The following is a 226,320-nucleotide window of genomic DNA, read 5'->3' as shown; positions in this document are numbered from 1 at the left end:
GTTCGGTCTCGAAGTGGAGGTCTGCCGGAATTTTCACGACCTGGAGGAGGCCTACGAGCGGTCGACCGAACCGGTGACGCTCGCCATCTCCAACATCGACCTTCCGGGCGCCGAACAGGGCGAGGCACTGAACTACCTGATCGACCTCAGCATTCCGACCATCGTCTTCACCGGCAGCTTCCATGAGCAGACGCGCGACCAGTTGCTCTCCAAGGAGATCGTCGACTACATCATCAAGGACAATGTCTTCGCGGTCGACATGCTGGCCGAGTCGGTATGCAGGTTCCTGACCAATCATCGCCATCACGTCCTGATCGTCGACGACAGTGCGACGGCGCGCGCCCTGCTGTCGACCCGCCTGAAGCGCTACAATTTCCGCGTCAGCGCCGCCGACAACGGGGCTGCTGCCCTGAAAATCCTGAAAGATAACCCGGACATCGGCCTGATGGTCACCGACTATCACATGCCCGACATCGACGGGTTCGAACTGACGCGCCGAATCCGCGGCTCGATCGGCTCGCACCAGTTGCGGATCATCGGCGTATCCTCCTCCACCGACCGGTTGCTGTCGGCGCGTTTCCTCAAGGCCGGCGGCAACGATTTCATCCTGCGGCCCTTCATCGACGAGGAGTTCTATTGCCGGGTGAACCAGAACCTCGACACCCTGACGCAGATCCGCATGGCCCGGGTCCGGCAGGCGGCCTGACCTCCCGGCTGCAGCCACCGACACCGCTCTGACAATAAGCTTACGTAGGGTAAGTTTACCGGCCGCGATTAACCGCTTGGTAAACCCCTGGGAGTGTAATGCCCGCGCTGCAGTACAACCGTGGAAGAGGGCATGGGAGTGGACTGGTATCCGCAACGGGAGGCCGCGTTGTTGCGCCACTTCGGCCGCTCCGTCCTGCTCGTCGAGGATTCGCGGATGTTTTCCACCATTGTCCGCTTCAGGCTTGAAACCGAGCTCGGCGTTCGGGTGACCCACTGCGCGGCGATGCAGCCCCTGCGCGACGTTCTCAATGATAGTGGCGACGAATACGCCCTTGCGATCGTCGATCTCAACCTGCCGGGCGCCTCGCCGTGCGAGGCGCTGGACGCGGTCCTGTCGCAAAGCATTCCCGCCCTCGTCTTCACCGGCTCGTCCGGCGAGGCGACGCGTGACCTGATGCTGGCGAAGGGGGCGACCGACTACGTGGTCAAGGACAATCCGTCGGCGGTCCAGCAGGTCGTGACGGGCGTCGATCGGATGCTCGCGGGTGGTCATGCCAGGGTGCTCGTGCCGGACTGCGGCTCGCCGGATACGCAGGCGGTCGCGGCGCTGCTGCAACGACAACGCTTCCAGGTCCAGACGGTGGCTGACGGGGCAGCCGCCCTGGCGGTGCTCGACGCGGAGCGCGACGTCGATATCGTCGTGATCGACCTCGACGGCAGGCGCGACGACGGGCTGGTGCTGCTCTGTGAGATCCGGCGCCGCTACGCCGACATGGGCGTGCGCGTCGTCGGGATCTGCGGGCAGGATGACGACATGCTCGCCTCGCGATTCCTGCGCTCCGGCGGCGACGATTTCGTCCGCAAGCCGATCCGCGCCGAGGAATTCACCTGTCGCCTTTTCCATCTGGCCGCCATGCACAAGCGGTTCCAGGCGCTGAACCTGATCGCGTCGCGCGATTACCTGACGGACGTCTACAACAGGCGCTATTTCTACGAGGCTGGCCGGCGCCTCGTCGACCGGGTGGAGCGGTTCGACGGCAAGGCCTCGATCGCCATAATGGACATCGATCACTTCAAGCGCCTGAACGATACCTACGGCCACGAGGTCGGCGACATGGTGCTGAAGGCTGTCGCCCGCCGCCTGAAGGCGCGGCTCGGCGGCCGGCATCTTCTGGCGCGGTTGGGTGGCGAGGAGTTCGGCGTCCTGTTCGAAGGCCTGGGCCTGGCCGAGGCGGTCGCCAGCTGCGACATGCTGCGGCGCGAACTCGCCGCAGCCCCGATCGAGGCCGATGGCGAGCCGATCACCATCACGGTTTCCACCGGCGTGGCGGCCATCGAAGGGCACGAGGTGTTCGACAATCACCTCAACGCGGCCGACCAGTTCCTCTACATGGCCAAGCATGCGGGCCGGGACCGCGTGTTCTCGGAACTGTCGCTGCCGGCGGCGCTCGCCGGCTAGCCGGATGCGCTCGCGGGGCCGTGCTTGCGCTGAAGCGCCGATATAGTATCACACACGACTTTATCAACGGCCACGCCTGCGCCATGCAGGACGCCCGGCCGGTCGAAGACCACGGCTCACGCCGGCCTCGTCGCTGGGGTGGGTTCAGCGTGCTGCGATCGCCGCCGGCAGCGTCAGCTTGCGGTCGGCGCGTTCCTGCTGCGGCGAGCGGTTGTAGAGTTCCCGGTAGCATTTGGAGAAATGCGAGGCCGAGACGAAGCCGCAGGCGACGGCGACTTCCACCACCGGCATCGACGACTGCACCAGCAGGTGGCGGGCGCGATCGAGGCGGATCTCGAGATAGTAGCGGGCCGGCGAACGTCCCATTTCCTGGCGGAACAGCCGTTCGATCTGGCGGCGCGACAGGTCGGCGCTGTCGGCGATCTCCAGCAGCGACAGCGGCTCGGAGAGATTGTTCTCCATCAGCTCGATGATCGACAGCACCTTGGCGTTCTGGACGCCGAGGCGGGCGCGCAACGGCAGCCGCTGCCGGTCGTGCGGCCCGCGGACGCGGTCGGTGAGGGCCTGTTCGCAGACCCGGTTGACGAGATTTTCGCCGAAATCCTGATCGATCAGGTTCAGCATCATGTCGAGCGACGCGGTGCCGCCGGCACAGGTGTAGATGTTGCTGTCGATCTCGTAGAGGTCGGCATAGACTTCGGCCTGCGGGAAGGCCTCGGCGAAGCCCGGCAGGTTTTCCCAGTGGATGGCGCAGCGCTTGCCGGTGAGCAGTCCCGCCTGGGCCAGCACGTGCGCGCCGGTGCAGAGCGAGCCGACCGAAACGCCGCGGTTGTAGACCTCGCGCAGCCAGGCGTTCACCGACTTGTTCTGGAACTGCTCGACGTCGACGCCCGAACAGACGAGCACCATCGAGGGACGGTTCTCGCCGCTCAGATACTTGCGTTCGTCGGCGAGCGACGAATTGACCTCCAGCGCGATGCCGCTCGAGGACACCACCCGCTCGCCGTCGGACGACGCCAGCCGCCAGCTATAGGCCTCATAGCCCAGCATCCGATTGGCGATGCGCAACGTCTCGATGGCCGCGGAAAACGGCAGCATGGAGAAGTTGGGCACGAGAAAGAATACAAGCGAACGCTTCTTGGCGGAGGTCTTGTTCATCGGCGATTCCACTCTGGGCTTATTGGGTCAGCGTCACCCAAGTCCGGGTAGTGCGCTTGCCTGTTTGCGACATTTGCATGGAACCGTGCGACTGTGAAGAGGGCGTTTTGCTTTGTTGCTCAAGTCGTTCCCGGCTGAAGCCATACATCCTGCATTTGCGACGCGCCCGCTGCGCAGCCCAGAGCTGTCGCGGCTGTTTTTGCGTCAGGGGATGCTTGCTTTCGTGGAAAAATGGAAGGTTTCGCCGACGCAGGATCACCGGGTTCACCAAACCGGCTTCACCGACACCGGCTGCCGCTAAAGGTTGGGCCGCCTTCATGCCCGCTATTGACCAAAAAAATCGCCAGGCCGATCCGTAAGGGGTGTCGGCCTGGCGATTGCAGCGTCTCGGGAGGGGCGCTGGAGTGTTTCGTCAGTGCGGCAGCCGGCTGTTGCCGGTCAGTTCCATATCCTCGTCGGCGGACGGATAGCCGATGTCCTTGCGCAGGTCGAAGGGCAGGCCTTCCAGTTCGAGCTCCGCGCGGTGATGCCGCCACGCAATGGCAAGCCGGCTGGCGAGACGGCGCAACGGGCTCGAATAGCCGTCTGAGACGAGGCGGCTGCATGATCCGCCTGCCGCGTGAGATGTGATGCTGTGCATGCTTTGGTTCCTTTCAAGCTCTAAGACGCTTCGAAAGGCCGCGACCGATGTACATATACTGGCGCGGCCCCATTCATCGATCAAACGAATATGATTGATCCCTTCCATCAGCATTTGTCATGCGAGAGGCGGCCGTGCCAGCCGACGTCGCGCTGCAGTTCGAGGGGCAGGTTGTCCAGTTCGTCCTCCGTTCGCCGGCTGCGCCGGCGGGCCGCCTGCGTCTCAAGGAACTGACGGATGGTCAGCACGAAATTCCTTCCGGCGGCGCGAATGGCGAACGGCGTCGGCTGCCTGTGCGTTTTTCCTGCGGTCATGGCGTTGATCCTTTCCCGATCAGGCCTTCGATGGATTGACTATTGCGCGGTTCGAGTGTTCAATCAAACGAAATGGAGTGACGCATTGGTTCAATGAATTTGAATGAGGTAGGAACCATGAACCTGATCTTCCGCCAGACCCTTCCCTTGCTGGAACTGGACATCCTCAGGACCTTCGTGGCGATCGCGGAGACCGGAAACTTCACCACCGCCGCCGACACCGTGCATCGCACGCCCTCCGCCGTGTCGATGCAGATCAAGAAGCTGGAGGAACTGCTCGGCTGCACGCTGTTCCGGCGTGACGCCCGCTCCGTCGTGCTGACCCATCACGGCGAGGTGCTGCTCTCCTACGCCCGCCGGCTGATCGCGCTCAGCAACGAGGCGGTGTCGCGCTTCATGATGCCGGAGATGAACGGGGTCGTGCGCCTCGGCGCGCCCGATGACGTCGGCGAACTGATCCTGCCGGAGGTGCTGCGTCGCTTTGCCGAGACCTTTCCGTCGATCGCGGTCAACGTCTCGATCGAGACGAGCGGCAACCTGCGCCGCGCCGTGGCGGAGGGTCGGCTCGATCTGGCGATCTTCAATTCGCCCGACAGCGCCGCCCCGGTTGCCGGCGAACTGCTGATGCGGGAGCAGCTCGTCTGGGCCGGCAAGAACTGCGGCACGGCGCACCTGAAGAACCCGTTGCCGGTATCGGTCTGGGAGGAGGGCTGCATCTGGCGGGCGCGGGCGCTTGAGGAACTCACCAAGTCCGGCCGCGAGTTCCGGGTCGCCTACTTCTGCGCCCACCATATGGGGCAGCGCGCCGCCATCAAGGCCGATCTCGCCGTCGCGCCATTGGCCCGCTTCCTGGTGCAGGACGATATGGTGGCGCTCAGCGTCAAGGACGGGCTTCCGGACCTCGGCTATTACAACATCGGCATGGTCATCCATGACGACGCGGAGGCGCCGGCGCTCGCCGTGGCCGACTACATTCGCGCAGCCTTCGCCCGCTTCGAGCGCAGCCCGAAAGAAGTCCTGCCGATGGTCTGCTGACCGGGCCGGGAGGGGTGAATTCGGGAGGAAAAGAAAGAGCCCCACGGCAGAGGCGCGGGGCTCACCTTGCTCACCACAAGCAAAGGACCAAAGCGCACAGCGCCACGGCCGGGCCACCTTGGCCCACGCCGGCCGGGCGAGTCAACCACCGGCTGCGGCCATGGCCAAATGCGCGGCCATGTGATGGCGGGCGGGGCGAGAGACTGTGCGCGGCTGCCGAGGGGCAGGTCCTGGTCCTGGGCCATCCAGGAGCCGGGCGGCAGCCTCAATCGCGGCTGCGGCGCCGGCGACGGCCGCCGCCACCTTCGCCACCTTCCTCGGACAGCACCTTGCGTTCGGGCAGGGTCACCACCGAGGCGAGATGCGGGAAGGCGTCGACCTTGTTCGGCATCGCCATGGCGTTGACGAACAGCTGCTGGAAATTGCCTTCGAGCGCGGTCTCGATCTTCTCGATGCGGTTGACCGTCTCCTCGATCTCGCGGCGATGGTCGCGATTGAGCAGCGCCATCAGCGCGCCGGTGCCGGCGGCGTTGCCGACCGCCTTGACCTCGGCGAGGTCGCAATCGGGGATCAGCCCCAGCACCATCGCGTATTTCGGATCGATGAACGAGCCGAAGGCGCCGGCGAAGCGGATCAGGTCGACATGCTCGATGCCCTGCTTCTCCATCAGCAGCTTGATGCCGGCATAGAGCGCCGCCTTGGCCAGTTGGATGGCTCGGATGTCGGTCTGGGTCACCGTGATGCGCGGCTCGCCGTCGTGGAGCAGGTAGGAGAAGGTGCGACCGTTCTGGATGATGCGGTGGGTGCGCTCCGCCATCGATCCGTCGACGACGCCGTCCTCGGAGATGATCCCCGACAGGTACATTTCCGCCACCACCTCGATGATGGCCGAGCCGCAGATGCCGGTGACGCCGACCGAAGCGGCGGCTTCCGCAAAACCTTCCTCGTCCGACCACTTGTCGACGCCGATGACGCGGAACCGCGGCTCGAGCGTCACCGGATCGATGCGGACCCGCTCGATCGCCCCGGGTGCGGCGCGCTGGCCGCAGGAGATCTCGGCGCCCTCGAACGCCGGGCCGGTCGGCGAGGAGGCGGCGACGACGCGATCCTTGTTGCCGAGCACGATCTCGGCGTTGGTGCCGACATCGACCAGCAGCATCATCCGGTCCTGCCGGTGCGGGCCCTCTGAGAGCGTGGCAGCCGCGGCGTCTGCGCCGACATGGCCGGCGATGCAGGGCAGCAGGTAGACGCGGGCGCCGCGGTTGGCCTCGATGCCGATGTCGTGTGCCCAGCCCTGAACCGCGCCGGATACCGCAAGCGCGAACGGCGCCTGGCCGAGTTCCGTCGGGTCGATGCCGAGAAACAGGTGATGCATGATCGGGTTGGCGACGAAGACCATGTCGAAGATGTCGTCGCGCTCGACGCCGCCATCCTCGCAGACCTTGCCGATCAGCTGGTTGACCGCCTCGCCGACCGCCTTCGTCATCGCTTCGCGGCCGTCCGGGTTCATCATCACGTAGGAGACGCGGCTCATCAGGTCTTCGCCGAAGCGGATCTGCGGGTTTGAGGTGCCGGAGGAGGCGACCAGCCGGCCGGAGAGCAGCGAGACCAAGTGCATGGCGATCGTCGTCGAGCCGATGTCGCAGGCAATGCCGTAGGCCTCGTTCTTCAGTCCGGGATAGAGGGCGATCACCGTCGGGCGGGAGAATTCCATGTCCTTGTGGATCACCGCGGTCACGCACCAGTTGCCCTTGCGCAGGATGCCCTGGATCTGCGGGATCAGGTGTTGGGCGACGCGCAGGTCCTTCCAGCCCCAGTCCTTGTCGAGCACGGCCTTGAGCCGCTCCAGGTCACCCGACGGCTTGTGCATGTCGGGCTCTTCCACCTCGACGTAACACAGCTGCACCGGCGAATTGCGCTCGATGACCCGGTCGGTCGCGGCCTTGCGGACGACCTGGGCGTTGATGACGGTGTCCTGCGGCACGTCGATGACGAGGTCGCCGAGGATCTGGGCGGAACAGGAGAGCCGGCGTCCTTCCGGAATGCCGCGGATCCGTTCGTAGCGCTCCTCCTTCGGCCCCTTCTCCGAGATGTGGTCGAGCGAGGAGACGATCTTGTGCTTGGCAAAGTTGCCTTCCTGCACCGAGATCTGGCAGCGCCCGCAGGTGGCGCGACCGCCACAGATGCTTTCGACATAGACGCCGAGCTTGCGCGCCGCGTCCAGGACCGGCGTTCCGACCGGGAAGCGACCGCGCTTGCCGGACGGCATGAAGAGAACAAGAGGATCCTTCTCGGCCGCTTCGGTCATGTTGGCCTCGTTCTCGGATGTGCCTTCAATGCGCATGTTTTTCGGTCTTTCCTCGGTGCTGGGCGGTCGCCGCGGCCGGCGCACAGGTAAACGTCATCAGACTGCACCGGAACGCCCGCTGATAGTTGTCCAATCCCGACATGAAAAGACCTGCCTGCATCATTTCCGCAGGCACGTCGGCAGCGGGTGGTAAGGCGACGTCAGCCTTGCTTGCGCGCCAGGCGCTGTGCGTTGCTGCGAACCCGTTTTCCATAGGGCCTGAGAGCGGCCGATGTGAGCGCCGCGGCGCCCGGCAATGCCCTGCTGCCGGTCATCAGCCGCATAGCGTTGTGCATGGCATTGCGCCATATCGCCATGTTCACCGCCAGCACGCTCTCGGCGGCGGCTGCCATCTTCTCGGAGACCATGCGGTTGAGTTCGGCCGCATCGTGCGTCTTGCCGGCCAGCGCCGCCAATTGCATCTGCTGCATCCGAAGCGCCATCACGAATGGCGCTTCGAACCAGAGGGTTGCTGTGTCCCGACGAAGGCTGCGCGAGGTCATAAAGCATCTCCTTGGATGTGGCGCCGGCTAGGCTAGCACACTTGGCTGCCCGCTCTGGCGCACTGGAGAAACGCGGCAGATCCCAATCAGGTCCGAACCGGTTGTGCGAAGATGGAGGGAGCCGTCCGCGCGGGTTCGGAAAGTTCGGATTGGAACCTGCCTTTCGCTAGGAGCTACTCGGCGCGCGCGCCGCCGCCGGCCCGGGCTGCACGGCCGCCGCGGCGTCCGGCGGCGGGAGCCGCAGACGCAGCGGAAGCGGCGGCACCCTCGGCCGCGGGCTTGTGGTCGCGGTAGGTCATGATCCAGTTGGTGCAGTTGGCGTCGGTACCGGCCAGCACGTTTGCGGCACGCACCGCCTCCATTTCCTGCGGGCGGCAGGGGTTCATGATCGCGCTCGTCATGCCGGCGCCGATGACCATCGGGATGAAGCCGGCATTGATGCCGTGCCGGTGCGGCAGGCCGAAGGAGATGTTGGAGAGGCCGCAGGTGGTGTTGACCTTCAGCTCCTCGCGCAGGCGGCGCAGCAGCGCGAACACCTGGCGGCCGGCGTCGCCGAGCGCCCCGATCGGCATGACGAGCGGATCGACGACGACGTCTTCCGGCTTGATGCCGTGGTCCATGGCGCGCTCGACGATCTTCTTGGCGACGGCGAAGCGGACGTCCGGGTCCATCGAGATGCCGGTCTCGTCGTTGGAGATGGCGACGACCGGCACGTCGTACTTCTTGACCAGCGGCAGGATCGCCTCGAGCTTCTCCTCTTCACCCGTGACCGAGTTCACCAGCGGGCGGCCCTTGGCGACCTTCAGGCCGGCCTCGATGGCGGCGGTGACCGAGCTGTCGATCGCCAGCGGAATGTCGACGAGGCCCTGGACGATCTCCAGCGTCTGCACGAGCAGGCCCGGTTCGGTCTCGTTCGGGTTGACCGAGGTGACGCCCGCATTGATGTCGAGCATCGTGGCGCCGGCGGCGACCTGCTCGAGCGCGTCCTTGATGACGGTTTCGAAGTTGCCTTCGATCATCTCGGCGGCAAGCTTCTTGCGGCCGGTCGGGTTGATGCGTTCGCCGATGACGCAGAAGGGCTGGTCGAAACCGATGACGATTTCGCGGGTGGCCGAGGCGACGATGGTGCGTGTCATGTAAGGTCCTCTGGGGCAGGGCGCTCGACCGTGTCTAGCGCTCGATTTTCAATGTTGGGAGCGACATGCCGGCGGGAGCGCCGGCACGGATCAATGGGGGGGTCTGGGCGGCGATCTCCGCCATTTGCTGCTGGTTCTGCTCGACGCCTTCGCGGGTCCGCTCGATGCGCTCGGCAACGAGCTGGTCGACCGGGTTCGGCTCGCGCCGCCAGGGCTTGCGGCCCTTCAGCACGCCGGATTCATGGACGATCTCGGCGACATATTCCTCCTGGCGGTAGGCCATGACGTGGATGCCGGAAACGCCCTCGATCTCCTTCACCTCGTTGATGATGTCGATGCAGAGCTGCTTGCCTTCCTTCTTCTGGTCCTGCGCGCCCTCGAGGCGGGCAATCACCGAATCGGGAATGTGGATGCCCGGCACGTTGGAGCGGATCCAGCGCGCGGTCTTTGCCGAGGCCATCGGTCCGACGCCGACCAGGATGAAGCATTTTTCATGCAGTCCGAGATCGCGCACCTTCTTCATGTATTCGCGGAACATCGGCACGTCGAAGCAATATTGGCTCTGCACGAACTGCGCGCCGGCCTCGATCTTCTTGGCGAGGCGGTAGGGGCGGAAGTCGTAGGGCGGCGCGAACGGGTTGATCGCGGCGCCGAGGAACACCTTCGGGGGCGTCGTCAGCTTGCGGCCCGACAGGAATTTCGAATTGTCGCGCATGATGCGGACGGTCTCGAGCAGCGACATGCAGTCGAGGTCGAACACCGGCTTGGCGCCGGGCTGGTCGCCGGCCTGCACGCCGTCGCCGGTCAGGCACATGATGTTGGCGACCCCCATGGCGGCGGCCCCGAGCACGTCGCCCTGGATGGCGATGCGGTTCTTGTCGCGGCAGGCGATCTGCATGATCGGCGCGTAGCCCATGCGCGTCAGCAGTGCGCAGATGCCGACCGACGACATGTGGCAGTTGGCGCCGGAGGCATCGACCGCGTTGATGCCGTCGACCCAGCCGTCGAAGATCGCGGCGCGCTCGTAGACGTCCTCGGGGTTGGCGCTGTCGGGCGGGTTGAGTTCCGCGGTGACGGCGAACTCGCCGCGCCGCAGGACCCGCTCCAGCCGTCCGAGCGAGGAGTGGCCGGGCAGGGGATCGAGCGGCAGGTGTGCGCCGAGCGGGTTTTCGTCGAAATGCGCCATGCTTACGCGTCCTTTCCGGTTGCCGCGTCGCGGGCCGCGGCGGCCTCTGCCGTCACGCGCAGCCACGAAGAGGTCTCACGCAGCGACTGGTTGACCGGCTTCTGCACCGCCATGATGGCGTCTCCCTTGACCATGTTGCGCGAGCCCTTCCAGGCCTGCACCCAGACGCAGGGCATGTCGGGCTCGACCTCGCAGTTGCCGTTCGCCCGCACGCCGCCGCAGGGGCCGTTGCGCAGCTGCTTCGGACAGTTCATCGGGCAGGACATGCCGGTGGACGACAGCGCGCACTGGCCGCACATGCGACAGTCGAACGGAAAACCCTTCACGTGCCGCTCCACGAAAGTCACCGGCCGCTCGACCCGGTCGTAGCCGAACAGCTTCCAGACCGGGTGCAACATCAGGAACATGTCGGCGAAGCGGGCATAGAACCATTCGAGGAAACGCGAATGGCGTACCGCCCACAGGCGCACCGTGTACTTGTGGCGCGACCGTCGGCTGGGCGACACGCCGGCCGGCGTGAAGGCGCCGGTCTTGGCCTTGGCCGCGGCCGCGGCATTGCCGGGTTTCTGGCGTTCGTCAGCCATTCTCGCGGCCTCCGGCCTTTACCAGCGCGACGAGGCGTTCCCGGTCATAGGCGGCTTCGAGCTCGGCCGCCGCCGCGTCCGCCTCCGCCTCCAGGTCGTCCGAGACCGGGACGGGATCGGCCTTCCGCCACTCGGCGAGATAGTCGTCGGTTTCGGCGGCGCCGGTGCGCATGGCGCACATGTCGATCGCCTCGGTGAAGCGCAGCGACAGTTCGCGCTTGGCGCTCTTGCGACCCTGCTTGATGATGACCTGGGCGGGAATGTCCCGCCAATAGACGATGATGCGATCTGCCATTTGGACGTTCTCCTCGGAAGCCGACAATGCTTCCAGAGCCGGCCTCGGGCTGCGCTCGCCACGACCGGCCGTCGCTCAAAAACGACGTCGGCGACAGGCGTGAATACGCTCGCCGCTCCGGTCTCGGCCGCCAAGGGAGAAACTACCAAATGCCGCGCGAGATCCCGATCCAGAACCATCGCCAGATGGTCGGATGCGTCCACTGCCGGGAGCGCTGCTTCGTCGTCTTCTGCCGGCGCAACTTGCCGGAGAGGGCCGCGCCGACACCGCGCACCGCGATACCCGTTCCGGCCGCGGTCAGCAGCAGTGGATAGGTGTGCATGCTGTCCTTGCGCGAGGGAGTGACACGCACCTGGTAGAGGACGTCGCCCGTATCGACGCCGGCATCAACCAGGTGAACGGTGGCGCCGAAATTCTCCTCGTCGTCCATCACGCGTGCCCAGTAGCCGCCATGCTGGCCGCGATAGGCGGGGTTGATGCCGGCGTGGAAGTTCAGCACCGGGCAGCGGATCGCCCGCAGCGTCGCCGGCTTGAGGATGCGGCAGCTGACCAGGAACAGCACGGCGGGCGCCAGTTCGCTCAGCAGCTGCCGGAATTTCGGGCCGTTGGCGCTGTCGATCCTGATCCGGAGAATCGATGGATCGGGGCGGGGATCGACGTGATACTGGCGGATGATCTCGTCGGCGCGCCGTCGCGCCAGAGGCTTGCCGAACTTGGACACCGCCATGGTGGCGAGCTGCCCCAGCGCCTTCGGCCAGCCCGTCCGCCGCGCCTTGCGCCGCAGGATCAGCCGCTTCGATTCCGGCCTCTCCTCGATCACGACCAGATCGGGAAAGTGCCGCTTGAGGGCATTGATGAGGATCTCGGGGTTCGGCCCGCCCTGCGTCAGGACGACCACGCGTTGTCCGGTCGCGGCCGGCGCGGGAGGGGCTCCCGCAGTCTGCTGTCGTTCGAGAGTGCCTTCGTTCACGTGTCGGTCCTGCGCTCGGGTTCCGCGTTCGCCGCGGGAAACCGTCCCGCCGTCGGACAGCCGTCCCCGGAAGGAAGGCGCAGAAAGATTACGAATTCTGAAGCCTAATGCAATTGCGCCAAACGGATCATGCGTTCGCCGTCAGGTTTCATGCCGACGCATGTGTTTCCCGCACCACCCTTTGCGGACAGGTGGATCAGAGGCCGGTGAGCGCCGACGTCAGGTCTCCGTAGCCGGTCAGGCGGTACTCGTATTCGAGGCCGAGATAGTCGGCCGCCTCTTTGGCCTTGCGCTGGAGCTGCTCGTCTTCAAGCTGGGAGAGATAGACGAGCTTTCGGTAGTTGCCGAAGTACATCGGCTTCAGCTGTGGGTGCCGGTCAAGCCCGAGCGGCTCGATCACGAAGGCCTCGAACTGGCGGGCCAGGAAGTCGGTGAGGAAGAACGACGTCACGTCGTCGTCGTTTTTCGCGAAGGTCTCGTTGCCTGAAAAGAACGAATAGCAGTGCGGTCCTTCGATCCGCTGCACGCCTTCGCGCGCGCAAAGCGCATCGAGCTGCCCACCGGTGCCGCAATCGGCATAACCAATGAAGATCCGTTCGATCCCCTCTGCGCGCGCCTCGGCGATGGCGTTTTCGACGCCGGGCGTGATCTTCTCCGGATAGGCATGCCAGATGGCCGGAAGGCACTGCAGGTCGATGTGGTCGAGTTGGTTGGCCTTGCAGATTGCAAGTATCTCGCGTGCGATGGCACCGCACGCGATTATGCGAACTTTTTTCTCGCTCGCGAGTTGAAGCGTGCGATTGCCGCTGCATACTTCAGAGGTGATCGTATCCATTCAAAGGAGCTCCGACCATGACAGCGAACACCGTCACAAGGATCAGCTTCGCTCTTGCCGCGCTTGTCTTGCTGAGCGCCTGTGCCAACACCATTCGGGGCATAGGCCAGGACACCGCCAACACCGTCAACGCGACCGAAAATGCCGGCAAACGGGTCGCCCATGCGGCTCAGTAAGGGCTAGGATAGGGACCCGGCGGCGCGCCGGCAAGGGCGATGCGCCGGGCCCGGTATCCCGGTATTGTTTGCATCGTCCCGGCGACACCGGGAAAAACGCACTGCCGTCGATACACCGAGGCGCGCCGCTTCCGTTCTGTGGGCGGCGCGCCGTCGCGTCTTATGCGCCGGCCAGCATGTTGTGCTTGCGCTTCATGAACTCCTTGGCGGTCTCGACTGCGACCGCCGCGTCGCGGCAGTAGGCGTCGGCGCCGACGGCCTTGCCGAATTCCTCGTTCAGCGGCGCGCCGCCGACCAGAATGACGTAGTCGTCGCGCAGGCCCTTTTCCTTCATCGTGTCGATGACCACCTTCATGTACGGCATCGTCGTGGTGAGGGGGGCGGACATGCCGAGAATGTCCGGCTTCTCCCGCTCGATCGCTTCCAGGTAGTTCTCGACCGGGTTGTTGATCCCGAGGTCGACGACGTCGAAGCCGGCGCCTTCCATCATCATGCCGACGAGGTTCTTGCCGATGTCGTGGATGTCGCCCTTGACGGTGCCGATCACCATCTTGCCCTGCTTCGGGGCGCCGGTGGCGGCGAGCAGCGGCCGCAGGATCGCCATGCCGGCCTTCATGGCGTTGGCCGACAGCAGCACTTCCGGCACGAACAGGATGCCGTCGCGGAAGTCGATGCCGACGATGCGCATGCCCTCGACCAGCGCCTGGGTTAGGACGTCGTAAGGCGCCCAGCCGCGCTCGAGGAGGATGTTGGTGCCTTCCTCGATCTCCTCCTTGAGGCCGTCATAGAGGTCGTCGTGCATCTGCTGCACGAGTTCTTCGTCGGAGAGTTCCGAGAGAATGATTTCGTCGTCTGCCATGTCGTATTTCCTCTCCATTCGCGCGGCGGACTTGGGCCGGTCGTCCTCCAGTGTTAACTGCGTTGCCGGCGCGATCCGATTTTGAAAGCGACGTCGCACCGAGCAAAAAGCGACCAAGACAAAGCCTCTTGCCCGAATGCGGCTGATCTATGGATCAAGGGCGGCGGGCGGGGCGCTGTCGCCCGGCGTCTCGCGGTGTCTTGCCCGCGCCACTCGTTGGCGCATTGAGACCCGTCCCGAGTCGTTCGGTTGGTAGCATAAAGGTTGGATGGCGCTGAGAGCGCGGAATAACTGAGGATAGACGGACATGAGTTTGACGACAGAGCAGCCGGAAGGCGAAGGTGGCGGTCGCCGTGCACGCGGCGAGGGACGGGGAGCGGCCGCGCGCCGTGCTTCGCGTTCCGGCGGCGGTCCCGGCCCGTCCTTGCCCTACATCACGCGCAAGATCCGCGAATACGAGGTGCTCGACGAGGAAGGCCTGCAACTGATCGAGCGCAACGCCGACACGGTGCTCGAGGAAGTCGGCATCGAATTCCGCGACGACGCCGAGGCGCTGGCGCTGTGGAAGGAGGCCGGCTGCGAGATCAAGGGCGAGCGCGTGCATTTCCCGAAGGGTCTGTGCCGCGAGTTGCTCAAGACCGCGCCGAAGACCTTTACCTGGCACGCCCGCAATCCGGCCCGCAACTGCGAGGTCGGCGGCAAGGCGACGATCTTTGCGCCGGTCTACGGCCCGCCCTTCGTGCGCGACCTCGAGGGCAACCGCCGCTACGCGACGATCGAGGACTTCCGCAACTTCGTGAAGCTCGCCTACATGGCGCCGTCGATGCATTCGTCGGGCGGCACGGTCTGCGAGCCGGTCGACGTCCCGGTGAACAAGCGTCACCTCGACATGATCTACAGCCACATCAAGTATTCCGACAAGCCGTTCATGGGCTCGGTCACGGCGCCAGAGCGCGCCGAAGACACGATCGCCATGGCCAAGCTCGTGTTCGGTGAAGACTTCGTCGAGAAGAACACTGTCACGCTGAACCTGATCAACGCCAACTCGCCGATGGTGTTCGACGAGACCATGGTCGGGGCGCTGAAGGTCTATGCTCGCCACAACCAGGCCTCGGTCGTCTCGCCGTTCATCCTGTCGGGCGCGATGAGCCCGGTGACGGTCGCCGGCACGCTGACGCAGATCCTTGCCGAGGTTCTGGCCGGTGCCGCCTTCACGCAGCTGATCCGTGCCGGCTCGCCGGTGCTGTTCGGCACGTTCGCCGCCTCGATCTCGATGCAGTCGGGCGCGCCGACCTTCGGTACGCCGGAGCCGTCGCTGGTCTCCTACGGCGCCGCCCAGCTCGCCCGCCGTCTCGGTCTGCCGTTCCGTACCGGCGGCTCGCTCTGCGGCTCCAAGGTCCCGGACGCTCAGGCCGCGCATGAATCGGCCAACACGCTGAACATGACGCTGCTCGCCGGCACGAACTTCGTGCTGCACGCCGCCGGCTGGCTCGAAGGCGGTCTCGTGTCGTCCTACGAGAAGTTCATGATCGACCAGGACCAGCTCGGCATGATGCAGAAGATGGCCGAGGGCGTTGATCTTTCCGAAAACGCCCAGGCGCTCGATGCAATCCGCGAAGTCGGTCCGGGCAGCCACTTCCTCGGCTGCGCCCACACCCAGGCGAACTTCCAGTCCGCCTTCTATCGCTCGCCGCTCGCCGACAACAACTCGTTCGAGCAGTGGGAGATCGAGGGCCAGAAGCGGATCGAGCAGCGTGCCAACGCGCTTTGCCGTTCCTGGCTGGAACACTACGAGGCGCCCTATCTCGACCCGGCGATCGACGAGGCGCTGCTGGAGTTCATCGCCAAGCGCAAGGATTCGATGCCCGACGCCTTCACTTGAAAGGCTCCCGAACGCGCCAGGGAGCAAGGCGGGGCAGCAACGGTGGCCGACATGATCCAGAAGGAGGTGTGGCGGCCACATTACGAACTGCAGGGGCCGAAGCCGAAATGACGGTTGCGCCCCACACCGGCGAGATGATCCGTGCGGCGTTCGCGCCGCACGGTCTTTTTTTGCGTGGAACCGTGAACTTCTCCAGTGATGAGACAGCACCTGTGCTTTCGAGCGGGGAAAGGGCGGCAAGCGTTGCCCTGATCGGCAATGTCGGCAGCTCGATCTGGCCAGCCTTCCGCTCCTGGCAGGAGGGCCGCAACGACCGCGGCGGCGCCGATCCGCTCGACGCCTGGTCGAAGGCCGTGATCGGCCCGCTGGCCGTCGAGCTTGGCGCGACCGCCTGGTTTCCCTCAGACCTGCCGTGGCAGCCCTTCCAGCAATGGGCGATGCGGTCCGAGGGCTTGCGGGCCTCGCCGCTCGGCATCCTGATCCATCCCCGCTACGGGCTCTGGCACGGCTACCGCGGCGCCCTCGGCTTCGCGCGCCCGTTGGAAGGAGCGGAGCTGCTTGCGCCAGACCATCCCCCGTCTTGCCACCCCTGCGACCGCTGCCCGGACAAGCCATGCCTGACGCGCTGTCCCGTCGTGGCGGTGGCGGCATCCGGCTTCGACGTTCCGGCCTGCCGCGGCCACCTTCGCACGCAGGCGGGGCAGGCGTCCTGCATGCTTTCGGGCTGCCTCGCCCGGAACGCCTGCCCGGTCGGAGTGGAACATCGCTATGTCGAGGACCAGCTGCGGTTCCACATGGCGGCATTGGGTCTGTGATTGTAAGGGTCGGCGCTGCGTGGTGGATATAACCAGGAGTGCAACATGCGCGATAGCGCATCGGACAATCGCAGGAAAGCGAACTACCGTCGGAAATTGCTGCGGAACCCGACATGACATTACGCCATCGTCTTTCTGCCTTGGCGCTCGCCTTGTCCGCGTTCGCTCCCGTTGCGGCCGGCGCCGGCGATCACTGCCGCGAGGTCGACCATCTTTCCGAGACCTACACCGTCTGCACCTTCGACCCGGCTCTGGAGGCGATCCGGATCTATGGGGTGCCTGAGGGAACGACCCAGCCCGCTACCTACGCAGCGTTGCGCGACCGTCTCCGCGACGATCGGGAAGCTCTGATCTTCGGCATGAACGCCGGGATGTATCACCCCGATTATTCCCCGGTCGGGCTGCTGGTCGAGGACGGCAAGGAGCGCAGCCCGCTCAACCTGTCAGACGGCGAGGGCAACTTCTTCCTGAAACCCAACGGGGTGTTCTACATCGGCCACGGCACCGCTGGAGTGATGGAGACCGGCGCCTATGCCGCCGCACGGCCGCAGACGATCCATGCGACCCAGTCCGGGCCGATGCTCGTCATTGACGGCGCGATCCATCCGCGCTTCCTGCCGCAAAGCGACAGCCTCAACATCCGCAACGGCGTCGGCATGCTGCCGGACGGCCGCGTCGCCTTTGCGATCTCCCGCCGCCCGGTGCGCTTCCACGATTTCGCGACGCTGTTCCGCGATCGCCTGGGGTGCCGCAACGCGCTCTATCTCGACGGCAGCATCTCCAGCCTCTATGCGCCGGAGGTACGCCGCAACGACCGGCTCGCGCAGATGGGAACAGTGGTGATGGTCGTCGGTACCTTGCCCTATTGAGGGCCGGGCGCGACCTCCCGTTCAGGGGACCTCAGGCCTCCGGATAGGCCTTGGCGAGGCCGCCGGAGCGGGTCAAGCCGGCGCGAAACGCCTGGTAGGCGGCGTGCTGGCTCGAGCGCGCGGCCTCCATCAGGCGCATCTGCAGGCGCGCCGGCGCGGCGTTGCCGAGCCACTCGCCGAGCTTCTCCAGCTTCAGCGCATTGAGGAACCGGGCCTCCGCGGCCCGGTGCAGGTGGAGTTCGAGCCCGGCCACGAGATCCTCGTCCTGCAGGGGATTTTCCATCAGCATGGCCAGGAACGAACGGTCGTCCTCGCGCAACGCCGAAAGCCGTTCCGCGATCGTCTCGCGGCCTTGCGGCACGCTGGCATTTCCTGCGTTCATGTCCCGATCTCCCCTGCGAATCTCCTGTGCCATCGGGATAGGATGGGGGAGGCGAGCGTGCAAGCGCCCGAAGGTGGTGATTGCAGCGGGAGCGGCATTGGCTTGGCCGCGTAGCTACTCATAAGACGTAAAGTCTAAAATTGACAATACGTATAGATTCGGTAAGTGTGCCGCCATGCTCCAGACAGATTCGCCCGCCTGCTTGACGATCCTCCACGGCCCTTCGGCCGCGGCGATCTGTGCGCTGCTCCATCCCCACGCCGAAGTGGTGCTGCACGACCTGTCGACCGGCCGGATCGCCGGCATCTGGAATGCCTTCTCCGGCCGCCGGGCCGGGATGGAATCCCTCGTCGAGGGCGATTTCACAGATCCCGCCGGCGCAACGCTGCTCGGGCCGTACGAGAAGACCGGAACCGACGGTCGCCGGCTGAAATCGGTGACGGCGGTGCTGCCTGGTCTGGATGGCCTGCCGGCCGGACTGCTGTGCATCAACATGGACATCTCGCGCCTCGACGAGGCGGTGCGGCTGCTTGCCGCCTTCGCCGGCACGCCAGCGCCGCAGCCGACCTCGCTCTTTTCCGGCGACTGGCGCGAGGCGATGAACGCCGCGCTGCACGACTGGCTCAGGGAGCGAGCGCTGTCGCTTCCGGCGTTGAAGCGGGCCGACAGGGTGGCGCTTGTGGCCGAACTCGACCGCCGCGGCCTGTTCAAGACCCGCAATGCCGCCGAACACCTCGCCGGCCTGACCGGCACCTCCCGCGCCTCGATCTACAACTACCTCGCCGACGCACGCCGCGCGAGCGCCAACAAGGAACCATGACGTGACCACGCTTCCCGATTTTCGCCTGGAAACCCACTTCTCGCGCTGGGAGTTCACCGCCCGTTTCAACATGGCCGCCAGCGACGCGGAGACCCTGACGCTGCGCGAACTGCTGGCACTGGCCGATGAGGAAGACCGAGCCGCTTGGGAGCAGATGGCGCTCGGGTACACGCCGACCTGGGGCACGCCGGATCTGCGTGAGACCATCGCCTCGACCTATGCGGGGCTGTCCGGCGCCGACATCCTCACCTTCGCCGGGGCGGAGGAGGGGCTCTACTGCGCCATGCTGGCGCTGCTCGGGCCCGGCGATCACGCGATCGTCACGGTGCCGAACTACCAGTCGATGGAGACGCTGCCGGTCACCGTGGCAGGGGCTGTGACCGGCGTGCCGCTGCGGCCCGAGAACGGCTGGCAGCTCGACCTCGACGACGTTCGCGCCGCCCTTCGCCCGGAAACGAAGCTGATCGCCGTCAATTTTCCGAACAATCCGACCGGCGTCGTCCTCGACCGACCGATCTTTGCCGACCTCGTCGAACTCTGCCGCGCGCGCGGCATTCATCTTTTCAGCGACGAGGTTTATCACGGCCTCGAGCGCGACGAGGCGCGCCGCCTGCCGCAGGCGGCCGAGGTCTATGAAAAGGGCGTGTCGCTCAACGTCATGTCGAAGGCCTATGGCCTGGCGGGCTTGCGCATCGGCTGGATCGCCAGCCGCGACCACGCGCTGTTGCAGCGCATGGAGCGGATGAAGCATTACCTGTCGATCTGCAACGCGCGGCCCTCGGAAGTGCTGGCGCGCATCGCCCTGAAGGCCCGCCGTACCATCCTCGACCGCACGCGCGGCCTCTGCGCCGCCAATGCCCGCACGCTCACCGCCTTCTTCGCCGATTACGCCGATCTCTACGATTGGAGCGCACCGGACGGCTGCGTCGGCTTCGTCCGCTATCGCGGGCAGGACGGCGTGGAAGAGCATTGCCGGCGGCTGGTCGAGGAGGCGGGCGTGCTGCTGCTGCCTTCCAGCCTCTTCGTATCCGACCTCCTGCCGGTGCCGCAGGACCGCTTCCGGATCGGCACCGGGCGGAAGGATATGCAGCCGGGGCTCGATGCCTGGCGGCTGTTCCTGAAGACGGCCTACGGACGGTGAGATTCGCCGCGGCTGGCGCCTCATCCGCCTGCGGGCACTCTCAGCAAGCTGGATGAGCGATGAGGCCGGAGCGGTTTCGGTTCATCGCCCGCCGCCCTGACGGCCGCGGGAAATTTTCGATGACACCAGCAAAAAGCCGCCCGCCGTTAGGCTGGACGGCTGATTTATGGGGTGGATGTCGGCGTCAGACCCGGGCGCGTCGGCCGCGCTCGCGGGTCGGCGCGGATGCGGCCTCGTCTGCCGACTTGTTGCGAAGCGGACCGATTGCTTCGATGATCGTCTCGAGCGTCGGGCGGGGGCGGGGCTCGTGGGCGTCGAGCGCCTGGCGCATCGCCGCGAGATGGTCGCACGAGGTGCCGCAACAGCCGCCGATAATGCGGGCGCCGGCGTCGCGGGCGAGACGTGCATATTCAGCCATCAGCGGCGGGGTGCCGGAATAATATATCACGGCGCCGCGGTATTCGGGGATGCCGCAATTGCCCTTGACGACGATCGTCGCCGAGGGATCGGCGCCGGTCATGTCGAGCAGCGATGACAGGATGTCGGAGGCGCCGACGCCGCAATTGGCGCCGACCGCAACGGGACCTTGGCCGATGTCGCCGGCCACGCCGTGGATGTCCTTCGGATGCAGGCCCATCATCGTCTTGCCGGCCGTGTCGAACGAACCGGTATAGACGAACGGCAAGCCGATCTTCACGGCCGCCTCGGCCGCGGCGCGGATCTCGTCCGGCGACGACATGGTCTCGATCCAGGCGACGTCGGCGCCGCCGGCCTTGAGGCCCTCGATCTGCTCGGCGAAGGCGGCTACTGCATCGTCGTAGGTCATCGCCCCGAGCGGGACGAGCAGTTCGCCGGTCGGACCGACGGAGCCTGCGACGATGACCTTGCGCGGCGCCGCATCCGCAACCGCGCGGGCGATCTCCGCGGCGCGCCTGTTCAGGTCGAAGACTCGGTCCTGTGCCTTGTGCAGCTTCAGCCGGTGGCGGGTGCCGCCGAAGGTGTTGGTCAGGATGATGTCGGCGCCGGCTTCGACGAAGTCCTGGTGCAGCTTCGTAATGCTTTCCGGCCGGGCCTCGTTCCAAAGCTCCGGTGCCTCGCCGGCCTCCAGCCCCATGGCGAAAAGGGACGTCCCGGTCGCGCCATCGGCCAGCAGGAACGGCTTTTCGGCAAGCAGGGCAGCAAGGGCATTGGTCTCGGTCGTCATCGAACGGTCCTTCGTTGCGGGCCGGCCCTGACGTGCGGCGGTCTGTGTCCAGGGACGGTGGGAAATGATTTAACGATATAAAGATTTGTTTATATCGACGCAAGCGCGACGGGCGGATGCGCACCGAAATACAAAAGGGGCGCCGCACGGACGCCCCCGCCTTTCGCACGCCGTTACGCGTCAGGCTGCGGCCTGGGCGTGCTGGTCGTGCTCGGCCGGCGTGACCATGGAGGCGATGATCGCCGCGAGCGGTATCGAGCCGATCGGCCGGTTGGATGCGTCAACGACATGGGCTATCGTCTGGTTGGCCGCCGTCATGGCGCGGGCTGCCGCCTCGAGCACCGTCCCTGCGGCGATCGGCATGCCTTCCGGATTGCCGGCCAGCGGCGTCATGATCGTTTCGACGTTGATGACGCGGCCGCGGTTGACCTCCTTGACGAAGGCGGTGATGTAGTCGTCGGCGGGGTTCAGCACGATCTCCTGGCCGGTACCCTGCTGGACGACCTTACCGTCGCGCAGGATGGCGATCTTGTCGCCGAGGCGCAGCGCCTCGTCGAGGTCGTGGGTGATGAACACCACGGTCTTCTTCAATTCCTTCTGCAGTTCGAGCAGGACCGTCTGCATGTCGACGCGGATCAGCGGGTCGAGGGCGGAATAGGCCTCGTCCATCAGCAGGATGTCGGCGTCGTTGGTCAATGCCCGCGCCAGCCCGACGCGCTGCTGCATGCCGCCGGAAAGCTGGTTGGGATAGTGGTTCTCGAAGCCCGAAAGCCCGACGCGTTCGATCCAGTGGCGGGCCCGCTTCTGGCGCTCGGCGGCCGGCACGCCCTGGATCTCCAGCCCGTAGACCGTGTTCTCGATGACGGTCCGGTGCGGCAGCAGGGCGAATTTCTGGAACACCATCGCCGTCTTGTGGCGGCGGAAATCGCGCAGGTCGGCCTCGTTCATCCGACAGACGTCAACGCCGTCGTAGAGGACCTCGCCGGCGGTCGGCTCGATCAGCCGGTTGATGTGGCGGATGAGGGTCGACTTTCCCGAGCCGGACAGGCCCATCACCACCATGACGCCCCCGGCCGGCATGGAGATGTTGATGTCCTGCAGACCGAGCACATGGCCGTATTTCTCGTTCAGTTCGGACTTCGACATGCCGGCCTTCACCCGGTCGATAAAGTCGACGCCGTTCGGGCCGAAGATCTTGTAAAGGTTCCTGATTTCGATTGCGTGACTAGCCATGTACTACCTCCGTATGCTTTTGCAGCCGCTTGCCGTAGGCCTGGCTGGTCCGATCGAAAATGATGGCGATCGCGACGAGTGCGAAGCCGTTGAGAAAACCGACGGTGAAGAACTGATTGTTGATGGCGCCGAGCACGTTCTTGCCGAGGCCGCCGACGCCCACCATCGACGCGACGACGACCATCGCCAGTGACATCATGATCGTCTGGTTGATGCCCGCCATGATCGTCGGCAGGGCGAGCGGGAACTGGACATTCTTCAGCTTCTGCCAGCTCGAGGAGCCAAAGGCGTCCGCCGCCTCCAGCACCTCGCGGTCTACGAGGCGGATGCCGAGGTTGGTCAGCCGGATCATAGGCGGGATGGCGTAGATGACGACGGCGATCATGCCGGGCACCTTGCCGATGCCGAAAACCATCACGACGGGGATGAGGTAGACGAAGCTCGGCATCGTCTGCATCACGTCGAGAACCGGATTGACGAAGGACTGGACCCGGTCGAAGCGCGCCATGAGGATGCCGATCGGGATGCCCAGCACCACGGCGAACAGGGTGCAGACCGTCGTCATCGCCAGCGTCACCATGGCGTCGTTCCACAGGCCGAACAGGCCGATGAACAGCATGGCGGCGGCGGTGCCGATGGTGACGTTCTGGCTGCGGCTGCAAGAATAGACGACCACGAGCATCACCGTCAGCACGATCGGCCAGGGCGAGGTGACGAACAGCCGCTCAAGGAAGTTCAGGAACGTCTGCAGCGGCTGCACGGCCGCGTCGATGATCGACGAATATGAACGTACGAGCCCCTTGAATCCTTCGTCGATCACCTTGCGACCGCCACGAATCGTGGAATCGCTCAAGGCGGGAAACCTGCAAACCACTGCTGGCATGTTGTCGCACAATGCCATCTCGATCCCCTTGTTCTGCCGGATGCCGCCGTCGCGCCATCTCCGTCGCAGTGTGCCGGGCGCCGCTCCTGGCGGCTCTTGTTCTGTTCTCCGACACGCAGCCTTCTTACACGCTAGGCGGGCTGCTTTCTTGTGCTGATTGCGACCTTGCTTTTTAAATTACCGTATCGGCGCGGATTCGCCTTAACGCGGCGATGCGGCCGGCAGCACACCGGTCCGCGATGCCGTTGCGCCGATCCGGTCAGAGCGCACCCTTGACCTTGGCGGCAACCTCCGGGCTGACCCAGGTCGTCCACAGGTCCGGATAGGTCTGCAGGAAGTACTTGGCAGCGTCCTCGTTGGTGCCCTGGTTGTCGGCCATCCAGGCAAGAACCTTGCTGACCGTCTGGTTGTCCCACTGCCGGGTCTTGACGTAGTCCATGGCCACGCCCGCCTTTTCGGCAAACTGCTTCGTCACGATCGTGGTGACCTCGGCCACCGGATAGCCGTTGACCTTGGGCTGCGGACAGTCGGCAACGGCGGTGCAGGCATCCCATTCCTTCTTGTCGAACTCGACACCGAAGGACAGCTTGGTCATCTCGTACTTTCCGAGGATGGCCGTGGGCGCCCAGTAGTAGCCGAGCCAGCCGATCTTCTTCTCGAAGGCATTTGCGATCGACCCGTCAAGCCCTGCCGCCGAGCCGGTGTCGACCAGGTCGAAGCCGGCCTTGTCCGCCTCGAGTGCCTTGAACAGGTTGGCGGTCGAAATCTGGCAGCTCCAGCCGGCCGGGCAGTTGTAGATGGCCGCCCGCGAGGGATCTTCAGGTGCCGGGAACAGCTCCGGATGCTTGAGCGCGTCGTTGACCGTCTTGATGTCCGGATGTGCGTCGGCGATGAACTTGGGAATCCACCAGCCCTGCACGCCGCCTTCGGAAAGCAGCGGCGCGGCCTTGATCAGGCGACCTTCGGCGACCGCCGCTTCCAGCGCCGTGCGTACCGAATCCACCCAGAACTCCGGCGCCATGTCCGGTTCTGCCTTCTCGTTCATCGAGGCGAAGGTGGGCGTGGTGTCGCCGGCAACCAGCGTGACGGTACAACCGTAGCCGTTTTCGAGAATGAGCTTGTCGACCTGTGCGGCAACGCCGGCCGATGCCCAGTTCATCTCCGCAATCGAAACGCTGCCGCAATCGGCAGCCTGCGCAAGGCCTGTGCTGGCGTACAGGGCGGCGGCGACGATGGTTGAAGCGAGCAGCGTCTTCATGGTCCTGTGACCTCCCAGTCTCAGATGCAGTATTAATGTATGGCGGGGCAGGGACTGCACTCCTGTCTGCCGGGCGTAACGAAGTCGTGCGGTTTCCCGGCGGGCAGGTCAGGCATGTCGATGCCTGTTGGCAGCGAGGTCCGTTCCTGTCGATCGACGGCGGAACCCTTTCATGGGGCGAACGCATAGTATCGCCCTGTTCAGCCTACGGTTTCCGACGGAGAAATCAACCTTGCGGTCGTGAACTTGGGTATTTGCAACGGCACCTTTATCATTGGCGCGTCTTAGGTCCGGCACCGTCGTCGCAAGCCGGAGCGGCCGACAGGCAATGCGCGCGAGAGGGCCGGCGGCGGGACGCCGGTCTGCGGCAGCGGCAGGGCCGCCGCGTTGCGCGCCTAATTCGCACGGATTTACCAAGGCTTAATCTCTCAATAACGATCCGGTAACGATGTGCGGTTATCTATCTCGTCACGGCAGCCAAGCCGGGCCCCGGATCAGGTAGTGCGTCCCGGGGCAAAGCATTTTCGGCATCGTCCGTGCTCAGGATGGCCGCGGCCGCGCATCGCGCCGCTGCGGCCGGCCCCGCCTCAGATCAGTGCAGCAAAAAAAGCGCCTCCGCCGTGGGGCGAGCGTGTTGGTTGATCGTGCCGGCAGCCGCCTCAGCCGACGCTGCGGGTGCGTATGACGCCGAGCGGCCCGGCCGGGGCCTCGGCGATGAGGTTGCGCACGCGCGATTGGACCTGCGGCGCCCGGCCATGCCATGCGATCTGCACGAAATTCGGTTTGCTGAAGATGTACAGCATGGTCTCGATCCCTCTTGCGCGGCGCCCATCGCGCCGTCGCTTTCAGGCAGAGATGTAGGCCAACGGATTGCTGAAATCCCAGCCGTTCCCGGCATTGAATGTCGCAATCAGGATGCCCGGCGGCAAGGCACTGTCCAGGCGTCTTCAAAGACGGCGGCGCGTGTTGAAACGCGGCAGAATGGCGGCGCTTTCGGGACTTTGCGGCTGCCGGGTGCGATGCTAGTTAATACGCATGACACGCAAGATCATGCTGCAGGGAACCGGCTCCGATGTCGGCAAGACGGTGCTGGTGGCCGGGCTGTGCCGGATCGCCGCCAATCGCGGGCTGAGGGTGCGGCCGTTCAAGCCGCAGAACATGTCCAACAACGCCGCCGTTTCGGCTGACGGTGGTGAGATCGGCCGGGCACAGTGGCTGCAGGCGCTGGCGGCCCGCACCGCGTCGTCGGTGCACATGAACCCCGTTCTCCTCAAGCCGCAGTCCGAAACCGGCAGCCAGATCGTCGTGCAGGGCAAGGTGTTCGGCCAGGCGAAGGGGAGGGGCTACCAGGCCCTGAAACCGCGGCTGCTCGGGGCGGTGATGGAGAGCTTCGAAACGGTCTGCGGCGGTGCGGACCTGGTGGTGGTCGAAGGCGCCGGCTCGCCGGCGGAGATCAACCTCAGGGCCGGCGACATCGCCAACATGGGTTTTGCCACGCGGGCAGGGGTCCCGGTGGTGCTCGTCGGCGACATCGACCGCGGCGGGGTGATCGCCTCGCTGGTCGGCACGCAGGCGATCCTGGCGCCGGAAGACCGCGCCATGGTGACGGGCTATCTCATCAACAAGTTCCGCGGGGACGTCACCCTCTTCGACGACGGCATCCGGGCGATTGCGGCGCACACCGGCTGGCCCTGCTTCGGCGTCGTCCCGTGGCTCAAGCACGCCGCGCAACTGCCGGCCGAGGATTCGGTGGTGCTGGAGCGGCTGGCGGCGGGCCGGCCGGGCGCGCTGAAGGTGGCGGTGCCGGTGCTGTCACGGATCGCCAATTTCGACGACCTCGATCCGTTGCGGCAGGAGCCGGACGTCGAACTGGTGTTTATCCGGCCCGGAGAGCGGATCCCGTCCGACGCCGGGCTCGTCGTCCTGCCGGGGTCCAAGGCGACCATCGCCGACCTGAAGGATCTTCGCGCGCAAGGGTGGGACCGCGACCTGGAGCGGCATCATCGCCGCGGCGGGCGGATCATCGGCATCTGCGGCGGCTACCAGATGCTCGGCCGGCGCGTCAGCGACCCGCATGGCATCGAGGGCAACGAGCGCGAGGTCGAGGGGCTCGGCTTCCTCGACGTCGAGACCGAGATGGCGCCGGAAAAGACCGTGCGCAACAGCGCCGCCCGCTCGCTGCGCTACGACGTGCCGCTGGAGGGTTACGAAATCCACCTCGGCCGGACGACCGGGGCCGATTGCGCGCGGCCGGCCGTTGCGATCGACGGTCGCCCGGACGGGGCGACCTCGCCGGACGGACGCGTCTTCGGCACCTACCTGCACGGCTTGCTGTCGAGCGACCCGTTCCGGGCCGGGCTCTTGGCCGAGTTCGGGATCACCGGCGGCGGCTTCGACTATCGCGGCGCGGTGGATGCGGCGCTGGACGGGGTGGCAGCCGAACTCGAGGCGGTGCTTGATCCGGCCTGGCTCTCGACGCTCCTGGGAACCTAAACCCGGCTCGATTATTCATCCGCTGAGAGACGTCTTTTACAGCGAGCGCCGGCATATTGGGTTATGATCGATAACCAAAGTTGTGCCGGAATTTCATGCCAGTGGCTCTGCGGTGCTGTCCGCCGCTGCCCTGCCGCGGATGTCGTTGGATGAGATCGAAAGGAAGTAGGGGATGACCCACGCGCGTTTCGCAAAAATCGGATTGGCCGGCCTGCTCGGCCTTGCGCTGGTCGGCGGAGCGGCGGTCCAGGCGGCGGACACGAAACCGCCGGTCAGTGCCGGCAAGCGCTGGGAGTCCGAATTCTCAATGTGGCAGAAGGTTTCCGCCAGCAGCGATCCGGCCGGCTATCAGGACTATCTCGATCAATACCCGAACGGGACCTTCGCCTCGATGGCCCGGCTGCGGCTTGCCGAACTCAATGCGGCCGGCGTCGAAAAGCCTTCGCCGGAGACGACCGGAACGACCGACGATGCGGCGGGCAGGGCTTCCGCTGCCGCAAAGGCTGCCGAAGATGCTGCTGCCGAGAAGGAAAGAGCCAAGGCCGCCGAGGCGCAGCGACTGAAGGCCGAGCAGGAGGCCAAGGTCGCCGCGGAAAAGGCGCAGGCCGAGGCGCAGCGGCAGGCTGCGGAAGCCCAACGCAAGCGCGAAGCGGAGGCAGTCGAGGCGGAGCGGCGCAGGGCCGAGCAGCAGGAAAAGGCGGAAGAGGCGCACCGCAAGGCGGAAGAGCAGGCCAAGGCTGCGGCCGAGGCGAAGGCCAAGGCTGACCAGGCGGCGGCAGCCAGGGCCAAGGCGGAAGCCGAACAGGCAGCCGCGGAGGCGGAACGCAAGCGGGCCGAAGCGGCAGCGGAGGCCGGGCGCCTGAAGGCCGAACAGGAGGCCCGGGCTGCGGCCGAGGCGAAGGCGAAGGCCGATGCCGCTGCCGCCGACAGGGCGCGTGCCGAGGCGGCGCTTGCCGAGGCCGAAGCCGAGCGCGCCAGGGCCGAAGAGGCGGCCGCGGCGGCGCGCCTGAAAGCCGAAGAGGTCGCCCGTGACAACGCCGAGGCGAAAGACCAGGTCGCCACGTCGGGCCAGCCGGCATCGCCGGACAGCCCCGATGCACTCGACACCGAGGCGCTTCCCACCGGGCCGGAGGCATCGCCCAAGACCGACACCGCGAAGTCGGCCGACGTGCCGGACAATTCCGCTGCGCAGTCCGCTCCGGCCGGCGAAGCCGCAAAGTCCGGGCCTGAAGCGCCCGCAGCTCCAGATGCCATGGCCTCCAAGGAAGCCGACGCAACGGCCGCCAACGAAGCAGACGCGGAGGCCGCCAAGCGCCTCGCGCGTCGCGAGGACAACAGCTGGAGCCGTGCCATCCTGAACGGCAGCCGCGACGCCTACAGGGCATATCTCGACGAATTTCCAAACGGCCGCTTTGCCGCCGATGCGCGGCAGCGCCTCGCAGCCGTCACAAAGGAGAGCGAGGCTGCCTCCGGCGCCGAGGCGAACAGCAGCGACGTTGCGACCGGCAAACTGGATACGGGCAACTCGGTTGCCGAAGCCGACAGAAGCAGCGGCGTTGCCCCGGAGCCCGCGGCTCCGCAACCATCGCAACCCCGGTCGACGGCGCAGGCCCCGAAGGTCTACCAGACCCCGCCGGATGTGCGCGAGGCGTGGCTTGAGACCGGCATCCGTGCCCAGACGCAGCGTTACCTGAACGCGCTCGGCTATGACACGGGCGGAGCCGACGGCGTGTTCGGTCCCCGCACGCGCGCCGCCATCGCGGCCTGGCAGCGCTCGCTCGGCCTTCGCGCCGATGGTTACCTGAGCCGCAAACAGTTCCTGCAGCTGCGCGATTCCGCCCAATTCGCCGAAAACCGCAAGCGCCAGCGCGCCGTCCAGGACTACGGTCGCGATCCCTACTACGGCAACGAATACTATCTCGAAGGGCCGGCGGACGGTTACTATGAGGGGCCCGTCGACGGATACTACGACCGTCCGGCCGATCGCGGCGGGCTTTATCCCAGCGGCCCGGGCTACTAGCGGCCGCCACCCGGCCTGATGACCTGTCGCGGGCACGGTCGCCGACGCCGGATTCCGGATGATGGATGGCGCGGCCCGTCGGTTGACTTCCGCATCCGACGGACATAATCATCGCAGCATTGGATGGTGCGCCGGTCCGGGAACGGATTGGCGCGTAAATGGGAACGTGACGGGTGGACCCAATCAGGGCGCCCTAATCACGGCCGACCCCGCGACTGTAGAGTGGCGAGGCCTGTCCGACCGGGTCGAACGATCCGGCAAAGCCACTGGGTGGCGGCATGATGAACCGGGGCTGGACGCCTCTATGTCTACGAATCGTCCGCTCTTCATGCCGCTTTCACCCGGGAAGGCGAGGACATGCCGCCGGCGCACATGCGCCTGACGCCGCGAGCCAGGAGACCTGCCGGCCAATGAAGGGCATCGTGCCCGACCCTGGGGATGTTCCCCGCTGCCAGCACGGAGGTTGTCATGGCTGTTTCTCACGTTTCCTCGAATTCCCTCTCGCTCAACGATCGTCTCTTCGCAGGCATCACCGCGCTGCTGCTCGGCGCCTTCCTGGTGTTCGGCGCAGGTCTGGCCAACTCGTCGGTCCTGCACGATACGGCCCACGACACCCGTCACGCCTACGGCTTCCCCTGCCACTAAGGGGGGGGTGACATGATCGTCAAATATCTCCTGGCCGCTCTGGTGGCCGGGCTGTTCTCCGGCGCGCTGATGACGGCCGCCCAGGAGGCGCGCGTGATTCCGCTCATTCTCCACGCCGAGGAGTATGAGGGCGGGGAAGCCGCGCCTGCTCCGGCGGGTACCGAAGCCCAGCCCCCCGAAGCCCAGCCCGGTTCGACGCACGAGCACTCCGCGCTCGACATCGGTGCGGTCCTGTCCGAAGTCGCCGGCTATCTGTCGCCGGTTTCGGTGGCCTATGCCCATGGCGGCGAGGCGCACGATGACGAGGGTGGCATCATGTTCGGCATGAGCCGGTTCTCCGGCACGCTCTTTGCCAATCTGGTGGCCGGCGCCGGCTTCGCCCTGCTTCTTGCAGGCGTCAGCCTCGTATCCGGCAACCCGATCACGGTCGCAAATGGCGCGCTGTGGGGGGCTGCGGGGTGGCTTGCGGTGCATCTGCTGCCGGCCATCGGCCTGCCGCCGGAACTGCCGGGCTTTCCGGCTGCCGAACTGGCCGACCGCCAGGTCTGGTGGATGGCGACCGTCGCGCTTTCGGCGGGCGGGCTCTACCTGCTGATCCTGATGGACGGGCTGGCCGCCAAGGTCGCCGGCATCGTCCTGATCGCTGCACCGCACGTCTATGGCGCACCGCAGCCGGCGGACATCACCAGCAATGTGCCGGCCGTGCTCGGAGCCGAGTTCGCCGTCGCCGCGCTCGCCACGACGCTGTTCTTCTGGATCGTGCTCGGCCTGTCGCTCGGCTTCGCCAACGAGAAGATCGCAAAGGCTGATCGATGAAAACGACATCGCCCGGAGCCGTCCTGGTTCTGGGCGGTGCCCGTTCCGGAAAATCTGCATTCGCCGAGAAGCTGGTCGCCGGGACCGGCCTTGCGAAGCACTATATCGCCACCGGGCGGGCCTGGGACGAGGAGATGCGGGAGCGCATCGAGCAGCACAAGGTCCAGCGCGGCAGCCACGGCTGGATCACCCACGAGGAACCGCTGGCGCTGCCCGAACGCATCAACGACACCGCTCGCGACGATCGCGTCCTCCTCGTCGACTGCCTGACCCTATGGGTCACCAACTTGATGCTCGAAGGCCACGATATACCGGCGGCCTTCGACGATCTCTCCGCAGCCGTCGTGACGGCGCCCGGGCGGCTGGTCTTCGTCTCCAACGAGGTCGGCCTCGGCATCGTTCCGGACAACAAGATGGCGCGCGAATTTCGCGACCACGCCGGCCGGTTGCACCAGCAGATGGCGCAGCTTGCCACCGAAGTCTATTTTGTCGCGGCAGGCCTGCCGCTGAAAATGAAGGGTTGAGCCATGCTCCAGCAGAAGATTCCCGCCACCGTCATCACCGGCTTCCTTGGCGCCGGCAAGACGACGATGATCCGCAACCTGCTGCAGAACGCCAACGGCAAGCGCATCGCGCTGATCATCAACGAGTTCGGCGATCTCGGCGTCGACGGCGACGTGCTGAAGGGCTGCGGTGCCGAAGCCTGCACCGAGGATGACATCATCGAGCTGACCAACGGCTGCATCTGCTGCACCGTCGCCGACGATTTCATCCCGACCATGTCGAAGCTGCTGGAGCGCGAGAACCGCCCCGACCACATCGTCATCGAGACCTCCGGGCTGGCGCTGCCGCAGCCGCTCGTCGCCGCCTTCAACTGGCCGGAGATCAAGACGCAGGTGACGGTCGACGGCGTCGTGACCGTCGTCGACAGCGCCGCCGTCGCCGCCGGCCGCTTCGCCGACGACCATGACCGGGTCGACGCGCTGCGCGTCGAGGACGACAACCTCGACCACGAGAGCCCGCTGGAGGAGCTGTTCGAGGACCAGCTGACCGCAGCCGACCTGATCGTTCTCAACAAGACCGACCTGATCGACGCCGCCGGGCTGAAGATGGTGCGCGACGAGGTCGCCTCGCGCATCACCCGCAAGCCGACGATGATCGAGGCGAAGAACGGCGAGGTCGCCGCCGCCGTCCTGCTCGGCCTTGGCGTCGGCTCCGAGGACGACATCGCCAACCGCAAGTCGCATCACGACCTGGAGCACGAGAACGACGTGGAGCACGACCACGACCATGACGAGTTCGAAAGCTTCGTCGTCGAAGTCGGCGCCGTCGCAGATCCGGCCGCCTTCGTCGAGCGGCTGAAGGCCGTCATCGCCGAGCACGACATCCTGCGGCTCAAGGGCTTTGCCGACGTGCCCGGCAAGCCGATGCGCCTCTTGATCCAGGCCGTCGGCAGCCGCATCGACCAGTATTTCGAGCGCGCCTGGAAGTCCGGCGAGACCCGCGGCACCCGCCTCGTCGTCATCGGCCTGCACGACATCGACGAGCCCGCCATTCGCGCCGCCGTCGCCGCTGCGGCGGACTGAGGTCGAGGCCGTGTTTCAGGGGCAGGGCGATCGCATACCGGCTCCTTCTTCTCCCCAGCGGGGAGAAGGTGGCCCGCAGGGCCGGATGAGGGGGCGGCGCGAGGCGCCAGCGCGTGCCCCAGCTCCCGCTCACCGCCCCGCACCCGCTCCGGCCCTCTTTCTGGCGGGAAGATGGCGTCGGCTGCGATCGCGACAACTCGGACGCAATAACCCCGCCTGCGAGGGCGCTCGCCGGCTGATCGACAGGGTCTGTCCCGAGCTTCAATCCCGTGGAGGGCACCCATGCACCTTCTCCTAGCCCAGAAAGGCACGATCGCCGACGGCAAGGAGGCGATCGACCTCGGCCAGTCGCCGGGCGACGTGCTGTTTTTGTCCGCCGCCGATACCGAGCTTGCCGCGATCGCCGCCGCCCACCGCGGCCGGCAGACGGCAACGCGGCTGCGGCTCGCCAGCCTCGCCTCGCTCTCCCACCCGATGTCGGTCGACACCTATGTCGAGCGCACGGCGCGGCATGCGAAGCTGATCGTCATCCGCGCCCTCGGCGGCGCCAGCTATTTCCGCTACGTGCTCGAAGCGCTGCATGCGACCGCGGTGGCCAACGACATTGCCCTGGTGTCGCTGCCGGGCGACGACCGGCCGGACGAGGGACTGGCGGCGTTCAACCGCATCGCCGAGGAAGACCGGCTCGCTCTGTGGGCCTACCTGACCGAGGGCGGGGCGGACAACGCCACCCGCTTCCTCGCCTATGCGGACGCGCTCGTCTTTGGCGGCGAAAAACCGGCAGCGGCGACGCCGCTGGAAAAGGCGGGCATCTGGTGGCCGGGCAGGGGCGTCGTCGACGTCGAGACCTGGGCCGGGCTTTGCCACGTGCCTTCCGCGGCCCCCACGGTCGCCATCTGCTTCTACCGCGCCTATGTCCAGAGCGGCGCAACCGCCCCGGTCGAGCTGTTGATCGAGGCTCTGGCCGCCGAGGGCGTGAGGGCGCTGCCGGTCTTCGTCTCCAGCCTCAAGGATCCCGCCTCGATCGAAACCCTGCGGGCGGCCTTTGCCGCGGCCCCGCCGGACGTGGTGCTGAATGCCACCAGCTTCGCCGTCTCGGCGCCTGGCGCAAACCGCAAGGCCACGGTGCTCGACGAGGGCGGCGCGCAGGTGCTGCAGGTGATCTTTTCCGGCTCCTCGCGCGCCGCGTGGGAAGGCTCGGGTCAAGGGCTGACGGCGCGCGACCTCGGAATGAACGTCTCGCTGCCGGAGGTCGATGGCCGGGTGCTGGCCCGCGCCGTCTCCTTCAAGTCGGCGGCCCGCTGGGACGCCGAGGTCGAGACCAACATCCTCGGCCTCGAGCCGGTCGAGGACCGCATCCGCTTCTCCGCCCGCCTTGCCGCCAACTGGGCGCGGCTGCGCCGGACGGCGGCCGCAGAGCGCCGCGTCGCGCTGGTCATGGCCAACTATCCGAACCGCGACGGCCGCCTCGGCAACGGCGTCGGCCTCGATACGCCGGCCGGCACGCTGGAAATTTTGCGGTCGATGCGCACCGGCGGTTATGTCACCGGCGATCTGCCCGCCGACGGCGACGCCCTGATGGCGCACTTGATGGCCGGGCCGACCAATGCAGCGGGCGATGGGCGCGAGATCCGCGAAACCATTTCCCTGAATCGCTACAAAGCGTTCTTCGCCTCTCTTCCCAAACCGGTTCAGGAGGCCGTCACGGCCCGCTGGGGCGTCCCGGAGAGCGACCCGTTCGTCCTTGGTGACGTTTTCGCCCTGCCGCTCGCCCGCTTCGGCGAGACGCTGGTCGGCATCCAGCCGGCGCGCGGCTACAACATCGACCCGAAGGATACCTACCACTCGCCGGACCTCGTGCCGCCGCACGGCTACTTCGCCTTCTACGCCCATCTGCGCGAGGTCTTTGGCGCGCATGCGATCGTCCATGTCGGCAAGCACGGCAACCTCGAATGGCTGCCGGGCAAGGCGCTGGCGCTGTCGGAAGCCTGCTATCCGGAAGCGGTGCTCGGGCCGGTCCCGCATCTCTATCCCTTCATCGTCAACGATCCGGGCGAGGGCACCCAGGCCAAGCGCCGCTCCGCCGCCGTCATCATCGACCACCTGACGCCGCCGCTGACGCGCGCCGAGACCTACGGGCCGCTGAAGGACCTGGAGGCGCTTGTCGACGAGTACTACGACGCCTCCGGCGGCGATCCGCGCCGCATCCGGCTTCTCAGCAAGCAGATCATCGATCTGGTCCGCGACATCGGCCTCGACCAGGACGCCGGCATCACCAGGTCGGATGGCGAGGAGACGGCGCTGCAGAAACTCGACGCCTATCTCTGCGACCTGAAGGAGATGCAGATCCGCGACGGCCTGCACATCTTCGGCGTCTCGCCGTCCGGGCGGCTCCTGACCGACCTGACGCTGGCGCTGGCGCGGGTGCCGCGCGGCCTCGGCGAAGGCGGCGACGCCAGTCTGCAGCGGGCGATCGCGGCGGATGCGTTTTCTGGCCGTGGCAAGGTGCGGGAAGCAACCGCGACAGATTTCGCCTTCGACCCGCTCGACTGCACCCCCTCCGACTCGTGGACCGGCCCCAGACCCGCAATCCTCGCGCAGCAAACCGAGGCCCCCTGGCGCACCGCCGGCGACACGGTCGAGCGCATCGAGCTGCTGGCAGCGAAGCTGGTCGGCAACGAACTGCCATGCCCGGCGGGCTGGACCGCCACCCGCGCCGTGCTCGACCAGGTCGAAGCTGCGATCCGGCCGTCCATCGAGGCCTGCGGTGCAGCCGAGATGGCGGCGCTGCTGCGCGGCCTCGACGGGCGCTTCGTCGAGCCGGGCCCCTCCGGCGCGCCGACGCGCGGCCGGCCGGACGTGCTGCCGACCGGGCGCAATTTCTATTCCGTCGACAGCCGCGCCGTGCCGACGCCTGCCGCCTGGGAGCTCGGCAAGAAATCGGCGGAACTGCTGGTGACGCGCTACGCCCAGGACCACGGCGAGTGGCCGATCTCCTTCGGCATCACCGCCTGGGGCACCTCCAACATGCGCACCGGCGGCGACGATATCGCCCAGGCCTTAGCGCTGATCGGCGCCAAGCCCGTCTGGGACACGGTGTCCCGCCGCGTCACCGGCTACGAGATCATCCCGCCGGCGATGCTGCGCCGGCCGCGCGTCGACGTCACGCTGCGGATTTCCGGCTTCTTCCGCGACGCCTTCCCCGAGCAGATCGCCCTGTTCGACCGGGCGGTGCGCGCCATCGGCGCGCTCGACGAGGACGACGAGGACAACCCGATCGCCGCCCGCATGCGCGCCGAGGCGGCAAGTCTCGCCGCGGCTGGCGCCAGCGAGGGCGAGGCGCGGGCGCAGGCCGGCTATCGCGTGTTCGGGGCAAAACCCGGCAGCTATGGCGCCGGGCTGCAGACGATGATGGACGAGGGCCTGTGGAAGGATCGCGGCGACCTCGCCGAGGCCTGGCTTGCCTGGGGCGCGCATGCCTATGGCGGCGAGGGCGAGGACGTTTCCAGCCGCGACCGGCTGGAGGCGCGGATGAAAAGCCTGCAGGCGATCGTCCAGAACCAGGACAATCGCGAGCACGACCTGCTCGACAGCGACGAGTATTACCAGTTCGAGGGCGGCATGGCGGCGGCGGTGGCGCACCTGACCGGCGCCCAGCCGACCGTCTACCACAACGACCACTCGCGGCCGGAAAAGCCGGTCGTGCGCACCCTCGAAGACGAGATCGGCCGGGTGGTGCGCGCCCGCGTCGTCAATCCGAAATGGATCGACGGCGTCATGCGCCACGGCTACAAGGGTGCCTTCGAGCTCGCCGCCACCGTCGATTTCATGTTCGCCTTCGCCGCGACCACCGGTGCCGTCAAGGATCACCATTTCGAAGAGGTCTATCGGGCCTATATTCTCGACGAGCGGGTCCGGGATTTCATGCTCGAGAAGAACCCCGCGGCCCTGAAGGAGATGGCCGATCGGCTGGTCGAGGCGATCGACCGGCGGCTGTGGTCGCCGCGCTCGAACTCGGCAAGGTTCGAGCTGGAGATGATCGCCGAGAAAAGAAGGGCGTCATGACCGAGCTTTCCGGACATTGCCTGTGCAAATCGGTGCGCTTTCGCGTCTCCGGTCCGGGGATCCGCGCCGGCCATTGCCATTGCGAGAGCTGCCGGCGGGCGACCTCGTCGCCGGTGACGACCTTTTTCAGCGTCGCCAGGAAGGACGTGGTGTTCGACGGCGACACGCTGCGCCACTACGCCTCCTCGCCCGGCGTCTCGCGCGGCTTCTGCATCGCCTGCGGCTCGCCGATGAGCTACGAGACGGCGGAGCGGCCGGAGGAGATCGATCTCTTTGTCGGCGCCCTCGAGGACGCGTCCGGCGTGGAGGTCAACAGGCACTGGTTCTGGAGCGAACGGGTCGCGTGGCTTGCCTGCGACGACGACCTGCCCAAGCACGATTGAGGAGCATGCGATGAGCGACACCGACCACGAAACCGTCACCGAGACCGGGCCCGACACTGGGATGACCGAAGCCGAGCTTGCCCGCCACTCGGAGAAGATGGCGAAGAAGAAGCAGGCGCGCGAAAAGATTATGGCGACGAAGACCGACGAAAAGGGTCTGGTCATCGTCCACACCGGCAAGGGCAAGGGCAAGTCGACGGCCGGCTTCGGCATGATCTTCCGCCACATCGCCCATGGAAAGCCCTGCGCCGTCGTGCAGTTCATCAAAGGCGCGATGCTGACGGGCGAGCGCGAGCTGATCGAGAAGCATTTCTCCGATCTCTGCCAGTTCCATACGCTTGGCGAGGGTTTTACCTGGGAGACCCAGGACCGCGCCCGCGACATCGCGATGGCCCAGAAAGCCTGGGAGAAGGCCAAGGAACTGATCCGCGACGAGCGCAACTCGATGGTGCTGCTCGACGAGATCAACATCGCGCTGCGCTATGATTACATCGACGTCGCCGAGGTCGTCGCATTCCTGTCAACCGAAAAGCCCTACATGACGCATGTCGTTCTGACCGGCCGCAACGCCAAGGAAGAACTGATCGAGATCGCCGACCTCGTCACCGAGATGGAACTGATCAAGCACCCGTTCCGCTCCGGCATCAAGGCGCAGATCGGCGTCGAGTTCTGACGTCGGCTCCGCGCGCAATGCCTCTCATCCCCCTGCAGTAGGGGAAGGGGCAAGCGTCCATCGTTGAGCAGGGGCAAAGGCGTCGCGCCCACTCGCCCCGCCTGCGGGAGAGGATGCCGGCAGGCAGGTGCGGGGCGGAAGCTCTGCCGCCGGTCGACCAGCCGAGCCAGAGCCGTTCCGCCCGGGTATCATCGGTGCAGAACTCTGACGGCAGTCTCGGGCGCAAGCGCCCTCATTCCCCTGGAATGTTCTCCCCGCGAGCGGGGAGAATGCGACAAGGCGCGAGCCTGTTGCAGAAAAAGAAAGCGCCGCGCCCATCGCTCCTCGCCCGCCTGCGGGGAGAGGATGCCGGCAGGCAGGTGAAGGGCGGCAGTCTTGGCCGCCGGCCTACCAGCCGAGCCAGACCCGCAGCGGGTTTGCGGGATCCGCCATCAGGCGGACCGCCAGCGCCATGCTGGTGACGACCAGCAGCGGCTTGATGATCTTCGCGCCCCGTTTCATGGCAAAGCGCGAGCCCGCCTGCGCGCCGAGGAACTGGCCGGCGCCCATGATCAGGCCGATCTTCCACAGGATGACGCCATAGGCGAGGAAGACCGCGAAGGCGCCGATGTTGGAGCCGAAGTTCAACAGCTTCGTGTGCGCGGTCGCCTTCAGCACGCCGAAGCCGGCGAGCGTCACGAAGGCGAGCATGAAGAACGACCCGGTGCCCGGCCCGAACACGCCGTCATAGAAGCCGATCAGCGGCACGACGGTGAAGGTGAACGCGGCTTCCGCCAGCCGCCGATGCTTGTCGACGTCGCCGATGTTCGGCTTGAGCGCGAAGTAGAGGGCGATGCCGAGCAGCAGGAAGGGCAGCACGGCCTTCAGCACGTCGCCCGGCAGCACCGTCGCAAGGACGGCGCCGAGAGCCGCGCCGATGGTCGACAAGGTCGCCATCGGCAGTTGCTGCCGTAGGTTGACGTGACCCGCACGCGCATAGGCGAGCGTCGCCGAGCCCGAACCGAACAGCCCCTGCAGCTTGTTGGTGCCGAGCGTCTGCAGCGGCGGGATGCCGGCGAGCAGCATCGCCGGAATGGTGATCATGCCGCCGCCGCCGGCAATCGAATCGATGAAACCGGCGATGAAGGCGGCAAGAAACAGCAGCAGAAGGACGTGGAAGGCGAGATCGATCACGGAGATGTCCGGGGAGGCAGGAGTGATGGGCTTCCTTTGTCAGAAGCGCGCAACAAATGCAAAGCCTGGTTCCGCATCGGTCCCACGGTCGCGCCGCCCCGCAACCGTGGCTCATGTCGAGCATGCCCGACCCTCGAATGGCGCTCCCGGTCTAGCGGACGCCGCAATCGCGTTTGACCGTCACAGGGCGCTTCGATAAACAGGCCGGACATGCGACGGTGCCCCAGCGGGCCGGAGAGGTGCCCGATGCGGCCGACCCGAAACGGGGCCAGAATCGGGGCTGTCGAGACGGGGGTGCCCGCGCCTCGCATGTCTGGAAAGCGGGGACAGCAGATGAGGCAACCGGCACACGCCAGCGAAGGCCAACGACCCTCGATCGTGCTCGGTCTCGGTTGCGAGCGCGGCGCTGCCGCCGCCGAGGTCATCGCGCTCGCCGGCGCCGCACTGCGGGCAGCCGGTTGCAGCGCCGATGCGCTCGCGCTTGTCGCGTCCCTCGACACCCGTGCCGAAGAACCCGCGATCCTTGCCGCCGCCTGCCATTTTTCCGTGCCGTTGCGCACCTATGACGCCGCCACGCTGGAGGCCGAAACGCCGCGGCTGGCCAACCCGTCCGAGGTGGTCTTCCGCCACACCGGCTGTCACGGCGTCGCCGAAGCCTCGGCGCTTGCCGCCGTTGGACCGCAGGGCCGCCTCGTCGTGGCGAAGCTGAAATCGGACCATGCGACGGCGGCGATCGCAGAATCATTCCAAGCTGTTGCAGCCGGTTGCTCACCCATCGAGTCCGGTGCCTCGGTCGGCTCACAAGTACGGAGGGAGGCCTGATGGAGGCGCTGTTCTCGTCGCTGCCGGATCTGGAGCCGGGGAGCGTGTGGCTCGTCGGCGCCGGTCCCGGCGATCCGGGGCTGCTGACGCTGCTTGCCGTACAGGCGCTCCGGCAGGCCGATGTCATCGTCCATGATGCGCTCGTCAACGCCGAGTGCCTGAAGCTGGCAAGACCCGGCGCTCTGCTCGAATTCGCCGGCAAGCGCGGCGGCAAGCCGTCGCCGAAGCAGTGCGACATCTCGCTGCGGCTCGTCGAACTGGCGCGGGCCGGCAAGCGCGTGCTCCGGCTGAAGGGCGGCGACCCCTTCGTCTTCGGCCGCGGCGGCGAGGAGGCGCTGACGCTGCTCGAGCACGACGTGCCGTTCCGCATCGTGCCGGGTATCACCGCGGGGATCGGCGGGCTTGCCTATGCCGGCATCCCCGTGACCCATCGCGAGGTCAACCACGCCGTCACCTTCCTGACCGGGCACGATTCGTCCGGCCTCGTCCCCGACCGCATCAACTGGCGGGGGATCGCTGCCGGATCGCCGGTGATCGTCATGTACATGGCGATGAAGCATATCGGCCAGATCAGCCGCAACCTGATTGAGGCCGGCCGCTCGCCCGACGAGCCGCTCGCCTTCGTCTGCAACGCCGCGACCCCGCAGCAGTCCGTCCTCGAAACGACGCTGTCGCGGGCCGAGGTGGACGCGGCGCGCGCCGGCCTCGAGCCGCCGGCGATCGTCGTCGTCGGCGAGGTGGTGCGGCTGCGCGGCTCGCTCGACTGGCTGGGACGCCTGCATGACCGCAGCGCGGCGGCCCCAGGTCCGGCCGCAGCTTGCCTCTTCGGGGATACCGCATGAGCGGCCTGATGATCGCCGCGCCGTCCTCCGGCTCCGGCAAGACGACCGTGACCCTCGGGCTGCTGCGGGCGCTGGCCGATGACGGGGTGGCGCTCGCGCCCGGCAAGGCCGGCCCCGACTATATCGATCCGGCCTTCCACGCCGCCGCCAGCCGCGCCGACTGCCTGAACTACGATCCCTGGGCGATGCGGCCCGAGCTGCTCGCCGCCAACGCCGCGGCGCAGGGGCAGGGCGGCCGGATGTTCCTCGTCGAGGCGATGATGGGGCTGTTCGACGGTGCCGCCGACGGCAGCGGTTCGCCCGCCGATCTTGCCGCGATGCTGGGCCTGCCGGTGGTGCTGGTCGTCGACTGCAGCCGCATGTCCCACTCGATCGCCGCCCTGGTGCGGGGATACACCGATTTCCGCGCCGACGTGCAGGTCTGCGGCGTGATCCTCAACAAGGTCGGCAGCGCCCGGCACGAGGCGATGCTGCGAGAGGCGCTCGCAAGCGCCGGCGTTGCGGTCCTCGGCGCGATCGCCAGCGATCCGGGTCTGGCTTTGCCCGAGCGCCATCTCGGCCTCGTGCAGGCCGGCGAGCACGGTGCGCTCGAGGCCTTCGTCCGCCACGCTGCGGAGACCATGCGCCGCTGCGTCGACCTCGATCGCCTGTCGCGTCTGGCGGGCGAGGCTGCGGCGCCATCCGCCCCGGCCGAGGTCTCGCGCCTGGCGCCGCTCGGGCAGCGCATCGCCATTGCCCGCGACAACGCCTTTGCCTTCATCTACCCGCACCTGCTGGATGGCTGGCGGCAGCAGGGAGCGGCGCTCTCCTTCTTCTCGCCGCTGCGCGACGAGGCGCCGCCGGCCGAATGCGACGCCGTGTTCCTACCCGGCGGCTATCCGGAATTGCACGCAGGCACGCTTGCCGACGCCGCGACGTTCCGGGCCGGCATGATGGCCGCCGCAGAACGAGGGGCGCGGATCTATGGCGAGTGCGGCGGCTACATGACGCTCGGCGAAGGGCTGGTCGCGGCGGACGGCACGCGTCACGCCATGCTCGGCCTGCTGCCGCTGGTCACCAGCTTTGCCGAGCGTCGCCGGCAGCTTGGCTATCGGCGGCTGGTGCCGCTGGCGGGCTCGGGCTTCGCGCAGCCGATGACGGCGCACGAGTTCCACTATTCGACTGTGCAGCAAGAGGGCGAGGCCGAGCGCCTGTTTGCCGTGACGGACGCTGTCGGCGCCGATCTCGGCGCCGCCGGGCTGCGGTGCGGCAACGTCGCCGGCTCCTACATGCACCTCATCGACATCGCCGCAGGTACGCCATGACCGAGGCGCCGATCCTGCACGGGGGCGGCATCGCCGCTGCGGCCGAACGCTACGGCGGAAGGCCCGAGGACTGGCTCGACCTTTCCACCGGCATCAACCCGTGCCCGGTGGACCTGCCGCCGGTCGACCCGGCTGCCTGGCACCGGCTGCCCGACCAGCACCGGCTCGCCGAGACCCGCCGCGCCGCGGCCCGATACTACCGCAGCCCGCATTGCCTGCCGCTGCCGGTGCCGGGAACGCAGGCGGCGATCCAGCTGCTGCCGCGGCTGGTGCCGCCGGGGCGCCGCGCCGCCATCGTCTCGCCGACTTATGGCGAGTACGGCCGGGTGCTGCGCAACGCCGGCATCCCGGTCGATCCGATCGGCGGGCTCTCCGGGGTCGGCGATGAACGCGGCCTGGTGGTGGTGGTCAATCCGAACAATCCCGACGGCCGTTGTCATCCGCCGGAGCAACTGCTGCAACTGTGGCAACGGCTGTCGGCGCAGGGCGGAACGCTCGTCGTCGACGAGGCCTTCGGCGACATGGAGCCCGACCAGGCGCTGGCGCCCGAGGCCGGTATCGCGCCGGGGCTCGTCGTCTTCCGCTCCTTCGGCAAGTTCTTCGGGCTCGCCGGCCTGCGGCTCGGCTTCGTGCTCGGAGAGGCGCCGCTTCTTTCCCGTTTCGCCGACTGGCTCGGCCCCTGGTCGGTCTCCGGTCCGGCGCTGACGATCGCAACGGGGCTGATGGGCGGCGATGGCGAGGCGATCCGCGCGTCGATCCGAGCCCGGAAGGCCGCGCTCGACGCCGTGCTGCAGGGCGCCGGCCTCACCGTCGTCGGCGGGACGGCGCTGTTTTCGCTCGTCGAGCACGCCCGCGCCGCCGACTTGCACGAACGGCTCTGCCGAGGGCATATTCTCGTCCGTTCGTTCGATTATGATCGTCGCTGGCTGCGCTTCGGCCTCGCCGCGGATTCCGCCGCGGATGCGCGGCTGTCCGGCGCGCTTGCCGGTTTTGGTAGCTGACATGACCACCACGCCGCTCGTCCTTGCCCTGGCTCTCGTCATCGATCGCATCGTCGGCGATCCGCCGCGGCTCTGGAGCCGCGTGCCGCACCCGGTCGTGCTGTTCGGCTGGGCCATTTCCGCGTTCGAGCATCTGTTCAACGGCAAGCGGATGCATCCCGCAACCCGCCGCTTCAACGGCGCGGTGGCGATCGGCGCGCTGCTGTTGGCCAGCCTTGTCGTCGGCCACCTCATCCATGCGGCGCTGCTGGGTTTCGGCTGGTTCGGCCTGATCGTCGAGGCCGTGGTGGCGTCGGTGTTCTTTGCCCAGAAGAGCCTTGCCGATCATGTCGGCGCGGTCGCCACCGGCTTGCGCCGCGGCGGACTTGCCGGCGGCCGCGAGGCGGTCGCGATGATCGTCGGGCGCGATCCGGCGACGCTGGACGAGCCGGCCGTCTGCCGGGCGGCGATCGAGAGCCTCGCGGAGAACTTTTCCGACGGTGTCGTCGCCCCCGCCTTCTGGTATGCGCTGCTCGGGCTTCCCGGCCTGTTCGCCTACAAGATGCTCAACACCGCCGATTCGATGATCGGCCACAAGAACGAACGCTATCTGGAGTTCGGCTGGGCGTCGGCGCGGCTGGACGATGTCGCCAACTGGCCGGCGGCGCGGCTTTCGATCCTGCTGATCGCAGCCGGTGCCTGGGCGGTGCAGGGTGCCTCTGCGGCCCGTGCGGCGCTCGACGTCGGCCTGCGTGACAGCGGCCTGCATCGCTCCCCTAATTCCGGCTGGCCGGAAGCGGCGATGGCCGGCGCACTCGGCATCAGCCTCGCCGGGCCGCGGATCTATGGCGGCGTGCGGGTGGAGGAGCCGATGATCAATGCGGTCGGCCGCGCGGTCGCAACGGCGGAGGACATCGGGCGCGGCCTTTCGGTCTTCGGCCGGGCCTGCGACACGCTGGTCGTTGCCGCCGTCCTGGGTGCTCTCTTGTTCGGATTTTTGGCCTGAGCGGCGGGCGACCGGCTCCGAAAGGACGCTGGCGTTTGCGCAACATCCTGTTGCCAAAATGCAGCAGACGGTTAACTGCCCATTGGCAATTCCGCCGCATTTACTTATAGGATCGCGCAACAATGGATATCAAGAGGTACTAGCGTGACAGCTACATTCGACAAGGTTGCCGACATTATCGCGGAGACGAGCGAAATCGACCGCGAGACGATCAAGCCGGAAAGCCACACGATCGACGATCTCGGCATCGACAGCCTGGACTTCCTCGATATCGTGTTCGCCATCGACAAGGAATTCGGCATCAAGATCCCGCTCGAGCAGTGGACGCAGGACGTCAACGAGGGCAAGGTCGCGACCGAGGAGTACTTCGTGCTGGCGAACCTCTGCTCCAAGATCGATCAGCTGCGCGCCGCAAAGGCCTGAACGGCCTTGTGAGGCGGGGCGGGCGCCTGAGCGGCGCCCCCGGCGTCGCTCCGTACCGCCATCGGGCTTTCGGCCTGCCTGACCCGGCAGGCCTTTCGATATTCGGGGACATCCCCGAGGCAGGGATCTCGATGCTGCTTGAATACTTTCAGATGATCGACCGGGTGGAAAGCGTCGATGCCGAGCGCAAGACGCTGCGCGCGCGCTCTGTGGTGCCGTCCAAGAGCCCGGTCTTCGAAGGGCATTTCCCCGGAATGCCGCTCGTACCCGGCGTGCTCTTGATCGAGACGATGGCGCAGGCCTCCGGCTTTCTCGTGCTGGCGGCAACCGATTTCGCCGCCATGCCCTTCCTGATGTCGGTCGACGGGGCGAAGATGCGCACCTTCGTCGAGCCCGACGCCGTGCTCGACATCGAGGCCGCGCTCGAACACGATGGCTCCGGCTTCGCGGTCACCAAGGCGAAGATCTCGAGCGGCGGCAAGAAGGTCTGCGATGCGCAGTTGAAGCTGCGCACCATGCCCTTCGATCAGGTGCCGCTGGGCGAGATCGTGCGCCGGCGTGCCGAGGAACTCGGACTTTTCGAAGCGATTGCCGCTGCGGGCGGCGAAAGGAACTGAGCATGACGAAGGCGCCCAACGACGTCGTCATCACCGGTGTCGGGATCGTCACCTGCCACGGGGTGGGGACCGAACCGCATGTCGCGCTGCTGAACGCGGCCGCTGCTCCGGAGCTGAAGATCGAGGTCGAGCGCTTCGCGCCCTATCCGGTGCATCCGATGCCGGAGATCGACTGGTCGCAGCAGATCCCCAAGCGCGGCGACCAGCGGCAGATGGAGAACTGGCAGCGTCTCGGCGTGTTTGCCGCCGGGCTTGCGCTCGAAGACGCGGGATTCAAGGATGATGTCGACGCCTGCGGCTCGATGGACATGATCGTGTCCTGCGGCGGAGGTGAACGCGATATCAACGTCGATTCGCTGATCGTCGATGAGGGGCTGAAGCGCAATGATCGCGAACAGCTCCTGAACGAGAAGCTGACCACCGAGCTTCGCCCGGCGCTCTTTCTCGCCCAGCTTTCGAACCTGATGGCCGGCAACATCTCGATCGTCCACAAGGTCACCGGCTCGTCGCGCACCTTCATGGGCGAGGAGGGAGCCGGCATCAGTGCCATCGAGACGGCGTTTGCACGCATTCGGGCCGGCCAGTCGACCCACACGCTGGTCGGCGGCGCGTTCGTCGCCGAGCGGCCGGACGTTACCCTGTTCTATGAAGCCATCCGGGCTCATGCGACCGGCAGCTGGTCGCCTTTCTGGTCTCGCCCGGCCGATGCCGGCGGCGGAATCATCACCGGCTCCGTTGGCGCGTTTCTCGTGCTGGAGTCGCGCGAGCACGCCGAGGCGCGCGGTGCCCATATCTACGCCACGATCGAGGCGATCGGCGGTGATCGCGGCCGGCGCGAGGACGGACGCCTTGAGCGCCGGCTCAACCTGCTGGCGGACGGCATCGAACCGACGGCCGATAAGGCGATCGTGTTCTCCGGAGCCTCCGGGATGCACGAGGTGACCGGCCGCGAGAAGGCCTGGCTCGACAGCCGCTTCCCCGGCGTGCCGGTGCGCGCCTATAGCGGCGTGGCGGGGCACGCGCTGGAAACGCAGTTCCCGCTTGGACTGGCGCTGGCCGCGCTGACGCTGTCGAGCGAAGCCAGGGTTCCGGCCTTCGACCCGGCCGCGGAGAAGGCGATGACCGCCCCGGCGGAGACCGCGATCGTCACCACCGTCGGCCATATGCGCGGTGAAGGCGTCGCCGTGCTGAGCAAAGAGAAGTGAGGACCGGTGCATGAGCAAGGCAGCCTACAGGGATCATCTCGGACGCCCGATCGTCGCCGTCACCGGCATGGGCGTCATCACCTCGCTCGGCCAGGGCCTTAAGGACAACTGGGCGGCGCTGACCGGCGGCGTGTCCGGCATCCACGGCATCACCCGCTTCCCGGTCGAAGGTCTCAACACCCGGATCGCCGGCACCGTCGATTTCGTCGAACTGCCGGTCGAGAACCCGGTCGAGCGGTCCTATTTCTATGCGCGCTCGACAACCGAGGAAGCGCTCGCCCAGGCCGGTCTGTCCGGCGACTTCGGCGGACCGCTGTTTCTGGCCGCGCCGCCGATCGAGCCGGACTGGAGCGACCGCTTCGCGCTCGCGGACCGCGCTCCTGCCTCGCAGCGGCCCGGCGATGCCTATGACCGGTTCATGGCCGTGCTGCGCGAAAAGCCCGATCCGGTGCTCTATGAGGCCTGGCTGTTCGGCGCCATCTCCGAGCGGCTCGCCGACCGCTTCGGCACGCGTGGCCTGCCGGTCACGTTGTCGACCGCCTGCGCCTCGGGCGCGACCGCAATCCAGCTCGGCGTCGAGGCGATCCGGCAGGGACGCACCGACCGCGCGCTGACGGTCGGAACCGACGGCTCCGTGACCGCCGAGGCGCTGATTCGCTTCGCGCTGCTTTCGGCGCTTTCGACCCAGAACGACCCGCCGCAGAAGGCGTCGAAGCCGTTCACCAAGGATCGCGACGGCTTCGTCATCGCCGAAGGCGCGGCGACGCTGGTGCTCGAATCGCTGGAAGCGGCGGTGGCGCGCGGTGCCCGCGTGCTCGGCATCATGAAGGGCTGCGGCGAGAAGGCCGACCATTTCCACCGCACCCGCTCCTCGCCGGACGGCGGCCCGGCGATCGCGACGATCCGCGCGGCGCTTGCCGATGCCGGCATCGCCGAGGACGGGATCGGCTACATCAACGCGCACGGCACCTCGACGCCCGAGAACGACAAGATGGAGTATCTCTCGATGTCGACGGTGTTCGGCGAGGGACTGGCGAAAATTCCGGTCTCCTCGAACAAGTCGATGATCGGCCATACGCTGACGGCGGCAGGCGCGGTCGAGGCGGTGTTCTCGATCCAGACGATGCTGACCGGAACGCTGCCCCCGACGATCAACTACCAGAACCCCGATCCCGGCATCGTGCTCGACGTGGTGCCGAACGTGAAGCGCGACCAGCAGGTCACGGCGGTGCTGTCGAACTCCTTCGGCTTCGGCGGCCAGAACGCCAGCCTGGTGATGACCGCCGAGGCGGGCTGACGGCCTCGTCTCAGGGCAGCCGATGCGGTCCTGCCAGATGGTAGCGCCGCCGGCGGTTTGAAGCCTGCGGCACCGCGCGTCCTGATCCGACGCTTGCGGCTCGCCGTAGAACCATGAATTGCTGCATGTTTTTGTCCTCGGATCACCAACGTTCCAGGGCACTGCAGTAGAACGAACGAAATGCCGCGTTGGCGGCAAGGGACGACAAACATGCGCGCACTGCAGCTACTCGACGACCGCAAGCTCGAACTGACCGACATTGCCGAGCCGCCGCCGCCGGCGCCGGGCGAGGTGACGCTCCGGGTCAAGGCGGTGGCGCTGAACCACATCGACGTCTGGGGCTGGCGCGGCATGGCGTTCGCCAAGCGCAAGATGCCGCTGGTCATAGGCGCCGAGGCCGCCGGCGTCGTCGACCAGATCGGTCCCGGCGTCGCCAACGTCCTGCCGGGGCAGCTCGTCTCCGTCTATGGCGCCCGCACCTGCGGGCTCTGCAAGCCCTGCCGCGAGGGTCGCGACAACCTTTGCGAACACGTCGGCGGCGTGCACGGCTTCCATCTCGACGGCTTCGCCCAGGAGAAGATCAACATCCCCGCCCGCCAGCTCGTACCCGCACCGCCGGGCGTCGATGCGGTGGCTGCGGCGCTCGCACCGGTGACCTTCGGCACCGTCGAGCATATGCTGTTCGACAACGCCAAACTGGAGCCGGGCGAGACGATCCTCGTCCATGCCGGCGGATCGGGCATCGGCACGGCGGCGATCCAGCTCGCCAAGAAGATCGGCTGCACGGTGATCACCACCGTCGGCTCGAACGACAAGGTCGAAAAGGCCAAGGCGCTCGGCGCCGACCACGTCATCAACTACCGCGAGGACCGCTTCGAGGGCGTCGTGCGCAAGCTGACGAAGAAGAAGGGCGTCGACGTCGTGTTCGAGCACGTCGGCAAGGACACCTGGGCGGGCTCGATGCTCTGCCTGAAGCGCGGCGGCCGGCTCGTCACCTGCGGTTCGACTTCCGGCGTCTCCACCGACATGAACCTGATGATGCTGTTCCAGCAGCAGCTGAAGCTGCTCGGCTCGTTTGGCTGCCGCATGGAGAACATGGCCAACGCCATGCAGAAGATGGCGCGCGGCATCGTCCACCCGGTGATCGACACCGAAGTGACGTTCGACGGCATCGAGACGGCGCTGGAGCGCATGGAGTCGCGCCAGATCTTCGGCAAGATCGTGCTGCGTCTGGACTGATAACGTGCGCCAGTTCATCACCCGCGTCGTCCTGGCGCTCCGCACCTTCGAGCAGTGGCTGGTCGCGCAGTTCGTCTTCGGGCTGCTGAACCTTCTGAAGCTGCTGCCGGCCGACGGGGCGATGAACCTTGCCGACCGGCTGGTGCGCTGGATCGGGCCGAAGACCCGCCGCCACGCGCTGATGATGACGAACCTGCGCAACGCCTTTCCGGAGAAATCCGAGGCCGAGCTGTCCGACATCGCCATGGACAGCTGGGGCAACATGGGGCGGATGATGGCCGAGTACGTGTTTCTCGACCGGCTGTTCGATTTCGACCCGTTCTCCGACAAGGTCGGCCGGGTCGAGGTCGAGGGCATCCCGATCTTCATCGATCTCTACGAGAACCGCCGCCCCTTCATCGTCTTCACCGGCCATACCGGCAATTTCGAGATGCTGCCGGTCGCCGGTGCCGCCTTCGGCATCGAGGTGACGGTGCTGTTCCGCCCCCCGAACAATCCCTACATCGCCGAAAAGGTGTTCGAGTTCCGCCGAAAGCGCATGGGCAACCTCGTGCCCTCGCATGCCGGCTCCTCCTTCACGCTGGCGCGCAAGCTCGACGCCGGCGAGCCGGTCGGCGTGCTCGTCGACCAGAAGTACCGGAAGGGGCTGCCGACCAGCTTCTTCAACCGACCCGTCCGCACCAATCCGTTGCTTGCCAAGCTGGTGCGGCAGTTCGACTGCGAGGTCTATCCGGCCCGCTGCATCCGCCTGCCGAACAATCGCTTCCGCCTCGAGCTGGAGCCGGCCATGGAGATCCCGCGCCGCCCCGACGGCGCCGTCGACGTCGAGGCGACGGCGCAGAAGCTCAACGACAAGGTCGAGCAGTGGGTTCGCGAATATCCCGGCCAGTGGCTGTGGTATCACGACCGCTGGGACATCAAGAAGAAGCTGAAGCCTGCGAAGCCGTGAGGCCGGCACCGCGGCGGTAAAATCCGCCTGTCCGTGGATCACCGTTCCGATTCGACCAGGATCACCAGCGACTCCGGCACCACGCCATCGAAGGCCATCGCTTCCGCGGCTTCCTTGCTCTGCATGGTCTTCTTCATGGCGTCCATGTCCGGAACGTCCATGAGAATTGCCACCCTGGTCGGATCCTGCTGGTCCACGAATGTTCGTATGTTGGTGACGCCGAGCGGGCCGAAGAGCTCCTTGCGCCTCGGCGAGTCGAGCCAGTGCTTCGTGCCCTTGGTGATCTTGTGGTGGCCAATGATCGTCGGCATTGCATCCTCCCTACCGTGATGGCGGAGGCCATCAACAAAGAGTGCAGCACCCATCCCGACCAGCTACGCAGCGCCGTTTTGCTCGGACTGTCAATCGTTTCGTAGGCGGAAGGCCCGGACACAGCGCCGGTACCAAGTGTCAGGTGTTCCCCGCTACCGGTCCGACCACACCGCCAGCTCATACCCGTCCGGATCGGCGAAGTGGAACCGCCGGCCGCCGGGAAAGGGGGAGATCGGCTTGACGATCCGGCCGCCGGCCTGCTCGACGCGGGCAGCGGCGCCTTCGAGGTCGTCGGCAAACAGGATCACCAGCGGACCGCCGGCCGCATTCACCGGCGCCAGCGTCGTGAAGCCGCCGGTCAGCCGGCCGTCCTGGAACTCGCAGTATTCCGGGCCATAATCGGTGAAGGTCCAGCCGAAGACGCTGCCATAGAAGGCCTTCGCCCGGGCGATGTCGGCGACGTTGAATTCGATGTAGTCGATCTTTTGATCCTTGTCGGTAGCGCTCATCGGCTGTCTCCCTCCCGCTCCATCAGCTCCTTCAATGCCTCGAGGTCGCGCGACACGTGTGCGGCGTCGGCTTCGAACGCCGCATCGTCCATGCCGGGCAGGCGCAGCAGGGTGAACATGACCTCCGCGCCGTCGCCGTTGGGCACGACCCGCAGCGCATTGTGCACCACCAGCCCGTCGGGCATCGCCACGGTGTGGTCGATCACGCCGAACGCGTTCTGCGGCGCGAAGCGGACGCGGACATTGCCGACCGGCCCGCCGTCGGCGATCCAGTCATCGCCGTCCTGCGTCAGGCCCAAGGCCAGGCCGGACGCCCATTTCGGCATGTTCTCGGGCTTCGAGGCAAAGGCGTAGACCTCGCGCCAGTCGCGGGCGATGGTGCAATGGATGATCCGGGCGGGCATGGTGTTCATCGTTTCCTCCTGTGGCTGTGCAACATAGGCCAGGCGCGGCGCCGAGGGAAGAAAACGGACGGCGAAAGACCGGCAACACTGCCAATTGCGCTTCCGGGTGATATCCTGCGCCACGCAGACGGGCCGGCAAAGCATCAACGGATGGAGGTTGCGACGTGGAACAGGCGGAAATCGGTTTGATCGGCCTCGGCGTGATGGGGTCGAACCTGGCGCTCAACATCGCCGAGAAGGGCAACAGGATCGCGGTCTTCAACCGCACGCCGGCCCGCACCGGCGAATTCTACGAGGAAGCCGGTTCGCTCAAGGACAACATCGTCCCCTGCGAGACGATCGAGGACTTCGTCGCCGCCATCCGGCCGCCGCGGCCGATCATCATCATGATCAAGGCGGGTGCCCCGGTCGACGAGCAGATGGCGCTGCTTGAGCCGCACCTGCAGCAGAACGACATCATGATCGATGCCGGAAACGCCAATTTCCGCGACACGATGCGGCGCTTCGATGCGCTGAAGGACAGCGGCCTGACCTTCATCGGCATGGGCGTCTCGGGCGGCGAGGAGGGCGCCCGGCACGGCCCGTCGATCATGGTCGGCGGCACCGAGGCCTCCTGGAAGCGAGTCGAGAAGGTGCTGACGTCGATTGCCGCCCAGTATCACGGCGAGCCCTGCGTCGCCTGGCTCGGCGAGAACGGCGCCGGCCACTTCGTCAAGACGATCCACAACGGCATCGAATATGCCGACATGCAGATGATCGCCGAGATCTACGGCATCCTGCGCGACGGGCTGAAGATGGACGCCGCCGAAATCGCCGCGGTGTTTGCCGGCTGGAACAGGGGGCGGCTGAATTCCTATCTCATCGAGATCACCGCCAAGGTACTTGAGGCCGCCGATCCGATCGGTGGCAGGCCGATCGTCGACATGATCCTCGACAAGGCCGGCCAGAAAGGCACCGGCAAGTGGTCGGTGATCGAGGCGCAGAACATGGGCGTGCCGGCGACGGCGATCGAGGCGGCGGTGGCGGCCCGCAGCATCTCCGCGCTTAAGGACGAGCGTGAGGCGGCGGAGAAGGTGCTGGGCCTGCCGGCTGTGCCGCCGCTTGCGGTCTCCGACAAGGCCGCCTTCATCAAGGACCTTGAAAACGCGCTGCTCGCCGCCAAGATCGGCGCCTATGCGCAGGGTTTTGCCGTGATGGCGGCGGCCTCAAGGGAGTTCGGCTGGAGCCTGCCGATGCCGACGATCGCCAAGATCTGGCGGGCCGGCTGCATCATCCGCTCGCAGTTCCTCGACGAAATCACCACCGCCTTCACCAGGGACCCGCACGTCGCCAACCTGATCGTCACACCGGCCTTTGCCGCGATGGTGAGGGAAACCGACGGCGCGCTTCGTCGCGTCGTGTCGACCGCCGTGCTCGGCGGCCTGCCGGTGCCGGCGCTGGCTGCCGCGCTCGGCTACTTCGACAGCTACCGCCGCGGCCGCGGCACGGCCAACATCATCCAGGCCCAGCGCGATTTCTTCGGCGCGCACGGTTTCGACCGCATCGACGGCGCCGACAGCCACCACGGCCCCTGGGGCAGCGGCCTCGGCACCGGCGCCGCCTGAGCCTGTCGCCCGCCGGCTCGGTGCTCGTACCGCCCGCCGGCGCTTCCCAGCTTCTCCGCCCGAAGGGCCGGAGAGGGGGCGCACAGCGCCGGATGGAGCGAATGCCACCAGCGACCGCCTCTGGCCCAAGGTGGCCTACGGCTGTTCGGCGACGTGCGAGCCTCAATGAGGCTCGACGCTGCATCAGTTATAATCCGTTCCGCGCGCGCGGCATCGGAACCTTCGACTCCTCTATCTGTTCGGCCGGTTTGAACAAGGAGCGAGTCATGAAAGCGCTGGTATGGCATGGTAAAGAGGACATCCGATGTGACGACGTATCGGACCCAGAAATCGAACATCCGCGCGACGCGATCATCAGGGTGACGAGCTGCGCAATCTGCGGCTCCGACCTTCATCTGTTCCATAACTTCATCCCCGCCATGGAGCCGGGCGACATTATGGGACATGAAATGATGGGCGAAGTGCTGGAAGTCGGGTCCGAAGCGAGCGGAGCGCTGAAGAAAGGCGACCGCATTGTCGTCCCCTTCACAATCAACTGCGGCCAATGCGAGCAGTGCAGGCGCGGAAACTTCTCCGTCTGCGAGAGAACAAACCGGAACAAGGAAATGGCCGACAAGGTGTTCGGCCATGCCACGGCCGGACTTTTCGGCTACACCCACCTCACCGGCGGCTATCCGGGCGGTCAGGCCGAGTATCTCAGGGTCCCGTTCGCGGACAAGACCCATATCAAGGTTCCTGACAGCCTGACGGATGAGCAGGTTCTCTTTCTCGGCGACATTTTCCCGACCGGCTGGCAGGCCGCTGCCCAGTGCGACATCGAGCCGACCGACACGGTCGTCGTGTGGGGCTGCGGTCCCGTGGGCCAGATGACGATCCGCAGTGCTGTGCTTCTCGGCGCCAGGCAGGTAGTCGCGATCGACTGCATCCCTGAGCGCCTTTCCATGGCGGAAGCCGGTGGGGCGATCACCATCAACTTCGATGAGGAGAGCGTTGTCGAACGGCTGAACGAACTGACCAATGGCAAGGGACCGGAAAAATGTATCGATGCCGTCGGCATGGAAAGCCATGTTTCGATGGGCCAGCCTGACACGCTGTTGGACCGTGCCAAGCAGGTGGTGATGCTGGAGAGCGACCGTCCCCATGTCCTGCGCGAAATGATCTATGTCTGCCGCCCGGCCGGCATCATCTCCGTCCCTGGCGTCTACAGCGGCCTCGTCGACAAGATTCCGATGGGCATGGCAATGAACAAGGGGCTGAGCTTCCGCATGGGGCAGACTCACGTCAGGCGCTGGACCGACGATCTGTTGCGCCGCATCGAGGAAGGCCAGATCGACCCGTCATTCGTGATCACCCACACCGTCGGCCTCGAAGAGGGGCCTGAGATGTACAAGGTGTTCCGCGACAAGCAGGACAGCTGCATCAAGGTTGTCCTGAAACCATAAGGAGGTTCCGAAATGGCGTTTTTCACCAACATGAGCCGTTCGGAAGGCGACCCGAAAGTCCTCAGGTCGGGGCCGAGCTCGCTCGGTTCCTCCGATCGGCTGGCGCACAATCTCGGGTGGTTCAGCATCGGGCTCGGGCTATTCGAGATACTTGCCGCCGAGAAGATCACAGGTGCGTTCGGCGTGCGCGGCAACGAAGTTCTTGTTCGCGTTTTCGGGGTGCGTGAGATCGCATCCGGGGTCATGACGCTGTCGGTCGACAAACAAGCGGGGCTTGCCAGCCGGGTAGCCGGTGACGCACTTGATATTGCCACCTTGGCCACGGTCATGCGATCCGACAACCACAAGCGAGAGAATGCGGCCCTGGCATTGGCCATGGTCGCCGGCATCGCGTTTCTCGACATTATCGCGATGGGGGCGAGCGCGGCGCGCCATACGAGCTACAGAGGTCAGCGACGTAACTACGGTGACCGCAGTGGTTTTCCGAAGGGCGTGGAGGCATCGCGCGGTACCGCCCGCAAACAGCTCGAGCATTTCCGGCCGCCGTCGGGCAGTGCAGGACGCACGGCCAAAAACCCGACCAGCGCCGGCGATGGATGAGAAAGCTCTCTGCTTATGAGCCCCGAACTCGGCAGGCGATCCGACTGAGCAGCGGCGGCACACGGCCGGTTTTCTTACGGCTTTGCTGGTGGCCGGCGCTGGCTGCCGCGCTCGGCCATTTCGACAGCTATCGCCGCGGTCGCGGCACGGCTAACATCATCCAAGCCCACCCCGGGGCAGCGGCCTAGGCACCCACGCCGCCTAGTCCTGTCGTCCGCCAGCCCGGTGCCGTACCGAGGACTGGATTTGAGGGGACGCACAGAGCCGGGCTGAAATCCAAAGATTGAAAGGTGATCAATCATGGTACTGGAAGAGACGTTCACACTCGCAAACGGCATCGAGATCCCCAAGCTCGGGCTTGGCACGTGGCGGATCCCCGATGCCGAGACGGCACGCGTCATTCGCGACGCGGTCGAGATCGGCTATCGCCACTTCGATACCGCTCAAGCCTATGGAAACGAGCACGGCCTTGGTGAAGGCCTGCGCGCCGGCGGCCTTTCCCGTCAGCAGGTTTTCGTGACCACCAAGCTCGCGGCCGAATGCAAGAGCTATGCGGAGGCCAAAAAGCGCGTCGACGGCTCGCTGCAGACGCTCGGTCTCGATCATGTCGACCTGATGCTGATCCATAGCCCCCAGCCCTGGGCAAAGTTCCGGGAGGGAGAGCACTTCTTCGAAGGCAATCTCGAAGCGTGGCGTGCGCTCGAAGAGGCTTATCGTGAGGGCAAGCTCCGCGCCATTGGAGTCTCCAACTTCGAGCGGGTGGATCTGGACAACCTGCTCGATAACGGTGCCGTCGCACCGATGGTCAACCAGGTGCTGGCCCATGTCGGCAACACGCCGTTCGATCTGATCGACTATTCTCGGTCAAAGGGCATGCTGGTCGAAGCCTACTCGCCAGTGGCTCACGGCGCGGTGCTCGATAATGCCGACCTGGGCACGATGGCCGAAAAATATGGCGTTAGCATCGCGCAGCTTTGCATCCGCTACTGTCTCCAGCTTGACCTGCTGCCCCTCCCGAAGACGGTCACTGCTGCACACATGCGCGACAATGCTGCGGTCGATTTCGTGATTTCCGAACAGGACATGCAGACGCTCAAGCGAGCCGACGGCAATATCGATTACGGCGAGGCCATTGCGTTTCCGGTATTCGGCAAGAAGCGGCAGGTCGCCGGCGAAAGTGGGGAGGGCTGAACCCGCGAACCCGACATGGCCTTCGATAACGCCGGCATCCAGGTGCCCCCAGGGCCGATGCCGATCACACGGCGCGTCGGTGTTCATGAAGCACGGAATTGCGTAACGGCGCGGCCAAGGGTCGGGGCGCGACCGCCGAGAGGCCGCCGTTGCGTGCACAACGCCAGATGGATCGCAGACCCGGTAGCCCGGCCGGGCAGCCGGCCCACCGCAACGGGCCGGATTATGGATAGAGACCCAGATTGGGCAAATGCCACCAACGAAAGAGTGTGCTGGCACAACTGCGCCACAGCGTTTTGCTTGCCTTGGGCCTGGCCCTCTCCGTGGCCGACCGCAAGCAGATCAAGCGAAACGAACTGCGCTTCTCGCGCGCGCCTTTTCGGCTTCTTCCTCACGGTTGCGTGGCCGTTGCGATGTCTCCATCGAATCGAGCAGTTCGCGGGCGCACTCCGCGATTGAGCGCACCGCGCGATCGAATGCCGCTTCATTCCGCTTCGATGGTCTGGTCGTTCCGCTCAGTTTTCGCACGAATTGCAATGCCGCATCGTGGATTTCCTCGTCCGTTGCCGGAGGATCGAAATTGAACAGCGTTCTTATGTTTCTGCACATGACACGCTCCCGCTTGAACCTGCGCCAAAACGTCGACAGCGATCTTACGATGCGCTCACTGCTGCCGATAGCCCCGCGCACCGCAAGGAAAGCTAAGCGAACGTCCGAAATTGACCCCGAAGGTGCCGCATGTCGAACTTGAGCGCGATCGACAACTGCATGGCGTTAGTCCTTGATTTCAATCTGGGCCTCATGGGCCGCGGCAATGAATGCAAATCTTGCCTGTTCGGGCGTCTTCTTGCCCTTCATCGCCGCCTCGATGACAAGCAGGGCCCGGTTCAGCGCTTCGCCATCGTCAATCGGCCAATCTTCAATGAGAGCCCATGAGGCCTGTTGAAGGTTGCTTATGGTCGTGAATTTGCCCGGTGCTTCCAGCGCCAGGGTCACACCTTTGTTCCAGTTATTGCTCACGGATCGGTCTCCAGGATGCGATTTGGAATTTTTTTGGCATCGGTGAAAACGCCTGCACTGGGCGCAAAGCGGCCAACGCGCCGCATTGTTTCTTTCCGCGCCGACGGCACGGGGAGAAGGTGGCCCCAAGGTCCGGATAAGGAGGCGCACCTACGCCGGATCGGGAGGAGCCTTGTTCAGCACACTGCGCCGCATGGCGCGGATTTCAGCGCCGTAGCCCGCCGCGAGGGCGCCGCGCCGCCGTCAGAGCGACACGGCCTCGATCCGCTTGTTGACGAAGCGCAGGGCCACCTTTCCGGCGATCAGGTCCAGGGCGACGTTGCCGAACAGCTCGCGGCGCCAGCCGTGCATGGCCGCCACGTCGGCGGTTTCGCCCTCCGCGGCGATCCGTTCCAGGTCGTCGCTGTTGGCGATAATCTTGGCGGCCACGCCCTGCTTTTCTGCAACGAGCTTCAGGAGCACCTTCAGCATCTCGCTGGCCGCGGCCACGCCTTCCGGCACTTGGCTCTGGCGCGGCAGGCGGGGGAGGTCGGCCTTCGGGATCGTCAGCGCCTCCTGGATCACGGCGACCAGCTGCGCGCCCGTCTGCGAGCGCTCCCAGCCCTTCGGGATCGTTCTCAGGCGCCCCAGCGCCTCGGCGTCGGCCGGCTGCTGCTGGGCGATCTCATAGATCGTGTCGTCCTTGAGGATGCGCGAGCGCGGCACGTTGCGGTTTCGCGCCTCGCGCTCGCGCCAGGCGGCAACCTTTTGCAGCACAGCCAGTTCCAGAGGTTTCTTCACCCGCAGCTTGAGCCGCTTCCAGGCGTCGTCCGGATGGATGTCGTAGGTGCCGGGCGCTTCCAGCACCGCCATTTCCTCGGTCACCCAGAGCGTGCGGCCTTCCCGCTCCAGCTCGCCCTTGAGGAACTGGTAGACGTCGCGCAGGTGGGTGACGTCGGCGAGCGCGTATTCGAGCTGCTTGTCGGTCAGCGGCCGCCGGCTCCAGTCGGTGAACCGCGACGTCTTGTCGATCTGCACGCCCTTGGTCTTCTGCACGAGCTGGTCGTAGGAGACGCTGTCGCCGAAGCCGCAGACCATCGCGGCGACCTGGGTATCGAAGATCGGATGCGGGATCAGCTGGCCGAGATGGTAGATGATCTCGAGGTCCTGGCGGGCGGCATGGAACACCTTGACGACGCCGCTGTCGGCCATCAGCGCGAAGAACGGCGCCAGGTCGATGCCCTCGGCCATCGGATCGACGATCACAGCGGTCTCCGGGCCGGCCATCTGGATCAGGCACAGTTCCGGCCAGAAGGTGGTCTCGCGCAGGAATTCCGTGTCGATCGTCAGGTAGTCCGACTTGGCAAGCAGCGCGCAGGCTTCGGCTAGCGCGGCGGTGGTTTCGATGATCTGCATAATTCGCTCGGGTGGAGGCTTCGTTTGAGCGGATGGTTTACCCGCTCCACCATTCCGCCACAATCGAAAACTGCGCCCGCCGTTCAACTTGCGCGCTCGCCGCCGTCCGGGCAGGGCCCCGGGGGCCGGGCTTGGCCCGGGGCGGCTTGGCTCAGCGCTGGTCGCCGTTCTTGCCGTCGCCGGCGAGCTTGTTGAAGAAGGCGGAGGTGCGCAGCAGGCTGCGGAACCGGCCGTGCCGCGCCGCGGTGGGCACGCCCGGCCGGGCGCTCATGCGCAGGCCGGTGTAGCCCATGAAGGCGACCATGACGACCGCGGTATAGGTAAACAGCGCCCCGGGCCCGAACAGGTCGAGCATCACCGAGGCGAAGAGCGGGCCGATGATCGCCCCGATCGACCAGAAGAACAGCATGCCGGCCGAGACCAGCGCATGCTCGCCGTCGCCGGCATGGTCGTTGGCGTGGGCCGAGCAGAGAGAATAGAGCGGCATGGCGAAGGCGCCGAAGACGAAGATGCCGGCCAGGTTCCGCCACTCGTCGCCGCCGGCGAAGATCGCCAGGTACAGCGCCGCCAGCGTCGCCCCCAGGGTCGCCACCAGGATGATGACGCGGCGGTCGAGCTTGTCGGAATAGAGCCCGAGCGGATACTGCAGCACGACGCCGCCGATGATGCCGGCGCTCATGAAGCTGGCGATCTCCGTCACCGACAGGCCGATCTCCTGGCCGTAGATCGGCCCGAGCGAGCGGAAGGAGGCATTGGTCAGGCCGACGACGATGCAGCCGACGGTGGCAAGCGGCGAGATGTTCCAGAGCTTCCTGACATTGAAGCGGATCGCCTCGGGGGCGGCCGGGCTGGAGCGGTCGGCCAGCGAGATCGGCACCAGCGACAGCGTCAGCGCCATCGAGATGATGGCGAACAGTTGGAAGCCGCCGATGCCGACGCCGGGGATCAGGTACTGCGCCGCCGTCACCGAGCCGAGGTCGACGAGGCGGTAGAGCGAGAGCGTGCGCGCCCGGTTGGCGTTGGTGACGCTGGCGTTCAGCCAGCTTTCGACGGTGGCGAACAGGCAGGCGAAACAGAGCCCGGCGAGCAGCCGCATGAAGAACCAGAAGGTCGGCTCGATGACCAGCAGCATCGCCAGCGACGAGGCCGCGGCGATCGCCGCCATCGCCGAAAAGGTGCGGATGTGGCCGATCGCCCGCAGCATGCGCGAGACATAGATGCAACCGATCGCAAAGCCGACATTGTAGCCGGCGCCGACCAGGCCGATCAGCGAGGTCGAGAACCCTTCCTGCGAGGCGCGCAGCGAGATGAAGGTCCCCTGCAGGCCGTTGCCGCCGATCAGGATGCCGGCGGTGATGAGAAGGGGGACGAGGAGACGGATGTGACTCATGCTGCCGCCGCAAGAAGGGAATCGGTAATCACAGGTATGTGAAGGCTATAGACGGCAAGCGGCCGGCGACAGGGCCAGAAACGACACATACGGGGATTTTTGCGGGCGGTTGCGGCAGGCTGACGTGGCGGACGCGGCCCCGGCATCGGCGGCGCGGATCCTTCCGGAAATCTCGGTCGATTGGCGGCGCCGACATGCGGCGCACCCGGCAGCGCCAAGTTGCGGTCGCACGGGCGTCCAGGAAAATGCTTGGCGATGCGGCTGCTGGTTCGGTGAGACGACGGTCCGCAGGCTACTGTACTGTCCGCCGCTCCTGCATCTCTTCCCCCACGAAGCAATTGTAGTCTCCGCGGTCGGCGACCCGTTCCAGCGGCAGCGCGCCGCGCTCCAGGCCGCTGACCTCCGGCCCGACGATCTCGATGACAAGCTTCTTGAGGATCGCTCCGGCAAAATCGCCGAGCTCCTTGACCGTCAGCAAAAAGGCGCCGGGACCGCCGATGACGCATTCGGCATAATAGGCGTCGAGGTCGGGGATCGATGCGGAGCCCGGGCGGATCATGATCGGCAGCCCGTCGATGACGATGCCTTGGGCGACCGTCGAGTTCCGGGCGACGGGGGCGGGAACGCCGGCGTTGTTCGTGCCATCGCCCGATATGTCGATGACCCGCCGCACTCCCGCAAAACGGCTGGCCTGAAACAGCTTCCGCGAGAAAGCCAGCGTGTTCGAGATCGAGGTGAAGGGCAGTCGTCGCAGCGGCCGCAGGCGCAGTTCTTCGGCAAATCGGGCCGCGCTGTCGGGACCATCGATCAGCGTCCAGGGAACGACCTGCGCCGCCGAACCGCCCCACTCGACATAGGTCACCGCGATCCGGCCCAACGACCCACCCTGTATGGCGTTCACGAGCGCGGGCTGGAGAAAGGCGTTCACGTAGCCGCGGCGCTGAACCTGCTGCTCGTCGATCTCCATCGAGTAGGAGATGTCGACGGCGAGCACGAGTTCAAGGTCGACGTCGAGCGGCCGAAGCTCGGCGGGGGCGCCCCCTCCGACGAGACTGCAACAGACAGCAAGAGCACAAAGCCGTTTCATCGCGACGGACAAGCTCTGATTGCGATCATACTACGTCCGTTCCGCGCCACTCCGCAATGACTGGCGGGAAGCCCGCCATCCCAGTCACGGTCCGATACGCCGACCCGAAGCCGTTGCGGATGTTCGCGCATCGCCTCGTGCGGCCGGGGCTGGCTGTAAGGCAATGCGGGACCCCGATACTCGGCCGGCGCGTCAAGTTCAGCTGGCCGAATGCGCTATTTCAAGCGGGGTCGTGTCCGCCCTCGGCCGAGGCGGTTTTCGCCACGCTACCTGCCGCCGCGGCTCACGCGCCAGATGGCATTGCCGACGTCGTCGGCGACCAGCAACGCCCCGGTCTTGTCGATGGCAACGCCGACGGGCCGCCCCATGGCCTTGCCGTCACGGTCGAGGAAGCCGGTGAGCACATCTTTCGGCAGTCCGTCCGGCTCTCCGTTGCGGAACGGAACGAAGATCACCTTGTAGCCGCTGTGGACGCTTCTGTTCCAGGAGCCATGCTGGCCGACGAAAGCCCCGTTGGCATATGCGGGTCCGAGCGACGCGCCCTTTAAAAACGTCATTCCCAGTGAGGCGGTGTGCGAGCCGAGCGCATAGTCAGGCTTGATCGCCTTCGCCACAAGGTCGAGCCGCTGTGGCTTGACGCGCGGGTCGACGTGCTGGCCGAAGTAGCTGTAGGGCCAGCCATAGAAACCGCCGTCGCGAAGCGAGGTCATGTAATCCGGCACGAGGTCGTCGCCGAGCTCGTCGCGCTCGTTGACCGAGACCCACAGCTTGCCGCTCTCGGGGTTCCAGGAAAGCCCGTTGGGATTGCGAAGGCCTGTGGCGAACAGCCGGGCGCGGCCGCTCGCCTTGTCCACCTCCAAAACTGCGGCGCGGTTCTGTTCAGCTGCGATCCCGTTTTCCCCGACATTGCTGTTGGACCCGACCGTCACATAGAGCTTGCGCCCGTCGGGGCTTGCGATCACGTCCTTGGTCCAGTGATGATTGATGCTGCCGGCCGGAAGGTCGACGATCTTTTGCGGAGGCCCGTTCGCGCGCATCTGCCCGTCGGAATAGGGGAAGGCCAGGAGGGCGTCGGTATCGGCGACGTAGAGCTTGCCCTCCGACAGCGTCATTCCGAAAGGAGAGTTCAGGCCCTCGGCAAAGACCTTTCGCACGTCGGCCACGCCGTCGCCGTTCGTGTCGCGGAGCAGGGTAATGCGATTGGCGCTTGCGGTGGCGGCGCCCGCCTGCCTCATCGCCTGGCCCTCGAAGACCTTCTTGAGGCTGAAGCCTGCGTCATGCTTGGCGGGCGCATTGGTCTCCGCAACCAGTACGTCGCCGTTCGGCAGCACGTGAATCCAGCGAGGATGGTCGAGGTTCCTTGCAAAGGCGTTCACCCTCAATCCCTTTGCCGGCTGCGGCTGCCTGCCTTTCGGCCATCCCTTGGCATTGGCGATGTTGACCGTGGGGACCAGCCCGGTTCTTGGCTTCGGCAAGGTCGGATTCGGGCCATAGCCGATGATGTTCTGGTCCGTGGACGAATTCTGCGCCGCCGCACCGGCGCAGCTTGCAAGAAGCGCTGCGGTCACGGCAATCGCAACTGAGTGACGCAAGGTGCCTGTGCTCATCCGAACTCCTCCGAGGGGGGCGGCTCTGAAATTGGGCTTCGAGCCTTGGCTTTGATCCTTTTCGTTGAGTCAAACAGAAGCATTCGCGTCCTGTTCCCTGCAGGACGGGACGGGCGCAATCCCGATCGTGGCGCCAGGGCGCGCGCCGGACAGCCGCAGCTCTTGGGGACGACCGCTCGCCATTGCCCAACCAAAACAACGCTGCCGGGCTCAAATCATACACGCGCCGGGCTGCCGTGCGATACTCTCTGTCGTTCCGTCACGGATACACCGCGAGGCGTCGCGGCGAGGCGGGACCGGCGCCTTGCGCGAAGGAACGACGCATGCCTTCGCACATGGGGTCCGCGAGACAGGTCCCCTCTGGTGACGGCGGGAGAAGTCCCGAGTTGCGCACCGGACGTGCCCATGGGGTGGCACACATCGCCCCGCCTTGACCGGCGGGTGTGGCAGAGGACCAAGTTTGCGGGCAAAAACCGTCGAACGGGGCGCTGAGAGGTGCCACGCAAAAATAATCCGATGAGGCAGCTTTCAGCGCCCCGTCCGGATTGCGATGCCGCACGGCACGGGCGTATTTTGCGTCGCGTGATCGTTCCTGCGCGGCTGCGGTCCGGCTCCTGCCGCCGGTCCAAGCCTTGACAAATCGGGCCGGTCATGCGCTTGTCCGCCCGATTTTCCAGAAGCGTGGTCCCCTTCGCCGGAGCCGACCTTCAAGAGCATTCCAGGATAGAACAATGCACCGTTATCGCAGCCATACCTGCGCCGCCCTCCGCAAGTCCGACGTCGGCCAGACCGTCCGCCTTTCCGGCTGGGTCCACCGCGTCCGCGACCACGGCGGCGTGCTCTTCATCGACCTGCGCGACCACTATGGAATCACCCAGGTCGTCGCCGATCCGGACAGCCCGGCCTTCAAGACGGCCGAAGCCGTCCGCGGCGAGTGGGTGATCCGCATCGACGGCTTGGTCAAGGCGCGTACCGAGGACACGGTCAACAAGCACATGGCGACCGGCGAGATCGAGCTTTACGCCCACGAGATCGAGGTGCTGTCGGCGGCCAAGGAACTGCCGCTGCCGGTGTTCGGCGAGCCGGACTATCCGGAAGACGTGCGCCTGAAGTACCGCTTCCTCGACCTGCGCCGCGAGACGCTGCACAAGAACATCGTCAAGCGCACCCGGATCATCGCCGCCATGCGCCGCGAGATGAACAATATCGGTTTCACCGAGTACTCGACGCCGATCCTGACGGCGTCCTCGCCCGAGGGCGCCCGCGACTTCCTCGTGCCGAGCCGCATCCACGAGGGCATGTTCTATGCGCTGCCGCAGGCTCCGCAGCAGTACAAGCAGCTCCTGATGGTCGCCGGCTTCGACCGCTACTTCCAGATCGCCCCCTGCTTCCGCGACGAGGACCCGCGCGCCGACCGCCTGCCGGGCGAGTTCTACCAGCTCGACCTCGAAATGAGCTTCGTCGAGCAGGAAGACGTCTGGAACACGATGGAGCCGGTCATCCGCGGCATCTTCGAGGAATTCGCCGACGGCAAGCCGGTCACCCAGAAGTTCCGCCGCATCGCCTATGACGATGCGATCCGCACCTACGGCACCGACAAGCCGGACCTGCGCAACCCGATCGAGATGCAGGCCGTCACCGACCACTTCCGCGGATCCGGCTTCAAGGTGTTCGCCAACATGATCGCCTCGAACCCGAAGGTCGAGGTCTGGGCGATCCCGGCCAGGACCGGCGGCAGCCGCGCCTTCTGCGACCGCATGAACGCCTGGGCGCAGTCGACGGGCCAGCCCGGCCTCGGCTACATCTTCTGGCGCAAGGAGGGCGACAAGCTCGAGGGCGCCGGCCCGCTCGCCAAGAACATCGGCGAGGAGCGCACCGACGCGATCCGCACGCAGCTCGGTCTCGATGACGGCGACGCCTGCTTCTTCGTCGCCGGCGACCCGGCCAAGTTCTACAAGTTTGCCGGCGAGGCCCGCACCAAGGCCGGCGAGGAGCTGAACCTCGTCGACCGCGACCGCTTCGAGCTCTGCTGGATCGTCGACTTCCCGTTCTACGAGTGGAACGAGGACGAGAAGCGGGTCGACTTCGCCCACAACCCGTTCTCCATGCCGCAGGGCGGCCTTGAGGCGCTGGAAAAGCAGGATCCGCTGACGATCAAGGCCTACCAGTACGACATGGTCTGCAACGGCTTCGAGATCGCCTCGGGCTCGATCCGTAACCAGTCGCCGGAACTCATGGTCAAGGCCTTCGAAAAGGTGGGCCTGAGCCAGGCCGACGTCGAGGAGCGCTTCGGCGGCCTCTACCGCGCCTTCCAGTACGGCGCGCCCCCGCATGGCGGCATGGCCGCCGGCATCGACCGCGTCGTCATGCTGCTCGTCGGCGCCAAGAACCTGCGCGAGATCTCGCTGTTCCCGATGAACCAGCAGGCGCAGGACCTGCTGATGGGCGCCCCGAGCCCGGCGACGCCGGCGCAACTGCGCGAGCTGGCGCTGCGCGTCGTGCCTACGGCGAAGAAGGACTGACAAGCCTTGCAGCGGACCCGCTCCGATGTCCGGGGCGGGTCCGCTGCGGCGCATGTCGGAACCGTTTCCTTGCCCGGCCGTTCTACGCCGGTGAAACAAGGAGATCGAACATGCGGAATCTTTTCATCGCATTGACCGTCGGGACCCTCAGCCTGTCGGCGTCGGCATACGCCCAGAGCACCACCGTCGTCGTTCCCGGCGAGGTCCGCACCTATGTGCTGGAACAACAGGCGCCGTCCGTCGTCTACGAGGGCGACGTGATCGTCGGCGAACCGATCCCCGACACCGTAGAACTCCACACCGTCCAGGGCCATGGCGATTATGCCTACGTGGTCGTCAACGACCGGCGAGTGATCGTCAATCCGCAGACCCGCACTGTGATCCAGGTGCTCGAATAAAAGAACGGCCCGGCGTAAGCCGGGCTTCGTCCTTCCCCCGATCCCGATCATCGCAATCGATTTTGGTTCGCCTCGGATTTCATGAAACCTTCATGCGGGCTTGAGCTTCTTTTAATGCCTCGCCGCTAAGTCCCGGCCCATTGGAGTCCGGGGCTTTTTGCATGTCTTTTCCGCCAACCCTGAATATCGTCCACCGCGTATCGTTGCTGGGCGTTCTCGCCGTGATCGGCATAACGCTCATTGCCGGCATTCTTCTCGCGCAGCGGCACGTCGAGGCCGGCAACCGCGAGATCGGCTACCGGCTCGCTGCCCGCGAGGCCGAGTTTCGTGGCCTGGCGGCGGACTTCGTCACCGCCCGCCTCACCGAGAAGGATTTCCTGCTCGGACGCGATCCGTCGGCCCAGTCTGCCTTCGAGGCGAACGCCGCGGCGGCGCTGTCGCGTCTCGAGCGGCTGACGGCGGATGCCGGCGCGGATCTGGCGGCGGAGCTCAACGAGGTTGGCGCGCGTTTCGCGGCTTACCGCGATGCATTTGCCGAACTCGTCAAGGTCAACGAAGAACTGGGACTGGACGAGACGCAGGGGCTGGAAGGAGCGATGCGCTCGGCCGTCCACAGCATCGAGGAGCAGTTGCAGGGCGTCGATGATGCGGCTGTCGTGGCCAGCATGCTGATGCTGCGGCGGCACGAAAAGGATTTCATTCTGCGCCGTGATCCGAAATACATCGACAGCCATGCACAGGAGGCGGAGACCTTCGGCCGCCTTGTACGGCAGCTATACCGCCCCGGTGCGCAGCGCCAGCGGGTGATGGAGGCATTCGACGTCTACCGCAACGGCTTCCGGCTCTATGCGGAGACCAGCCTGCGGGAGGCCGCCGCACGTGAGGCGGTTGCCGCCGCCTATGCCGGGATCGAGCCGGCGAAGGACCGGGCGTCTGAATTTTTTACCCGCGAACGTTCGCAGCACGTGACCGCGAACGAGATTTCGGCCCGTGACACCGTCAGGGTTGTGGCGGGCCTGGCCGCGCTCTGCGTCGTCGTTCTGCTGCTCGGCGTCTGGCTCGTCGGCCGCTCGATCGTACGGCCGATCGGATCGATCACGACGGCAATGCGGACTTTGGCCGGCGGCCGGACGGAGATTGCCGTGCCGGGGCTCGACCGCCGCGACGAGATTGGCGCCATGGCCGCAGCACTCGAAGTGTTCCGTCAGGGGGCGATCGCCAACCGGCGGCTGGAGGAGCAGGCGGAGGCCGAGCGGCGCAGGGCGGAGGCCGAACGCGCCGCAATCCAGGCGGCGGCTGAGGCCGATGCCCATGAACGGCTGATGCAGGCGACCCACGGCCTGGCCACGGGGCTGCGCGGCCTTGCCGGTGGTGAGCTCGATTTCCAGCTCAGCGAGCCGTTCTCGCCAGAATTCGAGGGATTGCGGACCGACCTGAACCAGGCGTTGCTCCAGCTCGGAGCTGCCCTTCTGGAGATCGCCACCGTCAGTCGAACGATCGACGGCGGCAGCCGCGAAATCAGCGCCAGCGCCGACACGCTTTCGGCGCGGACCGAGCGGCAGGCGGCCTCGCTGGAGGAAACCGCCGCCGCCCTCGACGAGATCACCGCCAACGTGACGAACGCGGCCGGGCGGGCGCAGGAAGCGCGCGACGTTGCAGCCCGCGCCAACGCCAATGCCAACCGGACCGCCGAACTTGTCGGGGGCACGATCGGCGCGATGGAGCGCATCGAACAGTCGTCGCGGCGCATCTCGACCGTCATCGGGGTCATCGACGACATCGCCTTCCAGACGAACCTGCTGGCGCTCAACGCCGGCGTCGAGGCCGCGCGGGCCGTGAGGCCGGCCGCGGCTTCGCCGTCGTTGCACAGGAGGTCCGCGAGCTCGCGCAACGCTCTGCCGTTGCGGCGAAGGAAATCAAGGAGCTGGTTCGGTCATCCACCGTGGAAGTCGAAGAAGGTGTCGGGATCGTCCGCAGCACCGGCAGCGCGCTGGAGGCAATCGGCCAGGAGGTGAAGACGATCCACAGGCTGATGGAATCGATCGCCGCTGCGGCGCGGGAGCAGTCGCTCGGGATCTCGGCGGTGAATGCGGCCGTCAACCAGATGGATCAGGATACGCAGCAGAATGCCGCGATGGTCCAGGAGAACACCGCCGCGAGTTCCTTGCTTGCCGCACAGGCCGCAAGGCTTCGCGGTCTCCTCGCGCAGTTCAGACTGCCCGCCCACGTCCCGATCGCGTCCGATGCTCCCGAGACCGAGGATCCCGCCGCAGGTTTGTCCAGCCTCGCCGTCGCAGGCGGCCTTCGGTGACAGGTGTCGGGGAGACTGCTCTCGACGATGGTGCTTGAACGAAAAAGGCCCGGCATTGTTGCCGGGCCCTTTGTGATGCTCAAGTCGGAGGACTATTCGTTGGCCGTGACCTTGACGCCCAGCACCTCCGGGATCGTGTTCGGCGCGCCCATGGCGGCGCCCATGATCATCGGGAAGGGAACCGGTTCTTTCGGCTCGGCGCTGATCGTGAGGTTCTTCGGATCGTCGAGATAGGTGTTGACGGCTTTGGAGATCTGGTTCTGCAGCTCAGGCATCTTCAACTGGGCAATCATGATCGGCACCAGAGCCTTCAGTGACTGCGCCATCTGCTCGCCGGAAACTCCCTGCTCGGCGCCGACCACATCCAGCACCTTCCTGGTCAGCGAGGCGTCGGCGAAGCTGATGGCGGCCCGGTCGAAGGTGAGTTGCTGCATCAGCCCCATCATCGACATGCCGAGTGCCGCATTGGCCTCATCCTTGTTCGGATTGGCCTGGCTGGCCTCTGCGGCCTGGCGCAGTGCATTGATGAAATCCAGCGTATAGCCGGAGATGGCGAGGGAGAGGCCGAGGCGACCGACGTCGGCGAAGTCGAGCGCGTACTCGTCGAGCGAAAGCCTGCCGGTGTCGAGCGCCCAACTGCCCTTCATGGTCATCTCGCCGGCGAGCGTCTGCAGGCCGAGCTTCTCGATCGTCTCGCGCGCCTTCGGGTCCTCGACCTGGGTCAGGTTAGCCTTGATGTCGGAGAAGGTGGCGTCATAGGTAACACCGGCCCCGTCAGCCATGCGTTCTACGCCGGCTTGCATGCCGGACATGGAGAAGACTTCCGTGCCTTTTCTGGTGACGGTCAACGGCCCCGAAACGGCCTTGTCGTACATGAGCATGGAATCGAGCGTGCCGGATTCCACCTTCGCAGGAATGGCGAGGCCCTCGATCTGCAGCCCGGTGGCCGTCACGGTCACGCCGTCGTCGGTCTTGTTGAAATCGGGAAAGCGGACGGTTTCGACCCTGTAGCCACCGCTGCCGTCCTCTTCCACGCCTTCGAGGCGAACGTCACCCACCTCAGCTGCAGCCTCGCCGCCGACCGGCTTTACCTGCGTGCCCGCGAGGACGACGGTATTGCCATCGGTTGCGATGCTGCCGTAGGAGATGGTCCAGCCGCTCGTACCGCTTGCCGCGTTCAGCTTGTTGACGAGGTCGGTGCCGTCGAGGGCGAAGGCCGGGCCCGCAAGCGTGGCCATGGCGATCCCGGCCAGCATCGTCCGGATGGTGCGTTTATGGAGCATGTTATCCCTCTTTCTGGAAGTGCGACGAGTTCCGCAGTTAGACGTGTCGGGCGCAGACTATATTCTCGCTGTGTTAAGCGTATGTTCCGCTGGTGACGCAGCCGCAAAATTACGAAAGTGCGCGTGTCTGGCATAGCTGCTATCCACAACGCAATGGTCCGGATTCCTTGCCGCGAATCGGCAGTTTAGGTAGTCAAGCCCCATGGGAAAAGAGATTTTGCCGCCGAACGGCGGCGACGACCACATCCAGCCGGTTGACCTCAAGGCGGCGCTGGAAGAACGCTACCTCGCCTATGCGCTGTCGACGATCATGCACAGGGCTCTGCCGGACGTGCGCGACGGGCTGAAGCCGGTGCACCGCCGCATCGTGCATGCGATGCGCGTGCTGCGGCTCGACCCCGGCCAGGCCTACAAGAAGTGCGCCCGCATCGTCGGCGACGTGATGGGTAAATTCCACCCCCACGGCGACGCCTCGATCTACGACGCGCTGGTGCGCCTATCGCAGGACTTCGCGATCCGCTATCCGCTGGTGGACGGGCAGGGCAACTTCGGCAACATCGACGGCGATAACGCCGCAGCAATGCGCTACACAGAAGCGCGGATGACCGACGTCGCCACCCTCATCCTCGAGGGCATAGACGAGGACGCGGTCGATTTCCGCCTGACCTACAACGAGGAGGACGAGGAGCCGGTGGTGCTGCCGGGCTCGTTCCCGAACCTGCTCGCCAACGGCGCATCGGGGATCGCGGTCGGCATGGCGACGTCCATTCCCCCGCACAACGTGCACGAACTGTGCGACGCCGCCCTCCACCTGATCAAGCACCCGGACGCGACGGTCGAAGATCTGATGTTCGACCCGGCGAACCCGCAGAAGGGCGGGATCGAGGGGCCCGACCTGCCGACCGGCGGCATCGTGGTGGAGAGCCGCGAAAGCATGCTGGAGTCCTATCGCACCGGGCGCGGCGGCTTCCGCGTGCGGGCGAAATGGCAGACCGAGGACCTCGGCCGCGGCGGCTACCAGATCGTCGTCACCGAAATCCCCTACCAGGTGCAGAAATCGCGTTTGATCGAGAAGATCGCCGAACTGCTGCTGGCGCGGAAGCTGCCGCTGCTGGAGGACGTGCGCGACGAATCGGCCGAGGACGTCCGCATCGTGCTGGTGCCGAAGAACCGCAGCGTCGATCCGACGATCCTGATGGAATCGCTGTTCCGCCTGTCGGAGCTCGAAAGCCGCATTCCGCTGAACATGAACGTGCTGTCGATGGGGCGCGTGCCGCGCGTCATGGCGTTGAACGAGGTGCTGACGGAATGGCTGGCGCATCGCCGCGAGGTGCTGCTGCGCCGTTCCCGCCACCGCCTTGCGGCAATCGAGCGGCGGCTGGAAATCCTTGGCGGCTATCTCGTCGCCTACCTGAACATCGACGAGGTGATCCGCATCATCCGCGAGGAGGACGAGCCGAAGCAGGCGCTGATGGACCGTTTCTCGCTGACGGACCTGCAGGCCGAGTCGATCCTCAACATGCGCCTGCGCTCGCTGCGCAAGCTCGAGGAATTCGAGATCCGCACCGAGTTCGACGCGCTGACGAAAGAAAAGGCGGAGATCGAGTCGCTGCTCGGCTCGGAGCCGAAGCAGTGGCAGACCGTCGCGTGGCAGATCGGCGAGGTGAAGAAGAAGTTCGCCAAGGCAACCGAGATTGGCCGGCGCCGGACCCAGTTCGCCGACGCGCCCCAGACTGACGTCGAGGCGATCCAGCAGGCGATGATCGAGAAGGAGCCGGTGACGGTCGTCATCTCGGAGAAGGGCTGGATCCGTGCGCTCAAGGGACATATCGCCGACACTTCCGGCCTGCAGTTCAAGGAAGGCGATGCGCTCAAGGTGGCGCTCCCGGCGCAGACGACTGACAAGCTCCTTGTCGTCACGACCGGCGGCAAGGCCTATACGCTCGGCGCCGACAAGCTGCCCGGCGGGCGCGGCCACGGCGAGCCCTTGCGCATCATGGTCGACATGGAGAACGACCAGGACGTGCTGACGGCCTTCGTCCACGATCCGGCCGGCAAGGTCGTCATCGCTTCGCAGGCCGGAAACGGCTTCGTGGTGACGGAAACCGACATGGTCGCCAACACCCGCAAGGGCAAGCAGGTGATGAACGTGGCGATGCCGGACGAGGCGAAGCTGGTGGTGCCGGTGCGCGGCGACCACGTCGCCGTCGTGGGCGAGAATCGCAAGATGCTGATCTTCCCGCTGGTCCAATTGCCGGAAATGTCGCGCGGCAAGGGCGTACGGCTGCAGCGCTACAAGGACGGCGGCGTTTCGGACGTGCGTTGCTTTGCGATGGCGGACGGCCTTTCATGGGACGATAGCGCCGGGCGCAACTTCGTGCGCAGCAAGGATGAACTTGCCGAATGGATGGGCGACCGCGCCAGCGCGGGCCGAACCGTGCCGAAGGGCTTTCCGCGGAGCGGCAAGTTCAGCGGGTGAGGGGTTCTTTCAGCCCGGGTAGGGGACGGTGAAGTCGCGCAGGAAGCGCGTCGCGCCGTCCTCGTCGATTTCGCCGGCTGCGACGCCGAGGACGAATTCGATGACTTGCGCTTGATCTGCTTTGATCAGGAAACCGTTCAGAATTAGAAAAGAGAACGCCGCCAGAAATCCCGTGCGCTTGTTTCCATCTGAGAACGGATGGTTGCGGACGATGCCATACAAATAAGCCGCCGCCAGCAAGAAGACATCCTCTTCTCCGTAGGCCGCCTTGTGGTGGGGCCGAGCAAGAGCAGCTTCTAGCGCATTCTCGTCCTTGAGCCCTGGTAGACCGCCATGCTCCAGCAATTGTTCATGGTGCATGATTTCCACGGCTTCGCGCGTAAGCCATTTCATCGAGCTCACTTTGCGAGTTCCCGCAAGGCTACCCTATATTTCTCCATGCCGAGGCGCGCTGCCTTAAGCTGCTCCGCCAGATCTGCATTCTGCGGTATCAGCTGGATTTGGCCGTTGCCTTCATTAAGGTCCAACTGGTCGCCGGTCTTTAGTCCGAGTCGATCGAGGACTTCCTTGGGAATGATGACGCCTTCGGAGTTGCCGATCTTGCGGATGGTGACGTACATGACGCGAATTCCTTATGTTGTAACGGAGTTATAACATAAGGTGCGGCCCGGTCGCAACGCGGTCGCTTGCGGCTATCCGGCCGCTTCTGCGGCCGCTCCTTTGAGCAGGGCCGCTCTCGCCTTGCTGCGCATCTGCCAGAGCGAGTGGGCGAGCAGGGCGGCGATCAGGATCGATCCGCCGACGAGGGTCTGGTCCGACGGCCGTTCGGCAAAGATCAGCCAGACCCAGACCGGCGCCAGCACCGTTTCCAGCAGGTAGAACATGCCGACTTCGGGCGCGGAGAGGAAGCGGGGCCCGGTCGCAAGGCACCAGAAGGCGAGCGGCGCCAGAACCAGCCCGTCGAAGAGGATGAAGGCCGGCCGTTCGATCTGCAGCACGCCGTCCGGCAGCATGAACAGAGCTGCGACGCCGGGAATGATTGCCGTCACCAGCGGCACGAAGCCCATGTTCGCGCCGCTCTTGCGGCTGATGGTGATGGCCGAGGCCAGCAGGCAGGCCGAGCAGGCGGCCATGGCGTCGCCGAAGATATTGCCGCTCTCGAGCCCGTCGTGGACGATCAGTGCCACGCCGGCCACCATCGCCGCCATGGTCAGCAGCGTGGCCCTGGAGGGACGCTCGCCGAGGAAGATCCAGGAGAGCAGGGCGGCGAACATCGGGGTGAAGGCGAGGATGAAGACCACGTTGGCAGTCGTGGTGTTGAACACCGACAGCATGAAGGTCAGCGAGTTGATGCCGTAGAAGGCGCCGGCCACGATCCCCGCCCGCCCCGGGATCAGCGCCATCCGCCGCTTCAGCAGGAAGCGGACGACCGACCAGGCCGCGATCGCGATCAAGAATGTCGACAGGCTGCGCACGGCGAGAACCGACCAGACGTCGCCCTGCGAGGACCGGATCAGCGGGATGTCGAAGGAGAGGGCCAGGCCGCCGATCGCGGTGATGAGCAGGCCCCTGCGATGCAGGGCGGGGTCTTGGGTTGGTGACACGCGAAAATCCGATTCTCAGTCTGAACTTTCGCCATCATAGCGTTCCCAGCCGCGCGACATCAGGTGCTCTTGCGGCAGAAACTTTGTTTTATAATCCATTTTGCGCGATCCCTTGACCCAGTAGCCGAGATAGACGTGCGGCAGGCCCATCGCCTTGGCGCGGCGGACGTGGTCCAGGATCATGAAGGTGCCGAGCGAGCGGCGCTCGCGATCGGTATCGAAGAAGGAATAGACCATCGATAGGCCGTCGGCCATGCGGTCGGTCAGTGCGACGGCGACGAGTTCGCCGCTCGGGCGCTCCTCGATGCCGGAGCCTTCGGCGCGCAGCCGGTACTCGATGACCCTGGTGTTGACATGGGTATCCTCGACCATCATCGCATAATCGAGGATGGACATGTCGGACATCCCGCCCTTCTGATGGCGATGGTCGAGATAGTGGCGGAACAGCGAATACTGCTCGCTCGACGGTTCGGCGGGATACTCATGGCCGGTCACGTCGGCATTGGCGGCGAGCACGCGCCGCATCGAGCGCGACGGCTTGAACTGATCGACGAGGATGCGCACCGAGACGCAGGCCCGGCAGGTCTCGCAGGCGGGCCGGTAGGCGATGTTCTGCGAGCGGCGGAAGCCGCCCTGGGTCAGAAGGTCGTTCAGTTCGGGCGCGCGTTCGCCGACCAGATGGGTGAACACCTTCCTCTCCATCTCGTGCGGCAGATAGGGGCAGGCCGCCGGTGCCGTCAGGTAGAACTGGGGAGCAGGGTTCGTCTGGGTGTTCATTTTTTGGCGCGCGACTCCAATCGGGCCCTTCCAACGATATCAGCATGGCGCAAGTATGGAAAACGTCAACTGGCGCGGCCGCGCCGCCGCTGGCGCGGGCTCAAAACCCGCCGCGCCTAGACGTTGGAGCGCCGGACGACGACGGTGCCGAGCAGGAGGTCGTGCAGCAGCCGGCTGCGGTCGGTGAACAGACCGATCAGCAGGATGAACGGCGTGAGCAGGGCGTTGCCGATCCAGAACAGCACGAGGTAGACGACGGCGGTGAGGAAGTCCATCGGTCGCCCGTCGACCCGCATCACGGCGAGATCCATCACGTTCATGCCGACGCTCGCCTGGTTGGCACCGCCGATCGTCATGCCGAAGTAAAGCATGGCGACGATGACGAACAGCGCCGGATACAGCATGAAGCCGAGCCCGAGCGTGATGATGCCGAGGAAGAACACGACGACGGCAGCGGGGATCCAGAGCAGTGCGATGATCGCATAGTCGATCAGGAAGGCGAAGACCCGCCGCGACAGTACACCGCGATATGCACGCCAGTCCGTGCTCGGCAGGCGAAGCCCGTCATAGTTGCTCATTCGCGATGCTCCTCCGTGGTTTGATCGCCCTCCTGATATGGGAAGCGCCGCCGCAAATGCAATCCGGCGCGTCGTGCCGTCCACCGGCTTCCGAGGGAGCTTGCGGTGGCCGCTCAGGCCTGTTTGCCGAGCGCCCGCGCCGCCTCGATGGCGAAATAGCTGATGATGCCGTCGCAGCCGGCGCGCTTGAAGGCGAGCAGCGTTTCCATCATCACCCGGTCGCCGTCGATCCAGCCGTTCATCGCCGCCGCCTTGATCTGCGCATACTCGCCGGACACCTGATAGGCAAAGACCGGCAGGCCGAAGGCCTCCTTAATCCGCCAGCAGATGTCGAGGAACGGCAGCCCGGGCTTGACGATCAGCATGTCGGCGCCCTCCTCGACGTCGAGGGCGGCGTCGCGCATCGCCTCCGTTCCGTTGGCCGGGTCGAGATAGTAGGTCTTCTTGTCGCCCTTGAGCAGTCCGCCTGTGCCGATCGCCTCGCGGTAGGGGCCGTAGAACGCCGAGGCGAATTTTGTCGCATAGGACATGATGCCGACGTCCTGGTGGCCGGCTTCGTCCAGCGCCTGGCGGATCGCGCCGATGCGCCCGTCCATCATGTCGGAGGGGGCGATGATGTCGCTGCCGGCATCGGCCTGGATGACCGCGGCCCTGGCGACCAGCTCGACCGTCTCGTCGTTGACGATCACTCCATCCCGCAGGATGCCGTCGTGTCCATGGTCGGTGAACGGATCGAGCGCCACGTCGGTGATGACGCCGATCGACGGCACGTGCTTTTTGAGCGCCCGCGTCGCCTGGTTGATGAGATTGTCGGCGGCCAGGCTGTTGGAGCCGGTCTGGTCGCGCAGGTCCATCGCGATGTTCGGGAAGGTGGCGAGGGCCGGGATGCCGAGGTCGGCCGCCTCCTTGGCCGCCTCGACGAGCCGGTCGACGCTCATCCGGTTGACGCCGGGCATGGCGGCGATCGGCTCCAAGACATTGGTGCCAGGCACGACGAAGACCGGCCAGATCAGATCGTCGACCGTCAGGCGATTTTCCTGCACTAGCCGGCGCGTCCAGTCCGCCTTGCGGTTGCGCCGCATGCGACGGTGGCCGGTGATCTGGTCGACGATGTGAGTCATGGTAATTATTCCTGCCGTTTTCTGCGCTCATAGCACCGATGCCGACCTAGCAAAAGCGTGGGCCGGATGCGAATGCGGCACATGGCCGCTCGGGTGGACATCGGCGCTTTATGGGGACTGCATGGGAACTGCGGGGCTGCTATGGTCCTGCCATGGTTTCTGATTCCCCGAATGTGCCGAGACGAACCCTCACGGACACGCTGTTCTTGCTGTTTCTGCGGCTGATGGCGGTGCTCTGCCTGTGGTTCGCGCTGCAGTACTGGGCCATGCTCACCGGCTATTCGTTGGGCGGCAAGGGGCGCTTCGATCTCCTGCCGGCGGCCTGGAAGGCGGCCGCGACGGCGCTTGCGGTCATGTTTCCGGTCGCCGCCGTCGGGCTCTGGCTGCTGGCGCCGTGGGGGGCTGTCGTCTGGGTCCTGGCCGCGGCGACGGAGATCGCCATGCATGAGTTCTACCCGTCGATCTTCGGCATCAAGCCGCTGCTGGTTTTCGCCCATATCGCCGTCGCGGTCGTCTATGTGCTTTTCCAGGTCGCCCGGCTGCTTCAGCGCCGCAAGCAGGCCCGGCAGGTAAGGACCGATTTACCCTGATGGCGGGTGTGGGAAGGGTAAGGTGCTGTTAAGCCTGCGGTTTAAGTAGAATTTTAGATGCATTCGATAGGGTCTCACTCAAGGCGGGAAGAAATACACCGCCACCAAAACAGTGAGGCAGAAATGAACACGAAGCTTAAGCCGCAGACCGTCGTAGCCGATCCGCAGGACGACGCGATCCGTAATCTCTACCTGGAATCACTTCACCTCGTCGAGCGGCTGCACCGCCGCCTGCTCGATGTCGTCAAGGACGAGTTCGACCGCGCCGGTCGCTCCGACGTCAACGCCGTCCAGGCACTGCTGCTGTTCAACATCGGCAACTCCGAGCTGACCGCCGGCGAACTGCGCTCGCGCGGCTACTATCTCGGCTCGAACGTCTCCTACAACGTCAAGAAGCTGGTCGACCTGGGCTTCATCAATCACCAGCGCTCGCGTGTCGACCGCCGCTCGGTGCGCATCAGCCTGACGGAGGCCGGTCAGGAGGTCGCCGAGACCGTGGCCAAGCTCTACGAGCGCCACATCGGCTCGATCCAGCAGGTCGGCGGCATCGGCGAGACCGAGTTCAACGAGATGAACCGGCTGCTGCAGCGTCTCGACCGCTTCTGGAACGACTCGATCCTCTACCGGCTCTGATTCGCTAACCTGTTCCCTGCTGATGATAGCATTGATGAAGTGGCACGAAAGGGCGTGACGTGGCGGGAGAAGACGCTGCGTTGCGCCCGTGCGGGTGCCCATGGGCAATAGCTGTCTACGATGGGAACGAGCATACTGGCTGGCGGGAGCAACCCGTGACGGATCTGAGTAGCGTCTCATTGGACGAGTACTGGGCAGCGACGCACTGCTTTCGGAGCTTCTGGCGTAAAGCTGTCAAGGGCCGCTACGAAAAAGGTTGCAAATCCTCGGCCGATCCAGAGGATTACCCAGCCGAAGAGGAACAGAGCGGCAGGTGGAAGAACAGTCCATAAGAAAGCCTGCTGTATGGCCGTTTCACGCTTCTTGCCCGTCACCAGCGCTTTGACGCCGCTCCCAATCCGGAATGCCTCGGCAGCTTGTCGCTTCAATTCCTCAACCGGAACATCCTTCGCTGCGAATAAGACGGCTTCGGGCAGGCCAATGATTTCGACTTGCTGGGTATAGCCGTTCCGTTTGCCCTCTTCTAGCTGGCGATATTCCTCTGTGTAGCGCTCGACCGAAACAGGCTTCAGTTCGTAAACAGCGTTGACTAGCCCTTCGGTAGGCGATTGTAGGCGTCCTCACTGTTGGCGCCTGGCATCGTGTAAAGAAAGCCCTCCGGCGTTTTGATTTCATACGTTGACCAGGATGAGCTGGACCGACGCTTGTCGAGCTCGGCCTTTGCTGCCGTTGCGGTCACATTTTTCGGAAAATAGAAGGCACGGGAACCGAAATAGGGGCTTACGATATCCTCGAAGCTAAAGACTCCGACCAGCAATAGCCAGAGGCCGGAGAGGACAACCCAAATTCGGAATAAGCCTCGTTTGACGTTCATGCGCTTCCCCCACACCTGGCGGCATTATGCACGGTGACTCATGAACGTCCAGATTGACAAAATGGGGCCCAAAACCGGATGCGTCCCCTGCGCGTCCGGTTTTTCCGATTCCGGCGGTCAGAGCGGGCAGGGCAGGGATGTCGCGCCCCGCCCCGAAAACACGAATCGGCCATATTGCTGTGACAGCGGGAAAGTGGCCCGACATGCGCCGCTCGCATGCGGGTTGCCGATTGTTAACCGTGTTCGTGATAGTTCCCGTCCGATGTGGTCCCCTTTAGGGGCAATGATCCCAGCGGGCCGTGGCCGATGTTTGCGGCCAGCAGAAATTGGTAGGATAGATGTCTCGCAAGATCGGAATTGATGTGTTTTCACGCCGCGCCTTCCTGCGTTCCGCCGCGACCTTCGGCGCCGCAGCCTTTGCCGGGTCCGCCGCCGCACAGACGGCAATCGACGAGATTCTCAATGCCCCGCGCCGCGGCAACTGGGACGACCAGTTCGATGCGAAGGCCTCGCGGACGGCCACGGCGGTCATTTCCAACAACCCGATCTTCGGACCCGGTTCCGCAGGCCACATCCAGCAGGCGATCTTCGACTACCAGAACATCGTTTCCAGCGGCGGCTGGCCGACGGTCAGCGCTTCGCAGCGGCTCGAGCTTGGCGTCAGCGATGCGGTCGTCCAGACGCTGCGGCAGCGCCTGATCATCTCCGGCGACCTGCCGCGGGCGGCGGGCATCTCGAACGCCTACGACTCCTATGTCGACGGCGCCGTGAAGCGCTTCCAGGCCCGCCACGGCCTGCCGGCCGACGGGGTGCTGGGCGAATACACGCTGAAGGCGATGAACGTGCCGGCCGATGTTCGTCTCGGCCAGTTGCAGACCAACCTTGTCCGCATCCAGGCCATGTCAGGCGACCTCGGCCGTCGCTACGTGATGGTGAACATCCCGGCGGCCCACATCGAGGCGGTGGAGAACGATCGCGTGGCGTTGCGCCACACGGCGATCGTCGGCAAGTACGACCGGCAGTCGCCGATCCTCAACTCGAAGATCTACGAGGTCATCCTCAACCCGTACTGGACCGCGCCGCGCTCGATCATCCAGAAGGACATCGTGCCGCTGATGCGCAAGGATCCGACCTACCTGACGCGCAACAACATCCGCCTGATCGACGGCAGCGGCAACGAGGTGGCACCGGAGACGATCGACTGGTTCGCCGACAAGGCGCCGAACCTGATGTTCCGCCAGGATCCGGGCAAGATCAACGCCATGTCGTCGACGAAGATCAACTTCCACAACGAGCATCAGGTCTACATGCACGACACCCCGCAGCAGGGCCTGTTCAACAAGCTGATGCGCTTCGAATCCTCCGGCTGCGTGCGCGTGCAGAACGTGCGCGACCTGTCCGTCTGGCTTTTGAAGGAGACGCCCGGGTGGTCGCGCCAGCAGATGGAGGCGACCATCAAGTCCGGCGTCAACACGCCGATCCGTCTCGCCGAGGAGGTGCCGGTCTATTTCGTCTACGTCACCGCCTGGTCGGCCAAGGACCGCGTCGTGCAGTTCCGCGACGACATCTACAAGCGCGACGGTGTCGCCGAACTGGCGCTTCAGACGAATTTCGGCGTCGAGCAGTCCACCGGCTCGATCGAGCAGGACGCCCTGCCGCAGTAGCGCGTTCGATTTTACACGGACGGCGGGCCGTGCAGTCGTAGACTGCGCGGCCTTTCATTTGGGCACGCGGAGCCCGTGCGTCGCTTTTGTTCAACAGGCCCGCCCCAAATGCCGCAATCGGCATAGCCCATATTGCCCTTGTCATGCGAGGACGTTAAACACCGTGCCACCGCCTTACAGGAGCGTAGAATGAGCCCTTCCGAAACCACCCAAGCCTTCTTCACCCGCTCGCTCGCCGACACCGATCCGGATATCTTCGGCGCGATCGAGAAGGAACTGGGCCGCCAGCGCCATGAGATCGAACTGATCGCCTCCGAAAACATCGTCTCGCGTGCGGTGCTCGAGGCCCAGGGCTCGATCATGACGAACAAGTATGCCGAGGGCTATCCGGGCAAGCGCTACTATGGCGGCTGCCAGTTCGTCGACATCGCCGAGGAGCTCGCCATCGAGCGCGCCAAGAAGCTGTTCGGCGTCAACTTCGCCAACGTTCAGCCGAACTCCGGCTCGCAGATGAACCAGGCGGTGTTCCTGGCGCTGCTGCAGCCGGGCGACACCTTCATGGGGCTCGACCTCAACTCGGGCGGTCACCTGACGCACGGCTCGCCGGTCAACATGTCCGGCAAGTGGTTCAACGTCGTTTCCTACGGCGTGCGCGAGGGCGACCACCTGCTCGACATGGACGACGTGGCCGAGAAGGCCCGCACGCACAAGCCGAAGCTGATCATCGCCGGCGGCACCGCCTACTCCCGCATCTGGGACTGGAAGCGCTTCCGCGAGATTGCCGACGAGGTCGGCGCCTACCTGATGGTCGACATGGCCCATATCGCCGGTCTCGTCGCCGGTGGTCAGCACCCGTCGCCGTTCCCGCACTGCCACGTCGCCACGACCACCACGCACAAGTCGCTGCGCGGGCCGCGCGGCGGCGTCGTGCTGACCAACGACGAGGACATCGCCAAGAAGATCAACTCGGCCGTCTTCCCCGGCCTGCAGGGCGGCCCGCTGATGCACATCATCGCCGCCAAGGCGGTGGCCTTCGGCGAGGCGCTGCAGCCGGAGTTCAAGGACTACGCCGCGCAGATCGTCAAGAACGCCAAGGCGCTCGCCGCGACGCTGATCGAAGGCGGCCTCGACATCGTCTCGGGCGGCACCGACAACCACCTGATGCTCGTCGACCTGCGCAAGAAGAACGCCACCGGCAAGCGCGCCGAGGCGGCGCTCGGCCGCGGCTACATCACCTGCAACAAGAATGGCATTCCCTTCGACCCGGAAAAGCCCTTCGTCACCTCGGGCGTCCGCCTCGGCACGCCGGCCGGCACGACCCGCGGCTTCAAGGAAGCCGAGTTCAAGGAGATCGGCAACCTCATCGTCGAGCTTCTCGACGGGCTGAAGGCCGCCAACTCCGACGAGGGCAATGCGGCCGTCGAAGCCGCGGTGCGCGAGAAGGTCGTCGCGCTGACCAACCGCTTCCCCATGTACCCCTACATGTAAGGAGTAGCTGTGCGCTGCCCCTATTGCGCTTCGGAAGACACGCAGGTGAAGGATTCCCGTCCGGCCGAGGACGGGACCGCGATCCGCCGCCGCCGCATCTGCCCGGATTGCGGCGGGCGCTTCACGACGTTCGAAAGGGTGCAGCTTCGCGAACTGATGGTGCTGAAGAAGACGGGCCGCAAGGCCCCCTTCGACCGCGACAAGCTGATGAAATCGTTCGAGATCGCGCTGCGCAAGCGGCCCGTCGACCGCGATCGCATCGAGCGTGCGGTCTCCGGCATCGTCCGTCGCCTCGAAAGCTCCGGCGAGACGGAAATCTCGTCGGAGCAGATCGGATTGCAGGTGCTCGAGGCGCTGAAGGCGCTGGATGACGTCGCCTTCGTCCGCTACGCTTCCGTCTACCGCGACTTCTCGCATGTCGACGACTTCGAGAAGACGCTTTCCGAGGTCGCCGCCAAGATCGCCCGCGACCCCGGCGATGAGGGCTGAACCATGGCCGGCGCGGCGGAAGACGAACGCTTCATGGCCGCCGCGATCCGGCTGAGCCTGCGCAATCTCGGCCGCACCGCGACCAATCCCTCCGTCGGCTGTATCATCGTCAGGGACGGCATCGTGCTTGCGACCGGCGTCACCGCCTTAGGCGGCCGGCCGCATGCCGAGCGCATCGCGCTTGCCGAGGCGGGCGAGGGGGCGCGCTGCGCCACCGCCTACGTGAGCCTCGAGCCCTGCTCCCATCACGGCAAGACCCCGCCTTGCGCCGAAGCGCTGATCGCCGCCGGCGTCGCCCGCGTGGTGATTTCCGTCACCGACCCGGACGAGCGGGTGGCGGGCCGGGGGATCGAGATGCTGCTTGCGGCGGGCATCGCGGTGGACACCGGCGTGCTGGAGGCGGAAGGGCGCAGGGCACTTGCCGCCTACCTCATGCGGCAAGTGAACAACCGCCCGTATGTGACCCTGAAGCTTGCGGTATCATCCGACGGCATGGTTGGGCGTCTTGGCGCCGGGCAGGTCGCCGTGACCGGTCCGGTGGCGCGCCGGCAGGTGCATGCCCTGCGGGCGGAAAGCGATGCGATCCTCGTCGGAATCGGTACGGCCAGGGCGGACGATCCGGAGCTTACCTGCCGCCTTCCGGGCCTCGAAGAGCGGTCGCCGGTGCGCATCGTGCTCGATCGCGACCTGCGGCTGCCTTTGTCCGGAAAGCTCGCCCGGTCGGCTCGCGCGGTACCGGTGATCGACATTGCAGGCGAGCCGGCGTCGGAAGACGCCGCCGACGCGGCGTTCGAGGCGCGCCGCGCCGCGCTGGACGCGGCCGGGGTCGAGGTCTTGCAGTGCGACCCGCGTCGGCTGCCGGAACTGCTGCAGGGCCTCGCCTCGCGCGGGATCTCCTCGCTGCTCGTCGAAGGGGGAGCGTCTGTGGCGCAGAGCTTTCTCGACGCGGGGCTGGTCGACCGCATCCATCTCTACACCGGCGCCGCGCCAATTGGCGAGGACGGCGTTGCCTCCCCATTTGTGTCCGACGTCATGCCGGCCGGCTTCACGCGCCGGCGCACGATGCGCTTCGGCGCGGACCTGTTTGAAGAATATGAGAGAGACGACGCATGTTTACCGGCATTGTAACCGACATCGGCACGCTCGAGCGGGTCGAGCCCATGAACGAGGGCGTGCGGCTGCGGGTGCGGACGGCCTATGACCCGGCGACCATCGACCTGGGCGCCTCCATCGCCCATTCCGGCACGTGCCTGACGGTGACGGCGCTTCCGGAGGCCGGCTCCAACGAGCGCTGGTTCGAGGTGGAGGCGTGGGAGGAGGCGTTGCGGCTGACGACGATCGGCAGCTGGCGGCCCGGGACCCGCATCAATCTCGAGCGCTCGCTGAAGATCGGCGACGAACTCGGCGGCCACCTCGTCTCCGGCCATGTCGACGGCAGGGCGGAGGTTCTGCAGGTCGCGGCCGAGGGCGACGCGACGCGCTTCACGCTGCGGGCACCCGCCGGGCTCGAGCGGTTCGTCGCCCCGAAGGGCTCGGTAGCGCTGGACGGCACCTCGCTGACGGTCAATGCGGTCAACGGCGCCGTCTTCGACGTGCTCCTGATCCGGCACACGCTGGAGGTGACGACTTGGGGCGAGCGCAAGGCCGGCGATTTCGTCAATTTCGAGGTCGACACGATGGCGCGCTACGCGGCACGGCTGGCGGAATTCCCGGCGCCCAAGCCGGAGTAGGCCTCGCGGCCATTGGCCAGGCGTGCACACTTGTGGCGCGTTCATTTCTTTCCAGGCAAGCACCCGCCATTCGCGCTCGATGCCACCAGCGCGTTTATGGTCGCGCACCAACGTTTGCAATCTTCGGAGGTAAAGTGGGCCTATCCGGACGGAGAGGCGCCTGCGGCTGACGTGGTATGTTCACCGCCGCATACAATCCGAACATCCGTATTCCTTTAATGTGTGAAAGGTTTGACAATAGATTTTGACGGGGAACGCCGCAACTGGGGCAGGGAGAAAGTCATGTCTTCACACGAAAAGCATCCCTCCAATCTCAACAGGGCACGGCGCCACTTCCTCGGGCTCGCTGCCGCCACCGGCGCCAGGATCGCGGGATTGGGCGTTATCGCGTCCTCGATCCTTCCGAGCTCCATGGCACATGCGTGGGGCCGAAACTGGGGAAGAAACCCGGGAGGAACCGGCGGAGGAACCGGCGGAGGAAAGGATCCTCAGGGAGCCTGCTTCCTTGCCGGTACTTCGATCCTGACAAGCAAAGGCGAAGTACCGATCGAGGACATCCGCGCCGGTGACCTTGTTCGAACCGTTGACGGTGGGACAAGGCTGGTCAGGTGGGTCGGACGGCGGGCCTATACGCTTACCGGGCCGACCTGGCACCCGAATATCGCGCCAATCCGCGTCGCCCGGCATTCCGTAGACGGACAAACGCCGCATCGGGACCTCTACATTTCCGGCGGCCATGCGCTTTACCTGGATGGTGCGCTGATCGAGGCGAGGTACCTCGTCAACGATCGCTCGATCGCTCCGACAGCGCCGGATGCCGACACGATCGAGTACTTCAACATCCTGCTCGATACCCATGACGTAATCTTCGCGGAAGGGCTACCCGTCGAGACGTTCCGGATGGTGAACGGCAATCACGAACTCTTTTCGAACTTTGCCGAACTCGAGCAACTCCTGCCCTCGGCTTCCCGGGTGGCGATGGCGTCGTTCGCACCCCGCCTGAATTGCTACGGGGGACGTGACCATCTCAAAGCGTTGCTGGACATCGCGGCTCATCCCTTCAGGAGCCCCCGTGACCCGATCGCCGATGCCCGGGAGCGGCTGGCGGCGCGCGCACTGGAAGCGTCGCGTTGATCGGGCGCGGCCCGTAGCATCGGCAGGTCGTACTGTTTCGAAAGCAGATCGCGCGAGACAGGCTTCACGCGATCTGCTTTTCCTTTTGTCTGACGCATGTTTTTTCCCGAAACCGCTGCAGGTTTCCGGAGAACTGCATTGGCTGTTGTCAAGCCCCCGGCTCGCCCTCCCAGTAGTCGACGGCGCTGTCGGGCCTGCCGACGAAGCGGAACGAGGCTCGACCGCCTGCCTCGGGGCGAGTCTTGGCGAGGAACTTGCCGGAATCCGGATATTCGCAGATCTCGGTTGCCGCCATCGTCGAGATCGACAGGTATCTGAGCGGCACGCTGCCGGTGTTGATCAGATGGTGCGCCGTCTCCGGACCGCCGGCCGGCGCGCCGAGTACGTCGCCCGGGCCGACCTCGTAGCGGCTTTCGCCAAGTCGGTAGGTGCCGGTTCCCTCCAGAATGACGAAGAGTTCATCCTCGACGTGGTGATTGTGGAACGGGCACCCGGACTTGCCCGGCGGCACCTCGCTGTAGCCGATGCCGAGGTCCTTCAGGCCCAGCAACCGCCCGAAGGATGCGTCTCGGGATTCGTACATGTCTCCCTTGGTCCAATGGTCGAGTTCGAGGGCATGCGGATTGATGACGGGGCTTGCTGCTGCGGTCATGATCCGGTCTCCTTGAGGACGGCGGCGAGGCCGAGGGGCTTGCGACGAGAACTTGAATCCTGGCCGACAGGGTTGCCGACTTCAGGGGCGACGTAAAGTCGCCCCTCCGCCAAAATCGGCCCTCACGAGCCGAATTTCCTTGCCATCGCCGCCCCGTCGTGGTTTGACCGCGGCCTCTGCCGCGACGATCCGCGTGCCTTCTCACACATTGTTCGGGTGACCCATGGCAAATGCTGAAACCCCTCATCTCCTCATCGTCGAGGCCCGCTTTTACGACGATATGGCCGATGCGCTGCTCGACGGCGCCAAGGCTGCTCTCGACGCTGCCGGTGCCACCTATGACGTCGTCACCGTGCCCGGCGCGCTGGAAATCCCGGCAGCCATCTCCATGGCGCTCGACGGCGCGGACTATGGCGGCATCGAATATGACGGCTTCGTCGCGCTCGGCATGGTGATCCGCGGTGAGACCTATCATTTCGACATCGTCGCCAACGAATCCTGCCGCGCCATTATGGACCTGACCGTCAGCGAGGGCCTGGCGATCGGCAACGGCATCCTGACCGTCGAGAACGACGACCAGGCCTGGGCGCGCGCCCGCCGCAGCGAGGGCGACAAGGGCGGCTTTGCGGCCCGTGCGGCCCTGAGAATGATCGAAGTGAAGAAGCAACTGGGCGGCGCATCGTGACCAAGGACAAATTCGGGCAGCCTCCAAAACAGGCGAACCAGCGGGGTGCTGCGCGCCTTGCCGCCGTGCAGGCACTCTACCAGATGGACATCGGCGGCACCGGCGTGCTGGAGATCGTCGCCGAGTTCGAGGCGCATCGCCTCGGCCAGGAAGTCGACGGGGAGACCTATCTCAAGGCCGACGCGTCTTGGTTCCGCTCGATCGTTTCGGGGGTCGTGCGCGACCAGCGCAAGCTCGATCCGCTGATAGGCGGGGCGCTGCAGGACGACTGGGCGCTATCGCGCCTCGATTCCACCGTGCGCGCCATCCTGCGCGCCGGCACCTTCGAACTTCTCGAGCGCAAGGACGTGCCCGTGGCGGTGATCGTCACGGAATATGTCGAGATCGCCAAGGCGTTCTTCGAGGACGAGGAGCCGAAGCTCGTCAACGCGGTGCTCGACCGCATCGCCCGGCAGGTGCGGGGCGAGAAGAAATCCTGATGCCCCTGGCCCGCAGGCGCGCTGCGATTGCGGGACGGGACAGATCATCAACTTGAAGCAGATCGCGTGAGGCCTTTATCAGGCGATCTGATGAAGGGCAGGGGAGCATGACGGTCGCTGCGGAAGGTCTGGAAACCGAACTGTCGGTGGCGCGACGCAATGTCTTCCTGCTGACGGCGGCACAGGCGATCCTCGGCTCCGCCGGACCGGTCGTCTTTTCCATCGGCGGCCTCGCCGGCTACCAGCTTCTCGGCGACGACAAGTCGCTGGCAACAGCCCCCCTGACCGGCTTCAACATCGGCGTGTCGCTCGGCGCAATCCTGATCGCCGTGCTGGCACGGGCGCTTGGCCGCGCCTCCGGTTTCATCGTCGGCGCGCTGCTCGGCGCAACCGGCGGGACACTTGCGGCGCTGGCGCTCTTCCGCTCCGATTTCTGGTTCCTGGCGGCCGGCTTCGTCCTCATCGGGATTTCCGCCGGCTTCGCGCAAAAGATCCGTTTTGCCGCGGCCGATGCGTCGCCGTCGTTCTACAAGCCACGGGCGATTTCCTGGATCCTGGCGGGCGGGGTGATTTCCGCCGTTCTGGGCCCGCAGATCGTCATCTTCACCAAGGACCTGTTCGAGCCGGTGCTGTTTGCCGGCGCGTTCGTCGCGCTTGTGCCGCTCTTCCTTTCGGCGATCGTGCTCTTCCTATTGCTGCGGCTGCCCGATGCGCATGCGCACAGGCTGAAGGCGATGACGCCGGCGCGGCCCCTCCGCCGGATCGTTCTCACCCAGCGTTTCCTGACCGGAATGGTCTGCGGCATTTCCAGTTACGCGCTGATGACCTTCATGATGACCGGCGCGCCGCTCGCCATGGTGATCGGCTGCGGCTTTTCTCCGGAACTCGCCACCCTCGGCATCCAGTGGCATGTGCTTGCAATGTTTGCGCCGAGCTTTTTCACCGGCATGCTGATCCAGCGTTTCGGCGCGGAGAAGGTGGTGGCGGCCGGGCTGCTGATCCTGATGGGCTGCGCCGTGGTCGCCCATGCCGGCGTTGAACTCTGGAACTTCTGGGCGGCGCTGGTGCTGCTCGGCATCGGCTGGAACCTGGGCTTCATTGGCTCGACGGCAATCGTCGTCTCCAGCTACCGACCGGACGAGGCCGACAAGGTCCAGGGCTTCCATGACATCGTGCTGTTCGGCACGGTCGCGCTGGCTTCGTTCGCGTCGGGCGAGGTGTTCAATGCCTATGGCTGGCAGACGATCAGTCTCGTGTTCTGGCCGGTGGCGGGAATCAGCCTTATCCTCGTGCTGATGCTGGCTTACCGCGGCCGGAAGGGGCAAACTGAGCCCGTGGCCTGAAACCTGAGGCCTGTCGATTTTCGCCCGCAACGCGGCGACTTGACGCAGGCGATTCGCGCTTGCACTCTCTCGGCTGCGTCAACTGCCCGTCTTGTGTGGAGGCAAGCGGGCCGCTGGCGTTTTTTATGGCCGCGGCGGAACGGACATGCGGCCTCACAGGAGGGAATAGCGAAATGACCATTCTATTGGGCGTTATCGCATGCGGGTTGCTCTCGGTGGTTTATGCCATCTGGGCGACGCGGTCGGTGCTTGCCGCCGATCAGGGGAACGCCCGCATGCAGGAAATTGCTGGCTATATCCGGGAGGGCGCGCAGGCTTACCTGACCCGCCAGTACAAGACCATCGCAGTCGTCGGCGTCATCGTCTTCATCGCCGCCTGGCTTCTTCTGTCCTCGACCGCCGCCATCGGGTTCCTGATCGGCGCCGTTCTTTCCGGTGCGGCCGGCTTCATCGGCATGCACGTCTCCGTCCGCGCCAACGTGCGCACGGCCCAGGCCGCCTCGGTCAGCCTGGCCTCCGGCCTCGAGATCGCCTTCAAGTCGGGCGCGATCACCGGCATGCTGGTCGCAGGCCTCGCGCTTCTCGGCGTGTCGGTCTACTACTACATTCTCACCGCCGTGCTCGGCCATGATCCGGCCTCGCGCCAGGTCATCGACTCGCTGGTGGCGCTCGGCTTCGGGGCGTCGCTGATCTCGATCTTCGCCCGTCTCGGCGGCGGCATCTTCACCAAGGGGGCCGACGTCGGCGGCGACCTCGTCGGCAAGGTCGAGGCCGGCATTCCCGAGGACGATCCGCGCAATCCGGCCACGATCGCCGACAACGTCGGCGACAATGTCGGCGACTGCGCCGGCATGGCCGCCGACCTGTTCGAAACCTACGCGGTGACCGTGGTGGCCACCATGGTGCTGGCAGCGATCTTCTTCGGCGGCACGCCGATCCTCGCAACCGCCATGGCCTATCCGCTCGCGATCTGCGCGGCCTGCGTCATCACCTCGATCATCGGCACCTTCTTCGTCAAGCTTGGCACCAACAACTCGATCATGGGGGCGCTCTACAAGGGGCTGATCGTCACCGGCGCGCTGTCGATCCTGGGCCTCGGCGCGGCGACCTCCTTCACGATCGGCTGGGGCTCGATCGGCACGGTTGGCGGCATCGAAGTCAGGGGGGGCGAACCTGTTCGTCTGCGGGCTCATCGGGCTCGTCGTCACGGCGCTGATCGTGGTGATCACCGAATACTACACGGGCACCAACAAGCGGCCGGTCAATTCAATCGCGCAGGCTTCGGTGACCGGCCACGGCACCAACGTCATCCAGGGCCTGGCGGTCTCGCTGGAATCGACGGCACTGCCGGCGATCGTCATCGTCGGCGGCATCATCGCCACCTACCAGTTGGCCGGCCTGTTCGGCACGGCCATCGCCGTCACCGCCATGCTCGGGCTTGCCGGCATGATCGTGGCGCTCGACGCCTTCGGTCCGGTCACCGACAATGCCGGCGGCATCGCCGAGATGTCGCACCTGTCGCCGGACGTGCGCAAGGCGACGGACGCGCTCGACGCCGTCGGCAACACCACCAAGGCGGTGACGAAGGGCTATGCCATCGGCTCGGCCGGGCTCGGGGCGCTGGTGCTGTTCGCGGCCTATTCCAACGACCTGTCCTACTTTGCCGCCAATGGCGACAAATATCCGTATTTCGCCAATATCGGCGAGATTTCCTTCGATCTGTCGAACCCCTACGTGGTGGCCGGGCTGATCTTCGGCGGGCTGATTCCCTATCTCTTCGGGGGCATCGCCATGACGGCGGTCGGCCGGGCGGCCGGCTCGATCGTCGAGGAGGTGCGCAGGCAGTTCAAGGAGAAACCCGGCATCATGCAAGGCAAGGACAAGCCGAACTATGGCCGCGCCGTCGACCTGCTGACCAAGGCGGCGATCCGCGAGATGATCGTGCCGTCGCTCCTGCCGGTGCTGGCGCCGCTCGTCGTCTATTTCGGCGTGCTGCTGATTTCCGGTTCCAAGGCCTCGGCCTTTGCGGCACTCGGCGCATCGCTGCTCGGCGTCATCGTCAACGGCCTGTTCGTGGCGATCTCCATGACGTCCGGGGGCGGTGCCTGGGACAACGCCAAGAAGAGCTTCGAGGACGGCTTCGTCGACAAGGACGGGCAACGGCACATGAAGGGCTCCGAGGCCCACAAGGCCTCCGTCACCGGCGACACCGTCGGCGACCCCTACAAGGACACGGCCGGACCCGCCGTCAACCCGGCGATCAAGATCACCAACATCGTCGCCCTGCTTCTCCTGGCCGTCCTGGCCTGAGACACGGGACCAGACAAGAAACCCCGCGAGGCGCCGGCCTCGCGGGGTTTTCATTTTATCGACTGCAACGGCGCCGACTATTGCGGTCCGGCCAGCGCGTTGCGGATCGCGGCGTTCGGGTCGTTGCCGCCCTTCAGGAGCTGGCCGAGGAAGGTCTGCTCGACGCCGCCGGTCGGCGTGGTCCGCGAGATCATGTCGAACGGCACCCCGTCCTTCGCCGTGTAGTTCGCGAGCCGCTCGACATTGCCGTCCTTGTTGAAATAGACGGCGAGCACGCTCTGGTCGATCAGCTTGGGCTTCATGAAGGCGATCGGCCGGACGCGCTTCTGCGAGATGTAATAGAAGACCTCGTTGTCGAAGGTCGCCGTCGTCGACGGTGTTCCGAGCGACAGCAGCACCTGTTCGCGCGAGGAGCCGACCGGGGCAAGCGCCAGCGTCTGCTCATCCACGATATAGCCCTGGTTGAGGACTTCGCCTGTCTGGCAGCCGGCGAGAAGGGTGGTGGAAAGGGCGATGGCAATAGTGGCGTTGCGCAGCAAATTCATGTCAGTCCTGAAATACCGTCTCTTCAACGACAATCCCCTTGAAGCTAAGATGGCCGGCGAGCCATTGCAATTCGTGCATGCTTCGGTAAACCAGCTTCGGCTGTCATGCAACACGGCACCGGCCGCGCCCCGCCCTTCAATGAGCCAAAACTAGGCGTTATGATGATCTTCAGCCTGTTCAGGAAAAAAAACGCCAACCAGCGGATCGTCGAACGCCAATATGCACACCTGACCAGCGCCGCGCGCCAGCCCTATCTTTACGAGGCGCTCGACGTGCCCGACACGGTAATGGGGCGGCTCGAGATGCTTTCGGCGGTGCTTATCCTCTATTTCCGCCGCACCCGTGCCTCGGCCACCTCGGGTCAGGAGATCGCCCAGCAGATCGTCGACGCCTTCTTCCAGGACATCGACCACTCGATCCGCGAACTCGGCATCAGCGACGTCGGCGTGCCGAAGCGGATGAAGAAGCTGGCGGCACGTTTCTACGGCCGGCTCGAAGCCTACGCGGCAGCACTCGAGGCCGGCGACCGGGCGGCCCTTGCAGGGGCGCTGAAACGCAATATCTATCCGGATGACGGCGATGCCGCGCCGAGCATGCAAGGCCTTGCCGACTATCTCTTCGCCGCGGAAGCGCACCTGACCGCGCTCGACGAGATCTCCGTCGAGACCGGGGACGCGCAGTTGCCGGCGGCTGGACCCGCGGCCTGACCGGCGGTGAAGGAAACTGACATGAAGCATATGGAAGACGGTCCATTCTCCTACAGGGTGAAGGTCGGGCACGTCTCGAACAATCCGGTGACCGTGACGATCACGGCCGATGCTGCGGAACTGGTGGCGCTGGCGCGACAGTGGGATGTCCCCGAGGTGCGGTCGTTTGCTGCCGAATTCCAGATCCAGCGCTGGAAGCGGGACGGGGTGAGGCTGAAGGGACGCGTTCAGGCGGACATCGTCCAGGCCTGCGTCGTGACGCTCGAGCCGGTGGAAGACAAAATCGACGAGGCGGTCGACGCGGTGTTCGTGCCGGAAGGATCGAAGCTGGCGAGGGCGCCGAATATCGAGGGCGGCGAGATGCTGCTCGATCCGGACGGCCCCGACAGTCCCGAGACCTTCGAGGGCGACGCCATCGATGCCGGCGCAGTTGCCGCCGAATATGCCGCGATGGCGATCGATCATTATCCCCGCAAGGCCGGGGCGATGTTCTCGGCCCATGTGGAAAGCAGCGAAGAGGACGACGCCAAGCCCTCTCCCTTCGCCGCGCTAAAGGACTGGAAAAAGAACTGAATGGGCGGTTGCGGCCGCGACAATTCGATTGTCACCCGGACGAAAAGCGGTATTTTGACCCAAATTCCGCCCCCGGGGCTGGAGAAAAGGACTGGACTCGCGTGGTCAGAATATCCGTTGATGTCATGGGTGGCGATGTCGGGCCGAAGGTCGTCATCCCTGGCATAGCCAAGGCGCTCGAACGTCACCCCGACATTCGCTTCTGCCTGTTCGGCATTGCATCGCAATGCCTGCCGCTTCTGGACAGCTACCCCAAGCTGAAGGCCGCCAGCACCTTCACCGATTGCGAGATCGCCGTCGGCATGGACGAGAAGCCGAGCCAGGCGCTGCGGCGCGGCCGCGGCAAATCGTCGATGTGGCGGGCGCTGGATGCGGTTGCCAAGGGGGAGGCGGACGTCGCCGTTTCCGCCGGCAACACCGGCGCGCTGATGGCCATGGCGAAATTCTGCCTGCGCATGATGGCCGATATCGAGCGGCCCGCCATCGCCGGCATCTGGCCGACGCTGCGTGGCGAGAGCATCGTGCTCGACGTGGGCGCGACGATCGGCGCCGACGCCAACCAGCTGTTCGACTTCGCACTGATGGGCGGGGCGATGGCGCGTGCCCTGTTCGAGATCGAGCGGCCGACGCTCGGCCTGCTCAATGTCGGCGTCGAGGAGATCAAGGGGCAGGAAGAGGTCAAGGCCGCCGGCCAGCTCATCCGCGAAGCCAATTTCGACAAGATCGACTATTATGGCTTCGTCGAAGGCGACGACATCGGCCGCGGCACCGTCGACGTCGTCGTGACTGAAGGCTTCGCCGGAAACATCGCCCTGAAGACAGCCGAAGGCACCGCCCGCCAGATCGCCGAGTACCTGCGCGCCGCCATGTCGCGCACCTTGATGGCGAAACTCGGCTATATCCTGGCCAAGGGCGCCTTCGACCGGCTGCGCGAGAAGATGGATCCGCGCAAGGTCAACGGCGGCGTCTTTCTCGGTCTCAACGGCATCGTCATCAAGAGCCACGGCGGCACCGACGCCGAAGGCTTTGCGGCGGCCGTCGACGTCGGCTATGACATGGCTCGTAACGGGCTGAAGGAAAAGATCGAGAACGACTTGAAGAGATATCATGCCGGCAGATCCGTCGCAGGCGCGGCCGACAGCATGAGCGACGGGATATAGGAAAGCATATGATCCGTTCAGTTGTACGCGGTTTCGGGACGGCGCTTCCGAAGCGGGTGCTCACGAACCGTGAGCTTGAAAGCATGGTCGACACCTCGGACGAGTGGATCGTGCAGCGGACCGGCATCCGCCAGCGTTACATCGCAGGCGAAGGCGAGACGACGGCTTCGCTCGGCGCCGAAGCGGCGCGCGCGGCGCTCGACAGGGCTGGCCTCAGCCCCGCCGATATCGACCTCATCATCGTCGCCACCTCCACGCCCGACAACACCTTCCCGGCCACGGCGGTCAATATCCAGAACAGGCTCGGCATGAGCCACGGCTATGCCTTCGACATGCAGGCGGTCTGCTCGGGTTTCGTCTACGCCATGGCGACCGCGGATGCCTATATCCGCGGCGGCATGGCGCGCCGCGTGCTGGTAATCGGCGCCGAGACGTTCTCGCGCATCCTCGACTGGACCGACCGCACCACCTGCGTTCTCTTCGGCGACGGAGCGGGCGCGGTCGTGCTCGAGGCTTTGGAAGGCGAGGGTACGGTTGCCGACCGCGGCGTGCTCACCTCGCAATTGCGTTCCGATGGCGCCCATCGTGACAAGCTTTACGTTGACGGGGGCCCTTCCACGACCGGAACGGTCGGGCACCTGCGCATGGAAGGGCGCGAGGTCTTCAAGCACGCCGTCGGCATGATCACCGACGTGATCGTTGCCGCCTTCGACGCCACGGGCCTGTCGGTCGACGATCTCGACTGGATGGTGCCGCACCAGGCGAACCGCCGCATCATCGACGGCTCGGCCAAGAAACTTGGCATTCCCCTGGAGAAGGTCGTCGTCACCGTGGATCTGCATGGCAACACGTCGGCCGCCTCCATTCCGTTGGCGCTTGCGGCGGCTGCCGGCGACGGGCGCATCAAGGAGGGCGATCTCGTGCTCCTCGAAGCGATGGGCGGGGGCTTTACCTGGGGCGCCGTGCTGCTGCGCTGGTAGCGCAAACCCGTCTTCACGTCCGTCTGAACAGCGCTTGACCGGCAAGGGCAAGGGAAATACTCTTGCCCGATAAGCTAAGCCTTTCAATAAGAACGGTGGGAGAAGATGAGCGGCAAAACCGTGACACGCGCAGATTTGGCCGAATCAGTCTTTCGTAAGGTCGGCCTGTCCAGAACCGAATCGGCGGAGCTCGTCGAGACCGTCATCGATGAAATCTGCAACGCCATCGTGCGCGGTGAAAGCGTCAAGCTCTCCTCGTTCGCGACCTTCCAGGTGCGCGACAAGAACGAGCGCATCGGCCGAAACCCGAAGACCGGCGAGGAAGTGCCGATCTCGCCGCGGCGCGTCATGACCTTCAAGGCCTCGAACGTGCTGAAGCAGCGGGTCTTGAAGGCGCATACGGCGCGCAAGGCCAAGCAGAAGATGCAATCGCCCGCGGCCGAGGGGCGCCGGTCGTCGGAGCCGTGAAATTTCGGCTTGAATAAGCCGCCATAACCCGCTGGAATACAACGATTCGGTCGCCGGCCTTTTTTGCCGGCGGACCGGTTGGTCGTACAGTGAGGTTGATCGATGGAGAAGAGCCCCGACGCGTTCCGCACCATCAGCGAAGTCGCCGACGATCTAGACCTGCCGCAGCACGTGCTGCGTTTCTGGGAGACGCGCTTCTCGCAGATCAAGCCGATGAAGCGCGGCGGCGGCCGGCGCTACTATCGTCCCGACGACGTCGAGTTGCTGAAGGGCATCCGGCACCTCCTCTACGACCACGGCTACACCATCAAGGGCGTCCAGAAGCTCCTGAAGAACAACGGCAACAAGTTCGTCGCGGCGATCGCCAGCGGCGATCTGGCGACGGTGGAGGCGCTGGCCGCCGCCAGCCAGGAGGAGCCCGCCGCCCCGAAGACGGCCGACGACGACCAGATCGTCGGCCGCGCCAAGGCGCCGGCCAGCCGCCGCTTTTTCTCGTTTGTCGGCGGCAACAGCGACGACACGCCGGAGATTTCGATCGGCAAGAGCAGCGTCGGCAAGGAGGACCGCGCACTGCTGCAGGAAGCGCTCTATGACCTGCTGGAATGCAAGCGCCTGCTCGACCAGGTGCGCTGAGGGCGCGCTACCAACCGGATCGGGATGGTAGTCGTTTCCTTGAAACCGTCGGCGCGGAGGCTACCCCCGCCGCCGGTAACGGGCGGCCGACATCAGCGCTAAAGTGCTCGAAGGCTCTTACTTCTGCTTTTCGCCTGCGCTCTTGCTGTCGGAGCTTTTCGAGCGCTCTTCGAAGCGGTCTGCACCCTTCTTCAATGCAGACCCCTTTTCAGATTCGACCTTCCGCTCGTCCTCACGAGCTGCCTCGTGAAGGCCTTGTGCGGCTTCCTTACCCTTTTGCGTGGGAGCGTTCCGAATGCCCATGGCTCTTCCTCCAATGCGCAAGCATAACGGAAGGGAAAGGCCAATGTTCCGCCCGCGGAGCCGAGGCGGTTCACGGCGATGACGAAACAAGCTGTTCAAGGAAATGGCCAAGCCTGGCTGGCAAGAGGCCGAATTTTGCAGCCGGTTCAAACACGGGTAGCTAAGTGTCTGATTAAATGGTCGGAGCGGCGGGATTCGAACCCACGACCCCTTGACCCCCAGTCAAGTGCGCTACCGGGCTGCGCTACGCTCCGAACCGATGCAACCCCTATCGTCTCGATGATCGCTATGCAAGCGGCAAATTGGACGGCGGGAACAAAAAGGCGGAATGGCGTGCCGAGGCTGCGGTTTGGCGGGGCAGGGGTGTGGATGGCGGCACCGGTGTCGTTGTGGCATGCCGTCTGCCCGAAACTGCGACCCGGCTCAAACGACATTTGCACCAATTGCCGATTGAAGGCAGCGCTCCCGGTGGTAACCTCCTGTCGTTGCATTGCGCCGGCGACCCCTGGCGGGGTGGACGGCGTCCGTTCGGAAGGCAGCCAAGGTCTGCCCCTTGTTCGAACACACGCCGTTTCGAGGAGGAACCGCAGTGCGGACTATCGGCTTCCAGCTCTACAGCGCCCGCAATTTCTTGCCGCTGGAAAGCGTCTTCCGGCTGCTCGCGCAGGCCGGCTACCGGGAGGTAGAGGGTTATGGCGCCCTCTACCCGTCGCTGGATCCCGGCGAGGCCATGTCCCTGAAGGCAAAACTCGAGCGGAACGGTCTGACCATGCCGACAGCCCATTTCGGTCTCGACCTGCTCGAGCACAAGGTCGACCGGGTCCTCGAGATCGCTCGCATCCTCGGCATAAAGTCCATCTACTGTCCCTATCTGGCGCCGGAGGACAGGCCGGCCGACGCGGCCGGGTGGCGCGCCTTCGGGGCGCGGCTGCAAGGGGCGTCTAAGCCATACCGTAACGCCGGTCTGGATTTTGGCTGGCACAACCACGACTTCGAGTTTTCGCCGATTACAGATGGCCCGGTTCCGATGGAACTGATCCTTGCCGGCGGTCCGGACCTTTCCTGGGAGGCGGATGTCGCGTGGATTGCGAAGGGCGGCGCCGATCCCTTCGTGTGGATCAAGAAATACGCCGACCGTATCTCGTCCGTGCACGTCAAGGACATCGCCCCGGCCGGCGAAAAACTCGACGAGGATGGCTGGGCCGATGTCGGCCACGGCACGTTGCCCTGGGGCGACTTGATGGCCGCCCTTGCCCCAACAAGCGCCAAACACTTCATCGTCGAGCACGACAATCCAAGCGACCTGAAGCGCCTCGCCGAACGCTCGATCGCGACAATCGCGGCATTTCACGCTGAGGAACGAGTCCCATGAGCAAGGAATCCGGAGTCGGCATCATCGGTTGCGGCAACATCTCGGCCGCCTATTTCAAGCTGGTGCCGATGTTCAGGAACCTGAAGGTTGTTGCCTGTGCCGATATCAACCCGGCGGCATCGGCGGCGCGGGCAGAAGAATTCGGCGTGGAGGCGCAGGAGATCGAGGCGCTGCTCGCCAATCCGGCCGTCGACGTGGTGGTGAACCTGACTGTTCCGGAGGCACACTACCCGGTGTCGCGGCGCACGCTCATCGCCGGCAAGCACGTCTATTCGGAAAAGCCCTTCGTGCTGACGCTCGAGCAGGGCGAGGACCTCAGGCGCATCGCGGAGACGAACGGGGTAAGCGTGGGTTCGGCGCCAGACACCTTTCTCGGCGGCTCGCACCAGTTCGCCCGCCACCTCATCGACGCCGGCCGGATCGGCAAGGTGATGTCCGGCACGGCCCACGTGCTCGGTCCCGGCATGGAGCGCTGGCACCCGAACCCGGACTTCTTCTTCGCCCCCGGCGGCGGGCCGATCCTCGACATGGGGCCCTACTACGTTGCCAACCTCGTCAATCTGGTCGGCCCGGTGAAGCGCGTCGTCGCACTGGCCAACAAGGCCCGGGCGGAACGCATCATCGGCAGCGGCCCGCGGGCCGGCGAGAAGGTGCCGGTCGGTGTTGCGACAAACATTCACGCGATCCTGGAGTTCGCAAGCGGGGCGCAGGTGGCGCTGATGGCGAGCTGGGACGTCTGGGCGCACCGCCACCAGAACATGGAGCTCTACGGCACCGACGGGGCGATCTTCGTGCCCGACCCGAATTTTTTTGGCGGGCCGGTGGAAGTGGCGGGTACCGACGGCGAGCCGCAGGAGGTCGAGGTTTGGGACCATCCGCTGACCGCCAAAAACTTCGAGTTCGACTGGGGCATGGAAGCCAATTACCGCGGCGCCGGCCTGGCCGACATGATGGATGCGGTCGCAACCGGACGTGACTACCGTTGCTCGCTCGAGCGCTCGCTGCACACGATTGACGTGCTTACCGCGATCCTGCGTTCCGCCGAGGAGGGGCGGGCGGTCGACATCGTCACCAGCTGCACCCAGCCCGAAGCTCTCGGCATCGAGGAGGCGCGGGCGTTGCAGCGGTGAGGTTGCGATTTGCGACGCTTCGGGCCGACCTCCGCATCAAGGACGGACCGAGGTGCCGCAAGCGGGCAGAGCCCCTTGTCGAGAAGGGTTGCGCAGCGGTATCCATTCACAACTCGATCAACAAGGGAGCACGCCATGGCCTGGCAGCCGGCAGACAATCGTTACGAGAGCATGAAGTACAATCGCGTCGGACGTTCCGGCCTGAAGTTGCCGGCCGTGTCGCTGGGGCTGTGGCACAATTTCGGTGGCGACACCCCGCACGAGCGCAAGGTCGAGATGTGCCGCACCGCCTTCGATCTCGGCATCACCCATTTCGACCTCGCCAACAATTACGGCCCGCCGCCCGGTTCGGCCGAGATCGCTTTCGGCGAGATCCTGCGCACCGACTTTGCCGGGCTTCGCGACGAGCTGATCATTTCCTCCAAGGCCGGCTACGACATGTGGCCGGGTCCTTATGGCGAATGGGGCAGCCGCAAGTACCTGATCGCCTCCTGCGACCAGAGCCTGAAGCGAATGGGGCTGGACTATGTCGACATCTTCTATTCGCACCGCTTCGATCCCGACACGCCGCTGGAGGAGACCTGCGCAGCACTCGACCACATCGTCCGTTCGGGCCGCGCGCTCTATGTCGGCATCTCCTCCTACAATTCGCAGCGCACCCGCGAGGCGGCGGCGATCCTGAAGCAGCTCGGCACGCCCTGCCTGATCCACCAGCCGAGCTATTCCATGCTCAACCGCTGGATCGAGGCGGACGGCCTGCTCGACACGCTCGACGAGCTCGGCATCGGCTCCATCGTCTTCTCGCCGCTGGCCCAGGGCATGCTGACCACAAAATATCTCGGCGGCATTCCGGCCGACAGCCGTGCGGCGCTGGACCACTTCCTGAAGAAGGAGTTCATCCGCGCCGAAACGGTCGAACAGGTGCGCAAGCTGAACGGCATTGCCGAGAGCCGCGGCCAGACCCTGGCGCAGATGGCGATTGCCTGGGTGCTGCGCGGTGGCCGCGTCACCTCGGCGCTGGTCGGCGCCAGCCGCCCCGCGCAGATCGTCGACTGCGTCAAGGCGCTGGAGAAGCCGGACTTCACCGCCGACGAACTGGCCGAGATCGATCGCTACGCTCAGGAGGCCGGCATCAATCTCTGGGCCGCCTCGTCCGAATTCGCCTGAGGCCAACGTCAGCCGCCCGTCGTTTTCGCCGGGCGGCCGTTCATCTTGATCCTTCCGCGGTCGCGGAGCGAGAGGAGAGGCAGCATAGGGCACATGGATGTGCCTGCAACGCATCAAATCGCTAATATAAGTGGCTGATAACATTACGAAAACGTAACCTTGACTTCAGTTCCCGTTCATCTTGCCGGCCCTAGGTTGGGGTCGTCGAGATGAAAGGAAACAACGATGAAAAAGCTCTTTGCCATCCTGATTGCCACCTCGGTTCTGACGGCGCCCTTCAGTGCGGCACAGGCACACGATCCCCGCCCGCCGGTCCGTCATCACCATGTCGACAAGAAGGTCATGACGAAGCACGAGCGGCGCGAGATCATCCGCCATCACCGTTGGAAGAAGGGGCAGAAACTGTCGCGCGCCGAACGCCGGCACGTCGTCCACCCGCGGGATTACCGGCGCTATCGCCTCCATGCGCCCCGCTACGGGCAGCAATGGGTGCGGGTCAACGAGCAGGTCCTACTGATCAGCGCGGCAACGGGCCTGATCCTGGGGATGGCCGCCGCGTATTGACCGGGACGGTAGATCGAACATGAAAGGGCGGCCGGCGGGCCGCCCTTTTTTCATGGCCGGCATTCTCGGTGTGTGACTGGCACGCGAAGAAGGACCAGCATGTGACCGGCTTCCAAGGTCTGGTGCGGTGGCGGCTTCCCGTCCCCGTCGGGCATCCATCCAGCGGGCAGGCAATTCGATCGGGGGGCACCGCTGCCAGGCGGCTGCGGATTACCTGGTCGAGAAGGCGGGACGCAATTCGGCGCACTGTTGCGCGGGATGGCTGGATCCGGCTTGCGCCCATTGTCCAATTTCCCACTGCTGACGCCTGTGGGCCGTATCTCAGTCCCGATGTGGCTGATCATCCTCAAAAGACCGACTGTGGTGGACTGCAGCACTGCTGCGGCGATCACGGGAAGCGCCCTGCGTCGGGCACTAGCCTGGCGCAGGAATATGCGGAGCGTGAGGCGGGCAGGGCTGCCTTCCTGCTTCTAGGATGCGGCGTCGACGACGGCGGCATGGGCCGGGAAGAAGCGCTCCAGGGCGCGACGCTTGCCGAACAGGATGTCGTGCTGCAGGAAGCGGTAGTCGCGGATCAGCGGGTCGATCGTCTTGCTGCGCGCCCAATCGGCGGTCGTCTTGCCGTCGCTGCCGATCAGTTGATAGCGGTCGACGACGTCGTACTGCGCCTGCACGCGGCCGAGGAAACCGGTGTAGTAGGGGTGCTCGAAGCCTGCCTGCTTGAGAATGTGGTAGGGCAGCAGCGCCGGGCTGATCGTTCCGACGTCTTCCTTCACGCCGGTCTTGTTGGACCAGACGATCAGCGGTGTCTCGTGCTCGCGTTTCATCTGCTCGACCGGCCCGCGGCGGGCGGCGGTGACGTTGTCCATGTAGCCGGTCGCGGTGTAGACGGTATTGAGGGGCGGCAGATGGTCGCCGAAGACGACGATGATCGTCTCGCGGTCGCGGTTCGCCGCCCAGTCCATTAGCATCTTCAGGCTCTCGTCGGCCTCCCGGACCCCTTGCGCATAGGTCGAGAGGACCGCGTGATCCTTCTCGGAGAGGTTGCCATCGACGTTGATCGTGTTCCGGGCGTAGCGGTTCGCCTCGTAGGGGCCGTGGCCCTGCAGCGTCACGGCGAAGAAGAAGAACGGATCGCTCTGCGCGTCGGCTTGGCGGATGATCTCCCGGGTGAGGTCCTCGTCGGCGGTGAAAATGCCGCGCTTCTGCATCACCGGCATCGTCTCTTCGGTGCGGAAGCTCTCGAAGCCGAACGAGTTGTAGACCGATGTCCGGTTCCAGAACCATCCGGCGAAGGGGTGGATGGCGCGCGCCGCATAGCCTTCGCCGCGGAAGAAGGTCGCAAGCGAGGGGATCGGGCCGCGCACATACTGCTGGTAGGGGATGCTGCCGGTTGGCAGGAAGGCGTTGGAGAAGCCTGTGAGCGCCTCGAACTCGATATTGGCGGTCAGACCGCCGAATTCCGGCGAGAACACGGCTCCCGAGATGTTCTGCCGCATGAAGGCCATCGGGTCGGGGCTCAGCGTGACGTTCGGAAGCCGGGTCGGATCCCACAGCGACTCGCTCATGACGACGATCACGTCGGGCTTGGTGCGGTGGCTGGTGCCGGCGGGCAGCGGCTCCTGATGGATGTTGTCGATGGCGTCGGGCGAATAGCCGGCCGGTGCCTTGACGTTGGCCATCGGCAGGTTGATGGCAAAGGCCAGCATGAAGCCGTTGTGGCGGTAGTTCTCGGCCTGGTCCCAAATGATCGGCGCGACTTTGAGGCGGTCGCGAACCCAGGAGAACTGGTTGTAGTCCATGATGGAGGCAAAGCCGGCCAGCAGCGGAACGACGACCGCCAACCGGTAGAGGCGCTCCTTGCCGCTCAGCGGACGGAACCGCCGCCAGGCGAACACCCAGACCGACACGAGGGCAGTGAGCGCAGCGATGGTTCCAAGGCCGACGGCGACAGCCGTCCAGGGGCGGTCACGCACCAGCGCCGGCATCAACTCCATGATCTGGCGGCCGAACAGAAGGTCGGTCGGGTAGAGTGGATCAGTCAGGAAGATCTTCTTCTGCTCGGAAATGAAAGCGAGCAGGATCGCCACCGGCGCCAGCACCAGGACTGCCTTGTGCTGCCGGCCGATCAGGGCATCGAGGCCGAGAAAGGCCAGCAGAAAGAGCCCGCAGGTTGTCCAGCCGGGCTGCGCAAAGGTCGTTAGGAAGGTGATGGTGGCGTCCGCCGACTGGCGCGTGATGAGCTCGATGGCGGCAACGGTAGCGACGGCCAGCAGCAGCGTGAGCCCGACGGAGCCGATCGCGCTGATGGATTTTGCAGCGCGCGCGGTGCGGCCCGCCTCGACGGCGAATGCTTTGTTTACGGCAGTTGCCGCCAGGGCGGAACGTGCTGGGGCCACGCGGTACTCCAACCTTCATAAATGCGTCATCCAATTGTCATATGCCTGTCATCTTGAATGTAGGATGAATGGTCGCAGGCCCGGGAATTGCGGGTTGGGTTCTCCCTGCCATCAGCGGTCGAGCCGCTCCGGACCCGGGCCTTGGCAGCGCCAGTGCAGCCGAACGGAAAAGCCTTCGTTTTCAAAAGCACCGTCATCATCTAAACAGCGTCAGGAACGGTTCGTGCGACCGCGCGGGATGCATCGAGGACAGAGATGACCGGCAACAACGACAGAACAACACTGCGCATCGCGGTGGCCCAGCTCAATCCGACCGTCGGCGACGTCGCCGGCAATCTGGCCAAGGCCCGCGAGGCGCGCGCCGATGCGGCGCGGCAGGGCGCCGACCTGTTGCTTCTGACTGAGCTCTTCATTTCCGGCTATCCGCCGGAAGACCTTGTGCTGAAGCCGGCCTTCCTGAAGGCCTGCCGCGCCGCGGTCGAGGCGCTGGCGGTCGACACCGCCGATGGCGGCCCCGGCGTGATCGTCGGGTTCCCCCGGCAGGGCGAGACCGGGCGGCACAACTCCGTCGCCGTCCTCGATGGCGGCAAGGTCATTGCGACCCGCGACAAGGTCGACCTGCCGAACTACGGCGAATTCGACGAGAAGCGCGTCTTCGAGCCGGGGGCGATGCCCGGGCCGGTCAATTTCCGGGGCGTGCGGATCGGCATTCCGATCTGCGAGGACATCTGGGGCGACCTCGGGGTCTGCGAGACGCTAGCCGAAAGCGGGGCGGAATTGCTGCTGTCGCCCAATGGTTCGCCCTATTACCGCACCAAGATGGACATTCGCCATCAGGTGGCGATCCGCCAGGTGATCGAGACCGGCCTGCCGCTCGTCTACGCCAACCAGCTCGGCGGGCAGGATGAACTCGTTTTCGACGGCGCCAGCTTCGGCCTGAACGCCGACAACAGCCTGGCCTTCCAGATGAGCCAGTTCGAGGAGGCGATGGCGATCGTCACCTGGAAGAAGCAGAACGGCAGCTGGCGCTGCGACGGCGGGCCGCTGTCGAAGCTGCCCGAGCCGGAAGAGGCCGATTATCGCGCCTGCGTGCTGGGCTTTCGCGACTACGTCAACAAGAACGGCTTCAAGTCGGTGGTGCTCGGACTGTCCGGCGGTATCGACTCGGCGATATGCGCGGCCATCGCGGTCGACGCGCTGGGCGAGGAACGCGTGCGCTGCGTGATGCTGCCCTATCGATACACCTCCGAGGAATCGCTGGCGGATGCGGCCGCCTGCGCCAGGGCGCTCGGCTGCCGCTACGACATCGTGCCGATCGAGGCGCCGGTCACCGGCTTTATCGAGGCGCTGTCGGATCTGTTCGAAGGCACCGAGTCCGGCATCACCGAGGAGAACCTGCAGAGCCGTGCGCGCGGCACCATCCTGATGGCGATCTCCAACAAGTTCGGCTCGATGGTGGTGACGACCGGCAACAAGTCGGAAATGTCGGTCGGCTACGCCACGCTCTACGGCGACATGAACGGCGGCTTCAACCCGATCAAGGACCTCTACAAGATGCAGGTCTACGCGCTGTCGCGCTGGCGCAACGCCCATGTGCCGCCGGGCGCGCTCGGCCCCTCCGGCGAGGTGATCCCGAAAAACATCATCGACAAGGCGCCCTCGGCGGAACTGCGGCCCAATCAGACCGACCAGGACTCCCTGCCGCCCTATCCGGTGCTCGACGACATCCTAGAATGCCTGGTTGAAAACGAGATGAGCACCGAGGAGATCGTCGCGCGCGGTCACGACGAGGCGACCGTCCATCGCGTCGAGCACCTGCTCTACATCGCCGAATACAAGCGCCGCCAGTCGGCGCCCGGCGTGAAGATCACGAAGAAGAATTTTGGCCGCGACCGGCGCTACCCGATCACCAATCGCTTCCGCGACCGCTGAGGCTCAGGAAGCGCGAGCGCCGAGTTCCACCGCAACAGCGCTCCGGTCAATGGGGGACGGCCGGCCGGAGCGGCTGTTCGGCGGTGGTCGATGCCAGGCTTCTGCCGGGCCGGCCGGCTGTCCCGCGCGCCTGATCTTGCCGCCTGCCGTTAAGTTAAGCATTCGGATACCACGGCGATTAATCGAATCTTCCCTATTTCACGCCAGAATCACCGCCAACTAAAAATGAGAATGGCGGCTTTGTAGGCCGCGGCATGTTCGGTGGGGATCGACATGGCGGATGTGGGGGCGGATCTGGCGGCTGGTCGCCGCGGCAGGGTCAAGATCATGATCGGTCTTGCGGCCGCCGTCATCGTCGTGCTGTTCGCCTGCGCGAATTTCATGGTCCTCGACTATTCGGTGCGGCAAGCCAACGAATTCGTCAAGACCACCGAGAAGACGCTGGTGAAGAACGAGTTCCGCCACCAGATCGAGCAGGTGGTGCTTTACCAGAGCGCCCTGTCCTTCTGGGACAAGAGCTTTGACGAACTGGCTGACGGGTACTTCAGCGAAGAGTTCATCCGCCGGGACCTGCGCGACTGGCTTTCGAGCGATTCCGGCTTTTCATGGGTGGTGTTCGCAAAGCCGGGCGGCAAGACGGTGCTGGCGCTGAACAGGCGCGCCGTCGTTTCGCCGGAGAAGGCCGACGGCCTGCTGTACTGGATCGGCGACCTCACCAAGCGTGCCGAAACCGCCTATTTCGCGGCGCTGCAACGCACCCGCGACGGGTGGCTGCTTAAAAAGGCATCGGAGACGGAGGATGTCCTGTCGCCGGCGCTGCCGCAGATCAGCGTGACCGGCATGCGGATGATCGAGGGGGCGATGAGCATCGTCGTGGTGCAGTCCGTCGTTCCGAAGCGCCTGTTCATTCCCGACTCGCGGAAGCCGCCGGTGCTGATGGTCACCGTCAAGCCCATCACCGCCCGAATGCTCGCCAAGTCGGAACGGCGCCTGGGGCTCAGCAACCTCGGCTTTTCGCCGATCACCACCGAGGACAAGGACCTGCTGCTGACCGGGGTCGGCGGCGATGCCTTCAATCCGATGGTGGCGTCCTGGCGCCCGAACAGCCCGGGGTCCTACGTCTGGGGCATGGCGATGCCCCAGATCACCGCCCTTGTCGGAATCTTCGTCGTCGTCATGGCATTCGTGGCGATGAAGTTCTCCTCGCTGGTGCGCGCGCTGGAGCGCAGCGAATCGCGCAACGCCTATCTCGCCCGCCACGATGCCCTGACAGGGTTGCTGAACCGCTCGGGCTTCGACGACACGGTGAAATCGCTGCTGCAGAAGCCGGGCGAGCCGTTCGCCGTGTTCGCGATCGATCTCGACCGCTTCAAGGCCGTCAACGACCGCCATGGCCATGCGGCCGGCGACGCCGTGCTGCGGACGATCGCCGATCGGTTCGTGGCCCGGGTCGGCCGGCGGGGACGGGTAGCGCGGCTCGGGGGCGACGAATTCGCCGTGCTGCTTCCCGGCGAGACGGACCGCCGGTCGCTTCTGGAACTCGCCAACAGCCTCGTTCTCGCCGCGCAGGTGCCGATTCCGTTCGACGGTCAGCTTCTTGGCGTCGGCAGCAGCGCCGGCATCGCCCTGTTCCCCGATCACGGCGAAACCGTCCACGACATCATGGTGACGGCGGACGCGGCACTCTATCGTGCCAAGAATGCCGGCCGGAACTGCGCGGTGCTCGCCATGCTGGACCATGCCGAGGCGACGGCCGAGGTCGGCGCGGCCTGATCTGGGCTTCCCGATGTCGTGAATGCGACATGCCGCCGGCGCCGCGGCGCTTGCACGATTCCTTTCCGCATGCACAATCGGCTCCCGCCAGGTGCCCTGCGTCTTGCAGGGAGAATCGGGAATTCGGTGAGGTTTTCGCCTCGAAGCCGAAACGTGCCCAACGCTGTGACGGGGACGGCCACGCCGGAAGGACAGCATCCTTCCACAAACGCCACTGGCCAATGGCCGGGAAGGCGGGCGCGGCCGGAGGATCCGGAGTCAGAAGACCGGCCTGGCGAGATAGACCACCCGCGCGGACGGCGGACGGTCGGTGCATTGTTGGGGAGATGACGATGCGACCTGTGCCGAAGGACAAACGCGTCCGTTCGCAAGCCTTCTCGTCCGCGCAGCGGGCGGCCGTATACCGGGCGATCGAGACGCGCCGCGACGTGCGCGACCAGTTTCTGCCCGAACCGTTGCCGGAGGATCTGGTCCGGCGCCTGCTGGAGGCGGCCCATCGGGCCCCTTCCGTCGGCTTCATGCAGCCCTGGAACTTCATCGTCATCCGCGATCCGGCGATGCGCGCCGGCGCGCACCGGGCCTTCCTGCGCGCCAACGAAGAGGCGGCTGAACTGTTCACCGGCGAACGGCAGGCGCTCTACCGCTCCCTCAAGCTGGAAGGGATCCTGAAGGCTCCGCTCAGCATCTGCATCACCTGCGACCCCGAACGCGCCGGCTCGGTCGTGCTTGGGCGCACGCACAACCCGCGCATGGATGTCTATTCGACCGTGTGCGCCGTGCAGAATCTCTGGCTTGCGGCACGGGCCGAAGGCGTTGGCGTCGGCTGGGTGAGCATCTTTCACGATGCGGACATCCGCTCGCTGCTCGGCATTCCCGAGCGGATCGAGATCGTCGCGTGGCTCTGCCTCGGCTATGTCGATGAGCTCTACAGCGAGCCCGAGCTGGCGGTGAAGGGCTGGCGGCAGCGGCTGCCGCTCGAGGAACTGGTCTATGCCGACCGATGGGGAAACCAGGAGTGACGGCGTTGGCGAGGATGCTGCCGTGCGCTCAGTTCGATCCGGCAGGATGGCGAAGGTCGATCCGCGGCTCCTCGTCGGGCAGGAAGACCGGCCCGACGGTGCGGACCTTGTCCTTCACCGGATCGTATAGCCGCTCCACGATCGTCTTTTCGGGCACAGCCACGGGAGCGAGCGGCCGGATGCGGATCGTCGTTACCGAACCAACGTTCTCCCGGACAACGGACGTGGCCGGCCCGGGCGGCCGCAATCGATCCGCCGAAACGGAGGCGGGGAGACCGGAAACGTCGCAGCCGTTCGCCTCCATCTCGGCGACGATCCGGACGCGGGTATCCGGATCGACCCCGGCGATCTCGACCTGCCTTTGCTCGAGCATCAACAGGTTGCGCTGCATCCTTTCGATCGCCGATCGGATCGCAGCGCAGTCGCGGGCGTTCGACATCCGGTAGATCGTGACGCTGCCGCTGCTGCAGCCGAGGTTTTCAAGGTCGGCTTCCGCCTGGCGCAACCGCATCTGCTGCCTGTCGATGGCACTGGCGTAGGGGCGCGTCTCAGGATCGCCGGCAACCGCCGGCGCGCCCGTGATGCGCGAACGCAGATGGTCGCAGACGTCCTTCGCCACCGCCTGCGTCGCGAAGGCAAGGGCGAGAGCGGCGAATGCCGGGCCGATCGGGCGACAGGGGTGCAGGGGCACAGGGCTGCTCCGGACAGAAGAGACTTCGGCGCTCGACGATCATACGGCGAGCTCGTGGGCCGGTGCAACGCGCCGTTTGCAGTCGTGATTAACCGTTGAGGCGGGCTGACTGGCTTGCGGGGCGTGAAAGGCGGGCGGCCGTGCCGGAATTGACACATGCGGCCCTTGCTGTACCAATATGATACCGGCCGCCATGGCGAGCGACGCGTCCATGGGTCCACCGGCGAGGTCGCTTCATCGGTTGCGTCGATAGTCCGAGGTCCTGCATGCGCCTCACTTCCGTACTGCTGAGCCCGTTCTATGCCCTGCAGCTGGCGTCCGGCGCAAAGTCCTTTGCCGACAATCCGATCATCGGCAGCAAGACCCTGAACAGGATGGGGCTGCACGCCAAGCGCGTGTCGATCGCCATGGAGATGGCGGACTGGCGGCGCAGATCGCTGGCCGGCCTTGTCACGGCCGAAGAGCGCCGTGACTATCAGGAGAACGGCTACGTCACGATCGAGAACTTCCTGCCGCCGGAGGTGTTCGCCCAGGTCACCAGCGAGCTGGAGAGCTGCGATTTCGATCGCTACGACATGCTCCAGGGGACGACGGTGACGCGCCGCGCCCTGATCGACGACAGCGACCTGGAGCGGCTCCCGGGCTTCAAGGCCGCGCGCAACGATCCCCGCATGACGAATATTCTGCGCTATGTGTCCTCGCACGACGGACAACCGCTGTTCGTGCTGCAGATCGTGATGGCACTGGCCTCGACCCCTTCGAAGGAGGCGGCGGCGGACCCGCAGACGGCGCTGCACAGCGATACGTTTCAGCCGACGGCGAAGTGCTGGCTCTTTCTCAAGGACGTCGGCGAAGAGGACGGACCGTTCTCCTATGTTCCGGGCTCGCACCGGGTGACGCCGCAGCGCCTCGCCTGGGAGCAGGCCATCAGCGAAAACGCCGACAGGATCGAGAACAAGTATTCCGCCCGCGGATCGCTGCGCATCATGCCGCACGAGCTGACCGCGCTCGGCTATGGCCAGCCGGTGAAGATGGTGGTGAAGGCCAACACGCTCGTGGTCGCCGACACCCATGGCTTTCACGCCCGCTGCCCGAGCTACAAGCCAACGACCCGGATCGAAATTTACGGTTCGCTGCGGCGCAATCCGTTCCTGCCGGTCACCGGCATGCATCTAGCCTCGCTCGGTTTCGTCAAGTCCCGCGTCAACCGCCTGATCATCGGAGCGATGGACCTGCGCGGCAAGCTGGGGCTGAAGGGCTCGCCCTGGAAACCGGCAGGCATCGGCAAGGCCGGCGAGTGGTCGAAGCGGCTGAAGCTGCCCGATGCCTGAGGATGTGTTCGTGAAGATAAGGTAAGGCCGGGGCATTGACCCCGGCCCTGCTTTTTCAGCAGCCGAAGCGTTCGATAACCTCCGCCAGCGGTATGTGCCCCCGCAAGGCGCCGGATCCGGCGGGCGTTTCACCGTTCTCGATGGCCATGGCGAAGCGCACGGCCGGATCGCCTTCCAGCCTTTGCCGAAGGGCGGCGAGCCGCGGCCAGCGGTCCGGCCGGGCGATCGCGTGGAAGTCGAGCCAGCGCGCCACGCCAACCAGCACCGCGTCGGCAAGCGATAAGCGGTTCCCGACGAGGTAAGGCGTGTCGCCGATCATCGCCTCCAGCTTGTCGTGCCGCTCGATGACGGCCTCACGACCCCAGCCACGTAGCGCCTCCTGCAGCGGCGGGTTCGGCGGGTCCATCTCCAGGGCAGACCAGAGCGGGCTGAACGAGCCGGTGAAACCGGTGTTCACATAGGCGATCAGCTGGTGCATGCGGTCGGCATCGGCCGATAGCGGCTCGAAGCTGATGCGCCGCTCCGTGTCGCGCGCCTCGAGCCAACTGGCGATCGCCATCGTCTCTGTCAGGACGCGTCCCTCGTCGGTAACAAGGGCCGGGGTTTCATGGCGGGCGTTGATCCTAGCGTAGGCGGGTTCACGCATCTCGCCCAGCATGTCGACGCGGCATAGGCGGTACGGCTTGCCCAGCCATTCCAGCGCGGCGACGAGCCCCATGGAGCTTCCGGCGGGGAAGCCGTAGATCAGGATTGGTTCCAATGTTCTTCTCCGTGATTTCTGTTGACCACGCTGCGCAGCGACACTGGACCTAGCCGTGCCCGTCCCCCATGTAAATTACGCACTTTTTTGTCACCACGCCGGAGCTCCACGATGAAAAGTCTCGTTTCCCGTTGCCCGATCGAGGAGGTGATGCAGGTTCTGAGCGGCCGCTGGCCGACCCTGCTCATCTACTATCTGAAGGACGGGACGAAGCGTTTCAGCGATCTTCGGCGGGACAATCCGACAGTGTCGCACCGGATACTGACGCATGAGTTGCGCAAGCTCGAAAAGGCCGGGATCGTGCAGCGCACGGTCTTTGACGGCTATCCGCTGCGGGTGGAATATGACCTGACGGCCGCGGGGACGGCCCTTGTGCCGCTGATCGACGCCATTGCCGGCTGGTGGGACGCGCATGACGCGGCGCGCGATCCTGCTGCCGAGCCTTCGGCCGCCGAGCGCGCGGCGGCCGTGCCGTAGCCTTAGGGCTGGCGTTGCGTCAGCTCGGGTAGGAGGCTTGCACAACCGCAAGCGCTGCCATGTTCACCACGCCGCGCGACGTCACCGAGGGCGACAGGATGTGCGCCGGCATTGCCGCACCGAGCAGGATCGGCCCGACGTGCAGGCCGTCCGTCATGGTCTTGAGAACGCCGAGCGTGATGTTGGCCGCGTCGAGGTTCGGAAACACCAGCAGGTTCGCCTCGCCGGTCAGGGTGCTGCTCGGCATGACGCGCTGGCGCAGCGCCTCGGAGATCGCCGAATCGCCGTGCATCTCGCCGTCGGCCTCGAGATCCGGCGCCATCTCGCGCACCAGGGAAATGGCCTTGCGCATCTTGAAGGCGCTGACGGAATCGCGCGAGCCGAAATTGGAGTGCGAGACGAGCGCCGCGCGCGGCGTGATGCCGAAGCGGCGGATTTCCTTGGCGGCCATCACCGTCATCTGCGCGACTTCCTCCGCCGTCGGGTCGAAGTTGACGTAGGTGTCGGTGAAGAAGGTGGCGCCCCGCTGCGAGATCAGCAGGCTCAGCGCCGAAAAATCGGTCACGCCGTCGCGCAGGCCGATGATCTGGCGCACGTCGCGCAGGTGCTTGGCATAGCGGCCCTCGACGCCGCAGATCAGCGCATCGGCCTCACCGCGGTGCACCGCGAGCGCGCCGATCACCGTCTGGTTCGTGCGCACGATGGTGCGGGCGGCTTCCGGGGTCACGCCCTGCCGGCCGACGAGCTTGAAGTAGTCGTCGACATAGTCGCGGTAGCGCGGATCGTCCTCGGGATTGATGACTTCGAAGTCCTGCGCGGGGCGGATGCGCAGGCCGTAGCGCTTCAGCCGGGTCTCGATGATCTGCGGGCGGCCGATCAGGATCGGCTGGGCGGTGCTTTCCTCGAGCAGCACCTGTGCGGCGCGCAGCACCCGTTCGTCCTCGCCCTCCGCGAAGATCACGCGCTTCATGCCGGCCTTCTTCGCGGCGGCGAAGATCGGCTTCATGATGAAGCCGGAGCGCCAGACGAAGCGGTTCAGCTGGTCGAGATAGGCGTCGAAATCGGCGATCGGCCGGCTGGCGACGCCGCTTTCGGCAGCGGCCCGCGCCACGGCCGGGGCGATGCGCAGGATCAGGCGTGGGTCGAACGGCGAGGGGATCAGGTAGTTCGGTCCGAAGGTGGGTGTGTCGCCGCTATAGGCGCGGGCGGCGACGTCGGAGACCTCTTCGCGCGCCAGGGCTGCGATCGCCCGAACCGCCGCCATCTTCATCTCCTCGTTGATCGTGCGGGCGCCGCAATCGAGCGCGCCCCGGAAGATGTAGGGGAAGCAGAGGACGTTGTTGACCTGGTTGGGGAAGTCGGAGCGGCCGGTGCAGATCATCGCGTCGGGACGGGCGGCGCGGGCCTCCTCCGGCATGATCTCCGGCGTCGGGTTGGCGAGCGCCATGATCAGCGGCTTGTCGGCCATGCGGGCCAGCAGTTCCGGCTTCAGCACGCCAGCCGCCGAGAGCCCGAGGAACACGTCGGCGCCGTCGATGGTCTGCGCCAGCTGGCGCTTGTCGGTCGGTTGCGCGTAGACCGCCTTCCACTGGTCCATCAGTGCCTCGCGGCCTTCATACACCAGGCCTTCGATGTCATGCACCCAGATGTTCTCGCGGCGGGCCCCGAGGGTGACGAGCAGGTTGAGGCAGGCAAGGGCTGCTGCACCGGCGCCGGAGGCGACGATCTTCGCATTCGCGATGTCCTTGCCGGCAAGCTCCAGTCCGTTGAGGATGGCGGCCGCGACGATGATCGCGGTGCCGTGCTGGTCGTCGTGGAAGACCGGGATGTCCATCTTCTCGCGCAGTTGGCGCTCGACCTCGAAGCATTCCGGCGACTTGATGTCTTCCAGGTTGATGCCGCCGAAGGTGGGCTCGAGGGCGGAAATGACGTTGACCATCTCGTCGACGCTTGCGGCGTCGATCTCGATGTCGAAGACGTCGACGCCGGCGAATTTCTTGAACAGGACGGCCTTGCCCTCCATCACCGGCTTCGAGGCCAGCGGGCCGATGTTGCCGAGGCCGAGTACGGCCGTGCCGTTGGAGATCACCGCCACGAGGTTGGAGCGCGCCGTGTAGTCGGCCGCCGTTGCCGGATCGTCGCGGATCGCAAGGCAGGGGGCGGCGACGCCCGGCGAATAGGCGAGCGCCAGGTCGCGCTGGTTGCCGAGCGGCTTGGTCGGCTGGATCTCAAGCTTTCCGGGGCGGGGATAGCGGTGGAAGAAGAGGGCCTGCTGATCGATGTCGCCGCTCTGCGGCAGGGGTTTGGTTTTTGGTCTATCGCCCGTGGTCATGTTCTTGCGCCCGTATCAGTTCTTGCTTCGCCGGATCTTCTCGCACGCCAGGCCGGCGCCGTGAAGCCTAAGCCATAAAGCCCCAATCGGCCGGAGTTGCAACTTCAATCGGGGGCCGATCGTCCGGAGCGCCCGCCGCAGGCCAACGCAAACGGCACGTCGGCGGCTTCTGTCATCCTGCTGAAACACGAGTCTGGTTCTTGCCATAGACGCGGTTTGCCGCCTGAAGAGCATTGCCGGAGTCCACGGGATGAGCGCCAACGACACGATGCCGGACGTACGCCACGTCAGAACCCTGTTTCTTTCGGACGTCCACCTCGGCTCGAAGGCGGCAAAGGCCGACTTCCTCCTCGACTTCCTGCGCTGCCACGAGGCGGAGACCATCGTCCTCGTCGGCGACATCGTCGACGGATGGCGGCTGAAGCGCAGCTGGTATTGGCCGCAGAACTGCAACGACGTCGTCCAGAAGCTGCTGCGCAAGGCGCGCAAGGGCACCCGCATCGTCTACATCCCCGGCAACCACGACGAATTCCTGCGCGACTTTCCCGGCGTGCACTTCGGCGGCATCGAGGTGGCGAACCAGATCATGCACGTGGCGGCCGATGGCAAGCGCTACCTGGTGCTGCATGGCGACGAGTTCGACGTGGTGGTGCGCAATGCGCGGCTGCTCGCCTATCTCGGCGACTGGGCCTATGATGCGGCAATCGCGATCAACATGGTGCTCGCCGGCGTGCGGCGACGGCTCGGGATGCCGTATTGGTCGTTCTCCGCCTGGGCGAAGCTGCAGGTCAAGCACGCCGTCAACTTCATCGGAGCCTTCCAGGACGTGGTGGCGGAGGAGGCGCGCCGGCATGACGCGGACGGCGTGATCTGCGGCCACATCCATCATGCCGTGATCCAGGACATAGACGGTATCCGCTACATCAACACCGGTGACTGGGTGGAAAGCTGCACGGCCGTGGCCGAGCATTTCGACGGCTCCATGGAACTGATCGCCTGGCGCGCCCCCATACCGATCGCCCGGGGCGACCGGATCGCCTCGGCGCGAGCCCCGGAAGCCGCTTGACGCGGTAAGCCGAAAGGCAAAAACCAGCAGAAATCGCGGATTGGCGGACATCTCACGGCGTGCTAGGCGTGCGTGTCCCTCGGTTCAGGTTTCCACACATGCATGCGCCTCACGGCATGGTCGTGACCAGTGGTCCGCCGCGCCTCTTTGTCCTGCGAATGGCTATCGTCTTCTGCGCGCCGATGCTGGTGAACGGCATCGCGCTGCCGTTCTTCCCCGTCTGGCTCGATACGCTGTCGATGGCCGATTGGGAGATCGGCCTGGTGCTGGCGGTGCCGATGGTGGTGCGCGTCTTCACCGCGCCGATCGCCGGGATGGTCGCCGACCGGATCGGCGACCGGGCGAGCGTGCTCGTCTGGTCGGGGACGATGTCGCTGGCGACGGCCGTCGCGCTGCTGTTCGTCGAGAATTTCTGGCCCGTGCTGGTTCTTTATACGCTGCAGGGCATCGCCTATGCCCCCTATCTGCCGATCACCGATGCGATCGCGCTCAGCGGCGTGCGGCGCTGGAAATTCGACTACAGCTTCATGCGCTTCTGGGGCTCGCTCGCTTTCATCGCCTCGACCATGGTCGGCGGGTGGCTGTCGGGCGTCTTCGGCGCGGCGATGGTGCTGCCGGCGATGACCGTCGGCTTCGTCGCGACGGTGTTCACCGCCTTCATCGCGCCGCGCATCGGCAGACCGCGCCGCCCGTCGCCGATCGCCGCTATCGTCGTCGCCCCCACCGTCACGACAGGTCGGGCGGATGTGCAACTGATGCTGATCGGGGCGGCATTGGCCAATGCCAGCCACGGCATGTTCTACGCCTTCTCGGCGATCCTGTGGGGCGGGCAGGGCTACTCGGGGACGGAGATCGGCCTGCTGTTCAGCGTCGGTGTCGCGGCGGAGGTCCTGTTCTTCATCGTTTCCGCCCGCCTGCGGCGGTACATCGGTCTGTGGAGCATGATCGCGCTCGGGTGCTCGGCCGCCGTCTTTCGCTGGATCGTCTTTCCGCTGGAGCTCGGCTTTGCCGGCTATTTCGCCCTGCAATGCCTGCACGCCTTCAGCTTCGCGAGCATTCACGTGGGCGTGCAGGGACGGCTTGTCGAGCGGGTCGTCGAAGACAGGGAGGCCTCCACGCAGGGCCTCTACTACTTCTACAACGGCATCTTCATGGCGCTGACCACCCTGCTTTCGGGCAGGCTTTTCGAATCTTTCGGCGTCGATGGCTTCTATGCCATGTCGGCGGTGGCGGCGCTGGGGCTGCTGCTGGTGGTGCTGGCGCGCCGCGTTCAACCCCAGAGCTTCGCGCTCGGGGGAAACACCAGCGAGGCCTCGTAGCGCAGCGCCGGCTCGCGATCGCGGGCCAGCAGCAGCGGCCCGTCGAGGTCGACGAAATCGGCACCCTGTGCCAGCAGCACCGCCGGAGCCATCGCGAGGGACGAGCCGACCATGCAGCCGACCATGACCTTCAGCCCGAGGCGGGCCGCCTCGGCGCGCAGGTCGAGCGCTTCGGTCAGGCCGCCCGCCTTGTCCAGCTTGATGTTGATGGCATCGTAGCGGTCGGTCAGGGCCGCAAGATCGGACGCCAGGTGAACGCTCTCGTCGGCGCAGACCGGCACGATCCGCGCGATCTCCCGCAGCGCCTCGTCCTTGCCGGCCGGCAGCGGCTGCTCGATCAGGTCGATGCCCGCCTCGGCACAGACGGCTAGGTGATAGGCAAGCGTCTCGGCGGTCCATCCCTCGTTGGCGTCGAGGATGATCCGGGCATTTGGCGCGGCAGACCGGACGGCGCGGATGCGGCTGGCGTCGTCGGCGGTGCCGACCTTGACCTTCAACAGCGCCCGGTCGGCATGCCGGGATGTCTGTGCGGCCATTGCCTCCGGCTCGCCGAGCGAGATCGTATAGGCGGTGGTCAGGGCTTCCGGTTCGGCGGCATTGATGCGCGACCACACCGGCTCGCCCGACAGCTTGGCCTCGAGGTCCCACAGGGCGCAGTCGACGGCGCTGCGGGCGGCGCCGGCCTTCATGATGCCGCGCAGCTCCTCGCGCGATGCGCCCGATTCGATTTCCGCTGTCGCCGCGGCGATTTCCGCAAGCACGCTTTCGACCGATTCGCCGTAGCGCGGATAGGGGACGCATTCGCCCTGGCCGGTGCGCCCGCCTGCGGTGATTCGGCAGGTCACGACGCGTGCCTCGGTCTTCGTACCGCGGGAAATGGTAAAACCGCCCGCGATCGGGAAGCTCTCTGTGGAGGAGGCGAGTTGTCGGCGCATGTTCGTTCCGCTCCGTAGCTGTTTTTCGGGCCGATGCGCGCCCGGTTCCGGCTTCTGTCGGTGACAGATCACGGCCGAGCCGGTATGAGTCGCATTCAACGGTTCCTATCACATTCGCCTGCATCGTCCGGGAAGAGCAACAGAATTGAATTCCGTGACCATCGCACCCGCTAGAATCGACGTCGCCATGCACCCGCAGGGGAACGGCGAGGTGTGGCGGCTGTCCGGGGCCTGGCGGGCGCAGACCGCGGTTGCCGCGAAAAGCAAGCTGGATGCGGTGGCAGGCGGCAGGTCCAGCCTGCCGCTGCAGCTCGATCTCAGCGCGATCGAAGGCATGGACACCGCCGGGGCCTGGCTCATCCGCCAGACGATCGCCGAGCGGCAGCGGGCGGGCGCAGATATCAGCCTCATCGACCCGCAGGGCCGCTTCTCGGACCTGATCCGGTCGCTCCCGGAGGAGTTGCCGCAGCCGCGGAATGGCCGGCGCGCCGACAGCCTTCTCGTGCGCCTGCTGGCGCCGATCGGCAGGACCGTCGCAGATGCGTGGGACGACGTCATCGCGGCGATGTTCATCCTCGGCTCGGCGGTGCGCGGCGCGCAGATGAAGCTCGGCCGGCACAGCGGCGTCTCACCTGCGGCGATCGTCAACCAGATCGATCAGATGGGCGTGAAGGCCGTGCCGATCATCATGCTGATGTCGTTCCTGATCGGTGCGATCATCGCCCAGCAGGGTGCCTTCCAGCTGCGGTATTTCGGTGCCGAGGTGTTCGTCGTCGACCTGGTCGGTATCCTGCAGTTGCGCGAGATCGGCGTGCTGCTGACGGCCATCATGATCGCCGGCCGATCCGGCAGCGCGATCACCGCCGAAGTCGGCTCGATGAAGATGCGCGAGGAGATCGACGCGCTGAAGGTGATGGGACTGTCGCCGGTCGGCGTGCTGGTGTTCCCGCGGCTGGTGGCGCTGACGGTCGCCCTGCCGCTTCTGACCATTATCGCAAACTTCGCAGCGCTCGTCGGCGCAGCTGTGGTGGCCAACGCCTATTCGGGCATCACCTACGACACCTTCATGGCGCGCCTGCGCGAGGCGATCGATCTTTCGACCATCGTCTCGGGGATGATCAAGGCGCCGTTCATGGCTCTGGTCATCGGCATTGTCGCCTCGGTGGAGGGGCTGAAGGTCGGGGGAAGCGCCGAGTCGCTCGGCCGGCATGTGACGACGTCGGTCGTGAAGTCCATCTTCGTCGTCATCCTGATGGACGGCCTGTTCGCCATGTTCTATGCGGCGATCGATTTCTGATGGACGGGACGGTGATGGACAGCGGTGCGGCAAAGGGCAGGGAGGTCGTCCTGTCGGTCAAGGACCTGACCGTCGGGTTCGGCGATCATCTGGTGCTCGACCGGCTCAACCTCGACATCTATCGCGGCGAGATACTGGGCTTCGTCGGCGCCTCCGGATCCGGAAAGTCGGTGCTGATGCGCACCGTGCTGCGGCTGCTGCCGCGCCGCTCCGGGAGCATCAGGATCCTCGGGGCCGACTTCGACCGGATCAGCGATGCGGAGCGGGTGGCGCTCGACATGCGCCTGGGCGTGCTGTTCCAGCACGGCGCGCTGTTCTCGGCGCTAACGGTGCGCGAGAACATCCAGGTACCGATGCGCGAATATCTCGACCTGCCGCAGTCGATGATGGACGAGCTTGCGCGCCTGAAGGTCGAGCTGGTCGGACTTGCGCCGGAGGCCGCCGACAAGTTCCCCTCGGAGCTGTCGGGCGGCATGATCAAGCGGGCGGCGCTGGCACGCGCGCTGGCGCTCGATCCCGATCTCGTCTTCCTCGACGAGCCGACATCCGGCCTTGATCCGATCGGCGCGGCCGAGTTCGACGAGCTGATCGTCAAGTTGCGAGACACGCTCGGGCTGACGGTCTATATGGTGACGCACGACCTCGACAGCCTGTTTTCGGTCTGCGACCGGATTGCCGTGCTCGGAAACAAGAAGGTGCTGGTCGAAGGCACGATCGAGGACATGCTGGCCTGCGACGATCCCTGGGTGCAGTCTTATTTCCAGGGAAAGCGGGCGCGTGCGATCGTGAGGTCGTAGGGCGGGACCACTTCGGCTGGACGCACGCGTCGGGGTGGGGTTGAATCGCTGCGGCCGGGTACGATTCCCGGCACAGCACTCGGTTTTCGGATGTCGGGCATGCGCCGCTGGCGCGCCGACGGTTGCGGATGGACTGGAAAGACATGGAAACAAAGGCCAACTACGCGATCGTCGGCTTCTTCACGCTTGTCGTCATCGCCGCTGCCTTCGGCTTCGTCTACTGGATGTCGCAATATGGCCGCAGCGGCGAGATGGCGCCGCTGGCCATCCGCATCCCCGGCTCCGCTGCCGGTCTCAGCGTCGGCGCACCGGTGCGCTTCAACGGCATCCCGGTCGGCTCGGTGCGCAGCCTTGCCATCGATTCCGACGACCCGCGCTACTCGATCGCCCTGACGGAGGTCTCGACCGAGGCGCCGGTGAAGCAGTCGACGTCCGCCGTGCTCGAAGTGCAGGGACTGACCGGTGCGGCCTATATCGAGCTTTCCGGCGGCAGGACCGAGGACAAGAACATCCTGAAGCAGGCTCTGGAGACCGAAGGCACGGCCGTGCTCGTTGCCGAACAGTCGAGCGTGACCAACCTTCTGGCCACCGCCGACAAGATCCTGAAGCGCGCCGACGATGCGATCTCCGAGGTCCACGGCTTCGTCGCCGATGCACGCGGACCGCTGACGGCCACGATCCGCAATGCGGAGATATTCAGCGACGCGCTCACGCGCAATTCGGGCAATATCGACAAGTTCCTGCAGAGCGTCGGAGGCCTTTCCGATACGTTCACCGGCCTGTCGGGTCGGCTCGATTCGACGATGGCGGCGATCGATTCGCTAGTGAAGGCCGTGGACGCCAAGAAGGTCGACCGCGTCGTCTCGAACGTGGAGAAGGTGACCAACGACCTTGCTTCGGCGTCCGGCGACGTGAAGGGCACGATCGAAAGCTTCAAGCAGACGGCGCAAACCTTCGAGACGGTCGGCAGGAGTGCGACCGCGACGCTGGACAAGGTCGACAGTCTGATCGCCGCCGTCGATGCTCAGAAGGTGGAACTCACGATCAACGACATCAACGCCGCGAGCGCCGACGCACGCAAGGCGGTCGCCTCGGTCAAGGGCGTCGCGGACACGCTCGGCGCGCGCAAGGACGACATCGACCAGACGCTGACCGATTTCCGGCAGATGGCGAGCAAGTTGAACGCGGCCTCGAGCCGCGTCGACGGCGTTCTCGCCAAGCTCGACGACTTCCTCGGCAAGGGCGATTCGGCATCGCTGTTTGCGGACGCGAAGGCGACGCTGCAGTCCTTCAAGCAGGCGGCCGACACGCTGAACGCCCGCATCGGCCCGATCGCCGACAACCTGCAGCGCTTCTCCGGCGGCGGGCTGCGCGACGTCGAGGCGCTGGTCGGCGAGACGCGGCAGGCGGTGCAGAGCTTGCAGGGGACGATTTCCAACTTCGACAAGAACCCGAGCCGGCTCCTGTTCGGTGGCGAGACGGTGAAGACCTACGACGGCCGGGCGCGCCGCTAGAGCAAGCAAGGGCTCACATGAAGCCATTCCGATGGCTCTAAGCCGACGCGTCCCCGCGCAAGGGCTGGCGAAGCGCGCTGGCGAGGTTATCGCTGCAGCCGTCTGGGAAGTGGCTGCCGACTTCAGCTCCGGCGGGCCAGCTTGATCTTTCCCTTCGAACGTCCGTGTTGCGGATAATCCGCTCCGGCCAGACGCGATCGCCTCGTCTGCGCATCCCGTCATCGATTTCCGTTTGTGAACGGCGCTCCCCAAACCTGTTCCGCGATTTGGCAACCACTGTGGCCGCAAGCCCACAGCGGTGGAAGCGTTCGGCGTTCCGGCCTGTTGTGGACCTAGCCGGCGGTGACAGCCGGGCGGGCCGCTGCTACAGATTGTATCTCAAAGAGATTCGCACAGCATGGCAGGGGCGGGGATGGCGCGGCAGGGACACGGATGGGCGACAAGGACCGCGATCTTGGTCGTGGCCGCGTCGGCGCTTTCGGCCTGCGGCAACACGAAGGCGGTGAACGACACGTTCAGCCTCACCGCGGTCCCGATGGTTTCTGGGCCATCGGCGCGCCACAAGCAGATCCTCGTGACCGAACCGACGGCGCTCAAGGCGCTTGGCGGTGACCAGGTGGTGGTGCGGACGTCGGCATCGGAAATCCAGTATCTCGCACGCGCCCAGTGGAGCGACAGCCTGCCGAAGATCGTCCAGGCGAAGCTGGTGCAGGCCTTCGAGACCACCGGCGCCCTCGGCGGCGTCGGCAAGCCGGGCGAGGGGCTGGCGATCGACTACCAGGTGGTGACCACCCTGCGGACGTTCGAGGTCCGGACCAACGGCCCGGCCACCGCGGTGGTGGAGATCTTCGCCAAGATCGTCAACGACCGCAACGGCACGGTGAAGGCGCAGCATGTCTTCCGCGCTAGCGCGCCGGTCAAGGGCTCCGGCGGTCCGGCCTTCATCGCCGGTCTCGACGCCGCCTTTGCAACGGTGACGGCCGACATCGTCGGCTGGACGTTGAAGTCGATCTGACCACGCCCAATTTCGGCCGCGGCTCATTCTCGCTTATCCGGTGCTGTCGGCTATACGCATCTGTCCCTTTGGCGCGGCGATCGACTTTTTAGCAAAGAGGCGGTCCACCAGGCCGAAAACCATGGCGTCAGCGGCGGGCGGCATCGCCGCCACTCGTGCAAAGTGTCCGCATCGTTCCCGGTGAGGCAATGAGGCTGTAGAGTGGCCGAAGCTGCGCCCGACCAAACTCACCATTGGAGGTTCCGCATGGCCGAGGTCTTGATGTTCCATCACGCACAGGGGCTGACCCCGGGCGTGCGCGCGTTCGCCGGGGACTTGCGATCCGCCGGTCACATCGTGCACACCCCGGACCTGTTCGACGGCCGCACGTTCCAGACGATCGACGAGGGGCTCGCCTACATCGGCGAAGTCGGATTCGACGCCATGCAGGAACGTGGTGTGCACATCGGCGACGACCTGCCTGCCGGACTGGTCTATGCCGGGTTCTCGTTCGGTGTGCTGCCGGCCCAGAAGCTGGCACAGACGCGGCCCGGTGCTCGCGGCGCATTGCTCTTCAACGCCTGCCTGCCGATCAGTGGCGCATGGGCAATCGGGCCCTGGCCAGCCGGCGTTCCGGTGCAGGTTCACGGCATGGACAACGACCCGATCTTCGTCGGCGAGGGCGACATCGACGCCGCCCGCGAGATCGTCGAGAACGTCGCGGACGCGGAGCTGTTCCTCTACCCCGGCGACCAGCATTACTTCGCCGACAGTTCGCTGCCGTCCTATGACGCGGATGCGACCGCGCTCCTTACCAGCCGCGTGCTAGCGTTCCTGGATCGGGTCTAACGCTGCAGGTCCGGATCACCGACGCGACCCTCACCGGCGCGACCGGGCGCAAACAGAAACGGCCGCTTTCGCGGCCGCTTTCAATTCTCATTTCCTGTCGCTTCAGTTGAAGCGGCCTGCCGCGTGGGCGAGCATCGTGTAGACCTTGCCGGTGTCGGAGGTCAGGTAGGACTGGGTCAACACCTTGTCGCGGTCGTTGCGGGCAACGTCGGCCAAAAGCTTCTCGAAGTCGCCGATGTAGCGGTCGACGGCGGTGCGGAACTCCGGCTCACGCTCATACTTGCGCTTGATCTCGTCGAAGGTCTGCTGGCCCTTCAGCGTGTAGAGGCGACGGGTGAAGACGTCGCGCTCGCCGCGCTGGTAGCGGCGCCACAGGTCGACCGAGGCATCGTGATCGATCGCCCTGGCGATGTCGACCGAGAGCGAGTTCAGCGACTCGACGACGTGGTGCGGGTTGCGGGTGTCGGCGGCGCGCTGCGGCTGGCTCTCGGTCCGCTGCGGCTGGCCGAACTGCTGCTCCTCGCGCGAGGCGCCGCGCAGCAGGTCGCGCATCCAGCCGCCGCCTTCGCCGGCCCGGCCGGCTTCGGTCACCTGCGTGCCCTGTGAAGGATCACGGCTCGGCGGCGTCGAAGCGCGCTCGATCCCGAGCGTGCCGCGCAGTGCGGGGGCGCTGTCCTCCTGGCGCGGCTGGGCCGGCTGGGAGACCTGCTGGATCGCCTGGGCGACGGTCTGGGCGGCGGTCGGGCGGTAATCGACCGGCTTCGACACTTCGAGGCTGTGGGCGGACTTGCCGATGATGTCGGAGAGGTCCTGCAGCGCCTTGATCTGCTCGGTGACGGCACGGCGCATGCTGGCGGCGTTCTCCTTGGCCTCTTCCGGCAGGTCGAAGGCGCCGCGCTTCAGCTCGGTGCGGGTCTGGTCGAGTTCGCGGCGGATCTCGGTGGCGGCCCGGCGGATCTCGTCCGTCGCGCCGGAGAACTTGCCGAGCGCCTCGTCGACGGCCTGGCGGAGCGTCTCGCCCATCTGCTTGGTGACGGCGTCCGACTTCTGGCCGGTTTCGCTGACGAGCCGGTCGACGTCGGACAGCGTTGCGCCGACGCTGCCGCGCAGGCGGTTCGCCACCTCGCGGGTGCGTTCCTCGGCGTTCGCAAAGGCGCCCTCGACCGCCCGGCCGGCTTCCTCGCCTGCGTTGGCAAGCGTCTCGCGCAGGCTGGCGGAGGCGGCTTGCGCGCGCTGCTCGGTCTCGCCGAGAAGGCGGCCGACGTCGGCGAAGGAGGTCTGGATGCCGTCGCGCAGGTTGGCTGCGACCTGGCCCGACCGCTGCTCGGCACGGGCGAAGGCGTCGTCGACCATGTTCTCAAGCGAACGCATGGTGTTCTCGATGTCCTCGGAACGCTGGACGAGGCCCACCGAAAGCGAGCGCAGGGCATCCTGGCGCTCTTCCAGCGTGCTGACCAGGTTCGACTGCGCGGCCCCGAGCAGGTCGTTGGCCTGCGACAGCAGCCGGGAATGCTCCTCGAAGCGACCGACGATGCCGCCGATCTGCGACAGCGTGCCGGAAGAAATGTCCGACAGGCGGTCGATCTTGCCCTCGAGCAGGCGCGAGGTGGTGGAGACCATGTCGGCGGAGGCCGTGAAGCGCTCGGTCGAGGCGGTCAGTTGCTCGTCCACCTTGGCGAGGCTCGCCGAGGCATCGCCGACGAGGGTGGCGATCGCATTGCTGCTGCCCGACAGGCGGTCGATCAGGCTCATGACGCTGTTCTGCAGGCTGGATTCGACCTGGCCGAGGGCGTTGGTCGCCTCCTGCGTCCGGCTGGCGATGGCGCCGAGCGTGTCGCTGGTGCGGGCCGAAATGGCGTCGAGCAGGGCTTCGTTCTCGGAGCGCAGCCGATCGACGTTCTCCTGGGTTACCGTGGTGATGCGCTCGGCGGCGTCGCGGCCGGTGGCGGCATACTGGTCGATCAGCGGCCGTGCCTGTTCGTCGATCAGCCGCGACAGTTCGGCAGAGCGGCTGGCGAGCATCGAATTGAGCTCGCGGGTGCGCTCGTCGAGCGTCGTGCGGATGGCGGAGCCGCGAGCCTCAAGCGCCTTGTCGATGTCGCACAGACCGCTTTGGATCGACTGGCTGTGGCCTTCGAGACGGCCCTCGACCTCGGCGAAGCGGCCGACGACGGCGCTGGTCGTTTCCTCGACCGAGCGGGCGAAGGCCTCGTTGCGGGCGGCGAGGCTTTCGGTGAACTCGGAGCCCACCTTGGCGATCACCTCGGTGGCACGCTGCGCTTCGCTGCCCATGTCCTGGGCCGCACGGGAAACCGCGCCGCGCAGGGAGTTGCTGAGGTTTGCGAACTCCTCACCGGTCTTGGCGAGCGACTGGGCCGAGCGGATGGCTTCGGCGTCCATGTCCTTGGCCGCCTGCGTCACTGCCTCACGCAGCGTCTGCGCAAGGCCGGCGGCCTTGCCGTCGATCGTGCGGTTGACGTTCTCGAGGCCGATCGTGAGCGCCTTGTCCATGGTGGCAAGGCGTTCGCCGATGCGGTCGGTGCGCTCGTCGATCGTGCCGGCGATGCGGTGCGCCGCCTCGTCGGTGACGCGATCGATTTCCGCGGTCCGGCCGGCCAGCGTGTCCGAAATGCGGCGGGCCACGCTATCGCTGACGTCCTCCAGCGCCCCCACACTGGTGGTGACGGCCAGCCCAATCGCGTCGGACGAGGCGGCGGCGGCCCGCTCGAGCTGATCGAGATTGCTGGAGATCGCCATGTTGATGGCATCCGAGGAGGCGGCCGATGCGCGTTCCAGATCGCCGATGCTGCCGGCGACGGTCGTGCTGATGTGCTCCGAGGCGTCCGATGCGGCCCGCTCCAGTTCGCCGATGCGTCCGGAAAGCGTGTCGGCGATGCGGTTGCCGGCGGCGTCGACAAGACCGGAGACGTGCTCGACGCTGTGCTGGATGCGGCTTTCCAGGGCGCCGAGATTGCTCTCGATCCGGCTGCCGGTGCCGTCGAGGCGCGCCGCGACGCCGTGCAGGCTCGAGTCCAGCCGGTTTCCGAAGGTATCGGCGACCTTGGCGATCTCGTCCGAGGTGGATTCGAGGCGTTCGGCGATGGCGCCGGTGCTGTCGCGCAGGCGCTTGTCGAGGGCGGCAGCGCTGCCGTCGATCGTCTTGCGCAGGCTCTCCTCGTGCTGTTCGAGGGTCATTTCCAGCATGCCCGCGCTGGTGGCGATCGAGGTGCCCATCGCCGTCGCCTGCTCGGTGAGGGTTTCCGCCAACTGCTGGCGCCCGTCGTTCACCGCGGCGTTGATGGCGGTGATGCGGTCGTCCAGCGTGGAACGGATCTGCTCGTGGGTGGAGACCAGCGACGTTGCGAGCGCGGTGGCGCGCTCCGACAGCGTGCCGGCGATCTCGGCGGCGCGGCCGGAGAAGGCGTCGGCAAATTCGCTCACCTGGCCGGAGAGGATGTCGCCGATCTGCTGGGTGCCGTCGGCGATGACGGTCTCGACGCGCGTGGCAGCGTCGCGGACCGAGGCCTCCAGCGTCCCGCCCTTTTCACTCAACATGGAGGAGAGGGCGGCCGTGCGTTCGGAGAGAGCGCCGTCGATGCGACTGTGGCTTGCGGCGATTGCAGAGGTGATCTCGTCGGCACGGCCGGCAAGCGCCTCTTCCATGCGGGTCTGTGCGGTGTCGAGGCTGGCGACGAAGCCGAATGTCCGGGAATCGAGGGCATCCGTCAGGCGCTCCTCGGTGGCGGCGATGGCCTCGACGAAACGGTCGGCGCGGCTTCCGAAGCCACGCTCCAGCCGGTCCTGTACTTCCGACAGGCCACCGAGCAGAGTGGTCGTGCGCTCGCCGAGCGTCGACTGCATCTTCTCGTGGGTGTCCAGCAGCGAAATGTGCAGGCGCTGATGGGCGTCCGTCATGACGTCGCGCATCTTGTCCTGCGCGCCGTCCACGGAGGTGCGGACGGCGTCGGCGTGCTTCTTCAGCGTGCCCTCGAGCGCCTCCTGGCCGGCACCGAGCGCCGTGGTGAGCGCGAAGGACTGGTCGGTCAGGGTGGAACCCAGCCGCTCGATGCTCGTGGTGAGGATGCCGTCGATTGCTTCGCTGCCGCCGCTGATCGTCTCGTTCAGGCGGCCGAGGCTCTCCATCAGCTTGGTGTCGAGCGAGCCGGCGCGCTGGTCGAATGCCTCGGTGAAATCGGCAAGCCGCTGGTCGAAGGCACCGGCGACATGGCCGATCGTCGCCTGCAGCTTCTCGTCAAAGAAGCCGGAACGCAGGTCCAGGTCCATGATCGTGTCGTCGACGGCGTTCTTCAGGTTCTGGCGGAACTGCGCGCCCTTCTCATCCAGCGTCGCGTTCATGGTCTGGATGACGTCCTCGAGACCGCCGGCGACGGCCTGCTGGCCGATCGAAAGGCTCTCGCTGATCTCGCGGGTGCGGGCGATCAGCGTCTCGTTGAGCTGACGGGCGCGCTCGTTGAGGGCGGCGTTGAGCTTTTCGGTGTTGGCGTCGAGCGAGGAGGCGCGCGTTTCGAACTGCTTGAGCAGCGCCTGGCCTTGTTTGTCGAGGGTCGAGGAAAGGTTGTCCAGCCGGTTGTCGAACTCGTTTGCGAGCGCAAGACCGGAGGAGTTGAGCATCGACAGCAGCGAGTCGGTACGGGCAGTCAGCATCGAGCTGATCGTCTGCGTCGCCCCGTCGGACTTCTCCATCAGCATGGCGGCGCGGGTGTCGATCATCGAGGCGAAGGCCTCGCCGGAGGTGGCCATGCGGCTGGCGATGGTCTCGCCGGCCTGCTCGAGATCCTGGCGCAGCTGTTCGTTGGCGCTGGAGATGGTGGTGCGGATGCGCTCGGAATGGTTGACGATCGCCTCACGCTCGGCCCCGAGCTCCTGTACCAGGGCGCGGACGCGGATCTCGTTGTCGGCATAGCTGCGCTCGAGCGCGTTCACTTCGGAATGAACGAGCGTTTCCAGCTCCGTGGCCCGGGCGATGGTCCGCTCGATGCCTTCGTTCATGGCGTTGACCTCGCGGCGAACCGCCTGGCCAACCGACATGATGCGGTCGGTTGCGACGGTCTCGGGGTCGGAAAGACGAAGGGCGACCTCTGCCATGGAGCGGGCGGCGTTGCGCAGTTCCTGCGCGCGGGCGATCATCGTTGCGAAGGCGAAGAACAGCATCACCGGCATGACGATGGCGACGATGACGGCAATGGCGCCAGGCAGCGCCACGAGGTCGGCGACCGAACCGAGTTCCCACAGCTTCGGGGCATAGAGCAGGTTGGCGATCCCGAGGCCGCCGATGACCCAGAGCGCCGAGAGCAGCGCCGCCATGCGGATGGCGGAGCGGCCGGAGCGCACATCGATGGAGCGCAGGATGGCTGCGGGCGACTTGCGGGAGGCGTCGTTGGCGGGCGTGAAGGCCTGGCTCTTCGGCGCGGGCTCCGGCGCCGGGCTCTTCCGCTCGGGCTTGGTCTGGGCGGCGGCCGGCTTGGCGGCGGCATCGCGGCCGGCGGACGACGTAGTGTCCTTGCTGGTATTTGCCTGGGGCGCCGGTGCGAGATCGTCGAAATCGATCTTCAGCGCCTCTTCCAGTGCCTGGAATGCGGTGTCGTCGATCGACTCGGTGGTTTTCTTCGTCGCCATGCGAATACGCCTCGTTACATTGTACGGACGTGACCGTGTCCCCTGCCGCCTGCACCGGGGACCGTATCATCATTCCGATCGTGGCGGGCCGTACGCAAGGCCAATCATGCCCTGCTAAAGGGATCCGCCACTTCCTACTCTATGCGCTGGATAGTCCGAAATCCGCAAGGCAGACACCTTCGGATCCGGTTATCCACCGGGACTGTCCTGCCATTCAGGCATGAACATGACCCTAACCGTATCGTAGTGACACATTAGCGTGTTTCACACAATTGACAGCCACGCCGGCGGCGGTGGTTCCTAACAGAAAGTTAATGATAAAAGGCCCGCGGCATAACGGAAAAGCAGGGAAATGGCTCCATTTTGCGGCGTTAACCATACCGAGCGATTTCCCGCTGTGCCGGCTGGTCTTTACGGAATTGACCGTCCGAGGATGCACAGTGTCGGGGCAGACGCGATGAACCGCGGACTGCCCGTCTCCGAAGGGCTACTGTCTTGAGCACCGCACCTCTGATCATTCCCGGCGCCGCGCCGGACGGCACCCCACGATCGCGTTCGCCGGCGATCGAGCTGGATCACCTGGCGAGGCAGACGATGGGGGACAAGGACGTCGCGCGCGATGTGCTGGTCATGTTCGCCGGCCTGGCGCGTACCTGCATGGACGAACTGCGGGTGGCGGACGAAGCTGGTTGCGAGGCGATTGCACACCGCCTGCTCGGGTCCGCCCGCGGCGTCGGCGCCTTTGCAGTCGCCGATGCCGCCGAGGCGTTGAAGAGCGGGCCGGACCGGGAGGCGGGACTGGCCGCGCTCGCCGCCGCGGTTTTGGAGGCGGAAAACTTCATCCGCGAGCATTGCGGCTGACCGGGAGCGCAGCGCCGGCGCGGGCGGCCCGGGCGCCGATGGCGCGGCCGGAACGGACAACGCCGCCAAACGGCGCGCGATGTTGACTGCGCTTTGGAATTGTTGGAAGTAACCGCAAAACCAAGGCGCTCCAAGAAGCGCGGGCGCCTCGCGCCTGTCTTGATCGCCAGACCGACAGGAAGATCCGGAATCACATCATGACCAAGCTTGTAATCGTCGCAAACGACGGCATCCGCCATGAACTGGAAGTCGCCAATGGGACGACCGTGATGGAGAATGCCGTGCGCAACTCCATTCCGGGAATCGAAGCCGAGTGCGGCGGCGCCTGTGCCTGTGCAACCTGTCATGTCTATGTCGACGAGGAATGGAGCACCGCAGTTGGCGCGCCGGAGGCGATGGAAGAGGACATGCTCGATTTCGCCTATGACGTTCGCCCGACCTCGCGGCTGAGCTGCCAGATCAAGATGTCGGAAGCCCTGGACGGGCTCGTGGTCTACGTGCCGGAGCGGCAGGGCTGAGGAACCGCTGTCCCGGCCGATGACTGACGGGATCGACGCGGAGCGGGTGGAAGCAGGTTTCGATTTCGCCTGAATAGCTTCTCATTCATGCGGCTCGAAACCGTCTCGCGTCACGGGCCGCATTGTTGCAGACACCTGGAGGGCGGCGAGTACATGCCGGAGAGCGGGGACGCCGATGTGCTGATTGTCGGGGCGGGGCCGGCCGCCCTGTTTTCGGTGTTCCAGCTCGGCATCTACGGTCTGCGCTGCCATCTGGTCGATACGCTTGATCGCCCCGGCGGCCAGTGCGCCGTTCTCTATCCCGACAAGCCGATCTACGACGTCCCCGGTTTTCCGGAAATCGCCGGCAGCGAGCTTACCGGGCGCCTCTTGCAGCAGGGCGCCCGCTTCGCACCGCTCTTTGCCTTCGGGCGTACCGTCCTGGAGATCGGTTGCGACCGTGCCGGGCAGTGGCAGGCCAGCCTGGACGACGGCGGATGCATCGGTGCACGTCATGTCGTGCTTGCAACCGGACTTGGCCGGTTTTCCGTGACCGATGGCGGCAACGGGCCGGCGCTCGAGCCGGGGCCGGCCGCGCAGTGGCCGCTACGGCGTGAGCGTGGGGCGTTCTCGGTCGATCCGGGCACGCTGGAGACGTCGCAGCCGGGGCTTTTCGCAATCGGCGACGCCTGCGACTATCCGGGCAAGGTCAAGCTCATCCTGTCGGCCTTCCACGAAGCGGCGCTCGCTACCCAGCAGATCCGACGCCGCATCGCCGGCGGCAGCAAGCCGCAGGTCGAATACACCACGACGTCCAGGCGTGTGCGCCAACGGCTGGGTGTGGCCGGCGCCTGAAATGCTGAAACGGTAGGGGAACATCAGGCGCTGCGGCCGCTCTCCGCAAAAAATTGCCTCGCCGGCCCTGTGGACGAGCGAGGCCAGGTGGGCGCATCAGGAGCAGGCGAGGGAGGGAGCACCTGCCGCATGAATAAGACGCGCCGGGAGAACCTGCTGTAAAGCTTGTGATATTCGTGCCGAAAGAAGAGATGTTCCTCCTGCTCGACGATGAATCCAACGATAAAACGATTCTCGAGCAAGCGCCATCACTAGATTTAGCACCTCATTATGAGGGGGGGATGGCCGATCTACTGGCGGAGTAGGACCTTATACATCAGGCGTTGCCTTTGATGGCCCGCAACTATTTGGAGCGCTCGAGCCGGTACGTCAGCAGGCGCAGCATGCGTTCGTTGAAGTTGGCCGCTTCCACCCGGTCGAAGCGGGCCTGGTCCTTGTCGTGGGCCTCGACTGCGGCAGCTGTGATCTTGTCCACCTGCGCCTGCAGCTGGTCGCAGGTGCGCCCAGGCCGCAGCGCCTTCAACTCCTGCTCCAGATCACGGGCATGCTGCCGGGCGATCTCGGCGTGCCGTTCCTCATGCCGCTTGATGTCGCTGTAGAGAGTGTCCCAGACGAGGCCGAGCGATTTGCTGGCGCTGCGGCGGTATTTCCAACGTGGCAGGATGATATTGGTCGACACCGTCACCCGGGCATCGCCGACATAGCATTTGTCGCCGCGCCGGACATAGGAAACCGATCCGCCGAAGCGGATCTTCGTGGCCCCGGGGTGACGCGAGCCGGAGTTCTTCATCTGCGGTCCGCGGCGATTGAGTTCGTCGTCCAGTTCCGCCGCGGTGCGGCCGCCCACCGAAAAATAGGAGAACGACTTGCTGGTGATCGTCTCGCCGGCAGCGGGGATGGCCGCCGCCGTCAGTGACAGCAGCAGCAGAATCGGTCGGAGCGGCTTGGCAATGGACGGCATACGGTCCTCGGCAGGGATTAAATTGCAGGATAACCCTAACTGCGTTTCTTGTTCAAAGATTTAAGAGCAGGATTACTTCGGTGGGCGGCGGGCTGGCAAAGCGGTTGAACTCGGTTCGCCCTTGAGGCATAGCCACGATTTGGCGCAACGCTCTCGCACGGGCGCCGCATCGCTGACGGATGATCCCATGTACTCTGCTTTCGAGCCTTTTCACTGGTCCCTTGCCCACGGACGCAGCCTCCTACTCGGGCCACAAGGCCTGATCATGGCAATCGTAAACGTCACGCCGGATTCTTTCTCCGACGGCGGTCGGCATGACACGACGGAGCGGGCGATCGAGCACGCGCGCCGGTGCATCGCCGCGGGCGCACGCATTCTCGACATCGGCGGCGAGTCGACCCGGCCCGACGCCGCCGCGGTCTCGCCGGCGGAGGAGCAGGACCGCGTGCTCCCGGTGATCGCAGCACTTGCGCGCGAGGGCGAGGCGGTGATCTCGGTCGACACCTATCGCGCCGAGACGGCGCGGCTGGCGATCGAGGCGGGGGCGCATATCGTCAATGACGTCCACGGCCTGCAGCGGGAACCGGACATCGCCCGCGTCGCTGCCGAGACCGGCGCGGGGCTCTGCATCATGCATACGGGAAGGGACCGGCAGAAGCTGCCCGACGTGATCGACGACCAGTTCGCCTTCCTGGAGCGATCGCTGGAGATCGCACGCAGCGCCGGTGTCCTGGACCAGGCGATCGTGCTCGATCCGGGCTTCGGCTTCGCCAAGGATACCGACGAGAACATGGAACTCATGGCGCGCTTCGAGGAACTGCTCCGGTTCGAACGGCCCATACTGGCGGGCACCTCGCGCAAGCGCTTTGTCGGCGCGGTCACCGGCCGCGACGCGGCGGACCGGGACGCTGGAACCGCAGCGACGACGGTAATGCTGCGCCTGGCGGGGGCGGCGGTATTCCGGGTGCACGATGTCGCAATCAACAGGGACGCGCTCGTCATGGCCGATGCTATGGTGGCGGCACGACTTAAGGCGTCCGCCCACTCCGGGCGTTGAAGGACTGTAGGCAAGATGACCAGAACTTATACGATCACGCTAAAGAACTGCGCGTTCTTCGCCCGCCACGGCCTGCATGAAGCCGAGGAGGTCCTCGGACAGCGCTTCTTCGTCGATGCGGAACTGGAGGTCGCGCCCTCGCGGCCGCTCTCCGACGACCGGATGGAATCGACCGTCGACTACGGCGTCGCGTTCAAGGAGATCGAGGCGATCGTCACCGGCCGCCGGCATTTCCTCATCGAGGCGCTGGCGCAGGAGATCGCCACCTCGCTCTGCACGCGCTTCCCCCAGGTCAAGCGCGCGAAAATTTCCGTGCGCAAGCCGAGTGCGCCGATCGCCGGCGTGCTCGACTATGTGCAGGTGACGGTCGATCATGCCGTCTGAACAGTTCGGCCACCGCGCATCGCTGGGGCTGGGCGGCAACATCGGCGATCCGATCGCGGCCATGCGCAGGGCCTTGCTCGCCCTTGACGCGCGCCCGGACTGCCGGGTGGCGGCCGTGTCGGAACTCTATCGCACCCCGCCATGGGGCAAGACCGACCAGGCGTGGTTCTTCAATGCCTGTGCACTCGTCGACACGTCGCTTTCCCCCGAGGCGCTGCTCGATGCCTGCCTCGAAGTGGAGCGGGAGATGAAGCGCGAGCGCGTCGAACGCTGGGGACCGCGCACGATCGACATCGACGTTTTGACCTATGACGATCGCCGTCAATCCTGCGGGCGGCTTGAGATCCCGCATCCGCGCATGACCGGACGTGGTTTCGTGCTGATGCCGCTTGCGGACATTGCGGGGGAAATGGTGGTCGAAGGGCGGACGGTCAGGTCGTGGCTTTCACAGGCGGACGTGACCGGCATCGAGCGGGTCGGCGAGGGACGGCAATGGTGGCGGGCGCCGGCCGATCCTACTTGATCGAGCCGACCGCCATCGTGTCGACCTTGCGGTTGAGCGCCATGCCGATGACCGGCACCATCGTCTCGCCGACCTTGACCGAGATCGTCACGTTCATCGTGTTGTCGTCCTGCAGGCGGGCGATCATGGCGCCGTTCAGCTTCTGCCGGTTGATGGCGACGACCACCTTGTCGCCGGAGACGTTGCCCGACAGGATGTCCAGCCCCTTGCCGGCCGCGCCGTCCAGGAACTTGCCCTTGTACGTGCCGCCCGTGCGGGTAATCGTTGCCGACATCGGCTGCTTGAACACGCCGACACGGCAATGGCCATCGAGCTTGATGCCGAGGCCGTCGGTTGCCGCCGGATCGCCGCTGAGATTGCAGGTGAACTTCGTGCCCTTGTACTTGCCGGCGACGATTTCGCCCGGGCCCTGCCAGGTGCCTGCGACCTGATCGAAAAACGCCTTGTCGCGCGAATCGGCCTGGACCGGGCTTGCGGTGGCGGAAACGGCAAGAAGAGCCGCTGCGAAGCCGCGGGCGATCAAAGAGGTGCGCGAGTACATGAACGTTCCTTGACGGGCTGGTCGGTTTGTCGGGTTCAGCCTTGCGCGAAAATGGTTAATGGCCGGTTTCGATCCGACGCGTTGCGCGCCGATTTGGTGCGGCACGCCGGCTGGTTTGTCGTGAGCGGCTGCCTTCGGCGCAGGTGCTGGAACCTGGTGCTTCGAGCGAAGTTGGGGCTCCGGCAGGCTCCGTGCTCCCAATGGTCACATTGCGGGCTGGGGCTCGGGGCGTATGAGACCGAATTCCCGGCGGGCTGGGTGCGCAAGTTCCTGGCCCGTTGCCTTTGGGGGGACCACTACACCTTGCTTTGACTGGCGAACCAGGCTCAGGGCGTTTCCTTTTCGCGGCCCATCGGCACCCCCGGTGACAGGTCGCCGAGGAAATCACCGATGCCCGGCCGCTTCAGGGCCCGGAAGGGCATCGGGCGGCAGAGATCCATCGCGGCGATGCCGATCCGAGCCGTCATCAGCCCGTTGATCACCCCTTCGCCGAGCCGCGCCGACAGTTTCGAGGCAAGGCCGTGGCCCAGCACCTGCTGCACGAGGCTGTCGCCGACCGCGATCGAGCCGGTGACCGCGAGATGGGCGATCACGTCGCGCATCAGGCGTAGCAGGCCGAGGCTGCCCGGGCGGCCGCCATAGAGCTCGGCCATCGCCCGGATCAGCCGGCTGCATTCGTAGAGCACGTAGGCGAGATCGACGAGCGCCCGCGGCGAGACGGCGGTGACGATCGAAACGCGCTTGGCTGAGGCGAGGATCAGCGCGCGGGCCTCGCGATCGAGCGGCGCCAGCAGTTCACGTTCGGCGAGGTCGAGGAGGTGCGGGGCGTCGATGATGTCGCCCTCGGTCTCGCGAAGCCGTTCCCGGCCGCGTGCCGTCTGCGGCCGGGCCGCGAGAAGATGGGTGAGGCGGGCGACCACTTTTCGGGCCGGGGCGGGTCCAGCCGCTGCGGCCGCATCGCTCGCCTCCTGCTTGATGTCCTGCACCGCGGCAAGCCGCCGGAGGCCGAAGAGTTCGCGAAGGACGACGCCAAGCAGCGCCAATGCGCCGATGGCGGCTGTACCTGCGGCAAGATAGCCGAGCCAGTCGCTGCGCGAGAAGAGGTCGCGTATCAGGCTGTCGATCCAGAGGCCGATCGCCAGCGACAGCAGGATTCCGAAGGCGGTCGTCACGATCCGGCCGAGCGTGATCCGCCGCCGGCGCGGGCGGGCTTCCTCGACGGGCGGGAGCGTCTTCAGGTCGACCGTGGTCGCGGCGAATGGATCGTCGGTGTCCGGCGTGAGAATGACGCCTTCGCTGTGCCGGGAGGGCGGGCGCTGCGCAGGACGCACCGGCTTCGCCGCCGGCTCCTCCGGGATCGCAAAGGCGGCGGGGCGCCGCCCGGTCGGGCGCTTGTCGTTCATGCCAGCCGGTCTCCGATCAGATATTGTAGCGCACGATCGAGCCGGATGTGCGGAATGGAGAGCTTCAGTTCCTCGCCGGCGGCCTGCATCTCTGGCGGACGGAAGCGGACGAAATTGAGGGTGGGTGCAAGAGGCCCGTCAGCACCCGTTTCGGCCGCCTCGAAGAGCGCCTGCGGGTCTGCCGGCAGGTCGCCGGGGAAAATGGCGGTCTTGCGGTTGCCGTCGAAGGTCTCGCCGTCGATCGTCTCGCCGGCCATCGGCGTGCCGACGATCACCGGCAGCTCCGTGCCGTCCTGCTTGACCGTCGCTTCCCGGGTGGCGCGGACGGAGGCCAGCGCCATCACCTCGACGCCGGCGCCGCTCATGCCGATTCGCTTGACGGCACGCTCGACGAGCCGCCGGGTCAGGGCCTCGAGATGCGGATGGTTTTCGTGGTGCAGGTGGTCGGCCTTGGTCGCGGCGACCACGACGCGGTCGATGCGGCGTGTCAGGAGCGAGCTCAGGAAACCGGTGGTTCCGGGGCGGAAGCAGGCCATGACGTCGCCGAGTGCGCGTTCCAGGTCCCGCACCGCTTCGGCGCCGCGATTGACCGCCTGCAGCGCGTCGATCAGAACGATCTGGCGATCGAGTCGCGCGAAGTGCTCGCGGAAGAACGGCTTGACCACATGCGTCTTGTAGGCTTCGTAGCGCCGCTCCATCATCGCCCAGAGCGAGCCCTTCGGCGCGTTGCCGTCGGGCAGGTTCGGCAGCGGTGCAAAGGTGAGCGCCGGCGAGCCTTCGAGGTCGCCGGGCATCAGGAAGCGCCCCGGGGGGAGCGTCGACAGCGAGCGCTCGTCCGATTTGCAGGCCTTCAGGTAGCGGGTGAACAGATCGGCCAGCCGGCGTGCCGCCGCCTCGTCGGCCGGGGCGCGCGGGTCGAGCAGGGCGGTGGCGCCGAGCCATTCGGCGGAAAGAAGGCTGCGCACGCCGGAGCGGGCGAGGGCGACCGTCGTCTGGCTGAAGGCGGAAAAATCCTGGCCGAGCAGCGGCAGATCCAGAAGCCATTCGCCGGGATAGTCGACGACATCGACGGACAGCCGGCCGGGCGACCACAGGCGGCCCCAGCCGCTGGCGCTTTCGTAGTCAAGGGTGATGCGCAACTGGGAGATCGCCCGGGTGGAGTCCGGCCAGAGGCGTTCGCCGACAAGGGCGCGGATGTGCTCTTCGTACTGGAAGCGCGGCACGGCATCGTCGGGCTGCGGTTCGAGCCGTACCCGCGAGATGCGCCCGGACCGGGCCGCTTCGAACAGCGGCAGCCGGCCGCCGTTCAGGAGATTATGGACGAGCGAGGAAATGAACACCGTCTTTCCGGCCCGTGACAGTCCGGTGACGCCGAGGCGGACGGTCGGATGGACGAGGTTCGCCGCGCGATCGGTGAGATTGTCGAGAGCGATCAGGGCGTCGTCTGCAAGGTTGGTCAGTGTCGGCAATACAATCCCCGGTGCGGTCGGTTTCTGCCGATATAGGTACGGGCGGCGGCCGCAAAAAGGCGGTGCGAGCGCAATTCACAGGCCGGCTTCAAGACGCGGAATGCGGCGTGATGAAGCAGGACAGCCGCCCGCCGCTGAAATCCTTGTCGTTCGGCCGGCTGTCGAAATCGATGGTGGCAAGCGCCGCCGTGGGAAATCCGCCCGGTGCCGCCGTGTCGGCGATCACCTGGCCGACGGTCAGCCGGAAGAACTGCTCGATCATCGGATTATGGCCGACGATCATGACGGCGGTCTCGACCCGTTCGGCGAAGGCGACCTCCGCATAGGACTGGACGGTGCCGCCATAGAGCGCATCGACATATTCGACCGGCAGGTCCTCGCCGAGCGTCCGGCGCAGCGGCTCGGCGGTTTCCCGGCAGCGAACCGCCGTGGAGGAGATGACGACCTGCGGCCGGTAGCCCTGGTCGGCCATTTCCTCGGCTAGGATCTCGGCTTCCGCATAGCCCTGTTCGTCGAGCGTCCTGTCGAAATCCGTGCGCCCCGGTTCCGTCCAGCCCGCCCGCGCGTGCCGCAGAAGATAGAGCCGGAACATGCCGGAAACTGCCGTCGCCACGCCTTCGTCCTCGCCTCGATGCCTGCGGTGATCTTCGTTTTCCATCCCCGGGCGGAAAAGATCAACCGATTTTGCTTCGACGCCGGGCGCCGACTGCAGGCCGAAGCCGCACCGGCAACTGCGCGCCGGTCGGGGAGGGTGGTCCTTACCTGGCGCGCGGGCAAGGTCTTCGAGGCAGGCAACAGCTTGCTTGCAAGCCTCATTGGAGGACTCGCCAACGGGTTGTTATCGCGGCGCAATAATCACCGGTTAAAACTGTGCGAGTCGCTCGATTTCAAAATTTGCCGTGCAAGATGAGGCAGGCTTGAATCGGTTGATCCACAGGGATATACAGCGCACCTTGAGATGTTCTTCAGGAGAATCGCGTTGAGTGAGAAGATCGATCTTAGTACCTTTGTCCTCAATGAAGACGAAGAGTTCATGAGTGCCAACCAGCGGGCGTACTTTCGAGCCAAGCTGAATGCCTGGAAGAACGACATTCTGCGCGAAGCGCGCGAGACGCTCGATCATCTGGCCGAAGAAAGTGCAAACCATCCGGACCTGGCGGACCGGGCCTCGTCCGAGACCGACCGCTCCATCGAACTGAGGGCTCGCGACCGGCAACGCAAGCTGATCGCCAAGATCGATGCGGCGCTGCAGCGTCTGGACGAAGGAACCTATGGCTACTGCGAGGAGACGGGGGAGCCGATCGGACTGAAGCGCCTGGACGCACGGCCGATCGCCACCTTGTCGATCGAGGCGCAGGAGCGCCACGAACGTCGCGAGAAGGTCTATCGCGACGAGTGATCGCTCCGGCGGTCGCGCAGCGGCGAGGAGGGGCCCGCTGCACGTGCCGCATGGCCGGATCAACAGCTGCGATACTTACGCAGCGCGTCGCCTTGGGAAACAACCATTGGGCCCGCCGGGAATTCCGGCGGGCTTTTTTGTCTGGTTGATCCGGCCGTTTGCGGGGCGGTAGCCACCGGCCGAAACCTTCGGGTCAGCAGCCCGACGGTGCGGCAAGCGGCTCGCCGCTCAGGTCTTGCGGCTGGCGGAGAGTTCTCCCAGCAGGCGGGTCATCTCCGCCTCCGTTTCCTCGCGGCTCTTCGGCGGCTCGGCGTGCGATTCGAGCGTCGCCGGCTCGGTGCGTCCCGGCCCGCCAGGGCCGGAAACGGGCCGGGGCGGGGCCGTGGCGATCTCTGCTTCCAGCAGCCGCTCGAATTCGCTCACCAGGGCCGGATTGTCGGCGGCGGGCCGCTGCGACGCGGGTACCAGGTCCGGCGCGACCGATGCTCCGTTCCGGCCGGTGAACTGGGGAGAGATCCGCTCGCTGCCGGTGCCGACCGGACTGGTCAGGACCCGGTCGCGGGCGCGGTCGAGCGCATCGATCGCGCTGCGCTCCGAGACCACCGACGCCTGGATGCCAGGCTGGTCAGGGGTCGGCGCGACGACGAGCGGAGGGGCGGCGGGTCGCGGCGGCGGTGCGGCCTGTTGGCCGGCAGGACGCGCCGGCGCGCTGTCGTCGCCATAGAGGACGTGGCCCATCGACGAAATGCCTGCCGACAGGTGGCTGTCTGCGGGTACCGGGCGCCTGGTCTCGACAGGCGGCTGGCTCCGTTCGGCGGCCGCGGCCGGTGGCGCCGGCTCCGCAGGGCGGGGCGGCATGGCTGGCTGTGCAGCCGCCACAACGGCGGTTGCCTCCTGGGCAGGGTTTTCGTGCGGCTGAGATTGCTCCGCTACGACGCCGGAGGGAAGGATGCGGCTTTCGATGACTATATCGGTCGGACCGCCGATCATCAGCAGATGCTCGACGTCGTCGCGCCGGACGAGAACAAGCCGCCGGCGGGTGTCCACGGCAGCGGCGTCGAGCACGGACAGGCGCGGCTGGCGGTTGCGGCCACCGCGGATGAAGGGCGAGGCGGGGCGGCGGCGGACGATCCACAGCACAAGCGCCAGGCAAGCCAGGCCGAGCAGAACGGCGATCGCGGCCACCAGGAACTTCGTGCCGTATTGGGCGATTATGTCCTCGAACATGAAGGGCTACTCCTTGGCGACACGTTCCGTCCATTTGACGGCTTTTTTCGGGCCCGTACAAGCATGGCAGGCGGCTCGTCCTGTAAAGTCTGGCGGCGGAATGTGCAATCGAGCGTGCGGGGGCGGCTCGCAAGGCGCCATATTCCCTGTGAATAGGGGGCGATCGCTTTCATTCCCTTGCTTTTTGGTCTTCTCTCAAACAGCTAATAGTGATTCCTCGAAGGCTCCGGCATTGCGCCGTCTTCGGGATGCAATGCGAGGGGGCGATGTCTAGGATCCGCCAGGAGGTAGAGTATCAGGCGCCGCTCGTCGAGCGGGGCAGCCGCCCGGGTGTGATCCTGCGGATCGTGCTTCTGGCGATCGTGCTGACCGCCTCGGCGGGCGCTTTCATCGTCTTCAAGCACCAGCTCGACAACGAGATCGTGCTCGGCATCCTCGGCGTGCTGGCGATGGTCGGCATCTTCTTCTTCGTCTCGGCGATGATCGGGTTCATCGAGATCATGCCGCAGTCGCGCCCGGACGAGCTGACCCAGACCTTCGTCGACACGCAGCCCGAGGGCACGCTGATCACCGACCGCAAGGGGCGCATTGTCTATGCGAACGCCGCCTACGGGGCGCTCACCGGGGCCACCCGCGAAAGCGAGGCACAGACGCTGGAGGCGCTGTTCTCGCGCGACCGTGAGGCAGCCGAATCCGTCTACCGGCTGACCAACGGCCTGCACGAGGGCAAGGAAGGCGCGGAGGAGTTCCGCCTGCTGCGGCCGCTTGCGCCGGCTGCGACCGGCGGAACCGGGCCGGGCTGGTATCGGTTGAAGGCCCGCGTGCTGCCGCCTCGCGAGAAAGGCGGGCCGTCGCTCTACGTCTGGCAGATCGCCGACATCACCTCCGAGCGGGACGAGCAGGAGCGCTTCTTCAAGGAGCTGCAGAACGCCATCGACTATCTCGACCATGCGCCGGCCGGGTTCTTCTCGGCGGGCCGCCGCGGCGAAATCCTCTATCTGAACGCCACGCTCGCCGACTGGCTCGGCATCGACCTGACGAAGTTCCATCCGGGATCGCTGTCGATCGGCGATCTCGTCGCCGGCGAGGGGCTGGCGCTGGTGCAGTCGGTGCAGGCCGAGCCCGGGGCGAAGCGGACCGAGACGCTGGAGCTCGACCTGCGCCGCTCGAACGGCCGCAGCCTGCCGGTGCGGCTCGTGCACCGCGCCACCGCGACCCGCGACGGCGCCCCCGGCGAAAGCCGCACGATCGTGCTGGCACGCGAGGGAATGGACGAGACCGAGCAGTCCGGCTCGCTCGCCGCGCGGCGGTTCACGCGCTTCTTCAACAACACGCCGATGGCGATCGCCTCGGTCGACGGGGAAGGGCGCATCCTGCGGACCAACGCCCCGTTTCTCAAACTGTTCTCGGGGGTCGTGTCGCGCGATGACATCGATCGCGGCGTGCCGCTGGAAAGGGTCATCCATGACAGCGACCGGCCGCGCTTCGAGGCGGCGCTGGCGGCGGCGCGCGACCGCCAGGGCGACATCGCGCCGTTCGATTCGCTGCATCCGGGCGACGACGGCCGGCACTTCCGCTTCTACGTCAACGCCGTGATCGACCAGAGCGACCAGGCGCCGGAAGAGGCGGCGATCGTCTATGCCGTCGAGATCACCGAGCAGAAGGCGCTCGAGCGGCAGATGGCGCAGACCCAGAAGATGAACGCGGTCGGCACGCTGGCCGGCGGCATCGCGCACGACTTCAACAACGTGCTGACGGCGATCCTGCTCTCCTCCGATCACCTTTTGCTTTCGGCCCGGCCCTCCGACGCGAGCTTCGCCGACCTGATGGAGATCAAGCGCAACGCCAACCGCGCCGCCGTGCTGGTGCGGCAGCTGCTGGCCTTCTCGCGCAAGCAGACGATGCGGCCGAGCGTGCTGCAGATGACCGACGTCATCGGCGACCTGCGCATGCTCGTCGACCGCATGACCGGCACCAACGTCCGCATCGAGGTGGATTATGGCCGCGACCTGTGGCCGGTGAAGACCGACCTCGGCCAGTTCGAGCAGGTGCTGATCAACCTCGCCGTCAACGCGCGCGACGCGATGCCGGACGGCGGCACCATCACCTTCCGGACCCGCAATGTCTCGGCCGCGGAAGCCGCCGCCTACAACTACCGCGAACTGCCGCCGGCCGAGTATGTCGAGATCGACGTCGTCGACCAGGGCACCGGCATTCCGCCGGAACTGCGCGACAAGATTTTTGAGCCCTTCTTCACCACCAAGGATGTCGGCAAGGGCACCGGGCTCGGCCTGTCGATGGTCTACGGGATCATCAAGCAGAGCGGCGGCTATATCTTCCTCGATTCCGAGGTCGGCCGCGGAACGACCTTCCGGATTTTCATGCCGCGCCATATCGAGGAGAGCGTGGCCGCCGTGCCGGCAGCCGACGCCGCGGCCGAGAGCAGCCGGGCGGTTGCCGCCGCAGCACCCGCGCAGGAGCCGCGCGACCTCACCGGCGGCTCGGCCGTCGTCCTGCTCGTCGAGGACGAAGAGGCGGTGCGCCGCGGCGGCAAGCGGATGCTGGAGACGCGCGGCTATACCGTGCACGAGGCGGGCTCGGGCGTCGAGGCGCTCGACATCATGGACGAGCTGGACGGCGCGGTCGACATCGTCGTCTCCGACGTCGTCATGCCGGAAATGGACGGGCCGACGCTGCTGACCGAACTGCGCAAGCGCCACCCGGACCTGAAGTTCATCTTCGTTTCCGGCTATGCCGAGGACGCCTTCGCCCGCAACCTGCCAGCCGACGCCAAGTTCGGCTTCCTCCCGAAACCGTTTTCGCTGAAGCAGCTCGCCGAAGCGGTGCGCGAGATGCTGGACGGGTGAGAGGGGCTCCCACCGCCCATGCTACAATCAAGGTGCTCGGGGCGCCGCTGCATCACGACTCGGGCGACGCCGCTACGCCGGTGGCAGTGCGGTAGTCTTCGACGAAACGATCCAGTTCGGCGCGTTCGAGATCGGACACCGCCCAGTAGCTGAAGCCGCTGCCCGTCCAGCTCACCATGTTGTAGCCGTTGGCCTGCTTGCTTTGCGGGCCGGACGTTCCGGCCGCTGCCGGCACCGCCACCACCGTGATGAGATGCTCGTTGTGGCGGTAGACGAGCGTTGGCACGGCGTTGCCACGGATGACGTCGACGCGGCCGCCGACAAGCGCGAAGCCTTTCGCCGCCAGATCGGGCGCCGGTGGCGAAAGGCCGATGCGGTTGTCGAGCCAGGGCTTTACCGTGTGGCGGTCGGACGAGGCGATATCGACCGGGTTTGCGGCAAGCAGGCTGCGGCGATGAGTGCTTGCCACGAGGTCGCTGGCGGTTTCGCCTGGGCTATTCGCCCCCAGCCAGTAGCCGCCGCTCCCGGCCACCACGAAGGCGAGGGCGACGGAGGCGGCCAACGCCCGCCAGTCCGCCTGCCGGCGTGGTTGCCGAACGGGGGATGTAGGACCCGAAACGCCGGCGGCGGCCTCGATCCTGTCGAGCAGCCGCCTGCCAACCTCCGGGCGTTCGAGCCGGGCAAGTGCCGCGCGCGTGGCGACGATGGCCTCATGGGCCTTGCCCATCTCCGGTTCGTCGGCGACACGGCGTTCGAGCGCCGCCGCGGCGGGCGCGTCGAGTTCACCGTCGACAAGCGCGTTCAGCAGCAAAAGATCGGCTTCCGGCGGCAGTCTGGCGTCAGTCACGATGGGCCTCCGCGATCGAGATGGCGAGCATGAGGCGCGCACGCGACAGTCGCGACATCACCGTTCCGATCGGCAATGACAAAAGGTCGGCGATCTCGCGATAGCTCAGTTCGTTGAATTCACGCAGCACCAGAACCTCGCGCAGCAGCGCCGGCAACGCATCGACGGCCCGCTGGACGGCGGCGGCCTCGGCCTTGCGGATCAGTTCGGCCTCCGGCGTCAGGATCGCAGTATCGGTGGAAGCTGCGTCTGCCGTCTCGGCCAGCCGATCGATCTCCGCGTCGTCGCCGAGCGCCAGGACCGCTTTCGGCCGGTTCTTCGCCATCCAGGTGAACGCCGTGTTGCGTACGATGGCCAGCAGCCAGGCACGCGGATGCCGAACGGTGCCTCTCCCGGTCGCCGCGTAAGCCCTGAGGCAAGCCTCCTGCACGACGTCCTCCGCGTCATCGCGATTGCCCGTCAGCCCGCGCGCGAACATCAGCGCATCCTGAAGGTGCGGCACGACCAGTTCCCGGAACCGGGTCGCGGGCTGATCCTCGTGCAAGGCGCTCGGGTCCTTCTTTGCCGCGGCGGCCGAGGGAGCCGCTGCGGAGGGTCATTTGACGACGATGCTACCCTTCATGAAGGGGTGCAGACCACAGAAATAAGCGATGGTGCCGGGTTGGGAGAAGGTCCAGACGAAACTGTCGTCTGTATCGAGGGCCCCGGAGCGGAAGCTGCCGTCGCCCGCCACGATCGTGTGGACCATGTCATCGGAATTGACGAAGCGGACCGTGTCGCCGCGCGAGATCGTCAATGCCTGCGGCTTGAAGGTGAAATTGGAGATCGTCACCTGCGTCTCCGTCGCGCCGGCCGGGGCTATCGGCAGGGCAAGAAGGGCGATTAGCGTGGTGCCGAGCCCCATCCTGAGGGCCTTCTGCAGCATGCCGGGAATGATTTTTGATGGTTGCTTGTTCATGACGGCGTACTCATGCGAGCGTGGTATCGGTGATCGCGAGCCTCTCCTCGCCGACCGTGAAATCGACGGAGGTCAGGCCCAGCATCGAGCGCAACTGGTCAGCCGGCACGATCATGGGGCCGGGCTTGTCGGCTCTGCCAGGTTGCGGTTGCGGAAAGGCCGTCGAGCGGGCGGTATGGAAGACCATGTTGCCCTCCACCTTCTGCATGATCTGGTGGATGTGGCCGTTGAGAACGGTCACGGATCCGAAGCGCCGGAGCAGCGTCAGTGCTTGCGCGGCGTCCTCGGTGCCCCAGCCCCATTGCGGATAAATCGACCACAGCGGGATATGGGCGAAGACGACGATGGGTGTGGAGGCCGGGCGCCCGTCGAGGTCGCTCTTCAGCCAGGCGAGTTGCTCGGCGCCGAGATTGCCGAGGCCCCCGGCCTTGAGATCGAAGACATTGACCAGCCCGATGAAATGGACCCCGTCGCGGTCGAATGAATGCCAGCCCGCACCGTGCGTTCCCTTTCCGTAGCGATCGAGATAGGCCTTGCCCTGTTCCGGATCGATCAGGTCGTGCTCGCCGGGGACATAGAAGACCTCCAGTCCGGTGCTGCCGATGATGCGGGCGGCATCGTCGAATTCACCGGCCTTGGACAGATGGGTGATGTCGCCCGTGTGGATCATGAAGGCGGGCTTCACCGGAAGCGCCTTGACCCTGTCGATCGCCTCGGTCAGCGTATCGACGGCGGTGACACTGGCTTCCTTGTCGAAGCCGATATGGCTGTCCGAGATCTGCAGGAAGGTCATCGCCCCTTGCGCGGCTTCTGCGGCCCTGGCCGCATCGAGCAAGCCGAGCGACTTGGGGATGCCGCCCGAGACGGTCCACAGCACGCCCGTTCCCGCCCACACCATGCATTCGAGCGCATGCCGGCGCGTCAGCACGAAGCCGGTATCGGTCTCTTGTTCGTCCTTGCGCATGTCCGTTCTCCTTCCGAACGTCGTCGTTCGAGGAGGAGACCGAGGAAGCTGCGCGCTTATTCTGGGGAAGCGCTCACTTTCTTGTGAGCCGGGGCGCGGGAGAAACTTGGCCGCTGGAGGCTGTCCATCGTGGATCCGCGGACATGTCTGCCCATGATGTTGAAGTGGTGCGGACGACGGGGGTCGAACCCGTACGGATCACTCCGAGGGATTTTAAGTCCCTTGCGTCTACCAGTTTCGCCACGTCCGCCTGCATGCGTCGGTAACGGAGGTTTGGGGGCCGATCAAGGGGGCATCGCACTTTTGGCCGGTGATCGGGATCGGCGATCGCAAAGGTGGTCGGGCAAGGCGCCGTGGACCTGCGCCCGGCGCCGGACGCGAGCCGATCCGAGATGGCTGCGGTGGCACGGCCGCCAGGGCGTCCCTGTCACGGCGCGATCGAAAATTTTTGGTCCGACAGGGCGACGGCGCCGCTGATGCCGTCGCGGAAGCGGTAGCGCAGCACGTAGTCGCCGGCCGGCGGGCCCTCGACGTTGAGCGTCAGCTTGGCGAAGACTTCCTGGTTGCGGACGAAGCCGCGGAAGGTGAACGAGCCGAAGGCCTTCTGCTCGGCGAGCGTGTCGCCCTTGCCGTTCAGAAGTTCGAGGTCGACGGTGAACTGCGCCTCGAGCCGGCCCTCGTCGACCGGCCGCCAACTGAGGCCGACCGGCTCGACATAGGAGATCAGCGGCTCGCCGGGCTTGTAGACGGTGTTCAGCCGCGGCTCGTACATGCCGTAGCCTTGCGGCGCTTCGGTAACGAAGGTCGCCCGGCCGATCGAGAACGGCAGGGTGGAAGAAAAGGTGCCGAAGGCGTCGCGCAGCACGTCGTGCGCGCCGACCGGATTGCCGCCGTTCGCCAGCTGCTCGGCCCGGGTGGCGGCGTCCACCAGCGGGCCGGCGCCGGCGGGAGCGGCAAGCAGGGCGAGTGCTGCGGCAAGCGATAGCGCGGATGCAAAAGACCTCGTAGGCATCTGTCCTCCCGACGGATCATCCCCTTTTTAGAGGATGCGCGAGACGTCGAGGGGCCGTCAAGGACGGGTGTTCTCAGCTTTTCCAGAACAGCGGCGTCAGGACCACCAGCACGGTCAGCACCTCGAGACGGCCGAGCAGCATCATCAGCGACAGGATGTACAGCGATGCATCGCCGAATGTGGAGAAGTTCCCGGCCGGGCCGACGACCGGGCCGATGCCCGGGCCGACATTCGACAGGGCCGTGACGACGGAGGAGACCGCCGTCAGCACGTCGTGGCCGAGGGCGCCGAGCGCCAGGCTGCCGATCACCCACAGCATGAGATAGGTGCAGAAGAACAGGAAGACCGTCCGCTGCGTGTCCTGGTCGACCGTGGCGCTGCCATAGCGGACGGCGTGGATGCCGTTCGGATAGATCAGCTTGTAGAGGCCGGCGCGGATCGAGCTGAAGATGATGACGAAGCGGTAGGCCTTGATGCCGCCGGCGGTCGAACCGGAGCAGCCGCCCAGGAAGGTGGCGAAGAAGGCCAGCACCACCACGAACGGCCCCCAGAGCGTGTAATCCTCGCTCGCAGCCCCGGTCGTCGAGAGGATCGACGCCATCGAGAAGAAGGCGTGCGTCACCGCCTGGTGGAATTCGACGCCGTTGGCGAGCCGGTGGTAGACGGCCGCGGCGATCGAGAAGAGGGTGAGATAGCCCAGGAAGACGAAGATCTGCGGATCGCGCAGCGCGTCCAGCCGCCCGCGCACCATCAGCACGATCAGGATCGAGAAGGGCAGGCTGCAAAGCGTCATGAAGAAGGTGGCCGCCCAGAGGATCGGCAGGCTCTTGAAATAGCCGAAGGATGCGTCGTGCGTCGAAAATCCGCCGGTCGCCACCGTCGACATCGCATGGTTGATGGCGTCGAACCGGCTCATGCCGAGCGTGGCGTAGGTGATCGCGCAGACCAGGGTGATGCCAACATAGACGACGATGAAGGCGCGGGTGTAGGTGGCGATGCGCGCGAACGGTTTTTCGTTCGTCTCGGACGATTCCATCTTGAAGAACGACATGCCGCCGACGCGCAGGTAGGGCATGACGAACAGCCCGACGGCGACGATGCCGATGCCGCCGAGCCAGTGCAGCAGCGAACGCCACATCAGGATGCCCGGCGGGGCGTGGTCGAGGCCGACGATCACCGTCGAGCCGGTGGTGGTGATCGCCGAGACCGATTCGAACAGCGCCTTCGAGAAGTCGAGGTTCATCGACGACAGCCAGAGCGGGATGGCGCCGCCCAGCGCGAACACCGCCCAGAGCAGGTTGACGAGCAAGAAGCCCATCTTCTTGTTGAACGGCGGCGGACCGGCGTAGGTCGCCGCCGCGGCGATCAGCGAGAAGCCGCCCACGATTGCGGCCGAAACCAGAAAAACCTTCCAGTCGGGATGGCCATAGTAGAGGTCCACCACGAACGGCACCAGCATCGCAAGCGAGAGGTACAGTCCACAGATGGCGGCGATATGGATGGCGGAGCGATAGATCGTGGCGTTCAAGGTCGTCTCGTTCTGCTTGGCGTCCCGTACACGATCCGAATCGAAGGGAGCGGGTGGCCTCCGCGGCCGCGATATGCAATAGCGAGTGCCACCCGCAAACTCAAGGACGGCGGCAGCCCATGAAACAGGACGTCGAACGTGCCACCGAAGCCGTGCGCACGCTTTTCCCCGAAACCCCGCTGCAGCTCAACGAGCACCTCAGCGCCCGTTACGGTGCGCAGGTTTACCTGAAGCGCGAGGACCTCTCTCCCGTTCGCTCCTACAAGATCCGCGGCGCCTTCAACTTTTTCCGCAAGATCGTTGGCGGCGGCGGCGTAGGCAAGTCGTTCGTCTGTGCCTCCGCCGGCAATCACGCGCAGGGTTTCGCCTTCGTCTGCCGCCATTTCGGCGTGCCGGGCACGGTGTTCATGCCGGTGACGACGCCGCAGCAGAAGATCGACAAAACGCGGACGTTTGGCGGCGACTTCGTGCAGATCCGTCTCGTCGGCGATATTTTCGACCAGTGCTACCAGGCCGCGCAGGACCATGCGCGCGACACCGCCGCCATCATGGTGCCGCCCTTCGACGATCCGGACATCATCGAGGGGCAGGCGACGGTCGCAGCCGAGATCGTCGCGCAACTGGGCGGCGCGCGGCCCGATCTCGTCGTGCTGCCGGTCGGCGGCGGCGGACTGGCGGCCGGCGTCACCGGCTATCTGGCCGGAGATGTCGCCGATGACGCGTTCCTGTTCAGCGAGCCCGAAGGCGCTCCGAGCCTGCGACGCAGCCTGGAGGCGGGCAGCGTCGTCACGCTCGATCAGGTCGACAATTTTGTCGACGGCGCCGCGGTCGGCCGGATCGGCGACCTGAACTTTGCCGCGCTGCGCAAATTCAAGGCCGAGCAGGTCATGCTGCTCTCCGAAAACGCGATCTGCGTGACGATCGTCGACATGCTCAACGTCGAAGGCGTGGTGCTGGAGCCGGCCGGCGCGCTGTCGATCACCGCGCTGGAGGCGCTGGGACGCGAGCGGCTGCAGGGCCGCACGGTGGTCGCCGTCGTCTCCGGCGGCAACTTCGACTTCGAGCGGCTGCCCGACGTCAAGGAGCGGGCGATGCGCCATCGCGGTTTGAAGAAGTACTTCATCCTGCGGATGGCGCAGCGGCCAGGCGCCCTGCGCGACTTCCTCAACCTGCTGGGGCCGGAGGACGACATTTCCCGCTTCGAGTACCTGAAAAAGTCGGCGCGCAACTTCGGTTCCATCCTGATCGGCATCGAGACGAAGTCGCCGGACAATTTCGTCGTGCTCAAGAACGCGTTTGATCACGCCGGCCTGCGCTACCAGGACATCACCGAAAATGAGATCCTGTCGAACCTGATCATCTGAAGTGATACATGCCGCCCGTTGACAGGCCGGCAAGCTGTGTTACCACTCGGCCATGGCATCGTTTCTTTCAAGACTTTTCGGACGGTCGGACAAGGCCGGGACGGCTCCCGCGGCGCCGGAGGAAAAAGAGGTCTACAACGACCTCGTCCTCATCGCGACTCCCATGGCGGAAGGATCGCAATTCCGCCTCGCGGGGCGGATCGAGCGGCAGGACGGCGAGGTCGTTCTGGTGCGCACGTTCATTCGTGCGGATATGTTCTCCGTTCGCGACGATGCGGTTTCTGCCGCCTTCCGCAAGGGCCGCCAGATCGTCGACCAGCACGGGGCCTCGCTGTTTTCCGATGGCGAGCCGTCGCGGCCGGTCTGAGCGAATAACCGTCGCGACGCTGCCGGGTCAGATGCCGACGTTCGGCCGGTCGATGATCTCGCGCAGCGCGAAGCTGGAATTGATCTTCACCACGTGTGGCAGCGCTGATAGCCAGTCGCGATGGATGCGCTCGTAGTCGGCGAGGTCCTTGGCGGCGACGCGCAGGATGTAGTCGTATTCGCCCGACATCAGGTAGCAGACCAGCACGTTCGGACAGAGTTTCACCGCCGCTTCGAACTCCGCCAGCGTCTTGGCGAACTGGCCCGACAGCGAAATGTGCACGATGGCGATCATCGTGTAGCCGAGCGCCTTCGGCGACAGGTGCGCATGGTAGCCGCCGATCACCCCGGACTTTTCCAATAGGTCGAGGCGGCGCGAGCAGGCCGACGGCGATAGCCCCACCCGCTCGGCGAGTTCGGCATTCGAGATGCGGCCGTCCTGCTGGAGGATGCGCAGCATCGCAGCATCTATCGAATCCAGCGTGCCCAATCCGGTTTCCTTCGAAAAGAGGCAGTTTCAATGCAAGAATAAGCGAACAATCGGTTCTTCTCCAGTGTTCTTCGCAAGGACATTGCGCAGGACTTCTGTTCCAATTTCAGGCCCGCAGGGAGTGGCGGACTGATGATTGGCACCAGACGGAGAGAGGAACGCAAAGATGCGTGTCGGTTGCCCGAAGGAAATCAAAAACCATGAATATCGAGTCGGCCTGACGCCGGGCTCGGTGCGTGAATACGTTGCCCATGGACACGAGGTCATCATCGAGACCAGGGCCGGCGCCGGAATCGGCGCCGATGACGATGCCTACCGCGCCGCCGGCGCCCGGATCGTCGCCGCGGCCAAGGAGGTCTTCGAGAAGTCGGACATGGTCGTCAAGGTCAAGGAGCCGCAGCCGAACGAATGGGCGCAGCTCCGGGAGGGCCAGATACTCTACGCCTATCTTCATCTCGCCCCCGACCCGGCCCAGACCGAAGGGCTCCTCAAGTCCGGCGTGACGGCCGTCGCCTACGAGACCGTGACCGACGACCGCGGCGGGCTGCCGCTGCTGGCGCCGATGTCAGAGGTCGCCGGCCGGCTGTCGATCCAGGCCGGCGCGACCGCGCTGCAGAAGGTCAATGGCGGCCGCGGCATCCTGCTCGGCGGCGTGCCGGGCGTGGTGCCGGCGAAGGTCGCCATCCTCGGCGGCGGCGTCGTCGGGCTGCATGCGGCCGAGATGGCGGTCGGACTCGGAGCGGACGTCACCATCCTCGATCGCTCGATCCCGCGCCTGCGCCAGCTCGACGACTTCTTCAAGGGCCGGGTCCATACGCGCCTTTCGACGATCGACGCGATCGAGGAGGAGGTCTTCGCCGCCGACCTCGTCATCGGTGCCGTGCTGATTCCGGGGGCCGCAGCACCCAAGCTCGTCACGCGCGAAATGTTGTCGGGCATGAAGCGGGGTGCCGTCATCGTCGACGTGGCGATCGACCAGGGCGGCTGCTTCGAGACCTCGCATGCCACCACCCATTCCGATCCGACCTACGAGGTGGACGGCGTGATCCACTATTGCGTCGCCAACATGCCGGGGGCCGTGCCGATCACCTCGACCCACGCGCTCAACAACGCGACGCTGCACTACGGGCTGCAGCTGGCCGACCGGGGATTGAAGGCGATCGCCGAGGACCGCCACCTGCGCGCCGGCCTCAATGTCCACCGCGGCCGCATCACCAACAGTGCCGTGGCCGAGGCGCTCGGCTACGAGATGTCCACGCCGGAGGCCGCACTCAACGTGGCGTGACGTCGAAGGAAGAGCTGGCGGGTCGGATGGGGATGCCAGTTCGCCGTCCGGGAAGCGCCGGCCGCCCGCCCGCACACCCTTAGCGGCCTTGTGGGGTCTGCTTGGGGCCTGCGCACCTTCATGCGAGAAAATGCCACCTGTCGGGCCGCCCGTGCGCTGGCGCCGCGGCATCGCGGTTGCGTCAGGCCCGCTCGATTCGGCATTGGTAGCAGTTGTTGCGGGCCGAGCGGACATGGACATAGGCGATGTCGGGACGCGCCAGCAGCGTCTCCGCATAGGCGGCGATCTCCGGCGTCGGCGTCACCGCCCCGGTCCCGTAGACGATCCGGTCGGCGGCATCATAGCCGCGCACGATATAATCGCTGCTGTCGAGCATGGGCGGCATGCCGGACCCGGAAAACGGACGGCAGGGCTCGGCGTGCAGGAAGATCGGGCCGGTCTCGGCGTAGGGCTGCAGGGCAGGGAACGGCCGATGCGCCAGCACCAGGTAGGCGGCCCCGGCCGGCACCATGTCGAGGCAGTGCCGGCAGGGCACGCCGTCGCCGTCCGAGACGCGGCGTTCGGGCTGCATCCGTATGCATCGGTGCCGCCGTTCCAGAGGTCGGCGGCGGTTTCTGTCGGGATGGGACGGTAGCGGATGGTCATCGAGGGCTCTCCGTTTCAATGCGAAGAACCATCGCCGGAGAATGCCTTGCGCGCCACCCGATTTCCGTCGGGCATGCATCCTGCGCAAATGTCAGCGGAGCCGGGCCCGACGCTCGCTGCACAAGCGGAGAAGGTCCAGCGGATCCATGTCCGGATCGGCCATGCACAGGTCGATCAGCGCGCGCGCCACGCCGACATAATAGGCCTCGTTGCGCTGCGCCGAGCGGATGACGGCGAGGTTCGCCGCGTGGCGGCGGGCGGATTTCTTGTCGGCTCGGGAAAAAAGCCCGCGGACTGCCAGGAGGCGATCCAGCCGCGTGACGTGCCGCACCCGGTCCTGCCGAGCCAGCGCCAGGCGCGCTGCGGCGGCAAAGAGGAAATCGCGGCCATGGACGCGCCAGACCTGCTCCAACTCCGGGGGGCACGCGGCGAGATAGGCCGAAACGAGGATCCGCCGCCGCTTGTCCTTCCGGCAGAAGGGCCGCAACAGCGTTGCGGCCAGCTCGATGCCGGCGAGATCATGGGCGAGCAGCTCGTAGTCGATCAGGCTGACGGAGCGGTTGCTGTTCCGGATGATGTTGCCGCCGAACAGATCGCCGTGCGTCAGCTGGGTGCCGGCGAGGCCCTCCAGCCGCGCCTGGCTCTTGCGCACCCAACACCGCTGGGCGTCGGTCAGCTGCGTGTCGCGGGCGAGATAGGTCCGGTGCGGCAGCACCGGACGCCTCGCCCCGAAAAGCGCAGTCCGGGCTGGTCCCTCGATGGCGTTGAGCCGGGCCATGGTTTGGCCGAGCGAGACCAGGGTTGAACGGTTCGCCTGCTTGCCGATGGGTTCTCCCGGCAGATAGGACAGGGCGACCCAGTGACCGTGCCGCAGATATTCGCCGTTCGTCGCGGTATGCGCGCAGATCGACTGGACGGAGATGCCTGCCTGCTCCAGCCGTCTGATCGTGTCTTCGAACCGGAGCCTGGCGCGCTTGCTGCGGAAGCGGTAGAGCACATATTTTCGGCCGTTTAGTTCCACGATGCGCTTCTGCAGGCGCAGTCGCCATTTGGTGTGGAGCACGGCGGCATCACCGGCAAGCAGTTCGCTGATGCTTGGATGGCAAGTCGTCATGCGAAGCAAAGGTCCCGAGCCAATCTGCAGCGGCCCCGGTCGCGCAGCTAAAGAGCCGTGAACGGAGCTTATGGCCCAAACCCGATCGTTTCCAGACCGGACATGCCGCCACGCCTATCGACCGTTCGAGTGACGGTGAGACAAGCCCTGCGAGCCGGAGCCGGTCACGTTTTCGAACCAAAGACGTAAAAGCCTGGGCGGAACGTCAGCCGCGGCGGGCGAGTTCGAGCAATTCCGCATCCGAAAGCGGAAGGATCGTGGCGTCGCGCGTGCAGACGGGGGAGAAGCCGAACATCTGGTAGAGCTGCAGCGCTCGGGGGTGGTCGAGATTGTTGGTGGTGACCGTCAGCACCTTCGGCTCCGTTGCCCAGGCGGCATAGAGGGCCTGCAGCAGGAACCACTTGCCAAGCCCGAGCCCGAGCGCGTGTTCGAACAGTCCGAAGTGGACGAGTTCCGTCGTGTCCAAATCGTGCTGGAACAGTTCGAAGAAACCGGCCGGCGCCCCGTCGACATAGAGCACGGTGACGTTCGTGCGCTTGTCGTCGAGGATCGCGGCAAGCGCCTGGTCGTCCATTCGCAGACGCTCGACCCAGTGCCAGCGACGGCCAACCTGGGTGTATAGAAAGCGGTAGAAGGCGGGCGGAATTCCGGACACACGCATGATCGCCGTCTGGATGTTGACCGGGACCGGCAGGCTCTGCTTGGGCGGCGCGGTCATGCGCAACTCGGTAATGTGCACCGGCAGCGGCGCAATCTGGCCCGTCGTGGTCATGGCGTCAGTCCCGTCCGGTGACCACCGGCGTATCCGGCCGGCCGCCCCATTCCGCCCAGGAGCCGTCGTAGAGCGCGTTGTCCTCGTGCCCCAGCGAGTGGAGCGCAAGAGTGATGATCGCGGCGGTGATTCCGGAGCCGCAGGTGGTCACGACCGGTGCGGTGAGGTCGATACCAGCCTCGGCGAAGGTGGCCCGCAGCGCGTCCAGGTCCTTCAGCCGGCCGTCGACGGAAAAGACGGCGGAGGGCAGGTTGCGGGCGCCTGGCATGTGGCCGGAACGCATGCCGGCGCGCGGTTCGGGCTCCTCGCCGGTAAAGCGACCGGCACCGCGGGCATCGGCGATCTGGCGTGAACCGGAGGAGACGATGCCGTGCATATCGTCGAAGGAGACGACCGCGGCCGGGTTAAAGCGCGGGCGAAAATGCCCGGGCGCCGGCTCCGGAAGGTCCGTCTGCAGCGGCCGGCCCGCCCTTTTCCAGCCGTCAAGGCCGCCGTCCAGCACAAAGACGTTTTCGGCACCCATGGTGCGCAACAGCCACCAGACGCGCGCGGCGCTGAACAGGCCGGGCCCGTCGTAGACGACGATCGTGCCGGTGTCGGAGATGCCGAGCTTCTCCATGGCCGTCGCGAAATCCACAGGCGAGGGGATGCTGTGGGGCAGGCCGGTGGACAAATCGGCAATGGCGTCCTGGTCGTAGAACACCGCCCCCGGGAGATGCCCTTCCGAATATTCCAGGGGACCGTTGCGGTTCTGCGCCGGCAAATACCACGAGGCATCGATGATCCGGAATTCCGGGGCGCCGAGCTGCTTTTCCACCCAGTCGGCGCTGACGACGAACTTGCTTCTGGCGTTGGTCACGAGTGCTGCTCCTCAACATCCGGGCGGTGCCCGCGGCGGAAGCCGGCCACCCTCATTCTTCTGCGCCGAAGCGCGCCTTGTCTCTCACCGGCCCGCGCCCGCGGGGCCAGGCCGTCACGGCAGCATCAAGCCGTCTGGGTGGACGATGCCGGCGTTCCGAACTGGATGCGGAAACGCCGGTTTTCCCTGCCCTTCTTCTCTATCCTCGAAATGTGGATCGCCCCCACTTCCTGCGTCTCGGACACGTGCGTTCCACCGCAGGGCTGGCTATCGACGGCGGCATCCTTGCCGATGCAGACGAGGCTGACGCGGCCGAGCCCCATCGGCGGGCGGACGTTCTTCGACTTCACGATCCCCGGATTGGCGGCAAGCTCCTCGTCGGTGATCCACTGGACGTAAACCGGATGGTTTTCCTCCACCAGTTGCATCAGCCGCGCCGAGACCTCGTCCTTGTCGATCGTCTCGCTCATGTCGAAGTCGACGCGGCTTTCCTCTTCGCCGACTGCCGCCCCGGTGATCGGAAAGGGGCAGACGACCGAGAGCAGATGGCAGGCCGTGTGCATGCGCATCAGCCGGTAGCGGCGCGGCCAGTCGATGTGAAGCACGAGCTTCTCGCCGACCACCGGGAGGATCGAGCCTTCCTGCGGCCGGTGCAGGATGATGTCCTTCGTCGCGCCGTGCACGGTCGGGCCGAGCACGATGCGGCTGCCGTCGGCCCGCTCCAGGAAGCCGGTGTCGCCGGGCTGGCCGCCGGAGGCCGCATAGAAGCAGGTCTGGTCCAGCTCGATGCCGCCATCTGCGTGGACCGCCGTCACCACCGCTTCGGCGGTGGAAAGGTAGAAATCGTCACGAAAGAGGGCGGCAACGGGCCTGCTCATGTCAATCGACTGCCTGGTAGGGGACCTTGATCGTCGAGGTCTTGGTCAGCCATGCCGGCGCTGGCAGGCCCTTCGACTCGAGGAAGTCCGGATTGAAGAGTTTCGACTGGTAGCGGTTACCATAGTCGCAGAGGATCGTCACGATGGTGTGACCGGGACCAAGGTCGCGGGCGAGCCGGATGGCGCCGGCGATATTGATGCCGGTCGAGCCGCCGACGCACAGACCCTCATGCTCGATCAGGTCGAAGACCAGCGGCACCGCCTCCAAATCGGGTATCAGATAGGAGAAGTCAGGCACAAACCCCTCCAGGTTGGCGGTGATCCGCCCCTGTCCGATGCCCTCGGTGATCGAGCTGCCGGAGGCCTTCAACTCGCCGTGTGCATAATAGTTGTAGAGGGCGGCGCCCTCCGGATCGGCAAGACCGATCTTGATGTTCGGATTTTTCGCCCGCAGACCGGCAGCGACGCCGGCCAGCGTGCCGCCGGAGCCGACGGCGCAGATGAAGCCGTCGACCTTGCCGTCGGTGTCGCGCCAGATCTCGGGGGCGGTCGTCTCGATATGGGCGTTCCGGTTTGCCACGTTGTCGAACTGGTTGGCCCAGATCGCGCCGTTCGGCTCGGTGCGGGCGAGCTCTTCGGCAAGCCGGCCGGAGAGCTTCACATAATTGTTGGGGTTCTTGTAGGGAACCGCCGGCACCTCGACGAGCTCGGCGCCCAGCAGCCTGAGCGCATCCTTCTTCTCCTGGCTCTGGGTTTCCGGAATGACGATCACGGTGCGATAGCCGAGCGCCTGCGCCACCAGGGCCAAGCCGATGCCGGTGTTGCCGGCCGTGCCTTCGACGATCACCCCGCCCGGTCGCAATTGCCCGGCTTCTTCTGCCGCCCGGATGATCGCCAGAGCCGCGCGATCCTTGACCGACTGGCCCGGATTGAGGAACTCCGCCTTGCCGAGAATAGTGCAGCCGGTCGCCTCGGAGGCGCCCTTCAGGCGAATCAGCGGCGTGTTGCCGATTGCATCCAACACCGAGGGGAGAGTAGCCATGGCCTGCGGACCTTTCACTTTGCATTTAGATTAGGCAGCGCCTTTTCGGACCGCAAGCAATGGTTTGCAAGAAATACTGTTCCCGCGGCAAGCGCCATGAGGGCATTTTTTCGCATGGCTTGGCGCGCGCCGTTCGGCCTTTTACCCCTTGATCGCCGCGAATGCCGCCAGGGCGCGGTCGCGTGCCGCCCGATGCTCGACGATGGGCTCCGGATAGGTCTGTCCGAGGCTCACGCCGGCCTCACGCAGGATCGCCTTCGGGGCCTCGAAGGGGCGGTGGATGTATCTGGCGGGAAGGCGCGCGAGTTCCGGCACGTATTTCCGGACATAGGCGCCGTCCGAATCGAATTTCTCGCCCTGGAGAACAGGGTTGAAGATGCGGAAGAAGGGGGCCGCATCGGCGCCGCAGCCCGCCACCCACTGCCAGCTTGCCGCATTGGAGGCGGGGTCCGCATCGAGCAGCGTATCGCGGAACCAGGCCTCGCCGCGGCGCCAGTCGATCAACAGGTGCTTGATCAGGAACGAGGCGGCGGTCATCCGGACCCGGTTGTGCATGTAGCCTTCGACCCAGAGCTGGCGCATGCCCGCATCGACCAGCGGATAGCCGGTGTGCCCGCGGGTCCAGGCGCGAAAGCCCGCCTCGTCCTGCCGCCATTCGAACGCGTCGAAGCGGCGGTCCAGCCCCTGTGAGGCAAGCGTCGGGTAATGGAACAGCAGATGATAGGAGAAGTCGCGCCAAGCGAGTTCCTTCCGGAAGGCGACGGGGCCATCGCCGCCGTCCGTCCCCGTGCCGAGCCAGGCGGCCTGCCAGGCCTGCGCCGGAGAGATTTCGCCGAAGGCGAGATGCGGCGAGAGCCGCGAGGTGCCGTCGAGCGCCGGAAAGTCGCGGTCGTGGCCATAGCCGTCGCGCCTTAGCTCGACGAAGGTCCTGAGCCTCTCCTGAGCCGCCTCCTCTCCGGGTGTCCAGACGGTCGCAAACCGGCTCGCCCAGTCGGGGTTCTTCGGCAGCAGCCGCCAGTCCTCGAGGCGATCGCTGCTCGGCGGGCTCGACGGCGATTGGATATGGCTCGGCGCATCGATCGGCGTATCGGGGCCGCCGTCGGCAGAAAGCGCCCGCCAGAAGGGCGTGTAGACCTTGTACGAGCCGCCGGTTGCGGTCTTCAGCCGCGACGGATCGTGGAGCAACTGGCCGGCAAAGCTGTGCACCTCGATGCCGTCGACGCGAAACGTTGCCTTCAGTGCGCTGTCAATGCGAATGCCGTCCGGGTCGTGGCGGCGGTTCCAGTGCACCGCCGCCGCGCCGGTTTCGCCGATGATCGCCGGCAGGGCCTCCGCTGCCGGGCCGCGCCGCAGCACCAGCCGGCCGCCAAGGTGCTCGATCCGCTTCGCCAGGGCGGCAAGCGAATGGTGCAGCCACCACGCCTGCGCGGCGCCGTAGGGCAGGGCGCCGTCGTTGCCCGATTCGAGAATGAACAGCGCGATGACGGGGCGGCCCGAGGAGACCGCAGCCGCCAGGGCATGATTGTCGGAAAGCCGCAGGTCGCGTCGGAACCAGACGATGACCGGGGACAGTGCGGCTGCTTCGGAGGCGGGCGTCATGGCAACAAATCACCTGATGCAAGCGGATCCGGTCGTCCTTTCGCCCCGATCGGAGGCGGCGCCGGCGGTGTTGGAATGGTCTGATCAGGCCGGCCAAGTGCGCGTGCCGGTCTGGTCGGTGGTTATGCAATCTTTTGCCATGGAACGCGAGGCTTATGAACCTCGTTACGACGAATGGGCATGCGTGCTGTTCGGGGTCGCGGCCCTTCCCATTCTGGAGGCGAGGGATATCATTTCCCATCGTCATTCGATCTGAAGTGGAGAAAGCGCCGTGGAAGACGACCGCGAAGACAGAATCCGCAAGCGCGCCTACGAGCTCTGGGAGCGCGCCGGCAAGCCGGAGGGCAGGCACGACCAGCATTGGTTCCAGGCGGCCCGCGAAATCGATCAAGGCGAAGGCGAGATCGAGGGCGACGACCTTCCCAGCCTGGAGGCGGTCCGTGAGGCCGTCCGCCAGCACAGCGACGCCTACATCGTGAAAACGGACCTCGAGGACGCCGACCAGCGCGAAGCGGCGCCCGGGACCCGCGAGCAGCCGTAGCTTGTGGCACCAGTGTCGGAAAAAGAAAGGAGCCGATCCATCGCTGGATCGGCTCCTTCAAGATAATCAGCAACTTGGCTGAAGAAACTGGCTCCCCGGGCCGGATTCGAACCGGCGACCTGTCGATTAACAGTCGAATGCTCTACCGCTGAGCTACCAGGGATCATCCGCTCGCTGCGGTGTGAGGGCGTCATACAAACCATAATCCGATTTGCCAAGCGCTTTTTTGAGAAAAGTGCACCTGTTCCTTGATTGGCTCACAACAAAGGACCAGATGTCAGCGCGGGCGACCGGAATTCCGGCATCTCTGAACAGCGAACGGACCGATGAAACCGAGACAGACGACGAAAACCCGCTTCGGCATCGATCACCGCACCCATGAGATCGTCATCGGCTCGTTCCGGCAGAAGCTGCCGCAGTCGCGCGCGATGCGCACGTTGATCGGCGTCCTGCTGGTCTTCTGCGGCATGCTCGGCTTTCTGCCGGTGCTGGGGTTCTGGATGATTCCGCTCGGCGTGCTGCTGCTGTCGCACGATTCCCCGTTCCTGCGGCGCCAGCGCCGCAGGCTGGCGGTCTGGTGGGCGAACCGCAAGGCCGGCTACCGGAAATAGGCCGCCGGCCGGGGAAAAGGTGGCCGCGGCGGCGAATGCCTCTTGCACCGTTTCTCAATCCGTTCTAAACGCCCGGCACCACTCGCTTTAAAGCAAACGGACGGCCTCGTGGCGGAGTGGTTACGCAGAGGACTGCAAATCCTTGCACCCCGGTTCGATTCCGGGCGAGGCCTCCATCCAATTTTTTATGACAAATTAGCAACTTGCCTCCATTTTGGGGGAGGCGGTTTTTGCTGTTCCGTATTGCGTTCTCATGATGAGCCCCAATCTGGGTTCTCATGCAGTCTGGCTGTTCTGTTACCTGAGGCTTCTGCGGCAATCCCAGCTTGATTCCCGAGTGGATCGTGGCACGTTGCGTCTAAAGGGGAGAGGGCGTTTGCAGGCATATGCCACGCGAAGCGATTTTTTGACCACCCAGATGCAGGCACGAATGAACTAGGATACACGACTTCATGCTCGACAAACGGTCGCTCCCTCGGCGCCTCTGGATCCTAATCTGGCGCCCAATCGCAATTGCGGCCTGGAGACGCCGAAACCGTCAGCGCTTTCGTAGAAACTTCCCAATCGAGTGGAAGACACCCGGAGAGATCATTGGCCTCGATTTGCAAAACTATGAGCAAGAGGCGGGCTTCGATCTCAATAAGGCGATGGTCGACGATCTGCTGCCTGCGAGGGACGCGGCATTGGCGCGATCCAATCGCCTGGTACTGACGAGCCTCGTCATCTTTGCGTTTCTTGCTGCTGATTACTTTTCCCTAAGCGTAAAGATTTCTCTCCCTGGTGTTGACGTCCGTGACATCAAAGGCGTGAGAGAGTTTCTGATTTTCTTTAGTGGATTACTCAGTACCCTATCTCTCCTAGCGCAAAATAACGTCTATACGCTTGAAAGCACCATAAAATATATTGTTAATAATCATTACCCTGAGCAGCTAAGGCCAATATATATCTCAAAATATTTTTGGCATGAAAATTATCCACGGTACTTTCCGACCAGAATTCCGCATCTGTTGATTTCCCCGATTCAGAGCCGCCTTGTTGATTTGATATCGCTTGGATGGCTTCTTGCTATGTTTTTCTATGTCATCCTCTTTTTTGTTATTGGAATCCTGATTTCAATCGACGTTTGGAAAAACGGAGGAATAAGTTGGTTCAGCCGTGTAGTCGCGTTCGGAGCAATTGCAAATTCAGTGTTGGGCTGGGGTTACTTCATAATCACTCGTTGCAAAATGCCGTACCGAAACTTCCTCAAACTTCAAGAAATCGAAGTGCTAGGGCAGATCGCACCCTCTCAGGTCGAGGCTAAGTGGCAATCACTATACGGTGAAGGCTATGACGATTACGTCGATATGATCAATCGGGGATATCTACCTGGCGGGGAGAACGACCATGCGCATTTGGTGGGCTCGAAGAAAACAATTCGGCGCAACGTTGTTGCCTTTGTTCTGCTGGCGGCATTTTTCTGGGCGGCTTTTCCAGGATACACTCAATAAATGGCAGTTTAGGGGGGGTGGCTTGCGGCGAGCCAATGAGTCTGGCACTGGAAGGAGATCGCAGCTCTTGCTTTCCTGCGAGCCTTTCATGCCCTCAAGTTCTGACTGAATGCTCGTTGAGTGCGCTGTGTAGACCACGCAGACGCGCTGTAATGGAAAGCCTCGAGCGGTTTCGGGGCGAAACAATGCGCTAAACAGGACCAAACACAATCGCGATGTTTCACACGACCGCGTTAAGGGCTGGAGCCGATACCGCTCAATAATAACCTGACGCGTTGATCGTGCCGGACCGCATTCCGGTGATTTCGGCGTCGGGCGAGGGGCCCTGGTACTGCGCGTAGGTCGTGTTGTTGGCGGCGCCGGTGGTGGCGCATCCCGGCAGGGCGATGAGCGCGAGGGCAAGCGTGATGAGCATGGCACGATGGATCATGACGTCCTCCAATGCCGGTGTGTGCGGCAGATGCAATTTATCGTCGGTTGACGGCCCGAGGCAAGGGGCGCGCGATTGCCTGCAGTCGTCGACCCCTGAGGCGGGGCCGGGCGGCCAACCGGCGATGCTCGCAATCCGGCGGTGTGCCGTCGTGAGGCGCTCATGGCTGATGCGGGGTCTGCGTCATGCTGCCGACCGCCGGAGAAGCGCTTCTCCATCGACGTCGCTGCAGCGTGGCGGCGGCGTGCCGGCGGGGGCGATTTGCCGTGGATGCCTCCTCTGCTGCCATCTTTTTGCCAACCCGCAGCGGCTATGCGTATGGACACCGGCTGCGAAAGGGCTTTAAGACAACCCTGTTTATCGGCCGGCGAACCGGTCGCGAGCTTCTGACAGGGCAGCAATGATGGATTACACCGCAGCGCGCATTAAAATGGTCGACAACCAGATCCGGACCACGGACGTTACCTCGCATTCGGTGCTCGAGGTGTTCCTGGCCGTGCCGCGCGAGGCCTTCGTGCCGGCCGCGCAAAAACCGCTCGCCTATATCGACAACGACATCGAGCTCGCGCCGGGCCGCTATCTGATGCAGCCGTCGCCGCTCGCCAAGCTGATCCAGCTCGCCACCATCACCAAGAACGACGTGGTGCTCGAGGTCGGTTGCGGCACCGGCTATGCCTCTGCGGTCCTGTCGCTGCTGGCCGGCTCGGTCGTCGCCCTGGAAAGCGACGAGGCGCTGGCCGCCAAGGCCGGCGAGACGCTGGCGGAGCTCGGTTACGACAACGTCGCCGTGGTCACCGGCGAACTGGAGAAGGGATACGCCGCCGAGGCTCCCTATGACGTGATCTTCGTCAACGGGGCGGTCGAAGTGGTGCCGGATGCGCTGCTCGCCGAATTGCGCGACGGCGGCCGTCTGGTGGCGGTGGAGGGATATGGCAACGCCTCCCAGGCGCGGCTCTTCGTCAAGGAGCGCGGCACGGTGTCCGAGGTTCGCGCCTTCAACACCGCCGTCAAGCCGCTGCCAGGGTTCCGCAAGGCGGCAGAATTCGTGTTTTAACGGCGTTTCGAAAATCCGAGTCGATTTTTTCCGCGGTTTATGCACACATTTGAAACAACCGATACGTTAGTGTCGGTGATGGGGAGATAAACAGGTGATGGCATGAATCGCGGATGCGGTGGCCGAAGGGCTGTCGCAGACGCAGGGATCATCTGACGCGGCGCCAGATCGGGCCGTGTTGCGTCGGATCGGTCACCGGTCCAATCTGGAGTAACTACGTGTCCATCTTTCGCAAGTCCGCAGTTTCGGCGGCGCTCGTTTCTCTTCTTCTGGCTTCGACCCAGCCGGTCTGGGCCGAAACCGTCGCCGGCGCGATGGCGAAGACCTACGCCAACAACCCGGACCTGAACGCCGCCCGCGCGGCGCTGCGGGCGATCGATGAGAACGTCACGATCGCCAAGGCGGCGATGCGGCCGCAGGTCAACGGCGTTGCCGAGGCGAATGCGACGCGGCGACAGTTCGACAAGGCCGTTTCATCCGGGTTCGGCCAACCCAGCAAGCGCAGCGACACCTTTACGTCCTCCTTCGGCGTCTCGATCACCCAGCAGATCTTTGACGGATTCCAGACCCTCAACCGGGTCAGGTCGGCCGAAGCCAACGTGCTTTCCAACCGCGAGTCGCTCCGCTCGCAGGAGATCAACCTTCTTCTCAACGCCGTCGAAGCGTATGCCAACATCTGGCGCGACCAGGCGATCCTGGCGATCCGGAAGAAGAACCTCGCGTTCCTGCGCGAGCAGCTCAACGCCTCGAGGGCACGCCTGCAGGTTGGCGAGGGCACGCAGACCGACGTGAGCCTGGCCGAGGCGCAGCTCGCCCAGGCCCAGGCGCTGCTGGTCTCCGCCCAGGCGGCGCTGACGACCAGTGAGGCCGTCTACTTCCAGATCGTCGGCGACCAGCCGCGGAACATCAGCCAGCCGCAACCGGCAACCCGCGGCATGCCGCGGTCGCTCGACCAGGCGGTGGCGATCGGCTTGCGCGAGAATCCGCAGATCCTTTCGGCGCAGCGCAGCGTCGATTCGGCCGGCTACAACGTCAAGGCGGCCGAGGGCAGCCTGTTGCCCGGCGTTTCCATCCAGGGCGACGTGTTCCGCTCGGTCAACGGCAGCACCAGCACCAACGACCACGTCTCGGGCAGCATTTCGGCGCGGGTGACCGTGCCGCTCTATCAGGGCGGGGCCGAGTACGGCCAGGTCCGCCAGGCTAAGGAACGGCTCGGCCAGCAGCGCATCCTCGTCGATTCGGCGCGCCTCGAGGTGCAGCAGATGATCATCTCCGCCCACACCCAGCTCGAGGCCGCGCGCGCGGCGATCCGCGCCAACCAGGCCGAGATCCAGGCGGCCAACCTGGCGCTGCAGGGCGTCGTCGAGGAGCGCAACGTCGGCCAGCGGACCACGCTCGACGTGCTGATCGCCCAGCAGACGGTGCTCGACGCCCAGGAAAGTCTGGTGATTTCGCAGCGCGTCGCGGTGGTCGCCAGCTATTCGCTGCTCGCCGCCATGGGGCAGCTGACGGTTCGCGGCCAGAACCTCAAGGTGGCCGAGTATCGGGCCGAGGAACACTACGAAGCCGTCAAGGACAAGTGGTTCGGCCTGCGCACCGTCGACGGGCGCTGACATCCCCGATTGGCAGGCCGCACAAATCTGTGCATCCTCGTTAAGAGTTGATTCGCGACGATTTTTTTGCCGTCGCGACTGGCCTATGGTCTCGCCAATCCGCACCGCGCGCGCCTGTTTCGGAGCGTGTCGGCGGTCGCGTGAGGCAGGGAACGGGGATGAAAATGGCTCAGCCGAATGTAGCGCGTGAACCGTCGATGGACGAGATCCTGGCGTCGATCCGCCGGATCATCGAAAGCAATGAGCCGCCGGTCGGGGCACCGGGACCGCTGGTCGCAGCCGAAGCACAGGACGCTGCCGCCGACAGCTTCGACGACGAGATCATCATCGCCGATTTCCATGCCGAAGAATCGCGTCTGTCACCGGCAGAACAACTGGCGCGGCCGGCCATTGCACCGGTTCAGCCGGAAACCTCTCCGCCGCATCCGGCCATGTCGCTGGCCGACGTCGCCGCCCGGGTTCGTGCCGCCTCGGAGCGTAACGGCATGATGCTTCGCCAGGGCGAGCCGGCCGGTCCTGCCCAGGGAACCACCCCGGCCGGCCCGTTCGAGACGATCGGCACGTCGCCTGCCGCGGTTGTCAACGGCGCCGGTCGGCAAGCCTCGGCTGCGCCGACGGGCTTCGAGCAGCCGCGGCCGGCCGCGCACGAGCATGTGACTTCGTCCACCCATCAAGAGACGCTATCCTCCGCCGCAGTATCGCTGGTGTCGCCGGCGGTGAGCGCGCAGGTGTCCGGTTCCTTCGGCGTGCTTGCAGAGGCGGTCCAGGCCGAGCCGCGCCGCTCGTTCGACGAGATTGCCGAGGAGATGCTGCGGCCGATGCTGCAGGAGTGGCTCGACGACAACCTGCCGACGCTCGTCGAGCGCCTGGTGCGTGAAGAGATCGAGCGCGTGGCGCGCGGCCCGCGCCGCTAAAAGGTCTGTTTTTGCTGTTGCGATAAGCCGCGCCCGCACCGGCGCGGCTTTCGTTTGTCGTGTTGACTTCAATCCGGGCATCCGGTTTAGAACCCGATGACTGCAACAATGGGTATGGCCATCAAGATGCTTGAGAAAAACTATGATTCCGCGGCCGTAGAACCGAGAATTGCGAGGACCTGGGAGGAGGCGGACGCGTTTCGCGCCGGCGCGGGGGCCAAGCCCGGCGCCGAGACCTTCTCGATCGTCATTCCGCCGCCGAACGTCACCGGTTCGCTGCACATGGGCCATGCGCTCAACAACACCCTGCAGGACATCATGGTGCGTTTCGAGCGCATGCGCGGCAAGGACGTGCTGTGGCAGCCCGGCATGGACCATGCCGGCATCGCCACCCAGATGGTCGTCGAGCGCAAGCTGATGGAAAAGCAGCAGCACCGTCGTGAGATGGGCCGCGAGGCCTTCATCGAGAAGGTCTGGGAATGGAAGGCCGAATCCGGCGGCCTGATCTTCAACCAGTTGCGCCGCCTCGGTGCCTCCTGCGACTGGTCGCGCGAGCGCTTCACGATGGATGAGGGTCTCTCGGAGGCCGTGCTCGAAGTCTTCGTCTCGCTCTACAAGGAAGGCCTGATCTACAAGGACAAGCGCCTTGTGAACTGGGACCCGAAGCTCCTGACCGCCATCTCCGATCTCGAGGTCGAGCAGATCGAGGTCAACGGCAATCTCTGGCACCTTCGCTATCCGCTGGAGCCGGGCGTCACCTACCAGCACCCCGTCGCCTTCGACGAGGACGGCAAGCCGACCGAGTGGGAGACCCGCGACTATCTGGTGGTGGCGACGACGCGGCCGGAAACCATGCTCGGCGACACCGGCGTCGCCGTCCACCCGGACGACGAGCGCTACAAGGGCATCGTCGGCAAGCACGTCATCCTGCCGATCGTCGGCCGCCGCATACCGATCGTCGCCGATGAATACCCGGACCCGACGGCCGGAACCGGCGCCGTCAAGATGACGCCCGCCCACGACTTCAACGACTTTGAGGTCGGCAAGCGCCGCGGCCTGCGCGCCATCAATGTCCTGACGATCGAGGGACGCATCACGATCAAGGACAACGAGGACTTCCTCGAGGGCCTCGATCATCCCGCGGCGCTGCATGGCGCCTGGGATCAGCTGGAGGGCAAGGACCGGTTCGAGGCGCGCAAGATCATCGTCGAGATCCTCGAGGAAGCGGGGCTCGTCGACAAGATCGAGCCGCACAAGCACACGGTGCCGCACGGCGACCGCGGCGGCGTGCCGATCGAGCCGCGCCTGACCGAGCAGTGGTATGTCGACGCCAAGACGCTGGCAAAGCCAGCGATCGCCTCGGTGCGCGAAGGCCGGACCAAATTCGTGCCGAAGAACTGGGAAAAGACCTACTTCGAGTGGATGGAGAACATCCAGCCCTGGTGCGTGTCCCGTCAGCTGTGGTGGGGTCATCAAATCCCGGCCTGGTACGGACCGGACGGGCAGGTCTTCGTCGAGAAGACCGAGGAGGAGGCGCTGCACGCCGCAATCCAGCACTACATCTCCCACGAAGGGCCTTGGAAGGCCTGGGTCGAGGAGAAGCTGGAAAACTTCAAGCCCGGCGAGATCCTGACCCGCGACGAGGACGTGCTCGACACCTGGTTCTCCTCGGCGCTCTGGCCGTTCTCGACGCTCGGCTGGCCGAAGCAGACGCCGGAACTGGATCGCTACTACCAGACCGACGTGCTCGTTACCGGCTTCGACATCATCTTCTTCTGGGTTGCCCGCATGATGATGATGGGCCTGCACTTCATGAAGGACGACCTCGGCGAGCCGATCGAGCCCTTCCACACCGTCTACGTCCACGCCCTGGTGCGCGACAAGAACGGGCAGAAGATGTCGAAGTCGAAGGGCAACGTCATCGACCCGCTCGAACTGATCGACGAATATGGCGCCGACGCGCTGCGCTTCACGCTGGCGATCATGGCGGCGCAGGGGCGGGACGTGAAGCTCGATCCGGCCCGCGTCGCCGGCTATCGCAACTTCGGCACCAAGCTCTGGAACGCCACCCGCTTTGCCGAGATGAACGGCGTCAAGCTCGATCCGCAGTTCGTGCCGGAAGCGGCGTCGCTGACGATCAACCGCTGGATCCTCACCGAACTGGCCCGCACCGCCCGCGACGTCACTGACGCGATCGAAACCTATCGCTTCAACGATGCGGCAGGATCGCTCTACCGCTTCGTCTGGAACCAGTTCTGCGACTGGTACCTGGAACTGCTGAAGCCGGTCTTCAACGGCGAAGACGAGGGCGCCAAGGCCGAATCCCAGGCTTGCGCGGCCTATGTGCTGGAGGAGACATATAAGCTCCTGCACCCCTTCATGCCCTTCATGACCGAGGAGCTCTGGGCGCATACGGCGGGCGAGGGCAACGAGCGCGCCGGCCTGATCTGCCACGCCGAATGGCCGACGCCGGCTTACGCGGACGATGCGGCCGCCGACGAGATCAACTGGCTGGTCGATCTCGTCTCCGGCATCCGCTCGGTGCGCGCCGAGATGAACGTGCCGCCCTCGGCGGTGGCGCCGCTCGTCGTCGTCGGCGCCAATGCGCAGACGCGGACGCGCATCGAGCGCCACGAGCCGGCGATCCGCAGGCTTGCCCGCGTCGACGCGATCGCGCTTGCCGACGAGGCGCCGAAGGGCTCGGCGCAGATCGTCATCGGCGAGGCGACCGCCTGCCTCCCGCTCGGCAGCCTGATCGATCTCGCCGCCGAGACGGCGCGGCTGGAGAAGGCGATCGCCAAGGCCAGCGCCGAGGCCGATCGCATTCGCGGTAAGCTCGGCAACGAGAAGTTCGTTGCCAATGCGAAACCCGAGGTGGTCGAGGCCGAACGCGAACGGCTTGCCGAACTGGAACAACAGATGACGAGCCTCGCTACCGCCCTTGCACGGGTTGCCGAGGCACGCTGAGTCGGAACATCCATCCTGAAACAGAAGAACTGCGTGCCGCCGGCGCGCGGTTTTTTCTTTGGCCGAAAGCCAGTCTCCTCATGTGGTGCAAATGTCACATTTTGCGACCGCGTGGAAAAGCATCCTAAGAAATTGAGGGGTTTTCGCCCGCTGCGGAATATCCGCCTAGACTGCGGGGATAATCCGCAGCTTTCGACCAGACCGAGGCATCGTCGTGACGCCTGCTGAACCGGATTGTCCGGTCGCGGCATTTGCCAGGACGGGCGCGGTTTCCGATACTCCCCGTGAGGCGGCCGAGTCGGGGAAGCGGCCGGCGGCTTTTTGGCCAGGGGGACTGCATGACTTCGAGAATACTGACCGCGAGCTTGGCCGGGCTCACGGTTCTTGCCACCGCAACGACGGGCCATGCCGGCGGGCTGGAGCGGCACGGCTATGACGTCGACCTGCTGTTCGAGAAATCGCCGTTCTTCTTCGACGGTTCGGTCACCTATGTGATGCCGAACCGGAGGATCAGGAACGCGGTGGACGAGAGCGTTCCGGCGGCAGATCCGACCAACCTGAACAACATCGCCGGCTACTCGTCGACGGCCGACGGATCCGAGCCCTATGCCGATCCCTATCTCGGCGCCAAGGCGGCCATCGGCGATTCCATCGATTGCATGATCGACTATTCCGAACCGTTCGGGGCCAATGTGAAGCCGGGTCGACATTGGGCCGGCGCAAAGGACGTGAGCGAGCTCGAGATATTCAGCCACAACTATGGCGCCGCCTGCTCCTACAGGTTCGACGCCGGTCCAGGCCAGTTCCGCGTCATCGGGGGCGGATTCTATCAGGAGATCGGCGGTCATAAGGAGCAGGTTGTTGTGGCGCCCGAAATCCTTGCCGGCACGCCATTCAGCAACTTTTCCGGCCTAGGCCGAATGGAAGACATAAAGGATAGTAGCGGCGGCTGGCACGCGGGCGTGGGCTACGAGATCCCCGAATATGCGATGCGGGCGAGCCTCGTTTATACGAGCAAGGTCGATTACGACGATATCAATGGCACGCTTAATCTGACCGGTGTTCCGAAGGCTATTGCCGGAAGCCTGGACCATCAGCGTATCTTCGGCGAAAGCACGCCGGTCACGGCCTCCGCGACGCTTCCGGAATCCCTTGAACTCAAGCTGCAATCCGGCATCGCGCCCGATTGGCTGGGCTTCGGTTCGGTCAAGTGGACCAACTGGAGCCGCCTGCAGACGGTCGATTTCCGGTGTGATGGCAGCGCCGCGTTTTGCGGTGACGCGGCCGGCAAGACGCTCACCGCCCTCAACCTCTACTATCGCGACGGCTGGACGGTCACCGGCGGCCTCGGCCACAGGTTCAACGAACAGTGGGCCGGTGGCATGAGCCTGACATGGGATCGCGGCACGAGCACCGTCGTCGGATCGCAGAGCGATGTCTGGATGGTCGGCCTCGGAACGGCCTATTCCCCGAGCGAGCACGTCGAATTGCGGCTCAACGGCGCGCTCGGCTTGCTGACCAGCGGCGAGTCAAATCCGATCAACACGACCACGACCCGCTACGAGTACGGCACCGACTTCGTCTCGGCGCTCTCCGGCGAACTGCGGGTCAAATTCTGAAGACCGCGCCCGATCCGACTGCCAAGTATTGGGCAAAACCGGGGCCGGGCGGGCCATAACGGGGCCTTGTTTCTGATGGATGCTCTGCATGCCGGATGACCCGGTAGCAGAAGATTGAGGAACACTGTTCGCCTCATGGGTGTCTGTGCCCGTTCGGCAACACATTCTTTGCGATAGTTTGCTACACAGGTGTGACGGACCGTCCTGTCCATTTCCCGCCACAAACAGGGAGCAGCGATGGGTCCCGATGAGCGCTGCAGGAACAAGCGCTTCCGAGGAGCCGATGAACCGAATGATGCCCTTGTTGAAGAGATTGCCGCGGGAGGGTTGCACGAGCATTGCGGCTCGGACGGCCAGCAACAGCATGGCGCGCGATCGGTACATGGATGACGTTCTTCAACTCCCCGTTCCACTTATCAAAGTCCGCATGCCGTCCGGTGTCGGGCGCTGCGGAAGACAGCTGTAGCCATGTCCATGTCGGTGTCTCTTTCGATGAAATGCCTGGCCTTCGGGCTCTGTCTCTCGGTGGGGCAGGGCCTGGCGGCGGGGAACGTCTTCGCCTTCGATCCGGCCTCGGGCGTCAGCCGGGAAAGCCGGCCGTTCGATCTCTTCAAGTTCGGTTTCTACTCCTACAAGGAGGGGCGGAAGAACGACGCCATCGAGGCCTACCGCTATGCCGCCGAGAAGGGCCACACCGGCTCGCGTTGGGCGCTCGCCAACATGTATGCCGATGGCGACGGCGTCGCCGAGAACGACCTCGAGGCCTTCCGGATCTATAGCGAGATCGCCAGCGAGGGCGTCGAGCCGGGGTCCAACGACACGGGCTTCTTCGTCAATGCCCTCATTGCGCTTGCCGGCTACTACCAGCGCGGCATTCCCGACAGCCCCGTGCATGTCGACCTGGCGCAGGCGCGGCAGCTGTACTTCCAGGCCGCTTCGACCTTCGGCGTTCCCGAGGTGCAGTTCGAGCTTGCCCGAATGATCCTGGCCGGCGAGGGCGGCGCGACGAATGTGCACCAGGCCAAGAAGTGGTTGAACCGGGCCCAGAAGAACGGCCATGCCGGCGCGATGGGACTGCTTGGCAGCATCATCTTCCAGGAAGGCCAGGCGGCGCGGGGATTGGCGATGATGACCGCGGCACTCGACAACTGTGCGCCAAGCGAGCGTGCCTGGCTGCAGGAACTGCAGGAGCAGGCCTTCGCACTGGCGAGCGAGAAGGATCGGCGGTCGGCGTTGACGCTGACGCAGAAGATCAAGGGCGTCAACTGACGCTATCGCTCCTGCCAGGTCGGCGAACGGTCTTGGCAATTATCATCAAAACAGTGGCTTGAAGCATCGCGTGAAACCTTTTTCACGCGAGCTCCTCACGCTCAGGCCAAATTATCGGCTGAACCGCGCAACGACCGGCACGTGGTCGGACGGCTTTTCCCAGTTGCGCACGTGCTTGTCGACGCTTGCGCAGACGAGGCGGTCGGACGCCTCCGGCGACAGCATCAGGTGATCGATGCGGATGCCGTTGTTCTTCTGCCAGCAGCCGGCCTGATAGTCCCAGAAAGTATAAAGCGGAACCGTGTCCGTTGCTGCCCGCACCGCATCGGTGAAGCCGAGATGCTCCAGCCGTCGGAAGGCGTGGCGTGTCGGCGGCAGGTACAGCGCGTCGTCCTGCCAGGCCCTGACGTCCCAGCAATCGTGCGGCTCCGGTATGACGTTGTAGTCGCCGGCGAGCACGAGCGGTTCCTCCAGCGCCAGGCGGTGGCTTGCGAACGCGATCAGCCGTTCCATCCAGGCGAGCTTGTAGGGGTATTTGACCGGATCCTGCGGTGGATTGCCGTTGGGCAGGTAGATCGAGCAGACCCGGATCACACCGCTGCCGAACGAATAGACGCCCTCGATGAAACGCGACTGCTCGTCGCCGTCATCGCCGGGAAGGCCGCGGATGACCTCGTCGGGGCGGATCCTGGACAAGAGCGCCACCCCGTTGAAGCCCTTCTGGCCGTGCGTCTCGACATGGTAGCCGAGCGCTTCGACCTCGAAGCGCGGAAAGGCGTCGTCCTGGCATTTGATCTCCTGCAAGGCGACGACATCGGGTTGCGCCTCCCTCAGCCAGGTCAGCAGGTTGTCGATGCGGGCGCGCACGCCGTTGATGTTCCAGGTGGCGATCTTCATCGGGTTCTTTCTGGTCGAGCGGTCGGGAGGATCATTGAGGGAGGGAGCGCGCGCCAATGCGGTTGCCACGTTGTCAGATCGAGAAACTCGTGCCGCAGCCGCAGTTGGCGACGGCGTTCGGGTTCTTGATCTGGAACGACTGGCCCATGAGGTTGTCGACGAAGTCGATTTCGGAACCTTCCATGTAGACGAGCGAAAGCGGGTCGATCAGGACGCGCGCGTTGCCGCGCTCGAGCACGAGGTCGTCGCTGTCTGCAGCTTCGACGAGGTCGAACTTGTAGGAAAAGCCGGAGCAGCCGCCGCCCTCGACGGAGACGCGCATCGCTCCCTTGGTTGGATCGGCCTGAAGGATCGCGGCGATCCGCCTGGCGGCCGCGTCCGAAAGGGTGACGTTCTTGTCGCTCATATGTTCCTCCGGGCGGGGTCAAGGCCCGCCGAGAATCGTTTTTCCTGCCGGTCGCTGCAAACGGTCGGCCGTGCCTGTCGCGACAGCGGCGCCAAGTATCTGATCCGCTTGGCAGATCAGCATCATGCTTGCAGTCCGGCAGTGCGGTGTGCACAGTATAGGTATGAAGGCATCGAGGCCGCGTCAATGGGCGGCTCGAATGCGGGTGAGCTATGACACTGGACTTCCATGCCCTCGGTTTCGGCGCCGGCCAGAGAGCACTCTATGCGGCCGATCCCTGGTCAAGCCGCGGGCGACTTTTCCGAGAGGCGGCGAGCCCGACCCGCTCGGATTTCCAGCGTGACCGGGACCGGATCGTCCACACGACCGCGTTCAGGCGCCTGAAGCACAAGACCCAGGTGTTCATCGCCGCCGACGGCGACCACTACCGCACGCGGCTGACCCACACGATCGAGGTGGCGCAGATCGCGAGGGCGCTGGCCCGGGCGCTGCGGCTCGACGAGGACCTCGCCGAGGGGGTGGCGCTGGTGCACGACTTTGGCCACACCCCATTCGGCCACACCGGGGAGGATGCGCTGCAAGAGGTGCTGGCGCCCTATGGCGGCTTCGACCACAACGCCCAGTCGCTTCGGATCGTCACCAAGCTCGAACGCCGCTATGCCGAGTTCGACGGGCTGAACCTCACCTGGGAAAGCCTTGAAGGGCTGGTCAAGCACAACGGTCCGCTGCTGACGTCGGATGGCGAGGGCGTCCGCGGCCCCGTTCCCCAGCCGATCCTCGACTACTGCGCCCTTCATGACCTCGAGCTTGCGAATTTTGCCAGCCTCGAGGCGCAGGTGGCGGCGATCGCCGACGACATCGCCTACAACACCCATGATATCGATGACGGGTTGCGCTCCGGATACCTGTCCTTCGACATGCTGGAGGAGGTTCCGTTCCTCGCCGGCCTGATGGCGGAGGTGCGGGGTCACTATCCCAATCTTGAGCCGTCCCGGTTCACCAATGAGATCATGCGCCGGCAGATCACCGCCATGGTGGAGGACGTGATCGGCTATGCACAGGCGGCGCTGGCGGCGGTGCGGCCGACATGCGTCGACGATGTGCGCCGGGCAGGCCGCGTCATGGCCACCTTCTCCGAGACGATGGCCGAGACGGACAGGGCGATCAAGTCGATGCTCTTCAAGCGCATCTATCGTCACCCCGATGTGATGCGCGTGCGCGCCAATGCGGCCGCGATCCTCACCGACCTGTTTCACGCCTATATGGACGATCCGCAACTGATGCGCGGCCACCATTGGGCCGATCGAATAGCCGAGATGCCGGAGGCGGCGCGGGCGCGGCATGTCGGTGATTACCTCGCAGGCATGACGGACAATTACGCGGTCGATACGCACAGGCGGTTGTTTGACCACACCCCGGAATTGCGATAGTCACCCGCCGATTCAAGATTTAGCGCGTTGTGCGCATGGCGCCGGCAGGCGCGCGGATGGAAGACATGAACCTCTTTTTGGATTTCGACACCAGAATCAAGAGTGTACTCGAGGAGCTCGATGTCGTCCGTGCCAGGCGCGCCGACCTCGATTTCTCCCGCATCAGCGTGGAGCCGCCCCGGGACGCCAGCCATGGCGACGTGGCGACCAATGCCGCAATGGTGCTCGCAAAGCCGCTCGGCACCAACCCGCGGGCGCTCGCCGACCTGATCGTCGAGAAGCTGCGCCAGGACCCCGAGGTGGCCGAGGTCTCGGTCGCCGGTCCGGGCTTCATAAACGTTCGCCTCTCCGTCGCCTACTGGCAGAAGGTGCTGGTCGATATCATCCACAAGGGCACCGAGTTCGGCCGCAGCCCGGTCGGTACCGGGCAGCGGATCAACGTCGAATATGTCTCCGCCAATCCGACCGGCCCGATGCATGTCGGGCATTGCCGCGGCGCCGTCGTCGGCGATGCGCTGGCCAACCTGCTGGGTTTCGCCGGCTATGAGGTGACCAAGGAATACTACATCAACGACGCCGGTTCCCAGGTCGATGTGCTGGCCCGTTCGGCGTTCCTGCGCTACCGCGAGGCGCTGGGCGAGAAGATCGGCGAAATTCCCGCCGGGCTCTATCCGGGCGACTACCTCGTTCCGGTCGGCGAGGCGCTCGCGGCCGAGTTCGGGTCCAGCCTGCGGCTGATGCCGGAGGAGAAGTGGCTGCCGATCGTCAAGGATCGCACCATCGATGCGATGATGGCAATGATCCGCGACGACCTGAAGGCGCTGAACGTCACCCACGACGTGTTCTTCTCCGAGCGCACCCTGCACGCCAATGGTGGGGCGCCGATTCGCACCGCGATCAACGACCTGACCTTCAAGGGGCATGTCTACAAGGGCGTGCTGCCGCCGCCGAAGGGGCAGTTGCCGGAGGATTGGGAGGACCGCGAGCAGACCCTGTTCCGCTCCACCGAGGTCGGTGACGACATCGACCGGCCGCTGATCAAGTCCGACGGCAGCTACACCTATTTCGCCGCCGACGTCGCGTACTTCAAGGACAAGTTCGATCGCGGCTTCAACGAGATGATCTACATCCTCGGCGCCGACCATGGCGGCTACGTCAAGCGGCTGGAGGCGCTCTGCCGGGCGATTTCCGAGGGCAAGGCGAAGCTGACGGTGCTTCTCTGCCAGATGGTGAAGCTGTACCGCGGCGGCGAGCCGGTGAAGATGTCGAAGCGCTCCGGCGACTTCGTCACCCTGCGCGACGTCGTGGAGGAGGTCGGGCGCGATCCCGTGCGCTTCATGATGCTCTATCGCAAGAGCACCGAGCCGCTCGACTTCGATTTCGCCAAGGTGACCGAGCAGTCGAAGGACAATCCTGTCTTTTACGTCCAGTATGCGCATGCGCGCTGCATGTCGGTCTTCCGGCAGGCCGCCGAGGCGTTCCCGGACATCGATTTCGACGCTCTCGACTTGGCGTCGGCGGTGAAGGACAACATCGCCGATCCCAGTGAGTTGCAGTTGCTTGCCAAGCTCGCCGAGTACCCGCGGGTCGTCGAGGCGGCGGCACTTGCGCACGAGCCGCATCGCATCGCTTTTTATCTTTATGATCTCGCCAGTGCTTTCCACGCGCACTGGAATAAGGGCAAGGACATGCCTGACTTACGTTTTGTTAATGATAAAAACCGAGAATTGAGTATAGCCAGACTCGGGCTGGTGTATGCGGTCGCATCTGTTCTAAAATCGGGGCTTGCCATAACCGGCACTGCCGCGCCGGACGAGATGCGATAGCGTCACCTTTTGCCCACATTAAGCTGGCAAACGCGATTTTGTAGCTTGCGAGTGGAGCAGTATGGCAGACAAGAATCTTGCGCGAAGCGGACCAGCCGACCTCGGTCTCCTGTCGGACGACGACCCGTTGGCGGAACTCGCACGCATTGTCGGCTACGAACCGCGTAACGTGCCGACCGCCGCCCGTCCGGTGCCGCCGGAGCCCTTGCAGGAGCCGGCTTTCGATCTCGAGAGCGAGCTTCTGCGTGAGTTCGTGCGCTACGATGCGCCGTCGCTCGATCCGGCACAGGATGTCGAGCCGCAGTATCCGGCAGTCGCCGTCGAGCCGGAGCCGGCTGCCGTTGTCGGCGCGCCTTCCTCGACCGACGCCGGTCCTGCAGCGCCGGACTATGTACCCGTCGATGCTGCCGACGTGCTCGACAGCGCCGATGCGACGTCAGCCTTTGCCGCAAGCCCGATGGAGGCACTGGCGCATGGTGATGACCACGGCGCAGGTGCAGCGGACTGGCGCACTGTGCCGGCCGCAGCCGATCTTCACTCTCCCGAGGGCCTTGCGGCCGAGCCAGCCTCGTCGCATCCGGCCGTTGCCGACCGGGCCGAAGAGCGGCCCGAGCCGGTTTTCCTCGGCATGCAGCCGGTGGCGTTTGCCGAACCCGCCCACCTGGCGGAGACGCCGGCCGCAAACAAGCCGTCCGACTTCGATCTCGATCTCGATCTCGATCTCGATCGCGAGCTCGAGCTGTCGCTCGGTGACGCGTTCACCGCAACCGACGAGACGTCGGGTGCGGATGCTGCTTCGGTGCCCTACGAACCCCAGCCGTCGGTTTCGGCTGATCGGTCCCCCTATGAGGCGGCCGCCGCGGGGCTCGTGATTGCCGATACCGGAGCCGCCCATTCCGGCGTCCTGCAGCCGTCGCTGGTTGAACCGCTGCCGGTGACGGAGCCAGTGCTGCTGGATCCCGCCGGCATCGCCGCCCCGCCCGTCTATGCCGAACCGGTTCCCGTTGCGCCCGCGCTCGGCGAGGGGGCCCATTTTGAAGCGACGCAGTTGCCGGCGGAAGTCGATACGGTGGAGTTCGTGCCGGACTGGGTAGAGGCGCCGCGCAGCGAGGCGCCGCTCGCTGCAGCCGAGCAGGCCCTGCCGACTGCTGTCGCACCGGAGCCCGCGGCTGCCGCGTTCGATCCGGAGGCCGCCTATGCGATCGCTCCCGCGGCGCCGGCCGCCGACGGTTACCATTTTGACGAGTTGCTGGCCGAGGTCGAGCGGTTCCCGGTGCCTGAGCCGCGTGCACCGCTGGCTGCGCCGGTCGTGGCGCTTGCCACCCCGCCGGTCGCAGCTGCGGCCGCCCCTCTAGCCGAACCACCGCGTCCGCGGCCGGGATCGCTTGAGGGCTTTTCCAGCATCAAGTTCGGCCGTGCGACGCCGGTGGCGGTCGATCGCCGGCCGGCCAATGCACCCGTCCTCGCGCCGGCAGCGGCGCCAGCAGTGATCGCCCCCGTCGAGGAGCCGCAGGTTTCGGCCAGGATTGAGCCGCAGGTTTCTGCCAGGATCGAGCCGCAGGCTGCACCCGCTGCGACCCAGATCGAACCGGTCGCTGACGCCGCAGCCACGGATTTCGACGCGGCGTTCGGCGATTTCCAACTCGACCTGTCCGATATCGAACTCGACCTTTCCGACCTGGCGTTGGCGGACGAGCCGAAGCGGGTTGCCGCACCCGTCGTCGCCGCACTCGTTGCGAAACCATCCCAGGTCATTGCTCCGGCACCGGTGCGGGTTGCGCCGGAACCGGTGCTCGATGCGCGTGACGCGCGGCCGCAGTCGGCCTGGCCGGCCGCTGCCGCACCCGCAAGGGCAGAACCTGTCCGCGACATGCCTGCTCCGCAGCCGGCGATGTCCGCTCCGCAGCCGGCTGACCCTGCGCCCCAACGCGACGAGCCCGGCTTCGACCTGCCGTTTGATCCCGCCATGATCGCGGAGACCGACACAGGCGTGGCGCCCGCGCCCGAACTCGACGTGCCGCAGATACCAGTCATCGAAAAGGAAAAGCCGGTTCAGGCGCCCGAATACGATATCGACATCGATTCGGAGATGGCGCAGCTCTTCGCCACCCCGGCGCCGCTGGCCGACAACGAGCGAGGCCTCGAACGGGCTGCCGCGGTTGCAGAACACCAGGCACCGGCTGTCGCAGACGACTTCGACAAGGCGCTCGAGGAAGACTTGCGCCGTTCGTTCTCCCAGTCCGAACGGCACGCGATCCCGCTCGACGCCCAGCAGTCGCAGGACCACTATGTCGGCGACGGCTATGACGAGCCGGCACGGCGCGGCCGCGGGCTGATGATCGCGGCGGCAGCTGCCGCCGTCGTGGTGCTCGGTGGAGCCGGCACCTATGCGTTCTTGGGCAATGGGGCGGCGGGCGGTTCCGGTGAGCCGCGGGTGATCCTCGCCGATCGTGAGCCGATCAAGGTCGTGCCCGAGGAAAAGGGCGGCAAGACCGTTCCGAACCAGGACAAGGCCGTCTATGACCGTGTCTCCGGCCGGATGAACATGACGCCGCAGCAGGACCAGCTCGTCACCTCGACCGAGGAGCCGGTGGACGTCGTCCAGCGGACGCTGACGCCCGAGTCGCTGCCCTTCGACGGGCCGGAAGACGAGACCGAGGTGATGGATCTGGCCGGCGCCCCCGCCGACGATGAACGGCTGCTGCCGGGGGTCGACGACGAGGTGCGGGCGCCGACTGCCAGTGAGGAGGCAACCGGCCCGCTCGTCTCGCCGCGCAAGGTCCGGACGATGATCGTCAAGCCCGACGGAACGCTGGTCGCCCGCGAGGAGCCCGCTCCCGAGCCGCAAAGCGCACTCGCCATGCCGCAGGACGCTGCGCCGGCGGCAAATACAGCCAATGTGGCCCCGGTGTCGTCCGGAGCCGATACCGGCTTACGCGCCGAACAGGCGGACGACAGCCCACGCGCCCTGGAAGAAGTCGCCAATGCGGCGGTTGCCGAAAGCACGCCTGCGACGAGTGCGTCGGCAGACGTCGGTGTCGGCCAGGCGGTCGCCGGTGCGCCGGTGCCCGTGATGCGTCCGACCGACCAGCCGGTCGATGTCGTCGGCACCGTGACCGAGCGCGGCCGGGTTACCGACACCAGGCCGACCGAGACCGCGGCGCTTGCCGGCGAGGCTTCACCGCCGGCGGAGCAGGCGCAGGCGCCCGCCGCCAATCCCGGCGGCTATGTCATCCAGATCGCCTCGCTGCCGTCCGAGGCCGAAGCCCAGAAGTCCTACGCCAGCCTGTCGGCAAAGTTCTCCGGCGTGATCGGTGGACGCGGCGTCGACATCCAGCGTGCCGATATCCCGAACAAGGGGACCTATTATCGCGTGCGCATCCCGGCCGGTTCGCGGGAAGAGGCCAACGCGCTGTGCGGCCGCTACAAGACCGCCGGCGGAACCTGCCTGGTCACGCGCTAGGCGCACTTGAATTCAACGGACAAACGGCGCGGGCATTCCGCGCCGTTTGTCGTTTCGGCAGTGATTTTTGTGAATGCGGTGGGCGTCCTCTCGCCTTTCTCCCATGCTGTCGTATGATTCGGCGCATGAGCGAATCGAAATCCTTCATATCCGGCTGCAAAGGCCTGACCCTCACCGACGACGAGAAGGCCTTCTTCCGTGACGAACGGCCCTTCGGGTTCATCCTGTTCGGCCGCAACATCGGCGAGCCGGCGCAGGTCGCCGACCTCACGGCGGCGCTGCGCGACACGGTCGGCGGCGACCCGCGCATCCCCGTGCTGATCGACCAGGAAGGCGGACGCGTGCAGCGGATCAAGCCGCCGTATGTGCCGCAATATCCGAACGCCGCTGCGCTGGGCGCCATCTACCGGCAGGACGAGGCGAAGGGGCTCCGCGCCGCCTGGCTGATGTCGCGGCTCTTTGCCTTCGACCTGTCCCGCCTCGGCGTCAACGTCGATTGCTTGCCGGTCCTGGACGTCGCGGTTCCCGGCGTGCACGACGTCATCGGCAACCGCGCCTACGGGCAGGAGCCGGAGATCGTCGCGGCGATGGGGAAGGCGGCGAGCGAGGGGCTGAAGGCCGGCGGCCTGCTGCCGGTGATGAAGCACATGCCCGGCCACGGCCGCACCATGGTGGATTCCCATCACGACCTGCCGGTGGTGACCGCGCCGATTGCCGAGCTCGAGGCCATCGACTTCGTGCCTTTCAGACGCATGAAGGACGAGTTGATGGCGATGTCGGCGCACATCGTCTTCACCGACATCGACAAGGACAATCCGGCGACGACGTCACCGAAGGTCGTTCGCGATATTATCCGCGGTCACATCGGATTCGACGGGCTGCTGATGTCCGACGACGTGTCGATGAATGCGCTTGCCGGCGACATCGCCACCCGCGCCCGCGGCATCATCGACGCCGGTCTCGACCTGGTCCTGCACTGCCACGGCATCATGGATGAGATGATCGCGGTTGCCGAGACAGTGCCGCCGCTGGTAGGAGAGGGCCGCAGGCGCGCCGATGCCGTCATCGCCGGCTTTCCCAAGGCCGATGGCGCGGACGAGCAGGCGCTGCGGGACGAATTCGATGCCCTGATCGCGACCGCCTGAGGGCATCGCTGCTAGGAGCCCAGGTGTACGGAACGAGGTTCAAGCCGCAGAAGACCCAGTCACCGGACAGCGCGCCGATGGAGGAGCTGTGGCAGGATGATGCCAGCCGGGGTCTCCATGAGGAAGGCCTCGTGGTTGACATCGCCGGGTTCGAAGGCCCGCTGGACCTGCTGCTGCATCTGGCCCGAACGCAGAAGGTCGACCTGGCGCGGATCTCCATCCTGGCGCTCGCCGAGCAGTACCTCGCCTTTGTCGACCGGGCCCGGCGCGTCCGCATCGAGCTTGCCGCCGATTACCTGGTGATGGCCGCGTGGCTCGCCTATCTTAAATCACGCCTCCTCATTCCGCAGCAGCCGAAGGACGATGGCCCGAGCGGCGAGGAGATGGCCGCGACGCTGGCGTTCCGCCTCAAGCGGCTGGAAGCGATGCGCGACGCGGCGACGCGGCTGATAAACCGCAACCGGCTCGGTCGTGATTTCTTCGCGCGCGGCGCGCCCGAGCATATCCCGACCGAACGCAGGTCTGCCTTCGACGCCTCCCTCTACGATCTGCTCAGCGCCTACGCCTCGCTGCGCCAGCGTCATGCGATCACCCAGGTGACGATCGAGAAGCGCAACGTCTGGTCCCTCTCCGATGCGCGCGAGGTGCTGCATCGGCTGCTCGGCGAGGTGGCGGACTGGACTGCCATGGAGCATTTCCTGCTGCGTTACCTGACCGATCCCTCCGAGCGGCGAACGGCGATCGCCAGCGCGTTTGCCGCCTCGCTCGAAATGGTGCGGGAGGGCCATCTGGAAATCCGCCAGGAGGGCGTGTTCGAGCCGATCTACCTGCGGCGCGGCGCACGCGCGCCGGTGAATGGCGGAAAGGATGGCGATCGTGTCTGAGGCCGGCGACCGTGAGGAAATCGTTGCCGGGCCGGAGAGCGCGACGGTCGTCGATCCGCGCCGGCTGCACGAGGCGGCGCGGATTGCCGAGGCCCTCGTCTTCGCCTCCGCCGGTCCGGTCGCGGAGAGCTATATCGCCGACCGGCTGCCGGCCGGCGTCGATGCCGGTCACGTGATGCGGCAGTTGAAGGCGCTCTATGCCGGCCGCGGCGTCAACCTCGTGCAGGTCGGCGACCACTGGGCCTTCCGCACCGCGCCGGACCTCTCCTTCGTCGTGCGCAGCGAAGAAGGCGAGGTGCGCAAATTGTCGCGCGCCGCCCTCGAAGTTCTTTCGATCATCGCCTACCACCAGCCGGTCACCCGCGCCGAGATCGAAGACATCCGCGGCGTGCAGACGTCGAAGGGAACGCTGGACGTGCTGCTGGAGGCCGGCTGGGTGAGGTTCCGCGGCCGCCGGCGCACGCCGGGCCGTCCGGTAACCTTCGGGACCACCAAGGACTTCCTCGACCATTTCGGTCTGGAGGAACTGCGCGACCTGCCGGGACTGGAAGAATTGAAGGGGGCAGGGCTGCTCTCGGGCCGCATCCCATCCAACTTCCAGATCCCGCTGCCGCTCGGCGAGGACGAACTGTCCGACGACGAGGATCCGATCACGCCGATGGATCTCGAGGAACTCGGCCTCTTGACTCCGGGTGGAAAAGAAGACGAATAGCGGAAGCTTATCGTCGCCCTGAATTGCCACCGCTTTTCACGGCGGTACGGCAAGGGCGTCGGATAGCTCCGGGCCTTCAGCATGGCAGGGATCGGCAAGAGCATGGCTTGGAGTCCGCCGGATTTTAGCGAGACCGGGATGCGCACGGCGTCGGCGGTCACCTTCGCGGCAAAGCTTTCCTTCGAGAACATCCATCACAGCTACCACGGCAAGGAGACGATCCGGGGCATCTCGATGTCGGCCGAACCGGGCGAGGTCCTCTGCCTTCTCGGCCCGTCCGGCTCTGGCAAGACGACGCTGCTGCGCATTGCCGCCGGCATCGAGGCGCAGGGCAAGGGCCGGGTGCTGCTGAACGACCAGGAGATCGCCGGGCCCAAGGTCTTCCTGCCGCCCGAACGTCGCGGCGTCGGGCTGATGTTTCAGGATTTCGCCCTTTTCCCGCACATGTCCGTGCTGGACAACGTCCGATTCGGCCTGACCGCGCTTCCGAAGGCCGAAGCCGTGGCCGAAGCCCATCTGGCGCTCGAGCGCGTTGGGCTTGCGCATTATGCCGAAAAATTTCCGCATGCCCTGTCGGGCGGCGAGCAGCAGCGCGTGGCGCTTGCCCGGGCGCTTGCCCCGCGTCCGGCCGTGCTGCTGATGGACGAGCCGTTTTCCGGTCTCGATTCGCGGCTGAAGGATTCGATCCGCGCCGACACGCTCTCGATCCTGCGGCATTCCCGCGCCACGACGATCGTCGTCACCCATGACGCCGAGGAGGCGATGCGCATGGGCGACCGCATCGCCCTTCTGCGCGACGGCAAGCTGGTGCAGGTCGGAACCGCGGAAGAGCTCTACCTGCGGCCAGCCGATCTCTTCGCGGCCGGGTTCTTCTCGGAGATCAACGTCTTCCCGGGCAAAGTCGCCGCCGGCAGGGTGGAAACGCCGCTCGGCAACGTCCCGGCGGGCCGGCTTTCGGACGGCACCAAGGTCCGCATCGCGGTCCGGCTGTCGGGTGTCGCGGTGTCGCCGGCGGACGGAAACATTCCCGCCCGGGTCCTTTCCCGACGGTTCCTCGGCGTCGTCGAACTGCTCGAACTGGCGGTCCCGGGCACCGACCAGCCGGTGCGGGCGCGCGTCCGGGCGGGCCAATTGCCGGGCGGATTGCGTGAAGTCACAGTTTCCGCTATCGAGCGGGACATTTTGGTGTTTGAAAATCACGGCTGATCGTCTTACATCGGATACCGAATTCTATAGGGAGTAAGAGGAATGGGTTCTTTCAGCATCTGGCATTGGCTGATCGTTCTGGCGGTTGTGCTGTTGCTGTTCGGCCGCGGCAAGATTCCCGAACTGATGGGCGACGTCGCCAAGGGTATCAAGAACTTCAAGAAGGGCATGACCGACGAGGAGGCCAATGACCAGGCCAAGACCGTCGATCACAAGGCCGACGAGACGAAGTGATCGTGCCCGTGGCGTCCGCCCGCGGTCGATAAGGACATACCCGCATGCTTGAGGTCGGCTGGACCGAGATTCTTGTCATCGCCATCGTGCTGATAATCGTGGTGGGTCCGAAGGACCTGCCGCAGATGCTCAGGACGTTCGGCCGCATGGTGTCGAAGTTGCGCGGCATGGCCGGCGAATTTCGCCAGCAGTTCGACGAGGCGCTGCGGGAAGCCGATCTCGACGATGTCCGCAAGACGATCGGTGATGCGCAGAAGCTCAATCCGATGAACGCCATCCGCGAGGCGGTCAATCCGCTGCGGCAGATGGGCGACGAGATCAAGTCGGATCTTCAGAAGTCGACGAACACCGCTCTTCCGTCGATCGATGCCGAGAAGCCCGCGGACGAATCCACGCCGACCGGCGGTGCGGCGCCCGGTTCCGCCCCCGCGGCCGGCCCGGTGCCGGCCGCTCCCGCAGTTCCGGTGCCGCCGGTTCAGGCCGCCCCGGTGCCGCCGGTCCAGGCTGCCCCCGTCTCACCAGTCCAGGCCGCTCCGATCGAGCCGGCGAGGCCCGCCGCCTCGGCTGCGGCATCGCCGGCTGCTGACGCCTCTGCCGTGAAGCCGAAGACGGGTTCGAAAGCGGCGGCCGGAAAAACCGCGGTTGCCAAGCCCGCCGTCCGCAAGACCGCGGCGGCAAAGACGGCAAAAGCGGCATCGTCGCCCCAGGCAGAGCCGGCCGAGAAAGCGCCGGTGAAGACGAGAACGGCGAAGAAAGCAACGGCCGAGCCCGCTGCTGCGGCCACCACGCGCAAGCCCAAGAAGGACAAGGCATGAGCGGCGACTATGAGGACAAACCCCAGCCGCTGATCGAGCATCTGATCGAACTGCGGCGGAGGCTGATGTGGGCCGTCGGCGCGTTCTTCGTCGCCTTCCTGGTCTGCTTCTATTTCGCCAAGGGGCTGTTCAACCTGCTCGTCCTGCCGTTCAAGTGGTCGGTCGAGTGGGCCGGGTTGACGCATCGCAACATCGAGCTGATCTACACGGCGCCGCAGGAGTTCTTCTTCACCCAGATCAAGGTGGCGATGTTCAGTGCGCTGGTGATCGCCTTCCCGATCATCGCCCAGCAGATCTACAAGTTCGTCGCCCCCGGTCTGTACAAGAACGAACGGGCGGCGTTCCTGCCGTTTCTGATCGCCTCGCCGGTGCTGTTTCTGATCGGCGCCGCCCTGGTCTATTTCTTCTTCACCCCGATGGTGATGTGGTTCTTCCTGTCGATGGAGCAGGGCGGCGGCGAGGGGCAGGTCTCGATCCAGCTTCTGCCGAAGGTCTCGGAATACCTCAGCCTGATCATGACGCTGATCTTCGCCTTCGGCCTGGTTTTTCAGCTTCCGGTGGTGTCGTCGCTGCTGGTGCGTGCCGGCTTCATCACCTCGCAATCGCTCGTCGACAAGCGCAAATATGCGATCGTGATCGCCTTCATCGCCGCGGCGGTGCTCACCCCGCCCGATCCGATCTCCCAGATCGGCCTTGCGCTGCCGACCATCCTTCTCTACGAGATTGGCATCTATACGGCCCGACTCATCGAACGGCAGCGGGCGAGCGCCGCCCAGGAATCGGACTCCGAGGAGGATGCGGCGTCGGCGTCAGCATCGCAGGAAGCCGACAAGGCTTGAAACGATAGCAGGCGCAAGCGAACGCTGCCGGGCGGAGAGGGCGAAACCCTGCGACGCCTGGAACGAAAATGCTTGACATAAAATGGATCCGCGAGAACGCCGAAGCCCTTGACGCAGCGCTTGCGAAACGCGGCGCGGAGCCTGTTGCGGCCGGCCTGATCGCGCTTGACGAGACCTGCCGCGCCGTCATTCAGAAAGCGCAGGAAATGCAGTCGCGCCGCAACGCCGCCTCCAAGGAGATCGGCGCGGCGATGGCCCAGAAGGACACGGCGCTGGCCGAGCGGCTGAAGGCCGAGGTCGCCGAGATCAAGACGCAGCTCCCCGCCGCCGAGGACGAGGAGCGCCGGATCACCGCCGAATTGAACGATGCGCTGTCGCGCCTTCCGAACGTGCCGCTCGAGGACGTGCCGGTCGGCGCCGACGAGAATGACAACGTCGAGAAGCACAAGTGGGGCGCTAGGCCCGGCTGGAACCACAAGCCGCTAGAGCACTTCGAGATCGGCGAGGCCCTCGGTTGGATGGATTTCGAGGGAGCGGCGAAGATCGCCGGTTCGCGCTTCACCATCCTGAAGGGACAGTTGGCACGGTTGGAGCGGGCGCTCGGCCAGTTCATGCTCGACACCCACACGCAGGAGCACGGCTATATCGAAGTGCAGCCGCCGCTGCTGGTTCGCGACGATGCCATGTTCGGCACCGGGCAGCTGCCGAAGTTTGCCGAAGACCTGTTCCGCACGACCGACGACCGCTGGCTGATCCCGACCGCCGAAGTGCCGCTCACCAACCTGGTCCGCGACGAAATCCTCGCCCAGGAAAAGCTGCCGCTGCGCTTTACGGCGCTGACGCCGTGCTTCCGCTCCGAAGCCGGCTCGGCCGGCCGCGACACGCGCGGCATGCTGCGCCAGCACCAGTTCATGAAGTGCGAGCTCGTCTCGATCACCGATGCCGAGAGCTCGGTGGCCGAGCACGAGCGGATGACGGCTTGCGCCGAGGAGATCCTCAGGCGGCTGGACCTGCATTACCGCGTCGTGACGCTCTGCACCGGCGACATGGGCTTCGGCGCCCGGAAGACCTACGACATCGAGGTCTGGCTGCCGGGGCAGGACACCTATCGCGAGATTTCCTCCTGCTCGGTGTGCGGCGACTTCCAGGCCCGCCGCATGAACGCCCGCTATCGCGGCAAGGAAGACAAGAACCCGAAATTCGTGCACACGCTGAACGGCTCCGGCGTCGCAGTCGGCCGGGCGCTGATCGCCGTGCTCGAGAATTATCTGAACGAGGATGGTTCGGTGACGGTGCCCGATGCTCTGCTGCCCTACATGGGCGGGCTGAAGAAGATCGAAAAGGCCAGCTGAAGGGATCGGTCCGCATGCGCATCCTGCTCACCAACGATGATGGCGTGCACGCCGACGGCCTTGCGGCCCTTGAGCGTATCGCCCTTACGCTGACCGACGACGTCTGGGTCGTCGCCCCCGAGACCGACCAGAGCGGGCTGGCGCATTCCCTGACCCTGTCCGAGCCGCTGCGCCTGCGGCAGGTGGCCGAGAAGAGGTTCGCCCTTCGCGGCACGCCGACCGATTGCGTCATCATGGCGGTCCGCGAGATCCTGCCGGGGCCGCCGGATCTCGTGCTGTCCGGCATCAATGCCGGCGCCAACATGGCCGACGACGTCACCTATTCCGGAACGATCGCCGGAGCCATGGAAGGGACGCTGCAGGGCATCCGCTCGATGGCGCTCAGCCAGGCCTTTCGCCACGCTGACGAGCGCATCGTGCCGTGGCAGGTGGCCGAGCGGCACGCGCCCGACCTGATCCGTCGCCTCATGGAGGTCGAGCTTCCCGACGGCACCTTCCTCAATCTGAATTTCCCGGATTGCGAAGTCGACGCCGTCGCGGGGATCGAGGTCACATCGCAGGGCAAGCTCGATTTCGGGATCACCATCGAGGAGCGCAAGGACGGCCGGGGCTTTCCCTACTACTGGCTGCGCTTCGGCGACCGGCACGGCGACTTCCGCGCCGGCACCGACATTCAGGCGCTGCGGGAAAAAGCGATCTCCGTCACCCCGCTCAAGCTCGATCTGACGGATTATGCGGTGCTTGACCGCGTGCAGCGCGCGCTTCTGTAGACGTTTTCAGCCGATCTGCTGTGTAATATTGGTTCTTTGCCTGTCTTTACCGCATGAGGCGCTGCACGCTGCCGGGGGACATGCAGTCGGCTGAGGGGGAGGTGGCTATTGAGCACGGCACGGGTGGTTGAAAAGGAAGGGTTTGCTGCGCTGGCCCTGCGCCTCAGGGGCGAGGGGATCAACAACCTCGATCTCCTCACCGCCGTCGAACAGACGCCGCGCACCATGTTCGTTCCGCCGCAGTTCGCCGGCGACGCCTATTCCAGCCGCCTGCTGCCGATCGACTGCGGATCCTTTGTCGAGGGCGCCGATCTCGCCGTCCGGCTGCTTCATCTGCTCAATCTCAAGGCCGGCCAGCGCGTTCTCGAGATCGGCACCGGCAGCGGCTTCACCGCGGCCGTCATGGGCCGCTTGACCGAGCGGGTCCTGACGGTCGACCGCTACAAGACCCTGGTAACGGGTGCGCAGCAGAGCATCGAGAAGAACGGCATCCGCAACGTCATCGTTCGCCAGGCGGACGGCAGCAACGGCATGCCGGGCGAGGGGACCTTCGACCGGATACTGGTCACCGCCGCCTTTCCGTCGATGCCGCGTCAATTCGTCGAGCAGCTCGTTTCCGGTGGCATGCTGATCGCGCCGGTCATGGTCAGCGACACCGAATGCCGGATGCTGCGCCTCGTCAAGACCGGCAGCCGCTTCGACCGCGAGGACCTTTTCGAGGTTCCCTACCTGCCGATCGTGCCGCATCTGGCCCAGGCCCTCTGAGCTGGCGGCCGCGTCAGCCTCCCGTGGCGTCAGTTCCAACGAGTCGCGCTTTGCAGATGCCGAAAGACGCCGAGAGCCATTTCTATCGGCTGACGGCAACTGGGCCGGCACCGCGCTAGATCTGAATCTTCAGATAAAATCCGACTGTTATCTCGCGTTAACTGTTTGTTAACCGGCGCAAGCCTCGCGCAAGCCTCGCTCCATAAGCCGATTGCGTGGCGTTTTTCCACGTCGAATGCACGGGCGGTACTCCAGAGTTCTGCAGCCCGGGGCCGATGGAGGTGAACATGCAGATATCGGACAACATCGCCGGCCGGGCAGCCAGTGACAGCCTTGCCCATCTGGCTGCGAGGGCGGCAGGGCGTTCGCGCGAGGAGGCGGTGGAGGCGCCAAGACCGGCCGGGTTCTCCGCCGGTTCATACGATCCTGCCGAGAAGGTTTCGCTGTCGGTCGAGGCGCTCCTGGTGCTTAGCGGCTCCCGCGAGGACCGCCGCCTGCCGGCCCTCACCGAGGATGAGCGCAACAACGTCGTGACCCCTTCGCTTGAAGCCCGCGAGCATGCCGCCTTCCGCCACTTTCGTGCACTCGGCGACATGAAGAGCTACTATCGCGCCTACATCGAATATTTCGACAGCCTCCAGCCGCAGGACCAGTCGAGTCCGCGTTATGCCGGCAGCCGAGAGGTGGCCGTGGCGGCGTTGCGGTCACTCGCCTATGCGCAAAACGCGGCTGGCGACGAGGCCGGCCTCGAGGCGCCCGCTGTGCTGGATACGATACTTGCAAGCGCCGACGCCACGCGTCGCGACTATCCGCAGCTAACCGTCCCCGGTGCGGAGGCGATGATCCGGCCGCGGCCGACCATTTCGCGCGCTACCTCGATGTACCTGGGCACATTCTAGGCCGGTTTGGTCCGGCCCGGCGACGGTGCGATGGTTATCAATTCCTGATGAATCCAAAACGGTGGGCAGGCCCTTAACCAGCCAGTAACTCTAACGCGCTTTAATCTTTGCACGGTAGATGTGTATCGATTGGGTAGTCAGACATGCGTAAGAGTGTACCGCCGAGTTTTGCTAAGACCGCGCCCCGGGTTCTGGTGGCGATGTTGCTGGCCGGTACGGCGGCTGGCTGCAGTTCCGACGCCAGTCGCTTCAGTGGCCTTTTCTCTTCCTCTGACGAAATGACGACCGGATCGATCCCGCGCCGCACGCTGTTCGGCGGCGGGGCTACGCCCCGCGGCGACATGGGTGGGGACGGGCAGAATGTGGCCATGGGTCAGGCCTATGGCGGACAGGGCATGGCCGCAGCCGCGCCTGCCGGGCTGGATCAGGGATCCGGCGCGCGCCTTGCGACGACGCCGATGAGCGTCCAGCGGACCGCGCTTGCCGATCCGGGCCAAACAGCGCCCTCCGCAACGCGCGAGGTGGCGATGGCCCAGCCCCAGCCGCAGCCGCCGGTTCGCAAGCCCGCGGCGGCAGAGCCGCGGCAGGCGGCGAAGCCGGGCAACGGCTGGTCGACTGCGAATGCACCGGTGGTGATGCTTCGTCCCGGCGAAAGCGTGAAGACGCTGTCGGCACGCTACGGCGTGCCTGAGAAGGAGATCCTCAGGGCAAACGGCATGGCCAGTGCCGCCGACGCCGAGCCCGGCCAGAAGGTCACGATTCCCGTCTTCGGTACGGTCCCAAGCGCCGCCAAGGCTTCCATCGATACCGCGCTCAACACCGACAAGAAGCAGCCGAACCCGCAAAGGAATGCGAGCGAGGAGGTGGCGATCCTGCCCGGATCCTCGAAGAGCCGCGACAAGGCCTCCGGTGAGGCCGATAAATCCGGGTTGGCCGGAGGCGACGGCAAGCCGGAAGGCGGCTACCAGGTGCAGCCGGGCGATTCGCTCGCCAAGATTGCTGCCCGGCATGGCGTTTCGGTCGAAGCCCTGAAAAAGGCGAACGGGCTTGCGGGCGCCTCGATCCGCGTCGGCCAGACGCTTGCCATCCCGGCCGCGGACAAGTCGGCGACCGACCGGACCATGACGGCGTCGCTGCCCGAGCCGAAGAAGGTTGCCGAGCAGGCGGCAAAGAGCGCCGAAGCCTACGCGCCGGTGGAGAAGACGCAGACAGTGGCCGAGGTCGAGCAGAAGACCGAAGTGACCGCCGCCGCGCCGGAGTCGACCGGCATCGGCAAGTACCGCTGGCCGGTGCGCGGCGCGGTCATCGCGGGCTACGGCGCCAATGTCGAAGGAAGCCGCAACGACGGCATCGATATTTCCGTGCCGGAGGGAACGCCGATCAAGGCCGCCGAGAATGGTGTCGTCATCTATTCCGGCAGCAGCCTGAAGGAACTCGGCAACGCCGTGCTCGTGCGCCATGACGACGGCACCGTTACCGTCTACGGCCACGCATCGAACCTGAACGTGCAGCGCGGCCAGAAGGTTCAGCGCGGTCAGACCCTTGCTTCCTCCGGCATGAGCGGAAGCGCTTCCCGCCCGAAGGTGCATTTCGAAGTCCGCAAGAACGCGACGGCCGTCAACCCGATGACCTATCTGGAATAGTCAAACGGCCGGTGGAGGGTTTTGAGAAGGTGAGCCCGGGTGACCGGGCTTCTTTCATTTGACGAGCGGCTTGCCGAGGCGGCCTGCGAGGTCCTGGATGAACTGCCAGGCGACGCGGCCCGACCGGGAGCCGCGGGTCGTCGCCCATTCGAGCGCCTCGGCATGGATGGCGGCGCGTTCGCCATCGAGGCCGAAATAGTCCGCATAGCTGTCGATCATGTCGAGATAGTCGTTCTGGCTGCACTTGTAGAAGCCGAGCCAAAGGCCGAAACGGTCCGACAGCGATACCTTTTCCTCCACCGCCTCGGACGGGTTGATCGCGGTCGATTGCTCGTTCTCCATCATGTCGCGCGGCAGCAGGTGCCGTCTGTTGGAGGTGGCGTAGAGCAGCACGTTGTCGGGGCGGCCTTCGACGCCGCCGTCGAGGGCGGCCTTCAGCGACTTGTAGGAGGTGTCGTCGTGGTCGAATGACAGGTCGTCGCAGAAGATAATCACCGGCGCCGGCGCATTCTTGAGGATTTCCATCAGCGCCGGCAGCGTGGCGATGTCCTCGCGATGGACCTCGACCAGCTTCAATGCGATGCCGGTCGCCCGCGCGGTGGAGGCGTGGACGGCCTTGACCAGCGACGACTTGCCCATGCCGCGCGCGCCCCACAGCAGCACGTTGTTGGCCGGCAGTCCGCGTGCGAAACGCTGGGTATTGTCGGAAAGGATGTCGCGGACGTGGTCGACGCCGCGGATCAGGCCGATGTCGACACGGTTCGGGCGCGCCACCGGCTGAAGGAACTGCCGCGCCGGGACCCAGACGAAGCATTCGGCGGCGTCCCAGTTGTTGACGGCCGGCTGCGGGCCGGCCAGCCGCTCCAGGGCCACCCTGATACCTGCGAGTTCCTTCAGAAGCGCCTGCGTCCGGTCGTCGTGCATCGGTCTTGCCCCTTTTCCTGCCTGTGCCTTGCAAGCCGGCGGTAGCATGACCGCCGGTCACTGGGGAAGAGAGAAATCCCTGAATTTCCGGCCGGATCGGGGCTGTCTTGTTGCAATCATATCGCTCTTGCCTATAGTCGCGCCCACTGCGCCGGGCGCTTTTTGCCCGGGTTTTCCGTTTCGAGGAGTTTTGAATGTTCATTACCGAGGCTTTCGCCCAGTCGGCGCCGGCTGCTGCAACGGGCAGCACGGATCTTCTGATGTCCGTCCTGCCGTTCCTCCTGATTTTCGTGGTGATGTATTTCCTCATCATCCGCCCGCAGCGCACCGCCATGAAGCGCCGTGAAGAGCTTCTGAAGAACATCCGCCGCGGCGACCAGGTGGTGACCGGCGGCGGTATCGTCGGCAAGGTGACGAAGGTCATCGACGACAAGGAACTCGAGGTCGAAATCGCCGAAGGCATCAAGATCCGGGTGGTTCGCAGCGGCATTACCGAAGTTCGCGTCAAGGGCGAACCGGTCAAGGAATAATGTGATCGACGCCGTCCGGGGGCAGCCTCCGGACGGCGTGCCCCGGTTCCTGCCGGCAAAGTGCCGGGCATTCGAGAGAGCAATGCTGCAACCTGCCCGCTGGAAAACTACGCTTGCCTGGCTCGCCGTCGCGGCGGGCCTTCTTGTTCTGTCGCCGAATTTGCTGCCCGAGCGCCAGCGCGACGAACTGCCTTCATGGGCAACGGCGCACCGTCTGGCCCCCGGCCTCGACTTGAGTGGCGGCGCCGGGCTGGTCTTGAAGCTGGAGCGCTCGGACATTGAGACCGACCGCCTGATAACGGTCGTGAATGCGGCGGGCAGGGTGCTGCGTGATGCCGGGATCCCCTATTCCGGGCTGTCCGGATCCGAGGGACGGGTGAGCCTCCGCGTCAACGATCCGAGCCGCGCCGAAGAGGCGCGGCAGGCGCTCGCGGCGGTCGACGGAACGCGCGTTGCAAACGAGAACGACGGAAGCCTCCGTCTCGAGGTGACTCCGGAATCGATCGAGCTTGCCCGGGCCGAAGCCGCGGCAGTGGCGGTCGAGGTGGTTCGCAGGCGCGTTGCCGAGGTCGGCGGCGCCGGCGTGGATGTTCAACGCGAGGGCAGCGACCGGATCGTCCTGCAGGCGCCGGGGTTCCCCGATCCGCAGCAGCTGAAGGACATCCTGGCGCAGCGCGGCCAGTTCTCGGCACGCCTGGTCGATTCCAGCGTGCCGTTGCAACAGGCGCTCGAGCATGGCCCGCCGCCCGGCACGCAGGTCGCCTACACGCTTGGCGAGCCGCCGGTCGGCTACCTGGTGCGCCGCGCCAGCATCTTCACCGCAAACGATCTCGTCTCCGTCGAAGCCGTTGCCGGGCAGGGCGGTTCGGCGGCCTCCATCCGCTATCAGCTCGGGCCCGAGGCTGTGAGGCGGCTGGACGAGGCGAGCCGCGACAATGTCGGACGGACGCTGGCGCTGCTGCTCGACGACCAGGTTCTCGCCGCCTCGGTCATCGCCGGCCCGGCCTCGGACGGGCGCGGGAAGTTTGCCGGCGACTTCGACCTGCAGGGTGCGGAAAACCTGGCCGCCGTGTTGCGCAGCGGCGCCCTTCCTGCATCGCTGACCGTGGTCGAGGAGCGGTCGATCGATCCGGCACTCGGCGCGGCTTCGGTCCGGTCGGTGTTTCTCGCCGCCGGCATTGCAGGCATCGCGGTCGCTCTGTTCATGATCGCCTGGTATGGTGCATTCGGCGCCATTGCGGCGATCGCGCTCGTTTTCAACCTTCTGCTCATCCTGGCGGTCGCAGCACTGACGGGCACGGTGATCACCCTGCCGGGCATCGCCGGCATGGTTCTGACGATCGGCATGGCGGTGGACTCCAATGTCCTGGTCTATGAGCGCATGCGCGAGGAGGCCGCCAACGGCCGCACCCTTCCCGATGCCCTTGCGGTCGCCTTCGCGCGAACCTTCCCCACCGTGATGGACGCCGCCGTGACGACGATGATCGCCGTGGCGGTCCTGTTCCTGCTCGGCTCCGGTCCGATGCGCGGCTTTGCGGCGATCGTCGGCATCGGCGTGGTGACGACGATCTTCGTCACCTTCACCCTGACCCATTGGCTGGCCGCGGCCTGGGTGGCCCGGCGGCGCATGACGCACCTGCCAAGGAGCGTCCGGACCGGCGTGTTCGGTGGCCTGCACCTGCGTTTCATGGCGATCCGCAATCATGTCTTCTCGGCCGTGGCGGTGGTCTCGATCGCGGTGGCGCTGCTGGTTTCCGCCACCGGCCTGAACCTTGGCATCGACTTCACCGGCGGAGCGCTCCTGCAGCTCGAGGCCCGGCAAGGGCCGGCGGATCCGGTGCGGATCGCCTCGAGCCTGGCGGAGGCCAATCTCGGCGACGTCATGGTGCGCACCGGCAGCGACCCGGCTGTCGTCACCGTCCACATTCCGCCCCAGGGTGGCGGCGAGAACGCCGAGCAGACCTCGGCGCTGGTGGCACGTGGCGAACTGGAGGCCGATTACCAGATCGGCCGCGTCGAGGTCGTCGGCCCGTCCGTCTCCGGGGACCTGATCAGGGCGGCTACGCTCGGCATGGCGATCGCGCTCGCGGCGCTGATCCTCTACGTCTGGATCCGGTTCGAATGGCAGTTCGCCGTCGGGCCGGTCGTCGCCACCGCCCACGACCTGCTGCTGACCGTCGGCCTGTTCGCGCTGACGCGCATGGAGTTCAACATCGGCAGCATCGCCGCGCTTCTGACGATCGTGGGCTATTCGCTGAACGACACGATCGTCGTCTACGACCGTATCCGCGAGAATCTGCGGCAGTTCCGCCAGATGCCGCTGCCGCTTCTGATCGACGCCTCGATCAGCCAGACGCTGTCGCGCACGGTGCTGACCGCGGCCACGACGCTGATCGCCCTCGCTGCCCTCGCGGCCTTCGGCGGCGAGATCATCCGCGCCTTTGCCGTGACGATGTTGTTCGGCATTGCCGTCGGCACCTTCTCATCTATCTATATCGCAGGACCCGTATTGATCCTGTTCAGGTTGCGGCCGGATCATCCCCGGTTCGGCGGGCACGGACGAGCGGCGGCAGAGGCATGACAATGGCAAGAGGAATTGAAATCCGCGATGCGCACTTTCCGGGGCGCGCCCCGATCGACGCCTATGGCAATGGCGGCTTCCGCTTTGCCGACATGTCGCATCGCGGCTCCATTCTCTGCCTGCCGTCGGGCATCCACGGCTGGGACCGGCAGGATGCGGTGGGCCTGACGGCGCAGGATCTGGAGCGGGTGATCGCCGAGGCGGATCAGATCGAGGTGCTGCTCGTCGGCACCGGCACCGAGATCAGGCCGCTCCCGGAGGAACTGCGGGCGGTGCTGCGCGCCCACCATATCCGCTCCGATCCGATGTCGACCGGCGCCGCGGTGCGCACCTTCAACGTCATGCTCGCCGAATCCCGCGCCGTTGCGGCAGCCCTGATTGCCGTATAGGCGCAGCGATACCCGGACAGCTTACCATGCAGAAAACAAAAGGCCCCGCCGGCGGCCGTGACGTCACCTCCCACGCCGACGCCTACGCTTACGCCCATTGCCTTTCGGCGCTGCGCGACACCGATCGTGACCGCTATCTCGCCTGCCTGCTCGCGCCGCCTGAAAAGCAGGGCGCCCTTGCCGCCCTCTATGCGTTCAACGCCGAGATCGCCCGCGTCCGCGATGTCGTGCACGAGCCGCTGCCGGGCGAGATCCGCCTGCAATGGTGGCGCGACACGCTCGAGGGGGGTGGCGACGGCGATGCCGAGGCCAATCCGCTTGCCGCCGGCCTGCTTCGCTGCGTCGCCGAGCACCGGCTGCCGGTGTCCGTGCTCACCGACATGATCGAGGCGCGCATCTTCGACCTCTACAACGATCCGATGCCGGACCGGGCCTCGCTGGAAGGCTACGCCGGCGAAACTGCCTCTGCGCTGATCCAGCTCGCCAGCCTGATCCTCGATCCCGCCGGTGCCGCGCAGTCGGCCGCCGTCGCCGGCCACGCCGGCGTTGCCCAGGCGATCGCCGGCATCCTGCTGCTGCTGCCGATCCACCGCCGCCGGGGACAGGTTTACATCCCCGCCGACCTGCTGGCGGCGACCGGCCTCGGCGTCGACGGACTGATCGCCGGCAAGGACCGGGAGCGGGCCGCCCGCACCGTCGAGGCCTTTGCCGGTCTCGGTCGCGAGCACCTGCGCAAGGCGCGGGCGGCGGGCGAGATCGCGCCCTCCAACCGTGCCGCCTTCCTGCCGGTGGCGATCGCACCGCATGTGTTCGCCCGCGCGGAGCGGACCGGCGCCGATGCGCTCGAGCACACGGTGCTGCCCGCCCAGTGGCGGCGGCAGTGGTGGATGTGGCGCAGCCTGCGGACAGGGCGCTTCTAGCCCGTCATCGCCCGGAAAGCCCATTCGGAAGCGCAAAGCTGACGCAAGCCACGTCGCCTATAAGCGATGCGGACCAATGCGGCTGCCGGGAGAGCGCAAGATGATCTGGACCGTCGTAATCGCCTGCCTCTTTCTGGCAGGCTTCCTCTTCATGCGAACCCAGCGCCGCGACGACGCCAAGCCGTCGGCACCCGACACCGGCCTGGCGATCCTCCAGTTCGGGCATGCCTACCCGAACGAGGCGATCCGCGAGGTCGTCAGCACGGCGGACGGCAATGGTCACTTTCTCCGGCTGCACGACGGCAAGGTCGGCTTCATGCGGGCGCACGGCCAGCATTTCGCCAGCCGTCTGATCGAGCCGGGCGGCGTGCGGGTGCGCCATACCGCCAGCGGTAGCGGTCTGGTGCTGGAATTCGCAGAGGACGCTGAAGGCCGCGAGGCGGGGAGCTTCGAGTTCCGCACCAGTGCCGACGCCGCGGAGGTGTCGCTTTGGCTGCTCGGCAGCCTCGTGCCCGCCGGCGGGATCGACGAGGCGCCCGCTGCGGTCACTGACGAGCGCTAGGCTGTCAGTCGGCCGCCTCGAGCCACTGCCGGCAATGTTCCAGGGCGCGGGCCGCCATAGCCTGCTTCTTTGCCACGGCCTTGTCCTTGCCGCGGAAACGCTTCACGCCCTCCGGCTTGACGATCGCGCCGGGCTCCAGCTCCGGAAAAAGCCCGAAATTGATGTTCATCGGCTGGAAGGATCGCTTGCCTGGCTCGTCGTCGGACATGATGTGCCCGCCGGTGATGTGGTTCAGCAGCGCCCCGAAGGCGGTCGTCTCCGGCGGTAGCGCCGGCGTCGCGCCGCGACGTTCGGCGGCGGCGAACCGGCCGGCCAGCAGGCCGACGCTGGCGCTTTCCACATAGCCCTCGCAGCCGGTGATCTGCCCGGCGAAGCGCAGGCCGGGGCGGCCCTTGAGGGTCAGCGAGCGGTCGAGCAGGATCGGCGACTGCAGATAGGTGTTGCGGTGCAGCCCGCCGAGCCGCGCGAACTCGGCATTCTCCAGCCCCGGGATCATGCGGAAGATCTCGGCTTGCGCGCCATATTTCAGCTTCGTCTGGAAGCCGACCATGTTGTAGAGCGTGCCGAGCGCATTGTCCTGCCGCAACTGCACGACCGCATAGGGCTTTACGGAAGGATTGTGCGCATTGGTCAGGCCCATCGGCTTCATCGGCCCGTGGCGCAGCGTTTCGCGGCCGCGTTCCGCCATCACCTCGATCGGCAGGCAACCGTCGAAATAGGGCGTCCCTTCCCATTCCTTGAAACCGGTCGTGTCGGCGGCGACAAGGGCATCGACGAAAGCGTTGTACTGCGCCTCGTCCATCGGGCAGTTGATATAGTCCTTGCCGGTGCCGCCCGGGCCGACCTTGTCATAGCGGGACTGGTGCCAGCAGACGTCCATGTCGATCGAATGCGTGTGCACGATCGGCGCGATCGCGTCGAAGAAGGCGAGGGAGTCGGCGCCGGTGCGCTCCTGGATCGCCGCGGCGAGGTCCGGTGCTGTCAGCGGGCCGGTGGCGATGATCGCCTGGTCCCACGCCTCCGGAGGAAGGCCTTTGATCTCCTCGCGCACCACCGTGATCAGCTCGTGCCCCGCAAGGGCGGCGGTCACGGCGGCCGAGAAGCCCTCGCGGTCGACGGCCAGCGCGCCGCCGGCCGGCACCTGGTTGGCGTCCGCCGAACGCATGATCAGCGAGCCGGCCAGCCGCATTTCGGCGTGCAGCACGCCGACGGCATTGCTCGTCGCGTCGTCGGAGCGGAAGGAATTCGAGCAGACGAGCTCCGCCAGCCCGTCGGTCTTGTGGGCGTCGGTGCCGCGCACGCCGCGCATTTCATGCAGCACGACCGGAATGCCTTGCTCGGCGATCTGCCAGGCCGCCTCGCTGCCGGCAAGGCCGCCGCCGATGACATGGATGGGGGAGAGGGAGGTCTTGTTCGTCATGGGCGGCTGCATACCATGTGGCGGCGGCGCTTCCAATCGCTCGAATCAAAAACGGCACCGGATGGTGCCGTTTGATACGTTCCTCGCGCGTTTCCGCTAATTTTCGGCCGCAGCGTTGGAATTTCGGCTGGGCGATTAGCGGAAGGAACGAGCTGCGATGCCGCGGATGTCGTAGCGGGTCAGACCGATATCGGACAGCGTGTGGTTGGACAGGTTGCCGAGTTCGTTCATGGTGCGGCGGTAGCTGAGCCAGTTCTTGGCAAGGCGGATCGGGTTCATGGGTTCTTCTCCTCACAGGACGGGGACTGGAGCGTCCTCGTTTGATGCCGCCCATCTACTCGGTTATTGCGTGAGATTGGAGTGCAAAGAAAGAGCACCTGCCATGCATTTGTGCATTGCAGCGATAATGAAATGGGCAGGACGATCATGCGCCGGTATTCGGGAGGGCGACGATAGTGGGTACCGGCTGAAATTTCAGGGCATTGAGGACGGTCGGAATGCCGGGACCGGCGTTGATGCTGCAGTGCATCATCCCGCAAAAGAAAACGCCCTCCGGAGGGATCCGGAAGGCGTTTGCAAAAGCTCCGGCCGTTGGGGCTGGGGCTTACTTGATGGCCTGGCGGGCGACGTACGGAATGTCCGAGCGGCCGATGCCGAGATCGCTGAGTTCGCGGTCGCTCATGCGGCCGAGTTCCGATACGGTCTGGCGATACTTGCGCCAATTGCTGAACGAGCGTGCGAGATTCATGTCATACCCCTTTCGCGGGTGTTGCAGCCGGCAGCCGCCCTTCGGCGCCGGCCGTTGATCTGATGCCCGCTATATAGATCTGGAGCCGTTTCAGTTGCAGAGCCAAACCCGAATGGCAGTCATGCTCTGCGTGCATGTCAAGATAAAAAGAATGACCATATGACGGGCAAAAAGCGCGGCCGTTCGTTTCGAAAAAGGCGTCTCCGGTGCCTGCTGATGTTGCAGAGCAAAAAAAGCCCGCCGGGGGAGGAGATCCGGCGGGCTTATCTTGATTGGCAACTGGGAGGAGGAGTGCTGCCAATCGCATCGGGCTTCGCTGGGAGGAGGAGTGCGTCACCCGATTGACGTCGCATATAGGGACGCCGCGGCGAGTCGCAAAGGGGGGCTGGCGAATAGCATCCATGCAAAATCGCGGGATCCGTGCGGTGCTTTGACGCATGCCGGCCAGAAGAGGGCGCCGTTCCACGCGCCGCGCGGGTTTCGCGCAGTTCGCCGGATCTGCTGATGTACGGGAATGTTAAAAACAACGCCCGCCGGGGGAGGAGGTCCGGCGGGCGTCATTTAAAGTGATTGGCAACTGGGAGGAGGAGTGTTGCCAATCGTATCGGAGAAGCGCTGGGAGGAGGAGTGCGCCGCTCCGAATTCCTGCGGCATCCTTGCGGTCGCCGGACCTTTCCGGACTGTTTGCCCGGGTGGCTGGTCGTTGCCACTTCGCCGCTTAGACCGGTCGCCACGCTGAACCTTGGGCGCCCTGTTTTTCCCGGCTCGGATCATTGCCGATCCGATGCTTGGAATATAGCCGGACAGTTCGATTTTGTGCAGTGCAATATGGTCATGGTTGCCATGCGCCAGACGCATGCCCGCCAGCCGACCTGGCGGTCACCGGGATCGCCGTGCGTGCCTGTCGACGCCGCCGGGCGGTCCGCCATTCGCCAGAATGGGGCGCGGGCCTCAGCGCCGTTGTGTTCCGCGCCGCTTGGGCGCTAGTCTGCTATCACAATTTTGAAACGGTGGGGGACTGGGGAATGTATCGGGGGCGACTGGAGCGGGACCTCAACGCGTGGGCGGCGCAGGGGCTGATCGACCCGGCCACGGCTGTGCGGCTGCTTGACGAATTCGACCGGCGCGAAAGCGCATTCAGCCTTGGACGGGTGCTTGTGGTGATCGCGGCCCTGCTTCTCGGTGGGGCGGTGCTGCTGCTGATCGCAGCCAACTGGGAGGCGATCCCGCGGCTATGGCGCTTGCTTGGGATCGTCGGTTTGATCTGGACGGCCTATGGGGCCGCCGCCTGGCTCCGCCGGCGCGGGGCGTGGCGCCTGTCGGAGGCCGCGCTCGTCGCCGGCGTGCTCTTCTTTGGCGGTGCGATCGCCTTGGTCGGTCAGATGTACCACCTGTCGGGCGACGCGACGCAGGCGATGCTGGTGTGGTTCGGCGGCGCGGCGGTCACTGCGCTGCTGTTCCGCTCGCAAGCCGCCGCCACGGTCAGCGGCTTCCTGGCCTTCGCGGTCGCGGGCGTCGAGTGGTCCGACAGTTTCGGCATCGACGACCGGCTGCTGCTCTGGTGGATGCCGGTGATGGCGCTGGTCGTCATTGGTCTCGTCCGCTACACGGGGGCAGCACAGGCCCGCCATCTCGCCTATCTGCTGATGATGGGGTGGGTGCTCATTCTCTACGGCGAGCATGCGGCGCCCGCGACGGCGCTGGCGATCACCGGCGTCGGCGCTGCCTGTTACCTGCTCGCCAGCCTGCCCGTCTCGCCGCTGCGGCCCCTCGCTGCGAGCGCCGGCGCGGCACCCGCCTTCTATGCCTTTCTGCTGCTCGTAATCGGTCTCGCCATATTGCACTTCGAGATCGACAGCGCCGGCGAGCGGCTGCTGCTGGGCGTCGTCACGCTCTCGGCAGCGCTCGGCGGCATTGCGCTTTCCGGACGCGACAACGGCGCGGTGCGTTATCTCGCCTATGCCGCCTTCGCCGCCGAAACGCTCTATCTGGCCTCGGAAACGCTCGGCTCCATCCTCGGTACCTCGGGCTTCTTCCTGATCTCCGGCCTGGTGGTGGCGGCGGTCGCCTGGCTGGTCATCCGCCTCGAACGACGGTTTTCGGTTCACGCAAGGACCGGGGAGGTGCGGCCATGAAGACAGCCGCGCCGAAACTTCTTGTTGACCCCTGGCTTGCGGCGGTTGCGGCCGCCCTGATCCAGACCGCCGTCCTCGGCTACATGGTCGAGAGCCGCGCCGTGATCCTGCGCAGCGGCGCCGAGGTGCGGCTCAAGACCGCGCCGGTCGATCCGCGCGACCTGCTCCGCGGCGACTACGTGACGCTCGGCTATCAGATCGCGTCGATCCCCGGGGCGATCGTCACCGGCGACGTGCCGACGGCGCCGGGCCGGCAGACGCTATGGGTGCAGCTGGTGCCGGCCGCCGACGGGCTGTGGAGCGCCAGCCAGGCGTCCTTCGCGCCGCTGCCGCAGCAGGCGGGCAGCGTCGTGGCCCGCACCCTGCCGTTCTCCTACTATCCCGGGGCCGACGGGGCACTGCCCGAGACGCTGTTCGTCTCCTACGGCATCGAGCGCTATTATGTTCCGGACGGCGAGGGCCGGGTGCTCGAGGAGGCGCGCAACGCCCAGTCGCTCGAGATCGCCGCGCGGGTCGGATCGGGCGGAACGATGCAGATCCGGCAGATTTTCATGAACGGCAAGCCGGCCTACCAGGAGCCGCTCTACTGAGGCAGCCCGGGGGCTTGCCCGGTCCGGGCGGGACCTCTGGCCGACCTGCAGATGCGCCGCCGGCTTGCCACATTTTCGCTTTGACCGGCGCCGAACGGGTGATATAGAGGCGCCGCGACCGGAAGGCGCGCCCGTCGGGCGCAAAAGCGACGCCGCAGGCGGCTTTCTGAACGCGGGTATGGTGAAATTGGTAGACACGCCAGATTTAGGTTCTGGTGCCGCAAGGCGTGGGAGTTCAAGTCTCTCTACCCGCACCAGAAACGTCCTGGCTGGCCGCTTGCGCCACGCCTGAGGAACGCGGCAATCCGGCGCCTCTCGCGGGCCGGGGTATGGCCAGGCATCGCGCGTGAGGTTCCATCGGAGCGGTTTCGGCGGGGCGGATCGAGCGCCGTCGCGCCATTTTGCTTGCCAAAAGGCCACCGATAACAGTAAAGCCACTCACGGCAAATAGACCCGGAGGGGTGCCCGCCAATGGACCGGTTCCGGCCGGGGCACCGCCATATCGAAACGAAGGTTTGAACATGCAGGTAATCGAAACGCTCGCAGACGGGCTGAAGCGCGAACTCAAGGTCGTCATCCCGGCCAAGGACATGGAGGCCCGGCTCAACGAGCGCCTGGCCGACGCCAAGGACCGCGTTCGCATCAATGGCTTCCGTCCCGGCAAGGTTCCGGTGTCCCACCTGAAGAAGGTCTACGGCAAGTCGATGATGGCCGATCTCGTCAACGAGATCATCCGCGACAAGCCGAGCGCGATCCTCTCCGAGCGTGGCGAGAAGTCGGCGACGCAGCCGGAGATCGCCATGACCGAGGATCAGGCCGAGGCCGAGAAGATCCTCGACGCACAGGCTGATTTCGAATTCACCCTGTCCTACGAGATCATCCCGGCCATCGAGCTGAAGGACGTCTCCGGCATCAAGGTCACCCGCGAGGTCGTCGAGATCGCCGACAAGGAGATCGACGAGCAGATCCTCAAGATCGCCGAGAGCGCCCGCACCTACGAGACCAAGAAGGGCAAGGCCGCCGAGGGCGACCGCGTCACCATGGACTACCTCGGCAAGGTCGACGGCGAGGCCTTCGAGGGCGGCAAGGACGAGGACGCCGAGCTCGTCATCGGCTCCAACCGCTTCATCCCCGGCTTCGAGGACCAGCTGGTCGGCGTCAAGGCCGGTGACGAGAAGGTCATCACCGTAACCTTCCCGGCCGACTACCCGGCCGCGCACCTCGCTGGCAAGGAAGCCACCTTCGACATCACCGTCAAGGACGTCGCCGCTCCGGCCGAACTGAAGATCGACGACGAGCTCGCCACGAAGCTCGGCCTCGAATCGGTCGACCGCCTGCGCGAGGTCGTCCGCGGCCAGATCGAAAGCCAGTACGGCTCGGTCACCCGCCAGAAGGTCAAGCGGCAGATCCTCGACCAGCTCGACGAGATGTACAAGTTCGACACGCCGCAACGCCTGGTCGACGCCGAGTTCGAGAACATCTGGCGCCAGATCAACACCGACCTGCAGCAGGCCGGCAAGACCTTCGCCGACGAGGACACGACCGAAGAGGAAGCTCGCGAGGAGTACCGCAAGCTCGCCGAGCGGCGCGTCCGCCTCGGCCTGGTGCTCTCCGAAATCGGCGAGAAGGCCGGCGTCCAGGTGAGCGACGAGGAAATGCAGCGTTCGCTGTTCGAGCAGCTGCGCCAGTTCCCGGGCCAGGAAAAGCAGATCCTCGACTATTTCCGCAAGACGCCGGGCGCCTCCGCATCGCTGCGTGCCCCGCTCTTCGAAGAAAAGGTCGTTGACCACCTGCTGAGCGAAGTCACCGTCACCGACAAGACCGTCTCCAAGGAAGAGCTGCTCGCCGACGACGAGGCCGAGGAAGGCCAGTCCGAAGGCAAGAAGGCTGCCCCGAAGAAGAAGGCCGCCGCCAAGGCCGAGGTTGCCGAGGGCGACGACGCCGCTCCGAAGAAGAAGGCTCCGGCCAAGAAGAAGGCCGCCGACGACGGCGCCGAGTAATTTTCGACGCACCAGGAATGCAGGAAAGGCCGCCCCGCAGGGCGGCCTTTTCGTTGGCCGGGCGGGCCGACCGGCGGCCTCGGGCGGGCGCTCAGACGATCAGAAAGTCCAGGTTCGACAGCGCCAGCCCGGCATCGAGCGAGGCGAACTGTGTCCGGCCGCCGCTGGCATTGCCGTTGGCATCGTAGAACAGGGCGCCCCGGTCCGTTTCGTAGATGATGCGGTCGCTCGCGTCGGCGGCAAGGCCGCTGCTGTTCATCCGGAACGCCGCGTCCGACAGCGGGCCGGCAACGCCGAGCGCGCTGAAAATCGCGGGATCGAGTTCGATCTTGTCCACGCCTGCCGCGAAGTCGCTGATCCTGTCGATGTTCGTTCCCGCGCCGAGCGGGGTGTCGAACACGAAGGTGTCGGCGCCGGCGCCTCCCGTCAGAACGTCCTTGCCGCGGCCTCCATCGATCCGGTCGTTGCCCGCTCCGCCGTTGACGGCATTGTTGCCGGAATCGCCGTAGAGGCCGTCGGCATGCGCGGAACCGAACAGGTTCTCGACCGACAAATAGGTGTCGCTGGCCGCATTGCCCGTATTTGCGGCGGGCTTGTCGAGGTGCGCCACGACGCCGCTGCCCGCGCCGGCATAGGAGGCCGTGTCGGTGCCGGCTCCGCCGATCAGGGTGTCGGCCCCTCCTTGGCCCACCAGGGTATCGTTGCCGGCCGCGCCGCTCAGGCGGTTGTCGCCTCCGTCGCCGTACAGCACGTCGCCGAACGCCGAACCAGTCAGGTTTTCGATGAGGCTGTAGTTGTCGCCGGCGGCCTCGCCGGTGTTGTTGGACGGGTTGGTCAATCCGGCCCGCACGCCGGTGGTGGCCGCGAGGTAGGATGCGACGTCGCTTCCCGAACCGCCACGCAGCGTGTCACCGCCGCCGCCGCCGAGCAGCGTGTCATTGCCCGCGCCGCCCTCGAGGATGTCGTTGCCTCCGTTGCCGCGCAGGACATTGGCGGCGGCATTGCCGATCAGGGTGTCGTTGCCCGATCCGCCCTTGGCATTCTCGATCAGCGACCGGGGATCGCCTTCGAATTGCAGTGCGTTGAAGACGTTGCCGCGGGCAAAGCCGCCGTTCGGCCCGCCGCCGAGAAAGGCGAGCTGCACCTCGGAAAAGGTCGAGCTCTCGCCGGGCCGCAGATCGATCCGCATCGGCGTCGTATAGTTCGACAGATCGTAGGTGTCGTTGCCGTTGCCGTCCCAGATGGTGGAGAAGATGCGGTTGTCGCCCGGGGCAATCGCAAGCTCGCCGTTGACGTAGGCCTGGCCGGTTTTCGGGTCCCAGCTGTAGACCGTGTTGCCGCCGTTGGCGGTGAAATCCGCGCCATACATCGTCTGCAGCGCGAGGATGTCGAGCATCATGTAGGTCTGCGGCGCGCCGAAGGCCTCATAATCGTAGCCGCCGCCCGTATCGCCGATGAAGGAGGAATCGGTCATCACGGTGAACTCAAGGGAATCGTACTGTGCAGGCACTGCGGTGTTCCCCGGTCCGCCGGCCTCGTTGCCGTGCTTCAGGCCGAGTGCGTGGCCGGCTTCGTGAAGCATGGTGTGCCATGCATAGTTGCCGGCGGTCGGTTCCTTCAGGCTGAACTGGGTACCGTCATAGGTGTCGCCGAAGAAGATGTCGCCGCCATAGACGGTGTTCTCGGGATAGAAGGCATAGGCGGTCGCCGGATCACCGGAATTCGCCGCGCGAATGGTCGCATTGCCCGTCCCCCCGTCAACATAGTCGACGCCCAGCTTGGTGAAGCCTTCGACCGAGAAGGCGGCAGCCCCCTTGGGCTGGGTGTAGACGTGTTCGTCGAGAATGGCGTGCAGCGCGAGCTTCTGCTGATCCGTGAGCTGCGAAAAATTCTCCCGTTGGGCGCTTGTTCCCTCGCCATTCTGGTCGGAGAAATAGCCGGTCTGGTAGTCGGATGCCGAATCGGGGGCGCTGTAATCGATATGGGTCGTGTTCCAGCGCGAGCCGCTCAAGACACCGTCGATGATCGGATTTCCGGTAGAGCCGACGGAGCCGGCGGTGGAGACGCGGCCATTGTCGTTTGGCGTCGGCGCACCGGCGGCCTCATCAGCGGCCTCCACATCGGCCCCCCGAGCATGCGCTAGCAGGCTGGCGGCAAAAGGCGCATCGGCCGCGTCGTCAAGGGCGCTGGTGTGCTGGAACAGCACCGACAGCGGACTGTCGTCGGCAAGCCGCGGCGCAAATGGATCGATATCGTATATCGGGCCGGCTCCCGTGGGCGCTACGACAGCCTGGAATGTTGGCTGGTCGTCGTTGGTGATGTCGAAGCCTGACAGGCTGCGAACGGATTTCACGCTTGCGGTCATGCTTCCTCCTTCATCGACCGGGCCGGGACCTGGCGACGCAATCATTCGGTTTCAGGATGCTGTGTGCTCGTGCCTCACCCGACCCGGAAGCCGACTTCACGGTGAAGTCGGATCGGGCGCCTGCCGGCGTCGGCGGGTGGGGTACTGGCGGGAAATCGGAATGCCTCCTCGCGCCGGGCCGACAGTCACCGGGCTTCTTCCCGGCCGACCCGATTTCGGTGTCCGGCCCTCTTTTGTGCCTGAGGGTCAACTGTAAATTAGAATGTGGAAAAATAATGCCCGCCGCCAACGAATTTGGCCGCGTCAGATTCGAGTGCTGATCGGATGTATGCAGTATAGGGGTTTGTCGGCTATATTTAATGTGTTTGACGAAGAAGGAGCCGTCCATGACCGTACGGCGCAGATGCCTTGTCACAGGGCTGGGATGGGTTGCCGCGGCCGTGGCCGTGCCGGTGCCCGTCAGCTTTGCCGTCATGAATACCCCGCCGGATAACGACGAAGCCGTGCGTGCCGAATACCGGCGGCTACAAGCGCGCGGGACGGTGGAAGCCTATGAACTGTTCATCGAACGGCATCCCGACCACCCGCTCGCGGACGATGCGCGGCGCGCTCTGGAGCGGCTGCGCCGCAAGTGAAGTGGCGCACCCACCCCGCCATGGATTCATGTCGCGGAAGGCGGCCGAAGATCAGCGATCCGGGCGGGCCGCCTTTAGTCTGGTGCCCGTTCAGCTCGCAGAGGACAGGCACTGGCGCAGCGAAGTGGCGAGCGATCGCATCAGATCCAGATAAAGCTTCGGTCCTTCGGGCAGCGTCGCGCCTTCGGGATCTAGCGCGCCCGCCCGGGCCGAGGTCCCCTCCAGGACGACATTCACCAGTTTCGGCTCGAACTGCGGTTCGGCAAAGACGCAGGCCGCGCCGAGCTCTGTAACCTTCTGGCGAATCTCGGAGATGCGGGCGGCACCCGGCATCGTCTCCGGGCTGACGGTGATCGAACCGATGACCCGCATTCCGTATCGATGCTCGAAATACTGGTACGCGTCATGGAAGACGACAAATGGCTTGTCCTTAACGGGTGCGATCGTCTGGCGGATTTCACGATCAAGCGCGTTGATATTGGCGTTCAGCGCGGCCAGGTTGGCCTCGTAGGTCACGGCATTGGCGGGGTCTTGTGCGGAGAGCGTTTCTTCGATTGCAGCGGCCATCGCCTTTGCGTTGGCGGGATCTAGCCAGAGATGCGTGTCGAAGCCGCCTTCCTCGTGTGCATGTCCATCGTGGTTGTGCGCGTGCTCGTCGTCCGCGCCGTTGGCGCCGGCTTCGGTCGTGTGATCGTCCTGGTGCGGCTCGAAAGTGCCGCCCTCGCGCATCTTGAGCTTCTGCAGGCCTGGCGCATCCTCGAGTGCTACGATCTTCGCCTTGCTGCCCAGAGCGTCCAGCGGCCGCTCCAGGATTGTTTCGAACCCGTGGCCCACCCAGAAAACGATATCGGCCTCCTGCAGCGCCGCCGCGTTTGAGGGCTTGAGCGTGTAGGTGTGGGGCGAGGCGGCGCCCTCCACGATCAGCCGCGGTTCGCCGACCCCCTGCATGATGAAGGCAACGAGGGAATGGATCGGCTTGACCGACACCACCACATTGGGCACCTCTGCCCGCGCCATTGGGGCCGACGCAAGCATCATCGCGGTGGAAAGGAGCAGGGCGGCTGGTTTCATCGTGACATCTCCGGATGCGCATGTAATGTTATTACATAAGTTGCGTTATGCTATAACGTGTGCGATAGCAGGCGGCAACCGGACTTTTGGAAAATTCAATGCTGCAATCCAACGTGCAATCCCGGCAGGAGCTCGTCAGCCTTGCGGCCGCCGGCGTGCGGCGCAAGGGCCGCTGGCTGGTCCGCGGCGTGGACCTCTCCATCGCCCGAGGCGAGATCGTTACGCTGATCGGCCCGAACGGGTCGGGGAAATCGACCACTGCCAAGATGGCGATCGGGGTGACGCGGCCGGACGAGGGCGGCGTGACGCGTATTCCCGGCCTGCGTGTCGGCTACGTTCCGCAGAAGCTCGCCATCGACTGGACCATGCCGCTGACGGTCGAACGTCTGATGACGCTGACGACGAGCCTGCGGGAGCGCGAGATCGAGGCCGCACTCGAGGCGACCGGCATCCGCCATCTCGCGCGTGCGGAAGTGCAGCACCTGTCGGGGGGCGAGTTTCAGCGCGCCCTGATGGCCCGCGCCATCGCCCGCAAGCCCGATCTGCTCGTGCTGGACGAGCCGGTGCAGGGCGTCGATTTCTCCGGCGAGATCGCGCTCTACGAGCTGATCAAGACGATCCGCAACACCACCGGCTGCGGCATTCTGCTCATCTCCCACGATCTGCACGTCGTCATGGCCGAAACCGACACCGTCGTCTGCCTCAATGGCCATGTCTGTTGCCGCGGCACGCCGGAGGCGGTCAGCCGCAGCCCGGAGTATCTTCGTTTGTTCGGCACGCGCGCCAGCCAGACGCTGGCGGTCTACAGCCACCACCACGACCACACTCACCTGCCGGACGGCCGCGTCCTGCATGCCGACGGTTCGGTCACCGATCATTGCCATCCCGCCGACGGTCACCATCATGGCGACGCTCATCACGGCGACGCGGGCAGCCGGCCCGGGCCGATGCGGATCCCGCATGCGCATGGGCCGGATTGCGGCTGCGAGCCGCCGGCAACGGCCGGGACGAGCGGGGACGAAACGCAGGAGCGGCGCGATGCTTGACGATTTTTTCACCCGCGCGCTGCTTGCCGGCATAGGCCTGGCGCTGACGACCGGACCGCTCGGCTGCTTCGTCATCTGGCGGCGGATGGCCTATTTCGGCGACACCATGGCGCATTCGGCGCTGCTGGGCGTGGCGCTGTCGCTGCTGCTGCACGTCAACCTGGCGGTCAGCGTCTTCGCCGTCGCCGCGGTCGTGTCGCTGACGCTTCTGCTGCTGCAGAAGCGCGGCTCGCTGTCGACGGACGCGTTGCTCGGCATCCTGTCGCATGCGACGCTTGCGACGGGGCTGGTGATCGTGTCCTTCATGACCTGGGTGCGGATCGACCTGGTCGGCTTCCTGTTCGGCGACATCCTCGCCGTGACGCAGGCCGATGTCAGCCTCGTCTGGGGCGGCGGCATCCTGGTCCTGCTCGCCATCGTCTACATGTGGCGGCCGCTGATCGCCTCCACCGTCAACCCGGAACTCGCCGCTGCCGAAGGGCTGGAGCCGGAGCGGGCCCGCCTGGCCTTCATGCTGCTGATGGCGCTGGTGATCGCGATCGCTATGAAGATCGTCGGCATCCTGCTGATCACCTCGCTTCTGATCATTCCCGCGGCGACGGCGCGCCGCTTCTCCGCCGGTCCGGAGACGATGGCGGTGCTCGCCTCGCTGTTCGGCGCCGTCGCGGTCGCCGGCGGCCTGTTCGGCTCGCTGAAGTTCGACACGCCGTCCGGCCCGTCGATCGTCGTGGCGGCGCTGGTGCTCTTCCTCGCCAGCCTGCTGCCGCGGCGCGGCGAACACAGCAGCATCGCCGCCGCGCAACCCGAAGGGGGCAACAGATGACACAGATGACACCCATGAAACAGCTGACCCGCAACCAGTCGCTGGTGCTCGATGCGCTGTTGCAGGCCGAGGCGCCGCTCAGCGCCTACACGATCCTCGACAGGCTGCGCGACGAAGGATTTCGCGCGCCGCTGCAGGTCTATCGGGCGCTCGACAAGCTGCTCGACCTCGGTCTCGTCCACCGCCTTGAGAGCATCAGCGCCTTCGTCGCCTGCGCTCACCCGCATCAGGGATGCTGCGCGCATGGTCTCACTGCCTTCACCATCTGCGAAGCCTGCGGCAAGGTGACGGAGTTTCATGACCATCTGATCGAAGAGCGGCTTGGCGCCTTTGCCCGCGACCACCAGTTCCGGCCCGGCAAGGCCACCATCGAGGTCCGCGGCCACTGTGCCGGCTGCGCCTGACGCCGGAGCTAGTTTTCAGCGCCACGCTGTAGGCCTGTTCGTCACATCTTGGCGCCGAAACCGGCTCCCTTTCATGGACACACACTAGCCGGCGCGCCCTTCAGTCGAGCCGGCGCAGTTCCGCCTTGAAGCGCTTCCAGTTGCGCACATAGCTCTCGGCCGACGTCTTCAGCCCCTCGATCGCCGTCTCGTCCAGCATCCGCACCACGCGAGCCGGCGAGCCGACGATCAGCGAATTGTCCGGAAACACCTTGCCCTCGGTCACCAGCGCCCCGGCGCCGACGAGGCAGTTGTTGCCGATCACCGCCCCATTCAGCACCGTCGCACCCATGCCGATGAGCGAATTGTCGCCGATCGTGCAGCCGTGGATGATCGCGCCGTGGCCGATCGTGCAGCCTTCGCTGATCGTCACCGGCTTGCCGGGATCGGTGTGGATGACGGTGTTCTCCTGGATGTTGGTGCGGGCGCCAAGGGTGATCGGCTCGTTGTCGCCGCGCAGGGTCGCGCCGAACCAGATGCCGACATCCTCGCCGATCACCACCTTGCCGATCACCTGCGCATCTGGGGCGACCCAGTAGCGTTCGTCGGCGGGCAGGGTGGGGACGTGGTTGCCGAGTGCGTAGAGCGGCATGGAGACCTCCTCAGGTCAGTTCAGTTCAGTTGAGGGCGGGGCGTAGCGCCGCCGCCTCCGCAGGCAAGGGTGCGCCCCGGCCGCTGCGGGGGGGGGCTGTGAAACTGGCGGCGCCGGCGGTGTCGTTCGGCTGCATGACGGCCGTCCGGGCGGCGGCGGGAAAGACTGGCGGCATGGCGGTTCTTTCCGAATCGTTCCCACTCTAGCACCGTCCGGCGCTGCCAGGCCAAGCCGGAGGGGGAGCGAGGGTGGTTTTTCCGGGCTCCTTGCGCTATGAGCGGCGCGAAACCATTTTTCTCGGGCAGGACGGCACCCGGCGTTTTGGCGCGGCTGTGGTCCCGGCTTGGCAACCCTACCCACACCAGACGCGGACGGACCATGTATCAGCAGGCACTCAGCACCGGGCAGAAAATCTTCGCCACGGCGCCGATGATCGACTGGTCGGACCGGCACTACCGCTATTTCGCCCGGCAGCTGACGAAGAACGCCGTGCTCTACACCGAAATGATCGTCGCCGACGCGATCCTGCGCGGCAACCGCGACAAGCTGCTCGGCTATGACGCGGTCGAGCATCCGCTGGCGCTGCAACTCGGCGGCAGCGATCCGCAAAAACTCGCGGAGGCGGCGCGGATCGGCGAAGACTTCGGCTATGACGAGATCAACCTGAATGTCGGCTGCCCGTCCGACCGGGTGCAGTCCGGCACCTTCGGGGCCTGCCTGATGCGCGAGCCGCAGCTGGTGGCCGATTGCGTCGCGGCGATGAAGGCGGCGGTCAGCATTCCGGTGACGGTGAAGTGCCGCATCGGCGTCGACGACCAGGACCCGGAGGTGGCGCTGCGCGACCTCGTCGCCCGCGTCAAGGCTGGCGGCGTCGACGCCGTCTGGGTCCATGCGCGCAAGGCCTGGCTGCAGGGGCTGAGCCCGAAGGAGAACCGCGACATCCCGCCGCTCGACTACGGCCTGGTGCGGCGGCTGAAGGCGGAAAACAAAAATCTTTTCATCGGGTTGAATGGCGGTCTTCATACGCTGGAGCAGGCGGTTGCCGAGATCGGCCGGCCGGGCGAGGGGCTGGATGGCGCCATGCTCGGCCGCGCCGCCTACCAGGACAGCGGCATGCTGACCGGGGTCGATGCTGTGTTTGCCAATCCGCTGGCGGACATGGTTCGCCCTGTTGCCTCTGCCGAAAAACCCCTCCCCAACCCCTCCCCACAAGGGGGAGGGACTTTGGCGGCCGACGCGGCCTTCTGGGCGGGCGTGCGGGACGCGATGATGGATTATGCCGAGCGGGTGATCGCCGGCGGCGGGCGGCTGAACCATGTGACCCGCCACATGGTCGGGCTGTTCCAGGGGGTCCCGGGCGCACGGCGCTACCGCCAGATTCTGTCCGCCGACGCCACGAGGCCGGCGGCGGGGTCGGGGGTGATCGAAGCCGCCTTTGCCGCGGTGCTGGAGGCGTCGGCCGCCAGGGCTGCGGCCGAGTAGGAGACGGCTGGCACCACCGGGCCGCCGGCGGGGAGAAGATGCCGGACATCAGGGGCGCGCAGTCCGGAAGCACCGGGCAGGCGCATGCACCCTCCGCCCTTTCCGGAAGGACGGGGCAGGTCCGCGGCGGGACTGAACTCCCCGGGAGAGTGGGGCAAGCGCGCGCACTCACCGACTTTTCCGGAAGGGAGCGGGCAAGTGCGCGGCGGCAGTGGCCTCCCCGCGAGGGTCGGACAAGCACGCGGCCGCAGCGACCTCCCCGGGAGGGCGGGCGGCAGCGACCTTTCCGGGCGGGCGGGGCAGGCCCGCGGCGGCACTGAACTCTCCGGGGGAACTGGGCAATCGCGGAGAGGCAGTGGCCTGCCCGAGAGGGTCGGACAAGCGCGCGGACGCGGCGACGCTCCCGGGAGGGCCGGACCAGCGCGCGGCGGCAGCGACCTTTTCGCAAGGACGGGGCAGGTCAGCGGCCGCGCCGGGCTTGCCGGGCGGGCGGGGCAGGCGGGCGGGCACGCCGCCGGTCAGCTGCGGCGCGATCGGCCTGGCGCGGATGTACCGCAGGAAATCCCGATATTCCACGAGGTCGTCGCCGGCATAGGGCGGGCCCGACAGGAGTTTCTGGGCGCGGCGGCGGGCGGAAAACCGGTCGCGCAGGGCGCCCTGCCGCGGCAGCAGGGCATCCAGGATCTCGACGGCCGCCTCCTGCAGTTCGCGGTCGTCCGGATCGCGGCTGAGCGGTTCGACCGGCGTCGACGGGGCGAAGGCGAGGGTTTCGAGCAGCCGCGCCGTTTCCGCCAAAAGGGCGGCGTGGACGGCCAGGGCGTCGGGCGGCGCGCTGCCGAGGCAGTCCGGCCGGCCGTCGCGGCTGCGCATCAGGCAGCCGCGGGCGCGGCGGCACGGCCGGCAGCGGCAGACGAGTTCGTGAAAGAGCAGCAGGGTGGCGGCGCCGTAGGCGAGCGCCCGCAGGACGCCGTCGTCGAGGCGGCTTTCCGGTTTTCTGGCCGGTGCGGCGGGAATTGCAGTCGGCATGGGCTTGCTCCTTTGCGTCTGTCAGCGGTGCCGGGGGCGGTGCCGCGTCGCCCGGCCGCCGCACCACCGGCCCTGTCCCGTCCTGTCCTGTCCCGGGGCATCGCGCCTGGGGCGCGCGCACCGCGCATGCGCCTGCGGCCACGCCCGGCCTGCCGTCGTGGTTCCCAAAAATCTGCTTTCGGACGGGGCGCTGGAAGCTGCCTCATCTGAAATGTGTGTGTGGCACCTTCCGGCGCCCCGTTCGGCGGTTTCTGCCCGCAAACGCGGTCCTCTGCCTCGCCCGCCCTGGAGGCGGACGCCCTGTGTGCCACCGCTCGGGCACGTCCGGTGCGCAACTCGGGTTTTTCTGCCCGCCGTCACCAGAGGGGACCAGTCTCGCAGGCCCGGATCATGAGGTTTCGCGTCTGTCCCTCACGCCCCGCGCCGTCCCCGCCTCGCCGCAACGCCTTGCGGTGTATCCGCGGCGGGATGGGGGGATTATGGCATGGGCGAAGGGGGCGGGGATGAAATGGGGGTGGGGGTGTTGATTTTGTTGGGCAATTGGGCTGGAGTGTGCACGTAAGGCGGAGGCGTCGCAGTATTATAAACTTTGCCGAACCTAGGAACTATAATTTTAAGGAATTTGATCATGGCGGTAGAGACTATTGCTGCGTCGATTGCAGCACAGGGATTTTCAGGACTACTAGGCAATCTTGCAACATCATACGTTCAGCGCAAGATTAAGGCGCTAAGCTCAAATGGCGACGAGATAAAAACAGATCTAAATGATCATTTACATAGCACTTTTCAAAAATGTATCGAAATAAAGACAATATTAAGCGACAAGAAGCCAGAGAAAACTCTAGATCTTTATGTGGATGAAACTTTTGACGTCGATGGAAAGGAAGTCGATCAGTATACCCTCGTCGAGAAGGTGAAGAAGGGAGCTGCCTGCGTAATTACTGGCACGGGCGGAGGGGGTAAGTCGATGTTTATGAGGTATTTGTGGCTTTCATTCTTTGAAAATCCGGAAGGCAGAATTCCGTTTTTCCTTGAGCTTCGTCAACTGAATTACTTCACGCACAATAGTATATCAGACTTTATTTTTCACTCAATTATTAAGTCTGGATCCAGTATTTCTCAGTTGAATTTTTCGAAGGCCTTAAAGCAAGGTGAGTTTGTTCTATTTTTTGATGGCTTCGACGAAATCAATCATGATCAGCGCGAAAAAGTCGAGCAGATGATCATCTCATTGCGAGAAGCCAATCCAAATCTTACCATTATAGTAACAAGCCGTCCCGATGACAGATTCCATGGCTGGCAGCAATTTGAAATATGCAAGGTTCGGCCACTGAAAAAGAATCAAGTTGTGGAGTTAGTTCAAAAGGCTCCATATGTTGATGAGTATAAAAAAACGTTTCTTTCGCAGCTTGATAAATTATATGGCTCTCATGAAAGCTTTCTGACCACGCCACTTCTTGCGTATATGATGCTTGTTACATTTTCTTATAATCAAGACATTCCAAAGAAAATGTTCCTATTCTATGAGCAGGCTTTTGAGGCGCTTTATACGCGTCATGATCTTACGAAAGGCGGCTATCGCAGAAAGCTTTACACTGGACTGGAGAGACAAGAGCTAATCAAGCTTCTGTCTTACTTTTGCTTGAAAAGTTATTATGATGAGAATTTTGAATTTACTGATGTAAATTTGAATGAGACGATCGATAAGGCAAAATCAATTGAGGGAATTGATGTCGTAAACGAGAATTTTATTAAGGATATGTCGGAAAGCATATGCTTATTGAAGAAGGAAGGTATAGTTTATAGCTTTACGCATAGGAGCTTCCAGGAATATTTTGCTGCCAATTGCATTGCGAGGGTAGCGAATAGAAATGTAGAGAAAATGTTTTTCGAATTTTCGAATAGGTACAATGATTCGGTAATGCAGATGGTTTATGATATAAATACGGATTTATTTAGGGAGAAGTATATAGTTCCTTCTGCTCATAAATTTGATTATTTCTTTTCTAAGGGGAGGGATGAAGGTCTTTTTGAGTGTTTTGCCGAAAATGCTAATCTAAAAATACAATATGACATTTCTCACGGGCGGAAATATTTCCACCAAGCGAAGTCAAGTCGTCAAAAAAAGGTAATTCCGCGTCGAATGTACGCTCATTACGACGTTACTCATGAAGGAACGTTGCATTCATTTTACCAAAACATTTTGCGCGTAACTGGAAATAAAGTGGCGCAAAGTATAAATGTTTCCGAATTCCACAAATCAGACGAAGGCTTTATGAGGAAGGCTGTTGATCTGATTAAGGATCCCGAGATAAAAATGATATCGCTTTCCGCCGAAGGTGGGGAGCTGCGATTTCTAGAGGTTAATCCAGAGCTTTCTAAATTATTGGTTGAGGGGCTGGGAAAATCTGGAATTGTACACTACATGCGGTTGAGTGTTGAATATTTCTACGACTTCGTAAACTCTGAGGTAGAGAAATACCGTCATGTAAGTAAATCCTTCGAGGAACTCTTTTGAGCTCGAATTAAGTATTGGGCGGTGAACATACGACACAGTTCACCGCCCGGGCCGCCCCGTCTTGCCCTTCGTCTTTTCCTTGCGCCCCTGCTCGGCCGGGTCCTCGTAGGAGCCGACGCCGACCTTGCCGCGGACGACGGTCAAATTCTCCGTCATGCCGGACTTGATCCGGCATCCAGGCACGGCGCGTCTGCGCCGTGAACGACTTCATGGCAAATTGAGTTGGCGCACTGGAATGTGTCTTCTGCGCGATGGACATCGCGCGCTGGATGCCGGATCAGGTCCGGCATGACGGTGGTGGAGGGGCACGCGGTGGCTGGCTCCCGGATCAGGTCCGGCATGACGGGAGGAGGGGCGGCCTGTCGGGTCGGCGAGCCGGCGTAGGCCGGATCAGAGGCCGTGCAGGTGGTGGGCGATGTCGGCCCAGTCGGGATTGGCGGCTTCGATCAGGTCGAGCTTCCATTTGCGTGGCCAGTTCTTGATGGCCTTTTCGCGGGCGATGGCGTCGGTGACGAGGTCGTGTTCCTCGAACCAGACCAGCGTCTTGACGCCGTAGCGACTGGTGAAACCGGGCGTCAGGTCGTTCTGGTGCTCGTAGAGGCGGCGCGGCAGATCGGTGGTCACGCCGGTGTAGAGCGTGCCGTTGCGTTGCGAGGCGAGGATGTAGACGTAGCCCTTCATGGCGGGAGGATGCGGGTGAACGCGCAGGATGGCAAGCTGGAGTTGCGGCGGATTGAGATCTCACCGTCATGCCGGACTTGATCCGGCATCCAGCCACGGCGCGTCCGCGCCGTGAATGAAGCCCTGGGCAATTATAGAAAGGAGTCTCCCGCGCGATGGACATCGCGGCTGGATGCCGGATCAAGTCCGGCATGACGAAGGAGGTGCGGACCGGTGAGTGCGCCCCAAGGGCTACCGTCCCGGCCGCCCCGTTTTGCCCTTCGTCTTGGCCTTGCGCGCCTGCTCGGCCGGGTCCTCGTAGGAGCCGGCGCCGATCTTGCCGCGGACGACGGGCTTTTCCGGGAGTTTTCCCGTCACCGGCTTTTCGGTGCGGCCGACGGTCATTTCGTCCAGGGTGTTCTTGCGGAACAGCGACTGGGCGGCGGGGATCTCCGTGTCGGTGCCCGGGCCCATGTTGCCGAGCGAGGGTTTCTGGAAGAGCGAGCGGCCGCCCGTTCCCTCCCCCTTGTGGGGAGGGTGGCCCGAAGGGCCGGGAGGGGTTTTGCCCGGGGCTTGCCCCTCCCCAACCCTCCCCACAAGGGGGAGGGAGCCGGTCGTGCCAGCCGCTGCCGTCTGCCTCCGGCCTGAGCCTTCGGCGCTCCGCGCCTCTTGCCGCGCCATCGGGTCGTCCAGGACGGCAAGCTCGGCGGCCTTGAGGCGCTTGATCTCGTCGCGGATGCGGGCGGCCTTTTCGAAGTCGAGGTCGGCGGCGGCGTCGCGCATGGCCTTTTCCAGGGCGTCGAGATGGGCCTGCAGGTTGTTGCCGACGAGGTGGCCTTCCTCGGCAAAGCCCTTGCCGCCGACGCCGGAAATGTCGGCGCGGACGTGGTCGCGCTCGTAGACGCTGTCGAGGATGTCGGAGATCTTTGCCTTCACCGATTCCGGCGTGATGCCGTGCTCGGCATTGTAGACCATCTGCTTCTCGCGGCGGCGGCTTGTCTCCTCCATGGCGCGCTGCATCGAGCCGGTGACCTGGTCGGCATAGAGGATCACCTTGCCGTCGACGTTGCGGGCGGCGCGCCCGATCGTCTGGATCAGCGAGGTTTCGGAGCGCAAAAACCCTTCCTTGTCGGCGTCGAGGATGGCGACGAAGCCGCATTCGGGAATGTCGAGGCCCTCGCGCAACAGGTTGATGCCGACGAGGACGTCGAAGGCGCCGAGCCGCAGATCGCGAATAATCTCGATGCGCTCCAGCGTGTCGATATCACTGTGCATGTAGCGCACGCGAATACCCTGCTCGTGCAGGTATTCGGTGAGGTCCTCGGCCATGCGCTTGGTCAGCACGGTGACGAGGGTGCGGTAGCCGCGCTGCGTGGTGTCGCGGATTTCGCCAAGGACGTCGTCGACCTGGGTCTTGGCGGAGCGGACCTCGACGGGCGGGTCGATCAGGCCGGTCGGGCGGATCACCTGCTCGGCGAAGACGCCGCCGGCCTGCTCCATCTCCCAGGCGCCGGGGGTGGCGGAGACGGCGATCGTGTCGGGGCGCATCGCGTCCCATTCCTCGAAGCGCAGCGGGCGGTTGTCCATGCAGGAGGGCAGGCGGAAGCCGTATTCGGCCAGCGTCGCCTTGCGGCGGAAGTCGCCGCGGTACATGCCGCCGATCTGCGGGATGGTGACGTGGCTCTCGTCGATGAACACCAGCGCGTTGTCGGGGATGTATTCGAACATCGTCGGCGGCGGCTCGCCGGGCTTGCGGCCGGTGAGGTAGCGCGAATAGTTCTCGATGCCGGCGCAGGAGCCGGTCGCCTCCAGCATCTCAAGATCGTAGCGGGTGCGCTGCTCGAGGCGCTGCGCCTCCAGCAGGCGGCCGGCCTTCTCCAGCTCCTCGAGGCGGAATTTCAGCTCCTCCTTGATCGACTTGATGGCGGCGTTCAGCGTCGGGCGCGGGGTGACATAGTGCGAGTTGGCGTAGATTTTTACGCTCTTCAGGTCGCCGGTCTTCTGGCCGGTCAGCGGGTCGAACTCGGTGATCGCGTCGATCTCGTCGCCGAACATCGAGATGCGCCAGGCCGCGTCTTCCAGGTGGGCCGGGAAGATCTCGATGGTGTCGCCGCGGACCCTGAACGAGCCGCGGACGAAGTTGATGTCCTGGCGCTTGTACTGCTGGGCGACGAGGTCGGCCAAGAGCTGGCGCTGGTCGAGCCGGTCGCCGACCGTCATCTGGAAGGTCATGGCGGTATAGGTCTCGACCGAGCCGATACCGTAGATGCAGGAGACCGAGGCGACGATGATGCAGTCGTCGCGCTCGAGGATGGCGCGCGTGGCGGCGTGGCGCATGCGGTCGATCTGCTCGTTGATCGACGAATCCTTCTCGATATAGGTGTCCGAGCGCGGCACATAGGCCTCGGGCTGGTAGTAGTCGTAGTAGGAGACGAAGTACTCGACGGCGTTGTCGGGGAAAAAATTCTTGAACTCGGAATAGAGCTGGGCGGCGAGCGTCTTGTTCGGCGCCAGGATCAGCGCCGGGCGCTGCGTCGCCTCGATCACCTTGGCCATGGTGAAGGTTTTTCCCGAGCCGGTGACGCCGAGCAGCACCTGGCTGCGCTCGCCGCTGTTGAGGCCCTCGACGAGGTCGGCGATCGCGGTCGGCTGGTCGCCGGCCGGCTCGTAGTCGGAGACCATGCGGATTGGAATGCCGCCCTCCGACTTTTCCGGCCGGGGCGGGCGGTGCGGCGTCCAGATCTCGCCGTTCTTGTGCAGGGGGTTGCCGGATTCGATCAGTTTTGCCAGCGCATCGACGGTGGCGGTGACGGCCGAGCCGGCGTTCAGCGAGGAGGCGTCCTCGAGGTTGACGTCGAGGCCGGCGACCGGGTTGAGGCCGGCTCTGGCGCGGGTCTTCGGGTCGGAGGAGGCGCCGATCGACACGCCGCGGGCGGTCTTCTGGGCGCTGACGGCCGCACCGCCCTTCGGGCTGGCCTCCGCCCAATCTCCTTCTTGCGCGCCTGCGGCGTCGCGGGAGCGCGCCGGACGGCCGGCGGCGGCCGCCTGGCCGCTGCGCTTCGCTCTGGCCGCCGCTTCCGCCTTCTCCGCATGCTGGCGGGCGGCATTCTCGACCTTCTTGCGGTGCTTGCCGGCCTTCGAGGCGATGTCGCGCTGGCTCTCGATCGCCGAGGCCTCGGCGTCGGCCTCGAGCTCACGCACCCAGTCGGCGACGCTGCCGGAATAGGGCGCGCCCTCGAAGTCGGACTGCGGGGCTTCCTCGAAGCCGCGGTTCGAGGACGGGGTTTTCTTCGGTGATCTGGCCATGGGGGGAATATGGACAGAGTCCGGTCGAAAGGGAAGGGGCAACGGGTACAAAAGGGAAACGAATTGGCCGGCGACAAGCCACGCCGCGAGGCGGTTCGGCAGCTTGATAAGGGCTGATCCAAACAATCGGCCTGCGTCTGTTGATCGCCTAGGGCACGACGACCCCCTGGAACGGTCCGAAGAAGCAGATGGTGCCGAGCAGCGACGGCGGAACCGCGCAGACGAACTGCGGCGTGTAGCAGTGGAAGCCGACGGCTTGGTTCTAAACATCGAGGGTTCCAGCTACGAAAAGACGCCTGCGTTATTGCCGTTCAGCGGCTGCGAGGCAGCAGAAGGGCGTGACGGCAATCGCTAAATCGACACGCAGCGGAGTTGCTTGATCGGATAAGAAGGTGCAGACCTTTGACGGACAGCGCCAACCGACACGGATGCTCCCATGCCTTTCGCATTGAACCCCACGGCCGTCTGGCCGATCGTCCTGCTCTGCCTCTCCAATGTCTTCATGACCTTCGCCTGGTACGGCCATCTCAAGGTCAAGGCGGCGCCGCTCTTTGTGGTGGTGCTGGCCAGCTGGGCGATCGCCTTCTTCGAGTACTGCCTGGCGGTGCCGGCGAACCGGATCGGCCACCAGGTCTATTCGGCGGCGCAGCTGAAGACGATCCAGGAGGTGATCACGCTGGTGATCTTCGCCGGCTTCTCGGTGTTCTGGCTGAAGGAGAGCCTGACCTGGAACCACCTGGTCGGCTTCGCGCTGATCGCCGCCGGCGCCGCCTTCGTCTTCAAGGGATGACGCTCGTCAGGGCAAGATGGCCGGCGCGGCACGCAAATTAGTCGCTTTCCGACGCTATGAGGATGGCAGCACCATGAGGGAGCATGGGCATGTCATCCGCAGCGATCGCAGCGTCCGGCACGCCCGCGGAATCCGCTGCGAGCACGCTCGCAACGATTGCCGCGCATCGCTTCGGCTACGGCGTGCGGCCCGGCGAGGCGCCGGCGGCGGATGCCGCGGCGCTGATCGCGCAGGTGCGACGCGGCGTCGCGGAGGCCTGCCCGTTTCCCTATGACGGCATTGCCGGACGCCGGGCCAGCTTTGCGCAGTTTCGCGCCTTGTCGGAGGCGCAGCGGCAGGCGCGCCGCGACGGTACCGTTCGTCTCGTCGGGGACCGACCGGTCAATCCGGTGCAGATCGGGCTGGCGGCCGCCTTCCTGCGCGACCAGCACCTGAAGGTGCAGCACGCCGCCGCGTCGCCGAACGGCTTCTTCGAGCGGCTGGCCTCGTTCTGGTTCAATCATTTCGCCGTCAGCGCCGCGAAGAATCCCAACATGCGGCTGCTCGTCGGGCTCTACGAGGCCGAGGCGCTGCGGCCGAATCTCGCCGGGTCGTTCACGCCGTTGCTGCAGGCGGCCGTGCTGCATCCGGCGATGCTCGCCTATCTCGACCAGTCCCAGTCGATCGGGCCGGACTCGCCGGTCGGACTGGACCGGGGCCGTGGACTGAACGAGAACCTCGCTCGCGAGCTGATCGAGCTGCACACGATGGGGGCGGGCAGCGGCTACAGCCAGCAGGACGTGCGCGCCGCCGCCCTGGTGCTGACCGGACTGGACTACAATTCCTGGGCATTCGAAACGACCTTCCGCGAAAACCGGGCGGAGCCGGGCGTCCACCGCGTGCTCGGCCGGGACTACGGCGGGCCGGAGCGCCGGTACGGGGACGTGACGGCGCTGCTCGCCGACCTTTCCGGCATGGAGGCGACCCGCCGCCACATCTGCCGCAAGCTGGTCGTCCATTTCATCGCCGATGACCCGCCTCCCGAGGTGGTGGAGGCGATGGTGGCGACCTGGACGGCGAGCGACGGCAACCTGCTTTCGGTGTATCGGACGATGCTGGAGCATCCGCGCAGCTGGGAGCAGGCGGGGCAGAAGGCGCGGCAGCCGCTCGATTTCGTCGTCGCCAGCCTGCGGGCGCTGGACGTGCCGACCGAGGCGCTGGCGCCGCTGCCGGCGAATTCCGCAGGAGCACCGGCAATGGAGACCGATCCGGCACAGATGGCGGAAACTCCGCCAGGCGAGGCCGACAGGGCCGGAGAGATCGCGCCGCCGATAACGGCCGGAAGCGGCAGCGGAATGGCGGATCCCCAGACGGTCCCCGGAGCCGTCAACATGGCGGCACCGCCGATGACGGTAGCCGGCGGCGCCGGCGCGGTCATGGCGCCGACCGAGGACGGGCGCGTGCCGATCCGGGCCAACCCGTTTTCGGTCGCCGCCCTGCAGGCGCTCGGGCAACCGCTGTGGCGGCCGCCGAGCCCGGCCGGCTGGGACGAAGGCCTGTCGGCCTGGATCACCGCCAGCCAGCTGACGCAGCGGATCGGCTGGAGCCATCGGCTGGTGGCGCGCTTCGGCGGTGACCAGGACCCGCGTGCACTGCTCGGGACCGTGCTGGCCGATGCGGCCCGCGACGACACGATCGAGGTGGTGACACGGGCGCCGAGCCGGCAGGCGGGGCTTGCGCTGCTGCTGGGCTCGCCGGAGTTCAACCGGCGCTAGGCCGACCTGCTGCCCGGGTGCTGGCCCGGGGTGCTGACAGGTGCTGAACGAGGTGCCGAGCGGAAGCGGCGGGGCTCGGCCGGGCGCCCGGTGCGTAGGCGAACCGGGGCGCGTTCCGGAGATTCAGGGCTCGCGCGCCGGGGGAGAGGAGACGATGACGACCGAATTCAGCCGCCGTACCCTGCTTGCCGGCGCCTGCTGCGTGGCCGCAGCGCCGCTGGTGACGCCGGTCAGCTTTGCGGCGCTGCCGGGCGACAGGAGGCTGGTGACGATCGTGCTGCGCGGCGCGATGGACGGGCTGGCGCTGGTGCAGCCGCACGGCGATCCGGCCCTGCGCGCCCTGCGGCCGAAGCTGGCGCTCTCGGCGGAACAGGGGCTGGTCGATCTCGACGGCTTCTTCGGCCTGCATCCGTCCGCGCAGGCGCTGATGCCGCTGTGGCGGTCGGGCGAACTCGGTTTCGTCCATGCCGTCTCCACACCCTATCGCTCGGGCCGGAGCCATTTCGACGGGCAGGACATGCTCGAAAGCGGCGGCGCGGCGGTGCAGGAAGAGCGGACCGGCTGGCTGAACCGGGCGATCGCCGCCATCCCCCGCAGCGCCGGGCGGAAAGCGATCGACGTCAACACCACCTCCGAACTGATCCTGTCGGGCCCCAATCCCGTCGACGTCTGGACGACCCGCGCCGACCTGCAACTGGCGGAGGACGAGCAGGCCGCCTTCGTCCGGCTCTATCGCCACGACCCGCTGTTCGCCGCAGCCCTGAGCGAGGCGATGGAGACCGACCTGTTCTCCGACGGCATCTTCAAGGGCGAGAAACGGGGCGCGGGGGTGGCCGACGTGGCGAGGCTCGCCGCCGGAATGCTCAACGGCGAATATCGCATCGCCAGTTTCTCCATCACCGGCTGGGACACGCATATCGGCCAGGACAAGACGTTCGAACGGCCGGTGGCCGATCTCTGCGCGGCGATCCTCACCCTGAAAGCCCTCCTTGCCCCGGAGGCGTGGCGCCGGACGGCGATCCTGGCGATCACCGAGTTTGGCCGCACCGCGCAGGAAAACGGCTCGGGCGGCACCGACCACGGGACGGGCGGGGTTGCGGTCATCGCCGGCGGGGCGGTCGCCGGCGGCAAGGTGCACGGGGCCTGGCCGGGGCTTGCCGAGGGCAGCCTGCTGGACGGGCGCGACCTTGCGCCGACCACGGACCTGCGCCAGCTGGCGGCGGCGATGCTCTACCAGCAGTTCGCCATTGCGGCGCGCGACCTCGGTAGGGATATCTTCCCGGGGCTGGCGCTCGACAGGTCCGCGAGCTTTTTGCGCGGTTGAACGGTGCGGTTCGTCCGGTGCCGCTTGCCGAGGTCGTGGCTTGCGCTACTCGGCCGGCACGGCGGTCGGGTGGCCGTCGTGGTCGAGCGCGACCATGATGAACGTGGCTGCCGCCACCTTGTCGAGCTCGCCGGTCAGGTAGCGCCGGGCCCAGGCCTCGACCAAAAGCGTGATCGAGCTGCGGCCGACGCCGGTCAGTTCGGTGTAGACGTTGATCGTGTCGCCGATCCGCACCGGCAGTTCGAAGGCCATCTCCTTCACCGCGCGGGTGACGACGCGGCCGCGCGCCCGCTCGGCGGCGCGGATGCCGGCGGCAAGGTCCATCTGCGACATCACCCAGCCGCCGAAGATGTCGCCGGCCGCGTTGGCGTCGCCGGGCATGGCGAGCGTGCGGAGGGTCAACTGGCCCTGCGGGCCGTCGGTATCTGCCATCATTCGAACTCCCGTTGAAGGAAACCGTGTAGCCGACTCTCGGCGGCAGAGGAAGGGCAGCCGCGGCCAGCGGCGAGGAACTTTCCGTCACGCGCTAAGGCTGACTGCCGATTGCGGCGGGGCGGCGCGAAACACTTCGTTTACCCTGTCGGCCTAAAATTTGCCGGTGCCACAGGGCGTAAGCCGATCCGCGGCTCGTGCGGCAATTTTCACCCGATTGCGGACACAGGCGTCTGCACGATGGGCGGCAGAACGGCGGACCTTTCCGGGCAAGAGGCGGCATTCGTTACGGGAGACATGATGGGTACTGCGTGCTTTTTCTCCCGGCGAATGCCGCGCGCGCTGCTGGCGGCCGTGTTTGTCGCCGGCTGCTCGGGCGATCTGACGCCGCCGGTCGGCATCGATGGCGACAATACCGTGAATGCGATCACGCCCGCCCGTGCGATCGGCGCCGAGGGGGCGGCTGCCTATCCGACCGAGACCATGCCGGTAACATCGGCGGGCGACGGTTATGCGGTCGTGCCGGGCACGTCCAGGCAGCTGCCGATTATCGACAGCGACGCGGCGCTTGGCGCGAATGGTGCGGCGCGGGCGTCGATGGCGGGCGGCACCCTGCAGATCCCCGACGATGGCGTGAACATGGATGCGGGGCTCGGCGTGGGGGCGGCCCACGGATCGGGGCAGCAACCGATCCAGGGTCTGGCCGAGGCCCAGGCGGAAGAGATCGCCGAGGGCAACGCCACGCAGGTGATGGTCGACGGGATCGGCACGGATACACCCCGGCAGCTCGGTCAGCCGTTGCCGGTGCCGATGAGCCAGGCGGGCGGCGAGATCGGCCTGCGGGCGCCAGCGTCCGGGTCCAAGCCGGCTGGGCAGGATCAGCAGGTCGCCTTCATCCCGCGCTTCACCGATCCGATGGCGGTGCCGGAATCGCACGGCGGCATGCCGGCCGCGGAAAAGGCCTGCCGGCAGCGGCTGCAGCGGCTCGGGGTGACCTATCGCGACGTCCCGGCGTTCTCGAGCGGGCGGTCCTGCGGCATCGCCTATCCGATCGAGCTGCAGGCCCTTTCCGGCGGCATCCAGATCAAGCCGGCGGCGCGGGTCAACTGCCAGATCACCGAGGCCTTCGCGAAGTGGGTGAAGAACGAGCTCGCGCCCTCGGCGCGGCTTCGCTACCTCTCCGGCGTCCGCTCGATCCACCAGATGTCCTCCTATTCCTGCCGGACCATGAACTCGCAGCGCGGCGCGGCGATGTCGGAACATGCAAGGGGCAACGCGATCGACGTCGGCAAGATCGTGCTCAACAGCGGCAAGGAGATCCTGGTCCGAAGGAAGGGTTTCTTCGCCTTCCGCGAAAAGGGGCTGCTGAAGGCGGTGCGCACCGACAGCTGCAAGTACTTCACCACCGTGCTCGGTCCCGGCAGCGACCGATTCCACACGGACCATTTCCATTTCGACCTGCGGATGCGGAAGTCGGGCTACCGGCACTGCAGCCTCTAGCCACGCCGGCATGAAAAAGGGCCAGCGCGAAGACTGGCCGAAGGGGAACGACCGAAGCGGTCGATCTTGCGGACGGTTCATCCATCCGGTCCGCGGCGCGTACAGGGAAACGCAGGCGGTTTTCGCAGTCATTGCGAGTGGAAGCGCACAGGCGATGATCGTGCCACGCCTGTGCACCTCGATCGAGACAATGATTGAAATTCTTCGCGTTTGATGACAGTTGCGAACCTGTTCGACTCCTTGCGAGTCCTCGCCCCCTGTCTGGAGCCGCCATGCCCCCCGTCACCGACCTCATCGTGTTCGCCCTTGCGCTTGCCGCGGCGGGTGTCGTCTCGGGCCTGCTCGCCGGCATCTTCGGCATTGGTGGCGGGGCGATCCTGGTACCGGTGTTCTACCAGGTATTCGGCTATCTCGACGTGCCGGAGGCGGTGCGCATGCACCTGTCGATCGGAACCTCGATCGCCATCATCGTGCCGACGTCGCTGCGCTCGTTCACCGGCCACCGCAAGCTCGGCGTGGTCGACCTGGAGCTCCTGAAGGGCTGGATCGTGGCACTGCCGCTCGGTGCGATCCTTGCCGCGGTGATCGCCGCGCTGATCTCGAGCCAGGGGCTGCGGCTGATCTTCGTCGCCATCGCCTTTGCCGTGGCGCTGCGCATGCTGCTCGACCAGCCGCACTGGCGGCTCGGGCGGGACCTGCCGCCCAATCCGTGGCGATGGATCGCCGGCGTCGTCATCGGCACGCTGTCCGGGCTGATGGGAATCGGCGGCGGGGTGCTGAACAACACCTTCATGACCATGTATGGCCGGCCGATCCACCAGGCGGTGGCGACGTCGTCCGGCGTGGGCGTGCTGATCTCGATTCCGGGCCTGTTCGGCTATATCTGGGCCGGTTGGGGTGCGCCGGGGCTGCCGCCGCTGTCGACCGGCTTCGTCAACTGGATCGCCGTGGCGCTGATCATCCCGATCGCGCTCGCCGTCACGCCGTATGGCGTGAAGCTGGCGCATGCGCTGAGCAGGCGCCAACTGGAGATCGGCTTCGGCGTCTTCCTGCTGCTGGTGGGGGCGCGCTTTCTCTACAGCATCTACGGCTGAACTCAGGTTTTCACACCGGACGGGATGACAGGGCCGGTCCTTAGGTCCATATAGCTGGTCCTGCCTCCGTTCATCGCATGGACCGTTTCATGGCGCCTATCGTCCGCATCGAGAATCTCACCAAGAGCTATGCGACCGGCTTCCAGGCCCTGAAGGGCGTCAGCCTCGATATCGAGGAGGGCGAGATCCTGGCGCTGCTCGGCCCGAACGGCGCCGGCAAGACGACGATGATTTCGATCGTCTGCGGCATCGTCACGCCGACGAGCGGACGGGTGACGGTGGCCGGCCACGACGTCATCCGCGACTTCCGCAAGACCCGCGAGATCATCGGGCTGGTGCCGCAGGAGCTGACGCTGGAGGCCTTCGAGACGGTGTTCAACACGGTGTCGTTCTCGCGCGGGCTGCACGGCAAGAGACCCGACCCGGCGCTGATCGAGAAGATCCTGCGCGACCTGTCGCTCTGGGACAAGAAGGACACGATGCTGCGCTTCCTCTCCGGCGGCATGCGCCGGCGGGTGCTGATCGCCAAGGCGCTGTCCTACGAGCCCAAAATCCTCTTCCTCGACGAGCCGACGGCCGGCGTCGACGTCAGCCTGCGCAAGGAGATGTGGCAGCTGGTCGAGCGGCTGCGCGCCACCGGCGTCACCGTCATCCTGACCACGCACTACATCGAGGAGGCCGAGGAGATCGCCGACCGGATCGGCGTGATCGACAAGGGGGAAATCCTGCTGGTCGAGGACAAGGCGGCGCTGATGCGCAAGCTCGGCCGCAAGCGGCTGACGGTGGAACTGGCCGAGCCGGTCGAAGCGGTGCCGGCGGCGCTGTCGCACTACAATCTCTCCCTCGGCGACGACGGGCACACGCTGGTCTACGACTACGATACGGCCGGCGAGCGCACCGGCATCACCGGCCTGCTCGCAGCGCTCGCGGCCGCCGGCCTGCGGATGAAGGACGTGGCGACGGAGCAGAGCTCGCTCGAGGACATCTTCGTCGAACTGGTGGGAGGGGCGAAATGAACTTCGAGGCGATCAAGGCGATCTACAAGTTCGAGATGGCGCGCACCCGCCGCACCCTGCTGCAGAGCGTCGTCTCGCCGGTCGTGTCCACCTCGCTCTACTTCATCGTCTTCGGGGCGGCGATCGGCTCGCGCGTGCAGGAGGTGGGCGGAGTGCCCTACGGCGCCTTCATCGCGCCGGGCCTGATCATGCTGACGCTGTTGAACCAGTGCATCGGCAACGGCTCGTTCGGCATCTATTTCCCGAAATTCACCGGCACGATCTACGAGATCCTCTCGGCGCCGATCTCGACGGTGGAGATCCTGATCGGCTATGTCGGCGCGGCGGCGACCAAGGGGCTGATCGTCGGCACGATCATCCTTGCGACCGCCTCGCTGTTCGTCGACATCAGCATTGCCCATCCCTTGATGATGGTGCTGTTCTTCGTTCTGACGGCGGTGAGCTTCAGCCTGTTCGGCTTCATGATCGGCATCTGGGCCAAGGACTTCGAGCAGCTGAACCTGATCCCGATGCTGGTGATCCCGCCGCTGGTGTTTCTCGGCGGCAGCTTCTACTCGATCGACATGCTGCCGCCGTTCTGGCAGACGGTGAGCCACTTCAACCCGGTGCTCTACCTCGTCTCCGGGTTCCGCTGGAGCTTCTTCGAGATCGCCGACGTCAATCCGATCCTGAGCCTGGCGATCGTGGCCGGCTTCCTCGCAGCCTGCCTGTCGATCACCGCCTGGATCTTCCGGACCGGCTACAAGCTGAAGAACTGAGGGCGAGGCTGGGTCAGTCGCGCAGGCGAAGCTCGTCGCCGCGGATCTCGACGGAGCCGAGGCTGCCGAGAAAGTTCATGCCGAGCAGGCTCTGGTCGAGCTTGCCGGGGCCGGCGACCATGGCGCGGACGTGGCGGCGTTCGATCGGGCCGACCGCGAGGCTGTCCAGCCGAACCGGCGCGGCGACGCTCACGCCGTTCGCCGTCGACACCATCATGTTGAAATCCAGCGTCTCCGGTTCGAGGCCCAGCCTTTCGGCATCGGCATAGGAGAGCACCACCGAGCTTGCGCCGGTATCCACGAGCATGCTGACGTGCCGTCCGTCGATCTCGGCCTTCACCTGGAAATGGCCGTTGCCCATTTTGTGCAGCACGAGGATCTGCGCGCCGGACGAGTCGGTCGTCAGCACCGCGCGGCCGGGAACGAGGCCTGCGGTCATCCGGTCGGCGATCGAGGTGAGGTCGTCGCGATAGACGTAGCCGGCGACGAACAGCAGCGCGATCAGCAGCCACAGCGCGGCATTGCGCAGCGTCTCGCCCAGGCGCCGGCGGCTGGCGAGCAGGCCGGTCGCAATCAACGCGCCGATGGCGGCGAGCTGGACGAAATGGCCGAAATCGTCGTTCGGCAGCCCGAAGGTGCGGCCTGTCTGATGGTTCCACAGGAGCATCGCCAGGCCGAAACCGACAATGGCGATGAGGATCCAGAACCTCATATCTCGTCGCGCTCCCGGGCCATGCGCGCGCGCCGGGTCTCGCGGCGCGGCTTGCGTTCGACCGTGGCGAGCCGCGCCGGCAGGTCGGCCATGATGGCGCGGCGTTCGCCGGCGCTGTACAGCGTCCAGGCGCCGATCTCGTCGCGGGTGCGGCCGCAGCCGAAGCAGTAGCCGGTGACGTCGTCGATCGAGCAGACGAGGATGCAGGGCGATTCCATCGGGTCTCCAAATCTTTCCTGGACCGGTTGCGCTCCCACCGGTCGGCTCGCCGCTCAGGTCCTTCTGGCATGTCTCCCGCCAGGCGAGACACGCATTGATTTATATCGGCGGGTCAGAGCGCCAGTGCAAGGGCGGCAAGCGCGGCGATCTCGGCGAACTGTTCGCTTGCGCCGATCGTGTCGCCCGTGTGGCCGCCGAGCTTGTCGCGCACGACATCGGTGAACGCGAAAACGGCGGCAGCGACGGCAAGAGCGACCGAGGCGACGGCCAAAAGCGGCGCGTCCGGCAAGAGCAGCAGCGCCGCGATCGCCGCCCCCGACAGCAGGGCGGTGCGCGTCGCCTCGCCATCCGGCGCGCCGGCCGACGCGGCCACGCCGTCGGCGCGGGCGGGCGGCAGCATCGACCAGTGCCAGACCATCGCCGTCCGGCTGGCCGCGGCGACGGCGAGCAGCATCAATGCCGCGGTGACGGGGGTGAGCAGCGGAAGGATGGCGGCCAGCGCCGCCGACCGGATCCCGAAGGAGAGAACCAGGGCGACGACCCCGTAGGAGCCGCTGCGGCTGTCCTTCATGATCGCCAGCATGCTATCGCGGTCGCGTCCGCCGCCGAGACCGTCGGCGGTGTCGGCGAGGCCGTCCTCATGGAGCGCTCCGGTCAGGAGCGTCTGGACGGCCAATACGATGAAAGCCGAAAACAGCGTGGAAACGCCCAGCGCCTTAAAGATGGCCAGCAAG

At 65.6% G+C, this 226,320-nt stretch carries 208 protein-coding genes, 5 tRNA genes, 4 pseudogenes and 2 riboswitches (2 of these 219 only partly in view); of the genes and pseudogenes, 132 read left to right on the top strand and 85 right to left on the bottom strand.

The features are described 5' to 3' along the window. Together C7449_RS12555 and C7449_RS12550 are read left to right on the top strand one after the other, a co-directional pair. Positions 1-706, top strand: the 3' portion of a protein-coding gene (locus C7449_RS12555) for a response regulator (RefSeq protein ID WP_108003119.1). 122 nt of this gene lie to the left of the window's left edge; the window shows 706 of its 828 coding nt (coding positions 123-828); the start codon falls outside the window, past its left edge; its stop codon occupies positions 704-706. 132 nt (positions 707-838) lie between these two features. Further along, a complete protein-coding gene (locus tag C7449_RS12550; RefSeq protein WP_245414368.1) occupies positions 839-2,167 on the top strand; it encodes a GGDEF domain-containing response regulator in 1,329 nt (442 codons plus the stop codon). Positions 2,168-2,311: 144 nt separating this feature from the next. Here C7449_RS12550 and C7449_RS12545 read toward each other — a convergent pair whose 3' ends face one another. After that, complete coding sequence (locus C7449_RS12545; protein WP_108003118.1) at positions 2,312-3,325, bottom strand: GlxA family transcriptional regulator; 1,014 nt, start codon at positions 3,323-3,325, stop codon at positions 2,312-2,314. Positions 3,326-3,440: 115 nt separating this feature from the next. Between C7449_RS12545 and C7449_RS12540 the strand changes: the two genes are divergently transcribed. Next, the gene (locus C7449_RS12540; protein ID WP_108003117.1) at positions 3,441-3,626 is read left to right on the top strand and encodes a hypothetical protein; all 186 of its coding nucleotides are present in this window, start codon (positions 3,441-3,443) and stop codon (positions 3,624-3,626) included. A 111-nt stretch (positions 3,627-3,737) separates the two neighbouring features. On the opposite strand, the gene C7449_RS12535 is transcribed toward C7449_RS12540, so the two are convergent. Continuing rightward, entirely contained in the window at positions 3,738-4,073 is a 336-nt protein-coding gene (locus C7449_RS12535) for a hypothetical protein (RefSeq protein WP_146165076.1), read from the bottom strand. Continuing rightward, entirely contained in the window at positions 4,073-4,279 is a 207-nt protein-coding gene (locus tag C7449_RS12530) for a hypothetical protein (RefSeq protein ID WP_108003115.1), read from the bottom strand. The genes C7449_RS12535 and C7449_RS12530 overlap by 1 nt, the downstream gene beginning before the upstream one ends. A gap of 117 nt (positions 4,280-4,396) precedes the next feature. Here C7449_RS12530 and C7449_RS12525 point away from each other — a divergent pair, with 117 nt between their 5' ends. Then, on the top strand, positions 4,397-5,314 hold the full coding sequence (locus C7449_RS12525) for a LysR substrate-binding domain-containing protein (protein ID WP_108003114.1): 918 nt from the start codon (positions 4,397-4,399) through the stop codon (positions 5,312-5,314). 265 nt (positions 5,315-5,579) lie between these two features. Here the strand turns inward: C7449_RS12525 and C7449_RS12520 are convergent, their stop codons facing one another. The 8 genes from C7449_RS12520 to C7449_RS12485 form a co-directional block, all read right to left on the bottom strand. After that, positions 5,580-7,658: an ASKHA domain-containing protein gene (locus C7449_RS12520; protein ID WP_108003113.1), complete on the bottom strand. Its 2,079-nt coding sequence runs from the start codon at positions 7,656-7,658 to the stop codon at positions 5,580-5,582. A 164-nt stretch (positions 7,659-7,822) separates the two neighbouring features. Further along, a complete protein-coding gene (locus C7449_RS12515; protein WP_108003112.1) occupies positions 7,823-8,164 on the bottom strand; it encodes a hypothetical protein in 342 nt (113 codons plus the stop codon). A gap of 173 nt (positions 8,165-8,337) precedes the next feature. After that, entirely contained in the window at positions 8,338-9,300 is a 963-nt protein-coding gene (locus C7449_RS12510) for a methyltetrahydrofolate cobalamin methyltransferase (protein WP_108003111.1), read from the bottom strand. A gap of 34 nt (positions 9,301-9,334) precedes the next feature. After that, on the bottom strand, positions 9,335-10,486 hold the full coding sequence (locus C7449_RS12505; protein WP_108003110.1) for a methylenetetrahydrofolate reductase: 1,152 nt from the start codon (positions 10,484-10,486) through the stop codon (positions 9,335-9,337). Positions 10,487-10,488: 2 nt separating this feature from the next. Beyond that, entirely contained in the window at positions 10,489-11,070 is a 582-nt protein-coding gene (locus C7449_RS12500) for a methylenetetrahydrofolate reductase C-terminal domain-containing protein (RefSeq protein WP_108003109.1), read from the bottom strand. Continuing rightward, positions 11,063-11,365 (bottom strand): virulence factor, encoded by a 303-nt coding sequence (locus C7449_RS12495; protein ID WP_108003108.1) that lies wholly within the window; start codon positions 11,363-11,365, stop codon positions 11,063-11,065. The genes C7449_RS12500 and C7449_RS12495 overlap by 8 nt, the downstream gene beginning before the upstream one ends. Before the next feature lie 142 nt (positions 11,366-11,507). Continuing rightward, positions 11,508-12,263, bottom strand: coding sequence for a formyl transferase (locus C7449_RS12490; protein ID WP_245414377.1), 756 nt, complete (start codon positions 12,261-12,263; stop codon positions 11,508-11,510). Between the two features lie 268 nt (positions 12,264-12,531). Continuing rightward, positions 12,532-13,170 carry a DUF1638 domain-containing protein gene (locus C7449_RS12485; RefSeq protein WP_108003106.1) on the bottom strand — a complete coding sequence of 213 codons (639 nt, stop codon included), beginning with the start codon at positions 13,168-13,170 and terminating at the stop codon, positions 12,532-12,534. 17 nt (positions 13,171-13,187) lie between these two features. On the opposite strand from C7449_RS12485, the gene C7449_RS12480 reads away from it, so the two are divergent. Further along, on the top strand, positions 13,188-13,346 hold the full coding sequence (locus C7449_RS12480) for an entericidin domain-containing protein (protein WP_108003105.1): 159 nt from the start codon (positions 13,188-13,190) through the stop codon (positions 13,344-13,346). 160 nt (positions 13,347-13,506) lie between these two features. Here C7449_RS12480 and C7449_RS12475 read toward each other — a convergent pair whose 3' ends face one another. Continuing rightward, on the bottom strand, positions 13,507-14,205 hold the full coding sequence (locus C7449_RS12475; protein WP_108003104.1) for a corrinoid protein: 699 nt from the start codon (positions 14,203-14,205) through the stop codon (positions 13,507-13,509). 307 nt (positions 14,206-14,512) lie between these two features. On the opposite strand from C7449_RS12475, the gene C7449_RS12470 reads away from it, so the two are divergent. The 3 genes from C7449_RS12470 to C7449_RS12460 all read left to right on the top strand — a co-directional run bounded on the left by C7449_RS12470 (position 14,513) and on the right by C7449_RS12460 (position 17,771). Further along, positions 14,513-16,087, top strand: a complete 1,575-nt coding sequence (locus tag C7449_RS12470; RefSeq protein WP_108003103.1) for a trimethylamine methyltransferase family protein — start codon at positions 14,513-14,515, stop codon at positions 16,085-16,087. Positions 16,088-16,194: 107 nt separating this feature from the next. Further along, the gene (locus tag C7449_RS12465) at positions 16,195-16,902 is read left to right on the top strand and encodes a 4Fe-4S dicluster domain-containing protein (protein ID WP_108003102.1); all 708 of its coding nucleotides are present in this window, start codon (positions 16,195-16,197) and stop codon (positions 16,900-16,902) included. 113 nt (positions 16,903-17,015) lie between these two features. Further along, positions 17,016-17,771, top strand: a complete 756-nt coding sequence (locus C7449_RS12460; protein WP_108003101.1) for a phosphodiester glycosidase family protein — start codon at positions 17,016-17,018, stop codon at positions 17,769-17,771. Between the two features lie 31 nt (positions 17,772-17,802). Here the strand turns inward: C7449_RS12460 and C7449_RS12455 are convergent, their stop codons facing one another. Continuing rightward, positions 17,803-18,153 (bottom strand): hypothetical protein, encoded by a 351-nt coding sequence (locus tag C7449_RS12455; RefSeq protein WP_108003100.1) that lies wholly within the window; start codon positions 18,151-18,153, stop codon positions 17,803-17,805. Positions 18,154-18,328: 175 nt separating this feature from the next. Here C7449_RS12455 and C7449_RS12450 point away from each other — a divergent pair, with 175 nt between their 5' ends. Continuing rightward, complete coding sequence (locus C7449_RS12450) at positions 18,329-18,973, top strand: helix-turn-helix transcriptional regulator (protein ID WP_108003099.1); 645 nt, start codon at positions 18,329-18,331, stop codon at positions 18,971-18,973. 1 nt (position 18,974) lies between these two features. Further along, the gene (locus C7449_RS12445; protein ID WP_108003098.1) at positions 18,975-20,114 is read left to right on the top strand and encodes an aminotransferase class I/II-fold pyridoxal phosphate-dependent enzyme; all 1,140 of its coding nucleotides are present in this window, start codon (positions 18,975-18,977) and stop codon (positions 20,112-20,114) included. 184 nt (positions 20,115-20,298) lie between these two features. On the opposite strand, the gene bmt is transcribed toward C7449_RS12445, so the two are convergent. The 5 genes from bmt to C7449_RS21775 all read right to left on the bottom strand — a co-directional run bounded on the left by bmt (position 20,299) and on the right by C7449_RS21775 (position 25,495). Then, entirely contained in the window at positions 20,299-21,318 is a 1,020-nt protein-coding gene (gene bmt / locus C7449_RS12440) for a betaine--homocysteine S-methyltransferase (RefSeq protein ID WP_108003097.1), read from the bottom strand. Between the two features lie 180 nt (positions 21,319-21,498). Next, positions 21,499-22,551 carry a quaternary amine ABC transporter ATP-binding protein gene (locus tag C7449_RS12435; protein WP_108003096.1) on the bottom strand — a complete coding sequence of 351 codons (1,053 nt, stop codon included), beginning with the start codon at positions 22,549-22,551 and terminating at the stop codon, positions 21,499-21,501. Beyond that, positions 22,544-23,452 carry an ABC transporter permease gene (locus C7449_RS12430; protein ID WP_108003095.1) on the bottom strand — a complete coding sequence of 303 codons (909 nt, stop codon included), beginning with the start codon at positions 23,450-23,452 and terminating at the stop codon, positions 22,544-22,546. Before C7449_RS12430 ends, C7449_RS12435 begins: the two co-directional genes overlap by 8 nt. 241 nt (positions 23,453-23,693) lie before the next feature. Continuing rightward, complete coding sequence (locus tag C7449_RS12425; RefSeq protein ID WP_108003094.1) at positions 23,694-24,692, bottom strand: ABC transporter substrate-binding protein; 999 nt, start codon at positions 24,690-24,692, stop codon at positions 23,694-23,696. Positions 24,693-25,351: 659 nt separating this feature from the next. Further along, positions 25,352-25,495: a hypothetical protein gene (locus tag C7449_RS21775; RefSeq protein WP_170115867.1), complete on the bottom strand. Its 144-nt coding sequence runs from the start codon at positions 25,493-25,495 to the stop codon at positions 25,352-25,354. 232 nt (positions 25,496-25,727) lie between these two features. On the opposite strand from C7449_RS21775, the gene C7449_RS12420 reads away from it, so the two are divergent. The 9 genes from C7449_RS12420 to cobO all read left to right on the top strand — a co-directional run bounded on the left by C7449_RS12420 (position 25,728) and on the right by cobO (position 37,373). Beyond that, positions 25,728-27,185 carry a cobyric acid synthase gene (locus C7449_RS12420; protein WP_108003093.1) on the top strand — a complete coding sequence of 486 codons (1,458 nt, stop codon included), beginning with the start codon at positions 25,728-25,730 and terminating at the stop codon, positions 27,183-27,185. A 172-nt stretch (positions 27,186-27,357) separates the two neighbouring features. After that, on the top strand, positions 27,358-29,205 hold the full coding sequence (locus tag C7449_RS12415) for a peptidoglycan-binding domain-containing protein (protein ID WP_108003092.1): 1,848 nt from the start codon (positions 27,358-27,360) through the stop codon (positions 29,203-29,205). A gap of 107 nt (positions 29,206-29,312) precedes the next feature. Further along, a riboswitch (cobalamin riboswitch) is annotated at positions 29,313-29,627 on the top strand. Positions 29,628-29,673: 46 nt separating this feature from the next. After that, positions 29,674-29,850, top strand: coding sequence for a CbtB domain-containing protein (locus C7449_RS12410; RefSeq protein WP_108003091.1), 177 nt, complete (start codon positions 29,674-29,676; stop codon positions 29,848-29,850). Between the two features lie 12 nt (positions 29,851-29,862). Beyond that, positions 29,863-30,666 carry a CbtA family protein gene (locus C7449_RS12405; RefSeq protein WP_108003090.1) on the top strand — a complete coding sequence of 268 codons (804 nt, stop codon included), beginning with the start codon at positions 29,863-29,865 and terminating at the stop codon, positions 30,664-30,666. After that, positions 30,663-31,190, top strand: a complete 528-nt coding sequence (gene cobU / locus C7449_RS12400) for a bifunctional adenosylcobinamide kinase/adenosylcobinamide-phosphate guanylyltransferase (protein ID WP_108003089.1) — start codon at positions 30,663-30,665, stop codon at positions 31,188-31,190. The genes C7449_RS12405 and cobU overlap by 4 nt, the downstream gene beginning before the upstream one ends. Positions 31,191-31,193: 3 nt before the next feature. Further along, positions 31,194-32,252, top strand: a complete 1,059-nt coding sequence (cobW, locus tag C7449_RS12395; protein ID WP_108003088.1) for a cobalamin biosynthesis protein CobW — start codon at positions 31,194-31,196, stop codon at positions 32,250-32,252. Positions 32,253-32,534: 282 nt separating this feature from the next. Continuing rightward, on the top strand, positions 32,535-36,317 hold the full coding sequence (cobN, locus tag C7449_RS12390; RefSeq protein ID WP_108003087.1) for a cobaltochelatase subunit CobN: 3,783 nt from the start codon (positions 32,535-32,537) through the stop codon (positions 36,315-36,317). Beyond that, positions 36,314-36,700, top strand: a complete 387-nt coding sequence (locus C7449_RS12385) for a GFA family protein (RefSeq protein ID WP_108003086.1) — start codon at positions 36,314-36,316, stop codon at positions 36,698-36,700. Before cobN ends, C7449_RS12385 begins: the two co-directional genes overlap by 4 nt. A gap of 61 nt (positions 36,701-36,761) precedes the next feature. After that, complete coding sequence (gene cobO / locus C7449_RS12380) at positions 36,762-37,373, top strand: cob(I)yrinic acid a,c-diamide adenosyltransferase (protein ID WP_108003220.1); 612 nt, start codon at positions 36,762-36,764, stop codon at positions 37,371-37,373. Between the two features lie 387 nt (positions 37,374-37,760). Here the strand turns inward: cobO and C7449_RS12375 are convergent, their stop codons facing one another. Beyond that, a complete protein-coding gene (locus C7449_RS12375) occupies positions 37,761-38,546 on the bottom strand; it encodes a TSUP family transporter (protein ID WP_108003085.1) in 786 nt (261 codons plus the stop codon). Between the two features lie 333 nt (positions 38,547-38,879). Here C7449_RS12375 and C7449_RS12370 point away from each other — a divergent pair, with 333 nt between their 5' ends. The 11 genes from C7449_RS12370 (at position 38,880) to C7449_RS12320 (ending at position 49,230) form a co-directional block, all read left to right on the top strand. Continuing rightward, a complete protein-coding gene (locus C7449_RS12370; protein ID WP_108003084.1) occupies positions 38,880-39,368 on the top strand; it encodes a cobalamin biosynthesis protein in 489 nt (162 codons plus the stop codon). Then, positions 39,368-40,210, top strand: a complete 843-nt coding sequence (gene cobA / locus C7449_RS12365) for a uroporphyrinogen-III C-methyltransferase (RefSeq protein ID WP_108003083.1) — start codon at positions 39,368-39,370, stop codon at positions 40,208-40,210. The genes C7449_RS12370 and cobA overlap by 1 nt, the downstream gene beginning before the upstream one ends. Further along, positions 40,207-41,514: a cobyrinate a,c-diamide synthase gene (locus C7449_RS12360; RefSeq protein ID WP_108003082.1), complete on the top strand. Its 1,308-nt coding sequence runs from the start codon at positions 40,207-40,209 to the stop codon at positions 41,512-41,514. The genes cobA and C7449_RS12360 overlap by 4 nt, the downstream gene beginning before the upstream one ends. After that, a complete protein-coding gene (gene cobD, locus C7449_RS12355) occupies positions 41,511-42,515 on the top strand; it encodes a threonine-phosphate decarboxylase CobD (RefSeq protein ID WP_108003081.1) in 1,005 nt (334 codons plus the stop codon). The genes C7449_RS12360 and cobD overlap by 4 nt, the downstream gene beginning before the upstream one ends. 1 nt (position 42,516) lies before the next feature. Next, positions 42,517-43,500 carry an adenosylcobinamide-phosphate synthase CbiB gene (cbiB, locus tag C7449_RS12350; protein ID WP_108003080.1) on the top strand — a complete coding sequence of 328 codons (984 nt, stop codon included), beginning with the start codon at positions 42,517-42,519 and terminating at the stop codon, positions 43,498-43,500. A gap of 144 nt (positions 43,501-43,644) precedes the next feature. Next, complete coding sequence (locus C7449_RS12345; RefSeq protein WP_108003079.1) at positions 43,645-43,923, top strand: acyl carrier protein; 279 nt, start codon at positions 43,645-43,647, stop codon at positions 43,921-43,923. Between the two features lie 131 nt (positions 43,924-44,054). Further along, a complete protein-coding gene (locus C7449_RS12340) occupies positions 44,055-44,540 on the top strand; it encodes a 3-hydroxyacyl-ACP dehydratase FabZ family protein (protein ID WP_108003078.1) in 486 nt (161 codons plus the stop codon). A 2-nt stretch (positions 44,541-44,542) separates the two neighbouring features. Beyond that, positions 44,543-45,745 (top strand): beta-ketoacyl-ACP synthase, encoded by a 1,203-nt coding sequence (locus C7449_RS12335; protein ID WP_108003077.1) that lies wholly within the window; start codon positions 44,543-44,545, stop codon positions 45,743-45,745. Positions 45,746-45,755: 10 nt separating this feature from the next. Then, the gene (locus C7449_RS12330) at positions 45,756-47,042 is read left to right on the top strand and encodes a beta-ketoacyl-ACP synthase (RefSeq protein WP_108003076.1); all 1,287 of its coding nucleotides are present in this window, start codon (positions 45,756-45,758) and stop codon (positions 47,040-47,042) included. Between the two features lie 210 nt (positions 47,043-47,252). Beyond that, positions 47,253-48,281 carry a zinc-binding dehydrogenase gene (locus C7449_RS12325; protein ID WP_108003075.1) on the top strand — a complete coding sequence of 343 codons (1,029 nt, stop codon included), beginning with the start codon at positions 47,253-47,255 and terminating at the stop codon, positions 48,279-48,281. Positions 48,282-48,285: 4 nt separating this feature from the next. After that, positions 48,286-49,230, top strand: coding sequence for a lipid A biosynthesis lauroyl acyltransferase (locus C7449_RS12320; RefSeq protein ID WP_108003074.1), 945 nt, complete (start codon positions 48,286-48,288; stop codon positions 49,228-49,230). Positions 49,231-49,268: 38 nt separating this feature from the next. Here the strand turns inward: C7449_RS12320 and C7449_RS12315 are convergent, their stop codons facing one another. The 3 genes from C7449_RS12315 to C7449_RS12305 form a co-directional block, all read right to left on the bottom strand. Next, entirely contained in the window at positions 49,269-49,541 is a 273-nt protein-coding gene (locus C7449_RS12315; RefSeq protein WP_108003073.1) for a hypothetical protein, read from the bottom strand. Positions 49,542-49,694: 153 nt separating this feature from the next. Beyond that, positions 49,695-50,051, bottom strand: a complete 357-nt coding sequence (locus tag C7449_RS12310) for a VOC family protein (RefSeq protein ID WP_108003072.1) — start codon at positions 50,049-50,051, stop codon at positions 49,695-49,697. After that, entirely contained in the window at positions 50,048-50,464 is a 417-nt protein-coding gene (locus C7449_RS12305) for an SRPBCC family protein (protein WP_108003071.1), read from the bottom strand. Before C7449_RS12305 ends, C7449_RS12310 begins: the two co-directional genes overlap by 4 nt. 155 nt (positions 50,465-50,619) lie before the next feature. On the opposite strand from C7449_RS12305, the gene gndA reads away from it, so the two are divergent. The 4 genes from gndA (at position 50,620) to C7449_RS12280 (ending at position 55,292) form a co-directional block, all read left to right on the top strand. After that, a complete protein-coding gene (gene gndA, locus C7449_RS12300; protein WP_108003070.1) occupies positions 50,620-52,059 on the top strand; it encodes an NADP-dependent phosphogluconate dehydrogenase in 1,440 nt (479 codons plus the stop codon). A gap of 266 nt (positions 52,060-52,325) precedes the next feature. Further along, positions 52,326-53,501 (top strand): zinc-dependent alcohol dehydrogenase, encoded by a 1,176-nt coding sequence (locus tag C7449_RS12295; protein WP_108003069.1) that lies wholly within the window; start codon positions 52,326-52,328, stop codon positions 53,499-53,501. A 12-nt stretch (positions 53,502-53,513) separates the two neighbouring features. Next, the gene (locus tag C7449_RS12290) at positions 53,514-54,101 is read left to right on the top strand and encodes a hypothetical protein (RefSeq protein ID WP_108003068.1); all 588 of its coding nucleotides are present in this window, start codon (positions 53,514-53,516) and stop codon (positions 54,099-54,101) included. A gap of 300 nt (positions 54,102-54,401) precedes the next feature. Then, positions 54,402-55,292: an aldo/keto reductase gene (locus C7449_RS12280; RefSeq protein ID WP_108003066.1), complete on the top strand. Its 891-nt coding sequence runs from the start codon at positions 54,402-54,404 to the stop codon at positions 55,290-55,292. Positions 55,293-55,634: 342 nt separating this feature from the next. Here C7449_RS12280 and C7449_RS12275 read toward each other — a convergent pair whose 3' ends face one another. The 6 genes from C7449_RS12275 to C7449_RS12250 all read right to left on the bottom strand — a co-directional run bounded on the left by C7449_RS12275 (position 55,635) and on the right by C7449_RS12250 (position 61,791). Next, a complete protein-coding gene (locus tag C7449_RS12275) occupies positions 55,635-55,901 on the bottom strand; it encodes a DUF2277 domain-containing protein (protein WP_108003065.1) in 267 nt (88 codons plus the stop codon). Between the two features lie 165 nt (positions 55,902-56,066). Continuing rightward, entirely contained in the window at positions 56,067-56,312 is a 246-nt protein-coding gene (locus tag C7449_RS12270) for a DUF982 domain-containing protein (protein WP_108003064.1), read from the bottom strand. Between the two features lie 243 nt (positions 56,313-56,555). Further along, the gene (rnd, locus tag C7449_RS12265; protein ID WP_108003219.1) at positions 56,556-57,701 is read right to left on the bottom strand and encodes a ribonuclease D; all 1,146 of its coding nucleotides are present in this window, start codon (positions 57,699-57,701) and stop codon (positions 56,556-56,558) included. A gap of 157 nt (positions 57,702-57,858) precedes the next feature. Then, entirely contained in the window at positions 57,859-59,097 is a 1,239-nt protein-coding gene (locus C7449_RS12260; RefSeq protein ID WP_108003063.1) for an MFS transporter, read from the bottom strand. Between the two features lie 292 nt (positions 59,098-59,389). Further along, positions 59,390-60,184, bottom strand: a complete 795-nt coding sequence (locus C7449_RS12255) for a DUF1194 domain-containing protein (RefSeq protein WP_108003218.1) — start codon at positions 60,182-60,184, stop codon at positions 59,390-59,392. Positions 60,185-60,450: 266 nt separating this feature from the next. Next, complete coding sequence (locus tag C7449_RS12250; protein ID WP_108003062.1) at positions 60,451-61,791, bottom strand: PQQ-dependent sugar dehydrogenase; 1,341 nt, start codon at positions 61,789-61,791, stop codon at positions 60,451-60,453. Between the two features lie 731 nt (positions 61,792-62,522). On the opposite strand from C7449_RS12250, the gene aspS reads away from it, so the two are divergent. The 3 genes and pseudogenes from aspS to C7449_RS12235 all read left to right on the top strand — a co-directional run bounded on the left by aspS (position 62,523) and on the right by C7449_RS12235 (position 67,022). Beyond that, the gene (gene aspS / locus C7449_RS12245; protein ID WP_108003061.1) at positions 62,523-64,313 is read left to right on the top strand and encodes an aspartate--tRNA ligase; all 1,791 of its coding nucleotides are present in this window, start codon (positions 62,523-62,525) and stop codon (positions 64,311-64,313) included. Positions 64,314-64,423: 110 nt separating this feature from the next. Further along, positions 64,424-64,711 carry a DUF1236 domain-containing protein gene (locus C7449_RS12240; protein WP_108003060.1) on the top strand — a complete coding sequence of 96 codons (288 nt, stop codon included), beginning with the start codon at positions 64,424-64,426 and terminating at the stop codon, positions 64,709-64,711. Between the two features lie 161 nt (positions 64,712-64,872). After that, a pseudogene (locus C7449_RS12235) lies at positions 64,873-67,022 on the top strand (methyl-accepting chemotaxis protein). A gap of 92 nt (positions 67,023-67,114) precedes the next feature. On the opposite strand, the gene C7449_RS12230 reads toward C7449_RS12235, so the two are convergent. Next, positions 67,115-68,305 (bottom strand): YdgA family protein, encoded by a 1,191-nt coding sequence (locus C7449_RS12230; RefSeq protein WP_108003059.1) that lies wholly within the window; start codon positions 68,303-68,305, stop codon positions 67,115-67,117. 202 nt (positions 68,306-68,507) lie between these two features. On the opposite strand from C7449_RS12230, the gene parC reads away from it, so the two are divergent. Further along, positions 68,508-70,784, top strand: a complete 2,277-nt coding sequence (gene parC, locus C7449_RS12225) for a DNA topoisomerase IV subunit A (RefSeq protein ID WP_108003058.1) — start codon at positions 68,508-68,510, stop codon at positions 70,782-70,784. Positions 70,785-70,793: 9 nt separating this feature from the next. On the opposite strand, the gene C7449_RS12220 is transcribed toward parC, so the two are convergent. The 6 genes from C7449_RS12220 to hemB form a co-directional block, all read right to left on the bottom strand. Further along, positions 70,794-71,186 carry a type II toxin-antitoxin system death-on-curing family toxin gene (locus C7449_RS12220; RefSeq protein WP_108003057.1) on the bottom strand — a complete coding sequence of 131 codons (393 nt, stop codon included), beginning with the start codon at positions 71,184-71,186 and terminating at the stop codon, positions 70,794-70,796. Then, positions 71,183-71,404, bottom strand: coding sequence for an AbrB/MazE/SpoVT family DNA-binding domain-containing protein (locus C7449_RS12215; protein WP_108003056.1), 222 nt, complete (start codon positions 71,402-71,404; stop codon positions 71,183-71,185). Before C7449_RS12215 ends, C7449_RS12220 begins: the two co-directional genes overlap by 4 nt. A 72-nt stretch (positions 71,405-71,476) precedes the next feature. Then, positions 71,477-72,388, bottom strand: coding sequence for a DMT family transporter (locus tag C7449_RS12210; protein WP_108003055.1), 912 nt, complete (start codon positions 72,386-72,388; stop codon positions 71,477-71,479). 15 nt (positions 72,389-72,403) lie between these two features. Next, on the bottom strand, positions 72,404-73,165 hold the full coding sequence (locus C7449_RS12205) for an arginyltransferase (protein ID WP_108003054.1): 762 nt from the start codon (positions 73,163-73,165) through the stop codon (positions 72,404-72,406). 116 nt (positions 73,166-73,281) lie between these two features. Beyond that, entirely contained in the window at positions 73,282-73,743 is a 462-nt protein-coding gene (locus C7449_RS12200; RefSeq protein WP_108003053.1) for an RDD family protein, read from the bottom strand. 113 nt (positions 73,744-73,856) lie between these two features. Beyond that, complete coding sequence (hemB, locus tag C7449_RS12195; protein WP_374828273.1) at positions 73,857-74,864, bottom strand: porphobilinogen synthase; 1,008 nt, start codon at positions 74,862-74,864, stop codon at positions 73,857-73,859. Between the two features lie 110 nt (positions 74,865-74,974). On the opposite strand from hemB, the gene C7449_RS12190 reads away from it, so the two are divergent. Both C7449_RS12190 and ldtR read left to right on the top strand, forming a co-directional pair. Continuing rightward, complete coding sequence (locus C7449_RS12190; RefSeq protein WP_245414367.1) at positions 74,975-75,454, top strand: DUF6163 family protein; 480 nt, start codon at positions 74,975-74,977, stop codon at positions 75,452-75,454. Between the two features lie 123 nt (positions 75,455-75,577). Then, positions 75,578-76,087 carry a transcriptional regulator LdtR gene (gene ldtR / locus C7449_RS12185; RefSeq protein ID WP_108003050.1) on the top strand — a complete coding sequence of 170 codons (510 nt, stop codon included), beginning with the start codon at positions 75,578-75,580 and terminating at the stop codon, positions 76,085-76,087. 589 nt (positions 76,088-76,676) lie between these two features. On the opposite strand, the gene C7449_RS12180 is transcribed toward ldtR, so the two are convergent. Beyond that, on the bottom strand, positions 76,677-76,961 hold the full coding sequence (locus tag C7449_RS12180) for a hypothetical protein (protein WP_146165075.1): 285 nt from the start codon (positions 76,959-76,961) through the stop codon (positions 76,677-76,679). A gap of 338 nt (positions 76,962-77,299) precedes the next feature. Here C7449_RS12180 and C7449_RS12175 point away from each other — a divergent pair, with 338 nt between their 5' ends. The 6 genes from C7449_RS12175 to C7449_RS12150 all read left to right on the top strand — a co-directional run bounded on the left by C7449_RS12175 (position 77,300) and on the right by C7449_RS12150 (position 83,466). Beyond that, complete coding sequence (locus C7449_RS12175) at positions 77,300-78,625, top strand: L,D-transpeptidase family protein (RefSeq protein ID WP_108003048.1); 1,326 nt, start codon at positions 77,300-77,302, stop codon at positions 78,623-78,625. A 189-nt stretch (positions 78,626-78,814) separates the two neighbouring features. Further along, positions 78,815-80,113, top strand: coding sequence for a serine hydroxymethyltransferase (gene glyA, locus C7449_RS12170; RefSeq protein ID WP_108003047.1), 1,299 nt, complete (start codon positions 78,815-78,817; stop codon positions 80,111-80,113). 9 nt (positions 80,114-80,122) lie between these two features. Then, positions 80,123-80,602, top strand: a complete 480-nt coding sequence (gene nrdR / locus C7449_RS12165) for a transcriptional regulator NrdR (RefSeq protein WP_108003046.1) — start codon at positions 80,123-80,125, stop codon at positions 80,600-80,602. Positions 80,603-80,605: 3 nt separating this feature from the next. Further along, the gene (gene ribD / locus C7449_RS12160) at positions 80,606-81,730 is read left to right on the top strand and encodes a bifunctional diaminohydroxyphosphoribosylaminopyrimidine deaminase/5-amino-6-(5-phosphoribosylamino)uracil reductase RibD (protein WP_108003045.1); all 1,125 of its coding nucleotides are present in this window, start codon (positions 80,606-80,608) and stop codon (positions 81,728-81,730) included. Continuing rightward, positions 81,712-82,332 carry a riboflavin synthase gene (locus C7449_RS12155; protein WP_108003044.1) on the top strand — a complete coding sequence of 207 codons (621 nt, stop codon included), beginning with the start codon at positions 81,712-81,714 and terminating at the stop codon, positions 82,330-82,332. The genes ribD and C7449_RS12155 overlap by 19 nt, the downstream gene beginning before the upstream one ends. A gap of 282 nt (positions 82,333-82,614) precedes the next feature. Beyond that, entirely contained in the window at positions 82,615-83,466 is an 852-nt protein-coding gene (locus tag C7449_RS12150; RefSeq protein WP_108003043.1) for a Hint domain-containing protein, read from the top strand. A 148-nt stretch (positions 83,467-83,614) separates the two neighbouring features. Here the strand turns inward: C7449_RS12150 and C7449_RS12145 are convergent, their stop codons facing one another. Further along, positions 83,615-84,118 (bottom strand): cupin domain-containing protein, encoded by a 504-nt coding sequence (locus C7449_RS12145; RefSeq protein ID WP_108003042.1) that lies wholly within the window; start codon positions 84,116-84,118, stop codon positions 83,615-83,617. Positions 84,119-84,341: 223 nt separating this feature from the next. Here C7449_RS12145 and ribH point away from each other — a divergent pair, with 223 nt between their 5' ends. From ribH to C7449_RS12125, 4 genes and pseudogenes are all read left to right on the top strand, one after another. Further along, positions 84,342-84,803 (top strand): 6,7-dimethyl-8-ribityllumazine synthase, encoded by a 462-nt coding sequence (ribH, locus tag C7449_RS12140; RefSeq protein WP_108003041.1) that lies wholly within the window; start codon positions 84,342-84,344, stop codon positions 84,801-84,803. Then, positions 84,800-85,282 carry a transcription antitermination factor NusB gene (nusB, locus tag C7449_RS12135; RefSeq protein ID WP_108003040.1) on the top strand — a complete coding sequence of 161 codons (483 nt, stop codon included), beginning with the start codon at positions 84,800-84,802 and terminating at the stop codon, positions 85,280-85,282. The genes ribH and nusB overlap by 4 nt, the downstream gene beginning before the upstream one ends. Positions 85,283-85,389: 107 nt before the next feature. Beyond that, on the top strand, positions 85,390-86,625 hold the full coding sequence (locus C7449_RS12130) for an MFS transporter (protein WP_108003039.1): 1,236 nt from the start codon (positions 85,390-85,392) through the stop codon (positions 86,623-86,625). Between the two features lie 173 nt (positions 86,626-86,798). After that, a pseudogene (locus C7449_RS12125) lies at positions 86,799-88,935 on the top strand (sodium-translocating pyrophosphatase). Positions 88,936-89,012: 77 nt separating this feature from the next. Here the strand turns inward: C7449_RS12125 and C7449_RS12120 are convergent. Beyond that, positions 89,013-89,507 carry an outer membrane protein assembly factor BamE gene (locus tag C7449_RS12120; protein WP_108003217.1) on the bottom strand — a complete coding sequence of 165 codons (495 nt, stop codon included), beginning with the start codon at positions 89,505-89,507 and terminating at the stop codon, positions 89,013-89,015. Positions 89,508-89,585: 78 nt separating this feature from the next. Here C7449_RS12120 and C7449_RS12115 point away from each other — a divergent pair, with 78 nt between their 5' ends. The 6 genes from C7449_RS12115 to C7449_RS12090 all read left to right on the top strand — a co-directional run bounded on the left by C7449_RS12115 (position 89,586) and on the right by C7449_RS12090 (position 94,002). Then, the gene (locus tag C7449_RS12115; protein WP_108003038.1) at positions 89,586-90,188 is read left to right on the top strand and encodes a ubiquinol-cytochrome C chaperone family protein; all 603 of its coding nucleotides are present in this window, start codon (positions 89,586-89,588) and stop codon (positions 90,186-90,188) included. A gap of 21 nt (positions 90,189-90,209) precedes the next feature. After that, complete coding sequence (locus tag C7449_RS12110) at positions 90,210-90,761, top strand: YceD family protein (protein ID WP_108003037.1); 552 nt, start codon at positions 90,210-90,212, stop codon at positions 90,759-90,761. Positions 90,762-90,862: 101 nt separating this feature from the next. After that, positions 90,863-91,921, top strand: coding sequence for a phosphate acyltransferase PlsX (gene plsX / locus C7449_RS12105; RefSeq protein ID WP_108003036.1), 1,059 nt, complete (start codon positions 90,863-90,865; stop codon positions 91,919-91,921). Between the two features lie 8 nt (positions 91,922-91,929). After that, positions 91,930-92,901 (top strand): beta-ketoacyl-ACP synthase III, encoded by a 972-nt coding sequence (locus C7449_RS12100; protein WP_108003035.1) that lies wholly within the window; start codon positions 91,930-91,932, stop codon positions 92,899-92,901. 105 nt (positions 92,902-93,006) lie between these two features. Next, positions 93,007-93,369 (top strand): integration host factor subunit alpha, encoded by a 363-nt coding sequence (locus C7449_RS12095; RefSeq protein WP_108003034.1) that lies wholly within the window; start codon positions 93,007-93,009, stop codon positions 93,367-93,369. A 102-nt stretch (positions 93,370-93,471) separates the two neighbouring features. Next, complete coding sequence (locus tag C7449_RS12090) at positions 93,472-94,002, top strand: MerR family transcriptional regulator (protein WP_108003033.1); 531 nt, start codon at positions 93,472-93,474, stop codon at positions 94,000-94,002. Positions 94,003-94,119: 117 nt separating this feature from the next. On the opposite strand, the gene C7449_RS12085 is transcribed toward C7449_RS12090, so the two are convergent. Together C7449_RS12085 and C7449_RS12080 are read right to left on the bottom strand one after the other, a co-directional pair. Continuing rightward, positions 94,120-94,305: a hypothetical protein gene (locus C7449_RS12085; protein ID WP_108003032.1), complete on the bottom strand. Its 186-nt coding sequence runs from the start codon at positions 94,303-94,305 to the stop codon at positions 94,120-94,122. Between the two features lie 177 nt (positions 94,306-94,482). Continuing rightward, positions 94,483-94,559: transfer RNA gene (locus C7449_RS12080), tRNA-Pro, on the bottom strand. Between the two features lie 335 nt (positions 94,560-94,894). Here C7449_RS12080 and C7449_RS12075 point away from each other — a divergent pair. The 4 genes from C7449_RS12075 to C7449_RS12060 all read left to right on the top strand — a co-directional run bounded on the left by C7449_RS12075 (position 94,895) and on the right by C7449_RS12060 (position 98,538). Then, positions 94,895-95,677 (top strand): sugar phosphate isomerase/epimerase family protein, encoded by a 783-nt coding sequence (locus C7449_RS12075; RefSeq protein WP_108003031.1) that lies wholly within the window; start codon positions 94,895-94,897, stop codon positions 95,675-95,677. After that, positions 95,674-96,807, top strand: a complete 1,134-nt coding sequence (locus C7449_RS12070; protein WP_108003030.1) for a Gfo/Idh/MocA family protein — start codon at positions 95,674-95,676, stop codon at positions 96,805-96,807. The genes C7449_RS12075 and C7449_RS12070 overlap by 4 nt, the downstream gene beginning before the upstream one ends. A gap of 135 nt (positions 96,808-96,942) precedes the next feature. After that, entirely contained in the window at positions 96,943-97,974 is a 1,032-nt protein-coding gene (gene mgrA, locus C7449_RS12065) for an L-glyceraldehyde 3-phosphate reductase (RefSeq protein ID WP_108003029.1), read from the top strand. A 225-nt stretch (positions 97,975-98,199) separates the two neighbouring features. Then, positions 98,200-98,538 carry an RcnB family protein gene (locus C7449_RS12060; RefSeq protein WP_108003028.1) on the top strand — a complete coding sequence of 113 codons (339 nt, stop codon included), beginning with the start codon at positions 98,200-98,202 and terminating at the stop codon, positions 98,536-98,538. Between the two features lie 470 nt (positions 98,539-99,008). Here C7449_RS12060 and C7449_RS12055 read toward each other — a convergent pair whose 3' ends face one another. Then, positions 99,009-100,937 (bottom strand): LTA synthase family protein, encoded by a 1,929-nt coding sequence (locus tag C7449_RS12055; RefSeq protein ID WP_108003027.1) that lies wholly within the window; start codon positions 100,935-100,937, stop codon positions 99,009-99,011. A 255-nt stretch (positions 100,938-101,192) separates the two neighbouring features. On the opposite strand from C7449_RS12055, the gene C7449_RS12050 reads away from it, so the two are divergent. The 3 genes from C7449_RS12050 to bluB all read left to right on the top strand — a co-directional run bounded on the left by C7449_RS12050 (position 101,193) and on the right by bluB (position 105,661). Then, the gene (locus tag C7449_RS12050; RefSeq protein WP_108003026.1) at positions 101,193-102,869 is read left to right on the top strand and encodes an NAD+ synthase; all 1,677 of its coding nucleotides are present in this window, start codon (positions 101,193-101,195) and stop codon (positions 102,867-102,869) included. Between the two features lie 273 nt (positions 102,870-103,142). Continuing rightward, complete coding sequence (locus C7449_RS12045) at positions 103,143-104,642, top strand: diguanylate cyclase domain-containing protein (protein ID WP_146165074.1); 1,500 nt, start codon at positions 103,143-103,145, stop codon at positions 104,640-104,642. A gap of 72 nt (positions 104,643-104,714) precedes the next feature. Next, a riboswitch (cobalamin riboswitch) is annotated at positions 104,715-104,931 on the top strand. 43 nt (positions 104,932-104,974) lie between these two features. After that, on the top strand, positions 104,975-105,661 hold the full coding sequence (bluB, locus tag C7449_RS12040) for a 5,6-dimethylbenzimidazole synthase (protein WP_108003024.1): 687 nt from the start codon (positions 104,975-104,977) through the stop codon (positions 105,659-105,661). A gap of 28 nt (positions 105,662-105,689) precedes the next feature. Here the strand turns inward: bluB and C7449_RS12035 are convergent, their stop codons facing one another. Next, positions 105,690-106,352, bottom strand: a complete 663-nt coding sequence (locus C7449_RS12035) for a hypothetical protein (RefSeq protein ID WP_108003023.1) — start codon at positions 106,350-106,352, stop codon at positions 105,690-105,692. A 266-nt stretch (positions 106,353-106,618) separates the two neighbouring features. Between C7449_RS12035 and C7449_RS12030 the strand changes: the two genes are divergently transcribed. Then, a complete protein-coding gene (locus C7449_RS12030; RefSeq protein WP_108003022.1) occupies positions 106,619-107,683 on the top strand; it encodes a phytanoyl-CoA dioxygenase family protein in 1,065 nt (354 codons plus the stop codon). A gap of 55 nt (positions 107,684-107,738) precedes the next feature. Here C7449_RS12030 and C7449_RS12025 read toward each other — a convergent pair whose 3' ends face one another. After that, positions 107,739-108,443, bottom strand: a complete 705-nt coding sequence (locus C7449_RS12025; protein ID WP_108003021.1) for a glutathione S-transferase family protein — start codon at positions 108,441-108,443, stop codon at positions 107,739-107,741. 111 nt (positions 108,444-108,554) lie between these two features. On the opposite strand from C7449_RS12025, the gene C7449_RS12020 reads away from it, so the two are divergent. After that, positions 108,555-108,920, top strand: a complete 366-nt coding sequence (locus C7449_RS12020; protein WP_108003020.1) for a winged helix-turn-helix transcriptional regulator — start codon at positions 108,555-108,557, stop codon at positions 108,918-108,920. A gap of 19 nt (positions 108,921-108,939) precedes the next feature. On the opposite strand, the gene C7449_RS12015 is transcribed toward C7449_RS12020, so the two are convergent. Next, positions 108,940-111,252: an NADP-dependent malic enzyme gene (locus tag C7449_RS12015; protein ID WP_108003019.1), complete on the bottom strand. Its 2,313-nt coding sequence runs from the start codon at positions 111,250-111,252 to the stop codon at positions 108,940-108,942. Positions 111,253-111,520: 268 nt separating this feature from the next. Between C7449_RS12015 and C7449_RS12010 the strand changes: the two genes are divergently transcribed. Further along, entirely contained in the window at positions 111,521-112,318 is a 798-nt protein-coding gene (locus tag C7449_RS12010; RefSeq protein ID WP_170115875.1) for a UDP-2,3-diacylglucosamine diphosphatase, read from the top strand. A gap of 98 nt (positions 112,319-112,416) precedes the next feature. Next, positions 112,417-113,637 (top strand): MFS transporter, encoded by a 1,221-nt coding sequence (locus tag C7449_RS12005; RefSeq protein WP_108003017.1) that lies wholly within the window; start codon positions 112,417-112,419, stop codon positions 113,635-113,637. Here C7449_RS12005 and dgcA read toward each other — a convergent pair. Next, the gene (dgcA, locus tag C7449_RS12000) at positions 113,589-114,572 is read right to left on the bottom strand and encodes an N-acetyl-D-Glu racemase DgcA (RefSeq protein ID WP_108003016.1); all 984 of its coding nucleotides are present in this window, start codon (positions 114,570-114,572) and stop codon (positions 113,589-113,591) included. The two genes, C7449_RS12005 and dgcA, sit on opposite strands and share 49 nt — an antisense overlap. A 187-nt stretch (positions 114,573-114,759) precedes the next feature. Here dgcA and C7449_RS11995 point away from each other — a divergent pair, with 187 nt between their 5' ends. From C7449_RS11995 to C7449_RS11975, 5 genes are all read left to right on the top strand, one after another. Then, positions 114,760-115,869: an ABC transporter permease gene (locus C7449_RS11995; protein WP_108003216.1), complete on the top strand. Its 1,110-nt coding sequence runs from the start codon at positions 114,760-114,762 to the stop codon at positions 115,867-115,869. After that, complete coding sequence (locus C7449_RS11990; protein ID WP_108003015.1) at positions 115,869-116,666, top strand: ABC transporter ATP-binding protein; 798 nt, start codon at positions 115,869-115,871, stop codon at positions 116,664-116,666. The genes C7449_RS11995 and C7449_RS11990 overlap by 1 nt, the downstream gene beginning before the upstream one ends. A 143-nt stretch (positions 116,667-116,809) precedes the next feature. After that, the gene (locus C7449_RS11985; RefSeq protein ID WP_108003014.1) at positions 116,810-118,180 is read left to right on the top strand and encodes an MlaD family protein; all 1,371 of its coding nucleotides are present in this window, start codon (positions 116,810-116,812) and stop codon (positions 118,178-118,180) included. A gap of 397 nt (positions 118,181-118,577) precedes the next feature. Next, positions 118,578-119,195, top strand: a complete 618-nt coding sequence (locus C7449_RS11980; RefSeq protein WP_108003013.1) for an ABC-type transport auxiliary lipoprotein family protein — start codon at positions 118,578-118,580, stop codon at positions 119,193-119,195. A gap of 246 nt (positions 119,196-119,441) precedes the next feature. Further along, complete coding sequence (locus C7449_RS11975; RefSeq protein ID WP_108003012.1) at positions 119,442-120,023, top strand: dienelactone hydrolase family protein; 582 nt, start codon at positions 119,442-119,444, stop codon at positions 120,021-120,023. A 102-nt stretch (positions 120,024-120,125) separates the two neighbouring features. Here the strand turns inward: C7449_RS11975 and C7449_RS11970 are convergent, their stop codons facing one another. Then, on the bottom strand, positions 120,126-125,660 hold the full coding sequence (locus C7449_RS11970) for an apolipoprotein A-IV repeat region-like domain-containing protein (protein WP_108003011.1): 5,535 nt from the start codon (positions 125,658-125,660) through the stop codon (positions 120,126-120,128). Positions 125,661-126,155: 495 nt separating this feature from the next. Here C7449_RS11970 and C7449_RS11965 point away from each other — a divergent pair, with 495 nt between their 5' ends. The 3 genes from C7449_RS11965 to C7449_RS11955 all read left to right on the top strand — a co-directional run bounded on the left by C7449_RS11965 (position 126,156) and on the right by C7449_RS11955 (position 127,873). Continuing rightward, the gene (locus C7449_RS11965) at positions 126,156-126,521 is read left to right on the top strand and encodes an Hpt domain-containing protein (protein WP_108003010.1); all 366 of its coding nucleotides are present in this window, start codon (positions 126,156-126,158) and stop codon (positions 126,519-126,521) included. Between the two features lie 197 nt (positions 126,522-126,718). Beyond that, positions 126,719-127,039, top strand: coding sequence for a 2Fe-2S iron-sulfur cluster-binding protein (locus C7449_RS11960; RefSeq protein WP_108003009.1), 321 nt, complete (start codon positions 126,719-126,721; stop codon positions 127,037-127,039). Between the two features lie 153 nt (positions 127,040-127,192). Further along, positions 127,193-127,873 (top strand): NAD(P)/FAD-dependent oxidoreductase, encoded by a 681-nt coding sequence (locus C7449_RS11955; protein WP_108003008.1) that lies wholly within the window; start codon positions 127,193-127,195, stop codon positions 127,871-127,873. Positions 127,874-128,216: 343 nt separating this feature from the next. On the opposite strand, the gene C7449_RS11950 is transcribed toward C7449_RS11955, so the two are convergent. Further along, positions 128,217-128,834: a DUF922 domain-containing Zn-dependent protease gene (locus tag C7449_RS11950; protein WP_108003007.1), complete on the bottom strand. Its 618-nt coding sequence runs from the start codon at positions 128,832-128,834 to the stop codon at positions 128,217-128,219. Between the two features lie 187 nt (positions 128,835-129,021). On the opposite strand from C7449_RS11950, the gene folP reads away from it, so the two are divergent. From folP to folK, 3 genes are read left to right on the top strand one after another with little or no spacing between them, the layout of a single operon-like run. Beyond that, a complete protein-coding gene (folP, locus tag C7449_RS11945; RefSeq protein WP_108003006.1) occupies positions 129,022-129,891 on the top strand; it encodes a dihydropteroate synthase in 870 nt (289 codons plus the stop codon). Positions 129,892-129,906: 15 nt separating this feature from the next. Next, positions 129,907-130,275 carry a dihydroneopterin aldolase gene (gene folB, locus C7449_RS11940; protein ID WP_108003005.1) on the top strand — a complete coding sequence of 123 codons (369 nt, stop codon included), beginning with the start codon at positions 129,907-129,909 and terminating at the stop codon, positions 130,273-130,275. After that, a complete protein-coding gene (folK, locus tag C7449_RS11935; protein ID WP_108003004.1) occupies positions 130,265-130,798 on the top strand; it encodes a 2-amino-4-hydroxy-6-hydroxymethyldihydropteridine diphosphokinase in 534 nt (177 codons plus the stop codon). The genes folB and folK overlap by 11 nt, the downstream gene beginning before the upstream one ends. Here the strand turns inward: folK and C7449_RS11930 are convergent. The 4 genes from C7449_RS11930 to C7449_RS11915 form a co-directional block, all read right to left on the bottom strand. Continuing rightward, the gene (locus tag C7449_RS11930; RefSeq protein ID WP_108003003.1) at positions 130,791-131,339 is read right to left on the bottom strand and encodes a hypothetical protein; all 549 of its coding nucleotides are present in this window, start codon (positions 131,337-131,339) and stop codon (positions 130,791-130,793) included. The genes folK and C7449_RS11930 overlap by 8 nt on opposite strands. 326 nt (positions 131,340-131,665) lie before the next feature. Beyond that, a complete protein-coding gene (locus tag C7449_RS11925) occupies positions 131,666-132,742 on the bottom strand; it encodes a YcjF family protein (RefSeq protein ID WP_108003002.1) in 1,077 nt (358 codons plus the stop codon). Continuing rightward, positions 132,739-134,217, bottom strand: a complete 1,479-nt coding sequence (locus tag C7449_RS11920) for a YcjX family GTP-binding protein (RefSeq protein WP_108003001.1) — start codon at positions 134,215-134,217, stop codon at positions 132,739-132,741. The genes C7449_RS11925 and C7449_RS11920 overlap by 4 nt, the downstream gene beginning before the upstream one ends. Before the next feature lie 82 nt (positions 134,218-134,299). Beyond that, positions 134,300-134,824 (bottom strand): SixA phosphatase family protein, encoded by a 525-nt coding sequence (locus C7449_RS11915; protein ID WP_245414365.1) that lies wholly within the window; start codon positions 134,822-134,824, stop codon positions 134,300-134,302. A gap of 27 nt (positions 134,825-134,851) precedes the next feature. Here C7449_RS11915 and C7449_RS21565 point away from each other — a divergent pair, with 27 nt between their 5' ends. Both C7449_RS21565 and dksA read left to right on the top strand, forming a co-directional pair. Then, a complete protein-coding gene (locus tag C7449_RS21565; protein ID WP_146165073.1) occupies positions 134,852-135,121 on the top strand; it encodes a hypothetical protein in 270 nt (89 codons plus the stop codon). 69 nt (positions 135,122-135,190) lie between these two features. Further along, positions 135,191-135,610, top strand: coding sequence for an RNA polymerase-binding protein DksA (gene dksA, locus C7449_RS11910; protein WP_108003000.1), 420 nt, complete (start codon positions 135,191-135,193; stop codon positions 135,608-135,610). A gap of 228 nt (positions 135,611-135,838) precedes the next feature. Here the strand turns inward: dksA and C7449_RS11905 are convergent, their stop codons facing one another. Continuing rightward, entirely contained in the window at positions 135,839-136,837 is a 999-nt protein-coding gene (locus C7449_RS11905) for a flagellar biosynthetic protein FliO (protein ID WP_108002999.1), read from the bottom strand. A gap of 266 nt (positions 136,838-137,103) precedes the next feature. On the opposite strand from C7449_RS11905, the gene cckA reads away from it, so the two are divergent. Further along, on the top strand, positions 137,104-139,704 hold the full coding sequence (gene cckA, locus C7449_RS11900) for a cell cycle histidine kinase CckA (RefSeq protein ID WP_108002998.1): 2,601 nt from the start codon (positions 137,104-137,106) through the stop codon (positions 139,702-139,704). 52 nt (positions 139,705-139,756) lie between these two features. On the opposite strand, the gene C7449_RS11895 is transcribed toward cckA, so the two are convergent. The 7 genes from C7449_RS11895 to C7449_RS11865 form a co-directional block, all read right to left on the bottom strand. Continuing rightward, a complete protein-coding gene (locus tag C7449_RS11895; protein WP_245414364.1) occupies positions 139,757-140,551 on the bottom strand; it encodes an anti-sigma factor family protein in 795 nt (264 codons plus the stop codon). Continuing rightward, positions 140,544-141,095 carry a sigma-70 family RNA polymerase sigma factor gene (locus C7449_RS11890; protein WP_245414363.1) on the bottom strand — a complete coding sequence of 184 codons (552 nt, stop codon included), beginning with the start codon at positions 141,093-141,095 and terminating at the stop codon, positions 140,544-140,546. Before C7449_RS11890 ends, C7449_RS11895 begins: the two co-directional genes overlap by 8 nt. Before the next feature lie 51 nt (positions 141,096-141,146). Further along, entirely contained in the window at positions 141,147-141,509 is a 363-nt protein-coding gene (locus tag C7449_RS11885) for a cupredoxin domain-containing protein (protein WP_245414362.1), read from the bottom strand. 10 nt (positions 141,510-141,519) lie between these two features. Next, entirely contained in the window at positions 141,520-142,473 is a 954-nt protein-coding gene (locus C7449_RS11880; RefSeq protein WP_108002997.1) for a metallophosphoesterase family protein, read from the bottom strand. 165 nt (positions 142,474-142,638) lie between these two features. After that, positions 142,639-142,723, bottom strand: a tRNA-Leu gene (locus C7449_RS11875). A gap of 177 nt (positions 142,724-142,900) precedes the next feature. Beyond that, complete coding sequence (locus C7449_RS11870; RefSeq protein ID WP_108002996.1) at positions 142,901-143,485, bottom strand: hypothetical protein; 585 nt, start codon at positions 143,483-143,485, stop codon at positions 142,901-142,903. 73 nt (positions 143,486-143,558) lie between these two features. Beyond that, positions 143,559-145,013, bottom strand: coding sequence for a TrkH family potassium uptake protein (locus C7449_RS11865; RefSeq protein WP_108002995.1), 1,455 nt, complete (start codon positions 145,011-145,013; stop codon positions 143,559-143,561). Positions 145,014-145,132: 119 nt separating this feature from the next. Here C7449_RS11865 and ilvA point away from each other — a divergent pair, with 119 nt between their 5' ends. Further along, positions 145,133-146,377: a threonine ammonia-lyase gene (gene ilvA, locus C7449_RS11860; protein WP_108002994.1), complete on the top strand. Its 1,245-nt coding sequence runs from the start codon at positions 145,133-145,135 to the stop codon at positions 146,375-146,377. Between the two features lie 52 nt (positions 146,378-146,429). Beyond that, on the top strand, positions 146,430-146,744 hold the full coding sequence (locus C7449_RS11855) for an HlyU family transcriptional regulator (protein ID WP_108002993.1): 315 nt from the start codon (positions 146,430-146,432) through the stop codon (positions 146,742-146,744). 27 nt (positions 146,745-146,771) lie between these two features. On the opposite strand, the gene C7449_RS11850 is transcribed toward C7449_RS11855, so the two are convergent. After that, positions 146,772-147,233 (bottom strand): Lrp/AsnC family transcriptional regulator, encoded by a 462-nt coding sequence (locus C7449_RS11850; protein ID WP_108002992.1) that lies wholly within the window; start codon positions 147,231-147,233, stop codon positions 146,772-146,774. A gap of 166 nt (positions 147,234-147,399) precedes the next feature. On the opposite strand from C7449_RS11850, the gene ald reads away from it, so the two are divergent. Then, positions 147,400-148,518: an alanine dehydrogenase gene (ald, locus tag C7449_RS11845; protein ID WP_108002991.1), complete on the top strand. Its 1,119-nt coding sequence runs from the start codon at positions 147,400-147,402 to the stop codon at positions 148,516-148,518. A 181-nt stretch (positions 148,519-148,699) separates the two neighbouring features. Here ald and C7449_RS11840 read toward each other — a convergent pair. From C7449_RS11840 to C7449_RS11815, 7 genes and pseudogenes are all read right to left on the bottom strand, one after another. After that, positions 148,700-149,163, bottom strand: a pseudogene (locus tag C7449_RS11840) (DUF1203 domain-containing protein). A 91-nt stretch (positions 149,164-149,254) separates the two neighbouring features. After that, the gene (locus C7449_RS11835; RefSeq protein ID WP_108002990.1) at positions 149,255-150,277 is read right to left on the bottom strand and encodes a phosphotransferase; all 1,023 of its coding nucleotides are present in this window, start codon (positions 150,275-150,277) and stop codon (positions 149,255-149,257) included. Between the two features lie 205 nt (positions 150,278-150,482). Further along, entirely contained in the window at positions 150,483-151,049 is a 567-nt protein-coding gene (locus C7449_RS22075; RefSeq protein ID WP_245414361.1) for a GNAT family N-acetyltransferase, read from the bottom strand. 4 nt (positions 151,050-151,053) lie between these two features. Next, complete coding sequence (gene sseA, locus C7449_RS22070; protein ID WP_245414360.1) at positions 151,054-151,908, bottom strand: 3-mercaptopyruvate sulfurtransferase; 855 nt, start codon at positions 151,906-151,908, stop codon at positions 151,054-151,056. Between the two features lie 125 nt (positions 151,909-152,033). After that, a complete protein-coding gene (locus C7449_RS11825) occupies positions 152,034-152,786 on the bottom strand; it encodes an alanyl-tRNA editing protein (protein ID WP_108002989.1) in 753 nt (250 codons plus the stop codon). 1 nt (position 152,787) lies between these two features. Beyond that, complete coding sequence (locus C7449_RS11820; RefSeq protein WP_108002988.1) at positions 152,788-153,828, bottom strand: cysteine synthase A; 1,041 nt, start codon at positions 153,826-153,828, stop codon at positions 152,788-152,790. 141 nt (positions 153,829-153,969) lie between these two features. Next, entirely contained in the window at positions 153,970-155,427 is a 1,458-nt protein-coding gene (locus C7449_RS11815; protein ID WP_108002987.1) for a cryptochrome/photolyase family protein, read from the bottom strand. Between C7449_RS11815 and C7449_RS11810 the strand changes: the two genes are divergently transcribed. Then, positions 155,426-155,683, top strand: a complete 258-nt coding sequence (locus C7449_RS11810) for a hypothetical protein (RefSeq protein ID WP_146165072.1) — start codon at positions 155,426-155,428, stop codon at positions 155,681-155,683. The genes C7449_RS11815 and C7449_RS11810 overlap by 2 nt on opposite strands. Positions 155,684-155,710: 27 nt before the next feature. Further along, positions 155,711-155,968 (top strand): annotated as a pseudogene (locus C7449_RS11805) (DUF2934 domain-containing protein); the annotation flags it as partial. An 88-nt stretch (positions 155,969-156,056) separates the two neighbouring features. On the opposite strand, the gene C7449_RS11800 reads toward C7449_RS11805, so the two are convergent. Beyond that, positions 156,057-156,131 (bottom strand) — tRNA-Asn (locus C7449_RS11800). Between the two features lie 163 nt (positions 156,132-156,294). On the opposite strand from C7449_RS11800, the gene C7449_RS11795 reads away from it, so the two are divergent. The 3 genes from C7449_RS11795 (at position 156,295) to C7449_RS11785 (ending at position 158,069) form a co-directional block, all read left to right on the top strand. After that, complete coding sequence (locus C7449_RS11795; protein ID WP_108002984.1) at positions 156,295-156,579, top strand: hypothetical protein; 285 nt, start codon at positions 156,295-156,297, stop codon at positions 156,577-156,579. A gap of 102 nt (positions 156,580-156,681) precedes the next feature. Further along, positions 156,682-156,755 (top strand) — tRNA-Cys (locus C7449_RS11790). A 276-nt stretch (positions 156,756-157,031) separates the two neighbouring features. Further along, complete coding sequence (locus C7449_RS11785) at positions 157,032-158,069, top strand: hypothetical protein (RefSeq protein ID WP_108002983.1); 1,038 nt, start codon at positions 157,032-157,034, stop codon at positions 158,067-158,069. A gap of 256 nt (positions 158,070-158,325) precedes the next feature. On the opposite strand, the gene C7449_RS21770 is transcribed toward C7449_RS11785, so the two are convergent. Then, positions 158,326-158,499, bottom strand: coding sequence for a hypothetical protein (locus tag C7449_RS21770; protein ID WP_170115854.1), 174 nt, complete (start codon positions 158,497-158,499; stop codon positions 158,326-158,328). A gap of 403 nt (positions 158,500-158,902) precedes the next feature. Here C7449_RS21770 and C7449_RS11780 point away from each other — a divergent pair, with 403 nt between their 5' ends. The 6 genes from C7449_RS11780 to exoR all read left to right on the top strand — a co-directional run bounded on the left by C7449_RS11780 (position 158,903) and on the right by exoR (position 167,935). Then, entirely contained in the window at positions 158,903-159,553 is a 651-nt protein-coding gene (locus tag C7449_RS11780) for a protein-L-isoaspartate O-methyltransferase family protein (RefSeq protein ID WP_108003211.1), read from the top strand. Positions 159,554-159,771: 218 nt separating this feature from the next. Further along, a complete protein-coding gene (locus tag C7449_RS11775) occupies positions 159,772-161,166 on the top strand; it encodes a TolC family outer membrane protein (RefSeq protein ID WP_245414359.1) in 1,395 nt (464 codons plus the stop codon). Between the two features lie 164 nt (positions 161,167-161,330). Beyond that, entirely contained in the window at positions 161,331-162,080 is a 750-nt protein-coding gene (locus tag C7449_RS11770) for a PopZ family protein (RefSeq protein WP_108003210.1), read from the top strand. A gap of 126 nt (positions 162,081-162,206) precedes the next feature. Continuing rightward, complete coding sequence (locus C7449_RS11765) at positions 162,207-165,047, top strand: valine--tRNA ligase (protein WP_108003209.1); 2,841 nt, start codon at positions 162,207-162,209, stop codon at positions 165,045-165,047. A 338-nt stretch (positions 165,048-165,385) separates the two neighbouring features. After that, positions 165,386-166,666: an OmpP1/FadL family transporter gene (locus C7449_RS11760; protein WP_108002981.1), complete on the top strand. Its 1,281-nt coding sequence runs from the start codon at positions 165,386-165,388 to the stop codon at positions 166,664-166,666. A gap of 468 nt (positions 166,667-167,134) precedes the next feature. Further along, positions 167,135-167,935, top strand: a complete 801-nt coding sequence (gene exoR / locus C7449_RS11755; protein WP_108002980.1) for an exopolysaccharide production regulator ExoR — start codon at positions 167,135-167,137, stop codon at positions 167,933-167,935. Positions 167,936-168,046: 111 nt separating this feature from the next. Here exoR and xth read toward each other — a convergent pair whose 3' ends face one another. Then, positions 168,047-168,832 (bottom strand): exodeoxyribonuclease III, encoded by a 786-nt coding sequence (gene xth, locus C7449_RS11750; RefSeq protein WP_108002979.1) that lies wholly within the window; start codon positions 168,830-168,832, stop codon positions 168,047-168,049. Between the two features lie 73 nt (positions 168,833-168,905). After that, complete coding sequence (gene erpA, locus C7449_RS11745) at positions 168,906-169,238, bottom strand: iron-sulfur cluster insertion protein ErpA (protein ID WP_108002978.1); 333 nt, start codon at positions 169,236-169,238, stop codon at positions 168,906-168,908. 212 nt (positions 169,239-169,450) lie between these two features. Here erpA and C7449_RS11740 point away from each other — a divergent pair, with 212 nt between their 5' ends. From C7449_RS11740 to C7449_RS11670, 15 genes are all read left to right on the top strand, one after another. After that, positions 169,451-170,668, top strand: coding sequence for a deoxyguanosinetriphosphate triphosphohydrolase (locus C7449_RS11740; RefSeq protein WP_108002977.1), 1,218 nt, complete (start codon positions 169,451-169,453; stop codon positions 170,666-170,668). A 65-nt stretch (positions 170,669-170,733) separates the two neighbouring features. Continuing rightward, positions 170,734-172,494 (top strand): arginine--tRNA ligase, encoded by a 1,761-nt coding sequence (gene argS / locus C7449_RS11735; protein WP_108003208.1) that lies wholly within the window; start codon positions 170,734-170,736, stop codon positions 172,492-172,494. A 61-nt stretch (positions 172,495-172,555) separates the two neighbouring features. Beyond that, positions 172,556-175,957 carry an SPOR domain-containing protein gene (locus C7449_RS11730; protein ID WP_108002976.1) on the top strand — a complete coding sequence of 1,134 codons (3,402 nt, stop codon included), beginning with the start codon at positions 172,556-172,558 and terminating at the stop codon, positions 175,955-175,957. Positions 175,958-176,082: 125 nt separating this feature from the next. Next, positions 176,083-177,102, top strand: coding sequence for a beta-N-acetylhexosaminidase (gene nagZ / locus C7449_RS11725; protein WP_108003207.1), 1,020 nt, complete (start codon positions 176,083-176,085; stop codon positions 177,100-177,102). Between the two features lie 77 nt (positions 177,103-177,179). Continuing rightward, entirely contained in the window at positions 177,180-177,986 is an 807-nt protein-coding gene (locus tag C7449_RS11720; RefSeq protein ID WP_108002975.1) for a segregation and condensation protein A, read from the top strand. Then, positions 177,958-178,698 carry an SMC-Scp complex subunit ScpB gene (gene scpB, locus C7449_RS11715; RefSeq protein WP_374828275.1) on the top strand — a complete coding sequence of 247 codons (741 nt, stop codon included), beginning with the start codon at positions 177,958-177,960 and terminating at the stop codon, positions 178,696-178,698. Before C7449_RS11720 ends, scpB begins: the two co-directional genes overlap by 29 nt. A gap of 138 nt (positions 178,699-178,836) precedes the next feature. Continuing rightward, positions 178,837-179,904, top strand: a complete 1,068-nt coding sequence (locus tag C7449_RS11710) for an ABC transporter ATP-binding protein (protein ID WP_108002973.1) — start codon at positions 178,837-178,839, stop codon at positions 179,902-179,904. Between the two features lie 42 nt (positions 179,905-179,946). Then, on the top strand, positions 179,947-180,138 hold the full coding sequence (locus tag C7449_RS11705; RefSeq protein WP_108002972.1) for a twin-arginine translocase TatA/TatE family subunit: 192 nt from the start codon (positions 179,947-179,949) through the stop codon (positions 180,136-180,138). A gap of 44 nt (positions 180,139-180,182) precedes the next feature. Further along, entirely contained in the window at positions 180,183-180,953 is a 771-nt protein-coding gene (gene tatB / locus C7449_RS11700) for a Sec-independent protein translocase protein TatB (protein ID WP_108002971.1), read from the top strand. Further along, positions 180,950-181,792: a twin-arginine translocase subunit TatC gene (gene tatC / locus C7449_RS11695; protein ID WP_108002970.1), complete on the top strand. Its 843-nt coding sequence runs from the start codon at positions 180,950-180,952 to the stop codon at positions 181,790-181,792. The genes tatB and tatC overlap by 4 nt, the downstream gene beginning before the upstream one ends. 68 nt (positions 181,793-181,860) lie before the next feature. Beyond that, a complete protein-coding gene (gene serS, locus C7449_RS11690) occupies positions 181,861-183,144 on the top strand; it encodes a serine--tRNA ligase (protein ID WP_108002969.1) in 1,284 nt (427 codons plus the stop codon). Positions 183,145-183,158: 14 nt separating this feature from the next. Then, a complete protein-coding gene (surE, locus tag C7449_RS11685) occupies positions 183,159-183,914 on the top strand; it encodes a 5'/3'-nucleotidase SurE (protein WP_108002968.1) in 756 nt (251 codons plus the stop codon). Positions 183,915-184,022: 108 nt separating this feature from the next. Next, positions 184,023-184,679, top strand: a complete 657-nt coding sequence (locus C7449_RS11680) for a protein-L-isoaspartate(D-aspartate) O-methyltransferase (RefSeq protein WP_108002967.1) — start codon at positions 184,023-184,025, stop codon at positions 184,677-184,679. Positions 184,680-184,966: 287 nt separating this feature from the next. Next, a complete protein-coding gene (locus C7449_RS11675; RefSeq protein WP_146165071.1) occupies positions 184,967-185,578 on the top strand; it encodes a biotin biosynthesis protein BioC in 612 nt (203 codons plus the stop codon). 143 nt (positions 185,579-185,721) lie between these two features. Continuing rightward, positions 185,722-187,221 (top strand): peptidoglycan DD-metalloendopeptidase family protein, encoded by a 1,500-nt coding sequence (locus tag C7449_RS11670; RefSeq protein WP_108002965.1) that lies wholly within the window; start codon positions 185,722-185,724, stop codon positions 187,219-187,221. A gap of 54 nt (positions 187,222-187,275) precedes the next feature. On the opposite strand, the gene C7449_RS11665 is transcribed toward C7449_RS11670, so the two are convergent. Continuing rightward, entirely contained in the window at positions 187,276-188,145 is an 870-nt protein-coding gene (locus tag C7449_RS11665; RefSeq protein ID WP_108002964.1) for an ATP-binding protein, read from the bottom strand. Between the two features lie 194 nt (positions 188,146-188,339). Between C7449_RS11665 and yajC the strand changes: the two genes are divergently transcribed. The 5 genes from yajC (at position 188,340) to C7449_RS11640 (ending at position 193,127) form a co-directional block, all read left to right on the top strand. Beyond that, the gene (yajC, locus tag C7449_RS11660) at positions 188,340-188,675 is read left to right on the top strand and encodes a preprotein translocase subunit YajC (protein WP_108002963.1); all 336 of its coding nucleotides are present in this window, start codon (positions 188,340-188,342) and stop codon (positions 188,673-188,675) included. 82 nt (positions 188,676-188,757) lie between these two features. Then, the gene (gene secD / locus C7449_RS11655) at positions 188,758-191,256 is read left to right on the top strand and encodes a protein translocase subunit SecD (protein ID WP_108002962.1); all 2,499 of its coding nucleotides are present in this window, start codon (positions 188,758-188,760) and stop codon (positions 191,254-191,256) included. A 2-nt stretch (positions 191,257-191,258) separates the two neighbouring features. Then, positions 191,259-191,645, top strand: a complete 387-nt coding sequence (locus tag C7449_RS11650; RefSeq protein ID WP_108002961.1) for an Mth938-like domain-containing protein — start codon at positions 191,259-191,261, stop codon at positions 191,643-191,645. A gap of 26 nt (positions 191,646-191,671) precedes the next feature. After that, positions 191,672-192,565, top strand: coding sequence for a phytoene/squalene synthase family protein (locus tag C7449_RS11645; protein WP_108002960.1), 894 nt, complete (start codon positions 191,672-191,674; stop codon positions 192,563-192,565). A gap of 100 nt (positions 192,566-192,665) precedes the next feature. Beyond that, positions 192,666-193,127: a hypothetical protein gene (locus C7449_RS11640; protein WP_108002959.1), complete on the top strand. Its 462-nt coding sequence runs from the start codon at positions 192,666-192,668 to the stop codon at positions 193,125-193,127. Positions 193,128-193,131: 4 nt separating this feature from the next. Here the strand turns inward: C7449_RS11640 and trmFO are convergent, their stop codons facing one another. From trmFO to C7449_RS11625, 3 genes are all read right to left on the bottom strand, one after another. After that, positions 193,132-194,547 carry a methylenetetrahydrofolate--tRNA-(uracil(54)-C(5))-methyltransferase (FADH(2)-oxidizing) TrmFO gene (gene trmFO, locus C7449_RS11635; RefSeq protein ID WP_108003206.1) on the bottom strand — a complete coding sequence of 472 codons (1,416 nt, stop codon included), beginning with the start codon at positions 194,545-194,547 and terminating at the stop codon, positions 193,132-193,134. 135 nt (positions 194,548-194,682) lie between these two features. Continuing rightward, entirely contained in the window at positions 194,683-194,826 is a 144-nt protein-coding gene (locus tag C7449_RS11630; RefSeq protein ID WP_108002958.1) for a DUF1127 domain-containing protein, read from the bottom strand. Positions 194,827-195,151: 325 nt separating this feature from the next. Further along, positions 195,152-195,295 (bottom strand): DUF1127 domain-containing protein, encoded by a 144-nt coding sequence (locus C7449_RS11625; protein WP_108002957.1) that lies wholly within the window; start codon positions 195,293-195,295, stop codon positions 195,152-195,154. A gap of 1,025 nt (positions 195,296-196,320) precedes the next feature. Here C7449_RS11625 and C7449_RS11620 point away from each other — a divergent pair. The 4 genes from C7449_RS11620 to tig all read left to right on the top strand — a co-directional run bounded on the left by C7449_RS11620 (position 196,321) and on the right by tig (position 200,020). Continuing rightward, positions 196,321-197,430 carry a DUF2157 domain-containing protein gene (locus tag C7449_RS11620; RefSeq protein ID WP_108002956.1) on the top strand — a complete coding sequence of 370 codons (1,110 nt, stop codon included), beginning with the start codon at positions 196,321-196,323 and terminating at the stop codon, positions 197,428-197,430. After that, on the top strand, positions 197,427-198,020 hold the full coding sequence (locus tag C7449_RS11615) for a GDYXXLXY domain-containing protein (protein ID WP_108002955.1): 594 nt from the start codon (positions 197,427-197,429) through the stop codon (positions 198,018-198,020). Before C7449_RS11620 ends, C7449_RS11615 begins: the two co-directional genes overlap by 4 nt. Before the next feature lie 172 nt (positions 198,021-198,192). Continuing rightward, positions 198,193-198,277: transfer RNA gene (locus C7449_RS11610), tRNA-Leu, on the top strand. A gap of 264 nt (positions 198,278-198,541) precedes the next feature. Then, the gene (tig, locus tag C7449_RS11605; RefSeq protein ID WP_108003205.1) at positions 198,542-200,020 is read left to right on the top strand and encodes a trigger factor; all 1,479 of its coding nucleotides are present in this window, start codon (positions 198,542-198,544) and stop codon (positions 200,018-200,020) included. Between the two features lie 91 nt (positions 200,021-200,111). On the opposite strand, the gene C7449_RS22340 is transcribed toward tig, so the two are convergent. Further along, the gene (locus C7449_RS22340) at positions 200,112-202,385 is read right to left on the bottom strand and encodes a M10 family metallopeptidase (RefSeq protein WP_170115864.1); all 2,274 of its coding nucleotides are present in this window, start codon (positions 202,383-202,385) and stop codon (positions 200,112-200,114) included. A 386-nt stretch (positions 202,386-202,771) separates the two neighbouring features. Here C7449_RS22340 and C7449_RS11595 point away from each other — a divergent pair, with 386 nt between their 5' ends. After that, positions 202,772-203,020, top strand: a complete 249-nt coding sequence (locus C7449_RS11595) for a hypothetical protein (RefSeq protein WP_108002953.1) — start codon at positions 202,772-202,774, stop codon at positions 203,018-203,020. Between the two features lie 90 nt (positions 203,021-203,110). Here the strand turns inward: C7449_RS11595 and znuA are convergent, their stop codons facing one another. After that, the gene (znuA, locus tag C7449_RS11590) at positions 203,111-204,091 is read right to left on the bottom strand and encodes a zinc ABC transporter substrate-binding protein ZnuA (RefSeq protein WP_108002952.1); all 981 of its coding nucleotides are present in this window, start codon (positions 204,089-204,091) and stop codon (positions 203,111-203,113) included. A gap of 98 nt (positions 204,092-204,189) precedes the next feature. Between znuA and C7449_RS11585 the strand changes: the two genes are divergently transcribed. Genes C7449_RS11585 through C7449_RS11575 form a run of 3 tightly spaced genes read left to right on the top strand, consistent with a single transcriptional unit; the run spans position 204,190 to position 206,364 of the window. Next, entirely contained in the window at positions 204,190-205,137 is a 948-nt protein-coding gene (locus C7449_RS11585) for an ATP-binding cassette domain-containing protein (protein ID WP_108002951.1), read from the top strand. Beyond that, positions 205,130-205,960 (top strand): metal ABC transporter permease, encoded by an 831-nt coding sequence (locus C7449_RS11580; RefSeq protein ID WP_108002950.1) that lies wholly within the window; start codon positions 205,130-205,132, stop codon positions 205,958-205,960. The genes C7449_RS11585 and C7449_RS11580 overlap by 8 nt, the downstream gene beginning before the upstream one ends. 14 nt (positions 205,961-205,974) lie before the next feature. Further along, positions 205,975-206,364: a Fur family transcriptional regulator gene (locus tag C7449_RS11575; RefSeq protein WP_374828276.1), complete on the top strand. Its 390-nt coding sequence runs from the start codon at positions 205,975-205,977 to the stop codon at positions 206,362-206,364. 100 nt (positions 206,365-206,464) lie between these two features. Here the strand turns inward: C7449_RS11575 and C7449_RS11570 are convergent, their stop codons facing one another. Further along, positions 206,465-206,995 carry a gamma carbonic anhydrase family protein gene (locus C7449_RS11570; RefSeq protein WP_108002949.1) on the bottom strand — a complete coding sequence of 177 codons (531 nt, stop codon included), beginning with the start codon at positions 206,993-206,995 and terminating at the stop codon, positions 206,465-206,467. Between the two features lie 378 nt (positions 206,996-207,373). Here C7449_RS11570 and dusA point away from each other — a divergent pair, with 378 nt between their 5' ends. Next, positions 207,374-208,477, top strand: coding sequence for a tRNA dihydrouridine(20/20a) synthase DusA (dusA, locus tag C7449_RS11565; protein WP_108002948.1), 1,104 nt, complete (start codon positions 207,374-207,376; stop codon positions 208,475-208,477). Between the two features lie 168 nt (positions 208,478-208,645). On the opposite strand, the gene C7449_RS11560 is transcribed toward dusA, so the two are convergent. Beyond that, the gene (locus tag C7449_RS11560; protein WP_108002947.1) at positions 208,646-209,503 is read right to left on the bottom strand and encodes a hypothetical protein; all 858 of its coding nucleotides are present in this window, start codon (positions 209,501-209,503) and stop codon (positions 208,646-208,648) included. A 628-nt stretch (positions 209,504-210,131) separates the two neighbouring features. On the opposite strand from C7449_RS11560, the gene C7449_RS11555 reads away from it, so the two are divergent. Further along, positions 210,132-212,021: an NACHT domain-containing protein gene (locus C7449_RS11555; protein WP_108002946.1), complete on the top strand. Its 1,890-nt coding sequence runs from the start codon at positions 210,132-210,134 to the stop codon at positions 212,019-212,021. A gap of 390 nt (positions 212,022-212,411) precedes the next feature. Here C7449_RS11555 and C7449_RS11550 read toward each other — a convergent pair whose 3' ends face one another. Both C7449_RS11550 and uvrB read right to left on the bottom strand, forming a co-directional pair. Next, entirely contained in the window at positions 212,412-212,702 is a 291-nt protein-coding gene (locus tag C7449_RS11550) for a GIY-YIG nuclease family protein (protein ID WP_108002945.1), read from the bottom strand. A 231-nt stretch (positions 212,703-212,933) separates the two neighbouring features. Continuing rightward, positions 212,934-215,987 (bottom strand): excinuclease ABC subunit UvrB, encoded by a 3,054-nt coding sequence (gene uvrB, locus C7449_RS11545; protein WP_108002944.1) that lies wholly within the window; start codon positions 215,985-215,987, stop codon positions 212,934-212,936. A 436-nt stretch (positions 215,988-216,423) separates the two neighbouring features. Between uvrB and C7449_RS11540 the strand changes: the two genes are divergently transcribed. The 3 genes from C7449_RS11540 to C7449_RS11530 all read left to right on the top strand — a co-directional run bounded on the left by C7449_RS11540 (position 216,424) and on the right by C7449_RS11530 (position 219,855). Continuing rightward, positions 216,424-216,777 (top strand): DMT family protein, encoded by a 354-nt coding sequence (locus C7449_RS11540; RefSeq protein ID WP_108002943.1) that lies wholly within the window; start codon positions 216,424-216,426, stop codon positions 216,775-216,777. Between the two features lie 89 nt (positions 216,778-216,866). Next, on the top strand, positions 216,867-218,531 hold the full coding sequence (locus tag C7449_RS11535; RefSeq protein ID WP_108003203.1) for a DUF1800 domain-containing protein: 1,665 nt from the start codon (positions 216,867-216,869) through the stop codon (positions 218,529-218,531). Between the two features lie 154 nt (positions 218,532-218,685). Next, complete coding sequence (locus tag C7449_RS11530) at positions 218,686-219,855, top strand: DUF1501 domain-containing protein (RefSeq protein WP_108002942.1); 1,170 nt, start codon at positions 218,686-218,688, stop codon at positions 219,853-219,855. Between the two features lie 45 nt (positions 219,856-219,900). Here C7449_RS11530 and C7449_RS11525 read toward each other — a convergent pair whose 3' ends face one another. Next, a complete protein-coding gene (locus C7449_RS11525; RefSeq protein WP_108003202.1) occupies positions 219,901-220,287 on the bottom strand; it encodes an acyl-CoA thioesterase in 387 nt (128 codons plus the stop codon). Positions 220,288-220,587: 300 nt separating this feature from the next. On the opposite strand from C7449_RS11525, the gene C7449_RS11520 reads away from it, so the two are divergent. The 4 genes from C7449_RS11520 to C7449_RS11505 all read left to right on the top strand — a co-directional run bounded on the left by C7449_RS11520 (position 220,588) and on the right by C7449_RS11505 (position 224,655). Further along, the gene (locus C7449_RS11520) at positions 220,588-221,787 is read left to right on the top strand and encodes an extensin-like domain-containing protein (RefSeq protein ID WP_108002941.1); all 1,200 of its coding nucleotides are present in this window, start codon (positions 220,588-220,590) and stop codon (positions 221,785-221,787) included. A gap of 272 nt (positions 221,788-222,059) precedes the next feature. After that, a complete protein-coding gene (locus C7449_RS11515) occupies positions 222,060-222,881 on the top strand; it encodes a sulfite exporter TauE/SafE family protein (protein ID WP_108002940.1) in 822 nt (273 codons plus the stop codon). Between the two features lie 89 nt (positions 222,882-222,970). After that, positions 222,971-223,897 (top strand): ABC transporter ATP-binding protein, encoded by a 927-nt coding sequence (locus tag C7449_RS11510; RefSeq protein ID WP_108002939.1) that lies wholly within the window; start codon positions 222,971-222,973, stop codon positions 223,895-223,897. Then, on the top strand, positions 223,894-224,655 hold the full coding sequence (locus C7449_RS11505) for an ABC transporter permease (protein ID WP_108002938.1): 762 nt from the start codon (positions 223,894-223,896) through the stop codon (positions 224,653-224,655). The genes C7449_RS11510 and C7449_RS11505 overlap by 4 nt, the downstream gene beginning before the upstream one ends. A 13-nt stretch (positions 224,656-224,668) precedes the next feature. On the opposite strand, the gene C7449_RS11500 is transcribed toward C7449_RS11505, so the two are convergent. The 3 genes from C7449_RS11500 to C7449_RS11490 all read right to left on the bottom strand — a co-directional run. Beyond that, positions 224,669-225,367 carry a retropepsin-like aspartic protease family protein gene (locus C7449_RS11500; RefSeq protein ID WP_108002937.1) on the bottom strand — a complete coding sequence of 233 codons (699 nt, stop codon included), beginning with the start codon at positions 225,365-225,367 and terminating at the stop codon, positions 224,669-224,671. Beyond that, a complete protein-coding gene (locus tag C7449_RS11495) occupies positions 225,364-225,585 on the bottom strand; it encodes a DUF1289 domain-containing protein (protein ID WP_108002936.1) in 222 nt (73 codons plus the stop codon). Before C7449_RS11495 ends, C7449_RS11500 begins: the two co-directional genes overlap by 4 nt. A 113-nt stretch (positions 225,586-225,698) precedes the next feature. Then, on the bottom strand, positions 225,699-226,320 hold the 3' portion of the coding sequence (locus C7449_RS11490; RefSeq protein ID WP_108003201.1) for an adenosylcobinamide-GDP ribazoletransferase. The gene runs 164 nt beyond the window's last position; only the last 622 of its 786 coding nucleotides appear in the window; its start codon lies off the right edge, out of view; its stop codon occupies positions 225,699-225,701.

Source organism: Mycoplana dimorpha (genome assembly GCF_003046475.1).
Classification (GTDB): domain Bacteria; phylum Pseudomonadota; class Alphaproteobacteria; order Rhizobiales; family Rhizobiaceae; genus Mycoplana; species Mycoplana dimorpha.
Note: the sequence above shows the minus strand (reverse complement) of the source record. Positions and strands in the feature narration are given on the sequence as shown.

Excerpts from the sequence above, each read along its gene's own strand:
- C7449_RS12550 (WP_245414368.1), top strand. The coding sequence starts at position 839 with ATGGGAGTGGACTGGTATCCGCAACGGGAGGCCGCGTTGTTGCGCCAC.
- C7449_RS12545 (WP_108003118.1), bottom strand. The coding sequence starts at position 3,325 with ATGAACAAGACCTCCGCCAAGAAGCGTTCGCTTGTATTCTTTCTCGTG.
- C7449_RS12535 (WP_146165076.1), bottom strand. The coding sequence starts at position 4,073 with ATGGAAGGGATCAATCATATTCGTTTGATCGATGAATGGGGCCGCGCC.
- C7449_RS12530 (WP_108003115.1), bottom strand. The coding sequence starts at position 4,279 with ATGACCGCAGGAAAAACGCACAGGCAGCCGACGCCGTTCGCCATTCGC.
- C7449_RS12525 (WP_108003114.1), top strand. The coding sequence starts at position 4,397 with ATGAACCTGATCTTCCGCCAGACCCTTCCCTTGCTGGAACTGGACATC.
- C7449_RS12520 (WP_108003113.1), bottom strand. The coding sequence starts at position 7,658 with ATGCGCATTGAAGGCACATCCGAGAACGAGGCCAACATGACCGAAGCG.
- C7449_RS12515 (WP_108003112.1), bottom strand. The coding sequence starts at position 8,164 with ATGACCTCGCGCAGCCTTCGTCGGGACACAGCAACCCTCTGGTTCGAA.
- C7449_RS12510 (WP_108003111.1), bottom strand. The coding sequence starts at position 9,300 with ATGACACGCACCATCGTCGCCTCGGCCACCCGCGAAATCGTCATCGGT.
- C7449_RS12505 (WP_108003110.1), bottom strand. The coding sequence starts at position 10,486 with ATGGCGCATTTCGACGAAAACCCGCTCGGCGCACACCTGCCGCTCGAT.
- C7449_RS12500 (WP_108003109.1), bottom strand. The coding sequence starts at position 11,070 with ATGGCTGACGAACGCCAGAAACCCGGCAATGCCGCGGCCGCGGCCAAG.
- C7449_RS12495 (WP_108003108.1), bottom strand. The coding sequence starts at position 11,365 with ATGGCAGATCGCATCATCGTCTATTGGCGGGACATTCCCGCCCAGGTC.
- C7449_RS12485 (WP_108003106.1), bottom strand. The coding sequence starts at position 13,170 with ATGGATACGATCACCTCTGAAGTATGCAGCGGCAATCGCACGCTTCAA.
- C7449_RS12480 (WP_108003105.1), top strand. The coding sequence starts at position 13,188 with ATGACAGCGAACACCGTCACAAGGATCAGCTTCGCTCTTGCCGCGCTT.
- C7449_RS12475 (WP_108003104.1), bottom strand. The coding sequence starts at position 14,205 with ATGGCAGACGACGAAATCATTCTCTCGGAACTCTCCGACGAAGAACTC.
- C7449_RS12470 (WP_108003103.1), top strand. The coding sequence starts at position 14,513 with ATGAGTTTGACGACAGAGCAGCCGGAAGGCGAAGGTGGCGGTCGCCGT.
- C7449_RS12465 (WP_108003102.1), top strand. The coding sequence starts at position 16,195 with ATGACGGTTGCGCCCCACACCGGCGAGATGATCCGTGCGGCGTTCGCG.
- C7449_RS12460 (WP_108003101.1), top strand. The coding sequence starts at position 17,016 with ATGACATTACGCCATCGTCTTTCTGCCTTGGCGCTCGCCTTGTCCGCG.
- C7449_RS12455 (WP_108003100.1), bottom strand. The coding sequence starts at position 18,153 with ATGAACGCAGGAAATGCCAGCGTGCCGCAAGGCCGCGAGACGATCGCG.
- C7449_RS12450 (WP_108003099.1), top strand. The coding sequence starts at position 18,329 with ATGCTCCAGACAGATTCGCCCGCCTGCTTGACGATCCTCCACGGCCCT.
- bmt (WP_108003097.1), bottom strand. The coding sequence starts at position 21,318 with ATGACGACCGAGACCAATGCCCTTGCTGCCCTGCTTGCCGAAAAGCCG.
- C7449_RS12435 (WP_108003096.1), bottom strand. The coding sequence starts at position 22,551 with ATGGCTAGTCACGCAATCGAAATCAGGAACCTTTACAAGATCTTCGGC.
- C7449_RS12430 (WP_108003095.1), bottom strand. The coding sequence starts at position 23,452 with ATGGCATTGTGCGACAACATGCCAGCAGTGGTTTGCAGGTTTCCCGCC.
- C7449_RS12425 (WP_108003094.1), bottom strand. The coding sequence starts at position 24,692 with ATGAAGACGCTGCTCGCTTCAACCATCGTCGCCGCCGCCCTGTACGCC.
- C7449_RS21775 (WP_170115867.1), bottom strand. The coding sequence starts at position 25,495 with ATGCTGTACATCTTCAGCAAACCGAATTTCGTGCAGATCGCATGGCAT.
- C7449_RS12420 (WP_108003093.1), top strand. The coding sequence starts at position 25,728 with ATGACACGCAAGATCATGCTGCAGGGAACCGGCTCCGATGTCGGCAAG.
- C7449_RS12415 (WP_108003092.1), top strand. The coding sequence starts at position 27,358 with ATGACCCACGCGCGTTTCGCAAAAATCGGATTGGCCGGCCTGCTCGGC.
- C7449_RS12410 (WP_108003091.1), top strand. The coding sequence starts at position 29,674 with ATGGCTGTTTCTCACGTTTCCTCGAATTCCCTCTCGCTCAACGATCGT.
- C7449_RS12405 (WP_108003090.1), top strand. The coding sequence starts at position 29,863 with ATGATCGTCAAATATCTCCTGGCCGCTCTGGTGGCCGGGCTGTTCTCC.
- cobU (WP_108003089.1), top strand. The coding sequence starts at position 30,663 with ATGAAAACGACATCGCCCGGAGCCGTCCTGGTTCTGGGCGGTGCCCGT.
- cobW (WP_108003088.1), top strand. The coding sequence starts at position 31,194 with ATGCTCCAGCAGAAGATTCCCGCCACCGTCATCACCGGCTTCCTTGGC.
- cobN (WP_108003087.1), top strand. The coding sequence starts at position 32,535 with ATGCACCTTCTCCTAGCCCAGAAAGGCACGATCGCCGACGGCAAGGAG.
- C7449_RS12385 (WP_108003086.1), top strand. The coding sequence starts at position 36,314 with ATGACCGAGCTTTCCGGACATTGCCTGTGCAAATCGGTGCGCTTTCGC.
- cobO (WP_108003220.1), top strand. The coding sequence starts at position 36,762 with ATGACCGAAGCCGAGCTTGCCCGCCACTCGGAGAAGATGGCGAAGAAG.
- C7449_RS12370 (WP_108003084.1), top strand. The coding sequence starts at position 38,880 with ATGAGGCAACCGGCACACGCCAGCGAAGGCCAACGACCCTCGATCGTG.
- cobA (WP_108003083.1), top strand. The coding sequence starts at position 39,368 with ATGGAGGCGCTGTTCTCGTCGCTGCCGGATCTGGAGCCGGGGAGCGTG.
- C7449_RS12360 (WP_108003082.1), top strand. The coding sequence starts at position 40,207 with ATGAGCGGCCTGATGATCGCCGCGCCGTCCTCCGGCTCCGGCAAGACG.
- cobD (WP_108003081.1), top strand. The coding sequence starts at position 41,511 with ATGACCGAGGCGCCGATCCTGCACGGGGGCGGCATCGCCGCTGCGGCC.
- cbiB (WP_108003080.1), top strand. The coding sequence starts at position 42,517 with ATGACCACCACGCCGCTCGTCCTTGCCCTGGCTCTCGTCATCGATCGC.
- C7449_RS12340 (WP_108003078.1), top strand. The coding sequence starts at position 44,055 with ATGCTGCTTGAATACTTTCAGATGATCGACCGGGTGGAAAGCGTCGAT.
- C7449_RS12335 (WP_108003077.1), top strand. The coding sequence starts at position 44,543 with ATGACGAAGGCGCCCAACGACGTCGTCATCACCGGTGTCGGGATCGTC.
- C7449_RS12330 (WP_108003076.1), top strand. The coding sequence starts at position 45,756 with ATGAGCAAGGCAGCCTACAGGGATCATCTCGGACGCCCGATCGTCGCC.
- C7449_RS12325 (WP_108003075.1), top strand. The coding sequence starts at position 47,253 with ATGCGCGCACTGCAGCTACTCGACGACCGCAAGCTCGAACTGACCGAC.
- C7449_RS12315 (WP_108003073.1), bottom strand. The coding sequence starts at position 49,541 with ATGCCGACGATCATTGGCCACCACAAGATCACCAAGGGCACGAAGCAC.
- C7449_RS12310 (WP_108003072.1), bottom strand. The coding sequence starts at position 50,051 with ATGAGCGCTACCGACAAGGATCAAAAGATCGACTACATCGAATTCAAC.
- C7449_RS12305 (WP_108003071.1), bottom strand. The coding sequence starts at position 50,464 with ATGAACACCATGCCCGCCCGGATCATCCATTGCACCATCGCCCGCGAC.
- C7449_RS12295 (WP_108003069.1), top strand. The coding sequence starts at position 52,326 with ATGAAAGCGCTGGTATGGCATGGTAAAGAGGACATCCGATGTGACGAC.
- C7449_RS12290 (WP_108003068.1), top strand. The coding sequence starts at position 53,514 with ATGGCGTTTTTCACCAACATGAGCCGTTCGGAAGGCGACCCGAAAGTC.
- C7449_RS12280 (WP_108003066.1), top strand. The coding sequence starts at position 54,402 with ATGGTACTGGAAGAGACGTTCACACTCGCAAACGGCATCGAGATCCCC.
- C7449_RS12275 (WP_108003065.1), bottom strand. The coding sequence starts at position 55,901 with ATGTGCAGAAACATAAGAACGCTGTTCAATTTCGATCCTCCGGCAACG.
- C7449_RS12260 (WP_108003063.1), bottom strand. The coding sequence starts at position 59,097 with ATGAGTCACATCCGTCTCCTCGTCCCCCTTCTCATCACCGCCGGCATC.
- C7449_RS12255 (WP_108003218.1), bottom strand. The coding sequence starts at position 60,184 with ATGAAACGGCTTTGTGCTCTTGCTGTCTGTTGCAGTCTCGTCGGAGGG.
- C7449_RS12250 (WP_108003062.1), bottom strand. The coding sequence starts at position 61,791 with ATGAGCACAGGCACCTTGCGTCACTCAGTTGCGATTGCCGTGACCGCA.
- aspS (WP_108003061.1), top strand. The coding sequence starts at position 62,523 with ATGCACCGTTATCGCAGCCATACCTGCGCCGCCCTCCGCAAGTCCGAC.
- C7449_RS12240 (WP_108003060.1), top strand. The coding sequence starts at position 64,424 with ATGCGGAATCTTTTCATCGCATTGACCGTCGGGACCCTCAGCCTGTCG.
- C7449_RS12230 (WP_108003059.1), bottom strand. The coding sequence starts at position 68,305 with ATGCTCCATAAACGCACCATCCGGACGATGCTGGCCGGGATCGCCATG.
- parC (WP_108003058.1), top strand. The coding sequence starts at position 68,508 with ATGGGAAAAGAGATTTTGCCGCCGAACGGCGGCGACGACCACATCCAG.
- C7449_RS12215 (WP_108003056.1), bottom strand. The coding sequence starts at position 71,404 with ATGTACGTCACCATCCGCAAGATCGGCAACTCCGAAGGCGTCATCATT.
- C7449_RS12205 (WP_108003054.1), bottom strand. The coding sequence starts at position 73,165 with ATGAACACCCAGACGAACCCTGCTCCCCAGTTCTACCTGACGGCACCG.
- C7449_RS12200 (WP_108003053.1), bottom strand. The coding sequence starts at position 73,743 with ATGAGCAACTATGACGGGCTTCGCCTGCCGAGCACGGACTGGCGTGCA.
- hemB (WP_374828273.1), bottom strand. The coding sequence starts at position 74,864 with ATGACTCACATCGTCGACCAGATCACCGGCCACCGTCGCATGCGGCGC.
- C7449_RS12190 (WP_245414367.1), top strand. The coding sequence starts at position 74,975 with ATGGGGACTGCATGGGAACTGCGGGGCTGCTATGGTCCTGCCATGGTT.
- ldtR (WP_108003050.1), top strand. The coding sequence starts at position 75,578 with ATGAACACGAAGCTTAAGCCGCAGACCGTCGTAGCCGATCCGCAGGAC.
- C7449_RS12180 (WP_146165075.1), bottom strand. The coding sequence starts at position 76,961 with ATGAACGTCAAACGAGGCTTATTCCGAATTTGGGTTGTCCTCTCCGGC.
- C7449_RS12175 (WP_108003048.1), top strand. The coding sequence starts at position 77,300 with ATGTCTCGCAAGATCGGAATTGATGTGTTTTCACGCCGCGCCTTCCTG.
- glyA (WP_108003047.1), top strand. The coding sequence starts at position 78,815 with ATGAGCCCTTCCGAAACCACCCAAGCCTTCTTCACCCGCTCGCTCGCC.
- ribD (WP_108003045.1), top strand. The coding sequence starts at position 80,606 with ATGGCCGGCGCGGCGGAAGACGAACGCTTCATGGCCGCCGCGATCCGG.
- C7449_RS12155 (WP_108003044.1), top strand. The coding sequence starts at position 81,712 with ATGTTTACCGGCATTGTAACCGACATCGGCACGCTCGAGCGGGTCGAG.
- C7449_RS12150 (WP_108003043.1), top strand. The coding sequence starts at position 82,615 with ATGTCTTCACACGAAAAGCATCCCTCCAATCTCAACAGGGCACGGCGC.
- C7449_RS12145 (WP_108003042.1), bottom strand. The coding sequence starts at position 84,118 with ATGACCGCAGCAGCAAGCCCCGTCATCAATCCGCATGCCCTCGAACTC.
- ribH (WP_108003041.1), top strand. The coding sequence starts at position 84,342 with ATGGCAAATGCTGAAACCCCTCATCTCCTCATCGTCGAGGCCCGCTTT.
- C7449_RS12130 (WP_108003039.1), top strand. The coding sequence starts at position 85,390 with ATGACGGTCGCTGCGGAAGGTCTGGAAACCGAACTGTCGGTGGCGCGA.
- C7449_RS12115 (WP_108003038.1), top strand. The coding sequence starts at position 89,586 with ATGCAACACGGCACCGGCCGCGCCCCGCCCTTCAATGAGCCAAAACTA.
- C7449_RS12110 (WP_108003037.1), top strand. The coding sequence starts at position 90,210 with ATGAAGCATATGGAAGACGGTCCATTCTCCTACAGGGTGAAGGTCGGG.
- C7449_RS12100 (WP_108003035.1), top strand. The coding sequence starts at position 91,930 with ATGATCCGTTCAGTTGTACGCGGTTTCGGGACGGCGCTTCCGAAGCGG.
- C7449_RS12095 (WP_108003034.1), top strand. The coding sequence starts at position 93,007 with ATGAGCGGCAAAACCGTGACACGCGCAGATTTGGCCGAATCAGTCTTT.
- C7449_RS12090 (WP_108003033.1), top strand. The coding sequence starts at position 93,472 with ATGGAGAAGAGCCCCGACGCGTTCCGCACCATCAGCGAAGTCGCCGAC.
- C7449_RS12085 (WP_108003032.1), bottom strand. The coding sequence starts at position 94,305 with ATGGGCATTCGGAACGCTCCCACGCAAAAGGGTAAGGAAGCCGCACAA.
- C7449_RS12070 (WP_108003030.1), top strand. The coding sequence starts at position 95,674 with ATGAGCAAGGAATCCGGAGTCGGCATCATCGGTTGCGGCAACATCTCG.
- mgrA (WP_108003029.1), top strand. The coding sequence starts at position 96,943 with ATGGCCTGGCAGCCGGCAGACAATCGTTACGAGAGCATGAAGTACAAT.
- C7449_RS12060 (WP_108003028.1), top strand. The coding sequence starts at position 98,200 with ATGAAAAAGCTCTTTGCCATCCTGATTGCCACCTCGGTTCTGACGGCG.
- C7449_RS12050 (WP_108003026.1), top strand. The coding sequence starts at position 101,193 with ATGACCGGCAACAACGACAGAACAACACTGCGCATCGCGGTGGCCCAG.
- C7449_RS12045 (WP_146165074.1), top strand. The coding sequence starts at position 103,143 with ATGGCGGATGTGGGGGCGGATCTGGCGGCTGGTCGCCGCGGCAGGGTC.
- bluB (WP_108003024.1), top strand. The coding sequence starts at position 104,975 with ATGCGACCTGTGCCGAAGGACAAACGCGTCCGTTCGCAAGCCTTCTCG.
- C7449_RS12030 (WP_108003022.1), top strand. The coding sequence starts at position 106,619 with ATGCGCCTCACTTCCGTACTGCTGAGCCCGTTCTATGCCCTGCAGCTG.
- C7449_RS12020 (WP_108003020.1), top strand. The coding sequence starts at position 108,555 with ATGAAAAGTCTCGTTTCCCGTTGCCCGATCGAGGAGGTGATGCAGGTT.
- C7449_RS12015 (WP_108003019.1), bottom strand. The coding sequence starts at position 111,252 with ATGACCACGGGCGATAGACCAAAAACCAAACCCCTGCCGCAGAGCGGC.
- C7449_RS12010 (WP_170115875.1), top strand. The coding sequence starts at position 111,521 with ATGCCGGACGTACGCCACGTCAGAACCCTGTTTCTTTCGGACGTCCAC.
- C7449_RS12005 (WP_108003017.1), top strand. The coding sequence starts at position 112,417 with ATGCATGCGCCTCACGGCATGGTCGTGACCAGTGGTCCGCCGCGCCTC.
- dgcA (WP_108003016.1), bottom strand. The coding sequence starts at position 114,572 with ATGCGCCGACAACTCGCCTCCTCCACAGAGAGCTTCCCGATCGCGGGC.
- C7449_RS11995 (WP_108003216.1), top strand. The coding sequence starts at position 114,760 with ATGCACCCGCAGGGGAACGGCGAGGTGTGGCGGCTGTCCGGGGCCTGG.
- C7449_RS11990 (WP_108003015.1), top strand. The coding sequence starts at position 115,869 with ATGGACGGGACGGTGATGGACAGCGGTGCGGCAAAGGGCAGGGAGGTC.
- C7449_RS11985 (WP_108003014.1), top strand. The coding sequence starts at position 116,810 with ATGGAAACAAAGGCCAACTACGCGATCGTCGGCTTCTTCACGCTTGTC.
- C7449_RS11980 (WP_108003013.1), top strand. The coding sequence starts at position 118,578 with ATGGCAGGGGCGGGGATGGCGCGGCAGGGACACGGATGGGCGACAAGG.
- C7449_RS11975 (WP_108003012.1), top strand. The coding sequence starts at position 119,442 with ATGGCCGAGGTCTTGATGTTCCATCACGCACAGGGGCTGACCCCGGGC.
- C7449_RS11970 (WP_108003011.1), bottom strand. The coding sequence starts at position 125,660 with ATGGCGACGAAGAAAACCACCGAGTCGATCGACGACACCGCATTCCAG.
- C7449_RS11960 (WP_108003009.1), top strand. The coding sequence starts at position 126,719 with ATGACCAAGCTTGTAATCGTCGCAAACGACGGCATCCGCCATGAACTG.
- C7449_RS11955 (WP_108003008.1), top strand. The coding sequence starts at position 127,193 with ATGCCGGAGAGCGGGGACGCCGATGTGCTGATTGTCGGGGCGGGGCCG.
- C7449_RS11950 (WP_108003007.1), bottom strand. The coding sequence starts at position 128,834 with ATGCCGTCCATTGCCAAGCCGCTCCGACCGATTCTGCTGCTGCTGTCA.
- folP (WP_108003006.1), top strand. The coding sequence starts at position 129,022 with ATGTACTCTGCTTTCGAGCCTTTTCACTGGTCCCTTGCCCACGGACGC.
- folB (WP_108003005.1), top strand. The coding sequence starts at position 129,907 with ATGACCAGAACTTATACGATCACGCTAAAGAACTGCGCGTTCTTCGCC.
- folK (WP_108003004.1), top strand. The coding sequence starts at position 130,265 with ATGCCGTCTGAACAGTTCGGCCACCGCGCATCGCTGGGGCTGGGCGGC.
- C7449_RS11930 (WP_108003003.1), bottom strand. The coding sequence starts at position 131,339 with ATGTACTCGCGCACCTCTTTGATCGCCCGCGGCTTCGCAGCGGCTCTT.
- C7449_RS11925 (WP_108003002.1), bottom strand. The coding sequence starts at position 132,742 with ATGAACGACAAGCGCCCGACCGGGCGGCGCCCCGCCGCCTTTGCGATC.
- C7449_RS11905 (WP_108002999.1), bottom strand. The coding sequence starts at position 136,837 with ATGTTCGAGGACATAATCGCCCAATACGGCACGAAGTTCCTGGTGGCC.
- cckA (WP_108002998.1), top strand. The coding sequence starts at position 137,104 with ATGTCTAGGATCCGCCAGGAGGTAGAGTATCAGGCGCCGCTCGTCGAG.
- C7449_RS11885 (WP_245414362.1), bottom strand. The coding sequence starts at position 141,509 with ATGAACAAGCAACCATCAAAAATCATTCCCGGCATGCTGCAGAAGGCC.
- C7449_RS11880 (WP_108002997.1), bottom strand. The coding sequence starts at position 142,473 with ATGCGCAAGGACGAACAAGAGACCGATACCGGCTTCGTGCTGACGCGC.
- C7449_RS11870 (WP_108002996.1), bottom strand. The coding sequence starts at position 143,485 with ATGCCTACGAGGTCTTTTGCATCCGCGCTATCGCTTGCCGCAGCACTC.
- ilvA (WP_108002994.1), top strand. The coding sequence starts at position 145,133 with ATGAAACAGGACGTCGAACGTGCCACCGAAGCCGTGCGCACGCTTTTC.
- C7449_RS11855 (WP_108002993.1), top strand. The coding sequence starts at position 146,430 with ATGGCATCGTTTCTTTCAAGACTTTTCGGACGGTCGGACAAGGCCGGG.
- ald (WP_108002991.1), top strand. The coding sequence starts at position 147,400 with ATGCGTGTCGGTTGCCCGAAGGAAATCAAAAACCATGAATATCGAGTC.
- C7449_RS11835 (WP_108002990.1), bottom strand. The coding sequence starts at position 150,277 with ATGACGACTTGCCATCCAAGCATCAGCGAACTGCTTGCCGGTGATGCC.
- C7449_RS22075 (WP_245414361.1), bottom strand. The coding sequence starts at position 151,049 with ATGACCACGACGGGCCAGATTGCGCCGCTGCCGGTGCACATTACCGAG.
- C7449_RS11825 (WP_108002989.1), bottom strand. The coding sequence starts at position 152,786 with ATGAGCAGGCCCGTTGCCGCCCTCTTTCGTGACGATTTCTACCTTTCC.
- C7449_RS11820 (WP_108002988.1), bottom strand. The coding sequence starts at position 153,828 with ATGGCTACTCTCCCCTCGGTGTTGGATGCAATCGGCAACACGCCGCTG.
- C7449_RS11810 (WP_146165072.1), top strand. The coding sequence starts at position 155,426 with ATGGCAACAAATCACCTGATGCAAGCGGATCCGGTCGTCCTTTCGCCC.
- C7449_RS11815 (WP_108002987.1), bottom strand. The coding sequence starts at position 155,427 with ATGACGCCCGCCTCCGAAGCAGCCGCACTGTCCCCGGTCATCGTCTGG.
- C7449_RS11795 (WP_108002984.1), top strand. The coding sequence starts at position 156,295 with ATGAAACCGAGACAGACGACGAAAACCCGCTTCGGCATCGATCACCGC.
- C7449_RS11785 (WP_108002983.1), top strand. The coding sequence starts at position 157,032 with ATGCTCGACAAACGGTCGCTCCCTCGGCGCCTCTGGATCCTAATCTGG.
- C7449_RS21770 (WP_170115854.1), bottom strand. The coding sequence starts at position 158,499 with ATGATCCATCGTGCCATGCTCATCACGCTTGCCCTCGCGCTCATCGCC.
- C7449_RS11780 (WP_108003211.1), top strand. The coding sequence starts at position 158,903 with ATGGATTACACCGCAGCGCGCATTAAAATGGTCGACAACCAGATCCGG.
- C7449_RS11770 (WP_108003210.1), top strand. The coding sequence starts at position 161,331 with ATGGCTCAGCCGAATGTAGCGCGTGAACCGTCGATGGACGAGATCCTG.
- C7449_RS11765 (WP_108003209.1), top strand. The coding sequence starts at position 162,207 with ATGCTTGAGAAAAACTATGATTCCGCGGCCGTAGAACCGAGAATTGCG.
- C7449_RS11760 (WP_108002981.1), top strand. The coding sequence starts at position 165,386 with ATGACTTCGAGAATACTGACCGCGAGCTTGGCCGGGCTCACGGTTCTT.
- exoR (WP_108002980.1), top strand. The coding sequence starts at position 167,135 with ATGTCCATGTCGGTGTCTCTTTCGATGAAATGCCTGGCCTTCGGGCTC.
- xth (WP_108002979.1), bottom strand. The coding sequence starts at position 168,832 with ATGAAGATCGCCACCTGGAACATCAACGGCGTGCGCGCCCGCATCGAC.
- erpA (WP_108002978.1), bottom strand. The coding sequence starts at position 169,238 with ATGAGCGACAAGAACGTCACCCTTTCGGACGCGGCCGCCAGGCGGATC.
- C7449_RS11740 (WP_108002977.1), top strand. The coding sequence starts at position 169,451 with ATGACACTGGACTTCCATGCCCTCGGTTTCGGCGCCGGCCAGAGAGCA.
- argS (WP_108003208.1), top strand. The coding sequence starts at position 170,734 with ATGAACCTCTTTTTGGATTTCGACACCAGAATCAAGAGTGTACTCGAG.
- C7449_RS11730 (WP_108002976.1), top strand. The coding sequence starts at position 172,556 with ATGGCAGACAAGAATCTTGCGCGAAGCGGACCAGCCGACCTCGGTCTC.
- nagZ (WP_108003207.1), top strand. The coding sequence starts at position 176,083 with ATGAGCGAATCGAAATCCTTCATATCCGGCTGCAAAGGCCTGACCCTC.
- C7449_RS11720 (WP_108002975.1), top strand. The coding sequence starts at position 177,180 with ATGGAGGAGCTGTGGCAGGATGATGCCAGCCGGGGTCTCCATGAGGAA.
- scpB (WP_374828275.1), top strand. The coding sequence starts at position 177,958 with ATGGCGGAAAGGATGGCGATCGTGTCTGAGGCCGGCGACCGTGAGGAA.
- C7449_RS11710 (WP_108002973.1), top strand. The coding sequence starts at position 178,837 with ATGCGCACGGCGTCGGCGGTCACCTTCGCGGCAAAGCTTTCCTTCGAG.
- C7449_RS11705 (WP_108002972.1), top strand. The coding sequence starts at position 179,947 with ATGGGTTCTTTCAGCATCTGGCATTGGCTGATCGTTCTGGCGGTTGTG.
- tatB (WP_108002971.1), top strand. The coding sequence starts at position 180,183 with ATGCTTGAGGTCGGCTGGACCGAGATTCTTGTCATCGCCATCGTGCTG.
- tatC (WP_108002970.1), top strand. The coding sequence starts at position 180,950 with ATGAGCGGCGACTATGAGGACAAACCCCAGCCGCTGATCGAGCATCTG.
- serS (WP_108002969.1), top strand. The coding sequence starts at position 181,861 with ATGCTTGACATAAAATGGATCCGCGAGAACGCCGAAGCCCTTGACGCA.
- surE (WP_108002968.1), top strand. The coding sequence starts at position 183,159 with ATGCGCATCCTGCTCACCAACGATGATGGCGTGCACGCCGACGGCCTT.
- C7449_RS11675 (WP_146165071.1), top strand. The coding sequence starts at position 184,967 with ATGCAGATATCGGACAACATCGCCGGCCGGGCAGCCAGTGACAGCCTT.
- C7449_RS11670 (WP_108002965.1), top strand. The coding sequence starts at position 185,722 with ATGCGTAAGAGTGTACCGCCGAGTTTTGCTAAGACCGCGCCCCGGGTT.
- C7449_RS11665 (WP_108002964.1), bottom strand. The coding sequence starts at position 188,145 with ATGCACGACGACCGGACGCAGGCGCTTCTGAAGGAACTCGCAGGTATC.
- yajC (WP_108002963.1), top strand. The coding sequence starts at position 188,340 with ATGTTCATTACCGAGGCTTTCGCCCAGTCGGCGCCGGCTGCTGCAACG.
- secD (WP_108002962.1), top strand. The coding sequence starts at position 188,758 with ATGCTGCAACCTGCCCGCTGGAAAACTACGCTTGCCTGGCTCGCCGTC.
- C7449_RS11650 (WP_108002961.1), top strand. The coding sequence starts at position 191,259 with ATGGCAAGAGGAATTGAAATCCGCGATGCGCACTTTCCGGGGCGCGCC.
- C7449_RS11645 (WP_108002960.1), top strand. The coding sequence starts at position 191,672 with ATGCAGAAAACAAAAGGCCCCGCCGGCGGCCGTGACGTCACCTCCCAC.
- C7449_RS11640 (WP_108002959.1), top strand. The coding sequence starts at position 192,666 with ATGATCTGGACCGTCGTAATCGCCTGCCTCTTTCTGGCAGGCTTCCTC.
- trmFO (WP_108003206.1), bottom strand. The coding sequence starts at position 194,547 with ATGACGAACAAGACCTCCCTCTCCCCCATCCATGTCATCGGCGGCGGC.
- C7449_RS11630 (WP_108002958.1), bottom strand. The coding sequence starts at position 194,826 with ATGAACCCGATCCGCCTTGCCAAGAACTGGCTCAGCTACCGCCGCACC.
- C7449_RS11625 (WP_108002957.1), bottom strand. The coding sequence starts at position 195,295 with ATGAATCTCGCACGCTCGTTCAGCAATTGGCGCAAGTATCGCCAGACC.
- C7449_RS11620 (WP_108002956.1), top strand. The coding sequence starts at position 196,321 with ATGTATCGGGGGCGACTGGAGCGGGACCTCAACGCGTGGGCGGCGCAG.
- C7449_RS11615 (WP_108002955.1), top strand. The coding sequence starts at position 197,427 with ATGAAGACAGCCGCGCCGAAACTTCTTGTTGACCCCTGGCTTGCGGCG.
- tig (WP_108003205.1), top strand. The coding sequence starts at position 198,542 with ATGCAGGTAATCGAAACGCTCGCAGACGGGCTGAAGCGCGAACTCAAG.
- C7449_RS22340 (WP_170115864.1), bottom strand. The coding sequence starts at position 202,385 with ATGACCGCAAGCGTGAAATCCGTTCGCAGCCTGTCAGGCTTCGACATC.
- C7449_RS11595 (WP_108002953.1), top strand. The coding sequence starts at position 202,772 with ATGACCGTACGGCGCAGATGCCTTGTCACAGGGCTGGGATGGGTTGCC.
- znuA (WP_108002952.1), bottom strand. The coding sequence starts at position 204,091 with ATGAAACCAGCCGCCCTGCTCCTTTCCACCGCGATGATGCTTGCGTCG.
- C7449_RS11585 (WP_108002951.1), top strand. The coding sequence starts at position 204,190 with ATGCTGCAATCCAACGTGCAATCCCGGCAGGAGCTCGTCAGCCTTGCG.
- C7449_RS11580 (WP_108002950.1), top strand. The coding sequence starts at position 205,130 with ATGCTTGACGATTTTTTCACCCGCGCGCTGCTTGCCGGCATAGGCCTG.
- C7449_RS11575 (WP_374828276.1), top strand. The coding sequence starts at position 205,975 with ATGAAACAGCTGACCCGCAACCAGTCGCTGGTGCTCGATGCGCTGTTG.
- C7449_RS11570 (WP_108002949.1), bottom strand. The coding sequence starts at position 206,995 with ATGCCGCTCTACGCACTCGGCAACCACGTCCCCACCCTGCCCGCCGAC.
- dusA (WP_108002948.1), top strand. The coding sequence starts at position 207,374 with ATGTATCAGCAGGCACTCAGCACCGGGCAGAAAATCTTCGCCACGGCG.
- C7449_RS11560 (WP_108002947.1), bottom strand. The coding sequence starts at position 209,503 with ATGCCGACTGCAATTCCCGCCGCACCGGCCAGAAAACCGGAAAGCCGC.
- C7449_RS11555 (WP_108002946.1), top strand. The coding sequence starts at position 210,132 with ATGGCGGTAGAGACTATTGCTGCGTCGATTGCAGCACAGGGATTTTCA.
- C7449_RS11550 (WP_108002945.1), bottom strand. The coding sequence starts at position 212,702 with ATGAAGGGCTACGTCTACATCCTCGCCTCGCAACGCAACGGCACGCTC.
- uvrB (WP_108002944.1), bottom strand. The coding sequence starts at position 215,987 with ATGGCCAGATCACCGAAGAAAACCCCGTCCTCGAACCGCGGCTTCGAG.
- C7449_RS11540 (WP_108002943.1), top strand. The coding sequence starts at position 216,424 with ATGCCTTTCGCATTGAACCCCACGGCCGTCTGGCCGATCGTCCTGCTC.
- C7449_RS11535 (WP_108003203.1), top strand. The coding sequence starts at position 216,867 with ATGTCATCCGCAGCGATCGCAGCGTCCGGCACGCCCGCGGAATCCGCT.
- C7449_RS11530 (WP_108002942.1), top strand. The coding sequence starts at position 218,686 with ATGACGACCGAATTCAGCCGCCGTACCCTGCTTGCCGGCGCCTGCTGC.
- C7449_RS11525 (WP_108003202.1), bottom strand. The coding sequence starts at position 220,287 with ATGGCAGATACCGACGGCCCGCAGGGCCAGTTGACCCTCCGCACGCTC.
- C7449_RS11520 (WP_108002941.1), top strand. The coding sequence starts at position 220,588 with ATGGGTACTGCGTGCTTTTTCTCCCGGCGAATGCCGCGCGCGCTGCTG.
- C7449_RS11515 (WP_108002940.1), top strand. The coding sequence starts at position 222,060 with ATGCCCCCCGTCACCGACCTCATCGTGTTCGCCCTTGCGCTTGCCGCG.
- C7449_RS11510 (WP_108002939.1), top strand. The coding sequence starts at position 222,971 with ATGGCGCCTATCGTCCGCATCGAGAATCTCACCAAGAGCTATGCGACC.
- C7449_RS11505 (WP_108002938.1), top strand. The coding sequence starts at position 223,894 with ATGAACTTCGAGGCGATCAAGGCGATCTACAAGTTCGAGATGGCGCGC.
- C7449_RS11500 (WP_108002937.1), bottom strand. The coding sequence starts at position 225,367 with ATGAGGTTCTGGATCCTCATCGCCATTGTCGGTTTCGGCCTGGCGATG.
- C7449_RS11495 (WP_108002936.1), bottom strand. The coding sequence starts at position 225,585 with ATGGAATCGCCCTGCATCCTCGTCTGCTCGATCGACGACGTCACCGGC.